The sequence below is a fragment of the Pseudomonas sp. TWR1-1-3 genome (assembly GCF_049896805.1).
In the GTDB taxonomy this organism is placed as follows: domain Bacteria; phylum Pseudomonadota; class Gammaproteobacteria; order Pseudomonadales; family Pseudomonadaceae; genus Aquipseudomonas; species Aquipseudomonas bubulae.
Window position 1 is genome coordinate 1,091,750 of sequence record NZ_JAFCUZ010000001.1, and the last position, 227,803, is coordinate 1,319,552.

211 protein-coding genes, 3 tRNA genes and 1 pseudogene (2 of these 215 cut by a window edge) are annotated in these 227,803 nt (G+C 59.6%); 93 read left to right on the top strand and 122 right to left on the bottom strand.

Going from position 1 to position 227,803, the window contains the following annotated elements:
* Together glcE and glcF are read left to right on the top strand one after the other, a co-directional pair.
* Positions 1-968, top strand: the 3' portion of a protein-coding gene (gene glcE, locus ACP7BE_RS04790) for a glycolate oxidase subunit GlcE (protein ID WP_150628853.1). 94 nt of this gene lie to the left of the window's left edge; the window shows 968 of its 1,062 coding nt (coding positions 95-1,062); the start codon falls outside the window, past its left edge; the stop codon is at positions 966-968.
* 3 nt (positions 969-971) lie between these two features.
* Positions 972-2,189 (top strand): glycolate oxidase subunit GlcF, encoded by a 1,218-nt coding sequence (glcF, locus tag ACP7BE_RS04795; RefSeq protein WP_426104953.1) that lies wholly within the window; start codon positions 972-974, stop codon positions 2,187-2,189.
* Here the strand turns inward: glcF and ACP7BE_RS04800 are convergent.
* Together ACP7BE_RS04800 and ACP7BE_RS04805 are read right to left on the bottom strand one after the other, a co-directional pair.
* Positions 2,186-3,001: an alpha/beta fold hydrolase gene (locus ACP7BE_RS04800; RefSeq protein WP_240055604.1), complete on the bottom strand. Its 816-nt coding sequence runs from the start codon at positions 2,999-3,001 to the stop codon at positions 2,186-2,188. The genes glcF and ACP7BE_RS04800 overlap by 4 nt on opposite strands.
* Positions 3,002-3,109: 108 nt before the next feature.
* Complete coding sequence (locus tag ACP7BE_RS04805; protein ID WP_095018516.1) at positions 3,110-4,003, bottom strand: LysR family transcriptional regulator; 894 nt, start codon at positions 4,001-4,003, stop codon at positions 3,110-3,112.
* A gap of 105 nt (positions 4,004-4,108) precedes the next feature.
* Here ACP7BE_RS04805 and ACP7BE_RS04810 point away from each other — a divergent pair, with 105 nt between their 5' ends.
* The 4 genes from ACP7BE_RS04810 to ACP7BE_RS04825 are packed head-to-tail and all read left to right on the top strand — an operon-like array spanning position 4,109 to position 7,300.
* The gene (locus ACP7BE_RS04810) at positions 4,109-4,789 is read left to right on the top strand and encodes an RraA family protein (RefSeq protein WP_150628855.1); all 681 of its coding nucleotides are present in this window, start codon (positions 4,109-4,111) and stop codon (positions 4,787-4,789) included.
* Positions 4,789-5,451 (top strand): RraA family protein, encoded by a 663-nt coding sequence (locus ACP7BE_RS04815; protein ID WP_150628856.1) that lies wholly within the window; start codon positions 4,789-4,791, stop codon positions 5,449-5,451. Before ACP7BE_RS04810 ends, ACP7BE_RS04815 begins: the two co-directional genes overlap by 1 nt.
* Complete coding sequence (locus tag ACP7BE_RS04820) at positions 5,451-6,089, top strand: RraA family protein (RefSeq protein ID WP_150628857.1); 639 nt, start codon at positions 5,451-5,453, stop codon at positions 6,087-6,089. The genes ACP7BE_RS04815 and ACP7BE_RS04820 overlap by 1 nt, the downstream gene beginning before the upstream one ends.
* A complete protein-coding gene (locus ACP7BE_RS04825; protein WP_146540910.1) occupies positions 6,086-7,300 on the top strand; it encodes a pyridoxal phosphate-dependent aminotransferase in 1,215 nt (404 codons plus the stop codon). The genes ACP7BE_RS04820 and ACP7BE_RS04825 overlap by 4 nt, the downstream gene beginning before the upstream one ends.
* A gap of 144 nt (positions 7,301-7,444) precedes the next feature.
* On the opposite strand, the gene ACP7BE_RS04830 is transcribed toward ACP7BE_RS04825, so the two are convergent.
* From ACP7BE_RS04830 to ACP7BE_RS04875, 10 genes are all read right to left on the bottom strand, one after another.
* Positions 7,445-8,914 (bottom strand): efflux transporter outer membrane subunit, encoded by a 1,470-nt coding sequence (locus tag ACP7BE_RS04830; protein ID WP_150628858.1) that lies wholly within the window; start codon positions 8,912-8,914, stop codon positions 7,445-7,447.
* Between the two features lie 31 nt (positions 8,915-8,945).
* A complete protein-coding gene (locus tag ACP7BE_RS04835; RefSeq protein WP_275672079.1) occupies positions 8,946-10,988 on the bottom strand; it encodes a MacB family efflux pump subunit in 2,043 nt (680 codons plus the stop codon).
* A 58-nt stretch (positions 10,989-11,046) separates the two neighbouring features.
* On the bottom strand, positions 11,047-12,174 hold the full coding sequence (locus tag ACP7BE_RS04840) for an efflux RND transporter periplasmic adaptor subunit (RefSeq protein ID WP_095026208.1): 1,128 nt from the start codon (positions 12,172-12,174) through the stop codon (positions 11,047-11,049).
* Positions 12,175-12,571: 397 nt separating this feature from the next.
* Positions 12,572-13,852, bottom strand: coding sequence for a translesion error-prone DNA polymerase V subunit UmuC (umuC, locus tag ACP7BE_RS04845; RefSeq protein WP_150628859.1), 1,281 nt, complete (start codon positions 13,850-13,852; stop codon positions 12,572-12,574).
* Complete coding sequence (locus ACP7BE_RS04850; RefSeq protein WP_095000117.1) at positions 13,842-14,270, bottom strand: LexA family protein; 429 nt, start codon at positions 14,268-14,270, stop codon at positions 13,842-13,844. Before ACP7BE_RS04850 ends, umuC begins: the two co-directional genes overlap by 11 nt.
* Positions 14,271-14,375: 105 nt before the next feature.
* Complete coding sequence (locus ACP7BE_RS04855) at positions 14,376-14,870, bottom strand: GNAT family N-acetyltransferase (protein ID WP_176464276.1); 495 nt, start codon at positions 14,868-14,870, stop codon at positions 14,376-14,378.
* Between the two features lie 11 nt (positions 14,871-14,881).
* On the bottom strand, positions 14,882-15,319 hold the full coding sequence (locus ACP7BE_RS04860) for a GNAT family N-acetyltransferase (RefSeq protein WP_426104959.1): 438 nt from the start codon (positions 15,317-15,319) through the stop codon (positions 14,882-14,884).
* Positions 15,320-15,323: 4 nt separating this feature from the next.
* Positions 15,324-15,809 (bottom strand): DUF2867 domain-containing protein, encoded by a 486-nt coding sequence (locus ACP7BE_RS04865; RefSeq protein ID WP_095000115.1) that lies wholly within the window; start codon positions 15,807-15,809, stop codon positions 15,324-15,326.
* A gap of 45 nt (positions 15,810-15,854) precedes the next feature.
* On the bottom strand, positions 15,855-16,250 hold the full coding sequence (locus ACP7BE_RS04870) for a GFA family protein (protein WP_095024628.1): 396 nt from the start codon (positions 16,248-16,250) through the stop codon (positions 15,855-15,857).
* A complete protein-coding gene (locus ACP7BE_RS04875; RefSeq protein ID WP_095023346.1) occupies positions 16,250-16,897 on the bottom strand; it encodes a class I SAM-dependent methyltransferase in 648 nt (215 codons plus the stop codon). The genes ACP7BE_RS04870 and ACP7BE_RS04875 overlap by 1 nt, the downstream gene beginning before the upstream one ends.
* A gap of 146 nt (positions 16,898-17,043) precedes the next feature.
* Between ACP7BE_RS04875 and ACP7BE_RS04880 the strand changes: the two genes are divergently transcribed.
* The 3 genes from ACP7BE_RS04880 to ACP7BE_RS04890 are packed head-to-tail and all read left to right on the top strand — an operon-like array spanning position 17,044 to position 20,829.
* Positions 17,044-18,462 carry an FAD-binding oxidoreductase gene (locus ACP7BE_RS04880; RefSeq protein ID WP_095018507.1) on the top strand — a complete coding sequence of 473 codons (1,419 nt, stop codon included), beginning with the start codon at positions 17,044-17,046 and terminating at the stop codon, positions 18,460-18,462.
* A 52-nt stretch (positions 18,463-18,514) separates the two neighbouring features.
* Positions 18,515-19,453, top strand: coding sequence for a LysR family transcriptional regulator (locus tag ACP7BE_RS04885; protein WP_095000111.1), 939 nt, complete (start codon positions 18,515-18,517; stop codon positions 19,451-19,453).
* A 47-nt stretch (positions 19,454-19,500) separates the two neighbouring features.
* On the top strand, positions 19,501-20,829 hold the full coding sequence (locus ACP7BE_RS04890) for an MFS transporter (RefSeq protein ID WP_095023344.1): 1,329 nt from the start codon (positions 19,501-19,503) through the stop codon (positions 20,827-20,829).
* Between the two features lie 9 nt (positions 20,830-20,838).
* On the opposite strand, the gene ACP7BE_RS04895 is transcribed toward ACP7BE_RS04890, so the two are convergent.
* Both ACP7BE_RS04895 and ACP7BE_RS04900 read right to left on the bottom strand, forming a co-directional pair.
* Positions 20,839-21,867, bottom strand: coding sequence for an LLM class oxidoreductase (locus tag ACP7BE_RS04895; RefSeq protein WP_426104963.1), 1,029 nt, complete (start codon positions 21,865-21,867; stop codon positions 20,839-20,841).
* Between the two features lie 14 nt (positions 21,868-21,881).
* Entirely contained in the window at positions 21,882-22,505 is a 624-nt protein-coding gene (locus ACP7BE_RS04900; RefSeq protein WP_095019871.1) for a glutathione S-transferase family protein, read from the bottom strand.
* Positions 22,506-22,644: 139 nt separating this feature from the next.
* On the opposite strand from ACP7BE_RS04900, the gene ACP7BE_RS04905 reads away from it, so the two are divergent.
* Entirely contained in the window at positions 22,645-23,532 is an 888-nt protein-coding gene (locus tag ACP7BE_RS04905; RefSeq protein ID WP_095024626.1) for a LysR substrate-binding domain-containing protein, read from the top strand.
* Here ACP7BE_RS04905 and ACP7BE_RS04910 read toward each other — a convergent pair.
* From ACP7BE_RS04910 to ACP7BE_RS04920, 3 genes are all read right to left on the bottom strand, one after another.
* Positions 23,507-24,001: an AAA family ATPase gene (locus tag ACP7BE_RS04910; RefSeq protein ID WP_095000106.1), complete on the bottom strand. Its 495-nt coding sequence runs from the start codon at positions 23,999-24,001 to the stop codon at positions 23,507-23,509. The genes ACP7BE_RS04905 and ACP7BE_RS04910 overlap by 26 nt on opposite strands.
* A gap of 159 nt (positions 24,002-24,160) precedes the next feature.
* Positions 24,161-25,366, bottom strand: a complete 1,206-nt coding sequence (locus tag ACP7BE_RS04915; RefSeq protein ID WP_426104965.1) for a collagen-like triple helix repeat-containing protein — start codon at positions 25,364-25,366, stop codon at positions 24,161-24,163.
* 280 nt (positions 25,367-25,646) lie between these two features.
* Positions 25,647-26,492 carry an SDR family NAD(P)-dependent oxidoreductase gene (locus ACP7BE_RS04920; protein WP_095000104.1) on the bottom strand — a complete coding sequence of 282 codons (846 nt, stop codon included), beginning with the start codon at positions 26,490-26,492 and terminating at the stop codon, positions 25,647-25,649.
* A 155-nt stretch (positions 26,493-26,647) separates the two neighbouring features.
* Between ACP7BE_RS04920 and ACP7BE_RS04925 the strand changes: the two genes are divergently transcribed.
* Positions 26,648-27,553, top strand: a complete 906-nt coding sequence (locus tag ACP7BE_RS04925) for a LysR family transcriptional regulator (RefSeq protein ID WP_095000103.1) — start codon at positions 26,648-26,650, stop codon at positions 27,551-27,553.
* A gap of 62 nt (positions 27,554-27,615) precedes the next feature.
* Here the strand turns inward: ACP7BE_RS04925 and ACP7BE_RS04930 are convergent, their stop codons facing one another.
* The gene (locus ACP7BE_RS04930) at positions 27,616-28,311 is read right to left on the bottom strand and encodes a tRNA (adenine(22)-N(1))-methyltransferase (protein ID WP_095000614.1); all 696 of its coding nucleotides are present in this window, start codon (positions 28,309-28,311) and stop codon (positions 27,616-27,618) included.
* A 238-nt stretch (positions 28,312-28,549) separates the two neighbouring features.
* Between ACP7BE_RS04930 and ACP7BE_RS04935 the strand changes: the two genes are divergently transcribed.
* The 4 genes from ACP7BE_RS04935 to arsH are packed head-to-tail and all read left to right on the top strand — an operon-like array spanning position 28,550 to position 31,390.
* Positions 28,550-28,897, top strand: coding sequence for a metalloregulator ArsR/SmtB family transcription factor (locus ACP7BE_RS04935; protein WP_095000102.1), 348 nt, complete (start codon positions 28,550-28,552; stop codon positions 28,895-28,897).
* Between the two features lie 8 nt (positions 28,898-28,905).
* Positions 28,906-30,189 (top strand): arsenic transporter, encoded by a 1,284-nt coding sequence (locus tag ACP7BE_RS04940; RefSeq protein WP_095023340.1) that lies wholly within the window; start codon positions 28,906-28,908, stop codon positions 30,187-30,189.
* A gap of 23 nt (positions 30,190-30,212) precedes the next feature.
* A complete protein-coding gene (locus tag ACP7BE_RS04945) occupies positions 30,213-30,683 on the top strand; it encodes an arsenate reductase ArsC (protein WP_426104968.1) in 471 nt (156 codons plus the stop codon).
* A gap of 11 nt (positions 30,684-30,694) precedes the next feature.
* Positions 30,695-31,390, top strand: coding sequence for an arsenical resistance protein ArsH (gene arsH, locus ACP7BE_RS04950; RefSeq protein WP_095000099.1), 696 nt, complete (start codon positions 30,695-30,697; stop codon positions 31,388-31,390).
* 56 nt (positions 31,391-31,446) lie between these two features.
* Here the strand turns inward: arsH and ACP7BE_RS04955 are convergent, their stop codons facing one another.
* The 3 genes from ACP7BE_RS04955 to ACP7BE_RS04965 all read right to left on the bottom strand — a co-directional run bounded on the left by ACP7BE_RS04955 (position 31,447) and on the right by ACP7BE_RS04965 (position 32,915).
* Complete coding sequence (locus ACP7BE_RS04955) at positions 31,447-31,755, bottom strand: AzlD family protein (protein ID WP_095000098.1); 309 nt, start codon at positions 31,753-31,755, stop codon at positions 31,447-31,449.
* Complete coding sequence (locus tag ACP7BE_RS04960) at positions 31,752-32,462, bottom strand: AzlC family ABC transporter permease (RefSeq protein WP_095000613.1); 711 nt, start codon at positions 32,460-32,462, stop codon at positions 31,752-31,754. The genes ACP7BE_RS04955 and ACP7BE_RS04960 overlap by 4 nt, the downstream gene beginning before the upstream one ends.
* Positions 32,463-32,564: 102 nt before the next feature.
* Positions 32,565-32,915, bottom strand: coding sequence for a DUF2834 domain-containing protein (locus ACP7BE_RS04965; protein ID WP_095018497.1), 351 nt, complete (start codon positions 32,913-32,915; stop codon positions 32,565-32,567).
* A gap of 114 nt (positions 32,916-33,029) precedes the next feature.
* Between ACP7BE_RS04965 and ACP7BE_RS04970 the strand changes: the two genes are divergently transcribed.
* Complete coding sequence (locus ACP7BE_RS04970; RefSeq protein WP_240043282.1) at positions 33,030-33,836, top strand: helix-turn-helix domain-containing protein; 807 nt, start codon at positions 33,030-33,032, stop codon at positions 33,834-33,836.
* A gap of 7 nt (positions 33,837-33,843) precedes the next feature.
* Here ACP7BE_RS04970 and ACP7BE_RS04975 read toward each other — a convergent pair whose 3' ends face one another.
* Positions 33,844-34,374 (bottom strand): glyoxalase superfamily protein, encoded by a 531-nt coding sequence (locus ACP7BE_RS04975; RefSeq protein WP_095000095.1) that lies wholly within the window; start codon positions 34,372-34,374, stop codon positions 33,844-33,846.
* Between the two features lie 226 nt (positions 34,375-34,600).
* Here ACP7BE_RS04975 and ACP7BE_RS04980 point away from each other — a divergent pair, with 226 nt between their 5' ends.
* The 5 genes from ACP7BE_RS04980 to ACP7BE_RS05000 all read left to right on the top strand — a co-directional run bounded on the left by ACP7BE_RS04980 (position 34,601) and on the right by ACP7BE_RS05000 (position 40,592).
* On the top strand, positions 34,601-35,041 hold the full coding sequence (locus ACP7BE_RS04980; RefSeq protein ID WP_095000612.1) for an EamA family transporter: 441 nt from the start codon (positions 34,601-34,603) through the stop codon (positions 35,039-35,041).
* A 128-nt stretch (positions 35,042-35,169) separates the two neighbouring features.
* Positions 35,170-36,399 (top strand): alanine racemase, encoded by a 1,230-nt coding sequence (alr, locus tag ACP7BE_RS04985; RefSeq protein ID WP_095023335.1) that lies wholly within the window; start codon positions 35,170-35,172, stop codon positions 36,397-36,399.
* A gap of 189 nt (positions 36,400-36,588) precedes the next feature.
* Positions 36,589-37,101: a sigma-70 family RNA polymerase sigma factor gene (locus ACP7BE_RS04990; RefSeq protein WP_095000093.1), complete on the top strand. Its 513-nt coding sequence runs from the start codon at positions 36,589-36,591 to the stop codon at positions 37,099-37,101.
* Entirely contained in the window at positions 37,098-38,069 is a 972-nt protein-coding gene (locus ACP7BE_RS04995; protein ID WP_426104973.1) for a DUF4880 domain-containing protein, read from the top strand. The genes ACP7BE_RS04990 and ACP7BE_RS04995 overlap by 4 nt, the downstream gene beginning before the upstream one ends.
* 111 nt (positions 38,070-38,180) lie before the next feature.
* Positions 38,181-40,592: a TonB-dependent siderophore receptor gene (locus ACP7BE_RS05000; RefSeq protein WP_426104975.1), complete on the top strand. Its 2,412-nt coding sequence runs from the start codon at positions 38,181-38,183 to the stop codon at positions 40,590-40,592.
* 45 nt (positions 40,593-40,637) lie between these two features.
* Here ACP7BE_RS05000 and nikR read toward each other — a convergent pair whose 3' ends face one another.
* A complete protein-coding gene (gene nikR / locus ACP7BE_RS05005) occupies positions 40,638-41,045 on the bottom strand; it encodes a nickel-responsive transcriptional regulator NikR (RefSeq protein WP_095000090.1) in 408 nt (135 codons plus the stop codon).
* 90 nt (positions 41,046-41,135) lie between these two features.
* Between nikR and nikA the strand changes: the two genes are divergently transcribed.
* From nikA to ACP7BE_RS05030, 5 genes are read left to right on the top strand one after another with little or no spacing between them, the layout of a single operon-like run.
* Positions 41,136-42,710, top strand: a complete 1,575-nt coding sequence (gene nikA / locus ACP7BE_RS05010; protein WP_178127001.1) for a nickel ABC transporter substrate-binding protein — start codon at positions 41,136-41,138, stop codon at positions 42,708-42,710.
* A 3-nt stretch (positions 42,711-42,713) separates the two neighbouring features.
* On the top strand, positions 42,714-43,655 hold the full coding sequence (nikB, locus tag ACP7BE_RS05015; RefSeq protein WP_095000088.1) for a nickel ABC transporter permease subunit NikB: 942 nt from the start codon (positions 42,714-42,716) through the stop codon (positions 43,653-43,655).
* Positions 43,652-44,497 carry a nickel ABC transporter permease subunit NikC gene (gene nikC / locus ACP7BE_RS05020; protein ID WP_426104978.1) on the top strand — a complete coding sequence of 282 codons (846 nt, stop codon included), beginning with the start codon at positions 43,652-43,654 and terminating at the stop codon, positions 44,495-44,497. Before nikB ends, nikC begins: the two co-directional genes overlap by 4 nt.
* A complete protein-coding gene (locus ACP7BE_RS05025) occupies positions 44,494-45,267 on the top strand; it encodes an ATP-binding cassette domain-containing protein (protein ID WP_095000086.1) in 774 nt (257 codons plus the stop codon). The genes nikC and ACP7BE_RS05025 overlap by 4 nt, the downstream gene beginning before the upstream one ends.
* On the top strand, positions 45,264-46,049 hold the full coding sequence (locus ACP7BE_RS05030) for an ATP-binding cassette domain-containing protein (RefSeq protein ID WP_095000085.1): 786 nt from the start codon (positions 45,264-45,266) through the stop codon (positions 46,047-46,049). The genes ACP7BE_RS05025 and ACP7BE_RS05030 overlap by 4 nt, the downstream gene beginning before the upstream one ends.
* Positions 46,050-46,186: 137 nt before the next feature.
* Here ACP7BE_RS05030 and ACP7BE_RS05035 read toward each other — a convergent pair whose 3' ends face one another.
* Positions 46,187-47,281 carry a polyamine ABC transporter substrate-binding protein gene (locus tag ACP7BE_RS05035; RefSeq protein WP_426104980.1) on the bottom strand — a complete coding sequence of 365 codons (1,095 nt, stop codon included), beginning with the start codon at positions 47,279-47,281 and terminating at the stop codon, positions 46,187-46,189.
* A complete protein-coding gene (locus tag ACP7BE_RS05040; RefSeq protein WP_426104982.1) occupies positions 47,278-48,102 on the bottom strand; it encodes a carbon-nitrogen hydrolase family protein in 825 nt (274 codons plus the stop codon). The genes ACP7BE_RS05035 and ACP7BE_RS05040 overlap by 4 nt, the downstream gene beginning before the upstream one ends.
* Before the next feature lie 93 nt (positions 48,103-48,195).
* Here ACP7BE_RS05040 and ACP7BE_RS05045 point away from each other — a divergent pair, with 93 nt between their 5' ends.
* Positions 48,196-48,978: a helix-turn-helix transcriptional regulator gene (locus tag ACP7BE_RS05045; protein WP_095000082.1), complete on the top strand. Its 783-nt coding sequence runs from the start codon at positions 48,196-48,198 to the stop codon at positions 48,976-48,978.
* A gap of 103 nt (positions 48,979-49,081) precedes the next feature.
* A complete protein-coding gene (locus ACP7BE_RS05050) occupies positions 49,082-50,821 on the top strand; it encodes a dipeptidase (protein WP_095018488.1) in 1,740 nt (579 codons plus the stop codon).
* Positions 50,822-50,898: 77 nt separating this feature from the next.
* Here the strand turns inward: ACP7BE_RS05050 and ACP7BE_RS05055 are convergent, their stop codons facing one another.
* The 10 genes from ACP7BE_RS05055 to ACP7BE_RS05100 form a co-directional block, all read right to left on the bottom strand.
* A complete protein-coding gene (locus tag ACP7BE_RS05055; RefSeq protein ID WP_095024615.1) occupies positions 50,899-51,999 on the bottom strand; it encodes a P1 family peptidase in 1,101 nt (366 codons plus the stop codon).
* Positions 52,000-52,087: 88 nt separating this feature from the next.
* A complete protein-coding gene (locus ACP7BE_RS05060; RefSeq protein ID WP_095000079.1) occupies positions 52,088-53,188 on the bottom strand; it encodes a polyamine ABC transporter substrate-binding protein in 1,101 nt (366 codons plus the stop codon).
* Positions 53,189-53,457: 269 nt separating this feature from the next.
* The gene (locus ACP7BE_RS05065; RefSeq protein WP_426104986.1) at positions 53,458-55,044 is read right to left on the bottom strand and encodes a FadD3 family acyl-CoA ligase; all 1,587 of its coding nucleotides are present in this window, start codon (positions 55,042-55,044) and stop codon (positions 53,458-53,460) included.
* Between the two features lie 19 nt (positions 55,045-55,063).
* Positions 55,064-56,095, bottom strand: coding sequence for a ferredoxin--NADP reductase (locus tag ACP7BE_RS05070; RefSeq protein ID WP_095038883.1), 1,032 nt, complete (start codon positions 56,093-56,095; stop codon positions 55,064-55,066).
* A gap of 1 nt (position 56,096) precedes the next feature.
* Positions 56,097-56,858: an SDR family oxidoreductase gene (locus ACP7BE_RS05075; RefSeq protein WP_095032527.1), complete on the bottom strand. Its 762-nt coding sequence runs from the start codon at positions 56,856-56,858 to the stop codon at positions 56,097-56,099.
* Complete coding sequence (locus ACP7BE_RS05080) at positions 56,855-58,576, bottom strand: FAD-binding protein (protein WP_426104988.1); 1,722 nt, start codon at positions 58,574-58,576, stop codon at positions 56,855-56,857. Before ACP7BE_RS05080 ends, ACP7BE_RS05075 begins: the two co-directional genes overlap by 4 nt.
* A complete protein-coding gene (locus ACP7BE_RS05085; protein WP_426104990.1) occupies positions 58,573-60,318 on the bottom strand; it encodes an FAD-binding protein in 1,746 nt (581 codons plus the stop codon). The genes ACP7BE_RS05080 and ACP7BE_RS05085 overlap by 4 nt, the downstream gene beginning before the upstream one ends.
* Positions 60,319-60,374: 56 nt before the next feature.
* Entirely contained in the window at positions 60,375-61,562 is a 1,188-nt protein-coding gene (locus ACP7BE_RS05090) for an acyl-CoA dehydrogenase family protein (RefSeq protein WP_095000073.1), read from the bottom strand.
* Positions 61,563-61,781: 219 nt separating this feature from the next.
* Positions 61,782-63,347, bottom strand: a complete 1,566-nt coding sequence (locus tag ACP7BE_RS05095) for an amidase (RefSeq protein ID WP_095032529.1) — start codon at positions 63,345-63,347, stop codon at positions 61,782-61,784.
* A gap of 92 nt (positions 63,348-63,439) precedes the next feature.
* Entirely contained in the window at positions 63,440-64,876 is a 1,437-nt protein-coding gene (locus ACP7BE_RS05100) for a coniferyl aldehyde dehydrogenase (RefSeq protein ID WP_095019850.1), read from the bottom strand.
* 173 nt (positions 64,877-65,049) lie between these two features.
* Here ACP7BE_RS05100 and ACP7BE_RS05105 point away from each other — a divergent pair, with 173 nt between their 5' ends.
* The 6 genes from ACP7BE_RS05105 to ACP7BE_RS05130 all read left to right on the top strand — a co-directional run bounded on the left by ACP7BE_RS05105 (position 65,050) and on the right by ACP7BE_RS05130 (position 71,131).
* Positions 65,050-66,030 (top strand): flavin reductase family protein, encoded by a 981-nt coding sequence (locus ACP7BE_RS05105; protein ID WP_095000070.1) that lies wholly within the window; start codon positions 65,050-65,052, stop codon positions 66,028-66,030.
* A gap of 29 nt (positions 66,031-66,059) precedes the next feature.
* The gene (locus tag ACP7BE_RS05110; RefSeq protein WP_095000069.1) at positions 66,060-66,833 is read left to right on the top strand and encodes a glucose 1-dehydrogenase; all 774 of its coding nucleotides are present in this window, start codon (positions 66,060-66,062) and stop codon (positions 66,831-66,833) included.
* Between the two features lie 137 nt (positions 66,834-66,970).
* Positions 66,971-67,762: a fumarylacetoacetate hydrolase family protein gene (locus ACP7BE_RS05115; protein WP_095000068.1), complete on the top strand. Its 792-nt coding sequence runs from the start codon at positions 66,971-66,973 to the stop codon at positions 67,760-67,762.
* A 21-nt stretch (positions 67,763-67,783) separates the two neighbouring features.
* Positions 67,784-68,713: an acetaldehyde dehydrogenase (acetylating) gene (locus ACP7BE_RS05120; RefSeq protein ID WP_426104994.1), complete on the top strand. Its 930-nt coding sequence runs from the start codon at positions 67,784-67,786 to the stop codon at positions 68,711-68,713.
* A gap of 10 nt (positions 68,714-68,723) precedes the next feature.
* Positions 68,724-69,746 carry a 4-hydroxy-2-oxovalerate aldolase gene (dmpG, locus tag ACP7BE_RS05125; RefSeq protein WP_095018480.1) on the top strand — a complete coding sequence of 341 codons (1,023 nt, stop codon included), beginning with the start codon at positions 68,724-68,726 and terminating at the stop codon, positions 69,744-69,746.
* A 71-nt stretch (positions 69,747-69,817) separates the two neighbouring features.
* Complete coding sequence (locus ACP7BE_RS05130) at positions 69,818-71,131, top strand: MFS transporter (protein ID WP_095000065.1); 1,314 nt, start codon at positions 69,818-69,820, stop codon at positions 71,129-71,131.
* On the opposite strand, the gene ACP7BE_RS05135 is transcribed toward ACP7BE_RS05130, so the two are convergent.
* Positions 71,104-72,186 (bottom strand): NAD(P)H-dependent flavin oxidoreductase, encoded by a 1,083-nt coding sequence (locus ACP7BE_RS05135; RefSeq protein ID WP_426104997.1) that lies wholly within the window; start codon positions 72,184-72,186, stop codon positions 71,104-71,106. The two genes, ACP7BE_RS05130 and ACP7BE_RS05135, sit on opposite strands and share 28 nt — an antisense overlap.
* A gap of 142 nt (positions 72,187-72,328) precedes the next feature.
* Positions 72,329-73,888 (bottom strand): L,D-transpeptidase family protein, encoded by a 1,560-nt coding sequence (locus tag ACP7BE_RS05140; RefSeq protein ID WP_426104999.1) that lies wholly within the window; start codon positions 73,886-73,888, stop codon positions 72,329-72,331.
* Between the two features lie 144 nt (positions 73,889-74,032).
* On the opposite strand from ACP7BE_RS05140, the gene ACP7BE_RS05145 reads away from it, so the two are divergent.
* Together ACP7BE_RS05145 and ACP7BE_RS05150 are read left to right on the top strand one after the other, a co-directional pair.
* Positions 74,033-74,752, top strand: a complete 720-nt coding sequence (locus ACP7BE_RS05145; protein WP_426105001.1) for a murein L,D-transpeptidase catalytic domain family protein — start codon at positions 74,033-74,035, stop codon at positions 74,750-74,752.
* Between the two features lie 53 nt (positions 74,753-74,805).
* On the top strand, positions 74,806-75,663 hold the full coding sequence (locus ACP7BE_RS05150; protein ID WP_426105003.1) for a GNAT family N-acetyltransferase: 858 nt from the start codon (positions 74,806-74,808) through the stop codon (positions 75,661-75,663).
* 164 nt (positions 75,664-75,827) lie between these two features.
* On the opposite strand, the gene ACP7BE_RS05155 is transcribed toward ACP7BE_RS05150, so the two are convergent.
* The 3 genes from ACP7BE_RS05155 to ACP7BE_RS05165 all read right to left on the bottom strand — a co-directional run bounded on the left by ACP7BE_RS05155 (position 75,828) and on the right by ACP7BE_RS05165 (position 77,253).
* Positions 75,828-75,902: transfer RNA gene (locus tag ACP7BE_RS05155), tRNA-Gln, on the bottom strand.
* 274 nt (positions 75,903-76,176) lie between these two features.
* Positions 76,177-76,653, bottom strand: a complete 477-nt coding sequence (locus tag ACP7BE_RS05160; protein WP_426105005.1) for an anti-virulence regulator CigR family protein — start codon at positions 76,651-76,653, stop codon at positions 76,177-76,179.
* Between the two features lie 87 nt (positions 76,654-76,740).
* On the bottom strand, positions 76,741-77,253 hold the full coding sequence (locus ACP7BE_RS05165; RefSeq protein ID WP_153380085.1) for a GNAT family N-acetyltransferase: 513 nt from the start codon (positions 77,251-77,253) through the stop codon (positions 76,741-76,743).
* A gap of 396 nt (positions 77,254-77,649) precedes the next feature.
* On the opposite strand from ACP7BE_RS05165, the gene ACP7BE_RS05170 reads away from it, so the two are divergent.
* Positions 77,650-78,486, top strand: coding sequence for an endonuclease (locus ACP7BE_RS05170; protein WP_426105008.1), 837 nt, complete (start codon positions 77,650-77,652; stop codon positions 78,484-78,486).
* Positions 78,487-78,612: 126 nt separating this feature from the next.
* Here the strand turns inward: ACP7BE_RS05170 and ACP7BE_RS05175 are convergent, their stop codons facing one another.
* The 4 genes from ACP7BE_RS05175 to ACP7BE_RS05190 form a co-directional block, all read right to left on the bottom strand.
* The gene (locus ACP7BE_RS05175; RefSeq protein ID WP_426105010.1) at positions 78,613-79,161 is read right to left on the bottom strand and encodes an AAA family ATPase; all 549 of its coding nucleotides are present in this window, start codon (positions 79,159-79,161) and stop codon (positions 78,613-78,615) included.
* Between the two features lie 185 nt (positions 79,162-79,346).
* Positions 79,347-79,943, bottom strand: a complete 597-nt coding sequence (locus ACP7BE_RS05180) for a dihydrofolate reductase family protein (protein WP_426105012.1) — start codon at positions 79,941-79,943, stop codon at positions 79,347-79,349.
* A gap of 151 nt (positions 79,944-80,094) precedes the next feature.
* Positions 80,095-80,991: a serine hydrolase domain-containing protein gene (locus ACP7BE_RS05185; protein WP_426105014.1), complete on the bottom strand. Its 897-nt coding sequence runs from the start codon at positions 80,989-80,991 to the stop codon at positions 80,095-80,097.
* Between the two features lie 133 nt (positions 80,992-81,124).
* The gene (locus ACP7BE_RS05190; RefSeq protein ID WP_426105016.1) at positions 81,125-81,475 is read right to left on the bottom strand and encodes a DUF6124 family protein; all 351 of its coding nucleotides are present in this window, start codon (positions 81,473-81,475) and stop codon (positions 81,125-81,127) included.
* Positions 81,476-82,602: 1,127 nt separating this feature from the next.
* Between ACP7BE_RS05190 and ACP7BE_RS05195 the strand changes: the two genes are divergently transcribed.
* Positions 82,603-82,761: a hypothetical protein gene (locus tag ACP7BE_RS05195; RefSeq protein WP_176464966.1), complete on the top strand. Its 159-nt coding sequence runs from the start codon at positions 82,603-82,605 to the stop codon at positions 82,759-82,761.
* Positions 82,762-82,767: 6 nt separating this feature from the next.
* The gene (locus tag ACP7BE_RS05200; protein ID WP_095023311.1) at positions 82,768-83,184 is read left to right on the top strand and encodes a type II toxin-antitoxin system YafO family toxin; all 417 of its coding nucleotides are present in this window, start codon (positions 82,768-82,770) and stop codon (positions 83,182-83,184) included.
* A 3-nt stretch (positions 83,185-83,187) separates the two neighbouring features.
* On the opposite strand, the pseudogene ACP7BE_RS05205 reads toward ACP7BE_RS05200, so the two are convergent.
* Positions 83,188-83,379, bottom strand: a pseudogene (locus ACP7BE_RS05205) (site-specific integrase); the annotation flags it as partial.
* A gap of 102 nt (positions 83,380-83,481) precedes the next feature.
* On the opposite strand from ACP7BE_RS05205, the gene dusA reads away from it, so the two are divergent.
* Entirely contained in the window at positions 83,482-84,492 is a 1,011-nt protein-coding gene (gene dusA, locus ACP7BE_RS05210; RefSeq protein ID WP_095023310.1) for a tRNA dihydrouridine(20/20a) synthase DusA, read from the top strand.
* Between the two features lie 80 nt (positions 84,493-84,572).
* Here dusA and ACP7BE_RS05215 read toward each other — a convergent pair whose 3' ends face one another.
* On the bottom strand, positions 84,573-86,162 hold the full coding sequence (locus ACP7BE_RS05215) for a tannase/feruloyl esterase family alpha/beta hydrolase (protein WP_426105019.1): 1,590 nt from the start codon (positions 86,160-86,162) through the stop codon (positions 84,573-84,575).
* A gap of 177 nt (positions 86,163-86,339) precedes the next feature.
* Positions 86,340-87,002 (bottom strand): TetR/AcrR family transcriptional regulator, encoded by a 663-nt coding sequence (locus ACP7BE_RS05220; protein WP_095000039.1) that lies wholly within the window; start codon positions 87,000-87,002, stop codon positions 86,340-86,342.
* A 213-nt stretch (positions 87,003-87,215) separates the two neighbouring features.
* On the opposite strand from ACP7BE_RS05220, the gene ACP7BE_RS05225 reads away from it, so the two are divergent.
* From ACP7BE_RS05225 to ACP7BE_RS05235, 3 genes are all read left to right on the top strand, one after another.
* A complete protein-coding gene (locus ACP7BE_RS05225) occupies positions 87,216-88,055 on the top strand; it encodes a TauD/TfdA dioxygenase family protein (RefSeq protein ID WP_095021135.1) in 840 nt (279 codons plus the stop codon).
* A 51-nt stretch (positions 88,056-88,106) separates the two neighbouring features.
* Positions 88,107-88,877, top strand: coding sequence for a class II aldolase/adducin family protein (locus tag ACP7BE_RS05230; RefSeq protein WP_095021136.1), 771 nt, complete (start codon positions 88,107-88,109; stop codon positions 88,875-88,877).
* A gap of 130 nt (positions 88,878-89,007) precedes the next feature.
* Positions 89,008-90,111, top strand: a complete 1,104-nt coding sequence (locus ACP7BE_RS05235) for an alkene reductase (RefSeq protein ID WP_095026179.1) — start codon at positions 89,008-89,010, stop codon at positions 90,109-90,111.
* Positions 90,112-90,159: 48 nt separating this feature from the next.
* Here the strand turns inward: ACP7BE_RS05235 and ACP7BE_RS05240 are convergent, their stop codons facing one another.
* The 3 genes from ACP7BE_RS05240 to ACP7BE_RS05250 all read right to left on the bottom strand — a co-directional run bounded on the left by ACP7BE_RS05240 (position 90,160) and on the right by ACP7BE_RS05250 (position 92,774).
* The gene (locus tag ACP7BE_RS05240) at positions 90,160-91,107 is read right to left on the bottom strand and encodes a LysR family transcriptional regulator (protein WP_153326635.1); all 948 of its coding nucleotides are present in this window, start codon (positions 91,105-91,107) and stop codon (positions 90,160-90,162) included.
* A gap of 161 nt (positions 91,108-91,268) precedes the next feature.
* Complete coding sequence (locus tag ACP7BE_RS05245) at positions 91,269-91,712, bottom strand: nuclear transport factor 2 family protein (protein WP_095000034.1); 444 nt, start codon at positions 91,710-91,712, stop codon at positions 91,269-91,271.
* A gap of 168 nt (positions 91,713-91,880) precedes the next feature.
* Positions 91,881-92,774 (bottom strand): LysR family transcriptional regulator, encoded by an 894-nt coding sequence (locus ACP7BE_RS05250; RefSeq protein ID WP_095000033.1) that lies wholly within the window; start codon positions 92,772-92,774, stop codon positions 91,881-91,883.
* Positions 92,775-92,883: 109 nt separating this feature from the next.
* Here ACP7BE_RS05250 and ACP7BE_RS05255 point away from each other — a divergent pair, with 109 nt between their 5' ends.
* The 3 genes from ACP7BE_RS05255 to ACP7BE_RS05265 are packed head-to-tail and all read left to right on the top strand — an operon-like array spanning position 92,884 to position 95,207.
* On the top strand, positions 92,884-93,543 hold the full coding sequence (locus ACP7BE_RS05255) for an ankyrin repeat domain-containing protein (protein ID WP_095000032.1): 660 nt from the start codon (positions 92,884-92,886) through the stop codon (positions 93,541-93,543).
* A gap of 19 nt (positions 93,544-93,562) precedes the next feature.
* Positions 93,563-94,024 (top strand): nucleoside deaminase, encoded by a 462-nt coding sequence (locus tag ACP7BE_RS05260; RefSeq protein ID WP_095000031.1) that lies wholly within the window; start codon positions 93,563-93,565, stop codon positions 94,022-94,024.
* Complete coding sequence (locus tag ACP7BE_RS05265) at positions 94,011-95,207, top strand: CynX/NimT family MFS transporter (RefSeq protein WP_095018460.1); 1,197 nt, start codon at positions 94,011-94,013, stop codon at positions 95,205-95,207. The genes ACP7BE_RS05260 and ACP7BE_RS05265 overlap by 14 nt, the downstream gene beginning before the upstream one ends.
* Here ACP7BE_RS05265 and ACP7BE_RS05270 read toward each other — a convergent pair.
* The 10 genes from ACP7BE_RS05270 to ACP7BE_RS05315 all read right to left on the bottom strand — a co-directional run bounded on the left by ACP7BE_RS05270 (position 95,139) and on the right by ACP7BE_RS05315 (position 112,873).
* Positions 95,139-95,303: a colicin E5-related ribonuclease gene (locus tag ACP7BE_RS05270; protein ID WP_426105025.1), complete on the bottom strand. Its 165-nt coding sequence runs from the start codon at positions 95,301-95,303 to the stop codon at positions 95,139-95,141. The two genes, ACP7BE_RS05265 and ACP7BE_RS05270, sit on opposite strands and share 69 nt — an antisense overlap.
* A gap of 202 nt (positions 95,304-95,505) precedes the next feature.
* Complete coding sequence (locus ACP7BE_RS05275) at positions 95,506-95,943, bottom strand: hypothetical protein (protein ID WP_426105027.1); 438 nt, start codon at positions 95,941-95,943, stop codon at positions 95,506-95,508.
* 594 nt (positions 95,944-96,537) lie between these two features.
* Entirely contained in the window at positions 96,538-96,906 is a 369-nt protein-coding gene (locus tag ACP7BE_RS05280; RefSeq protein WP_426105029.1) for a hypothetical protein, read from the bottom strand.
* Between the two features lie 8 nt (positions 96,907-96,914).
* The gene (locus tag ACP7BE_RS05285) at positions 96,915-107,039 is read right to left on the bottom strand and encodes a hemagglutinin repeat-containing protein (protein ID WP_426105030.1); all 10,125 of its coding nucleotides are present in this window, start codon (positions 107,037-107,039) and stop codon (positions 96,915-96,917) included.
* 333 nt (positions 107,040-107,372) lie between these two features.
* A complete protein-coding gene (locus ACP7BE_RS05290) occupies positions 107,373-108,644 on the bottom strand; it encodes an OmpP1/FadL family transporter (RefSeq protein WP_095018457.1) in 1,272 nt (423 codons plus the stop codon).
* Between the two features lie 538 nt (positions 108,645-109,182).
* Positions 109,183-109,258, bottom strand: a tRNA-Gly gene (locus tag ACP7BE_RS05295).
* A 63-nt stretch (positions 109,259-109,321) separates the two neighbouring features.
* The gene (pgsA, locus tag ACP7BE_RS05300) at positions 109,322-109,879 is read right to left on the bottom strand and encodes a CDP-diacylglycerol--glycerol-3-phosphate 3-phosphatidyltransferase (protein WP_016781234.1); all 558 of its coding nucleotides are present in this window, start codon (positions 109,877-109,879) and stop codon (positions 109,322-109,324) included.
* Between the two features lie 32 nt (positions 109,880-109,911).
* Positions 109,912-111,735 carry an excinuclease ABC subunit UvrC gene (gene uvrC, locus ACP7BE_RS05305; RefSeq protein ID WP_426105033.1) on the bottom strand — a complete coding sequence of 608 codons (1,824 nt, stop codon included), beginning with the start codon at positions 111,733-111,735 and terminating at the stop codon, positions 109,912-109,914.
* 2 nt (positions 111,736-111,737) lie between these two features.
* The gene (gene gacA, locus ACP7BE_RS05310) at positions 111,738-112,376 is read right to left on the bottom strand and encodes a response regulator transcription factor GacA (protein WP_095000027.1); all 639 of its coding nucleotides are present in this window, start codon (positions 112,374-112,376) and stop codon (positions 111,738-111,740) included.
* 116 nt (positions 112,377-112,492) lie between these two features.
* The gene (locus tag ACP7BE_RS05315; RefSeq protein ID WP_095000026.1) at positions 112,493-112,873 is read right to left on the bottom strand and encodes a helix-turn-helix domain-containing protein; all 381 of its coding nucleotides are present in this window, start codon (positions 112,871-112,873) and stop codon (positions 112,493-112,495) included.
* Between the two features lie 81 nt (positions 112,874-112,954).
* Here ACP7BE_RS05315 and ACP7BE_RS05320 point away from each other — a divergent pair, with 81 nt between their 5' ends.
* The 7 genes from ACP7BE_RS05320 (at position 112,955) to ACP7BE_RS05350 (ending at position 119,622) form a co-directional block, all read left to right on the top strand.
* Positions 112,955-113,197, top strand: coding sequence for a DNA-binding protein (locus tag ACP7BE_RS05320; protein WP_095018455.1), 243 nt, complete (start codon positions 112,955-112,957; stop codon positions 113,195-113,197).
* A 654-nt stretch (positions 113,198-113,851) separates the two neighbouring features.
* Complete coding sequence (locus tag ACP7BE_RS05325; RefSeq protein ID WP_150628488.1) at positions 113,852-114,940, top strand: 3-deoxy-7-phosphoheptulonate synthase; 1,089 nt, start codon at positions 113,852-113,854, stop codon at positions 114,938-114,940.
* Positions 114,941-115,049: 109 nt separating this feature from the next.
* Positions 115,050-115,931, top strand: a complete 882-nt coding sequence (locus ACP7BE_RS05330) for an esterase/lipase family protein (protein WP_095000024.1) — start codon at positions 115,050-115,052, stop codon at positions 115,929-115,931.
* Positions 115,932-116,037: 106 nt separating this feature from the next.
* Complete coding sequence (locus ACP7BE_RS05335) at positions 116,038-116,319, top strand: peptidylprolyl isomerase (protein ID WP_016781241.1); 282 nt, start codon at positions 116,038-116,040, stop codon at positions 116,317-116,319.
* 123 nt (positions 116,320-116,442) lie between these two features.
* Entirely contained in the window at positions 116,443-117,213 is a 771-nt protein-coding gene (locus ACP7BE_RS05340) for a 3-hydroxybutyrate dehydrogenase (RefSeq protein ID WP_153326651.1), read from the top strand.
* Positions 117,214-117,360: 147 nt separating this feature from the next.
* The gene (locus ACP7BE_RS05345; protein ID WP_095000023.1) at positions 117,361-118,467 is read left to right on the top strand and encodes an enoyl-CoA hydratase/isomerase family protein; all 1,107 of its coding nucleotides are present in this window, start codon (positions 117,361-117,363) and stop codon (positions 118,465-118,467) included.
* Positions 118,468-118,470: 3 nt separating this feature from the next.
* Positions 118,471-119,622 carry an acyl-CoA dehydrogenase family protein gene (locus tag ACP7BE_RS05350; RefSeq protein WP_095000022.1) on the top strand — a complete coding sequence of 384 codons (1,152 nt, stop codon included), beginning with the start codon at positions 118,471-118,473 and terminating at the stop codon, positions 119,620-119,622.
* Positions 119,623-119,740: 118 nt separating this feature from the next.
* Here ACP7BE_RS05350 and ACP7BE_RS05355 read toward each other — a convergent pair whose 3' ends face one another.
* Genes ACP7BE_RS05355 through ACP7BE_RS05375 form a run of 5 tightly spaced genes read right to left on the bottom strand, consistent with a single transcriptional unit; the run spans position 119,741 to position 125,313 of the window.
* Entirely contained in the window at positions 119,741-120,514 is a 774-nt protein-coding gene (locus tag ACP7BE_RS05355) for an enoyl-CoA hydratase (protein WP_150628487.1), read from the bottom strand.
* A gap of 16 nt (positions 120,515-120,530) precedes the next feature.
* Complete coding sequence (locus tag ACP7BE_RS05360; protein WP_095021148.1) at positions 120,531-121,658, bottom strand: acyl-CoA dehydrogenase; 1,128 nt, start codon at positions 121,656-121,658, stop codon at positions 120,531-120,533.
* Between the two features lie 9 nt (positions 121,659-121,667).
* Positions 121,668-122,861: an acetyl-CoA C-acyltransferase gene (locus ACP7BE_RS05365; RefSeq protein ID WP_426105039.1), complete on the bottom strand. Its 1,194-nt coding sequence runs from the start codon at positions 122,859-122,861 to the stop codon at positions 121,668-121,670.
* Between the two features lie 10 nt (positions 122,862-122,871).
* Entirely contained in the window at positions 122,872-123,639 is a 768-nt protein-coding gene (locus ACP7BE_RS05370) for an SDR family NAD(P)-dependent oxidoreductase (protein ID WP_095026167.1), read from the bottom strand.
* A 15-nt stretch (positions 123,640-123,654) separates the two neighbouring features.
* The gene (locus tag ACP7BE_RS05375) at positions 123,655-125,313 is read right to left on the bottom strand and encodes an AMP-binding protein (RefSeq protein WP_150629024.1); all 1,659 of its coding nucleotides are present in this window, start codon (positions 125,311-125,313) and stop codon (positions 123,655-123,657) included.
* A 201-nt stretch (positions 125,314-125,514) separates the two neighbouring features.
* On the opposite strand from ACP7BE_RS05375, the gene ACP7BE_RS05380 reads away from it, so the two are divergent.
* The 3 genes from ACP7BE_RS05380 to ACP7BE_RS05390 all read left to right on the top strand — a co-directional run bounded on the left by ACP7BE_RS05380 (position 125,515) and on the right by ACP7BE_RS05390 (position 126,759).
* Positions 125,515-125,874, top strand: coding sequence for a VOC family protein (locus ACP7BE_RS05380; protein ID WP_095023300.1), 360 nt, complete (start codon positions 125,515-125,517; stop codon positions 125,872-125,874).
* Positions 125,875-126,139: 265 nt separating this feature from the next.
* Complete coding sequence (locus ACP7BE_RS05385; protein WP_150629023.1) at positions 126,140-126,460, top strand: type II toxin-antitoxin system RelE/ParE family toxin; 321 nt, start codon at positions 126,140-126,142, stop codon at positions 126,458-126,460.
* Positions 126,457-126,759 (top strand): addiction module antidote protein, encoded by a 303-nt coding sequence (locus ACP7BE_RS05390; RefSeq protein ID WP_095000014.1) that lies wholly within the window; start codon positions 126,457-126,459, stop codon positions 126,757-126,759. The genes ACP7BE_RS05385 and ACP7BE_RS05390 overlap by 4 nt, the downstream gene beginning before the upstream one ends.
* A 72-nt stretch (positions 126,760-126,831) precedes the next feature.
* On the opposite strand, the gene ACP7BE_RS05395 is transcribed toward ACP7BE_RS05390, so the two are convergent.
* From ACP7BE_RS05395 to ACP7BE_RS05440, 10 genes are all read right to left on the bottom strand, one after another.
* Complete coding sequence (locus tag ACP7BE_RS05395; RefSeq protein WP_232527576.1) at positions 126,832-128,214, bottom strand: DUF1329 domain-containing protein; 1,383 nt, start codon at positions 128,212-128,214, stop codon at positions 126,832-126,834.
* Between the two features lie 88 nt (positions 128,215-128,302).
* Positions 128,303-129,991: a class I adenylate-forming enzyme family protein gene (locus ACP7BE_RS05400; RefSeq protein ID WP_095000012.1), complete on the bottom strand. Its 1,689-nt coding sequence runs from the start codon at positions 129,989-129,991 to the stop codon at positions 128,303-128,305.
* A 37-nt stretch (positions 129,992-130,028) separates the two neighbouring features.
* Positions 130,029-131,168, bottom strand: coding sequence for an acyl-CoA dehydrogenase family protein (locus ACP7BE_RS05405; RefSeq protein WP_150629022.1), 1,140 nt, complete (start codon positions 131,166-131,168; stop codon positions 130,029-130,031).
* Between the two features lie 11 nt (positions 131,169-131,179).
* Entirely contained in the window at positions 131,180-132,370 is a 1,191-nt protein-coding gene (locus ACP7BE_RS05410) for an acyl-CoA dehydrogenase family protein (protein WP_095038863.1), read from the bottom strand.
* Between the two features lie 142 nt (positions 132,371-132,512).
* A complete protein-coding gene (locus ACP7BE_RS05415; protein WP_095018445.1) occupies positions 132,513-133,682 on the bottom strand; it encodes an acyl-CoA dehydrogenase family protein in 1,170 nt (389 codons plus the stop codon).
* Complete coding sequence (locus tag ACP7BE_RS05420; RefSeq protein ID WP_095000008.1) at positions 133,683-134,861, bottom strand: lipid-transfer protein; 1,179 nt, start codon at positions 134,859-134,861, stop codon at positions 133,683-133,685.
* A 17-nt stretch (positions 134,862-134,878) separates the two neighbouring features.
* Entirely contained in the window at positions 134,879-135,298 is a 420-nt protein-coding gene (locus tag ACP7BE_RS05425) for a MaoC family dehydratase (RefSeq protein ID WP_095018444.1), read from the bottom strand.
* Positions 135,270-136,403: an acyl-CoA dehydrogenase family protein gene (locus ACP7BE_RS05430; RefSeq protein ID WP_095018443.1), complete on the bottom strand. Its 1,134-nt coding sequence runs from the start codon at positions 136,401-136,403 to the stop codon at positions 135,270-135,272. The genes ACP7BE_RS05425 and ACP7BE_RS05430 overlap by 29 nt, the downstream gene beginning before the upstream one ends.
* Positions 136,404-136,413: 10 nt before the next feature.
* Positions 136,414-137,391: a bifunctional MaoC family dehydratase N-terminal/OB-fold nucleic acid binding domain-containing protein gene (locus tag ACP7BE_RS05435; protein WP_150629020.1), complete on the bottom strand. Its 978-nt coding sequence runs from the start codon at positions 137,389-137,391 to the stop codon at positions 136,414-136,416.
* A gap of 53 nt (positions 137,392-137,444) precedes the next feature.
* Positions 137,445-138,218 carry an SDR family oxidoreductase gene (locus ACP7BE_RS05440; RefSeq protein WP_095000004.1) on the bottom strand — a complete coding sequence of 258 codons (774 nt, stop codon included), beginning with the start codon at positions 138,216-138,218 and terminating at the stop codon, positions 137,445-137,447.
* Positions 138,219-138,361: 143 nt separating this feature from the next.
* Here ACP7BE_RS05440 and ACP7BE_RS05445 point away from each other — a divergent pair, with 143 nt between their 5' ends.
* Positions 138,362-139,147 (top strand): enoyl-CoA hydratase, encoded by a 786-nt coding sequence (locus ACP7BE_RS05445; protein ID WP_169917220.1) that lies wholly within the window; start codon positions 138,362-138,364, stop codon positions 139,145-139,147.
* Between the two features lie 58 nt (positions 139,148-139,205).
* Here the strand turns inward: ACP7BE_RS05445 and ACP7BE_RS05450 are convergent, their stop codons facing one another.
* Positions 139,206-140,633, bottom strand: a complete 1,428-nt coding sequence (locus ACP7BE_RS05450) for an FAD/NAD(P)-binding protein (RefSeq protein ID WP_150629019.1) — start codon at positions 140,631-140,633, stop codon at positions 139,206-139,208.
* Between the two features lie 74 nt (positions 140,634-140,707).
* Positions 140,708-142,108, bottom strand: coding sequence for an LLM class flavin-dependent oxidoreductase (locus ACP7BE_RS05455; protein ID WP_150629018.1), 1,401 nt, complete (start codon positions 142,106-142,108; stop codon positions 140,708-140,710).
* A 261-nt stretch (positions 142,109-142,369) separates the two neighbouring features.
* Between ACP7BE_RS05455 and ACP7BE_RS05460 the strand changes: the two genes are divergently transcribed.
* Complete coding sequence (locus ACP7BE_RS05460; RefSeq protein WP_095000000.1) at positions 142,370-143,596, top strand: acyl-CoA dehydrogenase family protein; 1,227 nt, start codon at positions 142,370-142,372, stop codon at positions 143,594-143,596.
* 94 nt (positions 143,597-143,690) lie between these two features.
* On the opposite strand, the gene ACP7BE_RS05465 is transcribed toward ACP7BE_RS05460, so the two are convergent.
* The 12 genes from ACP7BE_RS05465 to ACP7BE_RS05520 all read right to left on the bottom strand — a co-directional run bounded on the left by ACP7BE_RS05465 (position 143,691) and on the right by ACP7BE_RS05520 (position 155,796).
* A complete protein-coding gene (locus tag ACP7BE_RS05465; protein WP_426105048.1) occupies positions 143,691-144,668 on the bottom strand; it encodes an ABC transporter permease in 978 nt (325 codons plus the stop codon).
* A complete protein-coding gene (locus ACP7BE_RS05470) occupies positions 144,665-145,660 on the bottom strand; it encodes an ABC transporter permease (protein ID WP_413052089.1) in 996 nt (331 codons plus the stop codon). The genes ACP7BE_RS05465 and ACP7BE_RS05470 overlap by 4 nt, the downstream gene beginning before the upstream one ends.
* Positions 145,647-147,191: a sugar ABC transporter ATP-binding protein gene (locus ACP7BE_RS05475; RefSeq protein ID WP_095026156.1), complete on the bottom strand. Its 1,545-nt coding sequence runs from the start codon at positions 147,189-147,191 to the stop codon at positions 145,647-145,649. Before ACP7BE_RS05475 ends, ACP7BE_RS05470 begins: the two co-directional genes overlap by 14 nt.
* Entirely contained in the window at positions 147,188-148,135 is a 948-nt protein-coding gene (locus tag ACP7BE_RS05480) for a sugar ABC transporter substrate-binding protein (RefSeq protein WP_426105362.1), read from the bottom strand. Before ACP7BE_RS05480 ends, ACP7BE_RS05475 begins: the two co-directional genes overlap by 4 nt.
* 251 nt (positions 148,136-148,386) lie before the next feature.
* Positions 148,387-149,313 (bottom strand): catechol 1,2-dioxygenase, encoded by a 927-nt coding sequence (gene catA, locus ACP7BE_RS05485; RefSeq protein ID WP_426105050.1) that lies wholly within the window; start codon positions 149,311-149,313, stop codon positions 148,387-148,389.
* A gap of 42 nt (positions 149,314-149,355) precedes the next feature.
* On the bottom strand, positions 149,356-149,646 hold the full coding sequence (gene catC / locus ACP7BE_RS05490) for a muconolactone Delta-isomerase (protein ID WP_095021161.1): 291 nt from the start codon (positions 149,644-149,646) through the stop codon (positions 149,356-149,358).
* A gap of 127 nt (positions 149,647-149,773) precedes the next feature.
* On the bottom strand, positions 149,774-150,892 hold the full coding sequence (locus ACP7BE_RS05495) for a muconate cycloisomerase family protein (protein ID WP_095018431.1): 1,119 nt from the start codon (positions 150,890-150,892) through the stop codon (positions 149,774-149,776).
* Positions 150,893-150,919: 27 nt separating this feature from the next.
* Positions 150,920-151,681: a 1,6-dihydroxycyclohexa-2,4-diene-1-carboxylate dehydrogenase gene (locus ACP7BE_RS05500; protein ID WP_095018430.1), complete on the bottom strand. Its 762-nt coding sequence runs from the start codon at positions 151,679-151,681 to the stop codon at positions 150,920-150,922.
* 20 nt (positions 151,682-151,701) lie between these two features.
* The gene (gene benC, locus ACP7BE_RS05505; RefSeq protein WP_094999991.1) at positions 151,702-152,712 is read right to left on the bottom strand and encodes a benzoate 1,2-dioxygenase electron transfer component BenC; all 1,011 of its coding nucleotides are present in this window, start codon (positions 152,710-152,712) and stop codon (positions 151,702-151,704) included.
* A gap of 69 nt (positions 152,713-152,781) precedes the next feature.
* Positions 152,782-153,270 (bottom strand): benzoate 1,2-dioxygenase small subunit, encoded by a 489-nt coding sequence (gene benB, locus ACP7BE_RS05510; RefSeq protein WP_094999990.1) that lies wholly within the window; start codon positions 153,268-153,270, stop codon positions 152,782-152,784.
* Positions 153,267-154,625, bottom strand: coding sequence for a benzoate 1,2-dioxygenase large subunit (gene benA, locus ACP7BE_RS05515; protein ID WP_094999989.1), 1,359 nt, complete (start codon positions 154,623-154,625; stop codon positions 153,267-153,269). The genes benB and benA overlap by 4 nt, the downstream gene beginning before the upstream one ends.
* A gap of 214 nt (positions 154,626-154,839) precedes the next feature.
* On the bottom strand, positions 154,840-155,796 hold the full coding sequence (locus ACP7BE_RS05520; RefSeq protein WP_094999988.1) for an AraC family transcriptional regulator: 957 nt from the start codon (positions 155,794-155,796) through the stop codon (positions 154,840-154,842).
* Positions 155,797-155,987: 191 nt separating this feature from the next.
* On the opposite strand from ACP7BE_RS05520, the gene ACP7BE_RS05525 reads away from it, so the two are divergent.
* Together ACP7BE_RS05525 and ACP7BE_RS05530 are read left to right on the top strand one after the other, a co-directional pair.
* Positions 155,988-157,322 carry an amidohydrolase gene (locus tag ACP7BE_RS05525; protein WP_426105055.1) on the top strand — a complete coding sequence of 445 codons (1,335 nt, stop codon included), beginning with the start codon at positions 155,988-155,990 and terminating at the stop codon, positions 157,320-157,322.
* 541 nt (positions 157,323-157,863) lie between these two features.
* Positions 157,864-158,193 carry a hypothetical protein gene (locus ACP7BE_RS05530; protein ID WP_094999986.1) on the top strand — a complete coding sequence of 110 codons (330 nt, stop codon included), beginning with the start codon at positions 157,864-157,866 and terminating at the stop codon, positions 158,191-158,193.
* Positions 158,194-158,245: 52 nt separating this feature from the next.
* Here ACP7BE_RS05530 and ACP7BE_RS05535 read toward each other — a convergent pair whose 3' ends face one another.
* From ACP7BE_RS05535 to ACP7BE_RS05570, 8 genes are all read right to left on the bottom strand, one after another.
* The gene (locus ACP7BE_RS05535; RefSeq protein ID WP_094999985.1) at positions 158,246-158,707 is read right to left on the bottom strand and encodes a hypothetical protein; all 462 of its coding nucleotides are present in this window, start codon (positions 158,705-158,707) and stop codon (positions 158,246-158,248) included.
* Positions 158,708-158,904: 197 nt separating this feature from the next.
* Entirely contained in the window at positions 158,905-159,834 is a 930-nt protein-coding gene (locus tag ACP7BE_RS05540; protein WP_426105057.1) for an electron transfer flavoprotein subunit alpha/FixB family protein, read from the bottom strand.
* Positions 159,835-159,836: 2 nt separating this feature from the next.
* Positions 159,837-160,586: an electron transfer flavoprotein subunit beta/FixA family protein gene (locus ACP7BE_RS05545; protein ID WP_086796624.1), complete on the bottom strand. Its 750-nt coding sequence runs from the start codon at positions 160,584-160,586 to the stop codon at positions 159,837-159,839.
* Positions 160,587-160,622: 36 nt separating this feature from the next.
* Positions 160,623-162,050 (bottom strand): purine-cytosine permease family protein, encoded by a 1,428-nt coding sequence (locus ACP7BE_RS05550; protein ID WP_426105060.1) that lies wholly within the window; start codon positions 162,048-162,050, stop codon positions 160,623-160,625.
* A 77-nt stretch (positions 162,051-162,127) separates the two neighbouring features.
* Positions 162,128-163,270: an acyl-CoA dehydrogenase family protein gene (locus ACP7BE_RS05555; RefSeq protein ID WP_095026677.1), complete on the bottom strand. Its 1,143-nt coding sequence runs from the start codon at positions 163,268-163,270 to the stop codon at positions 162,128-162,130.
* On the bottom strand, positions 163,267-164,427 hold the full coding sequence (locus tag ACP7BE_RS05560; protein ID WP_426105062.1) for a CaiB/BaiF CoA transferase family protein: 1,161 nt from the start codon (positions 164,425-164,427) through the stop codon (positions 163,267-163,269). Before ACP7BE_RS05560 ends, ACP7BE_RS05555 begins: the two co-directional genes overlap by 4 nt.
* 292 nt (positions 164,428-164,719) lie before the next feature.
* Positions 164,720-165,472, bottom strand: a complete 753-nt coding sequence (hutC, locus tag ACP7BE_RS05565) for a histidine utilization repressor (RefSeq protein ID WP_426105064.1) — start codon at positions 165,470-165,472, stop codon at positions 164,720-164,722.
* Between the two features lie 80 nt (positions 165,473-165,552).
* A complete protein-coding gene (locus ACP7BE_RS05570) occupies positions 165,553-166,257 on the bottom strand; it encodes a YoaK family protein (RefSeq protein ID WP_095023745.1) in 705 nt (234 codons plus the stop codon).
* Positions 166,258-166,517: 260 nt separating this feature from the next.
* Between ACP7BE_RS05570 and ACP7BE_RS05575 the strand changes: the two genes are divergently transcribed.
* Both ACP7BE_RS05575 and ACP7BE_RS05580 read left to right on the top strand, forming a co-directional pair.
* Positions 166,518-167,192, top strand: coding sequence for a histidine phosphatase family protein (locus tag ACP7BE_RS05575; RefSeq protein WP_095003338.1), 675 nt, complete (start codon positions 166,518-166,520; stop codon positions 167,190-167,192).
* A 177-nt stretch (positions 167,193-167,369) separates the two neighbouring features.
* Complete coding sequence (locus ACP7BE_RS05580) at positions 167,370-167,591, top strand: YgdI/YgdR family lipoprotein (protein WP_426105067.1); 222 nt, start codon at positions 167,370-167,372, stop codon at positions 167,589-167,591.
* A 44-nt stretch (positions 167,592-167,635) separates the two neighbouring features.
* On the opposite strand, the gene ACP7BE_RS05585 is transcribed toward ACP7BE_RS05580, so the two are convergent.
* The 3 genes from ACP7BE_RS05585 to ACP7BE_RS05595 are packed head-to-tail and all read right to left on the bottom strand — an operon-like array spanning position 167,636 to position 170,402.
* The gene (locus ACP7BE_RS05585) at positions 167,636-168,928 is read right to left on the bottom strand and encodes an NAD(P)/FAD-dependent oxidoreductase (RefSeq protein ID WP_296302467.1); all 1,293 of its coding nucleotides are present in this window, start codon (positions 168,926-168,928) and stop codon (positions 167,636-167,638) included.
* On the bottom strand, positions 168,925-169,581 hold the full coding sequence (locus ACP7BE_RS05590; RefSeq protein WP_095003335.1) for an amino acid ABC transporter permease: 657 nt from the start codon (positions 169,579-169,581) through the stop codon (positions 168,925-168,927). The genes ACP7BE_RS05585 and ACP7BE_RS05590 overlap by 4 nt, the downstream gene beginning before the upstream one ends.
* Positions 169,582-169,640: 59 nt before the next feature.
* Entirely contained in the window at positions 169,641-170,402 is a 762-nt protein-coding gene (locus ACP7BE_RS05595; RefSeq protein WP_095018695.1) for an ABC transporter substrate-binding protein, read from the bottom strand.
* Positions 170,403-170,573: 171 nt separating this feature from the next.
* Here ACP7BE_RS05595 and ACP7BE_RS05600 point away from each other — a divergent pair, with 171 nt between their 5' ends.
* Positions 170,574-171,350 carry an IclR family transcriptional regulator gene (locus ACP7BE_RS05600; protein ID WP_095003333.1) on the top strand — a complete coding sequence of 259 codons (777 nt, stop codon included), beginning with the start codon at positions 170,574-170,576 and terminating at the stop codon, positions 171,348-171,350.
* Between the two features lie 133 nt (positions 171,351-171,483).
* On the opposite strand, the gene ACP7BE_RS05605 is transcribed toward ACP7BE_RS05600, so the two are convergent.
* The 8 genes from ACP7BE_RS05605 to punC all read right to left on the bottom strand — a co-directional run bounded on the left by ACP7BE_RS05605 (position 171,484) and on the right by punC (position 181,821).
* Complete coding sequence (locus ACP7BE_RS05605) at positions 171,484-172,497, bottom strand: AraC family transcriptional regulator (RefSeq protein WP_150628117.1); 1,014 nt, start codon at positions 172,495-172,497, stop codon at positions 171,484-171,486.
* Positions 172,498-172,624: 127 nt separating this feature from the next.
* On the bottom strand, positions 172,625-173,662 hold the full coding sequence (locus ACP7BE_RS05610) for a Rieske 2Fe-2S domain-containing protein (protein ID WP_095003331.1): 1,038 nt from the start codon (positions 173,660-173,662) through the stop codon (positions 172,625-172,627).
* A 208-nt stretch (positions 173,663-173,870) separates the two neighbouring features.
* The gene (locus tag ACP7BE_RS05615; RefSeq protein ID WP_095003330.1) at positions 173,871-174,704 is read right to left on the bottom strand and encodes an SDR family NAD(P)-dependent oxidoreductase; all 834 of its coding nucleotides are present in this window, start codon (positions 174,702-174,704) and stop codon (positions 173,871-173,873) included.
* 16 nt (positions 174,705-174,720) lie between these two features.
* Positions 174,721-175,488, bottom strand: coding sequence for an SDR family oxidoreductase (locus tag ACP7BE_RS05620; RefSeq protein ID WP_426105072.1), 768 nt, complete (start codon positions 175,486-175,488; stop codon positions 174,721-174,723).
* A gap of 89 nt (positions 175,489-175,577) precedes the next feature.
* Positions 175,578-176,822 (bottom strand): helix-turn-helix transcriptional regulator, encoded by a 1,245-nt coding sequence (locus ACP7BE_RS05625; RefSeq protein ID WP_370688638.1) that lies wholly within the window; start codon positions 176,820-176,822, stop codon positions 175,578-175,580.
* Between the two features lie 155 nt (positions 176,823-176,977).
* On the bottom strand, positions 176,978-179,404 hold the full coding sequence (locus tag ACP7BE_RS05630; RefSeq protein WP_426105075.1) for an efflux RND transporter permease subunit: 2,427 nt from the start codon (positions 179,402-179,404) through the stop codon (positions 176,978-176,980).
* The gene (locus ACP7BE_RS05635) at positions 179,401-180,378 is read right to left on the bottom strand and encodes a WD40/YVTN/BNR-like repeat-containing protein (protein WP_426105077.1); all 978 of its coding nucleotides are present in this window, start codon (positions 180,376-180,378) and stop codon (positions 179,401-179,403) included. The genes ACP7BE_RS05630 and ACP7BE_RS05635 overlap by 4 nt, the downstream gene beginning before the upstream one ends.
* A gap of 261 nt (positions 180,379-180,639) precedes the next feature.
* Positions 180,640-181,821, bottom strand: coding sequence for a purine nucleoside transporter PunC (gene punC, locus ACP7BE_RS05640; RefSeq protein WP_426105079.1), 1,182 nt, complete (start codon positions 181,819-181,821; stop codon positions 180,640-180,642).
* Positions 181,822-181,940: 119 nt separating this feature from the next.
* Between punC and punR the strand changes: the two genes are divergently transcribed.
* Positions 181,941-182,900, top strand: coding sequence for a DNA-binding transcriptional activator PunR (punR, locus tag ACP7BE_RS05645; RefSeq protein ID WP_150628119.1), 960 nt, complete (start codon positions 181,941-181,943; stop codon positions 182,898-182,900).
* On the opposite strand, the gene ACP7BE_RS05650 is transcribed toward punR, so the two are convergent.
* Together ACP7BE_RS05650 and ACP7BE_RS05655 are read right to left on the bottom strand one after the other, a co-directional pair.
* Positions 182,836-183,447: a LysE family translocator gene (locus ACP7BE_RS05650; RefSeq protein WP_095003324.1), complete on the bottom strand. Its 612-nt coding sequence runs from the start codon at positions 183,445-183,447 to the stop codon at positions 182,836-182,838. The genes punR and ACP7BE_RS05650 overlap by 65 nt on opposite strands.
* 227 nt (positions 183,448-183,674) lie before the next feature.
* Entirely contained in the window at positions 183,675-184,211 is a 537-nt protein-coding gene (locus ACP7BE_RS05655; protein WP_150628120.1) for a DUF4174 domain-containing protein, read from the bottom strand.
* A gap of 226 nt (positions 184,212-184,437) precedes the next feature.
* Between ACP7BE_RS05655 and ACP7BE_RS05660 the strand changes: the two genes are divergently transcribed.
* The 3 genes from ACP7BE_RS05660 to ACP7BE_RS05670 are packed head-to-tail and all read left to right on the top strand — an operon-like array spanning position 184,438 to position 186,340.
* On the top strand, positions 184,438-184,977 hold the full coding sequence (locus ACP7BE_RS05660) for a DUF3455 domain-containing protein (RefSeq protein ID WP_095003322.1): 540 nt from the start codon (positions 184,438-184,440) through the stop codon (positions 184,975-184,977).
* A gap of 50 nt (positions 184,978-185,027) precedes the next feature.
* A complete protein-coding gene (locus ACP7BE_RS05665) occupies positions 185,028-185,621 on the top strand; it encodes a sigma-70 family RNA polymerase sigma factor (RefSeq protein WP_404824632.1) in 594 nt (197 codons plus the stop codon).
* Positions 185,618-186,340 carry an anti-sigma factor gene (locus tag ACP7BE_RS05670; protein ID WP_150628121.1) on the top strand — a complete coding sequence of 241 codons (723 nt, stop codon included), beginning with the start codon at positions 185,618-185,620 and terminating at the stop codon, positions 186,338-186,340. The genes ACP7BE_RS05665 and ACP7BE_RS05670 overlap by 4 nt, the downstream gene beginning before the upstream one ends.
* Here ACP7BE_RS05670 and ACP7BE_RS05675 read toward each other — a convergent pair.
* Both ACP7BE_RS05675 and ACP7BE_RS05680 read right to left on the bottom strand, forming a co-directional pair.
* Positions 186,327-186,923, bottom strand: a complete 597-nt coding sequence (locus tag ACP7BE_RS05675) for a DedA family protein (protein ID WP_095003319.1) — start codon at positions 186,921-186,923, stop codon at positions 186,327-186,329. The genes ACP7BE_RS05670 and ACP7BE_RS05675 overlap by 14 nt on opposite strands.
* A gap of 46 nt (positions 186,924-186,969) precedes the next feature.
* Positions 186,970-188,016, bottom strand: a complete 1,047-nt coding sequence (locus ACP7BE_RS05680) for an EamA family transporter (protein ID WP_095020707.1) — start codon at positions 188,014-188,016, stop codon at positions 186,970-186,972.
* A 290-nt stretch (positions 188,017-188,306) separates the two neighbouring features.
* On the opposite strand from ACP7BE_RS05680, the gene ACP7BE_RS05685 reads away from it, so the two are divergent.
* Positions 188,307-188,393 (top strand) — tRNA-Leu (locus ACP7BE_RS05685).
* 199 nt (positions 188,394-188,592) lie between these two features.
* Here ACP7BE_RS05685 and ACP7BE_RS05690 read toward each other — a convergent pair.
* Together ACP7BE_RS05690 and ACP7BE_RS05695 are read right to left on the bottom strand one after the other, a co-directional pair.
* A complete protein-coding gene (locus tag ACP7BE_RS05690) occupies positions 188,593-189,021 on the bottom strand; it encodes a MarR family winged helix-turn-helix transcriptional regulator (protein WP_426105084.1) in 429 nt (142 codons plus the stop codon).
* Positions 189,018-189,443 carry an SRPBCC family protein gene (locus tag ACP7BE_RS05695; protein ID WP_150628152.1) on the bottom strand — a complete coding sequence of 142 codons (426 nt, stop codon included), beginning with the start codon at positions 189,441-189,443 and terminating at the stop codon, positions 189,018-189,020. The genes ACP7BE_RS05690 and ACP7BE_RS05695 overlap by 4 nt, the downstream gene beginning before the upstream one ends.
* Before the next feature lie 429 nt (positions 189,444-189,872).
* Here ACP7BE_RS05695 and ACP7BE_RS05700 point away from each other — a divergent pair, with 429 nt between their 5' ends.
* The 7 genes from ACP7BE_RS05700 (at position 189,873) to ACP7BE_RS05730 (ending at position 196,995) form a co-directional block, all read left to right on the top strand.
* Entirely contained in the window at positions 189,873-190,736 is an 864-nt protein-coding gene (locus ACP7BE_RS05700) for a MurR/RpiR family transcriptional regulator (protein WP_095018640.1), read from the top strand.
* 38 nt (positions 190,737-190,774) lie between these two features.
* Positions 190,775-191,326, top strand: a complete 552-nt coding sequence (ddpX, locus tag ACP7BE_RS05705; RefSeq protein WP_095002831.1) for a D-alanyl-D-alanine dipeptidase — start codon at positions 190,775-190,777, stop codon at positions 191,324-191,326.
* Between the two features lie 150 nt (positions 191,327-191,476).
* On the top strand, positions 191,477-193,057 hold the full coding sequence (locus tag ACP7BE_RS05710) for an ABC transporter substrate-binding protein (RefSeq protein ID WP_095018639.1): 1,581 nt from the start codon (positions 191,477-191,479) through the stop codon (positions 193,055-193,057).
* Positions 193,058-193,132: 75 nt separating this feature from the next.
* Positions 193,133-194,149 carry an ABC transporter permease gene (locus ACP7BE_RS05715; protein ID WP_095002833.1) on the top strand — a complete coding sequence of 339 codons (1,017 nt, stop codon included), beginning with the start codon at positions 193,133-193,135 and terminating at the stop codon, positions 194,147-194,149.
* Between the two features lies 1 nt (position 194,150).
* On the top strand, positions 194,151-195,032 hold the full coding sequence (gene ddpC / locus ACP7BE_RS05720) for a D,D-dipeptide ABC transporter permease (RefSeq protein ID WP_095026689.1): 882 nt from the start codon (positions 194,151-194,153) through the stop codon (positions 195,030-195,032).
* A 2-nt stretch (positions 195,033-195,034) separates the two neighbouring features.
* The gene (locus ACP7BE_RS05725; RefSeq protein ID WP_426105088.1) at positions 195,035-196,027 is read left to right on the top strand and encodes an ABC transporter ATP-binding protein; all 993 of its coding nucleotides are present in this window, start codon (positions 195,035-195,037) and stop codon (positions 196,025-196,027) included.
* Positions 196,024-196,995: an ABC transporter ATP-binding protein gene (locus ACP7BE_RS05730; RefSeq protein WP_095002836.1), complete on the top strand. Its 972-nt coding sequence runs from the start codon at positions 196,024-196,026 to the stop codon at positions 196,993-196,995. Before ACP7BE_RS05725 ends, ACP7BE_RS05730 begins: the two co-directional genes overlap by 4 nt.
* 83 nt (positions 196,996-197,078) lie before the next feature.
* Here the strand turns inward: ACP7BE_RS05730 and ACP7BE_RS05735 are convergent, their stop codons facing one another.
* Positions 197,079-198,434, bottom strand: coding sequence for an MATE family efflux transporter (locus ACP7BE_RS05735; protein WP_426105091.1), 1,356 nt, complete (start codon positions 198,432-198,434; stop codon positions 197,079-197,081).
* Between the two features lie 210 nt (positions 198,435-198,644).
* Here ACP7BE_RS05735 and ACP7BE_RS05740 point away from each other — a divergent pair, with 210 nt between their 5' ends.
* From ACP7BE_RS05740 to ACP7BE_RS05790, 11 genes are all read left to right on the top strand, one after another.
* The gene (locus tag ACP7BE_RS05740; protein ID WP_016780653.1) at positions 198,645-199,328 is read left to right on the top strand and encodes a response regulator transcription factor; all 684 of its coding nucleotides are present in this window, start codon (positions 198,645-198,647) and stop codon (positions 199,326-199,328) included.
* A complete protein-coding gene (locus ACP7BE_RS05745; RefSeq protein ID WP_095002838.1) occupies positions 199,306-200,694 on the top strand; it encodes a sensor histidine kinase in 1,389 nt (462 codons plus the stop codon). Before ACP7BE_RS05740 ends, ACP7BE_RS05745 begins: the two co-directional genes overlap by 23 nt.
* Positions 200,695-201,245: 551 nt before the next feature.
* Positions 201,246-203,069, top strand: coding sequence for an ABC transporter ATP-binding protein (locus tag ACP7BE_RS05750; protein ID WP_095039033.1), 1,824 nt, complete (start codon positions 201,246-201,248; stop codon positions 203,067-203,069).
* Positions 203,070-203,738: 669 nt separating this feature from the next.
* On the top strand, positions 203,739-204,548 hold the full coding sequence (locus ACP7BE_RS05755; protein WP_095020717.1) for an energy transducer TonB: 810 nt from the start codon (positions 203,739-203,741) through the stop codon (positions 204,546-204,548).
* Positions 204,549-204,601: 53 nt separating this feature from the next.
* Positions 204,602-205,306 carry a MotA/TolQ/ExbB proton channel family protein gene (locus ACP7BE_RS05760; RefSeq protein ID WP_095002841.1) on the top strand — a complete coding sequence of 235 codons (705 nt, stop codon included), beginning with the start codon at positions 204,602-204,604 and terminating at the stop codon, positions 205,304-205,306.
* Positions 205,306-205,707 (top strand): ExbD/TolR family protein, encoded by a 402-nt coding sequence (locus ACP7BE_RS05765; protein ID WP_016780647.1) that lies wholly within the window; start codon positions 205,306-205,308, stop codon positions 205,705-205,707. The genes ACP7BE_RS05760 and ACP7BE_RS05765 overlap by 1 nt, the downstream gene beginning before the upstream one ends.
* A gap of 220 nt (positions 205,708-205,927) precedes the next feature.
* A complete protein-coding gene (locus ACP7BE_RS05770; RefSeq protein ID WP_095018633.1) occupies positions 205,928-208,654 on the top strand; it encodes a TonB-dependent receptor in 2,727 nt (908 codons plus the stop codon).
* A 136-nt stretch (positions 208,655-208,790) separates the two neighbouring features.
* A complete protein-coding gene (locus tag ACP7BE_RS05775) occupies positions 208,791-210,668 on the top strand; it encodes an extracellular solute-binding protein (protein WP_133145037.1) in 1,878 nt (625 codons plus the stop codon).
* 1 nt (position 210,669) lies between these two features.
* Positions 210,670-211,740: a microcin C ABC transporter permease YejB gene (locus ACP7BE_RS05780; RefSeq protein WP_095002844.1), complete on the top strand. Its 1,071-nt coding sequence runs from the start codon at positions 210,670-210,672 to the stop codon at positions 211,738-211,740.
* On the top strand, positions 211,740-212,762 hold the full coding sequence (locus ACP7BE_RS05785; RefSeq protein WP_169916575.1) for an ABC transporter permease: 1,023 nt from the start codon (positions 211,740-211,742) through the stop codon (positions 212,760-212,762). Before ACP7BE_RS05780 ends, ACP7BE_RS05785 begins: the two co-directional genes overlap by 1 nt.
* Before the next feature lie 8 nt (positions 212,763-212,770).
* Positions 212,771-214,369 (top strand): ABC transporter ATP-binding protein, encoded by a 1,599-nt coding sequence (locus ACP7BE_RS05790; protein ID WP_426105097.1) that lies wholly within the window; start codon positions 212,771-212,773, stop codon positions 214,367-214,369.
* 78 nt (positions 214,370-214,447) lie between these two features.
* Here ACP7BE_RS05790 and ACP7BE_RS05795 read toward each other — a convergent pair whose 3' ends face one another.
* Positions 214,448-215,188, bottom strand: a complete 741-nt coding sequence (locus ACP7BE_RS05795) for a hypothetical protein (protein ID WP_141228180.1) — start codon at positions 215,186-215,188, stop codon at positions 214,448-214,450.
* Positions 215,189-215,392: 204 nt separating this feature from the next.
* Between ACP7BE_RS05795 and ACP7BE_RS05800 the strand changes: the two genes are divergently transcribed.
* From ACP7BE_RS05800 to ACP7BE_RS05810, 3 genes are all read left to right on the top strand, one after another.
* Positions 215,393-216,199, top strand: a complete 807-nt coding sequence (locus tag ACP7BE_RS05800) for an ABC transporter substrate-binding protein (RefSeq protein ID WP_095002848.1) — start codon at positions 215,393-215,395, stop codon at positions 216,197-216,199.
* Positions 216,200-216,333: 134 nt separating this feature from the next.
* On the top strand, positions 216,334-217,062 hold the full coding sequence (locus ACP7BE_RS05805) for an amino acid ABC transporter permease (protein ID WP_095020718.1): 729 nt from the start codon (positions 216,334-216,336) through the stop codon (positions 217,060-217,062).
* A 3-nt stretch (positions 217,063-217,065) separates the two neighbouring features.
* Positions 217,066-217,734: an amino acid ABC transporter permease gene (locus ACP7BE_RS05810; protein ID WP_095002850.1), complete on the top strand. Its 669-nt coding sequence runs from the start codon at positions 217,066-217,068 to the stop codon at positions 217,732-217,734.
* Positions 217,735-217,838: 104 nt separating this feature from the next.
* Here ACP7BE_RS05810 and ACP7BE_RS05815 read toward each other — a convergent pair whose 3' ends face one another.
* The 4 genes from ACP7BE_RS05815 to ACP7BE_RS05830 form a co-directional block, all read right to left on the bottom strand.
* Positions 217,839-218,174, bottom strand: coding sequence for a DUF3325 domain-containing protein (locus tag ACP7BE_RS05815; protein ID WP_095002851.1), 336 nt, complete (start codon positions 218,172-218,174; stop codon positions 217,839-217,841).
* 1 nt (position 218,175) lies between these two features.
* Positions 218,176-219,714, bottom strand: a complete 1,539-nt coding sequence (locus ACP7BE_RS05820) for a PepSY-associated TM helix domain-containing protein (protein WP_153380871.1) — start codon at positions 219,712-219,714, stop codon at positions 218,176-218,178.
* A complete protein-coding gene (locus ACP7BE_RS05825) occupies positions 219,711-220,001 on the bottom strand; it encodes an iron transporter (protein ID WP_426105100.1) in 291 nt (96 codons plus the stop codon). The genes ACP7BE_RS05820 and ACP7BE_RS05825 overlap by 4 nt, the downstream gene beginning before the upstream one ends.
* Before the next feature lie 103 nt (positions 220,002-220,104).
* Positions 220,105-222,363, bottom strand: coding sequence for a FepA family TonB-dependent siderophore receptor (locus ACP7BE_RS05830; RefSeq protein ID WP_095020720.1), 2,259 nt, complete (start codon positions 222,361-222,363; stop codon positions 220,105-220,107).
* A gap of 306 nt (positions 222,364-222,669) precedes the next feature.
* Between ACP7BE_RS05830 and ACP7BE_RS05835 the strand changes: the two genes are divergently transcribed.
* The 3 genes from ACP7BE_RS05835 (at position 222,670) to ACP7BE_RS05845 (ending at position 224,950) form a co-directional block, all read left to right on the top strand.
* Positions 222,670-223,011, top strand: coding sequence for an FKBP-type peptidyl-prolyl cis-trans isomerase (locus ACP7BE_RS05835; protein WP_095002855.1), 342 nt, complete (start codon positions 222,670-222,672; stop codon positions 223,009-223,011).
* A 35-nt stretch (positions 223,012-223,046) separates the two neighbouring features.
* Positions 223,047-224,156 (top strand): DUF1615 domain-containing protein, encoded by a 1,110-nt coding sequence (locus tag ACP7BE_RS05840; RefSeq protein WP_150628158.1) that lies wholly within the window; start codon positions 223,047-223,049, stop codon positions 224,154-224,156.
* A 254-nt stretch (positions 224,157-224,410) separates the two neighbouring features.
* Positions 224,411-224,950, top strand: coding sequence for a DUF1523 family protein (locus ACP7BE_RS05845; protein WP_095002857.1), 540 nt, complete (start codon positions 224,411-224,413; stop codon positions 224,948-224,950).
* Positions 224,951-225,040: 90 nt separating this feature from the next.
* On the opposite strand, the gene ACP7BE_RS05850 is transcribed toward ACP7BE_RS05845, so the two are convergent.
* Positions 225,041-226,342, bottom strand: a complete 1,302-nt coding sequence (locus tag ACP7BE_RS05850; RefSeq protein WP_095002858.1) for an MFS transporter — start codon at positions 226,340-226,342, stop codon at positions 225,041-225,043.
* A gap of 273 nt (positions 226,343-226,615) precedes the next feature.
* Positions 226,616-227,479: a sensor domain-containing diguanylate cyclase gene (locus ACP7BE_RS05855; protein ID WP_095018626.1), complete on the bottom strand. Its 864-nt coding sequence runs from the start codon at positions 227,477-227,479 to the stop codon at positions 226,616-226,618.
* Between the two features lie 183 nt (positions 227,480-227,662).
* Here ACP7BE_RS05855 and ACP7BE_RS05860 point away from each other — a divergent pair, with 183 nt between their 5' ends.
* Positions 227,663-227,803 carry the 5' portion of a GFA family protein gene (locus ACP7BE_RS05860; protein WP_095002860.1) on the top strand. Its footprint extends 231 nt past the window's final position, so only the first 141 of its 372 coding nucleotides appear in the window; its start codon is at positions 227,663-227,665; its stop codon lies beyond the right edge, outside the window.

Consider the following 227,803-nt stretch of genomic DNA (forward strand, 5'->3'; position numbering starts at 1 on the left):
CCAACAGCAAAGCCTTCCTTGGCCGCAGTGTGCCCGGTGAAGTGCTCGACACCCGCGGCCATCGGGGCATTGTCAGCTATGACCCCACCGAGCTGGTGATCACCGCACGCTGCGGTACGCCTCTGATGGAGCTGGCGCAGGTGCTGGATAAAGCCGGGCAAATGCTGGCCTGCGAACCGCCCTCTTTCGGTGCCGCCACGGTCGGTGGCATGGTTGCCAGCGGCCTGTCGGGGCCGCGCCGGCCCTGGTCAGGTTCGCTCAGGGACTTTGTCCTCGGCACCCGGGTGATCACCGGGCACGGCAAGCATTTGCGTTTTGGCGGCGAAGTCATGAAAAACGTCGCTGGCTATGACCTGTCCCGATTGATGGCCGGCAGCTACGGCGCACTGGGAGTCATCACCGAAGTGTCACTCAAGGTGCTGCCCAAGCCGCGGCAATCCCTGAGTATCAGCCTGGAACTGGACACGGCGCGAGCCCTGCTGCGCCTCGCCGAATGGGGCCGGCAACCGCTGCCGATCAGCGCTGCCTGCCACGATGGCCAGCGCCTGCACCTGCGCCTGGAGGGTGGCGAAGGCTCGGTGATGGCGGCTCACGAACGCCTGGGCGGCGAGCGCCTGGACGCTTCGTTCTGGACACGGCTCAACGAACACCAATTGAGCTTCTTCGATGAGGGCCAGCCCCTCTGGCGCCTGTCCTTGCCCAACAACACCCCGGAACTTGAGCTGCCCGGTGAGCAGTTGATCGATTGGGGCGGTGCCCAGCGCTGGCTCAAGTCGGATGCTGAGGCGAGCTTTATCCGCACGGTTGTAACCGAGGTCGGCGGCCATGCCACCTGCTACAGCCACGGTCTTGTCGACAGCCCGTTCCAGCCGTTGCCGGAGGCTCTGATGCGCTACCAGCGTAGCCTCAAACAACAACTCGACCCGCAGGGTATTTTCAACCCCGGGCGCCTGTACGCGGAGCTTTGAACCATGCAGACCACGTTGAGCGAACAGGCCCGCCAATTGCCCCGCGCCGGGGAAGCTGAACGCATCCTGCGCAGTTGCGTGCACTGTGGTTTCTGTAACGCCACCTGTCCGACCTATCAGTTGCTCGGAGATGAACTGGACGGCCCGAGGGGGCGTATTTACTTGATCAAACAGGTACTGGAAGGCAATCAGGTGACGCAGAAAACCCGACAGCATCTGGACCGTTGCCTGTCTTGCCGCAATTGCGAAACCACCTGCCCCTCGGGCGTCGACTACCACAACCTGCTGGACATTGGCCGGGCAATGGTTGACGCCCAGGTACCCAGATCGCTCGGGCAACGCTTGCTGCGTCAAAGGCTGCGCAGCGTCATACCCAATGCGGGTCGGTTCAGGTGGCTACTGCGCAGTGGTCAGATCTTGCGCCCCTGGCTGCCCGCAGGCCTGCAAGACAAACTGCCAGGCCAGGTCCCCGCGCCCGGGCTGCGACCGACCACCCGCCATGCCCGGCAAGTCCTGCTGCTCGAAGGCTGCGTGCAACCGAGCTTGTCACCCAACACCAACGCAGCAGCGACCCGAGTGCTGGACCGATTGGGCATCAGCGTGATTCCTGCCCGAGAAGCCGCTTGCTGCGGTGCAGTGGACTACCATCTGGACGCCCAGGCCGCAGGACTTGATCGCGCCCGGCGCAATATCGATGCCTGGTGGCCGGGGATTGAACAAGGGGCCGAAGCAATCGTGCAAACCGCCAGCGGCTGCGGTGCCTTTATCAAGGAGTACGGCCACCTGCTCGGCAACGACCCGGCCTATGCCGAAAAAGCTGCCAAGGTCAGTGCGCTGGCCAGGGATCTGGTTGAAGTGCTGCGCGACGAGCCACTGCACACCCTCGGTGTGCACAGCAATCAACGGCTGGCGTTCCACTGCCCCTGCACCTTGCAGCACGGGCAAAAACTCGGCGGCGCGGTTGAAGGCATTCTCACCCGGTTGGGGTTCAACCTGACCGCGGTGCCCGACAGCCACTTGTGCTGCGGCTCGGCAGGCACTTATTCGCTGACCCAGCCCGAACTGTCCCGGCAACTGCGCGACAACAAACTCAACGCACTGGAAAGCGCGCACCCCGAGGTTATTGTCACGGCCAATATCGGCTGCCAGGCACACCTCGACAGTGCAGGCAGAACCCCGGTGCGGCACTGGATCGAGCTGGTGGAGGCGGCGTTGCCCTAGCCTGAAATTGCCCCATAAAAATCCGCCATGTGCTGCCACATCGCAATCGGGTTGGAATACATCGGGAAGTGGCCGCAAGCCGGGATCTGCCCCAGGCGTACGCCGTGAGCCGCGATATGCGGCAGGTAGGACAGTGACGCGTTCTGGTCGCCAAACATAAACATCTTCGGGCACGGCAAGCCGAGAAACTTGCCCATCAGGTTGGCGTTATCGGACAGCTCGACCATCGACTCGAAAATCCCCCGCACCGCTTGCACACGCACCTTGTGCCTCAGGTTCGCGGCATACAGGGCACTGGCATAGGCCGGGGCATGGCGGGCACGCTCGATAAAGGCCGTAAAAAACAGCTCAGGATCATCACTCGGGCAGTCGATGATCTGACGGCTGAGAAAGCAGTCCTCGGGGGCAATATTGCCTTCGATATCGACAAAACTGAGTACCCGCTGCGGGAACTGATGGGCCAGCATCAGGGCGGTCAACCCGCCCATGGAATGGCCCACCAGATGGAAGCGTTCGATGCCGAAATGCTCGAGCACTTGCAGCGCCGTTTGCTGCAAAAAAGGGATGGAAACCCGGGCAAGATCACTGCACCCGCTGTCACCACACCCCGGCGCATCGTAGGCCAGAAAGGCATGCCCGGCGAACTCCGCACGCAGCGCGATATCGGCATAGTCTTCCTTGCTCGAACCGAAGCCATGCAGAAAGACAATCGGTGCCAGTTCCCCTTCTCGGTGAAGAGCGGCAATAGTCAAGTGCACACCCTCTACCTCCAGCGGCACTTGGGTATGGGCAAAGGTTGCGGGTACGGGCACGGGCATGACTCCTGAAGCGTTAAGGCGGCGGACCAATGTCAGGCACATCGGCCCTGGTGTAAATGCCTAAGGCCAGAAGGTTTACATAGGCCAAACCTATCAAAAACATCATGCCTTGGCGCTTAAACGAGCAATGATCGCCTCTATCAGCGGGTTCGACCGATTGGCATTCCACGCCACGGCAGTGGTCACCACGTTGAGCTTTTCGCTCAGTGCACGGAATACCACATTGGCGGGAGCCAGCTTTTTCAGGGACGCAGGCACCAGCGCAATACCCTGGCCATAGCTGACAAAGGCGATTTGTGAGGCCACGGAACGCACTTCGTGCAACACCCGCGGGGAAAAGCCGCTAGCCCGGCAGGTGGCAATCAGATTGTCGAAATACACCGGGCTGACCTTGCGCGAAAACATCACCAGAGGCTCATTGGACAGGCTGGCCAGGCTGATGCGCGTGCGCGCTGCCAGCGGGTGATCACTGGGCAGGGCCAGCATCAGGCGGTCCTCCAGCAGCGGCAGTGACTGGATTGAGTCCCCCAGATCACCGTCCAGACGGGCAAACGCCAGATCAATATCCCCCGCCTCCAGCGCCGGCACCGCTTCGACGCTGTCAATTTCCCGCACCGAGACGGTCAAGTGCGGGTAATCCTCCTTCAACCGCTCGATCAGGCCCGGCAGTACATCAAACATGGCCGTGGAAATTGCGCCAATGGTCAGCATCCCCGACTGCCCCGCCAGCGCTTCATCCACGGCCAGCTCCAGACGCTCCAACTGCTCGGCGAACTTGCGTACGGCCGGCAGAATTGCCGCCCCCACCGGCGTCAGCTTGGCACCGCGCCGCGAGCGCTCGAACAGTTTGACCTTGAGCGCTTGCTCCAGCACCTGGATCTGCTCGCTCAGCGGCGGCTGGGACATGCCTAGGCGCTTGGCGGCGCGGCCGAAGTTCTGCTCTTCGGCGACGGCCAGAAAGAGCCAGAGGTGACGGATCAGACGGAAATTGATCATGGTTTTTCCATAGGTTTAACGTATCCAAAGCTTACGTGAACAGGAATATACCTATCAAACAGCCTCGCCGACACTGAGCACCTACACCACCACTGAGGCTGCGCGATGACGCTCAAAAGCACGACCGACAGGACTGTACTCCAGCGTCTGGCGGCACTGGACAGTAATACCGTGTCCGATGCGCTGGATTTTCTTGGTCTGGCAGGGGCCACTGTGGGGCTGCGGCCGCTGTGGAACTGCCCGCCGATCGTTGGCCGTGCCAGTACCGTACTGTTGGCCGCAAAGACCGACACGGTGCCCAGCGCCCACCTGATCACCCCGGTGGTCGAACACATCAACACGAATGATCGGGTGCTGGTGATCGCCGGCGGTATCGAGGGCATCTCTTGCTGGGGCGATATCCTTGCCAATGCGGCGCTCGCCAAACAGGTGCGAGGCACCATCATTGACGGTTGCAGCCGCGATATTGATGGCAGTGCGGCAATCGGTTATCCGGTTTACGGCCGTGGCGTCACCATGATCAGTGCGCGCAATCGCGTGATGCAGATAGCGGCCGCCGTGACCATCGAAGTCGCCGGGGTCAATGTCAGCGAAGACGACTATGTGATCGCCGACAACTGCGGCACGGTGTTTGTGCCCCAGGCCCATATCGCTCAGGTCGTCGATCTTGGCGAACGTATCGCCCGGCGTCAGCAAGTCATGCTCGACGCAGTACGCAGCGGTCGCTCCGTAGCCGTAGTCATGCATGACAGCCAGTTTGAAGCCATCCGCACGGAGCACGCCTGATGAACCCTGAAGATCAAGCACTGGTCGCCCTGTTTGAGGGCCTGGACACCCCGGGGGTTTCCGATGCCCTGGACAAGCTCGGCCTGCCCGGCCAATGCCTGGGCGTGATGCCGCTGGGCAACTACAGCACGGTTATTGTCGGGCCGGCATTCACGGTGCAGTACGTCCCGGCCAGTGTGCCTGCCGGGACCGTGGGCGACTTTATCGAGCAAGTTCTGCCCGGTGACGTAGTGGTGATCGACAATGCCGGGCGCACCGACTGCACCGTATGGGGCGACATCATGACCCAGTACGCCGGCAGCCGAAACATCGCTGCCACGGTTATCGACGGTGTTTGCCGTGACGTGAACAAGGCGCTGGGAGACGGTTATCCGATCTTCAGCAAGGGCCGCTTTATGCGCACCGGCAAGGACCGTGTCCAGGTGCAGTCGATCAACCAGCCCGTTTCCATTGGCACCGCCCGCGTCTGTGCCCGTGACATCGTGGTGGCCGACGCCAATGGCGTAGTGATCGTACCCCGCGCCCATGCCGCACAAGTGGCCGCCTGTGCGCGGCAGATTGAAACCGTCGAAGCGCAAATCCGTACCTTGATCACTCAAGGCCAGACCCTTGCAAGCGCCCGCGCTGCACTGGGCTACCACAGCCTGCAGAGGAAAGCCTGATGAGCACACTCGCCCTGCCCCTGAACTACCACGAACGGGCCAGAATCCTCGGCAGTTCGACCCTGTATGAGGCATCACACCTGGCCTGTGCCGTGGATAGCGGCATCCGCCCGATCTGGGATGACGCCTTTATCGCCGCGCCGGCGTACCCGCTGCAATGCGCTCCTGGCGATAACCTGGCCCTGCACCTGGCCCTTGAACAAGTGCCCCGCGGCAGTGTGCTGGTAGTGGGTACCGGTAATTTTATTGCCGGTTACTGGGGCGAAGTCCTTACCGTTGCGGCACAGGCAGCCGGTGTGGTCGGCCTGGTCATCGACGGCGGGGTACGTGATATCGCGGCCTTGAAGGCGCGCCGGTTTCCGGTATTTGCCCGCGGCATCTCGGTCAGAGGCACCGTCAAGGCCAGCGCCACCTCGGTCGGTCAGGCTTTCAATTTCAACGGCGCAGAGGTGGCGCCGGGGGATCTGCTGGTGGCTGACGATGATGGTGTGATCATCATCCCCAAGGCACACGCCGCACGTACCTTCGCCGAAGGCGAATCCCGTGCCGACAAGGAAGCCCATATGATGCAGGCACTGACTGAAGGCCGCTCCACGCTCGAACTGATGAACCTGACTCACTGGAGACACCGCCCATGAGCAGCGATATCCAGCGGCTCAACCGGCACCTGGCAAGCGCCCTGCCCTCGGCCACCTATCGGATCATCGACCGTGTTGCAGAGCGCCGCGCCCAAGGCGCCACGATCATTTCACTGTGCGCTGGCGAACCGGACTTCGATACGCCCGAGCCTGTGCGCGACGCTGCAATCCGCGCCATAGGCCAGGGCCACACCCGCTACACCCAGGTCGCTGGCGCACGTTCACTGCGAGAAGCGGTGGCGGCCAAATTCCGTGGTGAAAACGGCCTGGATGTCGGCTGGCAGGACACCCTGGTCTGCAACGGTGGCAAACAGGTGATCTACAATGCCCTGGCCGCGACCCTCAATGAGGGAGATCAGGTCATCATCCCGGCGCCTTACTGGGTCAGTTATCCCGAGATGGTTCAGTTATGCGGCGCACAAAGCTGCTTCGTGACCTGCCACGCAGCGTCCGGTTTCAAGCTGACCGCAGCGGCACTGGCAGCGGCAATCACCCCGCAAACGCGCTGGCTGATCCTCAACTCGCCCTCCAACCCGACGGGGGCGGTGTACAGCCGCGACGAGCTGGCGGCACTGGCCGATGTGCTGCTGGCCCATCCTCATGTATTGATCCTGGCGGATGATATCTACGAACACCTGATCTTCGATGATCAGCTGTTCCATACCCTGGCCCAGGTTGAACCACGCCTGGCAGCGCGCACCCTGACCATGAACGGCGTGTCCAAGGCCTACGCCATGACCGGCTGGCGTATCGGTTTTGCCACAGGCCCGCGCTGGCTGTTGCAAGCCATGGAAACATTGCAAGGCCAGCAGACTTCGGGAGCCGGCTCAATCTCGCAGCAGGCCGCTCTCGCCGCTCTGGAAGGCCCCAAGGACTTTATCCACAGCAGCCGTATCGCGTTCCAGAAGCGCCGCGACCTGATGGTCGACCAGCTCAACAGCATACCGGGCCTTGAATGCACCAGCCCGGCAGGCGCCTTCTACGCGTTCGCCTGCTGCGCCGGACTGATCGGCCGCACCTCGCCCGCAGGCAGGGTGCTGTCCACCGATGAAGACGTGGCCCTGGCCCTGCTCGACGAAGCCGGTGTAGCCGTGGTGCATGGCAGCGCCTTTGGCCTGGGGCCCTATATCCGTATTGCCTATGCCCTGGATGACGCCGTGTTGCGCCGGGCCTGCGAGGCGATCAGGAGGTTTTGCATGGCTGTGCGTTGACGTGCAGCAGGATTGGCCGGCCCCGGAAAACATTAAATTCCATTAAACGCATGGCTTGAGTTGAAACTCACACATCAACCAGGCCTGCGAGCACTAAAAACACACAGCCGGCAAATAAACCTGAAGCACCTGACCAGGTACCTTTCATGGCAAGGCATCAGCGCATCCATCACCGCAGCCGCCACCGATAGACTGATGAAATTTGACCATGGCAATCAACCGATCAGTGCGACTCTTACCCAGTCGCAGTTCGATACTGCGCTTCGCATCCTGTTGATCCAGCCATTCTTTTATATTCGACTGCCCAAGGCGATAGCGTATTTCAGCAATGCGCTCTGCCCGGGATGAAGATTCATGGGCACGGGCCAGGTAGAGCCCCTCATCGGTGAGCTGTTTATAGGCCGACAGTGCGTTCTCAACATCCTGCAGTGCATCAAGCAACTGCTTTTTGTATAACTCGATACTCTCCTGGTACGTTGCTTCGGCGATTTCAACTTGCAACTTGCCTTTATTGAACTCAAAAAACGGAAGCAGTAAATCTGCCGTAAAAAAACCCACCGGATTGCGCAGAATATTTGACAGTTCGCGTGTCCCTCCTCCAGTGATACCTGCCGTAAGATTCACTGCCGGATAGAGGTTTCTTTGCTGGATCTCAATATTGCTGAAATGAGCGCGCAACCTGAGTTCAGCAGCCCTCATGTCGGGTCGCTGGCTCAGAATGTGGGCAGGTATCTCCGACCGTAGCGCTCTAGACGGTTGAGTCGGAACTGGACGAATCTTGATCGTGTCATCCCACCCCATAGGCGACGCCAATAAAACCAACAAGGCATTGCGGCTTTCTTCACGCTGTTGAAGCCGCCCTGTTTTATCGGCCAGCAGTACACTTAACTGTTGCTCTGCCTGAATCGACTGAAGACGCCCCTCCTGCCCAACGGATTCACCCAGGCGTGCCAGCTCAAGGATTGAACGGGCGCTGGCAATGCTGGTGTCGTTAATTTCAATGCTTTCATTCAAAAACGCTAATCGCCAGTACAGCTCCATTGTTGTACCGATCAGTTGCATCGCGATGTGCTCACGATCCTCCCGGGTCGCCATGGCTTCCCAGGCCGAGATATCGCGAGCCTTTGCAAGACGCCCCCATAAATCCAGCTCGTAGCTCAAGGAGAATGTGCTGGTAAAAGCCTTTTGTTCCGAACTTCCTCTGTTCAGTTCCTTGCTACTGCTCAGTTTGAATCCACTTGATACACCTGGTGTTAAATTCGTCCTGACAATACCCGCTTGTGCCTCTGCCTTTTTGACCCTGTATGCAGCCGCTGCCAGGTTATTATTATTGCGCAGTACACGTTCCACCAGAGCGTCCAGGTCAGGGTCCTGAAATGAGCGCCACCAATGCTGTGTCTGCTTTATATCTTTACCCTCAGGTAATGCATTACGCCATTTTGTAGGCAGCGCCAGTTGTGATTTGACAGCGTTCACATCGGGCAGATGAGTGCTACAACCTGCCAACAGCATCACGCTAAAAAACAGAGCAGGGTAATATCTAGTCATCACAATGATATTCTCAAGAACATTGGAGCGCAGTGTTGACTGGGTCCAGCAAGGCATCGACTTCATGTTGAATGATTACGATGGCAAACCCATTGACTTACGCCCGGGACAAAGCCTCGACAGGATCCAGCCTGGCGGCATTTCGAGCAGGTATATAACCAAATACAAGACCAATAACGGTAGAACTTGCAAACGCTACCATGAACGACCAATAAGAAAATTTAAGCGGAAAATCAGTTTGTAATCCGCCTAAAATTTCCCCGGCAAGCAGGGCCAGCAAAAACCCAAAACCACCGCCAAATATGCACAGCAAACAGGATTCGCTGAGAAACTGCTGCATGATATCTCGTCGCCGGGCACCGAACGCCATACGAACGCCTACTTCATAGGTTCGCTCTGCTACTGAGTAAAGCATCATATTCATCAAGCCAATTCCTCCAACCAGGAGAGAAATCGATGCGACCGATATGCTCAGCACGTTCAAGACTCTGGTAGCACTGGTCACCGACCGGAGTATTGAGTCTGCAGAACTTGTGAAAAAGTCTTTGCTGCCGCGTTTGAGTTCCAAAAGACGATTGATATTACTTTCGGCCAGTTCGTTTGAAATCCCGTCAGCCACGCGCACTACAATGCTCTCAAGAAATGACTGGCCCGAAATACGTGACATCAACGTGGTATAAGGCATATACATCTGCAGAACAGGCGCCTCACCAAATGAAGACGGTGTATTCTTGATAACCGCTATGACGATTGCCGGCATCGGGCCTACCAATATGACTTTTCCAATCGGGTCCTCCCAGCTCGGGAAAAGTCTTTTGCGCATATTTTCATCAATGACTGCAACTTGCGCCTGCCGTTTAACATCATCACTGGAAAAAAAAGTACCTTGCGCAAATACCTCGCCTCTCACCCTGGCAAACGCTTCACCGACACCCAATACCTGAGCTGAAAGGTTGGCGTTTTTTGATGTAATGGTGGCTGTCGCAGAAGAGACCGGGGAGATGCTGTCAACGTAGGGAAGTGATCGCAGATAGTCCACATCAGATTCACTCAGCGCTTTGTTTGAACCCTTGTAGATATCACCCCAGTCCTTCCCGGAGTAAATATCGATGGTGTCAGCACCCATGGCGCTGATCTCTTGAACTATGCGGTCGCGCGCCCCCTCACCCAGGGCAATAACCGATGAAACCGCAGCAATGCCGATGACGATTCCCAGTACCGTCAATCCCGCATGCAAGGGCTTTCTGACCAGCCACGAAAAAGCAATTTTAATTGCCTCCACCCAGCCTGACAGCATGTTTATCGAGGAGCCCTGTGCAGGTTTCAACCCGGGGCCCCCTCGCGGCCCTGCCGTTGACGAGGCAGGGTGATTGCCTGTATCCGAAGAGATGCAGCCATCCTGAATATGAATCAGCCGCTGCGCATATGAAGCGATGTCATTATTGTGCGTAACAATAATGACGGTATGCCCTTTTGCATTCAGTTCACATAAGGCGGCCATCACCTCCTCACCGCTCTTGGTATCCAGCGCACCGGTCGGCTCATCGGCCAATATGATGTCGCCGCCATTCATCAGTGCACGCGCAATGCTGACACGCTGTTGCTGCCCACCTGACAACTGTCCCGGAAAGAAGTGCAAGCGGTCGCTCAACCCAAGACTGCTCAACAGCATTTGTGCGCGTGCACGCAGTGTTTTCTTCTCCCCTTCGACATAAAGGCCTGGAGACAAAACGTTTTCTTCAGCATTCAGGTGGCCCAGCAAATGGTAGCGCTGGAATACGAATCCGAAAGTGCCCCTGCGCAAATCTGCCAACTCATTATTCGTCAGACGGGTCACACTCCGCCCGTGCAGGATGTATTGCCCTTGCGAAGGCGGGACAAGGCACCCCAGAATATTGAGAAGGGTCGACTTTCCCGAGCCCGATGTCCCGACAATTGCAACCATCTCACCTGCACGGATATTCAGGTTGACGTCTCGTAAAGCCTCTGTAGATGAATGACCATTGAAATAGCTCCTGCTGACATTTATCAATTGGATTAATGGCGCGGATAAGCTCAGGTTTTCCTCTGGCAGGTTGCCAGGCTTTACGGCATCCTTCGTGGGCCGAGTTCGAAACTTTATTTTCCTGAGACATTCCATACACTACCCGACAAATAAATATTAACAATGACTCCCACAGCACAACGTCAATCAACGCCTATTCGATAATGACATTGTCGCCTAGCTCAAGCCCCGACTTAACTTGCACATGCGTATTGTTTCGCAGACCGATCGCAATGGACCTTGCAATCACTTCTTTCTGCTCCGTCAATATACGCACTTCATAAAGATTGCCCGCAGACTGCTTTTTTCCGAGAGCGGCCAAAGGAATTGCCATCACCTGACCAACGCTTTCCTGAGTGATTTTAACGTTGGCTGTCATCAAAGGCTTGAGCAGACGATCAGGGTTATCAACTTCAAACGTAGCATTGTAGTAAACAGGAACATTGGACGTTGCATTGGGCTTTGAGAGTTCTTTGCTGTCAGTAACGACGGACTCCGGCAGAAGTTCAACGGCAAGAATGTTCGATTCGAAAGACAGCTCCGGTGCACCGGTCACGGTAAAAACAACCTTTTGCCCCTCCTGCACTCGTACAATATCTGACTCGGATATTCTGGCCTTGACTGTCATCCTGTCCATATTGCCCATAATCAGAATGGTCGGTGATGTCTGGGCGGACACAATTGTCTGGCCCTCTTTAGTCACAATAGCGATGATTTCGCCATCGGCAGGCGCCTTGATTTTCGTATACCCGAGATTAGCCACTGCGCTATCCATCTCGATTTGAGCCAAATGAATCTGGCTTTTTAGAACGAAGACTTCAGCCCGGGCATTTTCCAGCTCCACCTCGGCTTGCTCAAGGTCTCTTTTTGCGCTGGCATCTGCCTGATACAGCGCTTGCTGGCGGGTAAATACCCTCTCTGCGCGCTGGCGCGCTTTTTCCTTGGCCTTTTGCTGTGCCAGTACAAGATCGCGGCTGGCTTTCGCCTTGCTCAAGGCATTTTCCTGAAGCTCCGGATCAATCTCCACTAATACCTGGCCTTTTTTGACCTTGTCACCCAGTCGCACATGGATTGTTTTAACTTGACCATTAACCTGTGCTCCGACATCGACCAAGCCCGTTGCGACTATCGGGCCTGTTGCCAAAACCAGACTTTCCATGTCGATTTTCGTTACTGGCGCAACGATATGGCTCACTTCATCAGATCGATCAAACAATCCATAAAATGCAAAAGAAGATAATGCGACCAGCCCGACAACAAAAACAATCCATTTAAATCGCATAAGTGAGCAACCAATACAATGCAACTGTGTTTATCATCTTTAATCCTGACCTTGCCTGATAGCAGGCACGTACCTGCATCTGCTTTTTTGACTTTTCTTGATAGCCCGCCACTCTTGCAATTAAAACCAGTGCCTGTTCGGCAATGGGTATAACAGGGCAACACCATTAGTACAGCATCAGTACTAACATTCAACTGCCAGGAGCAAGCGCAAGAATAACCCCACTATTAATTCAGGGTTTTCCTACCTTGATTTTTCTTGAGTCTTCAACAAGCAAACCAGCAGCACACGACAGCCCAGTGTTCTGAGCAGGCCATATGTTTGAACTTCACACACCGGATCTCCACTTTGCGCGTACAGTTCATTGCCCACAGTTCTGCACAATCAACGGCCGTATTTATCGGCACGAAACCTGCCAAAGCTGATCCACCCGCGTCGTATAGCTCTGGCTCATCATCTCCCGGCGCATCCCCCAGTCGGGTTTGCCCGGCACGCTGGCGGCCCGTAACGTGCCCCTGCCCCAGCGGCCATTGATGGCATCCAGTACCGCCATCACCCGTGAAGCTTCTGCCGGTTGATTGACGGCAAACAGATCGTCGGAAAACTCCCCCGGCTGGCGCAGGTCGAGCAACAACACTTCGGCCTTGCTGTATCTGAAACCGGGCTGAAACACATGCTCCAGAGCATCCACCGCTGCTCTGGTGAGTAACCGCACATCATCGGTAGGATAGGGCAAGGTCACCACCACGCCCTTGGCGTACTTCGCCTCGTCCGGGTTGAACATGCCGGTACGAATGCTGACCCGGACTTTTTGGCAGTACGACTTTTGTGCCCTGAGCTTTTCCGAGGCACGCATCATATAGGTGGCTACGGCCTCCTTGATCGGTGCCAGCTCGGTCAGGCGCTTGCCAAACATGCGGCTGCAGCAGATCTCCTGCTTGGGCGGATCGGGCTCGTCCAGGGCCAGGCAGGATGTACCGTTCAATTCACGGGCCGTTTTTTCGATCACCACGCTGAATTTTTTGCGCAGCGACCACGGGTCCGCTTTGGCCAGGTCCATCGCTGTGCGAATCCCCATAGCTTCAAGATGCGCGGTCATGCGTCGGCCAACGCCCCAGACCTCCGACACCGCGGTATTGCGCAGTACCCAGTCACGTTCATGGTCGCCACACAGGTTCACCACGCCCCCCGTGTGGGCCTGCAAGCGCTTGGCGGTGTGATTCGCCAGCTTGGCCAGGGTCTTGGTATGCGCGATACCGACCCCCACCGGAATGCCCGTGCATTGCAGGATGCGACTGCGCAACTGACGGCCCATGGCGGTGGCGTCAACGATACCGCTCAGGTCGGCAAAGGACTCGTCGATGCTGTAGACCTCGACAGCCGGCAACATCGCCTCGATCAGGCTCATGACACGCTCGCTCATGTCGCCATACAACGCATAGTTGGACGAAAACGCCACAATCCCCAGTTGCTCGAGCCGATCCTTGATCTGGAAATACGGCTCGCCCATTTTCACGTGAGGCTTGGCGTCATAACTGCGGGCGATCACGCAGCCGTCGTTGTTGCTCAGCACCACAATGGGCACCTTGGCCAGGTCGGGCCTGAACACACGCTCACAGCTGGCGTAAAAACTGTTGCAATCGATCAGGGCAAAAACCGGCGCAGGCTTAGTGGCCATGGCTGCGCACGGTATAGGTAATCACGCCCCAGACTGTCAGTTCATCACCTTCGAGTACATACCGGTCCGGATACTTCGGGTTTTCGGATTGCAGCACAACGCTCTTGCCACGCAGGCACAGGCGTTTGCATATCGGCTCGTTATTGAGCAGCGCCACCACCACATGGCCATGCCCGGGCTCGATAGCACGGTCCACCACCGCCAGATCCCCGGAAAAAATCCCCACACCCTGCATGCTGTCGCCGTCGATGCGCACCAGATACACATGGGGCGCACGGATACCGAGCAGTTCATCGAGGGAAATTTCCTTCTCGATATGATCCGCCGCCGGTGACGGAAACCCGGCGGGGACTTTGAAGGAGCAAAGTGGCAGGCGAACGCCATCTTCAGCAATGGGACCCAGGGAAGTGAAGCTCATGACGCACGCCTTACGATAACTGTATGAACATACAGTAAACTGCGTAGGATCATTCTGGTCAATTTTTCTGACAGATATTTCGACGAGAGGAGTGTGTAGCCGATTTCAGGGGCTGTCTGGAGTCACAACCCAGCACATCGTCTGCAACCTGATAGAGGGATGACTTGCCAAGGGTTCCCATTCATCCCTGAACCTGAACCCTTGCTTCAGGTAGAAGCTGGCAGCTCTTGCGTTGTCCGGGGCTACCTCGAGATAAACGTACTCATGCCCGCCCTGCAGCGCCCGGGCCTTGACTGCGCCAACCAGCCGGGCGGCCACATCGGCGCCGCGCACGCCGGGCTCGACCCACATGCCGATCAAGTTATAGCGCCGGTTTTCGCTCACCCCGGCACCGATCATGCCCACCGCCTTGCTGTCCTCGATGGCCAGCCAGAATTGCGTCCCCGCCCCTGAATCAGCGCGCTCTTGCCACTGCTCGTCGGTGTAACTGGCCGCCGTTTGATAGCTCACGCCAAATGCCGTCGGGGCATCCAGAAGCGCTGCCAGGCGAACCTGCTTCAACAGCATCCAGTCACTGGCTTGCGTCAATCGAATGTGCATACCCTTCCCTGCTACGTCCGTGATTTTTCAAAACGAACATCACCTTCAGGCAAATTCGCCACCGCCTGCCAGCCAAGGTGCCGATAAAAACCGCTGGCACGGCTGTTTTCAGCGGTCTCCAGCCAAATCGTGGGGTGATGCTGAAACAGAAACGCCTCGGCCTTCGCCATCAGTCTGCGACCCAGCCCGAGCCCCTCGAATTCGGCCAGGACAAATGCGGCAAAGACACAGCCATCCTCGGCATCGGCCATGGCAAACCCCACCGTAACACCCTCGACCTCGGCCACCCAGATACAGGGAGCGGCTTCCATCGCCTGGCCTATGACGTCAGGGGTAATGCCCATTTCAGTTAACTGTTGGTGAGAAAGAGGGTTCTCCCTGACGCGGGTACGGATGACAAAAATTGTCGGGATATCTGCCTGATTGGCAAGTCTTATGGCTATGTTCATAAATTCAGGGCTCCATCCCTTGCAGCTTGCGCTTCAGGCGCTTGAGGTAGCTGTTGACAATAAGTTTGTGCGCCGGCCCCACCGGCAGCATATACAGACGGCCAAAGGTGTTATGGGTGACCACAGAGGAGGTGATTGTCAGTACCCGATCAGCCATCGACACACAGGTCATCACATCCAGATGCCGGTCACGCTCGGTCAGCACCAATACCTCGGGGGCGCTGTGCTCTACCAGAAAGAAATCCAGATAGTCACCTGCCTGCACGGCCTCGCGCCGGGTACCGGAGAAACCGCCAATGCGCTTTACGCCAAATAACGAAGAAATCCCGTCTCGGGTTCGAAACGCCAGGCGCATCAGCGGCCCCTGCCCGGCCGTCATCAGGTTCCAGGCTTGCAGCGCCGTGATCTGCACAGGCAGCAGCACCGATCTGCTGTCATGGTAATCAAGCTCGGGCAGCGGACGCAGGGTATGCACAGATGCACGGGTCACTAACGGTTATCTCCCTGATAAAAGTTAAATAATGCCACTGAAGCCCTAGCGCCCCGGCTGCCATTGCGGGTAGACCGCAAGGTCTTCATGTTCAAGCCATGGGACATCATGCTCAGCCCAGATATGGTATTGCGGGCGATCGCCCGGGTCCTCTTCCAGGGTCGCAACACGAACAATCACAGCCGCGGCTGTGTCACGTTCAGCCACAAGGTGACAACCGCACAGCGAGCAAAAGCGCCGCAGCTTGCCGGGGGAAGACTCGTAGTTGCTGAGCTTTTCCTGCCCCCTCGTCCAATGGAAGTGCTCACGCAAAACACCGGCCGTGGTGACAAACGCAGCAGCATGGGTTTTGCGGCACGACTGGCAATGACAATGGCTTACAGGCAGGTCGATACGATCAATTTCATAGCCAACGGCACCGCAGGCGCAACTTCCCTTCATCACAGGCTCCTTTGTTCAGTACGGTATTTATCGTCGCCTTGCGGCTTGCTGGCAATGATATCGAAGCGGTGCCAGGCGATGTCCCCCTGCAAACTGGCACCCGGTTGCTCGAATTCGCGCAACAGATGCAGCTCAAGATTACCGCACAGCAAGCGCGCCTGCGCTTCGGTCTGAAAGGTCATATGGGCAAGTGCCGCCCAGCCGTGCCGTTCGCCAAACAGATGGCCGACAAATACACCACCCGGTTCAAGCGCCGCAGTAACAAGCCGCCAAAGGGTCTCAAAATATTCTGGCCGACAGAACGGCAAGGCGAGACCGGCATGGATCAATCTGGATGCAGGTAACTGCGTCAGCTGTTCAAAATCGCAGGCCAGGGTCGCCAGCCGCCCACCGCTGACACCTTGTGACAATGCAGATGTTCGCGCAATGGCGCCGGCTTCGCGGTCAATGGCCAGTACGTCCCAGCCTGCGGCCAGCAATTGCCGGGTTTCCATTCCGGCCCCACAACCCAGGTCCACGGCCTGACGTGAACCCTCATTCGCGCTGATCAGGTTCAAGGCCCTACTCAGCAAGGGCGATTGCCCGCGCTGTTCACTTGCCTGGTAATAGGCTTCCCAGTCACTCAACTCAAGTTCCTTCTTGATCATTACGTCTGTCACAGGCCATCTCAAAAACAGATGGATCCATCTGAATTCAGCACTACGAGTGTGTACCCAAGGCTGCCTAAGATAAGTCATAACTCCCTGATAATGCCGCCCGTTTTACGCGGTGCACAACAACCGGAGATTGTCTGATGACCCATCCTGCTGCCTGCGAACACCCGCCCCTGGCCGAATCCTTGCGCGAGGAGCTGGGCCAATTGCTCGGCACCCGCTTCTCCACCTCGGCCAGCGTGCGCGAGCACCACGGCAGCGATATTTCCGCACTAGACCCCATGCCGCCGGATGCCGTGGCCTATGCCAACAGCCTTGAGGATATCGTCAGTATCAGCAGCGCCTGTTATCGCCACGATACGCCGATGATCGCCTATGGCAGCGGCACCTCGCTGGAAGGCTGGCTGCAAGCCTCCCACGGTGGCGTCAGCATTGATGTCTCGGGCATGAACCAGGTGCTTGCCATTCGCGTTGACGATATGGACGCCACTGTACAACCGGGGGTGACCCGCAAACAGTTGAATGCAGCGTTGCACGGCACCGGGCTGTTTTTCCCTATCGACCCCGGGGCCGATGCGTCACTGGGCGGCATGGCGGCGACCCGTGCTTCCGGGACCAACGCCGTGCGCTACGGCACCATGCGCGAAAACGTGCTGGCCATGACGGCAGTGTTGGCCGACGGCCGGGTGATCAACACCGGCGGGCGGGCGCGCAAGTCTTCCGCCGGCTATGACTTGACCCATTTACTGGTCGGCTCGGGCGGGACGCTGGCGACCATCGCCGAACTGACCGTCAAGTTGCACCCGATTCCTGAAGCCATTTCAGCTGCCGTGTGCCGCTTTCCCAGCGTGGATCTGGCCGTACGCGCCGTGATCCAGATCATCCAGCTCGGTGTGCCGGTCGCCCGCATTGAACTGCTCGATGCCTTGACCATGCGCGCCCTCAACGCCTACAGCAGCACGCAGTTGCGCGAGGCGCCGTCGCTGCTCTTTGAACTGCATGGCTCTGAAGCCGGCGTGAAAGAACAGATCGAGACCGTGCGCATGGTTGCCGATGAACATCAGGGCATGGACTTCGAGTGGGCCGTGCATCCGGAGGATCGCAGCCGTCTGTGGCAGGCCCGGCATGACGGCTACTTCGCCGCCCTCGCCCTGCGCCCCGGTTGCCGCGCCCTGACCACCGATGCCGTGGTACCGATTTCACGACTGGCCGAGTGCATTGAAGCGACGGCAGCGGACCTTGCGCAAAACGGCTTTCTCGCACCGATTTTCGGTCATGTGGGCGATGGTAACTTCCATGCCGTGATCCTGGTCGACCCGCACAACCCCGACGAAATCGAACGCGCCGAAGGCGTGGCCCATCGCCTGGCCGAGCGGGCCATTGCCCTGCAGGGCAGTTGCACCGGCGAGCACGGCATCGGCTTGACCAAACAGCACTTCATGGCCGTTGAACACGGGCAAAACGCCGTGGACGTCATGCAGTCGATCAAGGCGGCGCTCGACCCGAAACAGCTGATGAACCCCGGCAAGATATTCCCTCGAGGGCGCTCTGCAGGCTGACCCGCGGTACCATCACCGGCCCGCATATCCGAGTCCTGCAGGAAGCACCGCAATGGAAATCCGCCAGATCAAATATTTTGTCGCCGTGATCGATTGCGGCAGCCTGTCCAAAGCCGCCCGCCAGGTGCATGTGGCGCAATCGGCCTTGAGCAAGCAAATGTCGGCGCTGGAGGACGATCTGGGGGTTCAGCTGTTCCATCGCAGCCACAACGGCGTAGTCGCCAGCGAGGCCGGCAAGGTCTTCTACGAATACGCCCAGGGCATGCTCAAGCATCTGAGCGATGCCCGGGCTGCCGTCAGCAGCAGCCCCGACTCGGTCAGCGGCTCGATTATCGTGGCGCTGCCGCAAAGCGTCGCCACCCTCCTTGCCATGCCGCTGATGCGCGCCGTGGCCGCCCGTTACCCGCAGGTGGCATTCCATCTCAACGAAGAGCTGACCGGCAACGTCATGGACCAGTTACTGCACGGGCGCATTGACCTGGCCCTGTTCAGCGCCATCGACCTGCCCCCGCAAGTGTTGTTCAGCGCATTGATCGAAGAAGATTTTTACCTGATCCACCGTGCCGATGCCGCCGACGCCCCCGCTGCCGGTGAGGTTTGCCTGGCGCAGGCGCTGGCCCGGCCGCTGGTATTTCCCAGTCAGGCCCACGGTCACTGCACCCGCACGCTGGTCGAGCACGCGGTAAAACAGCACGGGCTGGCCGTGGGCGAAATCGTCATGGAGGTCAACTCCGTGCATATCCTCAAAAGCGCGGTCGAGGCCGGTATCGGTCACACCATCATGCCGTTGAACCTGGCCGTGCGTGAAATCGATGACGGTCGGCTGGTGGCCCACCGCATTGCCGCTGACGGCTTGACCCGAACCCTGGGTATCTGCAGTTGCGCTTCGATGCCCGCCAGCCATCTTAAAACCCTGATCAGTGAGTTGATCCGCGAAGTCGTGCACGCCATGTGCGCGTGCGGCGAATGGCCGGGAGGCCGTGCGCGCTGATCGGTGATTGCACACCTGCCCCTACAACAACAAAAAAGAGGCTCCAGATGAACACCCTACCGCCACCCCCTGCTGACATGCCGGACCATGCACTGCATTCGGCCTACCGCAAAACCGCCTGGCGAGTCATTCCGTTGCTGATGGTCTGTTATCTGGTCGCCTACCTGGACCGGGTCAATGTGGGCTTTGCCAAACTGCAGATGCTTGATGACCTCAAGTTCAGCGAGGCGGTGTACGGGCTCGGTGCCGGGGTGTTTTTTGTCGGCTACCTGATGTTCGAAATCCCCAGCAATATCGCCCTGCACAGGTTTGGCGCCCGGCGCTGGATCGCGCGGATCATGATGACCTGGGGCCTGCTGTCAGCGGCCATGATGTTTGTCGAAACCCCCATGAGCTTCTACCTGCTGCGCTTTTTGATCGGCATTGCCGAAGCAGGCTTTTTCCCGGGGATTATTTTCTATCTCACCACCTGGTTTCCGAGCCATCGCCGGGGCGTGATGATTTCACTGTTTATCGCCGCCCTGCCGATCTCCAGCATGCTGGGCTCGCTGATTTCCGGCTTGATCATGCAAACCCTCGATGGCGTGGCAGGGTACGCCGGCTGGCAATGGCTGTTCGTGATCGAAGGCTTGCCGGCGGTGGCCCTGGGCGCCGCCGTGTTCTTTCTGCTGCGCGACCGGATTGCCGACGCCCGCTGGCTCAGCGCCGAAGAAAAACGCGGCATGCAGGCGGCGCTGGATCGCGAAACCCGTGCCAAATCCCACCACTCCGTACGCGATGGTCTGCTCAACCCGAAAATCTGGCTGCTGGGGGCGGTGTACTTTTGCCTGGTGCTGGGCCAGTACGTGATCAGTTTCTGGATGCCGACCATTATCCGCAACAGCGGTGTCGCCGAACCCTGGGCCATTGGCGTGTTGAGTGCTATTCCCTATTCCGTGGCCGCGGTGAGCATGGTGCTGGTGGGACGCAGCAGCGACCGTGTTCGCGAGTATCGCTGGCACCTGGCAATCTGCGCCTTTATCGGCGCTGGCGGGGTGGTATTTGGCACCCTGTTCGGCGCCAGCCTGTGGCTGTCAATGATCGGCCTGACCGTCGGCACAGCAGCTATGATCAGCAGCTTGCCGGTGTTCTGGGGCATGCCTACCGCGGTGGTGGGCGGTGCAGCCGCCGCTGCGGGGATCGCGCTGATCAACTCCCTGGGCAATGTCGCCGGATTTTTCAGCACCATTGTGGTCGGCTGGTTGACGCAGTTGACCGGCAACACCCAGGCGGCAATGTACTTTATGGCCGCCGCGCTGGTGCTCGGCGGGCTGCTGGGCCTGAGTGTGTCACGCACGCGCAGTGACCCGGTTGTTGAGATCAAGGCAGTGGCCTGACAGGTGCCTTCACCATGCTGGCCCGACACGGCCCGGCCCCTGATGGGAACGAAAATGCGGCAACACGTGCTCTGCCAGCTCCTGTATGACCTCTGCCGCAGGCCGCGCCGAAAACTGGATACCCAGGGCCGCATGGTTGACCCATGCTGCTTGCCATTCACCCAGCAGGTCAATCAGGCCATTGCGCCCGGTGCGCAACACATAACCGCCCTGTAAAGAGGTGCGGGGATAATCGGGGTCATCAACCAGGTCGAGCCATTCATTGGTCATGTGCGGCCTGAACCCGCCGTCCGGGATCAACTGGCGCCAGGCCCGGATCTTTTCGCCCAGGCGTTGCGGCCCTGCGCGGTCGTGGGTCGATTCGGGAAAGGTCAGCCAGCCATCGGCATGCTCGCCAATCCAGGCCAGTGACTGACGGGATGAACCGGTGACCATCAGGGGGATGGCTCCCGCCACGGGCCGGGGCAGAAACTCGGCTCCGGCCATATGCCCCAGTGCCGAATCGATAACCGGCGCACGGGCCTGCATCAGTTGGCGGAAATACGTCACGCTCTGGGCAAACCGCTCACCCCGCCGGGCGTGCTCCAGACCATAGGCGGGAAACTCAATGGCCCGGTCTCCCGAGGCGATCCCCATGACCAGGCGCCCGTTCGACAACTGATCGATGGTGGCGCTGGCCTTGGCCAGATCAATGGGATGGCGCAAGGAAAAGATTGCACTGCCGGTTGCCAGCGCAATTGTGCGGGTGTGAGCCGCCAGAAACGCCAGGTAGGTAAAGGGATCGAATACTTGCCCCGCATCACCGAAGGCAGGATCGAACAGCGGTACGTCGCGCACCCAGACTGCGGCAAAACCATATCGGTCGATGTCGCGAACCCGCTCGGCCTGCCCGGCCAGTACCGCCATGTCGCCCTTGTAAAAGCGCAATGGCAGAAAAATCCCGAGGGTCAGCTGATTGGCCGCGAACATGCGCCGATAACCGCGGTGGCTGGCAAATGCGGGCGACGACTGGCCTGTGACCTGATCTGTAGTGTTCATATTGATCCCCTGGTTCAAGCGCCGGTGGCGCGAGTAGGCAGAGCGATACCGCGCTGCACGGCGGGTCTGGTGCCAATGCGCTGGTACCAGGCGCTCAGGTGCTTATAGGCGCTGAAATCGAAATCGATGACTTGCGCGATATGGGTCCAGCCAAACTGGGCAATATCGGCAATCGAGTACTCGTCACCGGCCAGATAGGGGTGCTCGGCCAGGCGGTTGTCCAGGGTGGTAAAGGCTTCATCCATCAAGCGCCGATAGCGCGAAATGGCCTGGGGAATTTTGTCTGCGGCAAACAGCTCGAAGTGAACGCGCTGGCCCATCACAGGCCCCACGCTGGCAGCATGAAACATCAGCCACTGGATGGCTTCCCAGCGTTTGGCGGGTTCGACGGGCAAGAGCTGACCACTGATATCAGCCAGATACAGGAGGATGGCTGCCGATTCAAACAATGTGATGCCACTGCTTTCGTCGACCAGCACCGGGATACGCCCGTGCGGGTTGAGGCGCAAAAACGCCGGGCTGCGGTTCTCGCCCTGGTCAATGTTTACGTGCCGCAGGTGGTAGGTTAAACCGAGTTCCTCCAGGGCAATGGTGATCTTGAAACCATTGGGCGAGCTGTCGGTATACAACGTGATCATGGGGTTCATGCAGGGCGTCCGGTTAGATATAGTTTTACTAAACTTGCACAGCATCTCTAAACTCGGAACATCATCGCTTTCGCTGTGTGTCAGCGGAAACGATCATTTCTGCACACCAGATTCAGGAAAACTAAAGCCTATGGCAGCTTCACTGCCCCTTCTCGCCTTGCGTGCTTTCGTCGAAGTTGGCCAGCAAGGCAGCATCAAGGCGGCCGCGCAAACGCTGAATGTCACCTCAGGTGCCGTCAGCCAGCAGATCCGTCTGCTGGAAGACCGGGTCGGCATGCCGCTGTTTACCCGCGAACGCAGCGGCTTGCGGCTTACAGAGGCTGGCGCAGCTGTGCACCCCACCCTGCAGCAAGCCTTCGGGGCAATCGAAAAAGCCATGCAGTCACTGCACGAAAGTACGACTCGCCAGACCCTGACGATCAGTACGGTGGCAACCTTTGCCGCCTCATGGCTGGTGCCGCGCCTGGGACGATTCAACCGCCTGCACCCGGATATCGAGGTGCGGGTGGAGGCCACTTCCACGCTGGTGGACATGCACCGCGGGCGTGTCGATATTGCCTTGCGCCATGGGCTTGGGGTCTATCCCGGCCTGCACGTGACCCGTTTGATGGCGCCTGTGCTGATCCCCGTCGCCAGCCCCGCCCTGCTGGCTGGCAACCCGGGGCCGGCACAGCCGCAGGACTGCCTCGACTTCCCCCTGCTGCATGACGCTGACCGTGCCGACTGGCTGTTGTGGCTCAGCGCCCATGGCGTGGGCAAAGACCCGCGCGCCGAACGCGGGACAGCTTTTGAGGACGATTTTTTATTGATCCGCGCAGCCGAAGCAGGCCAGGGGCTGGCCTTGGTGCCCCAGGAGTACGCAACCGAAGAAATCGCTGCAGGCCGCCTGGTACAAGTCATGGACAAGCCCTGGCCGGCGCGCTTTGCCTACTACGCCGTAACACGGGTGGAGGCAATGCAACGGGATGAGGTCAGGGCATTTATGCACTGGATCATGCAAGAGGCCGGGGGTAAGTAACAATCACCAGCCCCTCGTCTGCATCCGGGGAACGAAAGTAGGTGGTGATCAGATCAAACTCGGCATCCGATGCGGCAAAGTCATGCTCGGCAAGCTGGTTGCGTACATGCAGGCGCGCACGGCAGGTGTCGTCGTCCACAGCGAGATAATGCAGGCAGTGCGGCACACGCGCGGTTTCTGCCAGGCCGAGCAACCATTCACGGCCGGCAATGGTATTGGCAGGAAAATCCAGCACCACATCCACACCGGACTCCAGCAGGTCGATCACCAGAGGCCCCAGCACACCGCGAATCCTCAGGCTGTAGGCTGCGTAATCGGTTACCGAATTGATCGCACCGGGATAAAGCGATGAGAGCCATTTATCTTCGCTCAGCAATATCGCGCTGTGCTCCACCGCAAGCGTTCTGGCCAGGGTTGATTTGCCTGATGCGATCTTGCCGCACATCAGATGCAGTGTCGCAGTGACCATGGGACGCTTCCTTGAGTGCGGACATTGGATGATGCCCAGCGCTGGCAGTGAACGCAATTGCCAATAAAACCAGCCAAGGGTGAACGAAAAACAGCCCGGTCTGCACCTGAACTTCAGGGGTACAGACCGAACCGTACAACAGCGTCCGCGCGCGGCCAGTCAGTTTTTGTTTAGCAGGCCGCCAAGCAGACCACCCAGCCCGCCGGAAGCACTTGCGCCACCCGAGGTGCCGGTGTTTGTCTGGGTACCGGTCGTGCCGCCCAGGCTGCCAAGCAAGCCAGTGCTGCCACCCAGTAAACCACCTGTGCCGCCGGTGGTTGTCTGAGTACCGGTTGAACCTGTGGCCGTGCCCAGCCCGCCCAGCAAACCGCCCAGCCCGCCGGTAGTTGTGCTTGTGCTTGTGCCGGTGCCGGTGGTTGTCGTCGGGTTCAGGTAACCGCCGGATTTATCCAGTGCCCCACCCACACCGCCTAGCACACCGCTCACCACATTGGTGAGCGGGTTCTTGCCGGTATCGACTACCTTGTCACCCAGCCCGCCGACCACGCCGCCAACCTTCGTCAACAACCCGTCCACCGGCTGCCCCAACCCGGTGGTGGTGCCTACCTTGCCTGTGACGTTTTCCACCATTGAGATCACGGGGACCACGACCTTGTCATTCAAACCACCGGTAGCCTTGCCCAATTGCCCGCTGGTCACATGGGTGGTCAGTGTGTTGCCAAGCATGGTGACAGTGGTGCCGACCTTGTCCACCAGCCCGCCCGCGGTGCCGGTGACCTTGCCCACTACACCGCCTACCAGCGGGACCTGACTGATCGGTGTGTTGTCGACCAGAGCGCTGACACCTGTGCCGAGAGACGAAACGCCTTTACCCACATCGCTGACGCCATTGGTAACACCAGCCACGGTAATGCCCAGCGAGTTTTTGTCAGTGCCCAGCGAGCCCAGGCCATTGGTCACGCCATCGGTAATGGAAGTCACGGCATTACCGGTATTGACCACCAACCCGCCTGCTGCGCCGACCACAGGAACGGTGGTCAGGGTGGTGCCCACGCCGCTGACCAGGGTGCCGACACCGCCCAGTCCGGTGCCGACTTCACCGGCGACCTGCCCCGTGACCAGAGGCGGGGTAACTGCCGGGTTAGGCGGATTGGTTGGATTGGTTGGATTGGTTGGATCAGTCGGATCAGTTGGATCTGTCGGTGTAGTGGGATCAGTTGGCGTGGTCGGATTGGTCGGCGGCGTCGGCGTGCTTGCGCTGTCACTGCTGTGATGCCCGCCACCACCACTGTGGCAGCCCGCCAGGCTGGCGCTCATGACCAACAACAGGGCCGTGCTTGTTTTCAACCAGAGTTGGGTGTTCATAATCAGCTCCCTTGAATCTGTCATGCCTGAGTTCGAAAGCTCCCAGCACTCGCATCAGAGGGAGTTTCCATCCTGGGGAACATGACAACGCCACGGGCTCGAACCCACAACTCACTCCTTGGTATTAATACTCTCTATAAGGCTGCCGCGACTCGACTTAAGGACTAATGCTCAGGTTATAAAAAGCGCTGCATATCAACTTGCACAGGGCTTTTTCACGCAATGGCCGCAGCGCCCCCTACTTAAGTGGTAAGCACAATTAACAAGATCGACCCCAGCATCAGCATTCCTTGATCTGCTCCCACAAGCGGGCGACCTGCTCGGCGCTGTCGGCCCTGATTCGGGCCAGATCCAGGGGGTAGTCCACCCCGGGATTCTCGACAAACCGCGTTGCCGTGAACTGACCATTGCTGGCCCGCAGAATATAGCCGCTGTCCTGGCACTGAGCCGAGGCCAGAAAGATCACACCGGGGGTCACCCACTGGGGCTTGAGGTTGTCCGGTTCGCCGTTAACGCCCCACATCCGGGTCTTGGCCACCGGCGCTACTGCGTTCACCAGGATGCCATCGGCGGCACCCTCCCTGCTCAGGGCATTCATGATGCCCAATTGTGCCATCTTGCCGGCGGCGTAGGCGGTCAGGCCCGGCTGGGCATAGGGCTGGTACATGGCCCGGTCCGAAGAGGTCAGCACCACCCGCGCCGCCGATGATTGGCGCAAGTACGGCCAGGCATGTTTGCACAGCCAGATCGGGCTATACACATTGATCCCCAGCGCGCGCTCGACAAACTCAGGCTGCGCTTCTTCAATAGCCTGGTAACCGACCCAGCCCGCGTTGTGGATCACAATATCCAGCCGCCCGAACGCTTCGACGGCCGTTTCGACCAACTGCCGGCAACCCGTCTCGCTGACCAACTCACCGTGATGACCGATCACGCTGTAGCCCTGGGCTGCCAGCGCTTGCGCGGCGTCATGGGCAACGGATGCATCTGCTGCTGCGCCTTGCCTGTCTGCGCCAATATCACTGATCAGCACATGGGCGCCCAGCCGTGCCAGCTCCCTGGCATAACTCAAGCCCAGGCCCCGGCCAGCACCCGTTACAATTGCGGTTTTGCCGTTAAAGTCCATAAGGATGCCCTCTTGATTGATACTTCACCGTAACAATCAAAAGGCGCGTTGTTTAATACCGTTCAACAGGCCCGTTGATACCCGCTGCCTATCAGCCCCTCTGTGAGAGCGGCGGTGTTCGCAGATAACCCCGTTCAAAGGAAGGAACACTGCACATGATCGAAACCCGACTGCTCCGTCAGTTCATCGCGGTGGCTGAGGAACTGCATTTCCACAAGGCCGCCGTGCGCCTGCACATGGCCCAGCCACCCCTGAGCCAGGCGATCAGCCGACTGGAAGACAAGCTGGGGTTAGCCCTGTTCACCCGCAGCAGGCGCGAGGTCAAGCTGACGCCCGCAGGCCAGGCCTTTTTGCAGGCGGCCTGTCGCACACTCAAGGAACTGGAACAGGGGGTGGAGTACGCCCGCCAGGTGGCGCAAGGGGTAGCCGGTGTGCTCACTGTCAGCGCGGTGTCTATCGCGTACTACGAGCCGTTGCTCAACAGCCTCAGGCAGTTTCGCCAAACCTTTCCCCAGGTCCAGCTGGTGATCAAGGAAATGCCTTCCTCCAGCCAGGCCGAGGCGCTGCTGGCTGCCGAGACCGATATCGCCTTTATGCGCAAACTGCCCTTCATCGCAGCCGACATCGAATCGCGCCTGTTGCTCGACGAGGCCATTGTCATGGCCCTGCCCCTGGATCATCCCAAGGCGCAGTCAGGGCCCATCGAGCTGCGCGATTTTGCTGACGAAGACTTTGTCTTTACTCCACAAGCCCTGGGCAGCGGCTATCACGGCCAGTTGATCGGCCTGTGCGAAAACGCCGGGTTCTACCCCAGGGTGGTACAGGAGGCCGCACAGCTGCATACCCTGATCGGCCTGGTAAGTTGCGGTTTTGGCGTGGCCCTGGTGCCGCAATCCCTCGCCGGCTCGACGCTGCGCGACAAGGTAGCGTTCCGTCCGATCCGGCCGCTGACAGGCGCTGCCAACCCGACCATCGGCCTGTACATGAACTGGCATGCCCATAACCCGTCACCGCTGATACAGCACTTTATTGCCATGCTCGATGGCAACACTCAACCCTGAACAGGCTCAGCGAACCCCTTCAAGTAAACTTGCTGGCATGGCTGCGCCGCATGAGTCGAGACTCAAGCCAGCAGTTCGCTGATCCATCTGACCTGTCGGGCAATTTCCTCCACCCGGGCTTCGGGCACGGCCTGGCGCGCCAGGGCAAGATTGCTCAGAACCTTGCGTTTTTCACCCAGCATACGTTGCCACTTACCCAGAAACAGCGGGCTGCGCGCCTGCATCTGGAAGGGGCCAAAGTACAATTGCTCGGCGGTATAGCTCACCGGTCCGATGCGTTCGGCGACGATGATTTCGTAGTAGAAACGGTTTTCCCGCAGCAGTTCTTCGCAAAGGATGTGGTAGTGGTTTTCCATCAGCCATTGCCGTAAAGGCTGCTCGCCGCCGTTGGGTTGCAGGATCAGGCGCTCCCGTCCGCTCAGGTGTGCCTTGCCACTTGCAAGAATATCGCGGATGGTCTCGCCGCCCATGCCGCAGATGCTGATCGCCGTAATCTCGTCCTGCGGCCTGATCGCTGCCAGGCCACTGGCATGGCGCACGCTAATGCGTTGCTCGAAGCCGTTTTCGCGCACGGTACGCCGGGCCGCCTGAAAGGGCGTCAGGGCCACCTCGCCCGCCACGGCGGCGGCAATGGCCCCCCGACGCAGCAACGCCACCGGCAGGTAGCCGTGGTCCGAGCCGATATCGGCCAGCCGCGCACCTGCCGGCATATGGGCTGCCACGCGCTCCAGACGCATGGACAATGTGTGTTCGTTCAACTGCTGTTCCTTTTCACCACGGATGCCCGCCAGTGTGGGGGGCGGCACATGATGCGCGGTGAGCAGGCCCGGGTAAAGCACCGGCACACGCTGCCCCTGTGGGAGCGGGCTTGCTCGCGATACCGCCGGCAAGCCCGGCTCCCAGCTTTACCGGGCACGTCTTGCGGGGGATCAAGGTTGATATTACATATGGATATCCGTATATTCGAATTTCCATATGTATAGACAGAGAGTCACCATGCTCAGTCCCGCCGCACTGTTCAAATGCCTGTCCGATGAAACCCGCGCCAGGGCCACCTTGCTGATCGCCCGTGAGGGCGAGCTCTGTGTATGCGAACTGGTCTGTGCCCTGGATGAAAGCCAACCGAAAGTTTCCCGCCATCTGGCCCAGCTTCGAGGCTGCGGGTTGCTGCTCGACCGCCGCCAGGGGCAGTGGGTGTATTACCGTCTCAACCCGCAACTGCCGGACTGGGTGCGCAGCGTTCTTGAAACCACCCTGCTGGCCAACACCGAGTGGCTTGCGCACGACAGTGCCCGGCTCACTGCCATGGGCGAACGCCCGCTCAACACCACTGCCTGCTGCTGAGACGTCCGATGCTTATCGCCTTCGCAATTTTTTTGGTCACTCTGGTTCTGGTCATCTGGCAGCCCAAGGGCCTGGGGGTGGGCTGGAGTGCCTCACTGGGTGCGGTTGTGGCACTGCTTGCGGGGGCGGTATCACTGCACGATATTGCCCAAGTGTGGGCCATTGTATGGAATGCCACGGCCACTTTTATCGCCGTGATCATCATCAGCCTGTTGCTCGACGAAGCAGGTTTCTTTCAGTGGGCGGCCCTGCATGTGGCCCGCTGGGCCAAGGGTGATGGCCGCCGCCTGTTTGTGTTTACCGTGCTGCTGGGGGCCGGTGTATCGGCACTGTTTGCCAATGACGGCGCGGCACTGATCCTGACCCCCATCGTGATCTCGATACTGCTCGCCTTGCGCTTTTCTGCCGCCTCAACCCTGGCGTTTGTCATGGCCGCAGGCTTTATTGCCGATACTGCCAGCCTGCCGCTGGTGGTGTCGAACCTGGTCAATATTGTCTCGGCCGACTACTTCGGCCTGGGTTTCAGCGCCTATGCCGCGGTCATGGTACCGGTCAACTGCGTTGCAGTCGCCGCCACGCTGCTGGTGTTGTACGGGTTTTTCCGCCGCGATATTCCACGCCACTATTGTCTTGATGAGCTGCCCGAACCACGAAAGGCCATACGCGACCCGTTGACGTTTGCTGTCGGCTGGGGGGTTCTGGTCTTGCTGCTCACAGGCCTGTTTGCACTGGAACCACTGGGCATTCCAGTCAGCGCGATTGCTGCAGTGTGCGCCGCCCTGCTATTCGCTGTGGCTGCGCGCAGCCACGTCATTTCAACGCGACGGGTGTTGCGCGAAGCTCCCTGGCAGGTGGTGACGTTCTCACTGGGCATGTACCTGGTGGTGTACGGGCTGAAAAATGCCGGGCTGACCCACCACCTGACGCTGGTTCTCAATCAGTTGGCCGAGTCCGGCCTTTGGGCCGCCACCCTGGGCACCGGCGTGCTCGCCGCACTGCTGTCTTCGGTGATGAACAATATGCCCGGGGTCTTGCTCGGCGCGCTGTCAATCCAGGCCAGTGATGCCAGCGGGGTGATCCGCGAGGCGATGATCTACGCCAATGTCATCGGCTCCGACCTGGGCCCGAAAATCACCCCCATCGGCAGTCTGGCCACCCTTCTGTGGTTGCATGTGCTGGCACGCAAGGGTATTCGCATCACTTGGGGTTACTACTTCAAGGTGGGGCTGATCCTGACCCTGCCGATTCTGCTTGTCACCCTGTCTGCCCTGGCTTTGCGCCTGAGCCTTTAATACCACCGCAAAGAGCAACTACCATGCGTGTTCTGTTTATGTGTACCGCCAATAGCTGTCGCAGCATTCTGTCCGAAGCCATGTTCAACCATCTGGCGCCGCCAAGGTTCCAGGCCATCAGTGCGGGCAGTTTTCCCCGGGGGCAGGTGTTGCCCCGCAGCCTGCTCACCCTGCAAGAAGCCGGTATCGGCATAGACGGCCTGAGCAGCAAGGGCAATGACGCCTACGAAGACAACCCGCCGGATATTGTCATCACCGTCTGCGACAAGGCCGCCGCTGAGGCGTGCCCGGTGTATTTCGGCCCGGCCATCAAAGCCCACTGGGGGTTGGCAGACCCTTCAGAGGTCAAGGGTGACGAGGCGACCGTAACCGCCGCGTTCCACGCCACCCTGGCGCATATCGAAACGCGCTGCCGGGCCTTTTTCGCCCTGCCCTTTACCCGGCTTGAGCCCGCGGCACTTAAACGCGAACTCGACCGTATCAGCACCCTGTAACCGGAGCCACCATGAGCGACACACTGCCCAATCTCGACACCACATTGATTTCTGCCAAAACCGTGCAACCCGCTAGCCCGCACAAACCACGCATCCTGTTGTTATACGGTTCGACGCGGGAGCGCTCGTTCAGCCGCCTGCTGGTAGAGGAAGCGGCCAGATTGCTCGAACACTTTGGCGCCCAGACTCGGATCTTCAACCCCTCGGGCCTGCCGCTGCCCGATGACGCCCCGAATGATCACCCCAAAGTCCAGGAACTGCTGGAACTGATGCAGTGGTCTGAAGGGCAAGTGTGGTGCTCGCCGGAACGGCATGGCGCGATGTCAGCTGTGTTCAAGGCGCAAATCGACTGGGTGCCTCTGGCATTGGGCGCGGTACGCCCGACTCAGGGCAAAACCCTCGCGGTGATGCAGGTGTGCGGCGGCTCCCAGTCATTTAATGTGGTCAACCAGTTACGCGTGCTGGGTCGCTGGATGCGCATGTTCACCATCCCCAACCAATCCTCGGTGCCCAAGGCCTATCTGGAGTTTGACCAGCATAACCGCATGAAACCGTCTGCGCTGTATGACCGCGTGGTTGATGTCATGGAGGAACTGGTGAAGTTCACCGTATTGCTGCGCGATCGCCCGGACCTGGTTGACCGGTATTCCGAACGCAAGGAGTCGGCGCAAGAACTGAGCCAGCGGGTCAATCAGCGCTCAATTTGAACAGTGGCTGTTGTTGAAGAAGTCGACGCGCGCCTCGACTTCTTCAACCTGGTCATTTACAGATGCCTGAACACCGCAGCCGCGATCACCCCTGCGGCAATTGCCGGCAGCGGCTTCTTGAGCAGCAGCATCACTGCTGCGGTGGTCAGCAAGGCCAGTCGTGCGCCGTTATCGCCGTTGAGGGCCAGGGGCGCGAGCAAGGCGACCAGCACCGAGCCCGACATGGCGCTGATAAATTGCTGCACCCGGTAGTTGATGGGCACGAAGGACATCACGAAAACGCCCCCCAAACGCGTAATCAACGTGACCACAGCCATAATCAGAACAATGATGAAGGTGCCGTAACCGGCGGTATCGATGCTCATTTTTTCTTCTCCATCCACACCGCACCCAACACCCCGCCCGCCAATGCGCCGACCACCACATGGCTGTTTTCAGGCAAGTAGCGGTACGCCAACAGCGACGAGGCGCCCGCCACGCACCAGATAATCAGCATGCGCAGGTTTTTTTGCCCGCCGATTACCATCGCCAGCAGAAAACAGCCCATCACCATGTCCAGGCCCAGGCTGACCGGGTCTTCAATTGCGCTGCCGAAGTACACGCCCAGCCAACTGCCCAGCACCCAGGCCGCCCACAGGGCTATGCCACCGCCCAGGATCAGGCCGATGCCCGATTTGCCGCTGTTGAATGCCTGCATCGACATTGCCCAGTTGGCATCCGAGATCACCATCATCACTCCGTAGCGCTTGGCCGCAGGCAGCTCGCGCAGCCAGGGATACAAGGTCGCACCCATCAGCAGATGGCGGGCATTGATGGCAAACACCGTGACGATCAGGGGCACAACCGGGACCTGCGCCCCCCAGAGATCAAGGGCACCAAACTGCGAGGCCCCGGCAAATACCAAAGCGCTCATCAACAAACTGGCGCTGTTGTCCAGACCGGTCTGCGCGGCAGCCAGACCGAAGGCCACACCGAACACCACCACAAACATGGAAATGGGCAACAGCTGCTTGAAACCATCCCCTACCTCGGCCCAGTTCAGCTCGACCACGCTTTTATCACTGCTCGACAACACACCACCCCTTCTGCGCTACGCCACACTGTTTTTATGCCCGCATTATGCGGGGCTGAATCTAATGCACAACAGTGCGCAGGTGTGAAAGGTGTCGCAATGTCAGGGTTGGCGCGGCGTTTTCAGACAGGCCCGGCTATTTGTGCCCGGGTTGCGTACGAACCCCTCGACCACGATATACAGCAGCGGGCCGATGGCGACGAAGACCGCGGTCAGCAGCAGGTACGGCAGCACACTGGCCAGCGAGCGGCCTTTACCGCGTGCATCGCGGTACATCCACACGCAAGCCAGCGCCGCCATCAGGTACAGGTCGATCACCACTTGAGCCGTGTCCGGGCTGGCCATCAGTTCCAGTCCGAAAGCTGCAAGGGACTGGTGGGCGGTCAACATCGTGAAGATTGTGTAAGCAGAGAACCCGAGCAACGCGGCAAGGGCGAGACAGGATTTTTTCATTAGCATTTCCGAATCGACGAAGTGGACAAGGCTCCAGTTAGTGATACTTTTCCCCCACCGGCAATGACCTCACAGGTCATGGACTCAGCCTTTTGCCCCTGCCAGAGTTTATGGATGAACAACCTGACCTTTCCCCGCATCAACACCCCGACAACCGCTGGCCCGCAGCTGCGTCTGCTGCGCCGTCAGGCCGGTATGAGCCAGCTGGAGCTGGCCTTGATCACGGGTATTTCCCAACGCCATTTGAGCTGCATCGAAACCGGGCGCGCCAAACCCGGCCCCGGCACCTTGCATAACCTGCTGATGGCCCTCGAGGTACCGCTGGAGCAGTGCAACAGCCTGTTTCTGGCCTCGGGTTATGCGCCGCGCTACGAGACAACGCCGCTCTCTTCGCCGGCCATGGAGGCCGTACGTGAGGCCATCAGCCATGTGTTGCACGCCAACAACCCCGCCCCGGCGATTGTGTTGGGCAGCCACTGGCAGGTGCTGGATGCCAACGCCAGCACCGCAGCCCTGTTCAGCCTGGTCGGACTGCCCGCAGACGCGGCCCGGGACTTGAACCTGCTGACCACACTGCTGCAACCCGGCGGCCTGGGTGATTACCTGATCAACCCCGAAGAAATAAGAACCCTGGCCTGGCAACGGGCGACACGCGAGGCCCTGTCCAACCCCGTACTGGCCAGTCTTATGCAAACCCTCAGCGCCCCGGACACCCTCGCGGCCCTGCCCCGGGAACTGCCGCCACTGGTCTTGACCCGCATTGCCTGCGCCCATGGCGAGCTGAACTTCATGTCCACCTTCACCACATTCGGCATGCCGCTCGATATCACCGTAACCTCAATGCGTATCGAGCATCTGATCCCGGCGGATGCACAAACCTGGCAGATCATGACAGCGGCTTATGAGCGCTCACGGGGCTGAAAATCCGTCAGTCCTGGCAAAAACGGATGCGGTTGCCAAACGGGTCATGAACCTCCAGCACCCGCCCCCAGCCCTGCTGGACAATCTGCGGGCGGCCATAACCGTAGCGCTTGGCCATTAGCTCGTCGTGCAGCAACTCGATATTGTCCATGGGTACGAATACCGTGGAGCCGGGGCTGGCATCGCCATGATGCTCGGAAAGATGCAGTTGCAAGCCGCTGCGGCTGATGCCCAGATAGAGCGGCAAACCTGCTTCGAAGCGGTGCTCGAACTCAACGCTGAAACCCAGGAAATCCAGATAGAACTCTCGGGCCTTGGCCTCATCAAACATCCGCAATATCGGAATCGGCCTGTCGAAGCTAATTGCCGGCGCAGCACTCTGCACAGGCAGCCGTGCGCTGGCCGTATTCCAGTCCTTGTAACCCAGTTGCCTGGCAACCAGTTCAAGGGCGATGGCATGGGTGACTTCCAGATTGCGCGCCTGCAGCGAGGTTCGCAGGCTCTTGGCCATCTGTTTGGCTTGCTCGATTGACAGCATCAGTGCTCCCGGGGGCGAAGGCTTTTGGTGCTCGCGTTGCCAAACCTCGACCGTCAAGAGAGAGGGGAAAAGGCAGATAATCATGCTTTCACCTTCCCATGGGGAGCGAGCGGCGGGCAGCATCGGCCAGTGCCGATAGTACACAAGCCCTGCACCGGGTTACAGCCTCAACGCCCCTGCATGACATATGCTTGAAAGCACCTTCAGCGATCACTCAGGCAAATCCATGGGCTCGACTTTCTATTCAAGCTGGACATTCTGGGCATTGCTATCGGCGGTGTTCGCTGCCATGACGGCGATTTTCGGCAAAATTGGCATTACCGGCATCAACTCCGATTTCGCCACCTTGCTGCGTACCGTCGTCGTGCTGGTGAGCCTGGCACTGATCCTCTACGCAACCGGCCAGTATCAGTCGCTGGGCTCGATTTCGGCGCGCAGCTATGTGTTTCTGGTGCTCTCGGGGCTGGCCACCGGGGCCTCGTGGATCTGCTATTACCGAGCCCTGCAACTGGGCCAGGCGTCACTGGTGGCGCCGGTGGACAAACTCAGCGTGGTGATCGTGGCCGTGCTGGGCGTGACGCTGCTGGGTGAAAAGCTCGATATTCGCCAATGGGCGGGGATCAGCCTGATTACCGTGGGTGTGGTGTTGCTGGCGTGGCGGCGATAGGTGCCCTTTGGCACCACGACACTTTCAGACAGATACGCGGCCCGGGGAGTGACTTTTCCTGCAAGCCAATCCTAGTATTGCCGCGCGTCACCCTGCCGCAAAAAAAATAACGTATGGAAACTCAGCAAATGCCCTTCACCCGTACCCTTCTTGCCCTGTCTTTGGGCATGGCTTTAATGCACAACCCGGCCTTCGCCGCCCCGCCGCTGTCGATGGTCGATGGCGTTGCCCAGGTCAATACACAGGACAGCAATGCCTGGGTCGAGATCAACAGAGCCGCGTTCGTCCACAACATTGGCGTGTTGCAAGCGACTGTGGGCGACAAATCGAAAATCTGCGCCGTGCTCAAGGCCGATGCCTACGGCCACGGCATCGGCCTGCTGATGCCTTCAATCATCGCTACCGGTGTGCCTTGCGTTGGCGTGGCGAGCAATGAAGAGGCTCGCGTGGTACGTGAAAGCGGCTTCAAGGGCCAACTGATCCGTGTGCGTACGGCAGCACTCAGCGAGCTGGAAGCGGCGCTGCCGTACAATATGGAAGAGTTGGTAGGCAACCTTGATTTCGCCGTCAAGGCCAGCCTGATTGCCGAAAAACACGGCCGTCCGCTGGTGGTGCACCTGGGCCTGAACTCCAGCGGCATGAGCCGCAACGGCGTGGAAATGACCACCGCCGAGGGCCGCCGCGACGCGGTCGCCATCACCAAGGTGCCGAACCTGGAAGTGCGCGCGATCATGACCCACTTCGCGGTAGAAGACGCCGACGATGTGCGTGCAGGGCTCAAGGCGTTCAACGAGCAGGCACAATGGCTGATCAATGTTGCAGAACTCGACCGCAGCAAAATCACCCTGCATGCGGCCAACTCGTTCGCCACCCTGGAAGTGCCGGAATCGCATCTGGACATGGTTCGCCCGGGCGGTGCGTTGTTCGGCGACACGGTGCCGTCGCACACCGACTACAAGCGCGTGATGCAATTCAAGTCCCATGTCGCCTCGGTCAACAGCTACCCCAAGGGCAACACCGTGGGCTATGACCGCACCTGGACGCTGGGGCGCGACTCGAAACTGGCCAATATCACCGTGGGTTACTCCGACGGTTACCGCCGTGCCTTTACCAACAAGGGTATCGTGCTGATCAACGGCCATCGCGTGCCGGTGGTGGGCAAGGTCTCGATGAATACCCTCATGGTCGACGTTACAGACGCGCCGGATGTCAAAAGCGGCGACGAAGTGGTGTTGTTCGGGCAACAGGGCAAGGCCGAAATCAGCCAGGCGGAAGTTGAAGACATCAACGGTGCATTGCTGGCCGACCTGTATACGGTGTGGGGCAACTCCAACCCGAAGATCCTGGTCGAGAAGTAGGGCCTGCATAGAGCTTGTAGAGACTCTGTTGCAGGTCAAGCCCTAGTGTGGGAGCGAGCCTGCTCGCGAACGACTTCGCGAGCAGGCTCGCTCCCACATCTGACACAGCGCGAAACATTCCCGAGCATACGTTAATGAGAAGCGCTATCATTGCGATCCTTGTCAGTGTCTGCTCCGGGATTGCAATCGATGCTCACGTCCTCCCCTTCCTCACGCCGTGCCGTGGGTGAACTCTATGTTCAGCATCACGGCTGGGTGGTGCAGTTGCTGCGCCGCAAGCTGGGCAATCAGGAGCAGGCTCTGGATCTGGCCCAGGACACGTTTGTACGCATGCTGCGTACCGACACACCCGCGCCGCTGCGCGAACCCCGGGCCTATCTCACCACCATTGCCAGCCGCCTGTGCGGCCAATACTTCCGTCGTCAGGCGCTGGAGCGGGCCTATATGGAGTCCCTGGCGCTCCTGGAGCCGCAGCTTGTGCCCTCCCCGGAATCTCGCCTGCTGGTGTTGGAGGCACTGGACGCCGTCGGCCAGGTGCTCGATGGCCTGGGCGCAAAAGTGCGGGAGATTTTTTTACTGTCGCAACTGGACGGCCTGACCTACCCGCAAATCGCCGAACGCATGGGCCTGACCGTCAATGTGGTGCAAAAAGCCATGCTCAAGGCTTACCGACACTGCTACAGCGCGGTCTACACCGGGTGAGTCTGTTCGAGCCCGCCAACACCCAGCGCCTCGACCAGGATGTGGTCGAGCAAGCCTTGCAGTGGATGGTCACCGTGCAATCGGGCGTCAGCACCGAGGCCGAGCTTCTGGCCTGCCAGCATTGGCGCGCGCAATCCGCGCAACATGAACTGGCCTGGCAGCGCCTCACCGGGCTTAATACCGACATTCGCGACAGCACCCGCATGCTGCCTGCCGCCGGTGCCCGGACGTTGCTGCGCTCGCGCAATGCCCCGGGCAGACGCACGCTGCTCAAGGGCTTTGCCGGCCTGGGCGTGATGCTGGCCACCGGCTATGGGGTGCGGGAACGGGTGCTGCTGCCAGAGCTGTTCAGTGACTATCGCACCGCCACCGGCGAGCGGCGCCAGTTAACTCTGGCAGAGGGTGTCGACCTGACCCTCGACACCCACACCGCCCTCGATACCCGCACCACCGCCGCTGGCACGGAACTGTTCCTGAGCCTGGGCCGCGTGCTGGTCAGCGCTGGCGATATCAGGCTCAGCACCGCCAATGGCCAGGTGCTGCCCGCGCCCCGCTCACGCCTGGTGATCAGCCACAACCTGCCGTGGCAGGCAGGCACCCAGGTCCAGGTGCTGAGCGGCAGTGCATCGATCAAGCTGGCACGGGGCGACAGCTTGAGTCTGGATGCCGGCCAGCAGGTAACGTTCGACAGCCAGACAGACAGCACACCGCGCCCGGTCACGGTCGGTGCCGATGCCTGGGTCAACGGCCTGCTGATCGCCGAACGCATGCCACTGGGCCAGGTGATTGCCCAGCTCAACCTCTACCGCCGTGGCGTGGTGCGCTGCGACCCGCAAGTCGCGGCATTGCGGGTGTCGGGATCGTTCTCCATCGACCGCCCCGATGCCAGCCTCGACCTGCTCACGCGGGTGCTGCCAATCCGCGTGAAGCGAGTGTTTGGCTACTGGGCCAACGTGGTCGCGGCCTGAAAATAATTATTTTCAATACCGCCGGCAGTTTTTCTTATCTGGTGCATCAAGTTCAGGGAAGACGCTGATTAACAGCGCAACGCCGACCCTTTTCACACATGGACAGTCTTTATGCACAGCCGACTTACCCCCCTCGCCGGTGCCTTGCGCACCTTTGTATTCGGTTTATCCATTGCCACGGCCAGCCAAGGCGCATTCGCAGCCTCAGGCAGCGAGCATGCCTACAGCATTGCGCCGGGCAGCCTGGACGCGGTGCTGGGCAGTTTTGGCCAACAGTCCGGGGTAATGATCGCGGTGGATTCGAGCCTGACAACCGGTATGCGCAGCAGTGGCTTGAGCGGCAACTTTGCCGTCGACGAAGGCCTGCAACGGCTGCTCGCCCCGCTGGGCCTGCAGGCGGTCACTGACGGCGACGGTTACCGGGTTATTGCCAGACCAGCGCAAGGCAACGGTGAACTGCAATTGCAGGCCACCCAGGTTACCTCCAACCAGCTTGGGACCATTACCGAAGGCAGCGGCTCGTATACCCCCGGCACCATCGCCACGGCCACACGCATGGTACTGACGCCACGGCAAACGCCGCAGTCGATCACCGTGATTACCCGCCAGCATATGGATGATTTCGGCCTCAACTCCATCGACGAGGTGATGCGCCATACCCCTGGCATCACCGTCTCGACCTTCGACAGCGAGCGCACCAACTACTATGCCCGCGGTTTCTCGGTGGAGAACTTCCAGTACGACGGCATTCCCACCCTGCGCAACTCGGCGTACTCCTCGGGCCAGACCCTGAGTGACATGGCCATCTACGACCGCGTGGAAATCCTCAAGGGCGCCACGGGCCTCTTGACCGGTGCCGGAGCCCCGGGGGCGACGATCAACCTGATCCGCAAAAAGCCGACCCGCGAATTCAAGGCCAGCATCGATGTCGGTGCCGGCAGTTGGGATAACTACCGCACCCAGGTTGACGTCAGCGGCCCGCTGACCGACAGCGGCAACATTCGCGGCCGTGCCGTGGCGGCTTACCAGGACAAGCACTCGTTCATGGACCGCTATGAGCGCAAGACCGGGGTCTATTTCGGCACCCTCGAAGCCGACCTCAGCGATGACACCCTCCTGACCCTGGGCTTTGATTACCAGAACAACGACCCCCACGCCTCGGGCTGGTCGGGCAGTCGCCCGCTGTTCGACCGCAACGGCGAGCGTATCGACGTCAAGCGCTCGTACAACAACGGCGCCAACTGGAGCCGTTGGGAGCAGACCACCCAGAGCGTGTTCGCGACCCTGGAGCACAGCTTCGCCAACGGCTGGGTCGGCAAGGGCCAGTTGACCCATCAGGTCAACAGCTACGATGCGCCGCTGGGTTCGGTCATGAGCGGCCCCTTCCCGGCCACCGGCCTGTCGTCGATCTATGCCAACAAATTCACCGGGAACACCCGCACCGACGCCGCCGATGCCTACTTCAGCGGCCCCTTCAGCCTGGCTGGCCGCGAGCATGAACTGGTGATCGGCGCATCGGCCTCCAGCGCCCACTGGCAAGGCAAGGACTACGGCAACCCGACCTTCCTCAGCGCCAACGTCATTGATTTCTGGAACTTCGACGGCAAGACCACCGAGCCGGACTGGGGCGCACCGACCCAATACAACGACACCACCACACGCCAGACCGCAGGCTACATCAGCGCACGCTTCAACCTGACCGACGACCTTAACCTGCTGTTGGGCACACGGCTGGCCAACTACTGGCTGACCGGGGATTACCACACCACCGAGACCGGCCGCCTCGTGCCTTACGTGGGTGTTACCTACGACCTGAACGACAACTTCACCGCGTATGCCAGCTATACCGACATTTTCATGCCGCAAACCTACAACCGCGATCGCAACAACAAAGTGCTTGAGCCCGATGAAGGCAAAAACTACGAAGTGGGAATCAAGGGCGAGTTTTATGGCGGCAGGTTGAACACCAGCCTGGCCTATTTCGAGGTACATGAAAGCAACCGCGCCGAACCGGACGCCGAGTACAACGCCGATCCGACCAACCCGTCGATCCTCTATGCATCAGTCGGCACCAAGGCCAAGGCCAAGGGCTTCGAAGCCGAGATGTCCGGCGAACTGGCACCGGGCTGGCAGGCCCAGGCCGGCTTTACTCACAAGGTCATTCGCGGCAGCGACGACGAAAAAATCTCGACCTGGGAGCCCGAGGACCAGTTGAGCCTCTACACCACCTATAAATTCAAGGGGCCGCTGGACCGCTTGACCATCGGTGGCGGCGCGCGCTGGCAGAACCGCAGCTGGCAGAACATCTACAACCGCGCCAAGGACCAGTACCAGGACTTCAGCCAGGACGCTTACTGGCTGGTCGATGCAATGGCCAAGTACCAGGTCAGCGAGCACCTGTCCACCACACTCAACGTCAACAACCTGTTCGACAAGCAGTACTACACCAATATCGGCTTCTACAACACGGCGTATTACGGTGACCCGCGCAATGTAATGGTCAATACCCGCTGGGATTTCTAAGGCGCACTCTTTGCGCCCGCTGGACACTCAAGCACTGGCCCAGCGCTACTCGAGATCTCCCAATGGAATAATCTGCGCGCTGCCATGGCGCACTCCGCGCTCGGCCATCACCTGGCGCGTCAGTTGCGCCACCTCGCCGACCGTGCCCTTGAGCACCGAGACTTCCATGCACTTGCCCTGGTCCAGATGCACATGCAGCGTCGACAGGGTCAGGTCATGGTGCTCGTGAAAGGCCGTGTTCAGACGCTTGGACAGCTCCCGGGTGGCGTGGTCATAGACGTAACTCAAGGTTGCCACGCAGGCACTTTGCGGGTCGCCCTGCTCCGGTTCCAGCAGGCCGGCGCGCAACAGATCGCGGATGGCCTCGGAGCGCCCCTGGTAGCCGTGGGTGCCAACGCGCTCATCAATTTCGGCCAATAAAGCATCGTCCAGCGAAATAGTGACCCTCTGCATCTAATCGGCCTCGCAGTTATGAACTTTTGACATAGACTTCATACCCAGCATCTGATCAGGCCACTGGCCATCAACTGAGGGAGACGCAGTGTGAAGCAGTCATGGACTAAAAAACAGCTGACCTTATGGATGATTGGAGCCTGCCTGAGCGCAGGCTTGCCGACTGCATGGGCGGGCGATGCGGCCCCCACACTGACCTACTCGTGGCCAACCAATGCCGGGCCGCTGGACCCTCGCGGCTATTCGCCGAACCAGATGTATGCCCAGGCCATGGTCTATGAACCGCTGGTGCGTTACACCGCCCAAGGCACTCTGGAACCCTGGCTGGCCACGTCATGGACAGTGTCAGCAGATGGCAAGACCTACACCTTCACCCTGCGCGACGGTGTGACCTTCAGTGACGGCAGTTCGTTCAACGCAGCCGCAGCCAAGGCCAACCTCGACGCGGTGCTCGCCAACAGCAAGCGTCATCAGTGGATGGAGCTGGTCTCCACCCTGGAGCGTGTCGAAGCACCGGACGAGCACACCCTGGTGCTGGTGCTTAAACACCCCTACTACCCGACCCTGATGGAACTGGCGCAGGTTCGCCCGTTGCGCTTTGCCGCCCCCGAGGCAAAGCCCGGCGTGCCGGTGGGCACCGGGCCCTGGGTACTGACGCAAACCCGCCGTGGCGAGTTCGACCGCTTCGAGCGCAACCCGCACTACTGGGGGCCCAAACCGGGCTATGGTTCGGTACTGGTGAAAGTCATCTCCGACCCGGACAGCCGCGCCATAGCCCTGCAAACCGGTGAAATCGATCTGATTCAGGGTGCCGACGGCGAAATCTCCCCCGGTACCTTTGTGCGCCTGCGCGATTCGGGTTTCAAGACGGCCATATCCGCACCGCTGGCCACCCGTACCGTGGCAATGAATACCGGCCTGGCTCCGACCAATGAACTGGCCGTGCGCCAGGCGATTAATCAGGCCGTGGACAAGGACACTATCATTGCCAAGGTGCTGCATGGCCAGGAGCCGCGGGCCGATGCGCTGTTCGCCAGCAACATGCCGTATGCCGACCTGGGCCTCAAGGCACTGCCCTACGATCCCGAACAGGCCAAAAAAAACCTGGAAGCGGCAGGCTGGAAAGTCCCTGAAGGCAAACGCATTCGTGAAAAAAACGGCCAGCCGCTAAGTATCGAACTGGTGTTTCTGGGCCCCAGTGCCCTGCAAAAAAACCTCGCCGAAATCATTCAGGGCGAACTGGCCAAGGTCGGCATCGACGTCAAGTTGCGCGCCGAAGAAGACGGTGCCCTGGTGCAGCGCCAGCGCGAGGGCAAGTTCGGCATGATCTTCGCCGATACCTGGGGCGCTCCCTATGACCCGCACTCGTTTGTCAGCTCCATGCGCTACGCCGGACACGCCGACTACATGGCCCAGCTCGGCCTGCCGATGAAGGCGGCCATCGACCGGAAAATCGCCGAAGTACTGGGCGAAACCGACGAGGGCAAGCGCGCTGACGATTACCGCGAGATTCTCACCACACTGCACGATCAGGCCGTGTACCTGCCGATCTCACACCTGACGGCCATCAGTGTCAGCGGAAAAAACGTCGACAATGTTCAATTCGGCAGCACGCTGTTTGATGTGCCGTTCGAAGTGATGCACCCCACCACAGGGAAGCCATAAACCATGCTGCGCTATATTATCCTGCGGCTTGTGCTGCTGATCCCGGTGCTGCTGGGGGTGTCACTGATCGTCTTTGTCCTGCTGCACCTGGGCAATGGCGACCCGGCCCTGGACTACCTGCGCCTGTCGCAGATCCCTCCAACCGACGCCGCGCTGGCCGAGGCACGCCACGCACTGGGCCTGGACCGGCCACTGCCCGAGCAGTACCTCACCTGGCTGTGGAACGCCGTGCACCTGGACTTCGGCACCTCCTATATCACCGGGCGCCCGGTGCTCGATGACATCCTCTATTACCTGCCCGCCACCCTTCAGCTGGGTGGTCTGGCGCTGCTTGCCACGCTGGTAATGAGCATTCCGCTGGGTCTGGCGGCGGCCCGCTGGAAAGGTCGCTGGCCCGACCAGGTGGTGCGTTTCATCACCTTTATCGGTGTTTCCATGCCCAATTTCTGGTTGGCTTTTTTGCTGATTGCATTGTTCTCGCTGTGGCTGGGCTGGCTGCCGCCGATGGGCCGTGGTGGTCCGCAGCATCTGCTGATGCCGGTACTGGCGATTGCCCTGATGTCGATGTCGATCAACGCCCGCCTGCTGCGCGCCAGCCTGCTGGATGTGCGTGAGCATCGACACGTGTTCTATGCCCGGGCCCGTGGCCTGAACGAAAAGCGTGTATGGCGCGACCATATCCTGCGCAATGCCTGGATGCCGCTGGTGACCGCCACCGGCATGCACATTGGCGAGTTGCTCGGAGGTGCCCTGGTGATCGAAACCATCTTCGCCTGGCCCGGTGTTGGCCGCTTCGCGGTCAGCGCCGTGCTCAACCGTGACTTCCCGGTGATGCAATGCTTCACCCTGCTGCTGACCACACTGCTGGTGCTGTGCAATCTGGTGGTGGACATCTGCTACGCCTGGCTAGACCCGCGCACACGTTTCTCGGGGGTGATGGCATGAGCGCAATAGCGGCGGTCTATACCGGCAAAAAATACGGCGCGCGCATCGGCTACGGGCTGGTTGCCCTGCTGTTGCTGATGGCGCTGTTCGGCCCCTGGCTGGCACCCTACGACGCCACTCTGGTGAATCTGGACGAGCGTTTGCTGCCCGCCAGTACCAGCCATTGGCTGGGCACCGACCACCTGGGGCGCGACGTGCTCTCGCGCCTGATCGTCGGTACGCAACTGTCCCTGGGCAGCGTGGTGCTGGTGCTGGGTCTGGTACTGGTGCTGGGCGTGGTGATTGGCGGTATCGCCGGGATAGTCGGCGGCAAGCTCGACATGTTCCTGATGCGCCTGTGCGACATGTTCCTGACCTTCCCGACCCTGGTGCTGGCGTTTTTCCTGATCGCCTTGCTGGGTACCGGCCTGACCAATGTGATCATCGCCATCGCGCTGTCCCACTGGGCCTGGTATGCGCGGATGGTTCGCGGCATGGTGCTGGCCCAGCGTAACCGGGATTATGTGCTGGCTTCACGACTGGCCGGTGCCTCGCGCCTGACCCGGCTGCGCCAGCATGTGATGCCCAACGTCGTGGGGCAACTGCTGGTGCTGGCGTCGATGGACATTGGCCACATGATGCTGCACGTCTCGGGCTTGTCCTTTCTGGGTCTGGGCGTCAGCCCGCCAACCCCCGAGTGGGGCGTGATGATCAACGATGCCAAGGAGTTTATCTGGACCCAGCCGCAGTTGCTGCTGTGGGCGGGCCTGATGATCTTTATCTCGGTGATGGCCTTCAACCTGCTGGGCGACGCCTTGCGCGACCGCCTTGACCCCAGCGTACTGGCGGAGATCAAGGAATGAAACACACATTGGTGATTCGCGACCTGACCCTCAAACACCGGCAACGCACCCTGGTCGACCGGGCCGAACTGACCCTCAGGGCCGGCCAGGTGCATGCGCTGGTCGGTGCCAGCGGTTCAGGAAAATCGCTAACCAGCCTGGGCATCCTCGACTTGTTGCCTCCTGGCGTACACAGCAGCGGCGCCACCCTGTTGCTGGATGGCCAGGTGGTGGATGCTGCGCAATTACGCGGGCGCGAAGTGGCATTGGTGCTGCAGAACCCGCGCAGCGCCTTCAACCCGGTGCGTTCCCTGCGCCAGCATGCCCTTGAAACCCTCCAGACCCGCGACCTGCACGGTGCCGAGGCCGAGCAGCTGATTCAGAGCACCTTGCAGGAAGTGGGCCTGCACGATGCTCAACGGGTGCTCGACTCATTTGCCTTTCAACTGAGCGGCGGCATGCTGCAACGGATGATGATCGCCCTGGCTCTGCTCGCCGACAGCCGTTTTTTGCTGGCTGACGAACCTACCAGCGATCTGGATGTTGTGGCGCAGGCACGTTTTCTCGACCTGCTGGAACGGCTGGTAGCGCAGCGCAACCTTGGCGTGCTGCTGATCACCCATGACATGGGCGTGGTGGCGCGCTGCGCCGATCAGGTCAGCGTCATGGCCCACGGCCGTATTGTCGAACAGGCCGATGTTCACCGGCTGTTCAATTCACCGCAAAGCCAGGAAGCACGCACGCTGCTGGCAGCACACCACTCATTGACAATGGAGAGCTGCGCGCCATGAGTTTTATTCAGGTACGCGACCTTGAGCACGGTTACAGCGCTGGCGGGCTGTTCAGCAAACGGCATCGGGTACAGGTGCTGAGCGGCTTGAATCTGGACCTGCACGAAGGTCAAAGCCTTGGCCTGCTGGGAGGTAGCGGCAGCGGTAAAAGCACCCTGGCGCGCCTGCTGATGGGGCTGGAAAGCGCCGACCAGGGCAGCATTGTGTTCAAGGGTCAGCCTCCGTTTTTACAGCGTGTGCAGATGGTCTTTCAGGATGCCCTCAGCGCTTTCAATCCCCAGCGCAGCATTGGCTGGAGCATTGCCGAGCCTTTGCGCCATCTTTCAGACATGGACGCCTCGGCGTGCAGGGCCCGGGTTGAGCAATTGCTCCAGCAAGTACAGCTTGAGGCCCGTGACATCGACAAGCTTCCGGCACAACTGAGCGGCGGGCAACTGCAGCGCGCCGGTATTGCCCGGGCCATGGCGATCGGCCCGCAGCTGATTATCCTCGACGAAGCCCTGTCCAACCTTGACCGGGTGCTGCAAGTGCAGATTCTGGATTTGCTCGCACAGGTACGGCGCGAGTCGGGCACCGGTTTTTTGCTGATCACCCATGACCTGAGCCTGGTGCAGCGTTTTTGCCAACGGGTGGTAGTACTGGCAGACGGCAAGCTGGTGGAAGACCTGCCGGTCACGGCGCAGATGCGCTTTACTCACCCGGCTGCGCGAACCTTGCAGGAGGCGGTGTTGCCGGCGATGCCCAGGGCCAGGAGCGTTCGTGAGCCGCAGTTGCAGGCCTGAAACGGCTAACACCCACAAACCGTAGCAGTTGCCTCGTTCCTTCGACAGCGGCTACAGGAAACTGCAACTGTGGGAGCGAGCAGGCTCGCTCCCACAATAGGGCTTGACCTGTAACAGAGTATCGACAAAGTTTTGCTTCACGTTCCGCTTTTAACCTTGCTCCACACCCGCGTGCGCACCCGTTCAAGCTTGAGCGGCAACGGCTCCAGCGGGAACAAAGTGGCCATGACTTTCTCGTCAGGGTAGATATCCGGGTTGTCGCGCAACGACGGGTCCATCAGTGGCCTGGCGTCCTGGTTCGCATTCGGATATTTGAGGTAGGCCGAAGTCCGGGCTATCACCTGCGGGCGCAGCATGTAGTCGATAAAGGCCAGCCCCTGCTGCGGGTTGGGCGCGTCGTTGAGCAACACCATGCTCTCAACCCAGATCGGCGCCCCTTCACGGGGGATGCTGTAGCGGATGTTGCGCCCATTGCCGGCCACCTGCGAGGCGGTTTTGGCGTCTTGCACCCCGCCCGCCCAACCCAGCACCACGCAGACGTTGCCATTGGCCAGGTCGGTAATGAATTTCGACGAGTCAAAATAGCGGATATAAGGACGTAACGTCAGCAGCAACGCTTCGGCCTTGGCATAGTCCCGGGGGTCGCTGCTGTTGTATGGCAAGCCGAGGTAGTGCAAGGCGATTGGAATGATTTCACCGGGGGCATCGAGCATGGCTACACCGCACTGGCTCAATTTGCTCAGGTTCTCGGGCTTGAAGATCAGGTCCCAGGAATCCACCGGCGCATCCGGCCCAAGTATCGCCCTGACCTTGTCGACGTCATAACCCACCCCGGTAGTGCCCCACAAATACGGCACGGCATAACGATTGCCGGGGTCATTGCTCTGCATCTTGGCAAGGATGGCCGGGTCCAGGTGTGCGAGGTTGGGCAACTGCCCCCGATCGAGTTCCTTGAGCACCCCGGCCTTGATCAGGTTGGGTAGCAGGTCACCGGTGGCCACAACCACGTCATACCCGCTGCGACCGGCCATCAGCTTGCTTTGCATCACATCGCTGTTGTCGAACACGTCGTACATCGAGCCTGTGCCGGTTTCGGCCTGGAAGTTTTTCATCGTGTCCGGAGCGATAAAGTCGTACCAGTTGTAGATATTCACCTGAGGTTCGGCGGCGTGAACCAGGCTGCAACCCAATAGCGCAGCCAGGGCAAGTCCCGTCGTGTTTTTAGTCTTCATTGGCTGGCTCCGATCAACAGTTCGCGACGCCCGTCCGAGTGCTCAATCTGTTCACCCGACAGCAGCAAGCGACGATCCTTGAGGTAGTCGTAGTCACGCCGGGCAGCCTTGAGCTGATCCAGATCCAGCGCTACAACATGGCGAATCTCATCGCGCCCGGCCTCGAGCAACACCCGCCCGAACGGATCGACCACCATGCTGCCACCCGCGAACACCAGCCCGTCATCCCCGCTACCGACGCGATTGACCATCACCGCAAACGCCTGGTTCTCCTGGGCACGGGCCATGATCGAGGTACGATGCACCGGGCCGTAGGGGTCCATATTGCCGTTGGTGACAATGATCAGTTCAGCCCCCAGTTGCGCCAGTGCTCGGCCGGTTTCCGGCAGCTCAATGTCATAACAGATCAGCAGGCCAACCTGCACACCCTGCCAGAGCACGGTGGTAAAACGGTCGCCGGGGGTAAAGTCGCCGCGTTCACTTGGCCACAAATGGGTCTTGCGGTACTGCAAGGCGATCCCCTCGGGCGTGACCAGTACCGAGGTGTTATAGAAGGTGCCGTGATGATTTTCCGCCAGCCCCACCACCACACTGACTCCACGTTCGCGTACGGCCTGCAATACCGCACCCAGGGTCGGGCCGGTCAATGGCTCCGCCACCTGCGCCAGTTGCTGGCCGCCGACAAAGCCGGTCAGGTGGGTCTCCGGGAATACCAGCAGCGCAGTATCGTCAGCGCAGCTGGCGATGGCGCTCAATGTACGCGACAGGTTATAAGCGGTGTCGCCGTCACGGCCTGCCAGTTGCACCAGTTCAATGTTCATCTCGGATCCTTGCAGGGTGGGATGAGCCGAGTATGGTGCGCGGCACCGCGCCAATAAATGACTTCGATGGGGTAACACCCGGTGGGTAGTGAGATGAATCTGACCTTGCAGGATGTGGCCTGGCATGACGCGATGGGCCGCGTGATCGAAACCCTGGACCGGCCCAATTTCTGGACTGCGCTGGTACGTTTGCTGGGCCGCTATGTACCCGTGGACAACTGGGTGGTGCTGATCTACAGCGCCGGCAAGCCACAGGTTCTGGCCGAGTCCCCCGGTGCAGACGGTGGCATGGATTCGCTGTTCCAGGACTACCTCAAGGGGCTTTACCTGCTGGACCCGTTTTATATCGCCAACCGTGAAGCACCGCAAAGCGGCTTGTTCCGCCTGCAGGACGTGGCCCCCGAATGCTTTGAACAGACCGACTACTACCAGCGTTATTTCCGCCTGAATATCGTTACCGACGAGGTGCATATCAATGTGCAACTCGACAATCAACGCACCCTGAGCCTGTCACTGGGCAGCCAGTGCCGTTTCAGCCTGGAACAGAGTGCATTGCTGGGGTTGGTGCAGCCGTGGGTGGCCGCCTTGATGCGCCAGCGCCTGGTTTTTGAGCGCGACCCCAAGGAGGCACCGGAGCTCACGCCCAACTGGCAAAGCCGCCTTGAAGCGGCTGCCGAGCAGTTGACCTCGCCGTTGACCGCACGCGAAATGGAAGTCGCCCTGTTGCTGCTAAGTGGTTGTTCGAACAAGGAAATCGCCCGAAAACTGGCAATCTCTGCGGAGACCGTCAAGGTCCATCGCAAGCACATGTACGGCAAGTTGGGAATCAAGTCACAGTCCGAACTGTTCTCGCTGTTTTTGCAGGCGCAAGAATAAAAAGCGCTTAACGTGGCAGCGCCTCGCAGTGTAAGTTTGGAAATGTTTTGTTTCACTTACTTCATGTTTCCATCCAACGACCTGTACAGGAACGCCCTGCAAAATGGACTTTTCACTTAAACAACTGGCCGCTGCAACCATGATGATGGCCAGCCTCGCTGCGTTCAGCACTGCAGCCCACGCCACCATCACCCCGCAACAGAGTGCTGTCATCCTCAAGACGTTCAGCGACACCCATGTCACTGACTTCCGTCAGTTTCTGGGGGCGTTGGCCAAGAGTGAGCTGGCGCAAAAAGATAATCTCGGCCCGACCATCAGCGCCTTTCTCGACAACAAGGCACTGGCCCCCGAGCAACAGAACGAGATCTATCGCCTGCTGGGCCTGTATACCCGGCTCAAATACGGCAAGGCGGCTACCGACACCCTGCGTGAACTGGTGGCCATCCCCACCGTCAACCTGGACGACGTGCCCCAGTACGAGAACCCGCAATTTCTCAAGATCGCCGACAAGATCAAGGATCTGGCCAAGGCCTTTAACCTGAACTTTCGCAATATCGACAACCGTGTCTATGAAGTCTCCCTCGAAGGCAGTGGCGATGAAGTGGTCGGTATTCATGCCCACGCCGACGTAGTGCCGGTAACCCCGGAAAACTGGGTACTCAAGGACGGCACCCAACTTGACCCGTTCAAGGTCACACTGATCGGTGACCGTATGTACGGGCGCGGTACGGAGGATGACAAAAACGGCATCGTGGTGGCGATGTACGCCATGAAAGTCATCAAGGAAGAACAACTGCCACTGGCCAGGAACTTCAAGTTGCTGATCGACACCACCGAAGAAACCAGCGGTGATGCCATTCCTTATTACTTCGAACACAACCCGGTGCCCAACTACAACCTGGCGCTGGATGGCGGCTACCCGGTGGTGATTGCCGAAAAAGGCTACGGCACCGTTATGGCCACCTTTGCCCGGCGCAAGGGCGAAGGCCAGGGCGCCGAAATCGTCTCGCTGACCGGCGGCATGGCGACCAACCAGATCCCGTCGACGTCGGTAGCAACCCTGGTGACCGACAAACCCGCCGAACTGGCGGCCAGCCTGAACAAGGCCGGTGCAGAATATGCCAAACGCAATGGCGGTGATTTCGAGGTCAATGCCAAGGTGGTTGGCAAGGATGTCGTGCTGACCGTAACCGGGGTTTCTGCCCACTCCTCAGAGCCCGAGTCGGGGGTCAACCCGGTGGCACGGATGCTCGACTTTATCAGTAGCGTCGACGGCCCTATCGCCCTCAAGCACAACCACATTACCGACGCAGCGCACTATGCTGCCGACAACTGGGGCCTGGACTACAAGGGCGGCAAGCTGGGGGTCGGTTTTGCCGATGACTTTATGGGGCCGCTGACCACCTCACTGACCTTTGTGGGGCTGGACGACAAAGCGCTCAAGCTGGCGGTCAACCTGCGCGTGCCCAAGGGCAAGTCGCCGGAGGCGCTGAAAGCGCAGATTGCCGAGAAGCTGACAGTCTGGAGCAAGAGTCAGCAGGTACCGGTGAGTTTCGAGTACTCGATTGCCGAGCCGATGTACCGCAACCCCGAGGGTGAGTGGGTCAAGGCGCTGTTGGCGGTAGCCAGCGAAAACCTGGGCATGGAGCACACGTACGGTACTTCGGCGGGTGCAACCTCGGTGCATGAACTGCCTAATGGCGTGCAATTCGGCCTGGCCATGCCGGATGTGAAATACACCGGGCATACCGATAACGAGTTCAAGACCGTAGAGCAGTTCATGCTGGACCTGCAGATCGTCACCGAGATGATGGCCCGGGTGGGGCAGTTGCCGAAACTGTAAGGGCAAATCCCCGTAGCAGCTGCCGAGGAACGCAGCCTCGTTCCTATGGCAGCTGCTACGCAAGGTTGAGGCAGCCCTCAGGAGGCTTTCCAGCCCACCTGCTGCAACGCTGCCAGCAACCGCTCGGGCTTGAGCGCCAGCACGGTATTGCCACATCCGCTCAGGTCATCCGCACCGAGCATGGCATTGAGTATCGCCTCCTCTACCGCATCCGCCGCCGCCACAAACAGCGCCGAGATGTAATCGTTGTTGACCATCTGCAATGCCGTGGTCGGCTCACCCGGATGGCCGAAGTTGGCCGCCGGCAAATTGCTGTTGCCCACCGCAAAGGCAATAAAAATATCACCGCTGGAGTCTTCAGTGCCGCCCCCCACTCGCGCCAGCCCGACACTGGCACGCTGCGCCAGACGGGTACACTGGTGCGGCAACAGCGGCGCATCGGTAGCGATGGTTATCACGATCGAACCCATGCCCGGCACGCCCACATTTTTCTCGCTCTTAAACGGGGACGGTACGTCATCCAGCACGGTACCCACCGGGTAACCCCCCACCCGCAAGGCTTCGCGCACACCATAGTTGGCTTGCACCAGCGCACCGACGGTCCAGCCCCCCTGCTCCGGGCTCAACACTCGCGAGGAAGTGCCAATGCCACCCTTGAACTCGTGGCAGATCATCCCTGTGCCACCGCCCACATTGCCCTCCTGCACAGGGCCTGTCCTGGCATCCTGCAGGGCAAGTTGCACATGCTCGGCCGTGACATGCTGGCCCCAGATATCGTTCAGCGTGCCGTCGTAGGTTTCCAGCACCACCGGCATGCACCAGTAGGTGTGCTGCTTGCCCAGCTCACGCTCGGCTGCCACCAGCGCATCGCGCACCACGCCAACACTGTGAGTATTGGTATAGGCAATCGGCGAAGTCAGCAAACCGGCTTCGCGAATCCACTCCAGCCCCGTGGCGTCGCCGTTGCCATTGAGCACATGCACGCCGGCGAAGCAGGGTTGCAGGTGGGTGGCTCCCGCACGCGGCTCAATCACGGTGACACCGGAATGGATGGAAACATCGCCGTTTTCAACGTTGAGGGTGTGATGACCCACTCGCACACCCGGTACGTCGGTGATGGCGTTGTACGCCCCCGGGGTGCCCGAACCGATGGTGATGCCAAGCTCACGGATACGCATGGTGCTTTCTCGTCGTTCGATTAAGTGCAGCCAGTGTAAGAACCTGGCCGGCACTTGACGATAACCCCCATGCACTACCTCCGAGGGGTTACTTGTCCGACTTGATGCTGGTCCACACCCGGGTGCGCACGCGCTCCATTTTTTGCGGCAACGGTTGCACCACATACAGCGACTTGAGCGCCTCGCTGGTCGGGGTCAGGTTGGGGTTACCGGTGATGTCCTTGTTGATCAGTGCCAGCGAGTCCTTGTTGGCATTGGGGTAACCCAGAAAATCACTGATCCCGGCAATGACCTTGGGCTCCAGCAGGTGGTTGAGAAATTCGTGGGCCTCTTCGACATTTTTTGCACTTTTAGGGATGGCGAAGGTGTCAAACCAGATCGGCGCGCCCTCCTTGGGCAAGCGCCAGTCCACCACCACGCCGTTGCCTGACTCTTTGGCGCGGTTGCCAAACTGGTAGAAGCTGCCGGAATAACCAATGGCCACGCAGATGTCACCATTGGCGATATCCGTCATGTACTTGGCCGAGTTGAAGTAGGTCACATAGGGGCGGACCTTGAGCATCAGCGCCTTGGCTTTTTCATAGTCGGCGGGGTTCTGGCTGTTGGGGTCCAGCCCCAGATAGTGCAGGGCCAAGGGCAGGATTTCCGAAGGCGAATCGAGCATCGCCACGCCGCAGGATTTGAGTTTGGCCATGTTTTCGGGTTTGAACACCAGGTCCCAGCTGTCCACCGGCGCATCCTCACCCAGCGCAGCCTTGACCTTGGCCGGGTTGAAACCGATCAGCACCGTACCGTACATGTAGGGCACAGCGTACTGATTGCCAGGGTCATTGGTGTCCAGCAGCTTGAGCAGCGCCGGGTCCTGGTGCTGCCAGTTGGGCAGCTTGCTCTTGTCCAGCTTCTGGAACACCCCGGCCTTGATCTGGGTATCGAGGAACTGGTTGGACGGCACCACCAGGTCATAGCCCGAATTGCCGGTGAGGAGTTTGGCTTCCAGGGCTTCGTTGGTGTCGAAGGAGTCCCAGGTGACCTTGATGCCGGTCTGTCTGGCGAAGTCCTTGGGCACGGACGGCAGGATATAGTCCGCCCAGTTATACACCCGCAGCTCGCGCTGTTCGGCCTGTACGGCACTGGCCAGCAGCGTCAGCCCACAAACAGTGGCGCTCATCAAGCGTTTCAGAGTGTCCATGGCTCAGTTCCCCGGATTCGGCGTGAGATCGATCGTTGTTATGTTCTGTACACGGCAGCGGCCTGCAAAAGGCCAAGGGCAAGGACGAAGTGGTTTGTTGTTATTGAGTGACGGGGTTGATTCTTGCCGAGAGCCCGGCACGATCACAGAGGGAGGCAGGCCAAAAGGGGACAGTTATGGCCATTGTCGATGTCCGGTTCTATGTCCGGAAAAGCCCCCCTCACCCCGGCCCTGGAGGCCAGAGTGAGGGCGAGCGCACAGGTGGCCCGTTACATGAATCCCGCCCGCAACTCATTCTTCGCCACCTTGTTCGATGCATTCACCGGCAGCGCGTCATGGAAGCGCACCACACGCGGTACCTTGTAATTGGCCATATGTTCACGCGCCCACTGGATCAATCCTGCCTCATCCAGTTGCACACCATGACGCAACACCACGCACGCACACCCTACCTCGCCCATACGCGCGTCGGGTATACCGATTACCGCCACCTGGGCAATGCCCGGATGCTCCATCAGGCCAGCTTCTATCTCAGCCGGGTAACAGTTGAAACCACCGACGATAAACATGTCTTTAAGCCGGTCGGTGATGCGCAGATTGCCCGCGGCATCCTGCTGGCCTATATCCCCGGTGTGCAACCAACCTTCACTGTCGATGGTTTCAGCGGTGGCCTGCGGGTCTTCAAAGTAGCCCTGCATCACATGAAAACCGCGCAGGCAGATCTCCCCCGTGCTGCCCGCCGGTAAAGCCCGGTTTTGCGGGTCACGGATGCTCACCTCGGTGCCCGGAATCGGCCGCCCGCTGGTGCTGGCGATGATCGTCGCCGAGTCAGCAGGGTCGCAAATAGTGGCCAAGCCGCCGCATTCGGTCAGGCCATAGGCCGTGGTCACCACCGCAAAGCCCAGTTCGCTGCGCATGCGTTCGATCAGGATCGGCGGCACCGTCGCCGCGCCGGTCACGGCAATGCGCAGGCTCGACAGGTCGGTTTCGGCCAGCTTGGGATGGGCCAGCATCGACAGGTACAGGGTCGGCGGCCCCGGCAACACGGTGATGCGCTCTGCGGCAATGCGCTGGAACACCGCTTCGGCGTCGAACACCGGGTGCGGCAGGATGGTCGCCCCCGCCAGCAGGCAGGTCAGCCACCCCGCCTTGTAGCCAAAGGCATGAAAAAACGGGTTGATCACCAGATAACGGTCACCGGCCTGTAAACCGATCACCGACACGTATTCGCTAAAAGCCCGAATCGTTTGACCATGGGCGCTCATCACGCCCTTGGGCTTGCCGGTGGTGCCGGAGGTAAACAGCAGGTCACTGAGGTCATCGGAGTTCACGCCGGCAGCACGCAACAGCGCGGCAGATTCGCTGGTGGCCGCGCCCAGGGCCACAAAGCCGTCCCAGTCCAGGCCGGCGGAACTGGCCGCCGGGGTTTCGCCCAGCAACACCAGGCACTTGAGGCTGGCCGGTCGATAGGGCGCGAGCAAAGCCAGGTAATCGGTGCCCAGAAAACTCGGCTGCACAAACAGCAGACGGCTGCCGCTGCGCAGCAAAATATCGGCCGCTTCAGGGCCTTTCATTCGGGTGTTGATCGGCACCATGACCGCCCCCGCGCAATGAATGCCCAGCGCGGCAATGATCCAGTCCCGGCCGTTGGGTGCCCAGATCGCCACCCGGTCGCCCTTGCCAATGCCCTGGGCCATCAGACTGCGGGTGACGCCCAGGGCCAGGCGCGGCAGTTCGCTGTAGTCGATGCATTGGCCATGTTCTTCAATGGCCGTGCGCCCGGCATGCTGCACCGAGGCGTTGAACAGCAGTTGCGGGATCGAGCGCGGCAGGCTCTGTTGCAGGCTGGAAGTCATCGGTCACTCGTCTGGCAGGTTATTCGGGAAAGCACACGCGCAGCTGTTCGCTGCTGGGCACCGATTGGCACGCCAGCACCCAGCCGTCATTGAGTTCTTGTGGGTCCAGGGCATCATTGCGCAGCATCTCGACACTGCCGCGCTCAACCGTACACATGCAGGTCGCGCAGGAGCCCACCAGGCAGGAGCTGGGCGGTTTCAGGCCGGCGCGGTGCATGGCATTGAGCAGGGTTTCGCCTTCGGCACAGGGCACTTCGTACTCCTCCCCGTCCAGGCGCACCGACAGCTGGCTGCCGATCACATCGGTGTTGACCGGTGCCGGAGCGGCCACACTGCCCTCTTCCGGCAGCGAGACAAAACGCTCGACGTGGATGTGCCCGTGCTCCATGCCGATGTCGTGCAAGGCGCTGACGGCCGCATCCATAAACGGGCCGGGGCCACAGATATAGGCCTGGGCATGCACAAAAGGCTGTGCCATCTGCGCCAGTTGTGCCACCGCCGGTATGCCCTGGACCGAGTCCAGCCAGTGGATCACTTGCAATCGTTGCGGGTAGGCGCTGGCCAGGGCTTTAAGCTCGGCGGCAAAGATCACCGACGCTTCATCGCGATTGGCGTAAATCAGCAGGATCCGGCCCGTGCCGGCAATCAGCGCCGAACGCAGGATCGACAGCACCGGTGTGACCCCGCTGCCACCGCCAAACAGCACAAAGTCATTGTCAAAATGCCGCGGTACAAATACCCCGGCCGGCGCCAGCACTTCCAGCTGGTCGCCCTCACGCAACTGCTCACACAGCCAGTTGGAGGCACGACCGTCACGTACTTGCTTGATGGTGACGCGCAGGGGCTCGTCCTCCAGCGGGGTGCTGGAGAGCGAATAACAGCGCGGCAACCAGCCGCCTTCAAAGGGCACGCGCAGGGTCAGAAACTGCCCTGACTTATAGGTGAACTGCTCACGCAAGGCCGCAGGGACATCGAACACCAGGGAACGGGAGTCCGCGGTTTCAGTCACAATTTGCGCTACGCGCAGGGAGAAATACGCCGGTTGGCTCATATCAGATACTCATCACAAACTGGCCGCTGTCGATCCGCAGCTCGATACCACTGATGGCGCGGGACTCGTCACTGGCCAAAAACAGCACGCTGGCGGCGACATCTTCGGGCAGGCACATGCGCCCCATGGGGTCGGCATCGATGGTCAGGCTCCACGGGTCGAGCCCGGCGGGCAAGCCCGCGGTGGTCATCGGTGTGAGGATGCCGTCAGGGTGCAGGGAATTGCAGCGAATGCGGTATTTGCGCCGGCGGCACAACACCGCCACGGTACGCGACAGGGCGGCGACGGCGCCTTTGGAGGCGCTGTAGGCAACGTAATCATCGCGTCCGGCCACCGCCGCAATCGAAGACATGTTGATAATGGAGCCGCCCTCGCTTTCTTTCATCAGGCTTATGGCGGCGCGACAACCCAGGAAGACACTGTCGGAGTTGATGCGCTGCACCCGTTGCCAATCACTATAGGCGGTATTTTCAATATCGCCCTTGAGCAGGATCCCGGCGTTGTTGAACAGGATATCCAGCCGCCCGTGGTGCTCGCGAACGGTGTCGATCACCCGCGCCCAATCTGCTTCGCTGCCCGCGTCATGCTCAATAAACAATGCTTGCGCACCGATCTCTTCAGCCAGGGCCAGGCCACCCGCCACATCGATATCGCTGATCACCACACGGGCACCTTCACGGGCGAGCAGCAGCGCCGTTGCCCTGCCCACGCCACTGGCCCCACCGGTAATCAACGCCACCTTGCCTGCAACACGTGCGCTCATAAGGTCACCCTTGCACTGTCTGTGGGAGCGAGCCTGCTCGCGATTGTTGTGCCAGGCTCGTTCCTGCCTGAGGCGGCAAGGCCGGCACGCCGCCCCGAAAACACGCAGTCGGCCAGGGACAAGCCACTGATATACAGGTGCGACGCCACGCCAATAGCGGTGCGCCCGGCGCTGAACAGGCCGGCAATCGGCTGGCCATCGGTATCGAGTACAGCGCCGTTGCTTTCATCAACTTTAAGCCCGCCCAGGGTCAGCGCCCCCAGCGGAAAGATCGGGTTACCGACGCTGATATCGCAAGCGTAAAACGGCCCCTTATCCAACACCTGGCGGCTGCCTTCAGACTTGCCGAAAGCATCCGGCCCATCGCCCCGGGCACCGGCGTTGTAAGCGCGCAGGGCACCACTCAGCTCCCCCGCCTGCATGCCGCAAACGCTGGCCAACCGGTCCGGGTTGTCACCCTTGCGCACCTTGAGCAGCATCAAGGCCAGTGCCGGCAGGCTCTGGAACCACCAATAGCCCCCGAACAGCGCCTGACGGATTGCCTGTTTGCGCAAACGCGCATCCAGCACCAGCCACGCCTGCCCGCCCTGCTCATCGCACAGCGGCTGGCCAAGGGTGGCGCCGTAGACTTCTTCGTTGCAAAAACGCTGGCCATTGCTGTTGACCACAATGCCCTTGGGCCAGCAGTGCGGCGGGTTGATAAAGCGCCAGGCCGACACCCGGCTCAACCGCTCGCTTCGGGCCCCCACCGACTGCCCCAGCAGCAGACCGCTGCCATCGCAACCGGTAGCGCCCACCTTGAAATTGCGCCTGAAGTTGGGCGCATGATCGCGAATCAGCCCGCGATTGAAGATAAAGCCCCCGGTGCTGAGGATAACCGCGCGCCGGGCCCGGATCAGCAACGGCTGGCCATGGTCACGCTCCAACTGGCTGACTTTGAGGCGCAGGCGGTCGCAGTAACCGGGGGCGAAGTTTTGCAGGCGCTCGGCCCGTGCCGCCAGGCGTGCATGCAAGCGCGCTTCGCGGCTGCCCTCGGGCAGGCTGCAGAACTCGGCACCCACTACCCGCCCGCTGGCATCCACCACCAGCCGACGTGCCGCCGATTGCAACAACGGCTGCACCCCGGCCCGCAGACACGCGGCTTTCAGATGTCCATACAGCACCGCGCCACACTGGCCCTTGCCCACCGTACGATGGCCGCGGGGGGCCGGTGGCCGGGTGCCGGCATGGGAAGGCACCAGCTCATTGCCCGAGTAATACAAAAAATGGCCATCGGACGGGTATGAGGTCTTCCCTCCCGGCGGCACGCTATGGGCATAACGCGCGCCGTGGCTTTCAAGCCAGTCAAGATTGCTGACACTGTCATCGCAGAATTTTTGCAGGGTTGCATCGCTGACTACGCCCTGGGTTTCGTGCTTGAGGTAGTCAAACATCGCTTGGGTGCTGTCGGTGAAACCTGCGGCCTGTTGATGCCGGGTGCCGCCACCGGCGTAAACCACACCACCGCTTTTGGCACTGGCGCCACCGCCGGTAAAGCGGTCCGCCACAATCACCCTGGCGCCATTGCTGCTGGCCTCCAGCGCAGCGCAGGCACCGGCCGCCCCCCAACCTATTACCAGCACGTCACAGGTGTCATGCCAGTCCCCTGCACTCAGGCGCTCGGCCTGCAAGGGCGCGAGAATTTTGCTGTTGCTGGACGTATGCTGTGCTCGGCTCATGACAGTGCCCGCACCTTGCTGCTGGCCGTAGCCGGCACGCTGCTGGCGATATGATTGGCGGCGATATAACCAAAGGTCATGGCCGGGCCCAGGGTGCCACCGGCGCCCGGGTAGCTGGTGCCCATCACCGATGCCGAGCAATTGCCGATCGCATACAGGCCGGGGATCGGCTGGCCGCCCTCACGCACCACCTGGGCATGCTGGTTGGTCAGTAACCCGCCCTTGGTGCCGATATCACCGGCATCCAGGCGCATGGCGTAGTACGGCCCCTTGCGCAACGGCGCCAGGCACGGGTTGGGTTTGATATTACTGTCGCCGTAGTAGCGATCGAAGACGTTACCGCCGCGATCGAAGTCCAGGTCGACACCCGTTTGGGCGTAGCCATTGACCTTCTGCACGGTGCTGTCCAGCCCCTGCGCATCCACGCCGATCTGCATGGCCAGGGCTTCAAGGCTGTCGGCCTTCCAGTTCACGGTGTTGAGCCACTCCTTGCGCAGCCGGCTGTCGGGCATCACCTGGGCCGGCATCAACGGGCCCATGGCGTAGTTGAAGCGAAAGTGCCCGTCGAAGATCACCCACGAAGGCACTGATCGGCCATCAGTCTTGCGATTGTCCTGGTACATGGCGTCGACGAATTCCAGGTACGGCGCCGCTTCATTGACGAAGCGCTGACCCAGGCTGTTGACCACAATAGCCCCCGGGAACGCCCGTTCGGCAAATACGCCGCGGGGTTTTTCTTCGCCGGGTACGGCAATGGTCGGTGCCCACCAGGCCCAGTCCATCAGCGCGGTGGCCGCGCCAATGTGCATGCCGGCCTCAAGCGCTGCCCCGGTATTGTTGCCCGGTGGCGTGGCGCTCCAGCTGGCGCGGGTCGGCTGCGGCAGGAACTTCTCACGCAGCGTCTGGTTCTGTTCGAAACCGCCAGAGCCGAAAATCACGGCGCGACGGGCCTTGAGTTCAAGCACCTTGCCGCCGGTGGCGACCTTGATGCCGCACACCCGGTCACCGTCGAGCACCACATCCTGAAAGTCGGTGTTGAGCCACAGCGGCACGTTGCGATCCATCAGCGAACGACGCAACGACGCCACCAGCGAACTGCCCAACGCAGCGCGGCGGTCGTACTTGCTTTTGCGCCGCCATTTGAAGTCGAGCTTGTAGCGCGCCATCAACTTGAAGATCAGCCATTGCCAGCCAAAGCTGCGCGCCATGGCCTTGTGCGCGTCGCGGGCCGTCCAGGCAATGCGCCCCATCAACAGGGTGGAGGGTGAAGGCTTGCGCAGGTTGGGCAGCTCTTCGGCCAGCAGGCTGGTGTCGAACAGCTCCGGGTCCAGGGTGCGACCACCCGGCAAGGCGCCGGGCAGTTGCGGGTAGTAATCGGGGTATTTGTCGGCCACCGCATAACGCACGTGGCTGTTGGCAGTGAGCTTTTTGATCATCGGCGCGGCGTGATCCAGATACGCCTTCAGGCGCACCGGGTCGCCATGCTCGCCAGTGGCCGCCTTGAGGTACTGCATCGACAGCTCGGGGCTGTCCTGCCCGCCGAGCGCGGCAAAGTAGTGGTTGTTGGGGATCCAGATACCGCCACCGGAAATCGCCGAAGTGCCACCGTATTTATCGCTTTTTTCGACAATCAGGACCGACAGGCCCTGATCAGCCGCAAACAGGGCTGAGGTCATGGCGCCGGCGCCGGAGCCGACAACAATTACGTCATAGCTGGACTGAGACTGATCGTGAGCCGTCATTATTGTTATGCCTTGCGCTGAGGTCAGAGGTGTTTTGCCGGATGTAGATCAGCCGATCACACAAACGGATCCGCGTTGGGCAGGCCCAATTGCACCAGGCCGTAACTGCGCCGGTAAGCCGCCTCGTTATTGGCGATATGCCCGCGAGCCTGATGCAGGTCACGGAAGAAGCGCGCCACCGGGTTGGTGTTGTACAAGCCCGATGCGGCCATGCAGCGCAGCAGGTCACTGACCCGGTCGGCGCACACATTGGTCACATGGGAAGACTGGTAGCGATACAGCAAGCGGGTTTCCACATCCGGGTATTCCCCGGCGGCGGCCAGCGCCATCAGGTTGGCGTAGTTGCGCATCAGCACCAGTTTGAGCGAGTCGACGGTGATGATGGCTTCGGCCACGGCAGCCTGAGCGGCCGGGTCTTCGGCGGTTTTGGCGCCATGCTTGCCGATGTGCTTGGCAGCGTTGTCACGGAACTCGTTGATCGCGCCTTGCAGGGCGCCGAGGGCCGAGGTAGAGACGGCACGGGCAAACACCTGGGCAAACGGGATGGCGTACATCGGGTTGGTGTTGACCAGCCGCCCCGGTGTGGCTTCGATGCCGTAATTGTTGGTGCGCTGTACTCGATGGGCCGGAACAAAAGCGTCTTCAACGACGATATCGTGGCTGCCGCTGCCGCGCAGGCCCAACACGTCCCAGTTCTGCTCGATACGGTAGTCGCTGGCCGGGATCAGGAAGGTGCCGTGTTCGGTAGGGCCGGTTTCATCTTGCGGCACGATGCCGCCAAGCAGACACCACTGCGCATGCTGGCTGCCACTGGAGAAGCCCCAGCGCCCGCTGACCTGATAGCCGCCCTTGACCGGCGTGACCTTGGCCACGGGCATATAGGTCGAGGCCACCAGCACCGAGCTGTCCTCGCCCCACACATCACGCTGCGCCTCTACCGGGTAACGCGCCAGTTGCCACGGATGCACACCCACTACGCCATAAACCCAGGCGGTGGACATGCAGCCTTCGGCCAGGGTCATCTGGATTTCAAAAAAGGTGCGCAAGTCGATTTCATGGCCGCCCCACTTTTTCGGTTGCAGGGCACGAAACAGCCCGGCTTCCTGCATTTCGCGAACGGTTTCGTCAGGTAGCTTGCAGTCCTTGTCCGCCTGGGCTGAACGGCTTTTAAGCGCAGGTATCAAATTGCGCGCGCGTTGCAGCAGCTCAAGCTCAATCGGACTTTTCTCTCGTATCTGATCCATCCGTGTGTTCTCCGTCAGTCTCTCGCTGCGCGAATGCGCGGGCGGTGTGTGACGAATAATCCCGCCAGCGGGGTTGTGGATCATCGTCAAAGCGGACTAGTCGGGATATCGGGTGAAGGCTGGCCCTCACCCCAACCCTCTGCCAAAGGCAGAGGGAGCTAGCCGCAGGGCAAACGCCAATCAATCCCCTCTCCCTGAGGGAGAGGTTCAGGGCGCTTTTTAAACCACCGGCAATTTCGCAAAAGGCCGATCCTGCTCGATCTGCGCGCCCAAACGCAGCAACACGTCTTCACCACCCAATGGCGCGGTGAACATCATGCCGATGGGCAGGCCGTTGTCGCTCATGCCCACCGGCAACGACAACGCCGGCTGCCCGCTGACGTTGGCCAGCACGGTAAAGGCCGCGCTGCCCATGGCGTTGTGGGCATAGCTGTCCCACGGCTGGTTGAGGCTCAGCAGGCCCAGGTCCGGGGTAATGTTGGCCGTTACCGGCGACAGGATCACGTCGTACTTCTGGAACTGCTCTTCCATATAACCGCCAATACTTTCGAACGACTGCCGCGCCCGGTACAGACCCTCTCCAGTGACTTTTTGGGCATTGCCCAGTACCACCTGGGTGATGCGTTCATAGTCATCGGCCGTGGCGCTGCGCCCCAGCACTTGCTCGCGATCGTGCACCATGGTCAGCAAGGCATCGCCAACCACCGAGCCGTGGGCTCCGAACAACTGCCGCGGGTCGATGCTCAGGCGCAATTCTTCAACTTCATGGCCCTGGGCGGCCAGGCGTTTGGCAGTGTCGTCCAGCACACGGACCACAGCGGGGTCCAGCGGCGAGCCGGTCAACGAGTCACGCACCACACCGATACGCAGACGGCCCGGTGCAGTGCGCAGCTCTTCAACGTAAGGACGTACCAGCGGTTTTGCCCAATACGGGCTGCCCGCCTCATGCCCCTGCCCCACGTCCATAAACAGCGCCATATCGCGCATATTGCGCGACACCACGTTGCCCACGCTGGCACCGAACCAACCCTCGTACTTGCCCGGGCCGCTTGGTGTGCGGTAACGCGTCGGCTTGAGCCCGACCAGCCCGCAATAAGACGCCGGAATGCGGATCGAGCCGCCGCCGTCGGTGGCATGGGCCACCGGCACAATACCTGCGGCAACCGCCGAAGCAGCTCCGCCGGACGAGCCGCCGGCGCTTTTGGCCAGGTTCCAGGGGTTGCGGGTCTGGCCCCACAGCAGGGATTCGGTGGTGGTGGTCAGGCCGAATTCCGGGCAGGTGGTCTTGCCAAACGGCACGGCCCCGGCTGCCTGATAGCGGTCAATCAGGGTACTGGTGTGGGGCGCTGGTGGCGCGTCCTTGTACAACCTGCTGCCATTGGTGGTGCGGGTACCTTGCAGGTAGGTGTTGAGGTCCTTGATCAGGATCGGCACCCCGGCCAGTGCGCCGGTATTCGCAGTCCCGCTGGCACTGCGGGCCTTGAGCAGTGCCTGGGCGTAGTCGTCATGGCGCATATTGACGGCATTGACCTTGGGGTTGACGGCATCACAGCGGGCCATGGCCGCTGCCAGCAGAGCGTGCGGGCTGAGTTCGCCCTTTTGTACGGCGCGGGCCATGTCGGTGGCATCCATTGCCAGGTACTCGGCGGGCGAAATGGCGGTGCCTTCAGCGGCATTGGCAAAACGCCCCAGCAGCCCGGCACCCACGGCCAGCGCGCCCGCTTTGAGGACGTGGCGACGGGGCCAGCCAGTGGATTGTTCAGGTGTTTCGGCAGGGTTTTGCAAGGTCTATCTCCAGAGCAAATCTTGTTTTTATTTAAAGAGCAACGCCCCTTGTGGGAGCGAGCCTGCTCGCTCCCACAAGGGCATTTCGGGTTTCAATCGGCGGTGACCATCGCCTGCATGGCGGGTAAAAAGTGCTCGCCATAAGGCGGCAACAGGCCCCACTCGCGGCGCGGGTCGTGGGCCGCAGCCTTGTACACGGTGCGCATATGGCTGAACTCCAGGAACCCTTCGCGGCCGTGGTAATGGCCCATGCCCGAGGCGCCAATACCGCCAAAAGGCGCATCGTGCAAAGCCGCATGCATCATCACGTCGTTGATGCTGACCCCACCGGAAATCGTGTTTTGCAGCACATGACGCTGCTCTTCTTCACTTTGCCCGAAGTAGTACAGCGCCAGCGGGCGCTCGCGTGAATGGATATCGGCCAGCGCACGGTCAAGCTGCTCATAGGGCAACAGCACCAGTGCCGGACCGAAAATTTCTTCTTGCAGGATCAGGCTGTCGCGGGGCGGATTGATCACCACCTGCAACGGGCGCCTGCGTGTGAGCGCGTCAACCTCAAGAGCCCGAGGGAAGCGCTCGACACGCGCGCCACGCTGGAGGGCGTCCTGCACATAGCCTTCGATACGCTGCAGATGCCGGTCGTTGACCACCGCAACCACGTCAGGATTGGCGTCGGTGGCGGGCAGCAGCTCACTGTAGGCCGCGCCCAGCAGGCCAAGGAAATCTTCCATCTGTTCGCGGGGCACATACACCACGTCCGGGTTGATGCAGATTTGCCCGCCGTTATTGGCCTTGGCCACGGCAATGCTGAAGGCCGCCTTGGCCAGATCGGCGCTGCGGGAAATAATCACTGGCGACTTGCCGCCCAGCTCCAGGGTCAACGGCACCAGGTGTTGCGCCGCATTGCGCATCACCGAGCGCGCCACCGCAGTGCTGCCGGTAAACACCAGATGGTCGAAGGCTTGCGCAGTAAACACTTGCGCCAGTTCGGCGTCGCCGGTGACCACGGCGATTTCCAGCGGATCGAACAGCTCGGCAAAAGCCCCGGCAAGCACATCGGCGGTACGCGGCACCACTTCAGAGGGCTTGAGAATCGCCCGGTTACCCGCCGCCAGCACGCAGGCCAAGGGGCTGAGCAAGGTGAACAGCGGCGCATTCCAGGTGCCGAGAATGCCGATACTGCCCTTGGGCTGGTGCATCACCCAGGCCTTGGCGCCCAACTGGTCATAGGGCGCAAACACCTGGCGCGGCTCGTCTGCAACCCAGTGCTCGAGATGGTCGCGGGCGTATTTGAGCGAAGCCAGGGAACCCAGCACGTCATTCATCAACGAAAAGCCCTGGGGCCTGCCGCCAAAGTCGGCATCCATGGCCTCGACCAGCGGCTGCTGGAAGCGCACCAGCAACTCGATCACCCGCTGGATGCGCTCCCGACGCAGCTCGGCACTGACGTGGCCTGCGCCGACAAAGGCTTTTTTCTGCGCCGCCAACAGGCTGGTCAGCTGTTCTGGAGCAGTGCTGCTGAACGTCATGGATAAGTCCTCTGATACACCGGTTCGATCAACCGACGCTAGCGAACTGCGCCCCGCAATGCCTCGTCCGATCGGACGATAATCGGCCATATCCGTTAGTCCATTAAGACGATGTAGCCCCCGCAAGCCAGGGGAATACTGCCAGCACGAAAATTCAATCCATGAGGTTCGTCATGGCAGTGCAAAGCAGTTTTGACCCGCAGGCATTCCGTACCGCGCTGGGCACCTTCACCACCGGGGTGACGATCATCACCACCCAGGCCGAAGATGGCTCGCCCATTGGCATTACGGCCAACAGTTTCAACTCGGTATCGCTCAACCCGCCGCTGGTGCTGTGGAGCCTGGCCAAGTCCGCCCGCAGCCTGCCGGTATTCAGTGCCGGTTCGCACTGGAACGTGCATGTGCTGTCGACAGAGCAGGAGCCGCTGTCCGGACGCTTTGCCATGCAGGGCGAGAACAAGTTTGCCGAAATCGAACTCGATAACGGCATCAGCCCCGCGCCGCTGTTGCAGGACTGCACCGCGAGGTTTCAGTGCCGCACGGCTTTTCAGTATGAAGGCGGCGACCATGTGATATTCGTCGGGGAAGTACTCGCCTTCGATCACAGTGACCGTGCACCGCTGGCCTTTCAAAGTGGCCAATATGCCCTGGCAACCCGCAAGCCGCGCAGCGAGCTGCGCCTGGCAACCACCCCGCCACCGCCGGAATGCAGTTACACCGAAGACCTGCTCGGTTACTTGCTGGGCCGCGCCCATTATCAGCTGCTCGACGCCCTGCATCGCCTGCTGAGCAACCAGCAGCTGGACGAACATGCCTTTTTTATCCTGTCAGTGCTGTGTATTCGCGACAACCTGACCCTGGATGAAATCAATCACTTCGTCAGCTATACCGGGCATGTGGTAAGCGTGGCAAGCATGCGCTTTCTTGAAAAGCAGAACCTGGTCGCCCTCGAAGGCAGCCAGCAGGCGCCACGCTATGTGCTGACCGCCACCGGCCGCGAGGCCTCGCTGCAACAGGTGGCGCTGGCCAAGGCGGTGGAAGAGAACGTGTCGGCCCGTCTCGCTCCCGGTGATGCCCAGGCGCTCAAGGTGCTGCTCAAGCGCCTGATTGCCGCCAGTGATCCCGGCTTGCCCGACCTGTGGGCGCCCCGCTAGCTTTGTACCTAAAAAGGAAAAGGACTTTTATGAATATTATTCAGCGCTTCAACCTGACCGGCAGCGTGGCGGTGATCACCGGCGGCGGCCGCGGCATCGGGCGCGGCATCGCCCTGGCCTATGCTGAAGCAGGCGCCGACGTGGTTCTGGCTGCCCGCACCCTGGCCGACGTTGAAGCCGTAGCCGAAGAAGTACGCAGCCTCGGCCGTCGGGCCCTGGCCCTGAGCTGCGACGTCAATGACAGCGAACAGCGCAGCGCTCTGGTCACCCAGGCCCGCGAGCAGATGGGCCGCATCACCCACCTGGTAAACAATGCTGGCGGCGCCGGGCCCAACGACCCGTTGACCCTGAGCGTGGAGCGTTTTGAAGAAATCATGCGCTTCAACGTGTCTTCGGCCTATCACCTTAGCCAGCTGTGCGTGCCGCATATGCGCGAAGCCGGCAGCGGCAACATCATCAATATCACCTCGGGCGCGGCGCGTTATGCGCAAACCCAATTCAGCGCCTACGGCACCGCCAAGGCGGCGCTGAGCCATATGACCCGCCTGCTGGCCCAGGACTTTGCGCCGCAGGTACGGGTCAACGGCATTGCTCCCGGCCCGGTACTGACTGCCGCCCTCAATGGCGTGCTGCCGGTGGCCATGCGCGACGGCATGATCAAGGCCACGCCGCTGCAAAGCCTGGGCGAAGTTGAAGATATCGCGGCTGCAGCGCTGTACCTGGCCAGCCCGGCTTCACGCTGGGTCACCGGCAAGATCCTGGAAGTAGACGGTGGCGCCGAATCGAGCGTCTGGCCGGGTTGAGCCACCTGACACAAAAACTGTGGGAGCGGGCTTGCTCGCGATGGAATCAACGCGGTCTGCCTGAAACATTGCAGCGCCTGAATCGCGGGCAAGCCCGCTCCCACAAGGAGTTTTCTGGCGTTTTAGAGAGCGTATTTATGGACACACAGTTGATTGAAGCCCTGGGCGACGAGTTGTTTCACGCCCTGCTGGAGCGGCGCAGCCTTGAGCCATTGACCGCCCGTTACCCGGATTTGACCCTGGACACGGCCTACCGGATTTCCCTGCGTTTCTTGCAACGCCGCCAGGCGCTGGGCGAGCAGGTGGTCGGCAAAAAAATTGGCGTTACCAGCCGTGCCGTGCAGGACATGCTTGATGTGCACCAGCCCGATTTCGGCTTCTTGACCGACCGCATGCAAGTCGCCGACAACAGCGATGTGAGCTTTGCCGCCCACCACCTGGTGCAGCCACGGGCTGAAGGCGAAATCGCCTTTATCCTCGGCGAAGACCTGCACGGCCCCGGCATCACCGCCGAAGACGTAATGGCAGCCAGCCAATGGGTGGTGCCGTGTTTCGAAATTGTCGACTCGCGCATTGCCGACTGGAAAATCCGCATTCAGGACACCGTGGCCGACAACGCTTCCTGCGGTGTGTTCGCCCTGGGCGAACAGCGCATCAACCCGCGCGAGCTGGATCTGGCCAAGGTCGAGTTGCACTTGCTGAAAAACGGCCAGCCCGCCGGTCATGGTTTTGGCTCGGCGGTACAGGGCCACCCCTGCGAGGCCGTGGCCTGGCTGGCCAATACCCTGGGCAAGTTCGACATCCCGTTTCGCAAGGGCGAAATCATCCTTTCCGGCGCACTGGCGCCGCTGGTTCCGGTACAACCCGGCGATGAGGTCAGCCTGACTCTCAGCGGCCTGGGCTCTGCCAACCTGCGCTTTGTGCCCTAACCCCCCTTCGAGACCTTAGCCATGAGCAAAAAGATCAAATGTGCCCTGATCGGGCCGGGCAATATCGGCACCGATCTGCTTTACAAGCTGCTGCGCAGCGAAGTGCTGGAGCCCGTGTGGATGGTGGGCATCGATGCCACCTCCGAAGGCCTGAGCCGCGCCCGCGAGATGGGCCTGAAGACCACCAGTGACGGGGTCGACGGTCTGTTGCCACACGTGCTGGCAGACAATATCCAGATCGCCTTCGATGCCACCTCGGCTTATGTCCATGCTGAAAACAGCCGCAAGCTCAACGAGCTGGGCGTGCTGATGATCGACCTGACACCGGCTGCCGTTGGCCCGTATTGCGTACCGCCGGTCAACCTCAAGGCCAACCTCAAGCGCGGCGCCATGAACGTCAATATGGTCACCTGCGGCGGCCAGGCCACCATTCCCCTGGTGGCGGCCGTGTCCAGCGTCCAGCCGGTGGCTTACGCCGAAATCGTCGCTACTGCCGCGTCAAAATCGGTGGGCCCGGGCACGCGCAAGAATATCGACGAATTCACCCGCACCACGGCCAGTGCCATCGAGCAGGTGGGCGGGGCGAAAAAGGGCAAGGCGATCATTATCGTCAACCCTGCCGAGCCGCCGCTGATCATGCGCGATACCGTGCATTGCCTGACTGAAACCGAACCGGATCAAGCCGCTATCAGCCTGGCCATCGCCAGCATGATCGAGCAGGTGCAGCAGTATGTGCCCGGCTACAAGCTGGTCAACGGCCCGGTGTTTGACGGCAACCGGGTCTCGATTTTCATGGAGGTCGAAGGCCTGGGCGACTACTTGCCCAAGTACGCCGGCAACCTGGACATCATGACCGCCGCCGCCGCCCGCACCGCCGAGATGTTCGCCGAGGAAATCCTCAAGGGCGAGCTGCAACTCAAGGCATCAGCCCCCCAACCTGCCCTCGCTTAAGGAGCCGATCATGGATCTTCGCGGCAAAAAAATTACCGTGCATGACATGTGCCTGCGCGACGGCATGCACCCCAAGCGTCACCAGATCAGCCTGCAGCAGATGAAAGACATCGCCTGCGGCCTGGACGCAGCCGGCGTGCCGCTGATTGAGGTCACCCATGGCGACGGCCTGGGTGGCAGCTCGGTGAACTACGGCTTCCCGGCGCACACCGATGAGCAGTACCTGTCGGCCGTGATCCCGATGATGAAAAAGGCCAGGGTGTCAGCCCTGCTGCTGCCGGGTATCGGCACCGTGGACCATCTGCAAATGGCCCATGAACTGGGGGTCAATACCATCCGTGTGGCGACCCACTGCACCGAGGCGGACGTGTCCGAGCAACACATCTCCTATGCCCGCAAGCTGGGCATGGACACCGTGGGCTTCTTGATGATGGCCCATATGAACAGTCCCGAGGGGCTGGTCAAACAGGGCAAGTTGATGGAGAGCTTCGGCGCCAACTGCGTCTACCTCACCGATTCGGCCGGCTATATGCTGCCCCACGATATCAAGGCGCGGGTTGCAGCCCTGCGTGCGGCCCTGCACCCGGATACCGAGATCGGCTTTCACGGCCATCACAACCTGTCGATGGGCGTGTCCAACTCCATCGCGGCCATCGAGGCCGGAGCCACCCGCATCGACGCTGCGGCGGCCGGGCTCGGCGCGGGCGCGGGGAATACGCCGATGGAAATCCTGGTGGCCGTTTGCGACCGCATGGGCATAGAAACCGGGGTCAGTGTGTTTGGCATTCAGGACGTGGCCGAGGATCTGGTGGTGCCGATCATGGACTTCCCGATCCGCAGCGACCGCGATGCCCTGACCATGGGCTACGCCGGGGTGTATGGCTCGTTCCTGCTGTTTGCCAAGCGCGCCGAGAAAAAGTACGGCGTGCCAGCACGGGAGATTCTGGTGGAGATGGGTCGCCGCGGCATGGTTGGCGGCCAGGAAGACATGATCGAAGACACCGCCATGACCCTGGCGCGCCAGCGGGCCTGAGGCGTCGCACCTTGACGGAGGCGCTGACCGGGTCAGCGCCTTCGGCGTTTTTACCCAACAGGAAACCCACCATGTCCAACACTCATGTCGGCTGGCGCAGCCATGCTTTGCTGTTATTGCTGGCAGCGGTGTTTGCCGACAACTTTGTCGGGCGCCAGATTCTGGCAGTGATGATTGAGCCGATCAAAGCCGAGTTCGGCGTCAGTGACACAGCGATGGGGCTGATTTCCGGCCTGGCCTTTGCCGCGGTGTTCGCCCTGCTTGCCCTGCCTGCCGGTCGCCTGGCCGACCGTATGGTACGCACCCGCTTATTGGCCATCGCCTGTTTGCTGTGGGCCGTGGCAACCATGTTGTGCGGGCTGGCAGTGAGCTTCTGGATGCTCGCCCTGGCACGCATGGCTGTGGCGGTGAGCGAGTCGCCGACCACCTCGACATCGATGTCGATCATTGCCGACCTCTACCCGCCCCATCGCCGATCGTTTGCCATCAGTTGCTTCACGGCGGCACCGACCTTCTCCGCAGTGATCGGCCTCAGCCTTGGCGCCTGGGTGGTTGAGCACTATGGCTGGCGCACCGCGTTTATCGTGATCGGCATGCCGGCGCTGATGTTCTCCACGCTGCTGGCCTTTGTGGTAAAGGACCCGGCGCGTGGCCGCTGGGACCTGGCCAGCGCCCACGCGGCCCACCCCCTGCAGAGCATGGGCAGCGAGGCACGCAAACTCTGGGCCCTGCCCGCTTACCGTTGCCTGGTGATGGCGGGTGGTTTGACCACCCTGGGCTCGTATGCAATCGGCATGTGGAACACCAGCTTTCTGGTGCGCTCCCACGGTTTGTCACTGCAACATGCCGGGTTGCTGGCGGGTTTTATCTGCGGCGGCTTTGCCGGGATCGGCGCCTTGTTCAGCGGCTGGCTGAGTGACCACCTGACCCGGCGCAACCCGCACTGGCAAGTGGGCATTCCGGTCATAGGGCATGTGACAGCGCTCAGTGCGCTGTTCGCCTACCTGCTGTGGCCAAACACAGTGTGGCTGCAGGTGGGCAGCGTACCGGTGCCCAGTGCGATGCTGCTGTGCGCGCTCTACAGCTTTTTTTCGGTGTGGTGGGTCGCGCCGTCGTTCAATCTGATCACCCAACTGGTCCCGGCCAACCGCCGGGGTACGGCGATGGCCTTGCAGACCATTATTTCGACCCTGCTGGGGATTGGCCTGGGGCCGTTGCTGGCCGGTTTGCTCAGCGATGCCCTGCAGCCGGCTTTCGGTATTGAATCGCTGCGCTATGCATTACTGCTGGTAAGCCTGCCGGTGGCAGGTGCAATCATGTTGCTGATTCGCACCGCCAGCCATGCCGGGCAAAATTGCTATAGGCATGTAGAGCGGGCGGCATAATCGTCGATAAATTTGCGTGTCAGCTCATACGACGTCAGCTCGGCCATGCGCCCGGGGCTCAGGGGGAAAGCCTGGCCCGCCCACAGGTTGATAAAGTCGCCGCTGTCAGCCCCGGATTTGGCCTTGAGCGGCAGCAGCACGCCACCGGCCAACGGAAAAGCCGGCGCCTGGGAGTTGATCGGGCCCAGTTCGCGCATGACCCGATTGACGATGCCCCGTGCTGGCCGCCCGGTAAACAGATTGGTCAGCGCGGTATCACTGGCCTGAGCCTCGCGCAACGCACGGTGATGAGCCCTGGCCAGCTTTGCTTCAGGGCAAAACAGGTAAGCAGTGCCGATTTGCACGGCACTGGCGCCAAGTGCAAACGCCGCCGCGATCCCTCGCGCATCGGCGATGCCGCCTGCAGCAATCACCGGCACCGACACGGCATCGACGATTTGCGGCACCAGAGCGAAGGTGCCGATTTGCGTGGTCAGCTCACGATGCAGGAACATCGCCCGATGACCGCCCGCTTCATAGCCCATGGCGATAATTGCGTCACAGCCGTGGTGTTCCAGCCATTGCGCCTCGTCAACCGTCGTGGCCGAACTGAGCACCCTGGCCCCACAGGCCTTGACCCTGGCCACCAGCTCCGGTGCCGGCAGGGCAAAGTGAAAACTCACCACTTCGGGGCGCAATTCCTCGACCAGGGCGCAGGTGGCTTCATCGAAAGGCGCGCGGCTGGATATCGGAGTGGGCGCGTCATAATCGGCGCCGAGCTCGCTGTAATAGGCCTTGAACAGCGACTTCCACTGCTCGATGGCAGCCTCGTCGTACTCCGGAGGCTGATGGCAGAAAAAGTTCAGGTTGAGCGGCTGGTCGCAGGCAGCCCGAAAGGTTGCCACCTCGCTGCGGATGGCCTCCAGGCTCAACGTGGCACAGGCCAGTGAGGCCAGCCCCCCGGCCTGTGCCACGCCGATCATGATATCGGCGCCAGCGCCCAGCATCGGTGCCTGAATCAGGGGGTGGGCGATACCCAGCAGATCGGTGAAACGCGAATCGGGCCAGCAGCTCATGGGGGCTCTCAGGGTCGACAATCGGGAGCTGGATACTAGTGGCTCGCCTGCAGATGAGGCAAGTTGCCCAAGACTATGTAGCAGCTGACGAGCGGAGCGAGGCTGCGTTCGTCAGCTGCTACGAAAGTCCGCAATAGCCGAATTATTTTTTGCTGGCCAGTGCCGCAATCAATGCCGGGTCATGATTGTAGATATCCGGTGCATAGGTCACCTTGCCGTCCTTGTTTGCCTGGGCGGTCCAGTAGGTCATCAGGATCGGTGTCGGGTTCGACAGCCTGAACTCATGGGTCAGCCCGGTACCCAACAGCTCCTCGCTACGGACTTTTTCGGCAGGTGTCACCAGCAAGTCACGCAGCTGGAACACCGCTTCAACCCGCACGCAACCCGAACTGAAGGCCCGTGGCCCCTTGCTGAACAAGGCCTGGCTAGGGGTGTCGTGGAGGTACACCGAGAACGGATTGGGGAAGCGGATGGCAATACGGCCCAACGGGTTCCTCGGCCCCGCGCCCTGGCGCAGCAGGATGTTGCCCGGTCGATCCCAGTCGATATCCTGAGCCGCCAGCGGCTGGCCGTTGCTGTCCACAATCTGCAGGTCCTGACGGCTGAGGAAAGACGGGTCGCGACGGATCTGCGGCAGTTTGTCTTCACGAAAGATGGTCGGCGGAATGGTCCAGGTCGGGTTGAGCGTAAGGCGATTGACCCGGGACTTGAGCAGCGGGGTCTGGCGCTCGGCACGGCCGACCTGGGTGCGTGTCTGCCACACCGGCACACCGTTGCGGTACACGGTCAGTTGCGCTGCGGGCACATTGACCAGCAGGACATCGGGCTCCAGATCCTGGGCTATCCAGCGAAAGCGCTCCAGATTGATGCGCAGCTGTTCGCGCCGCTCACGGGGGCTGATATTCAGTTCTTTCAAGGTGCCCGCACCGACGACGCCATCAGCCTGCAAGGAGTGATCGAGCTGAAAGCTCTTCACCGCTGCCACCAGCTCATTGCTGTAATGATGATCGACCGTCAACGGCATCGCGTTGAGATAGCCTTCACTGACCAGCCGCCGGGCCAGTTCGGGCACCCGCGCATCCTCAGTGCCAGGGCGCAGCAACGGACCGCTGGGCAGCGGTTGCCATTGTGGCAGGGGTTGCTGGCGCTGGCGGGCATAAACCCGGCGCAGGTTTTGATACAGCTCGTTTTGCGGGCGCGCCTGTTCAAAAGCCCGGGGCAAGTCCGCCAGACCCGGGCCGGCAAAGGCCAGGATGCGGGCCTGGCGGTCTTGTGCAACCTCACTGGCATGCCATACCGGCTCGAACCGCGACTGCTGCAGGCGACCATAGTGCAGGTCCTGCAAGGCTTGCAGATACTGCTGGCTGATCCCGATATCGGCACACAGATCACCAGCGACAGGCAGTTTGTAGGTGTCGGGGTCCAGACCGTCATCCGCCAACTGCGCAAGCTCCCCTTGCAGGGCGCTCAAACGGCCATTGACCGACCAAACCGGCTGGTCATTCTGCCCCTGATAAAACCCCTGCAGCATGCGCAGCATCGGTTCGCTGACCCGTGGCGCCAGCCCCGGGCAGGTTTGCGGCAATTGGCCAAGCGCCTGCTGTACCGGGCTTGCGGTGTCTGGCTGCAGGGTATCTGCTACAGCGACCAGTGGCACAGTCAGCAAGGCAATGCTCAAGTAAAATGCGCGTTTTTTGAACAACTGCTTTACTCCAATTATGGGCCGTCATCTTTAACTTCAGCTCAATCAGCGGTCACGGCAAACCCACAGGCTAGCAGTTAAAACCCAAGCGCCAAGTTATCGGCGCAGCATTACTGGTCTGACTACATCGAGAATACGCAAATCATGCTCAACTTTTTACGCCGTTTTTGCTTTGCAGCCATCGCCTTAAGCGCAACCTGCACTACTGCCTACGCTGCTAATCCGCTCTTGCTCAACAAGCTCAGCCATGCCGCCCCGGAACTCAACCCCCAAGCCCTGAAAAGCGCCCTCAGCGCCATGCAGTGTGCGGTCAATAACGGAGCCAAACAGGCTCGGCATCTGGCGGTAATCGACTTCTCGCAACCTTCAACCTCTCGCCGTCTCTGGATCTTTGACCTGACCCGCAAGACATTGGTTCTGCGTGATCTGGTGGCCCACGGAAAACAATCCGGCGAGAACTTCGCCACCAGCTTCTCCAATACCGAAGGCAGCAACCAGTCCAGTCTCGGCCTGTTCAGCACCCAGGAAAGCTATGTGGGCAGCCATGGTTACTCATTGCGCATGGACGGCCTTGAGCCCGGCATCAATGACCAGGCCCGTGAACGGGCGATCGTGATCCACCCCGCCAATTACGTGAACCCGCTGTGGAGCAAAACCCAGGGCCGCATCGGCCGCAGCCTCGGCTGCCCGGCGGTCCGCCCGCAAGTGGCGCGTCAGGTCGTAGATAAACTCAAAAATGGCCAGTTCATGTTTGCCTGGTACCCCGACCAGCAATGGCTGCAATCCTCGGCCTACCTCAACTGCCAGCCACGTCAGGTGGCGAGCATCATGTCGGCCAGGCATGAGGTCGCACACGGGGGTTGAAAGCGCGGCGGCAATACCTGTAGATAGTGCGCACATGTTCCAGGAGTTTCATCATGCCCGCGCAGCAACAGGCTGCCTTCACTTACCGCGCCATGATCCGGGCCGACTTGCCCGCCGCCCACAGGTTGTCCGCGCAACTGAACTGGCCCCATCGCCTGGAAGACTGGGCGTTGTTGCACCGGTTGTGCAAAGGCTTTGCGGCCTGCGAAGGTGAGCGCTTGATCGGCACGGCGTTCGCCTGCCCACAAGGTGCGTTTGCAACCATTGGCCTGGTGGTGGTCAGCCCCGATTATCAGGGCCAGGGTGTTGGCCGCCGATTGATGGAGCTGGCGCTCGAGGCCTGCAAGCCGGCCACGGCGATCCTCAATGCCTCGGCGGCAGGCGCACCGCTGTATCTGAGCCAGGGCTTTATCGAGTTCGGCACCCTCGAGCAGCGCCAGGGCCCGGCACAATGTATGGCCCTTGAACCGCTGGCCGCAGACGAACACTGCCGCAGCCTCAACGCAGAGGATCAGGCACGGCAACTGGCACTGGCCAACGCTGGCAGCGGGCTGGATCGCAGTGCCATTTTCGCGCATCTGCACGACACTATCGAACACACGGCCGGTATCGAGTGCGGTGGCCAGTTACAGGCGTTTGCCCTGTTGCGCCGCGCCGGAAAGGGCCATTGCATTGGCCCGGTGATTGCCCAAAATCCCCGGCAGGCCAGGCACCTGATCGCCACCCTGCTCTCACGGATCCCTGGCCAGTTTGTGCGTATCGATGTGCCACATAACAGCGGTCTGTGTGAATGGCTGACGCGGGCCGGCCTGGGCCCAGTAGACCGGGTGACCCAAATGGCCCTCGGCACACCCCCGCAATCCACTGAAGGTGTTCACCAGTACGCACTGCTTTCACAGGCAATGGGTTGAGCTGCAGAAACGCGCAGGACTGATCCGCCACAAACCGGATGGGCAAGAAAAAGACAGTGGTATTAATTGGTATGGGATGGGTGACTAGCGAGGTTGCGTCAGGCCGAACGGCGTTGACGCTGTGCTTGGAGAGTCTTGCCCGATGCTGGACAAGATCTGAAAAATGGCAGGGGCGGCTGGATTTGAACCAACGCATGGCAGGATCAAAACCTGCTGCCTTACCGCTTGGCGACGCCCCTGTAGTTGTTGCGATGAATGCCTGGCATTCATTTAACGTCCTTGCAGCTTGCGAATGTTGCCAATCGCCGTGAACCTGAAAGGGTTCGCTGTGAGAACGAGCGCAAATATACCCGCACTCTGAGGATATGGGAAGCACTTTTTAAATAAATTTATTCAAAAACAGCCACTTAGTGATAAACACTGGCACATTGCCCCGGCTGGCCGGGCTTTTCCCGGGTCTAGGCGAGGGATAAGCCCGGAGATTCAGGCACTGATCGACACAACGGCGTCACATCAATCAAAGGCACCATTGAGAATCTCATAAACCAACCCGGTGGCAATGGAGACCAGAATCAACTCCGTGCCCACCTGCTGCCATTCGTACCCCTCGTAATGAGGCAGCCTGCTGGCCAGTCGGCCATCCAGCTTTTTGGCAATACCCGGCGGCAGCGGCTTGCCCCGCGCCAGATTCTTCTGGATGCCGGGCGGCAGCGCCTGGCTTCGGCTCCAGTAATCTCTATGCCCGTGAATGATTTCAAGCGTGGCTGCACGATTGATACTCGGGCCATGCGCCCTGTCGTCACCGCCTGACTTTTTACCTTTATTGCCCTGGCCACCTTGCTTGCCATGATCCTGGTCATAGTGCTGACCGCCTTTGTCATTGCCTTTACCGTTCCCGTTCCCGTTACCTGGATCGGCCGAGGCAGTGACCGGGCCACAAACAAGCGCAACACACGTAATGGCTGTAATCAGTGAACGAGGCGTTAACATGGTCGAGGACTCAGAATAAGGGTGGTCCTCTGACTATAGACGACAGCTTAAGTTCGTCAGGGCATCAAGCTGCCACCCAGTGCTGCTTCAGCTGTGCTCCGGTGCGAACCAGGCCATGGTGATATCCGCGATCAGACTGCCATCGGGTAGGCGTATACGCTTTTCAAGACGACCTTCTTCCACAAAGCCGAACTTCAGATAAAGGTGCCTCGCACGGCGATTGACCTCACGCACCCGCAGTTCGACTTTTACCAGCCCCGGGCGATCCCCGGCCCACTGCAACAAGCGCGTCATCAACACATGGCCGATACCCTGCCCCACATAGTCGGGATGCACAACGATAGTCAGGCTCATAACGTGCTTAAAGGCCTCAAGCCCCATTGGCTCAAGCAAAGCATGCCCGACAATCTGGTCATTCCATTCAACCACCAGGTAAAGGCCATCATCCTTCAGGGCAAGAATTTTTCGCTCAAAGGCTGCAGTGTTAAACTCACTTGGCCGCGAGACAAGCAAACCGGGGGTTTTGGCCGTTTCACGCTCGGCATTGCAGAGCTGCGTCGCATCCGTTAGTTGCGCATGACGAATGACCAGGTTTTCCAAGCGATAGCTCCCTATAAACTGTTCTGAGTAGGTCAACTGCTTGCGCTCGAAAACACGCAATTCCTGATTAACTTACGCACCCTTACAGCGCACACAAATCTGCGCGGTCTGCATTTCCCTCCGCCCTCAGCCCTTCAAGCAATAACTGTTCCCGTTGATCAATCCTCGTAGAGCAAGGCGTTCTTGCGATGTGTTTTGTAGCACTCCCGTGGTACAAAACAGCAGTAATACGTGACACTGAATACCCTGACGCGCAGGCATTGAGCGAGCTTCTGGCACATCACGCCTGGACTATTGGTAAAAGCTGCGAGGTGAGGTATTCAATTGCATTGCCCCGAACTGAAATTGGCCATGCTTGGTACATAGGCCTACTGATCCACCTTGAAGGTGCACCCCATGCCCGTCCCTACTGCTCGCCCCGACCTTGTTTATACATACCCGACCCACCTGCGCGCTCAGGTCGAGGCCGCCCCGCGAGCACCCGGGGTGTATTTCTTTTACGCTGCTGGCGAGTCCATGCCGCTCTATATCGGTAAAAGCATCGATATACGCAGCCGACTGCTTTCCCACCTGCGCGCACCGGAAGAAGCCCGAATGCTGCGCCAGACACAACGGATCGAGTACCAGCAAACCGCAGGAGAAATCGGCGCCCTGCTGTTGGAGTCCCGCCTGATCAAAGAACTGCAACCCTTGAAGAACAAGCGACTTCGTCGTCAACAGCGTCTGTGCTCATTGCGGATTGTCGACGGGGTACTGGAAATCATCGACACCACCACGATCTGCGACGGGCCACAGTTGTACGGGCTTTTCCGTAACCGGCGGATGGCCACCGAAGCCCTGATGCAGATTGCGGACGAGCACCGGCTCTGCCACACCCTGCTGGGCCTGGATAAATCAACGGGACGGGGCTGCTTTCGGGCTCAGATAGGCAAGTGCGCCGGTGCCTGCAAAGGGGCAGAAAGCCCTAAGGCGCATACCCAACGCTTGTTGAGTGCCTTGGAACGCTGGGCCGTGCATCACTGGCCCTATCCAGGCGCAATCGCATTGCACGAGCAGCATGGCGAGATCGAGGAGTACCACGTCGTGGACAGCTGGCGCTATATCGGCACCTATACCTGCGAGTCTGAAGCCAGACTGGCCCCCAGACTGACAGGGCAGGCATTCGATGCCGACTGCTACAAAATTCTGGTGCGGCCCGTCTTGCTCGAGAGCACGGCAATCATCATGCTTTGATTGCGAACGCGCCGATCCAGGATAACTGCCTCGAGCTTTTTGACTACCTTAATGTGCCGCTGAATGACTGGCCCATCTCTTCCACTCGCTTGGCAAGCTGGACGTAAGCCTACAGCCAACACACGTTCACATGACTGACGGTGTGTGCTTCAGTCCGTCGACTGCATCCCGTATTTGCCGCACCCGATCTGTAACAGACATGTCCCCTTCAAGCTTTAAGACCGTACAGGTAAGCGCAGATAGCCATTCCTGATGCCTGGCCAGGCTACGTCCAGGGACGCCCCCCTCATCGTACTGAGCTGCCCAAGCCAGAAACTCCGGCTTTGCTTGACCGAAGCGTTTTACCTCTCGACGTTCTAGCCTCTCCAATCTGAGTTCAACCGGAAGATAAAGGAACACCACAAGATCAAATTCGCTCTCAAGCGGTTGACCCCAGCCCATTACTGATCCGGCAACCACTGCACGGTCATGAGAGCGCATTTCATGTAGCAAGCGCTCTCCTCGTAGCGTTTTGTCTGCCAGATGCAGATAGGGCGGGTTACTGGGCAGCCACAAAAAATCATCTGCTTCCAGGTGAGTTGCGCTCAGATCCTTAGCTAAAGCATCCGCCAAAGTCGTGGTGCCGGTACCTGCCGCGCCTGTGATCAAGATGTAACGTGCCGTCTCTTTTGTCATTTCGTTTCAGCCACTCTAAAACTTTGCCATCTCCGATAACTTAACAGTGCCCCACTGATGTGGCAGCCGAGCAAGAACGTCCTCGAGACATCGAGCCAGTGGTGGCCAGCGCCTGCAAATGTGGGTCGGTTAGCTACGACCTGACTTTGAACGTCGCTATGCACCAAATGACGTGCGGGCAGTCATCAAATCTCTAGAGCCCTGCAATCAGATCCTGTTTTGTCAACTGAGCAAGCCTGGGCGAGCACTTGGTAACGACTCTGTACAAATCCGTTATCAGACGCTGAGGAGTCAATCAGGCTTAAATTTAGCTCGCCACCCAACTGGCTGAACAAAGGAATTCCTTTGCCCAACAACACTGGAATGCGCGTAATAGTGATCTCGTTGATCAATCCCGCAGCGAGGAAAGCCTGGATGGTCTGACCTCCGTCAATATAGAGATGCTTCAGACCTTGAGCCGCGAGCTGCGCCACGATAAGTAGCGGATCGCCGGCCAATACATCGACATGATCTCGCAGCTCTGGTGGTAGCACTACCTCCCCACGTGAGAGCACCACGACTCGCGTGTTCTCATAGGGCCACTCAGGGAAGGACAACACCTTGTCCAGCGTCTTGCGCCCCATAACCAGTGCATCGACTGTCGTCATGAACTCATCATAAGTGAGCCCCCTTAGTACAGGGCACTCGTACTCAGGCCGATGGAGCCACTCAATATTTCCATCTGGCCTGGCAATGAAGCCGTCAACACTTGCTGCGATAAAGACCGAACATTTTGTATCCATGGTCAGAGGAGCTCCTTTTTTGGCGGTGTTTATAGCATGCCCTCAAGCCCGAAGATCACAGGTCGCGTCATGATTGAAAAGATGTAGATGCTCGATGGCCGCTCTTGGTCGAGCGCTGCCTGTGACCAATAGCGTCAATACATCGAAGGACTCAGACGACTTTACCCCCCGACCGCAAAACTTGTATCAGTTGCTCGGCGGCGAGGGTTTCGACGGTGCCTTCACGGGTGCCTGCGCCGAAAACAGCGCAACAGGCCGATGTGTCGCCGTCGCAGATACGGTAAACGGCAATGACGCTGCCAGGCCCGCACCCTGTGTGTCCGCAAAGGGTAAAACCACCGTCGATCGAACCCCGCATTAAACCCAGGCCGTATCCCGGTGTAATCCATGGGCGTCCTGGAATCGAACCACCCAATGCCTTTGCTATCTGCATGTCCTGGAGCAAGCCTGTGGGGAGCAGATGCCCAGCGAAAAGTCGGTCGAGGAAGAGTGCGGCTTGCGAAATGGGGCCGATTAACAAGCCGTGATACACCCAGCCGGGGTCATAATTTGATGTATTTCCAAGGTGGGTATCTTGTAAGTCTGCTGGCGTTTTAGCGAAGCGAACCCTCGAGAGCCCCAAAGGCGTCAGTGCGTATCGACCCACTGCCTCTTCAAGCGACAAGTCAGTCAGCTGTTCAATTAGCTGGCCTATGAGAAGGTAACCCACATTGGAATAGCGCCATCCAGTTCCGGGGGTATATCGAAGCCGAGCGCCATCAAGACGCTGCATCATTTCGTCTGCTGACCATGCAGCCTCATGGTTGGCAACGGCGGCGTGATAATCTGCAAGTTCACCATAATCGGCGAGCCCTGCCTCATGCCTAAGCAGTTGGCGCAACGTGAATGGCTGATCAGGTATCGGGGTGTCCAGTCCGATCCGCCCATCACGTACTAATGACAGGGCGGTTACAGCCAGGATGGTCTTCGTAAAGCTCCACCAGGGCACCACCAGTTCTGATTGATCCGACGTTGGTTGCTGACCATTTGATACCAGTGAACTCAGCATTGACTTCCTTGTATTGTTGGGCAGCTTGTCAGCTACCTAGGGAGGCTCCGATCAACTTGCCGCGATTTTAGAAAAGTACCCAATATACCCAGAGATCAATAACGCGCCTGCCGCCAACCAGGCGCGTGCTGCATCAGTGCATCGCCACACCGTCCAGCGATTTATCGACATACGCCCTGGCCAGCTCCACCAGATGCATGACCGACAACACCCGGTCGCGCGCGAGCCCGCACAAACCATCCCCCGCCTCACTCGCCGAAGCAACCGCACAGCGCAACAAGTCTGACGCTTGGGCCAAAGCCGCTTCTGAATTGACACTGTCCGGGATGGCAAATATAGCCGTGCTTATGGGGCGAGCAGGCTTATGGTCGTGCAGGTAATAATCGAGCGCACGCCTGACGGCCGCACGGTCCAGCGACTGTGAATCGCACTGTTCAGCATCTTGCAGGATCAATGAGGGGGGATCGGGGACAATTTTTTTCATACCGTTAACTCCTGGCTTCTAAGAGGAGCTGTCACTTATCGCGACCAAACGAATGGGTGGCAGCCGTACGCAGGTTAGTCGACCGGAGAAACCAGGAACCCGGCGCGCCCGAAGGCGCCCTGCGCACGGCCACCAAAAACCGGAGGCAAAAAAACGCCTCTCTGAGGTGGCGCTGTGCGCCTGATTTCACTACGGGCGACTAAACCCGATCGCTGATTTTGCAGCGATGGGCCGAGACTATTCCCCGATTTGAGCAGGCGCAAGCGAACGGGATTCTCTCGGATGATTCGCGAGATGGAAAGCGAAACGTCGTACGAAACGGCTGATAACAAGCCTTATTAACCTGACCGTAGCCTACCGCCTGCGGCTAATGACCAGCCACCCAACGCGGCACAATGCTGCCTTGACGAGACCATCGCAGGGGAATTACCTTGCACTCGAGGACTGCAACTGCGCATTCGTCGGGACTGGGTACCCGTTTTATCCCCACCGCATTTTGGCAGCAGAGAAAACTGGTTTCTCTGAAGTAGTGACGATCAGCCTGCTGATCGGATTCTGAACCCAGGGCATCCGTGCCGGGAGCTAAAGAATCGCTGCGACTACTCCTCCACTACACCTAAAAGGCGTCCTCTGGACGCCTTTTTTATTTCAGCGCGAGCTATATTTGCGCACGAATGACCTGCCCAACCAGTGTCCCGCTCGCTTTACGCTTTGGATACCGCGTCACAATGTAGTAACCAAAGCCACTGCGCTCCTCCCGAGGTTCCAATACTAAAGACCCTGCTGGTGTTTTCATGACTGTCAGCCGATGATTGCCACGGATATCTCGAGCCTCGCAATATATCGGCGCGTTGTGCACGATCATGTTCGCAATATGTTGGGTTACTTGATCAATGCAGGTGATGATCGAGCAGGTTAGTGTGGCATGTTCAGTGGAAGTCGGAATGGCTGCTTGTTACCAAGTAATTCGCAATACCAGAGTGTTGCCACTGGCAGGGTGTGAACGGCAAACACGCGGTGGATCGGGAGTGGGCGCGGATACAATTGGTAACGGACTGACGGGTTTGCTGGCAACAGCCTAATCACATAAGCTATCAAGCATGAACACACACCACTTGGAGGCAGTCATGGCCACCACCCATAAAGTCGAAAAGCCGCGTAAAAAGGTCATCAGCCACGAGCTGACTTACCTCGACGTGCGCAAAGCCGCCCGTGACGGGCAAAAGGCATTCGATGCATTCGTTCTTACCGGCAAACTACCTGTAGCCCCCACTACTGACAAGTAGGTTCTGATGCCTGCTGTCAAAGTCTCGACACTTTTCAAAACGCTGGATGATTGGGAAAATTACGCCGCACACTTTTATAACTATAAAGTGTGCGATGACTTGCCCGGCATTTTCGGCCGCGATGAAAGACTCGATCTGGCAAGCATCTGGCATATCCACCTGGCCAACACGCTGGATATCCAGCACCTATGGGCCAGACAGAAAAGCCAGTACTACCGCACCACCCGCCTCAATGACCCAGACAACGATATATGGCTTATCTATGCCCATGATGAGTATCGGGATGAGTACCTGTTGCTGACGATTGTGGGCCCCGACGCTCATAACCGAAAGGAGTGGGGTTCTTATCTGCGCACTATCCATAACCAGATTGTCGAGCCCTGGCTGGTTGGCAAGCTGGTTTATCCGGACATTGATGAGTAGCGGGCGGGTCTGAAGGTCGCTGGAGCCGGGCGGGTCCAGTTCCACCTCCCGCTTGCGAACCCAGGCTTGGGCGGCCTGTTTTCGGGCGAAGGGCTGGCTCTCTTGGTAGACTTGCACCCCTTCACACTTCACACGGATCTGCGCGGTATAACGTACCGTGCCGTCGGCGAGTTTTCTGGATCTGATCGTTGCCATAGTAAAAGTGGTACACGTCAGTTTTGAGGTGGTAAATTTTACCTCCGACCTTAAAAAAACGCCCTTTTACCCCCTAAAAACGCTGCAAAAACGTAGAGCACAATGGTACAGAATATTGCTTCAAAGCCAGTAAACACAGGGGCTGCGCTGTCTCGGCGGTTTTCTGTTGCGCCCATGATGGACTGGACAGATCGCCACTGTCGGTTTTTTCTGCGTCTGCTATCCAAAAACGCCTTGCTGTACACCGAAATGGTCACTACGGGTGCGCTGATCAATGGTGATGCCGAGCGCTTCTTGCGTCATGACGCGTCTGAGCATCCGCTGGCCTTGCAACTGGGAGGGAGTGTTCCGGCTGACTTGGCCGTTTGCGCACGCATGGCTCAGGATGCAGGGTATGACGAGGTGAACCTGAATGTCGGCTGCCCCAGCGATCGGGTGCAGAACAATATGATCGGCGCCTGCCTGATGGCGCATCCGACGCTGGTGGCCGATTGTGTCAAGGCCATGCGCGATGCGGTCGCTATCCCTGTCACGGTCAAGCATCGTATCGGCATCAACGGCCGCGATAGCTATGCACAACTGTGCGATTTCGTCGGTACGGTTCGTGATGCCGGCTGCACCAGTTTCACCGTGCATGCGCGTATTGCCATTCTCGAAGGGCTGTCGCCTAAAGAAAACCGCGATATCCCGCCTCTGCGCTATGACGTTGCCGCGCAGTTGAAAACCGATTTCCCTGAACTGGAGATCATTCTCAACGGCGGGATCAAGACCCTCGAGCAATGCCAGGAACATTTACAGGTGTTTGATGGTGTGATGCTCGGTCGCGAGGCCTATCACAACCCGTATATTCTGGCCGAGGTCGATCAACGTCTGTTTGGCAGTTCTGCCCCTGTCATTTCGCGGGTAGAGGCGCTCACGCTGTTGCGGCCTTATATCGCAGCGCATATAGCCGCGGGTGGTTCAATGCACCATATCACGCGTCATATTTTGGGGCTGGGCCAGGGGTTCCCTGGCGCCAGGCGCTTTCGTCAACTGCTGTCGGTGGATATCCATAAGGCCAAGGACCCGTTGGCATTACTGGATCAGGCCGCAGAACTGCTGGTAGGCCGCTGAAACCAGCGCAATAGCGCCGGCGCAAGGTACACAAAGGCCTGCATGAGACTTCTCATGCAGGCCTTTGTTTTTTTGCACCACTATTGCGTTACTTCGACACAGGCATAACTGTCGGCATTGTCGATATCGCCCTTGCCCGCGTAACGGGCGGCCTGCGGCCAGGCACATAGCGGGCGGGTGCGCACAACCTTGCCGTCTTCAATTTTCGAAGCGACGATGCGCTGCGGTGCTACGCCGTGCTCCACCCAATTGTCGATAATAGCCAACTTGTCAAAGGTGTCGCAGCCCGCACCGCCGTAACAATGGCCCATGCCCGGGATCAGAAACAGCCGGGCCGAAGCCCGGGCCGCCTTGCCCGAATCGCGCAGCAGTGACTGGTAGTAGTCGATCAGCTCCTGGCCGTTATGAAAATCGTTCCAGCCCACATAAAGCAGTAGCTTTGCCCCCCGGTCGAAAAATGCCGTGAGGTTGGAGTCAACGTGCAACAAGGGCCCGAGCCTGTTCACAGCCTCATTCACGGTCTTGTCCCAGTCCATGGTCGTCCAGTCCCAGTCCGGATCCTGGAAAGCCGCGTACTTGAACAGGTCCAGGGCCACCGGGAACGCTTGGCCATCGACAAAATCACCGAGCAGGTTTTCATTGCCCTTGGCCACGCCAGGAAAGATCACTTCCCCGGTACGCGGGTTGATCGGCCCTCGATAGAGCTGCTTCATCAGCTCTACCTGCCCCGCCGTCAGGCAGTCGGCTGTCTCGGTGCCTTTGCACTGCAATTGTTCTGGCTCAAAATCGCAATGCTGCGGGTCGTCGATAAACCCCTGCTTGAGGCCAATGGGCGTGGCGCAGGCCTTGAGCGCCGCCTTGCTGACCATCTCGAGCTTGGCCTTGGTCATGTTCACATCGCGGTGGCGACCGAGCAACCAGCCGGGCCAGAGCTGGGCGGCATTGAACTTGACCAGCGGGTTGGGCGGCGCACCGGCGACGATACCATCGTAGTCATCGGGAAAGCGCCTGGCTTCGATCAGACCTTCAAGGCCGCCCAGCGAACAGCCTATCCAGTACGCCCGGCTGGCGGGTTTACCGTAATAGGCCTTGATCAGTTCCTTGGCATGTACCGTCATCAAGTGATCGGCGCGCCAGGCATAATCGATCAGTTTTTCCGGGTGGCCCAGGGCGAACTGCCCGCCCTTGCCTTCTTCAGTACTGCTGTCGTGTCCGGTATCGGTCGCTGCCGTGGCGTAGCCCTGCTCAAGCCCGGCGAGCATGGCCGGGTACATCATCGCTCCGCCCCAGCCAAAACTGCCGACACCCAGTAACTTGCCGTTCCAGCCATTGAGCGGTAACCAGACTTCGATCTTGATATCTGAATCGCTGCTGGGCCTGAGTGTGGCAGCAACCCTGCAAAAGGCCGGGTTTGGCCCGACTGCGGGGCGCCCTGCCGGGTTCATGCCGGAGAAACTCGCCAATCGGGTCAGCGGGTTTTGCGGCATTGGGTACTGCCCGGGGGCAATGGCCTCGGCCACGGTGATGGTCGCATCGGGCAAGGCCCTGACGGCCAAGGCGCTGCAGGTGTCTTCGGCATGGGCTTGCGCTGCCATAGCCAGGGCCAGCAAGCTGACGGCTGCGTACCGGAGAAACGGGCGTAGTGCTGAACATGGGTGATTAATTTGCATATCCCTGCCTTCGGATCACGCTCAAGAACAGACGCTGCGCGGTGGGTGCACTACCACGACCTTAGTTGCAGGATAAAGAAGGTCAAGGTGCAACTGGCTGTTTCAAGCTGACTGATGATCCGTGTAGCGCCCGCAACTGCTCGGCGTGCGAAGCCGCACAGCGGGCCGACCTCCAGATCACTCCCGCGTGCAAGGCCGCAGGCACCCCATGGCCATGGCCACCAGGCTATCGAGCAGTGCCCTGGATTCAAGCTGGTCTGGCATGTCTTCCAGTACCGAGCGGATAACACTGCGCAGCCCCTGCCCGAGCAGGTAAGCGGCCATGGCCGGGTGTTGGGTGGATATTTCATCCTCATACAACTGCAGCAGCGGCAACCAGGTCGCTTCGATAAATTCCCCGGTGGTGGTGTATGGCCCGCGCCACATGCCCAGATGCAAGGCCGAGTGATAGCGCAAATGAAACACCTTGTTCAGCCTGAACAAGCGTGTTTCGACGCGAATGATGTTGGCCAGAATTTGTTCCAACGCCGACTTCAGGGGCACGCCAATCAACTTTTCCCGCACCTTCAGCAGCTGCTCGGACTCTTCGTCGAGCACACGCTCGTACAGCAAAGCCACGATGGCGTCCTTGCTGGGAAAATACTGGTAGATCGAGCCGACCGCGACACCAGATACCTCGGCGATGCGGGCGACCGTCAGCGCCGCCTCTCCTGCTTCATCCAGAATCTGCAGGCAGGCTTGCTCAACAGCATCGACCAGTGCCCGTGAGCGGGATTGCACCGGCCGCTTGCGCAGCGCAGGCATCAGACCCTTTGTATTGTCATCGGCTGGCTTGCTCATGGGAACCCGAGCGGAGTATTTACTGCTGTTCTTAATTTCAGATATTTTCCTTTTATATCAGTAGGTTAAATACACAATCAGATGCCTGCAGAATGCGAATATCTCAACCCTGATGACGTCAGTATGATCTTTGGAGACGCTCGGACATCGTCCAAACGTGTAGTGATACGCCCTCTATAAGATCGGATATTTCAGCCTGCCGGGAGATTGCCCATGCCTTCACCACTCACACTCCAGCCCCTTGGCCCACACCTGGGCGCCGAAGTGCTTGACCTGGATCCTGCCACTGTTTTTCAGCCGCAAACCCTGGCGGCACTGGAAGCTGCGCTGGTCAAACATGAAGCCCTGGTACTGCACGCCCCATGGCTACAGCCAGAACAACACCTGGCCATTGCACGATATTTCGGCGAGCCCGAAGTTCACACGTTCTATCCCAACCTGGGCGCAGGCTTTGAACAGATCACCGTGATCGACTCCAGGCTGGGTGACCGGGCGGATATGTGGCACCACGACGAGAGCTTCCTGCCCGACCCGCCGATTGTCACCATGACCCACGCCCAGATCCTTCCCCCCTGTGGCGGCGATACATGCTGGATCAGCATGACCACGGCCTATGACAGCCTGTCCGGGCGTATGCAGCACTACCTCGACGGGCTCAGCGCCTGGCACGACATGAACGGGCCCATGACGGCAGCGCTGCGCCAGAGCGTCGTCAGCCATGAGCGCTATGCCGAGGTCGTGCAGATGAACCGCCGCCACCTGCACCCGCTGGTGATCCAGCACCCGGTGTCCGGTCGCAAAGCCCTGTATCTGAGCCCGACCTACACCACCCATATCGAAGGTATGGCCCCCTCTGAAAGCGACGCGATCCTGGACTATCTCCACGCGCACTGCCAGCACGTGCAATTCGGGTTTCGCCATCGCTGGCGTGTCGGTGACATGGTGCTCTGGGACAACCGAAGCGTGTTGCACAACGCCATTCTGGACTACCAACCCCATCAACGGCGCATGCAGCGCACCTCGGTATTCGCCCGCGAACCCTTGCAGGCGTGAGTTCTGAAGGAACATTCACGGATCACAACCGCTGCAGAGGAGCACACCAGAATGATGAACGATGAACTTAATCACGACCTCCTGGCCCGCTACATTCCCAGGCCAGGCCGGTATGCACTGTTGCCCGAACTGACTGCGCACCAACGCGTGGCGCTGCTGTGCCGGGTGCTGTATCGAGAGGGTTATAACGACCATATTGCCGGTCATGTCACCGTCAAGCAGGACGATGGCACCTATTTGGCCAACCCCTGGGAGCTCACCTGGGGCGAAGTAACCGCCTCGGACATCCTGCGCCTCGACCAGACCGGCAAGGTCATCGAAGGCGAATGGAACATCACCCCGGCGATCAACCTGCATATGGATTTACATGCCGCGCGCCATGATGTTGAGGTGGTCATCCATAACCACCCGCGCTGGGCAGGCGTCTGGTCAGCCGCGGGGCGCATCCCGCCGGTTTACGACCAGACCTCCGCCCTGGTTGATAGCGACCCGGTGCTCTACGACGAATATCGCGGTACCGTCGAGGACACCGTCCTCGGCCGCGCCGTAGTGACGGCACTGGGAGCCCAGAAATGGGCCATGCTCGCCAACCACGGTGTGCTAGTGGTCGCCAATGGCATTCGCCAGGCCCATTTGCGCGCGATCACACTGGAGTGGCGCAGCCGCCTGGCCTGGCATGTCGAGGCACTCGGTGGCGGCGCGCCGCTTCCTGCCCATGTCGCCCTCGCCACTGGAGAGCGCACCGATGCCAACGGTTTCCCGTTTCTGTGGGAAGCCATGGCACGGGAAGAAATCCGTCGCGACCCGACTGTTCTGGAGTAATTAACCCCGCAAATTATGGAATTCAACTCCGCAATGTTTGGAATCCAGGACCGATTATCCGGGATCAATATCACCGTATATTGACCCGGACTGGCGCCACGCAGCGCCCCACACCGGAGGTCCCTGCCCTATGAGTATTCTGTTTTCTCCATACACCTTGTCGGGAATGGAACTGAACAATCGTGTCGTGATGGCGCCCATGACCCGTGCCCGCGCCTTGAACGATATTCCTGACGAGTTGACGGTTCTTTACTACCGCCAGCGTGCAAGCGCCGGCCTGATCATCAGCGAAGGTGTGCCGGTTTCCATCCAGGGCCGCGGCTATCTGTTCAACCCCGGCCTTTATAATCAGGAACAAGTGGAAGGCTGGAAGCACGTCACCCGGGCCGTGCATGAGGACGGCGGCAAGATCTTCGCCCAGCTCTGGCATGTCGGCCGGGTATCCCACACCACGCTGCAACCGGACGGCGGTGCGCCGGTGTCATCCAGCAACAAGGTGGCGGCCAACTCAATGACCTATGCCTATGACGAGCACGGTCAACCGGGCCCGATCCAGGCCAGCCAGCCGCGCGCGCTGTCGACCGAAGAAGTCGGGACGATCAAAAATGACTTTGTTCAGGCTGCCCGCCGGGCTGTCGAGGCGGGGTTTGACGGGGTCGAAATTCATGGCGCCAACGGCTACCTGTTCGAGCAGTTTATCAATCCGTGTGTAAACGATCGTACCGACCGTTATGGCGGCTCAATCGAAAACCGCATTCGCCTGCTGCTGGAAACCATTGATGCGGTTGCCGACGCCATTGGGCGTGGCAAGGTTGGCGTGCGTATCTCGCCGTTTGGCCGCCTGTTCGACATGGCGCCGTTTGATGACGAAGCCCAGACCTGGGTCGCGGTGGCTCACGCCATTCATCAACGCGACATTGCCTACGTGCACTTGAGCGATCAATTAACCATTGGCGCCGAGCGCATGCCCGAAGGCTTTGCGCAGACTTTTCGCGAGTCGTATCAAGGCACACTGATTGCCGCTGGCGGCTTTGATCGCGAGTCGGCGCAAGCCGCACTGGAATCAGGCGCCCTGGACCTGGTCGCGTTTGGGCGGCCTTTTATTGCCAACCCGGATCTGGTGGAGCGGATGAAAAATAACTGGCCGATTGCAACCCCGGACCGCGCCACGTTCTACGGCAACAGCGGCGAAAAAGGCTATGTCGATTACCCCTTCCACTCGCCGAACCTGTAACGGTATTCAGCTGCAGCGCTTCACGTCATGGAGCTTGAGGCGCTGCATTCATGAACCCTGGGGGTTGGGCACGCCCTGATCCGGGCGAAAAATCCCGGCATCGCGTCGGGCCAGTGCCAGCAGTTCATCGACGACCATTCTGATCTTGGGCTGTATGTAGCGAGTGCGTGGCCAGATCACGTGAATAGGCATCTCGGCACCGGCATATTGCTCAAGTACGGGCACCAGCAACCCCTGCTGGATAGGCGTCTGCACCAGCCAGGTGGGCAGTTGGGCCAGGCCGCCCCCGGCCAGTGTCATGTCCAGCAACATTTCACCGTCTCCCATCTCATGCTTGACCCGCACGTCGTGCTCGTTGGTCTGCCCCTTTTCATCCACCAGCATCCAGCTTTTGCGAGTGCCGTTGCGCCAGCCGACAATGCAGTCATGCTGCAGGAGATCAGCCGGTGCCTGGGGCGTGCCATGCCTGTGCAGGTATTCGCGGGTCGCGCAAATCAACAGGCTCTGGCTGCCCAGCCTGCGGGCCACTATTTCAGCGTCATCCTTCAATGAACCGATTCGGACCACAAGATCGATACCCTCATTGACGATATCCACCAGCCGCTCACTGAAGCTGATGGAGAGATCGAGCTGCTGGTATCGCACCGCCATATCGATCAAGGTCGGCAAAATATGTCGGCGACCAAAGGCCGCCGGCAGATCGATCCGCAACCGACCGACAGGTTCCTGTTGGCCGGTGGTCAAAAAGCCCTGGGTCTCGGCCAGTTCATCCATTACCCGCAGGCAGCTGGCCAGATAGGCCTCACCCTCGCTGGTGAGGTTCAGGCGCCGGGTGGTGCGATGCAAAAGCTTGACGCCAAGGCGCGCCTCCAGGCGAGTCACGCTCTTGCCAACGGCGGAACTGGTCACGCCAAGCTCCAGGGCTGCCGCTGTAAAGCTCAGTGACTGGGCCGCAGACACAAACTCACGAATACCGTCAAATGGGTTGCCCGTCATTGTGGCGTCCAAGGCTAAAGTTTAAGGATCTGCAGCTGAACAATAGCAAAACCATGCAGTAATAGAGGGGTAAAACCCCGGGGCTTACCTTCTGCACAAACAAAAATGCGCCCTGGATAAAGGCGCATCGCTCATGCTCAATCCTCGGAGCCGGCCCTGGATCAGGCTGCACGCTCAGGCCAGACCACTTCAAGGCGGGTATGGGTGATACGCCACTCGCCATCGATACGCCGGTACGTGTCGGCGTACAGCCCGAGCAACAGCAGCGGGTTCGGATCGGGCTTGGATGCGGTCTCGAAATCAATCAGGTAGCAACGCCCTTGCGCGGTATCGGGCCCGGTCAACTTGATCCAGTGGTTGGCGATCGCATGCAGAAACGGATAACTGCCCTGGTGGTCGCGATCGAAGAGTTTGAAGGCATCATTGAGGCCACTGCGGATGGCATCTATACCCGTCATTTTGCCGACCGTAACCTCCACCACCGCATCTGCCGAGAACACTTCGTCAAGGGCGTCGATAGTGTTGCTGTCCAGGTGATGTGCATAGAGGGTTCTGAGATTGCGAATCTCTTCGCGATCAAGCAACGCTTTGAGTTTGGTATCCATAACCTGTGACCTCTGTAGTGACTGGCTTGCCTGTGAAGGCGCTGGCCTGCTCAGGACAATCAGCTCCTGACCTGTAAAACCTCTACTTTAGTCATGTTCCAGCACAAGATAATCACCCATAAATTCCAAACATTCTGGAATCACAGGATCAAATTCTTTCTCTTTCACTCAACTGGCCGCGTTTTGAAGGGCTCGTTCACCAGCCTGCTCATCGTTAGCAAGCGTCTGGCACAGATCCAGCAACTGGCATTGCAGCAATTTGCCCGCATGGCTCAGACCGTTTTGCCCATACAACGCCAGAAATACCCCCTGGATATCCGGCAGGCCGCTGCCGGCATCAATCACCCTGTGTTCCGGGCTGATCACCCGCAACGGCAACAAGCTGATACCCAGGCCCGCCGCCACGGCGGCGCAGACACTGGCCAGACTTGCGCTGGAGTAGTTGATGCGCCAGCGCCATCCCCCCACTTCAAGGTGATGGAGCATTTCATTGCGGTACAAACCGCCCACCGGAAACGCCACCAGCGGCAAGGGCTCGCGCCCCAGTGCGGGCGTTGAACGGCTGTCGACCCAACACATGGGTTCGGGCCAGCAAGCCAGGCAATCATCGCCCTGCCCCATCTGCTTGACCAATAACAGGTCGAATTCATCCTGGCGATAAAGCCGCATCAGTTCAGGCCCCAACCCACTGGTGACTTCCAGGCGCACTCCCGGGTGCTCCAGGCCGAACCGCGAAAGGATCGGCATCAAGCGCTCGGCAGCAAAGTCTTCAGGCACGCCGAGGCGCAACACCCCCTCACTGGCCTGGTTGAACAGCACATCGCGGGCTTCCTGATCAAGCGCCAGAATGCGCCGCGCATAGGCCAGCAGGCGCTCACCTTCAGGGGTGGCAATCACCCGGCGCTGTTCGCGGTCGAGCAGCTTGCAGCCAAGGCTGTCCTCCAGACGGCGGATCTGCTGGCTGACCGTCGACTGGGTGAGATGCAGACGCTGCGCCGCCCGGGTGAAATTGGCGCAGTCCACCACCGCGACAAAACTGCGTAACAGTATGGGATCAAGCATCCGCCTCACCATTCACATTGCCACTTAAAGGCATGGCTATATTTAATTTCAGAATACCTGATGCGCTGACCATACTGGCTTTTCACGGGATGTAAAAGAGGGCTCAACCATGGGCAGCCTGACACGCAAATGCGGCCTGCTGACGGTCGCGCTGTTGATAATGGGAGCGGTGATGGCAAGCGACAAGACACTCCTCAATGCCGTCAGCGACGGCGAACTGGACAGGGTCCAGCAACTGATCAGTGAAGGCACGGACCTCAACGTACAGGCGCTGGATGGCAGCAGCGCGCTGCTGCTGGCAACCCGATCGAACCAGATCGAAATCGCCCGGGCCTTGATCCAGGCCGGGGCCGACGTCAACCAGAAGAACCTGATGCGTGACAGCCCCTATCTGTTGGCAGGCGCCAGTGGGCGTAACGAAATCCTGCAAATGACCCTGGCCCACGGTGCCGATCTGCAGAGTACCAACCGCTATGGCGGCACCGCCCTGATCCCGGCATGCGAGCGCGGACATGTTGAAACGGTACGCCTGCTGATCGCAGCAGGGGTTGATCTGAACCATGTCAATCGCCTGGGCTGGACCTGCCTGATGGAAGCCATCGTGCTCTCCGACGGCGGCCCGGCGCATCAGCAGATCATCACCCAGCTGATCAATGCCGGTGCCGACCTGAACCTGCCGGACAGCGACGGCCACACCCCCCTGCAACAAGCGCAGCAGCGCGGCCAGGGCGTGACCGCACAATTGCTGCGTGATGCCGGCGCGCACTGAATCACACCCTGGAGTTGTTATGCATAGCGATGAGTTTTACCTGCAACGCGCCGTGGCCCTGGCCGCCAGCAACGTTGCCGGCGGTGGCCGGCCTTTTGCTGCGCTACTGGTCAAAGACGACCAGGTGATCGTTGAGGCCGTCAACACCCTCCATATCAGCCAGGATCCGACTGCACACGCAGAACTCTTGGCCATACGGGCTGCCAGCCAGCAACTGGGCCCGCGCCTGGAGGGTTGCGTGATCTATGCCAGTGGCCAGCCTTGCCCCATGTGCCTGAGTGCCATGCACCTGTGTGGCGTAACCCGAGTGGTGTATGCCGCCAGCAACCCGCAGGGGGAACCCTTCGGGCTGTCTACGGCAGCTATTTATCAGCAACTGGCGCTGCCGTTGAGCGAACAGAAACTGGCGATACAACACATACCCCAACCGGCCATGGTCGAGATCTATAGTGACTGGAAAGCCTGCCATGAGCCTGGATAAACACCCTGCGCGGGTGTTCGCCAATTGGGCATTGCTGGTGGTGCTGGGGCTTAACCTGCGTCCGCTGCTCAGCTCCATCAGCCCGCTGTTGCTTGAGATCCGTCATGACACGGGCATGAGTTTCCAGAGCAGTGCCTGGCTGACCAGCCTGCCAGTGATCTGCATGGGTCTGGTGGCCTTGCTCGGCGTACGCCTGCAGGCAGGCCTGGGTGAGCGCCGTGGCGTGGCCCTGGGCTTGTCGATGATCCTGGGCGCCTGCCTGTGGCGCTTGTCTGCCGATCAGGCAGAAACCCTGATGGCCACGGCCTTGTTGGGCGGTGCCGGGGTTGCGCTGATCCAGGTGCTGGTTCCGGCGCTGATCAAGCGCCAGTTTGCGCAGCGGGTTGCGCTGGCTTTAGGGGTGTACTCCGCCTCCCTTATGGCCGGCGGCGGCCTGGCTGCACTCGTCAGCCCGCTGGTGGCCGGCCATTTTGGCCATTGGCAGGCCGGACTGGGGATTTGGCTTGCGCCTGCTCTGGTCGCACTGGTGCTGTGGGGCTTATTGCCCTTTGCCAGCGGTGCCCGAACGGCGGGCGAGCCAGCCATGCGCCCGTGGCGCAACCGGCGCGCGTGGTTACTGGCGCTGTACTTCGGCCTCGTCAACTGTGGCTATATGAGCATGGTGGCGTGGTTGCCCGCCTACTATTTGCAGATGGGCTGGAGTGCAGCACAAAGCGGCTCGCTTCTGGCGTTCATGACCATTTTTCAGGTACTGGCTGCGCTGGTGATGCCTGCGCTGGCCCACCGCAGCACGGACAGGCGCCCGCTCTTGGCGGTCAGCCTGGGAGCGCAGGCACTGGGCTATAGCGGACTGGTCATGTGGCCGCTGGAATCGCCGTATGTGTGGGTGGCCTTGATTGGTTTTGGCCTGGGTGCCTGTTTCGCCCTGAGCCTGATCCTGACCCTGGACCATTGCCGCAAACCCAGCGAAGCCGCTCAGCTTGCAGGGTTCGTGCAAGGCGCGGGATTTCTTGTCAATGCGGTATCGCCATGGCTGACGGGTTGGCTTCGCGAACTTACGGGGAGTTTTGTTACTGCCTGGTGGGTTCTGGTTGTGGCGGTTGTTGCAATGCTGCTACTGACGCGGATTTTCAGCCCGCAGAGTAATATACGCTGTGGCGGAATCATTCAAGCAGCTGCCTGAAATGCAATCAAAACGAGGATCTGTCGTCACAATAGTTTTTGCTGGATTTACAATTACAGACTGGATAGCATTTTGCGTCCATCCTCGTTTACCCATTTGACCGGCAATTTTTTGACTCGATTGCTATAGATATTCCTTTTGCACCAACTTATTAGCGCAGCCGAGTCGACACCATTATTGAAACCACCACGTCATTCCTAAAAGTTACTGTGACCTTTGATATGTTTCCCCTACTGTCTTGCATGGATATTTTTCGGAAGATAGGTAGGAATATGCAGTTTAGCCGACTTCGTCTCACCTAAACTCTAACAAGCACAAACTCCATAAAAATACCACCACCCCTTATGCCCACAATAATTATCCGACTCGCCTCTATGGATTTCACAGCAAAGCATACTTCATTTAATGACGCGGAAAAGTCAACAATACAATCCATATCTGGAATTCTTTTGCCCCCCTTAATTTTAAAACCCTCAACACCAAGAACTACTATGTTGTTTTTTTTGCAGTAATCGACCAGCCTGATTGCATCATCAACATCAAACAAAGGAGTCCCACACCACACCAATGTAGGAGTGATAGGTAAATCTTCTACGGACACTTCAACTGTAATCAGTCCCATTCCGCCCACCCCCCGCTTACTCATTTGATCGGCAATCTTTGGTTCAATCGTAATTAAAACTCCTTTTGCACCAACACCCGCAGCAGCCCTACCAGTCGCCACTTTGGCATGCATTACGCATAATCTAAACCCTTAGCTTATGCAGTGAAATTTTACTATCTGAAAATTTGAACACACCTTTTGTAACTGACAGACACTCATCAGACTCAGTCACGCTAAGATCGGAGCCTCCAAAATCAAAATAAACTCCAATACAGCCTTCATCTATATCACTTACCCCATACTCATATACAGACAATATTTTCAACCCCAGGCACTTACTGACTCCACTTAGTGACTAAATCGGATACGCAAACTCATCATTTATCTCAGACACCTCAAGCAATTCCAGATCTGAATCCAGCTTTAAAAAACTTTACACTCCCTCGCTAACTGTTAATGAGATCCAGCCAGAATCAGATAACTAAAAAAGCATCAAGAACTCACAAGCCAGATTGCCGCCTATAAAAATGAGCAAAATCTGACATCGCGCAACACCTCATTGATCAGCACCAGCATCATGCCCTCCACACTAAGCATCCTTTGTTATCGCTTTAGCAGCTTTAGTCAAGCCTTCCTTGTTGATTGGTTCACCTGCCGCTGCGATCAGTTCGTTGCTAGTGCGTCCACCGAAATTCTGGAGTGCAATTGCAGATCCTTTTGCACCAACTAATCTTCGACAATTACATTTACCCCACCCCCCTTGATAGCTACTCGCCCCCAGTCACCAGCCAGTTTATAACCACCACCACAACAAACAAAACTGTCTATATTCCCATAATCGAAATCGCCCGAAGCATCTGCATATACCGCAAAACTCCTATCAAGCCATTCGAAATAGTCCACATTTAGAAAGCGCAACAAAATCTTCCTGTAGCAATACATCTCTCCTTCTTGTGGTTTTTTATATTTCGGATGGTTTTCAGTAAGAACTGCTTCCAGCTCAAAGACTAGAGAGCCCTCGGCCTCACGAACAGACAAAACATAGCTATCTTCGAGGTAAATATTTGAAAGTGAAGGAATTCCATAATAATCCATAGCTATCCTCACAAATCAAAATCAATTGACGTGTGATTACCCGGGTTTTTTCTTGTTACCGGATTACCGAAGGCATCAATTCTTTGACCTGTCGCGCTTTTAAACTCAACATGTGGACCAGCACTTCCTGGCGCCCGCGAACTACCTTGTTTAATTGTCACACGAGAAATGCCATTCTCGTCAAGATATTTGAGAGGGCCACCATCAGTCTGAGCAGGCTTCCAACCTTGGCCTTCCGCATATTGCCTCAACTCACTAGCTTTTGGCGTTCGACCGGCTTCAAAAAACTTATTAATGCTTTTTGCACCAACACCGGATGCAGCCTTACCAGCCGCCACTTTGGCAAGAACCGCCTCAACGACGACCTTGGCGCCCTTACCTGCTGGCATCACCAGCATAGCAGCATCAAGCTCGGGCGCTATGGTTGTAATCCCTTTGCCTGCCAAATCTGACAAACGCTGGGTAGCCGATTTTATACCTGACTCAGTACTGGACAACGCACCCATTTCTTTCGAATGCGCGCTGGTTTGCTCCTGGCCGTATTGCCGCCATTGCTCATACACCACGCCTTGACCATGCAAGACTGACGCATTGAACAGGGTTGAGTCATTGAACTGTTTTTCGGTTGCTCTGAACGCGAAGACTTTCTCGCCATTGGCAACAATTTGGCTTCCATCTCCCCACTTCAGAGGGATTTTCTGTGCCGCCAGTTGCCCAATAATCCCTTTGGCAATATTCAGGTCATCGATAAAATTTCGGGACTGCGGATCATTGCCTGTGGACTGCGCAACCAAACCGCTCAAACGGGCTTCATCAGCAGCATCCAGGGCGCCACCCGCAGCAATCATCAACAAATCCAGCCAAAGGGCACTGGATCTTGGCGCTCCCAGGGTTTTGTAAAGCTCTTCGGCCTTTTTCTCCAGAACCGGAATTTCTTGTTGCTTATGCAGCTGCCTATTGAAGGCTTCCACACCAAACCCTGCCCCACCTGCCACCACAGCCTCGCCGGGCCCACTTCCAGCCCCCGCAGAGGCTCCAACGCCTGTCGCAATCAATGCAGCTATAGCATCTTGTTCCTGACGAGACAGCCCACTGTCTTTCAGCGCCTGACCCACCGATGGCATCAACGCCGCTGAGGCTCCAGCTCCCAGAGCACCCGCCTGCGCATTGCCGCTGGACAAACCTATTGCCGCACCCGCCAACGCATGCAGCAAGACACGAGCTGCACCGCCTTCATCCCAGGCTGCCTTTACTGCACTGTCCGTAGATTTATCTCTTTGCGCGGTAGCGAAATCACCGATTTTTTTAAAAATCTCACTGGATGATACGTTCGCAACAACACCCACAGCCGTACTGCCCGTTGCCCCTCCCAGGCCCGCCGCGATCAGGCCCGATGCAATATTGGCCATCAGCCGTTTATCGCCCCCGACCTGCCAACTCCTGGCGTCATCCAGCGCAAGCGCAGCCGCTTGTTGTTGCTCTGGGGTAGTTGCCTTATTGGCCTGTTTGGTTGCCGCATCAGCCTTGGCTTTGGCCACGCTATTAATTACGCTGCTGGACAGCTGCGCCGAGCTTTGAATCAGGTCGATGCGCGCTTGCATGGCCTTTTCATCAGGCCGATCCAGATGCTGATTGGCGTTGACAGTGTCGCGATTCAGCCCCACCAGGTCATTGCCGCCATCGGCGTTGCGCACGGTGATGGTGCCTTCACTGATGGCGCTTTGGGTTTTACTCTTCTCAGAGTCCTTGAGAAACACCGGCAGCGTGCCGCCAGCGACCGAGCGGGCATCCACCACGTCCCCTGCCAAGGCCCCGGAATAGCTCAAACTCCCGGCCTGACTTGTTATGTCGCTTTTATTTTTGATGTCACTGACCAACAGGCGATCAGTGCTGAGATGGTTTTTGTCAGCCGGCGCATCGCTGGCAATCACGGCGCCTAGAAGCGCGGTGGTTTTTCCGACGTTGATGTCGTAACCACCTGTGCCCGCAGACAGGCCCGTCTGATCGGTCACAGCCTGATAATCGCTGTTCATTTTGCTGCCAGCGATATTGGCCGAAGCGGATACCGGAGCGCCCACACAAAACGGGGGCACACAAATGCTCCCGCCCACGCCACCGCTGGTTTGCCTGTTCTTCTGGCGGGCTTCACCCTGACGTGAAGCCATGCTCAGATTGCCACTGATATCAGCCTTGATGACATCCGCCCGCACTTGAGCACCGGCCAACGCAGTGTCCTGGCCGCTTTTGAGCACCAGCAGTCCAGTGTCTAACGTGCTGTTGACCTGGCTGACTTCCCGCCCTTTACCCATGCCCTTGGCCAGTTGTGCGCCAAGGTCGAGGGTGAAACCCGTTTGTTCACCCACATTGAAGCTGACACCCATACTGGTTTTGTCGTTTTTACTTTGGTTGTCCCAGCTTTTCCGGTCTTGGGCGCTTTCCAGGGTGATGTCATGCTCTGCCCGCAACAGGGTGTCTCTAGCCTTGAGGCTGCTGCCAATGACATGAATATCGCCCTGGGTGTCGGGGGCATTGCCTGTTGCCACAATGGCCAGACTGCCGCCACTGTTGAGGGTGGATTGCCTGGCTGTTTCAGCGTTGTACTCACTGCTGCTTTTCTTGTTAGTGGAGCCCAGTTCGGTACCGATTTTTATCAGCGCGCCACCGCTATTGGCTGGCTTACCTTCTGACACATTCGCGGCACTGGCATCCATATTGCCTGCGGCGTTGTAAGCAGACAGCAACGCCTGCGCGCCCTTGACTGCCTTGAGACGGCTGTCGTCAGCCTGCTGCGAAGCCCGCACGTCGTTACGAATGCTGGTGACCGTATCGACCACCATGCCACCCACTACCCGCCCCACACCCATACTCCTGGAGCTGTCTCGAGTGGTCTGGTACGCGGTTTCAGTACCCGCGGCGATGGTGACATTGGAACCGCTCAGGCCCATGTCCTGGGTACTGACCAAGTCACTGGCTATCACCTTCAACTCACGACCCGCAGTCAGGATCACGTCACCGACGCTGGAGCCCAGGGTGCTGCCCTGCAAGGTGCTCTCCTGTGCAGTGCCGTTGTGCTTTTGGCCACTGTTGGAAAGATGCAGGTTGCCGCTAATATCGTCCAACCCAAGGTTGTTCCCGGTCAGCACACCTGTGAGGTCGCGCTTTTTCTCCTTGCGCATCTCAGTTCGCGAAAACGTGTTGATTGCCGCATCAACAGTCAGGTCACGCCCGGCTTGAACAGTAAGGTCATCGGTGCTGACCAGCGCCGAACCCGTGACTTTTACGTCTCGCCTGGCAGCCACATTGACCGTGTCACCCGAGACAATGCTTCCTACAGCTGTCGTGCTGGCTTCACTGACCTGACGCTTGGCCTTGCTCGAGTTCAGGCCACCCCAACTGCTTTTACTTTGACTGTTCTCGTGGCGCACACTGCTGGAATCACTGGCGGCGAGGATCTGAATATCGTTGCCCGCAAGCAGCTTGGCAGCACCTTGCCTGGCATTGACCGCACTGCCCTGCATGAGCAGGTCATCACCCGCCACAAGGGTGCTGTTACCCCCCGAGTTGACCAGACTGCCAACGTTAGTGAGAGTGTCAGTTTCGTTCAGGCGGAAGGATTTTCCGGACGAGCTTTTTTTGCTCTTGCTATAGAAGCTGTAATCCAGCTCCTCTGCGGACTTGAGCTCAAGGCTTGCGCCAGCCACCAGGTATGCTTCACCGCCCGCCTCCACCCGACTGCCAATTACCGCCATATCCTGCCCGGCACTCAGCGTCACATCGCCACCGGCCTTGACCACGCTCGAGACCTGACTGACGCGATCGTCCCGGGTTTTGACTTTTTTGGTGTTGAGCGCGCTGTGCTGCTCGTTTGCAGCCGAGGCCAGGGTCAGGTCGCCCGATGCGGCCATGGCCAGGTCGCGGGTGGCTGCAATCTGGCTGGCGATAGCGCTGATATCCCGCGCGGCAACAATCTGGAAGTCGCGACCCGCTTCAATGACAGAGCCATATTGGGTGACGCTCTCGCCACGCGACAGTGTGCCGGCAACCTGGCTGTTGCGTTGTTCTGTGGCAATAAGGTTGACGTCACGACCTGCCTTAATGGTGGTGTCTGCGCCGCTTTTGATTACGCTACCAACACTGTGGACGTCGCGGCCCGCGTGCAGAGACAGGTTGTTCGCCGCTTCAATGCGAGCGGCGCTGTCCATGAAGTCGGTGCGTTCGCTGCGATAGCCGTTGCTGCTGTTATGACGGATAACGGTGCGCTCATTGAGTAGATCACCCTTGCTGGCCGTTAGGCTGATATCGCGCCCGGCAAGGATGCCGCCCGCCTTGTTGCTCAGGTTATTGCCCGTCAGCAGGTCGAGGCGGTTGCCGGCGTCGATCAGGCCGCTGTTGATCAGGTGGTTACCTGCGTTGGCTGACAGGTTTTCTGTGGCCCGCAAGGTGCCGACGTTTTTGAGGTCTTGACCTGTGATCAGGTTGACGTTGTTTCCGGCAATCAATGCGCCATTAGGGGCCAGGCGTTTGTTCGCCTGGGCCATGTACAACACCGGAACCAGCACTTGCTGGTTGTTGATCGTGGTGCTTTCCAACCAGACGATATCGTGGGTCAGGGCCGCGATCTGTTCGCTTGTCAGGGTGATACCCACCGAGAGGTTGAGCGCCTGCTTGCTGGCGACAGCATTGTCCATCAGGTATTTAAACGTCGCCGCATCGCTGGTTTGGCCGTCGATAAAACGCTGGCCAGTACGGGCGGTGAGGGCTTGCTGAATCAGGCGCTGTTCATAAAAGCCGTCACCCAGGCGCTTCTGGCTTTGGTCCGGCTCGTAACCCAACTTCGCCAGCAGGTAGTCCGAGCCCATAAATTGTTTGAGGTGGGTCAGAGCCGGGTTGGTTTCGATCAGGTATTTGTGCGGGCTGGTTACAACGTTTGTGTCAGGCAAGCCCTGAACACGGTTGATGGTCAGGCCGTCAATCGCTGTTGCAGAACCTGCTGCACCTGAGAGGTCGACCGGTAGGGAGGGAGAGTGAACGGCCGACACAGTGCTGCTGCCCTGCCCGCTCAGGCGAAACAGACCGTTCTGGTCCTCAGGCAAGCTGAAGCCGGGCAGCTCTACCGGGTTCACTTGTTGCTGGGCCACATCCGCTGGCAATTGGGCGTTGATGTGGATCGGTGTGGAGTAGCCACTTCCCGCGCCCGTGTCGGTTGGCGTACGGCCGGCAGCGACATAACCGTAGTACGGCCGGATCACGCTGTTGTTAAGGCTTTGCCCGGCACTGAGGTTGACGTCGCCCCCGGCTTGGATCACCGCGTCATGGGCCTGCCCGTCGATGTTTTGGGTGCGGGTGGTGTGCGATAGCTTGCCACCGCCCAGCAGGCCAATAAAGTAACTCAGGTCAGACTCAACGGTGGCCGAGGGTGTGGGGCTGTTTTTGGCATTGAAATTGGCAGCCGCCGGGATGGCCGCAAAAATCTGTGTGACATAGTTCCAGTACGTGCGGGTGGTGGTGATCTCCTGCCCTTGCACGCCCAGGTTGTTAAGGGTCTCTGCGGTGGCCGTCACGTTGCCTGTGGCGGCAATGGTGCTGCTGTGGTTATTGAGCGTCCCGGCGTGGATCTGGAGGTCCGCGCCACTGCCCAAGAGCGAAGCCGCTGTGCTTCGGGTAACGTTCAGGCGATCGGTTTCATCGATTTGCCACAGGCCGTTTCGCCGCCCTTTACGACGAAAGTCACACCCGGCACCAGGTATCAAGTTGCAATCGAGCTCAGTGATGGTCACCGAGCTTTTTTCCTGGGCCGTGTATTCCAGCACATCCCGCACGTTATTCACGGTCATGGCGCGGATGCTCAGGTTCTGCGCGCTTTCCACCGTGCCGGAGCGGTTATCCAGCAAATCGGCCTGGTTGTGATCTGTATCTTTGGCGATCAGCACATCGCCCAGGCCATAGACCGTCGCATAGGCATTGGTGAAGGTGGTGGTCAGCAGCTGCATGTCACCGCCGCTGAAAATCAGACCATCGCGATTGAGTGCTGTGTCGGCAGTGAGCACAAGGTTCGCGCCAGCCCCCAGTGTGCCGGTGTTGGACACCTCATTGGCAATGAGGTTGAGGTCGGTCGCAGACGTCATCCGCCCGGCGTTGTTCAACTGTCCTGCCACTGTGACCCGGGTGCCGTCACCACCGGCCAGGGTGGCGGTTTCGCTGAAGTGCAGTTGCGCGGCGCGCAGATCCAGGGATCCGAGGCTGCTCAGCCGACCACTGGCCGAATAAGTACCCTCCAGGTTGATACTCAGAGTGCCGTCACTGGCGAGCAAACCGTTGTTGGACCAGTTCCCGCCTGCGCCAACAAAACTGTTGGATGCCAGTAACTGGCCGCCCGCAACTTGATTGAGGCTGTTGACGTTGACTGTCAGGCGCGCGGCCTGAATCACGCTGCTGTTGGTCCAGCTGTCCTGGTTGAGGGTCAGGCCACCTCGACTCACCAGACTGCCGCCAACGTTGTCGAGGATCGACGGATCAATGGCGAAAGTGCCGCTGCCGGAATGCAGTACCTTGCCACCCGCGTTCTGGAAGCTGCCCGCGAGTAACGTCAACTCAGTATTGGCGCTTTCCAGGGTGCCATTGCGGTTGTCCAGCAGCCCGCCAATCTGGAACAAGGTATCGCCGCTGGTACCCAGCGTACGCAACTGCCCCGTCCGGTTATCCACGCTGGCGGCGCTGACACTCAGGGTTCCTGTGCTTTCGATAAGGCCTTTATGGTTATTCAGGGCGTCGCTCAGATCGAGGCTGACGTGCTCTGCTGCCACACGCCCACCTGTTTCGCCGCTGTTGTCGAAGGCGTTGCCGGTTATTGTCAGCAGACGCTTGACGTAGAGATTGCCGTCGCGATTGTCAAAAGCGTCGGTGGTCACGAGGGCATCGCCCACTTGCGCTGAGATTTTCCCGCCGACGTTATCGATACTGCCCGCGATCAGATTCAGACGCTGGCCCTGGATGATCCCTGCCACACCGTTGCGCAGTACACCGACTACGCGAGCATTGAGGGCTTGCTTGAGGCTGCCAAGCTCACCACCACGGTTATCCAGGTTGGCGGCCTTGATCGCCAAATCACCGTTTTGGGCAATCAGTTTGCCACCCTGATTGTCGATATTTTCAGTAATGTCCAGTTCTAAGCCGGTCTTGCCTTGCACCTTGCCCTTGGCGTTGTCCAGCCGGCTAGCGGTAAGTTTGAGGTCGCCGTCCTGGCTGTAGATCAGGCCGTCATTGCTGTTTTGCACCAGGCCACTGACGCTAATGTCCAACTTGCCATCTGCCGCGACTGTGCCGCGATTGCGGTTGTCCAGGCCAGCGGTCATCAGGCTCAGCACGCTTCTGCTGACCAGCTCACCGCCCTGGTTGTCGATCTGCGCCGCCCGCTGGATCAATAGCGGGCCACCGCTGGACAGCTTGCCGCGGGTGTTGGTCAAGGTGCCAGGCAGGTCGAGGGTTGTGGCGGCGGCACCTTTGATACTGCCAGCACTGTTGTCGAGATCACGCGCACTCAGATACAGAGCCGCACCACTGTCAATCACCCCGCCCTCGGCGTTGTTCAGCCAACCACTGACATCAAGGCTTTGGGCGCCAGCACTGGTTATATTGCCCTGAGCGCTGTTGTCCAGGTTGGCCGCTGTGACGGTCAGGTTTTTTTGGCTGACCAGAATACCTGTACCGCTATTGAGAAGGCTGGAGCTGAGATGGGCATCAAGGTTGCCGTAAAGGCTGGACAGTTTGCCGCTGTTGCGATTGTCGAGCGTTGTACCGGTGGCATTCAAACCCTGCCAGCCGGAGATCAGCCCGCCCTGATTGAGCAGGTTGTCGCCATTGATGTCCAAAAGGTTATTGCTGATCAGCTTGCCGCCCGTATTATCAAGGTTGCGGACACTCAGGCGGAGGGTTTGCGTAGTGGAAATCTCACCGCCACGGTTGTTCAGGTCTCGCAGGTGCTTGAGGGCCAAAGGGCCTGCTGTGGTGATCAGGCCACCCATATTGTTGAGATCGCCTGTGGCAGTACCCAAGTCGAGCGTGATGGCCTTGCCCTGCAGCGAACCCTTTTCGTTGTTCAACCCACCACTGCTGATAGCAAGTTGGCCAGCGCTGGAAATGCTGCCCTGGTGGTTGGACAACTCAGTCGCAGAGAGGCTTAACCCGCCTTCACTGCTGATCAGGCCCAAGGTGTTTGCCACGCCGGCACTAAGCTCAAGACGGCTGTGTTTTTCGCTGGTAAGCCTGCCGCCCGTGTTGTCCAGACGAAAACCCGTCAACGACAAACCAGCCTGGCTCGACACTTCGCCTTCACGGTTATCGATATCGGCCACATCAAGCGTCAGCCCTTGAGCGCCGCCGACCAGGCCTTTATGACGGTTGTCCAGGGTATTACTACTCAGTTGGACGGCACCTTGGCCGATCAGTTGACCTTGCTGGTTGTTTAGATCCTGCACTTGAACCTTGAGGTTCTGCTTGCCGGAAATCCGGCCGCTGCTGTTATCGAGGCGGGTTGCAGTTACGCTTGCGTTGCCGTCGGCTATCACTACGCCACTGCGGTTCTGCAATGTGCCATCAACGGCCAGGCGCATCTCACCCTGACTGCTGAGCATGCCAGTGCGGTTGTCCAGGCTGCCGATCCGGGCGTCGATGCTGCTGGCTGAAACCAGACCTTGGCTGTTAAGTAACCGATCAGTTTTGAGGTCGAGACTGGCGCTACTCAGAATCCGCCCTTTGTTCTGGTTATCCAGAGTGTCTGCACGGATGCTGGCGGCCTGTTTGGCGCTCAGCGTGCCCCCCTGATTGCTCAGGATTTGGGCGCTAGCTGTCAGGTGACGACTGGCAATGATGCTGGCGTGTGTGTTCGCAAGCGTTTTTGCGGCGATGTACACATCGCCATGACTGTTGCGGGAATGGTCGGCATTGACCCCTGCCTCGATAATGCCGTGATTGGTCAACTGCGCGCCGCTGGAGAGCTTTATGCTGTCACGTGCGATAAGGTTTTTACGGCTGCTCAGGTTGCCTTGAGCCTGCATATCCAGTGTGCTGCCAGCATAGATCGCCTCTTGGGCATCGAGACTTCCAGCCTTGCCTGTGATCGCACTGCTGGCCGTGACTTGAGCCATACGCAAATGCCCATTGGCATCGAGCTGTATATCCCCGCCACTGGCCGCCAGCGTTCCGTCCAGCTTGACCCCGACACCGGCCTCGGTACCCACCAGCCTGATGGCGCCCGCATACATTCCGCCCAAGGCGCTGGAGTCAATTGCCAACTGCGGCTTGGCGCTGCCGTCATCCGCGCGCGCAGTGGCGTGCAGGGTCCGGGCATTGACGTCGTTGCGACCGGCAATCACCGTCAAGTGACGCGCATTGATCTGGGCGTTGATCTTCGCCGAGCGGGTGATGATGTCGAAGCGATCGATATTACTGGCGTTCAAACCCTGACCGTCAATGGTCACCGTACCGCCATCAACCTGATAACGATCCAGACGACCATTATCAAACAGAGGTTTGCCCGTGCTAAGCGTGACACTGGGAGTATTGATAAAACCGCAGCCATTACAGGTAATACCGTAGGGGTTGGCCACGATCACCTTGGCCGACTGCCCCGCCACTTCGGTATAACCGCGCAACTGGCTGGGACTGCCGCCGTTGACTTCGTTGAGAATGATATGGGCGGCGTTGCCCTGCAGGTTCGGGTTGCCTAGGATGATGCCGCCCAGTTGGGTCGACTGGGTACGGTCAATGCCGTTGTTGAGGATCAGGCCATTGGCACCGACGTTGTAGTCATTGAACTGGTTATGCGACAGACCGCTGCCATTGGGTGCAGCAATATTGACGATCGGAACGCCATTACCCGCCGCTCCCAGGCTGGTGCCTGGCCCGCTGACAACGATGCCTTCGGCCTGCACCAGCAGTGGTTGCCAGAACAGCGCATTGGCCAAAATAAAGGCCAGGCCACGTTTAGGCATGCCCAGGAAAGATTCCCGGGCATGCAGTGCTGCTGAAGACTGGCGGGCCAAGAAGGCTGAATGCCGATCATCCCTGTCGGTTTCTGGGGATAACAAACCCAGCTTGGCCAGGCTGCCCGGTACAACCGGAAATAAAGACCTCATCCCGAGATAACATCCAAACATGCTTACTCCATCCGTGATTCGCCAAACTTGATGAGTGAGGCAAAGTCTTTTCAACGAGACAATTCGCAGGCAAAAGCCTTGGCGCGTCTCCGGGTGGGGTAAGTCTTGGATATGTTTGAATGAAAAGAGTTAGGACGCTTCCGATATCAATAGCGAAACGTCTCTTCAGAGCAGCTGACTGTCACTGCCATAAATTTGATCTGTAGTAGCACGCCCTAGGGTTTGAGCCAGATATGCGCCGCAATAAATGCGAAACATATCTGGCCCTACTCTGCTTCAGATCACTGCAGTGATATTGCGTAAACCCGCAGATCAGAAACGATAGGTGATCGAAGTACCAAAACCGCTCGCGCTGTTTTTGTAGGTAGAGCTGTACGCGCCCTTGGAAGCCGAGCTGTCGTTGACCTTGGTACTGTCTTCCCACAGGTAGGAGTACGCCAGGTCGATCGTCATGTTACTCACCGGCGTCCAGCCAGCGCCGAAGCTGATGGCGGTACGGTCACCGGTGGGGATACGCGGCGAACGGTTGCTGTTGTTGGTCGGCGACTCATCGACTGACAAGCCCGTGCGCAACACCCATTGCGGATTCAACTGATACGCGACGCCAATGGCGTGGGCCCAGGTGTCGTGCCAGTTCTGCTCCTCGGTAATGGTGCTCAACGAGCCGCCAAGACGCGGGCTGACATCACTGTTCTGAGCGGTAATGTCCTTGAGGCGGCTCCAGCGGGTCCAGGTGCTCCCCGCATACAGAGTCCAGTCATCATTGAGCTGGTGAGTGACCGAGAAGTCCACGGACTCCGGCGTGTCCAGGTCCAGCTTGGCATCGTAGCTCTGGCCGCTGAGGCCCAGCAGGCTGAAGGTACCGCCAGTGACCTTGGTAGTGCCCTTGAGGTTGTAACTGACCTTGGAGTGATACGTCAGGCCCACACGGGTGCTGTCAGTGGCCTGTACCAGGATACCGGCGTTGAAACCGATGGCCGTGTCATCGCCGCTGATCTTCACCTTGCCGTCGTTACTGCCCGGGGTAAGGGCATTTGGCACTTGTGAAGTCAGTTCACCGTCAATGCGGTTGATGGTCGGACCAAACCCGATCGACACCTTGTCATTGAAGGCATAGCTGACCGTAGGCTGGAACGTCATGACTTGAATCTTGCTTTTATTGGCGAAGTAGCGGCCGGCGAAACCACTGCCATAGTCCGTAATCAAACCAAACGGCACATAGAAACCGACACCGAAAGCCCAGTGTTCATCAATCGGCTTGACGTAATAACCCATTGGCACCGCAGTCAACGGCACCATATCGCCGTCTTCCTTGCCGCCAAAGGTACTGCGGGTATGGCTGATATCGGTTTTCGCCACGAGCAAGGCAGCACCTGCACTCACCTGCTCCTGTTTCAGGCGCGCCATGCCGGCAGGGTTGCCGTAAACGGTACTGGCATCATCCGCGGAGGACGATCGACCGGCGAAACCGGTGCCCATACCGCTGATACTTTGTTCATTGATTGCAAGACCGCTGGCAAGTAGCTGAGACGACGCAAGTGCAACGGCAAGACCGAGGGTGGTCTTGAAGAATAGTTTTTTCATTATTAGAGGTCCAGTGATCAACGGGGCGCAAACTACCAATATTCCTGATCCGTTGCCAGAGCCTGTTATATAGAAATCAATTGCCTTGTAGGACAATACAACAAGAGCGCGCCGTTATTCAGCGGGCGAATACCCGCTGATGGGCAGAGCTGATCAACTGATTGATTTCGCTAACATATTAAAGCGCTAAAGATCATTAAACATGATGCACTAAACATGAAATCGCAATCTGCTGTCCGGGAGCTGATGGCGCCGGACTTGAGTGAAGTGGGCCGCTGGCGGGGCAAGTGCGCTTTTCTTGAAAGAGCTGTGAACTTTAAATAAACCCATATTCAACGTCTCAATCAAACAGGCCAGGGAATAGCAAACGGTTGGGCATTTAATAGATCAATACGCTGTGTCGGGCGCACATCATTTTCAGCCCGCGGCTTCAGAAGAGCGATTCAGCATCCCCGAATAAAACGCCAGAAACGAAAAAAGGACCCGAAGGTCCTTTGTTCTGCCCTTGCGAATCCGATTGAATTCACTGGGCCATGTTTGGAGCGGGAAACGAGACTCGAACTCGCGACCCCGACCTTGGCAAGGTCGTGCTCTACCAACTGAGCTATTCCCGCTTGGTGATGCGCATTCTATAGAAATCTAATAACGCGTCAAGCCTTTGTTTTAAAAAGTTTTATTTATTTTACCGAGGTGGTCTTCAGATGCGGCCAGGCAGCCCGCAAATACTGGAGCATCGACCACAGGGTCAAGCCGGCAGCTACCAACAGCAACCCGTACCCTACCAATACCCAGAAGCTGAAGTCCGACGGATTGGCCAGCAGTATGACCAGAGCGAGCATTTGCGCTGCGGTTTTCCATTTGCCCATGTTCGAGACCGCTACCTGGGCCCGTGCCCCCAGCTCCGCCATCCACTCGCGCAACGCGGAGATGACGATCTCACGGCCAATAATCACCGCCGCCGGCAAGGTCAGCCACACGTTGTGATGCTCTTGCACCAGCAACACCAAAGCCACAGCCACCATCAACTTGTCGGCCACCGGATCCAGAAAGGCACCAAAAGGCGTGCTCTGCTCCAGCCGGCGGGCCAGGTAGCCGTCAAGCCAGTCGGTCGCCGCCGCAAAGGCGAAGACTGAGCTGGCGGCTGCATAACTCCAGCTGTAAGGCAGGTAAAACAACAAAATGAAGAAAGGAATAAGTAGAACGCGTAGTACGGTGATCAAATTAGGGATATTCATCGGCACAACTGGCTACGAGGTGAGGTGGCATTCTACTCGCTGTGCAGGTTTGCATAAATCAACTCAGCGAGCTTTTTACTGATCCCGGGTGCTTTGGCGATCTCCTCGATGCTTGCACGAGATAGCTCCTGTAAGCCACCAAAATGTTTCAATAAATCTCGGCGGCGGGTCGGCCCTACCCCTGCAATGCCTTCCAGCGTTGAGGTTCGACGGGTTTTTCCGCGTCGCGCCCGGTGCCCGGTAATTGCAAAGCGGTGGGCCTCGTCACGGATTTGCTGGATCAGATGCAAGGCCGGCGAGTCACCCTTGAGGGTGAATTCATGGGCCGCATCATTCAGGTAAAGCGTTTCAAAACCGGCCTTGCGCGTCGTACCTTTGGCCACGCCAAGCAAAATCAGGTCGGGTACTGCCAATTCATTCAGCACATCACGGGCCATCGACATCTGCCCCTTGCCACCGTCGACCAGAAGAATGTCCGGCAGTTTGCCCTCTCCCTCCTTGAGTCGACTGAAGCGCCGCATCAGTGCCTGGTGCATGGCGGCATAGTCGTCGCCTGGCGTGACACCTTCAATGTTAAAGCGCCGGTAGTCGGACTTGATCGGCCCCTCGGGGCCAAACACCACGCAGGACGCCACAGTGGCCTCGCCGCTGGAGTGGCTGATGTCATAGCACTCCAGGCGCTGCGGAATCTCGTCGAGTTTCAATACCTGGGCCAAGGCTTCAAAACGCGCCGCCACATGCAGGCGATTGGTCAGGCGGGCCATCAGCGCTTGCTCGGCATTGGTGACCGCCAACTGCTGCCAGCGTGCCCGGGTGCCGCGCACACGATAGCTGATCGCCAGCTCTCGGCCACGCAGCTCGGCGATTGCATCGATAATCGCCCCGAAGCTCTCATGCTCCACGTTGACGATCAACTCGCTGGGCAGGTCGCGCTCGGGGCTGCTGATGTAGTACTGGCCAAGAAAGGCCGCCATGACTTCGGCGACATCTTCCTCAATACCTACCTGAGGGAAAAAATTCTTGCTGCCCAGCACACGCCCGCCGCGCACGTTGATCAGGTGCACACAGGCGCCGCCCGGGTTGACGAAAGCGGCAATCACGTCCACGTCGCCGTTACCGCCCTCCATGCTTTGCTGGTCCTGAACCCGGCGCAGCAAGGAAATCTGGTCACGCACCTCAGCGGCACGCTCGAAGTCCAGCGTGCTGGCAGCCTGTTCCATGGCTGCGTTCAACTCATCGGTCAGGGCACTGCTACGCCCTTCAAGGAACATGATCGAATGGCGTACGTCCTCGGCATATTCCAGCGGGTCAACAAGGCCGACGCAAGGCGCCTTGCAACGCTTGATCTGGTACTGCAAGCAAGGTCGCGTTCTGTTTTTGAAGTAGCTGTCGTCGCACTGACGCACCAGAAAAGTCTTCTGCAGGATACTCAGACTTTCACGGATGGCGCCGGCGCTGGGGTAAGGCCCGAAATACTTGCCTTTCAGTTTTTTGGCACCGCGGTGAATACTCAGCCGCGGGTATTGACCATCCGACAAAAACACATAGGGGTAGGACTTGTCGTCGCGCAACAGGATGTTGTACGGCGGACGCCACTCTTTGATAAGCGTCTGCTCAAGCAACAGCGCTTCGGTTTCGTTGGCGGTAATAGTGGTTTCAATTTGCGCGATACGCGCAACCAGTGCAGCCGTCTTGGGCGCCAGGCCGGTTTTGCGAAAATAGCTGGCCAGGCGTTTTTTCAGGTGCTTGGCCTTGCCCACATAGAGAAGCCGCGCATCGCTGTCGAACATGCGATACACGCCGGGTCGACCACTGCAGGTCGAAAGAAATGCACTTGCATCAAACACGTCTGTCATCTCTAACCAGCATCAACCATGCCGTGACGAACGGCCAGCAAGGCCAGCTCAACATCGCTCTTGACCGAGAGCTTCTCGTAAATACGGTAGCGATAGGTGTTTACCGTCTTGGGCGACAAACAAAGCTTGTCAGAAATAACCTGAACCTTCTGACAGCCAACAATCATCAGGGTGATCTGGATTTCGCGCTCGGACAAGGCATCGAAGGGAGAGTCGCTGGCAGGCTGAAAAGATTTGAGCGCCAGTTGCTGTGCCACTTGCGGACTGATATAGCGCTGGCCTGCGAACACCTGGCGAATTGCCTGAACCATTTCAGCCAGACCGGCACCTTTGGTCATGTAACCCGCCGCGCCTGCTTGCAGCAAGCGCGTAGGAAAAGGGTCTTCTTCACACACGGTCACAGCGACAACCTTGATATCCGGGTGGCTGCGCATCATCTTGCGAGTAGCCTCAAGACCACCAATGCCAGGCATTTTGACATCCATCAGGACCACATCCGGCTTCAATTCACGAGCCTTGAGCAACGACTCTTCGCCGGACTCGGCCTGACCGACCACCTGCAGACCTTCGATATCGGCCAGCATTCGTGTGATCCCTGTACGCACAAGATCGTGGTCATCGACCACTAGAACCCGAATCAAGTCGACACCTCGCAAATTGGTCTTGGTTGATTGCCGACACCTTAGCAAAAACTAAAGCACCAACCTATCGACTTGCGTCAACTATCCCTGCCAAAGCATTAAATCCTTTTAAACATTCATTCCTTGACGGGATCTACCTCCTTAGGATCACGGCGTTCCTTTGCCGCTTGAGGTGCCGATAATTCTGCCAGGGTAGTGGTGAGGCGGCGAATGGCGTCCTGATCCTCCTTGTGCAGCACCCTGTAACTGATCAGCACCTTCTCTTCAAGATGACTCAAATTATCGAGCAGGGTCGGGGTTGGACTGCCGGTCAACACGTAAAGCACGTCAACACCCCGGGCAGCAACGCGCGACAAGTAATCTGCCTTGGGTGCGCGGTCACCATTTTCATATTTGCCCTGGGCATTAGCCTCGACACCACCGATTTCGCCAAAAGTTTTTTGCGACAAACCTAGCCGCTCTCGCTCCTGCCGCAAGCGCAAACCAATTCCACTCATTTGGATGTAGGATCCCATTTTAAACACCCACAAGGATGGTATAATCGATAAATATTAAACAACTTTGAACGGTTTTGAACTATGACCGGAATTCGTACCGCTGCACAAGCCAAGGCATGGCTGGAACACCAGGGAAAGTCCGTTCAAGAGTTCGCTCGGGAACATGGCATAGACCCAGCTACCACTTATCAAGTGCTCGCCGGGCGCAAAAAGGGGAAACGTGGTGAAGCCCACAAGGTAGCGGTTCTTCTGGGCATGAAGGACGGGATCATTCCGTCCCAGGGCACGCATCTGACAGAAGCTAAGGATGATGAGTTAGCTTGAGTATGCGCCTAATCGGGCGACAGGCCCGATTTAGTGTTTATACTGGCTCAGAGGCCCGATTACAGGGCTCTGCGCCCTGCCCTGGCATTGCACACGTACAGGCCAATAGTGATCGTGGGAGTTCCAGATAGTATTTTCTTATTGAATCTGCCCGTTCGCCTCGCGTAAGCTGCAAACCATCAATCGGAGACCACCCATGTTGCATCACGCCACCACCGCCATCTGCATGACCACACGCCAATCGCGTCTGGCTGCTGCTGTGTGCGCGAACAACATGCACTCCACAGCACGATTTTATTTTGGGTATTGGTTTAGCCACTGGCGCGCCTGATACCCACACGGCGCCCACTACTTAGGGGTCGCCTGACAGAGAATTCTCACCCCCGGTCGGCTTCCCGACCGGGGGTTTTGTTTTTTTGGCCCCTGACATTTTCTTGAATTGAGGATTTACCCCATGAACTACGCCACTTATTACCGTTTCGACCTTTGCACTGCATGGCGATTTATCAGCCGCCGTTCGGGACAGCCTGCCGCCTCCGAACGGACCCACATTGGTGGCACGCACGTACTTACAGCCAGTCTGGCCAATTGTCGAACACCCCACTAGGGCTGAGCGCGCGGGACAACCCGCCGCCTGCCCAGGAAGCCCGAACCATGAACGCATCCGTATCCGCCCTGCCAACCGTACACGCCGTATCTGCCCCGGTGACGACCCGTCGCCTGCCCACGGCAGCACAACTCAAACAGCAACTGCCCCTCAGCGATGCCCTGAGCGTCCAGATCAGCAGCCAGCGCCAGGCCATTCGCGCCATCCTTGACGGTGAAGATTCCCGTTTACTGGTGGTGGTCGGCCCTTGCTCCATCCACGATCCCGTCGCCGCCCTGGAATACGCCAGCAACCTGGCTGCCCTCGCCCATGATGTGCGCGACGACATGCTGCTGGTAATGCGTGCTTACATTGAAAAACCGCGCACCACCGTGGGCTGGAAAGGCCTGGCCTACGACCCGCACCTGGACGGCAGCGATGACATGGCCCACGGCCTGACCCTTTCGCGCGAATTGATGCTGGAGATGCTGCGCATGGGCCTGCCGGTCGCCACCGAGCTGTTGCAACCCATCGCCGCCGGCTACTTCGACGACTTGCTGGGCTGGGTAGCTATTGGCGCCCGCACCACGGAATCGCAAATCCACCGCGAAATGGCCAGCGGGCTTGATTTGCCGGTGGGCTTCAAGAACGGCACCGACGGCGGCGTGGCCATTGCCTGCGACGCCATGCGCTCCGCCGCCCACAGCCATCGTCACTTCGGCGTCGACAGCCAGGGCCACCCGGCAATCGTCGAGACCCGTGGCAACCCCGACACCCATCTGGTGTTGCGCGGCGGCCACAGCGGTCCCAACTACGACCGCGCCAGCGTCGCCAAGGCGCGTGCAGGGCTTGAGAAGTCCGCCATCCCGGCCCGCATGATGGTCGATTGCAGCCACGCCAACAGTGGCAAAGACCCACTGCGCCAGCCGCAAGTCTTCAATGATGTGCTTGAACAACGTCTTGCCGGCGATCACTCGCTGATCGGCATGATGCTCGAAAGCCATCTGTTCGAAGGCTGCCAGTCCCTGGGTGCAAACATGCGCTACGGGGTCTCGGTGACCGATGGCTGCCTGGGCTGGGACGCGACCGAGCAACTGCTGCGTAACGCCGCACATCAGTTGCAAACACAGCGCCACACTGCCAAGGCCATCGCCTGACAGACGCGTTCGGCAAACCACAGCGCAACCAGGGACAATGCCTACGGTTGCGCGAAGCCGGTATCGACTAAGGTGTTTTTATGGTTAAAAAACACCTGGAAAATAGCCCATGGACGACTCAGCCAATACCAAGTATCCGATATTACTGGTACACGGCCTCTTCGGTTTCGGCCGCATAGGCCCATTCAACTACTTCAAAGGCATCAAGCAAGCGCTCGGCGGATCGGGCGCCCGGGTTTTCGTACCGATCATCTCGGCCGCCAACAACAACGAGACCCGGGGCGAGCAGCTGCTTGAATACATACGCGGGGTTTGCTCGCGCACCGGGGCAACACGGGTCAACCTGATCGGCCACAGCCAGGGTGCCCTGACAGCCCGCTATGCGGCAGCCGTGGCCCCCCTTCTGATCGCCTCCGTCACCTCCGTCAGCGGACCGAATCATGGCTCCGAAGCAGCAGACCGCTTGCGCCAGGCCTTCGTGCCCGGATCGCTCCCCGAAACCGTCGCCGCCGCCCTGACCACCTCGTTTTCCAGTTTCCTGTCCGCGATCACCGGCCACCGGCAATTACCGCAACACGCCCTTGAAGCCCTCAACGCGCTGACCACCGAAGGCGTTGCCGCCTTCAACCTGAAATACCCCCAGGGCCTGCCCGCCACATGGGGCGGCATGGGCCCCGAGCAGGTCAATGACGTTCTTTATTACTCATGGAGCGGCATCATCAAGGGCTCACGGTTGTCGGAGTCGCTAAATCTGCTCGACCCTCTACACAATGCCTGCCGCATCTTTGGCAGTTTCTTTACCCGCGAGAGCAAACAGAACGACGGGCTGGTCGGACGTTTCAGCTCGCATCTGGGCCATGTGATCGGCTCGGACTATGCAATGGACCACCTGGACACCATCAATCATCTGGCCAGAATGAACCGCACACGCATTGACCCTGTCGCCCATTACCTCGATCACGCCAGACGGCTAAAGGCAGCGGGAGCATAAGCCCACCGGCAAACCCGCAACGAAATATAGCTAAGCGCACTTTTTGCCGAGAAAAACCCTACTGAATCCGGTAGGCTCGGCACTTTCTTGAATGGAGTACACCCTCATGGCCAAAGCCACTGCCCGTCATATCCTGGTTGCCACCGAAGACAAGTGCAACGAACTGAAAGCCCAAATCGAAGGCGGCGCTGATTTCGCCGAAGTTGCCAAGGCCAATTCTTCTTGCCCGTCCAGCCGTCAGGGCGGCGATCTGGGCTCTTTCGGCCCGGGCCAAATGGTTAAAGAATTCGACACTGTCGTGTTCAGCGCGCCAATCAACGTGGTGCAAGGCCCGGTTAAAACCCAGTTTGGCTACCACCTGCTGGAAGTCACCAGCCGCCAGGACTGATCCTCTGCGCGCTGCGTGAAGACGGCCCGCCTTTTGGCGGGCCGTTTCGTTTGGGCAACGGCAAATCCCCGTGCTACGTTTCCTCATTCACGAATCCGTCGTGACTCATCCGAGGAATTGATCATGAGCCTTACAGGTAAAACTGCATTGGTTACCGGCTCCACCAGCGGCATCGGCCTGGGTATCGCATTGAGCCTGGCCAAGGCCGGAGCCAACCTGATCCTCAACGGTTTTGGCGATCCGGCCAAAGTGATTGCCGAAGTCGAACAGTTCGGCGTCAGGGTAGGTCACCACCCCGCAGATGTCAGCGACCCGGCGCAGATCGCCGACATGATCGATTATGCCGAGCGCGAATTCGGCGGCGTCGACATCCTGGTCAACAATGCAGGCATTCAGCATGTAGCCAGCGTCGAAGAGTTCCCGGTAGAGCGCTGGGATTCGATCATCGCCATCAACCTGTCCAGCGTGTTCCACAGCACCCGCCTCACCCTGCCCGGCATGCGCAAGCGCGGCTGGGGGCGCATCGTCAATATTGCCTCGGTTCATGGCCTGGTGGGCTCGGTCGGCAAGGCCGCCTATGTCGCCGCCAAGCACGGGGTAATCGGCTTGAGCAAAGTGGTGGGCCTGGAAACCGCCACCAGCAATATCACCTGCAACGCCATTTGCCCGGGCTGGGTGCTGACGCCGCTGGTGCAAAAACAGATTGATCAGCGCATCAGCCAGGGCATTGACCCCTATCAGGCGCAGCACGACCTGTTGGCCGAAAAACAACCTTCGCTGGAATTCGTCACCCCGCCGCAACTGGGCGAGCTGGTGCTGTTTTTATGCAGTGAGGCTGGCAGTCAGGTACGGGGCGCGGCATGGAATGTCGATGGTGGCTGGCTGGCGCAATAAGATCGCGCATTGCTGCACGCCCAATATGCAAAAATGCACAGCAACCCTGCACTTATCAGGGTTGTAATGGGCAAATTTGCACTGTTAGCATCGGTTATCGTTCACCCGTGAACCCCCTTAAAAATAATATAAAGCAGGGAGTTAGTGATGACTGCTCAGGTTTCCTCCTCACCGACACCGGATATCGCGCAGCTGCAAAGCACCGTTCTGGCCGAGGTCCGCAACCATATTGGCCACCTGACCCTGAACCGCCCAGGCGGACTCAATGCCATCAATCTTGAAATGGTCCGCAGCCTCCAGCAGCAACTCGATGCCTGGGTCGAAGACCCGCAAGTCAAGGCCGTGGTACTGCGTGGCGCGGGCGAAAAAGCCTTCTGCGCGGGCGGAGATATACGCTCGCTGTACGACAGCTATCAAAACAACGACACCCTGCATACCCTGTTCTTTGAAGAGGAATATGCCCTCGACCTGACCCTGCACCGCTACCCCAAACCCGTTGTGGCCTTGATGGACGGCTTCGTTCTCGGCGGCGGCATGGGCCTGGTGCAAGGCGCGGATCTGCGCCTGGTCACCGAGCGCAGCAAATTGGCGATGCCGGAAGTGGGCATCGGTTATTTTCCTGACGTTGGCGGTAGCTACTTCCTGACCCGAACGCCAGGTCAGTTGGGCACTTACCTGGGCGTCAGCGGGGTCCAAATCCGCGCTGCCGATGCCTTGTACTGCGGGCTTGCTGACGGCTATCTGGAAAGCACCGCACTGCCTGAACTGGACAAGGGTCTCGACAGCCTCAACTGGCAAAAATCCCCTATCGATGACCTGACCGCGCTGGTAGCCCGATTCGCGGTAACCGTATTGCCCGACCCACCGCTTGCCAGGTTGCGCCCGCTGATTGACAGCGTTTTCGCCCAGGTCGACATGCCACGGATTATCGCTCATCTGCGCGCTGTCATAGCCCCGGAAACTCGCGACTGGGCCAATGAAACCGCCGACCTGTTGCAAACCCGCTCGCCGCTGGCGATGGCCGTGACCCTTGAAATGCTGCGCCGTGGCCGAGCGCTGCCCCTTGAGCAGTGCTTCGCCCTGGAACTGCACCTGGATCGCCAGTGGTTTGATCGCGGCGACCTGATGGAAGGCGTGCGTGCATTGATTATCGACAAGGACAAGAAACCGCAGTGGAACCCGCCCAGCCTGGATGCACTGGATCCAGCCCATGTCGCCAGTTTCTTCACCGCATTCAACGCCAAGGGAGCCTGAGCCATGCAAGACATCGAACTGAGCGAAGAACAAGTGATGATCCGCGACATGGCTCGCGACTTTGCCCGGCGTGAAATCGCTCCCCATGCCCAGGCCTGGGAAAAAGCCGGCTGGATCGACGACGCGCTGGTGGCCAAGCTTGGCGAACTGGGGTTGCTGGGCATGGTGGTGCCGGAGGAATGGGGTGGCACTTATGTCGATTACGTCGCCTACGCCCTGGCCGTGGAGGAAATCTCAGCGGGCGATGCCGCTACCGGCGCCCTGATGAGCATCCACAATTCGGTGGGCTGCGGGCCGATACTGAAATACGGCAGCGAGGCACAAAAACAGACCTGGCTGGCGGAGCTGGCCAGCGGGCAGACCATCGCCTGCTTCTGTCTGACCGAACCCCAGGCCGGCTCCGAAGCCCATAACCTGCGCACCCGCGCCGAGTTGCGTGACGGTCAATGGGTGATTACCGGTGCCAAGCAGTTTGTCAGCAATGGCAAGCGCGCCAAACTGGCCATTGTCTTTGCGGTAACCGACCCTGATCTGGGCAAAAAAGGCATTTCGGCGTTTTTGGTACCCACCGCCACCCCCGGTTTTATTGTCGACCGCACCGAACACAAAATGGGCATCCGCGCCTCGGACACCTGCGCGGTAACCCTCAACAGCTGCAGCGTGCCTGAAGCCAATATGCTCGGCGAGCGCGGCAAGGGGCTGGCCATTGCCCTGGCCAACCTGGAAGGCGGGCGAATCGGCATTGGCGCCCAGGCATTGGGCATCGCCCGTGCGGCCTTCGAGGCAGCACTGGGTTACGCCCGTGACCGGGTGCAATTTGACAAGGCGATCATTGAGCACCAGAGCGTGGCCAATATGCTCGCCGACATGCAGACCCGCATCAATGCGGCACGCCTGCTGATCCTGCATGCGGCGCGCCTGCGCAGCGCGGGCAAGCCCTGTCTGTCAGAAGCTTCGCAAGCCAAACTGTTTGCTTCGGAAATGGCCGAGTATGTGTGTTCCAAAGCCATCCAGATCCACGGTGGCTATGGCTACCTTGAAGACTATCCGGTGGAGCGCTACTACCGCGATGCGCGGATTACCCAGATTTATGAAGGGTCGAGCGAGATTCAGCGCATGGTGATTGCGCGGGAGCTGAAGAATTATCTGCTTTAGAAACTGATTCACAACCTGTGGGAGCGGGCTTGCTCGCGATGCAGTCGGCTCGGTGCAGCTGACACACCGCGTTGAGGCTATCGCGAGCAAGCCCGCTCCCACATAGAGGCATGTGCAGTTATTGGTTCTTGAACTGCGCCTCGCGTTTTTCAACAAACGCCGCCATGCCTTCTTTCTGATCCTGTGTGGCGAACAAGGCGTGGAATACCCGACGCTCGAAACGCACACCTTCAGCCAGGTTCACCTCAAAGGCACGGTTGACGCATTCCTTGGTCTGCATCAGCACCGGCAGGGACTTTTTGGCAATGGTGGCCGCTACCTTCAGCGCTTCGTCGAGCAATTCATCCACCGGCACCACACGGGCCACCAACCCCGAACGTTCCGCCTCTTCTGCGCCTATCAGGCGCCCGCTCAGGCACATTTCCATGGCCTTGGCCTTGCCCACCGCACGGGTCAGGCGCTGTGTGCCGCCCATGCCCGGCAACACCCCCAGGTTGATTTCAGGCTGGCCGAATTTGGCGTTGTCCCCGGCCAGAATAAAGTCACACATCATTGCCAGCTCACAACCGCCACCCAGGGCAAAACCCGCAACTGCAGCAATAATCGGCTTGCGCCTGGCCGCCACACGGTCGCTGTCGGAAAACAGGTCATCAAGATAAATTTGCGGGTAGCTCAGGTCGGCCATCTCCTTGATGTCCGCACCGGCAGCAAAGGATTTCTTCGAACCGGTGATAACGATACAGCCAATCCCGCTATCAGCTTCCAGCCTGTCCAGCGCGTGGTTTACTTCGCGGATCAATTGCGCATTCAGAGCATTCAGCGCCTGGGGCCGGTTCAGGGTAATCAGGCCCACTTGCCCATGGATGTCCAACAGAATGGTTTCGTAGCTCATCGCTAATGTCCTCGATTCAAAGATTGCGCGAAATGACCATGCGCTGAATATCACTGGTGCCTTCATAGATCTGGCACACCCGCACATCGCGGTAGATCCGTTCCAGCGGGAAGTCGCTCAAATAGCCATAACCGCCCAGGGTTTGCAACGCCTTGGAGCACACGCGCTCGGCCATTTCCGATGCAAACAGCTTGGCTTGCGAGGCCTCGACCAGCGCCGATTGCCCACTGTCACGCAGTGCCGCAGCGTAATGGACCATCTGCCGAGCGACGGCGATTTCCGTCGACATATCGGCCAGGCGAAACGCCACCGCCTGATGCTCCACCAGGGGCTGGCCAAAGGTCACGCGTTCGCGGGCATAGTCGCGGGCCGCTTCAAAGGCTGCACGGGCCATGCCTACGGCTTGTGCAGCAATACCGATGCGCCCGCCTTCCAGGTTGCCCAGGGCAATCTTGTAGCCTTGCCCCTCTTCGCCCAGGCGGTTGGCCACCGGTATCTTCAGGTCAGTAAACAGAATCTGGCAGGTGTCCGATGCATGCTGCCCCAGTTTGTCTTCAACCCGGGCCACGCTGTAACCCGGAGTATCCGTGGGTACGATAAACGCGGTAATGCCACGCTTGCCCGCCGCCGGGTCCGTCACCGCAAACACGATCACCACTCCGGCGTTTTGCCCTGAGGTAATGAACTGCTTGCAGCCATTGAGAATGTAATGATCGCCTTCGCGGCGGGCTCGGGTTTTCAGGTCACTGGCATCGGAGCCGGCCTGCGGCTCGGTGAGGGCAAACGCGCCGAGCATTTCACCGCTGGCCAGGGGGATCAGAAATTGCTGTTTTTGCGCCTCGCTGCCGTATTTGAGAATCGGCACGCAACCCACCGAGTTATGCACGCTCATGATCGTGGAGCACGAGCCGTCACCGGCGGCGACTTCTTCAAGGGCCATGGCATAGGCCTGATAACCCGTGTCACAACCGCCCCACTCCTCGGGCACCAGCATGCCGAAAAACCCTAATTGAGCCATCTCGGCAATTGCCTCACGAGGGAAGCGATGCTGCTTGTCCCACTCGGCGGCAAAGGGTTTGAGGCGTTCCTGGGCAAACTCTCGGGCTGCTTCGCGTATTTGTAATTGTTCGGGTGTAGGCAGCATACAAAATCCTTAATACAGACATTCCACGGCAATGGCCGTGGCTTCACCGCCGCCGATGCAGATGGCGGCAACACCGCGTGTAGCCTTTTGCTGGCGCAATGCCGAGAGCAAAGTCACCAGTATTCGCGCACCCGAAGCCCCAATCGGATGCCCCAGGGCACAGGCGCCGCCGTAGATATTGACCTTGCTGTGGGGGATATCCAGCTCAGTCATGGTTACCAGGCTGACCACGGCGAAGGCTTCGTTGATTTCAAACAGATCGACCTGGTTCAGATCCCAGCCAGTGCTGCTCATCAGGCGCTTGATTGCCCCCACCGGTGCAGTCGGAAACAACCCCGGCTCATCGGCAAAGGCGGCGTGGCCGTGGATAACCGCCAACGGCTTGAGGCCACGTCTTTGCGCTTCGCTGCGACGCATCAGTACCAGCGCCGCCGCACCGTCGGAAATCGAGCTGGAGTTGGCCGCCGTCACCGTACCGCCCTCGCGGAACGCCGGTTTCAGGGTTGGAATTTTTGCCAGATTGGCCTTGGGCGGCTGCTCGTCATCACTGATCAGGCGCTGCTCTTTACCCACGGTCACCTGCACCGGGACGATCTCGCTGCTAAAACTGCCGTCCTTGATGGCCTGCTGCGCACGGGTCAGGGAGGCCACGGCAAAGGCATCCTGAGCTTCACGGGTAAAACCGTGATTCTGGGCGCAGTCTTCGGCAAAAGTCCCCATCAGACGGCCACGGTCATAGGCGTCTTCCAGGCCGTCAAGGAACATGTGATCCAGCACCCGGCCATGGCCCATGCGGTAACCGCTGCGGGCGCGATCAAGCAGGTACGGCGCATTGGACATGCTCTCCATGCCCCCTGCCACCACCACATCGACACTGCCGGCCAGCAGCCTGTCGTGCCCAAGAATGGCCGCTTCCATGCCCGAGCCGCACATCTTGTTCAGTGTGGTGCAACGGGTACCATAGTCCAGCCCGGCCCCCAGGGCGGCCTGACGGGCAGGTGCCTGGCCGATGCCTGCCGACAGCACACAGCCAAACAACACTTCTTGCACACCATCGGCAGCAACACCCGCGCGTTCAACCGCTGCACGAATCGCCGCAGCGCCCAGTTGCGGCGCGGTCAGGCCCTTGAAGTCCCCCTGAAAGCCGCCCATGGGCGTACGCGCAGCACTTACGATTACAACCGGATCATTGCTGATTGTCATATCTCACCTCTTATTTCGCGGCCATGCGCAAGGCACCGTCGAGTCGGATCACCTCACCATTGAGCATGCTGTTTTCAATAATGTGACGCACCAGCGAGGCGTACTCGTCAGGCTTGCCCAAGCGTGGTGGAAATGGCACACCGGCGGCCAGCGATGCACGCACTTCAGGCGTCATGCCAGCCATCATCGGGGTTTCAAAAATACCCGGGGCGATGGTCATTACCCGAATGCCGAAGCGTGCCAGTTCACGGGCTGCAGGCAAGGTCAGGCTGGCAATCGCGCCCTTGGATGCGGCATAAGCTGCCTGACCGATCTGACCGTCGAATGCCGCGACCGAAGCCGTGTTGATGATCACCCCGCGCTCGCCCTCGGCATCGGCAGTGGTTTCGGCAATCGCCGCTGCAGCCAGACGCAACATGTTGAAGCTGCCAATCAGGTTGACGTTGATCACCTGGCTGAATGTGTCCAGCCCATGGGGGCCGTTTTTACCGAGGATCTTTTCACCGCGCACAATGCCGGCACAGTTGACCAGCCCGTTGACCGCGCCAAAGGCGGCCACTGTAGCGGCCACGGCCGCCTGGGCGGCATCTGCCTGGCTGATGTCCGCCACAGCGCTGCGCGCCTGCTCGCCCAACGCCAGGGCCTGGGCGGCCACTGCTTCGGCGTTCAGGTCCACCAGCATCACTTTGGCACCTGCCTTGACCAGCATGTGCGCCGTGGCGGCACCCAGCCCCGATGCACCACCGGTGACGATAAAAACCTTGTTTTCGATTTGCATGATGATTCCTGAAAGTTAGACGCTGGCGCTTGCGGCCAGCTCAGCCTTGGCGATTTCCTGATTGCGCAAAATAAAGCGCTGCAACTTGCCGCTGGGTGTCTTCGGCAATTCGCTGACAAATTCGATTTCACGGGGGTAAGCGTGGGCAGCCAGCCGTTGACGCACGTGCAGGCGCAGGGTTTCAGCCAGTTGTGCATCCCCCAGATACTGAGGGTTCAACACCACAAAGGCTTTGACCAGCTCGGTGCGTTCACGGTCCGGCTTGCCCACCACGGCGGCCTCTACCACCGCCGGGTGTTCGATCAGGGCGCTTTCCACATCAAAAGGCCCGACGCGGTAACCGGACGTGGTAATCACGTCGTCGCTGCGCCCGACAAAACTGATGCTGCCGTCCGGGTTCAGCTCCACGGTATCGCCACTCAGGTAATAGTTGCCGACAAAAGCCTTGGTCTTGAAGCCTTCGTAGCCACCAAACCAGCACATCGGCGACTGGCTGCGATCAACCGCCAGAATCCCTGGCTGGCCAACGGGCAGCTCCTGATGATTGTCATCGAGCACCACGATGCGGTGGCCCGGCGAGGCAAAACCGGCGGCGCCCATATGCACCGGATGATCGAGCCCGTGATGGTTGCACAGCACCATGCCGACTTCGGTCTGGCCATAGTGGTCGTGGATGGTGACGTTGAGTTCATCGGCAAACCAGCGGATGACTTCGGGGTTGAGCGGCTCCCCGGCACTGCTGACCACGCGCAACTGGCCCTTGATCTTGCTGGCGAAGGCGTCACCGGCCGCAATCAACAGGCGATAGGCGGTGGGCGAACCGGTCAGGTTGGTAATACCGTATTTCCTGATGACCCGGCAGGTACTTTCGACCGTGAACGGGCCGTCGTACAGGGTGATCGGGTGGCCCATCGACAGTGGCCCGGTGATGCCGAAATAAATGCCATAGGCCCAGCCCGGATCTGCCAGGTTCCAGAACGAATCCTCGGGGCGCAGCCCCACTGCATCACGGGTGTAGCTCTGGAATGCAACGATGGCCTTGAGCGGTACCAGCAGCGGCTTGGCCGGGCCGGTAGTGCCCGAGGTAAACATCAGCAGAAACGGATCTTCACCGCTCAGCATCACCGGCTCGCAGTTAGCCGGGTAGTTGTCCAGCTCTGCCCAGAAACTGAAGTCGCCACGTACCAGACCCTGCCCCTTGGCTCCTGCCACGGTGACAATGGCCGGACAGTCATTGACCTCGTCCAACTTGACGCGGTTGACCGCATCGGTGACCACCAGCACGGCCCCCGAGCTGTTAAGCCGGTGTTCAATGGCCTTTGGCCCGAATGCAGTGAACAGGGGCTGGTAGATGGCACCAATGCGCCAGGCGGCGAATGCGACGATCAACAACTCGACATTGCGTGGCAGCAAACCTGCCACCTTGTCGCCCTGCTTGACGCCCTGGGCGAGGAGAAAATTGGCAAAGCGCGCGGCCTGCTCCTGCAACTGAGTGAAGGTATAAGTCGCGCTGCTGGCATCGCGCCCCTCCCAGAACAACGCAATGCGGCCCGGCAAGGCATGACGGTCGCAGCACTCGACACAGGCATTGATCGCTGCCAGATGGCCATCCAGCGCACCGGCTACCGTGCGTTGGTAGTCAAAATCAGTCATCGAACTCAGATAGTCGCGCATCAGCAGAATCCCTCGGTCTTTATTTTTAGGATGGGAACCGTGAAAAATCCTGCTGATAATCGCCCTGCGAAGGCTCTGCAACAATGGTCAAAACACTCAAGCTGGGTGACTGCTTTGGCCAATGGCTACGACCTTCATGTGCTCATGAGAACCGCATGGCATTCAGCCAGTCACTTATCTATATTTGAGCCTCATAAGGAGATGCCCGTGACCACTGACAACCGCCACAATAGAATCGACAACATCGAATTCAACGTCCATGACATCGCGCGCAGCAAAGTCTTTTATGGCGCCGTGTTCGGCTGGACCTTCACCGACTTTGGCCCCACCTACAGCGAATTCAGCGATGGGCGCCTGAGCGGCGGCTTCACCACTGGCGAACCTGTACGCCCCGGTGGCCCGCTGATCATTCTGTACGCCGACGACCTGGCCCAGGCTCAGCAAGCCATCAGCGCTGCCGGAGGCCGCATCAGCCGACCTGAATTCAAGTTTCCCGGCGGCAGCCGCTTCCACTTCACCGACCTGGATGGCTACGAACTGGCCGTGTGGTCGCAGGCATAATTACGCACTCCCCTTCTACACAACCCTCCCTCAGCCCCGGCAATGACGTGTTGCATTACCGGGGTCTGCCGCTGCACCGCAATTGCGCCTATGTAATAAAACCTGCACAACCTTGCGATCCATCCTAATTGCCCTCGCTACACCGCAGCCCTAGCTTTGCCACGGCCACCTTCAATCACATTGAATGTGGGTCTGCACTGACGAACAGCCGTGCTTGGCGGTTAAAAATAATTGACCAAAGGGTAGCTTAAAAGCTACATTTCAAATGCTAGAGATAAGACACTACCTCAGCGAAACAGGTAACGACCCTTACCAGCAGTGGCTGGACCACTTAAAGGATCGCACGGCCAAGGCACGCATCACCGTGCGGGTCAACCGGCTTTCAGCGGGCGCTTTTGGTGATTGCAAAGCCCTGTGCCAGGGCGTATGGGAATTGCGTATAGATCACGGACCAGGCTATCGGCTGTATTACGCTCGGGACGGCAAAAAACTGGTGTTGCTGCTGGGTGGCGACAAGCGCCAGCAACAGGCCGATATCGAAAAAGCCGTGCGCTGCTGGAACGAGTATCAGAAGAGGAAGCCATGAACAAAACCAAGAATCACGACGAATCCGTTATCGAGATGATCCGCCAGGATCCCGAATTTGCCATTGAATACCTGCGTATCGCCATTGATGAGCTCGATGAAGAAGGTGGCCAGGCCAGCTTTCTGACCGCGTTGCGCCATGTTGTCGAAGCACGGGGCGGCATGGCACAAATAGCCGAAAAGGCCGGGCTTTCCCGCGAAAGCCTGTACCGCGCCCTTTCGCCCAAGGGCAACCCGACACTGCGCACCATGCGTCAGGTCGTCCATGCCACCGGAATGACGTTTGCCTCACTGACCTGAGCCCATGAAAAAGCCCCGCAGGCGTTACACCGACGGGGCTTTTACCTGCAGCGTGGCGCTAAACCCTGCGGTTTACCTCCCCATCGCCCGCGCCGCATCAGCGGTGTACTGGTCAGGGGTGAACTTGCCTTCGTTGAGGATCGGGCCTTTCTTGGCTTCGTTGGTCATGCCGTAGCCGGTGTACTGCCCCGAGTTCAAGTCCATGAAGAACTGTGAACCGGCCTGCCAGCCACTCATGTCCGGGTGGTAGTAGTAGTTGATCATGGCGTGTTTCCACAACTGGCCACGCGCGTCGTAGTTGTCCGCCAGCACCGAGTTCCAGGTGTCTTCGTCGAGGAACAGTACACGCTTGCCGTATACGTGGCGGTAGCCTTCCTTGAGGTCGGCTTCAACCACCCACACCCGGCGCAGCTCATAACGCATCAAGTCCGGATTGGGGTGATTGGGCGTCAGCATGTCAGCGTATTTCACCGTACCTGCGTTGGGCTTGTAGGCGTTGGCCGGGATGTAGATTTCGCGCTTGCCCAGCAGCTTCCAGTTGTAGCGCTCCGGCGAGCCGTTATACAAACGGTCTTCGTCCACAGTCATGGTGCCATTGGTACCGATCATCGGCTGGTCGTAGCCGTAGCCTGGCAACAGTCGCACACGACGGGTCGAAGGGCTGTAGCTCCAGGCCTGGCGCGGGTCGGTGGCGAAGTTGTAGGGTTCGTGGGAGATGCTCAGCGTGCCGTTGTCACGGGTCGGCTTGAGGGTCATGTTGTTGCTCATGGCCTGGAGCTTGTTTTCAGTCCTGGGTTCTACCGTAGGCGAGTTGGCCATGGCCAGGTTACGGGCATAGGCACGGCCCCAGCCAATGCTGCCGTTGGGCAGCACGGAGGCCAGGTCACTGGTTTTTTCTTCGGTCCAGGCACGGGCCGGCAGTTGGTGGTTCCACAGCGCTTCCATGCCGTTTTTAGGAATCGGGAACGGCACTTGTCCCAGCCCTTCAAAGCCCATGCCATCATTGACCAGCTTGGCGTTCAAGGCGTTGTTCATGACCCGCTGGCACACGTAATCCGGGTAGCGGTAGTCACGGTGACCGGTGTAGATGTTCATCTTGTAGGTGGTCGGATAACGCTTGAGCAGCGCCTTCTGGCCTTCGGTCAGTTTGTCTTCGTACTGGGCCATGTTCTGCGCGGTAATCACCAGAATCGGCTTCTCCGCAGCGTAGGGGTCAACCGGCTGGTCGCCGGAAAACTTCACATGGTTCCAACCCGGCACTTCGCCCAGGTACTTGCCGGTATACGCAGGGATGGTGCCCGCGGCGTTACCCGCCTGCTCTGCCCCTACACAGGTCAGCTCCTTGCCCAGTTTGGCCGCTTCTGCGGGCGATACCTGAGCAGATGCCGTGCCGATGGCGACCACGTTGACGGCCATGGCGGCTGCGAGCATTACGCCTGTTCTTGTTATTTTCATGTATTGCCTCCTACGCGAATAAGGCTTGCTGGGGGTGTGCATCCATTCTTCGCCAATCAGCGGCGAGCACATCGTCCACAGAGACTACTCAGGCCGTTACCAGCAGTTCCTTGAGCACACTTTTTAGCGTCTTGCCCGAGGCATTGCGGGCAAAGGGTGTGTGCTGCACATGGATCTGCGCCGGCACCTTGTAGCTGGCCAGGCGCTGGGCGATAAAACTGCGCACGGCTTCGCTGCCTGGGGTTGCATCCGGCTCGCCCCGCACCACCAGAAACACCACTTCACCCAGCACATCATCAGGTACGGCAAATGCTGCCGCTTCAATCACCCCGGGCATTTCACAGGCACATGACTCAACTTCGGCAGCAGCTATTTTCTCGCCGCCGCGATTGATCAGATCCTTGGCGCGATCCGTGATGTAGAGGAAGCCTTCGTCATCCAGCAAGCCGATATCGCCGGTGTCGAGCCAGCCATCGCACAGGGTCCGCGCACTGGCTTCGGGCAGATTCCAGTATTCGCTCATCAGGGTTGGCGAGCGCATCCAGATCAGCCCGCTGACCCCGGCCGGCACGGGGCGATCCGGGCTGTCACCGATACGCACATCGACAATCGGCAAGGGCCACCCGGCCGATGCCGGTTTGTAGACGAACTGGTCGCCACCATGGGCCGCACAGATGCCATTACTTTCGGTCAGGCCATAGCCGCTGCCACCGATTGCTTCGGGCTTGCGCCGGGTCAGGTTGTCCAGCAGGCTGCTGGAGGGTGCCGCACCGCCCAGGCCCAGCCCGAACAGGCTCGCAGTGTCGGGGCTGCCAAAACGTGGCGAAGCCAGCAGTTGCTGCATCATCACCGGCGCACCGTTGAACTGGGTGCATTGCTCGTCACGGATCAGGTCGAGGGCTTTTTCCACGTCCCACTTGTACATCAGCAGCAAGCGCCGCCCACTGCGCAAGGCCAGCAGAAACTGGGCATGCAGGCCACTGACATGGAACAGCGGCACCGCCATCAGGGTGGCGGGAGCATAGCCGCTATTGATTACCACACTGATGCGTTCCGGCGAACTGACCGCACAGAATGCCCCCTGGAACTCCAGGGCGACCAGCGCCTGGCAGACTGCGCCATGGGTCGACAACACGCCCTTGGCCAGGCTGGTGGTGCCCGAGGTGTAGAGGATCATCGCCGGATCACTGGCACTGACCGACTGTACCGGCACGCTCAGCGCCGGGGCTGCCAGCAGGTCCTCCAGCCGATGGCAATGCTCCTCCAGCGGCACGCCTGCGCGCAGCCCCGCCACCACGGTCGCCAGCCCCTGCTGGCGCAGGTCATTGGCGAGCAACTGCAAGCGTGGCTCGTCGCACAGCAACAGGGATGCGCCGCTGTCTTGCAGACCGTGGAACAGTTCGTCACGCAGGCCCCAGCTGTTGAGCGGTACACACACCGCACCGCAACGCTGGATGGCGGCAAACGCCACCAGCCAGGCGGGCTGATTGCGCATGGCAATGGCCACGCGATCACCCTTGCGCAAGCCAAAGGTCTCGACCAGTTGCCCCGCCAGGCGATCCACCTGATCGAAAAACTGGCTGAATGTCAGGCGCTGCTGCTCCCACACCAGAAATTCACGGTCACCGTGGATGCGCCCGCTATCAATCGCGGCCCAGACGCTGGCGGCGGTATGACGAAAAAATTTCGGCCCGCCATCGGCGGGTGTCTGTACTTCAAAAGGCGAGCCGGCACCAATCAGTTGCTGCCAGGCGCTCTGCCATTGTTCAAGTTTCATCTTGTTATTCTCCTGACTCGAACTGCCCGCTACAGGCTCAAGCGTGCGCCAGCTCCAGGGCTCCATAGCGCTCGCAGTGATAATCGGCATCGCCAAGGGTTGCCTGGGCCACCCGGATACGCTTGAGAAACAGGCCCACATCCAGCTCGTCGGTGACACCGATGCCGCCGTGCATCTGCACCGCCTCGTTGGCCACCTTGATCGCCGTCTGCCCGGCCTTCCACTTGGCCAGGCTGGCCAGGCGCTGACGCTCGGCCTCGCTCAGGCTGCTGTCGTCCAGCGCCGCCAGACCGGCCATCACGGCGCTGCGTGCCAGCGCCAGATCCACATACAACTGCGCCGCGCGATGTTGCAGGGACTGGAAGGTGCCTATCGCCACATCAAACTGCACACGGGTCTTGAGGTAGTCGAGGGTCAGTTCAAACAGCTTTTCAGACATGCCCAGCATCTCGGCAGCCAGACACACGCGGCCGCGATCCAGGGCGATATTCAAGGCCGGCATGGCAGACCCGGCGGCACCCAGCAAGGCATCAGCCCCGACCTGTACCTGATCCAGCTGCAAGCGCGCATGGTTGCGCGAGTCAATCAGCGGCAACGGGCTGACGGTCAGGCCCGGGGCATCTGCCGGCAGCAGGAACAGACTGATGCCTGCCGTGCCGGTGCGTGCCGCCACCAGATAAGCGTCGGCCCCCACCCCGTCGATAATGAAATATTTATCTCCGCTCAGGCTGTAGCCGTCGCCATTGGCCACAGCTTGCAACGCCACTTTCGCCGGGTTGTGCCGTGGCTGCTCGTCCAGCGCCAGCGCCACCCGCTGCCCCCCGCTGATGGTCGCCGACAGCCAGCGGTCCTGCTGCTGTGCATTGCCTTGCAGGTGCAGCAGCGATCCGCTGAGCACCACACTCGAAAGCAACGGCGTGGCACTGAGATTACAACCGATGGCTTCAAAAATCGGCCCCAGGCCCATGCAGCCAAAATCCAGCCCGCCGAGGTTTTCCGGGAAAGGAATTGCACTCCAGCCCAACGCCACCGCGTCTTGCCACAGTAGCGGGTCAAAGCCGTCCACCTGCGCTTCATCCCGCAAGGCGCGCTGACGGGACACCGGGCTGCGCGCGGCGAGAAATTCGCCGGCGCTGTCGGCCAGCAGTCGTTGATCTTCGTTGTAAAGCAGGTTCATGGTGAGTTTCCTTACTTCACGTCAGGCAGGCCCAGGACCCGCTTGGCAATAACGTTGAGCTGCACTTCCGACGAGCCGCCAGAGATGGTCAGGGCGAAGCTGTTCAACCAGCCGCGGGTGATTGCCTGTTGCTGGGGGCTGAAAGCATCCGGGTCCCAGCCCAGTCCCTGATAGCCCATGACATCGAGCAGCACTTCGAACTTGTCGCGCTCCTGTTCGGTGTGCACCAGCTTCATGATCGACATCAGCCCGCTGACGTCCTGCCCGACGCGGGCGGCTTCGCCCATGCGCTGCACGGTCAGGTTGTAGCTGTGCTCGTTCATGGCCGTGGCCACCGCTCGTGCAACCAGTGCCGACTCGCTCTGGCCGGTGGCCTCGGGCAAGTACTGTTTGACCAGGGGCAACAAATGAAAATGGGTCGGCAAGCTGAACTCGCCAAACTTGGACATGGCCTTGCGTTCGTGTTGCAACAGACGCTTGGCCAGGTTCCAGCCGCCGTGCAGCGGGCCGATCAACTGGCTTTTCGGAACTTTGACGCCATCGAAAAATACCTGACAGAACGCCGACTTGCCGCTGATCAAATCAATCGGCGCAACGCTGACTCCGGGGCTCTTCATGTCCAGTACGATCAGGCTGATGCCCGTGTGCTTGCTGGCCTTGGCATCGGTGCGCACCAGAGCGTACATCCAGTCCGACTTGTCGCCGTAGGAGGTCCAGATTTTGCTGCCATCGACCACAAAGTGATCGCCGGCATCCCGGGCCGATGTTTTCAGGCTGGCCAGATCAGAACCGGCATTGGGCTCGGAGAAGCCCTGGCACCAGCGCACCTCACCGCGGGTCATGGGTGTAAGCAGCTGTTTTTTCTGCTCTTCGGTACCGAACTCCAGCAGCACCGGGCCCAGCATCCAGATGCCCAGGTTGATTTGCGGCGGGCGGCATTTGAGGCGGCGCAGCTCGCTTTCGAGCACGGCGTTGTACTCCGCACTCAGCCCGGCGCCACCGTATTCAACGGGCCACTCGGGGCAGAACCAGCCTTTGTCGCGCATGCGCTCGAACCACAATTGCGCATCTTCACTGGGGAACTCCATCTTGCGGGCCCCCCACACCATTTCGCCTTCAGGGATGGCCTTGCGTTGCGATGGCGGGCAATTGGCCTCAAGCCAGCTGCGGGTCTGTTCTCTGAACTGGTCAATCGCGTTCATGTTGTTTCACCTTTCGGTTCTTGTAGCCGCTGACGAGGTACGAGGCTGCGACGGGATGAGCAGCAGCCCCGGTGATCTGCAGGGCCTGCGCCCCTTGTCGCAGCCTCGTACCTCGCCAGCGGCTACAGGTTTTCGGCATTGTTTAACGCTGGGTACGCGGCATGCCCAAACCGAACTGGGCGATCAGCTCGCGCTGGATTTCATTGGTGCCACCGCCAAAGGTCAGGGTCACTGAAGCACGCACTTCGTACTCCAGTTCGCCGTGCAGCAGCGCCGCCGGTGAACCGCTGCGTATCAAGCCCGCGGCACCGACCATGTTGCTCAGGACTCGCAATATCTCGATCCCCGACTCCGAGCCGTAGACCTTGGTGGTCGACGCCAGCGCCACGTCCATGCGGTCGCGCTCGAGGTCGGCGGCAATGCGCAGGTTGATCAGGCGCATGGCTTCCAGCCGCGCGTAGCACTGCGCCAGTCCCGCACGCACCCAGGCCTTGTCGGTGGCACGCACGCCACGTTCATCGGCTGCATTGGCCCACTTCAAGACCCGGCCAAACAGCCCCACGACCTTGTCCGACCAGGCGCCCAGGCCCAGACGCTCGTGGTTAAGTTGTGCCGTGATGAGTTTCCAGCCGCCATTCAACTCGCCCACCAGCATGTCGGTGGGCACCCGCACGTTGTCGTAGTAGGTGGCCGCCGTCGGGATGCTGGTGGTCGGGATCACCGTGCTGGCAAAGCCCGGCGCGCGGGTGTCGAGAATCAGGATCGACACGCCTTTGTGCCGCGGCCGCTCGGCATCGGTGCGCGCCGCCAGCCAGATGTAGTCAGCCGACTCAGCACCCGAGGTCCAGAGCTTGTTGCCGTTGACCACGAACGCATCGCCTTCGAGGCGCGCCGTGGTTTTCAGCGCAGCCAGATCGCTGCCTGCATCCGGCTCGGAGTAGCCGATGGCGAAGATGATTTCCCCTGCCGCGATACCCGGCAAAAACCGCGCCTTTTGCTGCTCGGTGCCGTGGGCCATCAACGCCGGCCCCACGGTGCTGATGGTTACGAACGGCAACGGCGCACCGGCGATATTGGCCTCTTCAAAGAAAATAAACTGCTCGGTAGGGCCATAGCCCTGGCCGCCGTGTTCCTTGGGCCAACCCACCGCCAGCCAGCCGTCACGGCCCATCTGGCGGATGGTGTCGCGGTACAGCTGGCCGCCCTCTTTGCCGCGCAATTGCTCACGCAACTGCGGGGTCATCAGGTTCTGGAAGTAGTCCCGCACCTTCAAACGCAGGGCATGTTGTTCTGGCGTCAGGTCGACGAACATTCAGGCTGCTCCCAGAATCAGGCCGCTGGTTGGCACACCGGTGCCGGCCGTCACCAGTACGTTCTCGACATTGTCGACCTGGTTGACCGAGCTGCCGCGCACCTGCCGCACCGCTTCGGCCACGCCGTTCATGCCGTGGATATAAGCCTCGCCCAGTTGCCCGCCATGGGTATTGATCGGGAATTTGCCGCCACGGGCATGGTGCCCGGCGCGAATAAACTCCTTGGCCTCACCGCGTTCGCACAGGCCGAATTCTTCCAGTTGCGGCAGTACAAACGGGGTGAAGTGGTCATAAATGATCGCCGTTTGCAGCGCCTCGGGGCCAAGTCCCGACTGGCGATACAGCTCTTTGGCGACAACGCCCATTTCCGGCAGTCCGGTGATGTCGTCGCGGTAGAACGAGGTCATGATCTGCTGGCCCGAGGTAATGCCCTGGGAACCGGCCTTGATCATCACCGGCTTCTGGCGCAAGTCCCTGGCGCGCTCGGCCGAGGTGATCACCATCGCCACGGCACCGTCGGATTCCTGGCAGCAATCGAGCAGGTGCAGCGGCTCGCAGATCCAGCGCGAAGCCTGGTGTTCTTCCAGGGTGATCGGCTTGCCGTAGAAAAACGCCTGGGGGTTGGTGGCGGCAAAATCCCGTACGGCTACCGCTACGCGGCCAAAGTCTTCGGAGGTGGCCCCGTAGGTATGCATGTAGCGCTGGGCAAACATCCCGACCCAGGATGCCGGCGTGTGCAGACCGTGGGGCATATACCAGCCGTAGTTGACGTTCTCGAACGTCGGGGTCGAGGCAAAGCCGTAGCTGCCGCTGCCGAAGCGATACCACGAGCGCTCGTTCATGGCACGGTACACCACCACCACTTTGGCCACACCGGTGGCCACGGCCATGGCTGCGTGCATGATCGGCCCGCAGGCAGCACCGCCGCCGTGGGGCACCTGGGAGAAGAACTTGACGTCCTTGCACCCCAGCAACCGGGCGATTTCATATTCCGGCACTTTATCCACCGAGTACGAGCTGAAGCCCTCGACCTCGGAAGGGTCAATACCGGCGTCTTTCAACGCAGCCAGAGTGGCCTCCAGCGCCAGACGCAGTTCGGTGCGCCCGGAGTTTTTCGAAAATTCGGTCGCGCCCAGGCCAACAATGGCCGCGCTGCCGGAAAGTGACGATTGCGTCATGAGTACTGTCTCCGCGATCAGGGCAGAACCAGCGCGACCGTACCGGTCACGTGGTTACCCATGGAATTTTTGCCGCTGAGGGTGATTTCCACCGTGCGGGTAGTGGCATCCTGACGGGTGACCGCGCCATTGAAGGTCATGCTGTCGCCGGGATAATTCGGCGCGCCAAGCTTGATCTTCAGCGAGGCAAAACGCGCCTCGGGGCCGGCCCAGTCTTCGATATAGCGTTGCACCAGGCCGTTGGTGGTGAGGATATTCATGAAGATATGTGGCGAGCCCAACTCGCGCGCCGCCTCAACATCATGGTGACCGGGGAAGTAGTCGCGGGTGGCGATGGCACCACCGGCGATCAGGCCCACGGTGATCGGGATCGCCAGTTCCGGCAGGGTTTCGCCGGGGCGCACGTCGTCAAAGCGCTTGGTGTTCTGCAAGGTCATATTTCCATCCCAGCTTGTCGTTATGGCTCAGCCAGTCGCCGAGGCGTTCAAGGCATGCTGCCGATCCACCCAGGGCACAACCCAGGGCGCGGCTCCAGTAGAGGAAGCGGTGTATCGGGTAGGTCAGGTCGACACCTATGCCGCCATGTACGTGCTGGGCGTTGTGCCCAATCAGATGCCCCGCTTCACAGGCCTGCCAGGCTGTGGCCAGTGCTTCGCTGGGCGCCGGCAAACCGGCGTCCAGGCGGTAGCACAACTGCCACAGGGTGCTGCGCAGCGCTTCGAGGGCGATATGGGCGTTGGCCATGCTCATTTGCACCGCCTGAAAACTGCCAATGCTACGTTCGAACTGGCGCCGCTCGGTGACGTATTCCACGGTGCGGCGGATCTGCTCGGCACTGACGCCCAGCTGCAGTGCCGCCAGTGCGGCGATGCTGCGCGGCTCCAGCCAGTCCAGCGCGGCTGGCGGGAGCAGGCACTCGGCGCGGATCAGCAGCCCGTCGATATGTACATCGGCAATGGCCTCACCATGGGTCATGCGCCCGGGCACGTGAGTGATCGCCTTGTCGCCCAGCTCGACCAGCGCCAACCGCGGCTGCCCGTCAACACTGACCAGCAGCAACGCCGCCTGCGATTGCTCGGCCAGCGCCAGAGCGCCCACCCGGCCTTTGACACGCCAGCCACCGTCAGTCTCTACCCCGTGCAATTGAATGCCATGGGCGTTGAACAGGCCGCTCAAATCCAGGGTCAGCAACGCCCTGCCCGCGGCGGCCTCCTCAGCCCACGCCTGCAATGACGGATCGGCAAACTGCGCGACAGTGGCAGCCGCCAGTTGATGGCGCCACAGCGGCACCTGCCCCAACGCACGGCCCTGAGCCTGTAACACCAGCATCAATTCGGTCATGCCCAGGCCGCTGCCACCCTGTGCTTCAGGGATGGCCAGGGCTTGCAGGCCGGTTTCCACGCACAGTTCCCACAGCGGCTGCATATAGGCCTGCTCACTGGTATCGAACTGGCGCAGGCGGTCATCGGTGCAATAGTCGGCAAACACGCTGCCGGCCATTTCGGCGATGGCGCCCTGGTCTTCGCTAATGTCGAAATCCATGCTGGCTCCCTTACTCGACCACAGGTCGGAATAGCGGCAAGGTCAACTCGCCATCGAAGGTCTGGAACTCAAGCTGCAAGGGCTGGCCAATACGCAGATCCTCGCGCTTGGCGCCTGCAAGCCCCGCCACCAGACGCACGCCCTCCTCCAGCTCGATCAGGCCGATCGGGTTGGGATGGTCGAACGGGGCAACTTCGGGGTAATGCATGATCACAAACGAATACAGGCTGGCGCGGCCGCTGGCCTGCACACTGTCCCAATCAAACGAGTGGCATTCGATGCACACCGGCGCCGGCGGATGACGCAAGGTCTGGCACTGGGTGCAGCGCTGGATCAGCAGCTTGCCGGCGTCACAGCCTTCCCAGAAAAACCGCGTGTCATCGCTCATGCCCGGCTTCGGCCGTTTGACCACCGCAGCCGCTTCGGCCTTGGCCGGAGCGGCCTCGATCGCATGGTTGTTGGCCGGGCGAAACTTGAATACGCGAAACAGCAACTGGCCAACGGCCTCGTCGCCACTTTTGTGTTCAACGAAGTAGTCCATCACCAGGGTGACAAAGAAGCCGGTGCCCAGACCGGTGGTTTTTTCGTCGCCCACCGAGTCAAGCCGCGTGGTGTAGTAGAGCTTTTCACCCGGACGCAGGTTGCGCTCGAAGGTCAGTTCGGAGTTGACCGCGACCACCGACGGATAACCGTAGGACTCAATCAGCTTGAGCACTTCATAGGGGTTTTCGGTGGTCGAGCCGGGCGCATAGTTGTTTATGTGAAAACCTTCCATGCACCACACCTGCAACATCGCAGGCGGCGCCACCAGCCCATCCTGGGCGCTGTTGGCGGCAAAGGCCGGGTCGGTGTAAAGCGGGTTGTCGACGCCCATGATCTCGCACCACTGGCGGATCATCGGGGCGTTGACTTCGTCCCAGGCGTAGACGCGACCATATTCACGCCCCACCAGGGCGCGCACGTCGGTTAGCAATTGAGAATCAGCCAAGTTCGTCTCCTGCGTGTCAAGTGCAGCAACCGGGTGGTCGCCGCTGAAGGTCGTCAGTGCGCAGCGCTCAAAAAAGCCGGGCGTTCGCCGCCGCCGTGCAACAACAGGTTGCAGCCGCTGGCATAGCCGGCCAGGGGTGATGCGATAAACAGGCAGGCGTTGCCGATGTCTTCGGGCAGCGCCATGCGCCCGGCCGGGATCCCGGCGCTGACCGCCGCGATGCCTTGTTCGTCGCCAAAATGCAGGTGAGCCTGCTCGGTGCGTACCAGCCCCGGACTGACCGCCACTACCCGCACCTTGGGAGCCCACTCCACGGCCAACGACTGCACCAGGGCCAGCACCCCGGCCTTCGCCGCGCCATACGCGGCGGTGCCCGGCGATGCGCGCAAGGCACTGATACTGCCGATAAACACGATGCAACCACCCTCGTCCTGTTGCTGCATCAGGGCATTGGCCTGCTGGGCAACGTTCAGCGGGGCGATCAGGTTGAGACGGATAATGCTTTCGTGAAAACGCGGCGAGACGCTGGCCGCATCGGCCGGCGGGCTGCCGCCGGCATTGTTGATGAGCACATCGAGGCGGCCGAAATCGGCGCGAATGCCTTCGAACAGTGCCTGGAGCGAGTCCGGGTCGCGCACATCGCAGGCCATGAACACCGCCTGTGCCGACCCCGCCCGCGGCAACACCTCGGGGGTTGTCCTGCCACATACGATCACCCGTGCCCCGGCTTGCAGAAAGCTGCGGGCGATTCCGGCGCCGATGCCTTTGGTGCCGCCGGTGACCAGCACCACCTTGGCGCTGTAATCCAGCCCTGAGAGTTGACCCATGACATGCTCCTTTTCTACTGATGGAGCCACTCTAGGGGCAATCCGGGGGCTGCTCGTCGTCTGAACGGACGATGAATCACGACCGGGTGAACGCAACAATCCAGCGCATGCTGTGGTGACAGCCCCCGTCAATGAGGAACCCCATGACAGATCCATCTGCCGCGCCGGTACTACTTGAATTCCCGAGCCCGGGCGTGGCCCTGCTGCGTCTGAACCGCCCCCAGGCCACCAACGCCCTGAGCCTTGAGCTGCAAGCGCTGCTGTCGCGTCACTTCACCGAGCTGGCCGAGAACCCGAACGTGCGCTGCATCCTGTTGACCGGTGGCGACAAAGTGTTTGCCGCCGGTGGCGATATCAACAGCATGGCCGGGGTCGGCCCGATCGATATTTACCAGCGTCATACCGAACGGCTGTGGGCACCCATCCAGCATTGCCCCAAGCCGGTGATTGCGGCGGTGTGCGGCTATGCCTATGGCGGTGGCTGCGAACTGGCGATGCTGGCGGACATCATTGTGGCGGGGCGCAGCGCCAAATTTTGCCAGCCGGAAATTCGCATCGGCATCATGCCGGGTATCGGCGGCACTCAACGGCTGGTGCGGGCGGTCGGCAAGGCCAAGGCGATGCGCATGGCCCTCACCGGGCAGCCGATTACCGCTGAAGAGGCCTGGATTTCGGGACTGGTGAGCAACGTTGTGGACGATGCCGAGGTCCAGGCCTATGCCCTGGAGATGGCGCAACTGATCGCCGCCATGCCGCCGCTGGCAGCAGAACAGATCAAAGAAGTGATTTTGGCCGGGGTTGACGGGCCACTGGAAACGGGCCTGGCGCTGGAGCGCAAAGCCAATGCACTGCTGTTTGCCTCCAGGGATCAAAAAGAAGGCATGCAGGCGTTTATTGAAAAACGGGCGGCTCGCTTTGAGGGCAATTAATTCATTTCAAACAAAAGCCCCCCCAACCCCCTGACTGCGGCAGAGGGTCGGGGGGGTATTACAGCGACGCCAATCGCTCAGCCAATGCCTTGGCCTGCAAGGCAACATCGGTTACCGCGGTACTTTCCCACCACATGCCGCGCAATGGCGGGCCCATCGCAAACAACCGCTGTGCGGGCTCGGCCTGCGCATTCAAAACCGCCCCGCCCGCATCGGCGGCAATGCCCAGCCCCAGATTGCCGGGCCGTATCAACCCGCGCTGCAACAGCTGGCGTGGCAAGGGTTTATCCACCCGGCGCCAGTCGTACTCGATGCCGGTGGAGTTGATCAGGCCATCACCTTCAATCCATACCGCTTCGGATTGCCCGCGATAACGCAGCCGGATCCGTGGCCCTGAGCTATCAACCCCTTGCAGCGACGCCGCATGGATGGTCAGCCGCCCTTCCTCGAGCAGACGCTGCAACAAGGCATCACCCTGAGGCGGCGAACGGTGATGATGGCTCTCCCACCAGGGCCGCACATGGCGTACAAACTGACGGCGCTGGGTATCATCGGCCTGACTCCAGAGCCTGGCGATATGCACGCGCACGGTGTCCAGCGGTGCCTGCCAGTCGATCCCGAGGGACTGGGCCAGGGCACATTGGCGGCGCAGTTCACGCAGCAGCTGCAAAGGACTGCGAAGGTCCGGGGCCAGGCTGAGAAAATCTTCCCATACCGGCGGCTGGCGTCGCACATGGGGCAACAGGCCATGCCGGGAAAAAACCTCGATCGGCCCTCGGTGTCCCGCCTGGTTCAGGGACTCAAGGGCATCCACCATGGTCAGCCCCGAGCCGATAATCAGTACCCGGGCATCCACCGGCAGCGCACGCAAAGCCTGGACATCCCAAGGGTCCAGCGCTGCCGCGTTGAGGCCACTGGACTGGCGCTGCGCCGTGCGGGCCGCCGGGAACATGCCGGTGGCCAGGACCGCAACACCGGCCTGCCACTGGCTACCGTCCTTGAGTGTGGCGATAACACCCTGCTCCGGGGTTTGCAGATCGATCACTTCATCACGCACATGGCTCAGGCTTGAGCCCTGCGCTGCGCCGATGGCCTGTGCTTCGGCCAGACGCTGGCGGGCATACACACCAAACAGCCCTCGCGGCGGGAACAGCTCGGCAACCGGCACCTGCTGCACCCCGGACTCGGGCCAGCCACCCCCGGCGATATGAGCCTGCAGCCAGCGGGTCAGGTCGTCGGCATCATCCGGTTCGACGCTCATGCGCGCGGCATTGCCGTTAAGGGTATGGCCCAGCTCGGTGGCGCTGTAGGCCTCGCCCCGGCCCAGTTCGGCCCGGGGTTCCAGCACCACGATATGCCGGGCACCCGGCAAGCGCAGCAGTTGCATGGCCAGCAAGGTACCGCTCAGGCCACCGCCAACAATCAGAATATCGGCCGTGCGGATGGCAGGGGTTGCCTGTCCGCTTGGCACATCACTTGAGGTCATTCACTCGTTCCTGGATTTATTGAGCGCTGAACGCAGAGTCAGTCACTGACCCTGCCTGTGTCCAGCCCCTGGTTTCAAGCAGGCTCTGTTGCGCGGCTGCGGTTGAGTTCGCCCAGGTTGCGGTAGCCCGCCCCCGGATGCCCGTGTGCCAGACGCGGACCTTCGCCAAACAGCTTCTCGCGCAGAGTCCCCGGCGCGTAGTCCTTCTTGTACACGCCGCGCTTTTGCAGTTCCGGCACCAACAGCTCGACGGCGTCGATAAAGGTCTCGTGGGTGATGGCGTAAGCCAGGTTGAAACCGTCCACATCGGTCTCGGCCACCCATTCTTCGAGCAGGTCAGCCACGGTTTCCGGGCTGCCGACAAACAGCGGGCCAAAGCCGCCGATGCCCACCCAGTCGGCCAGGGCATTGGGGGTCCAGACAGTGTTGGGATCCGCTGTGGAAAAGGTCTCGACCGCCGACTGAATGGCATTGGTGTGCACATGTTTGAGCGGCTCGTCAGACTTGAACTGACTGAAATCAATGCCGGTCCAGCCGCTGATCAGGGCCATTGCGCCTTCGTAGCTGACGTAGCTTTTGTATTCTTCGAACTTGGCCTTGGCCAGGGCATCGGTCTCGCCGAGGATCACTGTCTGCAGATTGAAAATCAGGATTTTGGCAGGGTCTCGCCCGGCTTCGGCCGCACGGCGGCGGATATCGGCGACGGTTTTTTTCAACAGCACCTTGGACGGCGCCGCGACAAACACGCACTCGGCCTGTTCAGCGGCAAACTGCTTGCCCCGGCCGGACGCCCCTGCCTGATAGAGCACCGGAGTGCGCTGCGGCGAGGGTTCACAGAGGTGAATGCCCGGCACCTGGAAATGTTTGCCGTAGTGGTGGATTTCATGAATTTTGCCCGGGTCGCTGAACACCCGTCGCTCGCGGTCGCGCAGGATGGCGCCCTCTTCCCAGCTGCCTTCCCAGAGTTTGTAGCAAACTTCCAGATATTCCTGGGCATAGTCATAGCGCGCATCGTGCTCGGTCAGCGCTTGCTGCCCGATGTTCCTGGCGCCGCTTTCCAGATACGAAGTGACAATATTCCACCCTGCACGGCCTTTGGTCAGATGGTCAAGGGTCGACAGCCGACGAGCGAACGGATACGGATGCTCAAACGACAATGAGGCGGTCAGGCCAAACCCCAGGTGCTCGGTCACCAGCGCCATCGGCGGGATCAGTTGCAGCGGGTCATTGACCGGCACCTGCACGCCCTGGCGGATCGCCGCATCGCCATTGCCGCGATACACGTCATAGATTCCCAGCACATCGGCGATAAACAGTCCGTCGAACTTGCCACGCTCAAGGATCCTGGCCAGGTCTGTCCAGTATTCAAGGTCCTTGTACTGCCACGAGCGATCACGGGGGTGGGCCCACAAGCCCGGGGATTGATGACCGACACAGTTCATATCGAAGGCATTGAGACGGATTTCACGGGACATCCAATTACTCCACGGCAAGGCTTTTGAAAGCGCTATTGCACAGGCCGTGCCGGACATGCCCCTGCCTTGCGAGTACGAGCCTGCTTGCCCGCGCAAGGATTCTTGGTGCTCATTGCTGTGCGATTTGCGTACAACCTGATTGTTAACTGTTGCTCAGCAGTCAGTTGCCAAGGCCTGACTCCCGGTTTTGCGGGCTCGTCGCCTGCGGCACAAACCCTGCAACCCCCCACGACAGGAACCTTCCATTTCAGGAGAACTGCCATGACCGCATCACCTCTGTCCGTGGGCACCGACTACGAGACCCTGGCCAATCGTTTTCGCCCGCTGTTTCGCAAAATCGCCGCCGGCACGCTTGAACGCGAACAGGCCCGCGAGTTGCCCCATGAACCTATCCGCTGGCTCAAGCAGGCAGGTTTTGGCGCAGTGCGGGTGCCGGTTGAATACGGCGGCTCCGGAGCGTCCATCGGCCAATTGTTCCAGTTACTGATCGAGCTGGCCGAGGCCGACTCCAATATCCCGCAAGCCCTGCGCGGCCATTTTGCCTTTGTCGAAGACCGTCTCAACGCTTCGCCAAGCCCGGAACGCGGGGCATGGTTCGCACGTTTTGTGGCGGGCGAGCTGGTGGGCAATGGCTGGACTGAAGTGGGCGCGGTAAAACTGGGGGAAATCCTCACCAGGATCACCCCCCACGGCGACAAGTACCTCCTCAACGGCGCCAAGTACTACAGTACCGGCAGCCTCTTTGCCGACTGGATAGATGTCTATGCCCAGCGTTCGGACAACGGCGCCGATGTGATTGCCCTGGTGCATGCCCATCACCCCGGCGTCACCCAGAGCGATGACTGGGACGGCTTTGGCCAGCGCACCACGGGCAGCGGCACCTCGGTGTATGTCGACGTGCCGCTGAGCGCCGAACACGTAATCCCCTTCGAAACACGTTTCAAATACCAGACCGCTTTTTACCAACTGGTGCTGCTGGCCGTACTCGCGGGTATTGGTCGTGCGGTGGAGCGCGATATTGCGCAAGAAGTGCGTGAACGCAAGCGGGTGTTCAGCCACGGCAATGCCGAGACCGCCAGTGGCGATGCGCAAATCCTGCAAGTGGTCGGGCAGATATCGGCTCAGGTCTACGCAGCCGAGGCGCTGACCCTACGCTCGGCCGAACCGCTGCAGAGGGCCTATGTCGCACGCCTGGCCGAGGATATTGAGGCCGAGCGCCTGGCCAATATCGACGCCGAAATCGAGACTTCCAAAGCCCAGGTAGTGGTGTCGGAATTGATTCTGCGGGCCACCAGCGATCTGTTCAATGCGCTGGGAGCCTCCGGGGTCAGCGTCAGCAAGGCGCTGGATCGCCACTGGCGCAATGCTCGCACTGCGGCCTCCCACAACCCGTGGATCTACAAGGCGCGGATTGTCGGGGACTGGGCGGTTAACGGTACTGCGCCGCTGTATGTTTGGCAGATCGGCAATAGCCTCAAAGCAGGCTAGACAGCGGTGTGGCCGCGGGCCTCGCGATGCAGACAGCGCGGGGCATTCGCACCAGCACAGGGCTGCCACCGCAGGCAAACCAGCCCCTTCAGGCTTACTGCTGCGCCTGCAATCGCCGACTGCCAAAACTGAACGCCAGCACCAGCAAAATCAGCGCCCCGGTCGCCACCTGCTGCCAATAGAAATTCCAGCCGATCAACAGCAACCCATTGGCAATCACATTGATAAACAACACCCCCAGCAACGTGCCGGGGATGTTGGCGCGTCCGTTGCGACTCAAGGTAGTGCCCATAAACACTGCACCGATGGCATTGATCAAAAACGCATTGCCCGACATCGGTACATAAGCATTGACCGTGGAACTGAGCACAACCCCGGCCACGGCACAGGCCAGCGCGCTGGCAATAAACACCTTGAGGCTGATCTGGCGGATCGACAGGCCCGAATATCGCGCCAGTTGCACCTGAGTGCCAACCGCGAGAATTTCTCGCCCCAACCGCCCTCGGGCCAGAATCACCCCGTATACCGTCGCCACACCCAGCACCAGCCACAAAGGCAAGGGCACACCCAACCATGACATCGCGCTAATCCCCGGCAACAGGTTCTGCGCGATATAGATCGGCTGCCCACCCTCGGACAGCAACTGCTGAACACTGGTGCCGATAAACAAGGTGCCCAGTGTCGCCAGAAATGGCGTGATGCCAAGACCCGCGATCAGCCCCGCATTAAAACCACCCACCAGCGCCCCGGCCAGCAGGGCGCCGGGGATGGCAACGGGCAGGCCATGACCGCCATTTAACAGCACGACAAAGGCCAGGCTGGCGAAATCCACCGCGGTGCCCACCGACAGGTCGATCCCCCCTGCCGCCACAGCCCAGGTCATGCCAATGGCGACAATCGCCAACAGCACGAAGTTGTTCAGCAGCAGGCTGCTCAAATTGCCCAGGGTCAAAAATCCCGGCGCAGCCACAGCGAAAAACACCACGATCACAACGATCAAGAGCGGCAGAATACCGCGCAGCAGGCGGGATATAAGCACCGCGGATACCGGCGTTGCAGCGAGCGTAGTCATTGTCCACCCTCCTCTTTGCGCAAGGCACTGGACATGGCCACCACCAATAGAATCAGCACCCCCTGCACACCGTTGACCCAGAAGCTGGCGATGTTCAGCAGTTGGAAACCGTTAATCAAGAAACCCAGCAGCAACGTTGCCAACAAGGTGCCGGGGATATTCGCCACCAGCCGCCGGGAGAACACCACACCGAGAAAAGCAATGGCCACTACCGACAGCAGCATGTCCCCGGAACCGGTGGTGCTGCCGCTGAAAAATGCCGCCGAACAAAATGCTGCAACCGCTGCACACAGCCCGGCAATCAGGTAGCTGGAAAACACATAGCGGCCTACGCCCAGCCCGGCCGCCCGCGCCGCCTGGGGGTATTCGCCCACCGCATACAGGCGCAAGCCATAAGGGCTGTGCTGAATCAACAAGCCCAGCAGCAAGGCAACCCCCAGCAACACCCAGGCCAGTACGGGTACCCGCAGCCATTCACCAGTGGCCAGGATGTCGAGCAAGGCCGAGTCGGTGGGCAGCACGCTGTTTTGGGTCAGCACCAGCTCCAGCCCGGCAATCAGGTTCATGCTCGCCAATGTTGCGAGCAACGGCGGCAGACGCAGCACCACTACGGTAAAACCGTTCAGGGCACCCACCGCCAGCCCGCAGAGCAAGGTCAGGCCAATCGCTTGCGCGGGGTTCAGCCCCGCATTGTTCAGGCTGCTGTAGACCGCTGCACAGAGGCCCAGATTGGCCGCCAGCGACAGGTCAAGGCCACCCGAAACCACATTGGAACCACCACCAATCACTACACAGGTAAGGCCGAAGGCGAGAATGCCGAGGATCGCCGACTGGGCAAACACGTTGGCGATATTGCCCGGGCTGAGGAAGTTTGGCGCACTCACGGCGAACACCGCCAGGATCAGCAAAAGCGCCAGCAGTGAGCCGCGCCGCAGTAGCAGCAAGCCAAGCCGTCGGGCCAGCGGTTGGACGAGGATTTCAGACGAAGGCATGTGCAGGCTCCCGCTCGCATTCAAGGGCCACAGTGGCTAATTCCCGCGCCCCCGTGGCACAGGCCAGCAAACGATCGCTGTCGACCTCGCGGGCATCGAATTCACCGGCCAGCGCACCACGGTGCATCACCAGAATCCGGTCACTAATGCCAATCAGCTCCGGTAAATCAGAAGACAGCACCAGCACCGCCGCACCTTGCTTGGCCAAGCGGCCGATCAGGCGATAGATCTCGACCTTGGCGCCGATATCGATACCGACACTGGGTTCGTCGAGCAGATACACCGCACAGCCCTTCCCTAGCCATTTACCCAGCGCGACTTTTTGCTGATTGCCGCCACTCAACTGCGAGACCCTGGCGTCATGTCCGGCGGTCTTGATCCCCAGCTCGGCAATCAGCCGATCGCTCTCCCGAACCTGTGCCGCAGAACTCAACAGCCCCCAGCGACTAAAGCGCGACAAGCCGGCCAGGGTCAGGTTTTCCATGACCGAAAGCAGTGGTGCAACCCCGTGGCTGCGGCGTTCTTCGGGCACCAGCGCGATACCTTTGCGCACCGCATCGCGGGGCGACTTGAGGCGCGTAAGGCGTCCCTGCAAATGCACGCTGCCCTGCTCGGGCTGCACCAGACCAAACAAAGTCTTGAGCAGTTCCTTGGCACCAGAACCCACCAGCCCGGTCAGCCCCAACACTTCACCTTTGCGCAGGCTCAAGTGAATATCGCGATACGCCAGACCAGCACTGAGCCCCTTCAGTTCGAGCACCACCTCACCCGGCGTTACCACGGCCTTGGGGTACATCTCGCCGACCTCGCGATTGACCATCAACCGGGCAATCTGTGCCGTCGAAGTACTGCGCGGATCCACCACGGCCACGGCACGACCATTGCGCAACACGGTGACCCGGTCGCACAGGCTTTGGATTTCTTGCAGATAATGGGAGATGTACACAATCGTCAGACCCTGATCGCGCAGACGGCGGATAATGGCCAGCAACTGGTCAACCTCGCGCTTGACCAGTGACACGCTGGGCTCGTCGAACACCAGGACTTTCGGCTTGGCCAGCAAGGCCCGGGTAATTTGCAGAATCTGTCGCCGGGCGCTGTCCAGCTCGCTGACCAGCGCCCCGGCGGGGAACTCCAGGTCGAAATACTCACGCAACAACCGTGCGGCCTCGCGGTCCTGGGCACGCCGGCGGATAAAAGGCCCGCACCTGAGTTCGCGGCCGAAGAACAGCGCTTCACCTACGGTAAAACTGGCGGGCAACAAGCGCTCCTGGTGAATGAAATGCACGCCCAGCGCCTCAATCTGCCGCGGGCTCAACGCCGCAAAAGACTGCCCGTCCACTGCCAGGGTGCCACTGTCGGCCCGATGGATACCTGCCAGCACTTTGATCAGGGTTGATTTACCGGCACCGTTTTCACCGACCAGCCCGTGAATGGAGCCTTGCTCGACGCGCAGATCAACGCCATCCAGCGCCCGGGTGGCCCCGAAAGACTTGGTGATGCCCTGCAAATGCAGGGCGGGAGACGTCACTGATCGCCTCGCAGCTTTTGCACCTGCTCAAGGTTCGCAGCAGTGGTCAGCAGGGTCGGCACCTGGGTTTCCCTGGGCAGGTCATGTTGCCCGGCCAGATAGCGCGCCACGTTTTGCACAGCGGTTTTGCCGATCAAAGCCGGTTGCTGGGCTATCACCGCACCGACCGGCGAGTCGCTGCGTTTGAGCAACTCCAGCACTTCGGGCGTGCCATCGACGCCATAGGTCTTGATCTCCGTACGCCCGGCATCCACCAACGCCTTGCTCGCGCCCAATTGCGGAATATCCCAGGCAGACCAGATCGCGGTCACGCTGCCTTTGGGGTATTTGTTGAGCAGTGCACTGACCTGACTGTAGGCGTCCTGCACGGTATTGGGGATCACATCACGCAGTTCGGGATCAATGATTTTCAGCTCGGGATGATCCTTGAGCGCCAGTTTGAGCTGGTCATAGCGGATCGCACACACCGGCACCCCGTAAAAGCCGTTGAACACCAGAATATTGCCCTTGCCGTCGCTGTCGGCCACCAACTGGTCGGCCAGATGCTTGCCGGTGGCGACGTTGTCCGATGTGGTGTTATTGAGGCTGTATTGCGACGGCGCATCAATCGTAAACAGAGGAATGCCGGCCTTGCTGATACGCTTGAGCCAGGGATCGATTACGCTCAGAGTACCCAGGGTCTGGATCACCGCATCGGGTTTCTGGGTGACCACGGTTTGCAGTTGGGTCACCAGGTTTTTATCGTTGCGCCCGGCATCCAGGGTGATCGGTGTGCCGCCCAGGCGCCTGACTTCGGCAACCTGGGCGTCGAAGGCTTTGACATCAAAGTAGTGACTGGTGCCGGTCATGCTGATGGCAATGCGTTTGCCGGCCAGGGAAGGCACATCGTTGTCGTCGGCATGGGCCAGTGTGCCCAGCCCGACGCTGACCACCGCCAGCGCCATGGCCTGCCAGAAGCGTGTAGGGAAAAAGTGCGGTTTGCGCGAGGTGGCTGCAGGCATGACAGTGTTCCTGAAGGGTATTTCCAGGAGCTTTGCACAGACCATGCCGCAGCCCTTTGAGCCTGTGGCGCCGGCGGGCAGCGCTGTGGCACGGTTCCCAGAGCTGCCTGTTTGCCAACAGTCTGTCGGACCACTGTTGCCGGGCAAACACTTGCAGACCGGCACGGGTTCTCAGGCCGCGCTGCAGCCTGCTGTCAAACCTGCTGCAAGGCCCGCGGACGATGGCTGCGCTGTTCGGCAGCAGGCGCGACGGCCTGTTGCAACTGGAAGTCAAACCTCAACTCGGCATATCGCCCGGCAACACCACGGGCACCGTCGTCGCGAAACTGCACTTCACCCACCAGGCCGTCGCGGGTGGCATAGGCAAAGTCGTCCCACAGGTACTTGTCCCCGGACAGGTTGATCTGGGTGGTCAGGTGACGGTGACCGGGAGCCGAGATAAAGAAGTGCACGTGGGCCGGACGCTGGCCGTGACGGCCCAGTTGGTCAAGGCATTCCTGGGTCGGTCCCTGCGGGTCGCAGCCATAGCCCGAGGGCACGATGCTGCGGGCACGGTAGCGGCCCTGGGCATCGGTGATGATACGTCGGCGCAGATTGTACTCGGACTGGCCCTGGTCAAAGAACGAGTAGGTACCCTTGGTGTTGGCGTGCCACAGATCAACCGTGGCACCGGCCAGCGGTTGGCCCGAAAGATCGAACACCTGCCCTTCGAGGAACATCACGGTGGCAACACCCTCCTCGCTGCCGTCGTCCATCCGTGCCAACCCTTCGTACACCGGGGCACCGGCCACATACAGCGGGCCTTCGATGGTACGCGGGGTGCCGCCGGTCTGACCGGCCTGCTCGTCCTTGGCGTCCTGCAACAGGTCGATAAAATGCTCGATGCCCAGCCCGGCCACCAGCAGCCCGGCTTCCGAGCGGCCGCCCAGGCGGTTGAGATAGTCCACGGACTTCCAGAATTCATCTTCAGTGATGTCCAGGTCTTCGATGATTCTGGCGCTGTCCTGCAAGATGCGCAGGATGATGCTTTTCAGGCGCGGGCTGCCGTTATCGCTGGAAAAACCTGCGGCTTCCTTGAAGAAGCGCTGGATGACTTCGGTGTGGGAAATTTTCACGGTCATGGGGCTCACCTCATCTTGTTCTTGTGCAAGGGATAGAAAGCGTTAGCGGTCGTCGCTGTGGATCGAGGACGGGTGGCGGCACAGCCCTTCAATCTCGATATCCATGTAGGGAAAGAGCGGCAATTGCAGCAGGGTGTCGTGCAAGGCCTCGACACTGGCCACGTCGAACACGCTGTAGTTGGCGTAGTGCCCGGCGATGCGCCACAGATGGCGCCAGGTGCCTTCCTGCTGCAGCCGTTGAGCCAGTTGCTTTTCGTCGGCTTTGAGTTTTGCGGCCTTGGTCGGGTCCATGTCCAAGGGCAGATTTACGGTCATTTTTACGTGGAAAAGCATGGGGCTCTCCTTGAAGAAATAGGGGAAGTGGCTGTGGGAGCGGGCTTGCTCGCGATAGCATCAGCGCGGATGCACCGAGTCGTCTGCATCGCGAGCAAGCCCGCTGCCACAGGGGTTTTTCAGAGTGTCAGCGGCTAAAACGGGCCAGGCGCTCTTCGTCCAGCGTCAGGCCCAGGCCTGGAGTGCGCGGGATATGCAGCTCAAAATCACGGTACTGCGGCGCCTCGGTGACGATGTCTTCGGTCAGCAGCAGTGGCCCGAACAGCTCGGTGCCCCAGGTCAGTTGCTTGAGGGTGAGGAAAACATGGGCCGAGGCCAGGGTGCCCACCGAGCCTTCAAGCATGGTGCCGCCATACAGGGCGATACCGGCGGCCTCGGCGATATGAGCAGTGCGCAGCACTGCACGGGGCCCGCCGTTTTTCGCGATCTTGAGGGCAAAGACACTGGCCGCACCGTCCGCCGCCAGACTGAAGGCGTCCTCGACACTTTCGATGGATTCGTCGGCCATGATCGGCGCCGGGCTGCGCAGATTCAGACGCACCTGCCCTGAACGATTAGCCCGGGAAATCGGCTGTTCGATCAGGTCGATACCGTGGTCACCGAGCACCTGGCAACCACGAATGGCCTGGGACTCGTCCCAATACTGGTTGACGTCAACCCGCACACTGGCGCGCTCACCCAGGGCCTTTTTGATCGCCAGCACATGTTTGAGGTCCTGCTCCAGCGGGTTGGCACCGATCTTCAATTTGAAGATGCGGTGGCGTCGCAGGTCGAGCATCTGCTCGGCTTCGGCAATGTCACGGGCAGTGTCACCGCTGGCCAGGGTCCAGGCCACTTCCAGACTGTCGCGCACGCGCCCGCCCAGCAACTCGCTGACCGCCAGCCCCAGGCGCTTGCCCTGGGCGTCGAGCAACGCGCTTTCGATACCCGATTTGGCAAAGGTATTGCCCTTGGCAATCTTGTCCAGGCTGTGCATGGCGGCGTTGATATTGGCCGCGGGCTTGCCCACCAGCATCGGTGCCAGATGCGCATCGATATTGGCCTTGATGCTTTCCGGGCTTTCGTAACCGTAGGCCAGGCCGCCGATGGTAGTGGCTTCACCGACACCTTCGATACCGTCGCTGCAACGCAGTCGCACAATCACCAGGGTCTGTTTGCGCATGGTGTGCATGGCCAGCGTATGCGGGCGGATGGTGGGCAGGTCGACGATCAGGGTCGTCAGGCTTTCAATCAGAATTTGGCTCATGGCAGTTGTCCTTTTTTATCAGAGAAGTCAGCCGAGGTCGCCGCCACCCACCGGCAGGGTTACGCCGGTGATATAGGAGGCTTCGTCGCTGGCCAGAAACAGGATCGCGCCGACCTGCTCATCGAGGCTGGCGTAACGTTTCATCAGGCTGCTGTCGAGGGTCTGGTCAACGATTTGCCGGTACCAGACCTGCTCCTCGGGGCTTTGCTCGTTCTCATTGCGCGCAATCCGCCGCGGTGGTGCCTCAGTGCCCCCGGGGGCAGTGGCGTTGACGCGAATCCCGCGCTGGGCATTCTCGAACGCCAGGCAGGCAGTCAATGCATTCACGCCGCCCTTGGCCGCGCCGTAAGGAACGCGGTTGACGCTGCGGGTGGCGATTGAAGAAACATTCACAATCGCCCCGCTGCCCTGTTCGAGCATGTAGGGCAGCGCCGCATGGCAGCACCACAGAGTGGGGAACAGCGAGCGACGAACTTCGGCCTCGATTTCCTCGGCCCGGTAATGCTCGAACGGTTTGGCCCAGATGGTGCCGCCCACGTTGTTGACCAGCACATCGAGGCGGCCAAAGGTATTCACCGCTGCAGCCATCACCCGCACACAATCGGTGTATTGCTCCAGATCGGCAGTCAGGGCCAGCACGCCTTCGCCCTGCAACTCAAAGACCAGCTCGGAACGGTCCACCGCAATCACTTGCGCGCCCTCGCCCAGCAGACGCTCGCACACGCGACGGCCAATGCCCTGGGCGGCGCCGGTAACCAGCGCGACCTTGTTGTGGAATCGGTTGTTCATGGCTAGCTCCAATCAAAGTGTCAGGCCGCAGCGGCAAACTTCTCGTAGTAGAAATTGGCCGGGGTAATGCCCTGCTCGCGGATATACAGGTTGACCGCTTCCACCATCGGCGGCGGGCCGCACAGGTACACATCGACGTCGCCCTGGTTGAGGTGGCCCGGCTCGATATGCTGGGTCACATAGCCCTTGAGCGGGTGCTGGCTCTGCGGGTTGGCCACGCAGGCGCTGAAGCTGAAATTGGCGATGCGCTCGCTCAGGGCATGCAGGCGATCCAGCTCCACCAGATCGAAGTCGTTGCTCACGCCGTAGATCAGATGAACCGGGTAGGCACTGCCCTGCTCGGCGATTTTTTCCAGCATGGCGGTGAACGGCGCCAGCCCGGTACCACCTGCCAGCAACAACAAGGGCCGCTGGATCTGACGCAGGTAAAAGCTGCCCAAAGGGCCCGCCAGGGTCATGCTGTCGCCAGCCTTGGCGATGCCTGTCAAAAAGCTGCTCATCAGCCCGCCCGGGACATTGCGGATCAGGAAGCTGACCTCGCCATCCTTTTGCAGGGTGCTGAAGGAATAGGCCCGGCTCTGCCCGCTGCCGGGTACCTGCAGGTTGACATACTGGCCCGGCAAAAACGCCAGGCTGCCCAGGGACTCGCCCTTTATCGACAGAGCGATGGTGCTCTCGGACAACTGCTGCACATTGCTGATAACGGCATCAAAACTGGCCTGTTGGGTCTTGCACAAGGTCGAAGAAGCAGGCACCCGCAATACGCAGTCGCTGGCGGCGCGCATCTGGCAGGTCAGCACATAGCCCTGACCGGCCTCCTCTGCGCTGAGGGCGTCTTCGATATAGTCCTCGCCCAGCTCGTAGCGGCCAGCTTCGGCAAAGCACTTGCAGGTACCGCAGGCACCGTCGCGGCAGTCCAGCGGGATATTGATGCCCTGGCGGTAAGCGGCGTCAGCGACGGTTTCCTGGCCATTGGTCTCGATAAAACGGGTAACTCCGTCTTCGAAGTTGAGGGCAATTTGAAAACTCATAATGTACCTCGCAGGCAATGCCCGGCCCGGGCACCCACAGGCACTCTCAGGCACGCATCACAGCCTTGATCAGATGTGGTAGATGTCGATGACCTGACGCACGTAGTCATTCTTGAGCACGACTTTCTTGGCCTTGATCAGCGGCTGTGGGCCGCGCATGTCGAGGGTGTAAAAGCTGGTGCCGAAGTAGCTGTCGGTGGTCTTGTAGCGAAAGCTGAGGGTGTGCCAGTTAAAACGCACTTGGCACAGGCCGTCGGCCTGGTCGACGATCTCGATATTGCTCAGGTTGTGCGAAGTGCGGGTGTCGGGCACGGTCGCGCTGGAGCGCTCGGTCTTGATGCGGAACACGCGATCTTCCAGGCCACCGCGGCTGCCGTACCAGATCAGCGAGATTTCGCTTTGCGGGTCTTCGGTAAGGCGGTCGTTGTCATCCCAGCACGGCATCCAGAAACTGGCATCGGCGGCGTACAGCTCAAGCCACTGATCCCACTGGCCGTCGTCCAGGTAACGCGCTTCGCGGTACAGAAAATCCCGCACAATGGGGTAAAGGCTATTCATTGCACAGCCTCCACGGGGATCAGCGCGGGCTCGCCACCAGCCGCCTTGAGCATGGTTTGCTGCCAGTATTTATGTTGCAGCACAAACAGGCCTTCGTCTTCGGTACGCACCCCGGACAACAGCGGCTTGAGGTCGATTTCTGCGGCAGCGGCATCGGCGCCTTCGACCCAGTGTTCGGCCCCGCGGGACATGTCATTCCAGCCGCGACCTGCACCGTAACCGGTCTGGCAGGAGCGGAACTCTTCCAGATCGTCCGGAGTGGCCATGCCGCTGACGTTGAAGAAATCTTCGTACTGACGGATGCGCTTGGTGCGCGCCTCACTGCTTTCGCCTTTGGGCGCGATGCAGTAGATGGTGATCTCGGTCTGATTCACGGAGATGGGCCGGGCAATGCGGATTTGCGAGCTGAACTGGTCCATCAGGTACACATTGGGGTACAGGCACAGGTTACGCGAGTTCTCGATCATCCAGTCGGCACGGGCCTGGCCGAAATCACGAGCCAGTTCGTCGCGGCGCTCGTAGGCCGGACGATCTTCGGGGTTGGCCCAGCGGGTCCACAGCAGCAGATGGCCATGGTCGAAGGAGTAGAAACCGCCGCCGCCCTTGGCCCAGCTGCCGGCGCTCATGGTTTTGATCTCTTCACCCGCTTCACGCAGGGTGCGCTGGTTTTGCGTGGCCGCGTAGTTCCAGTGCACGGAGCTGACGTGATAACCATCGGCGCCGTTTTCGGCGGTCAGTTTCCAGTTGCCTTCGTAGATATAGGAACTGGCACCGCGCAGCACCTCCAGGCCATCGGCGGACTGGTCGACGATCATGTCGATGATCTTGGCGGATTCACCCAGATGCTCGGCCAGGGATTTCACATCGGGGTTGAGGCTGCCAAACAGAAAGCCACGATAGGACTCGAAGCGGGCCACTTTGGTCAAATCATGGGAGCCTTCGCAGTTGAAGCCTTCGGGGTAACCGGCGGCACCCGGATCCTTGACCTTGAGCAGCTTGCCGCTGTTGTTGAAGGTCCAGCCGTGAAACGGACAGGTATAGCTGGCGCGATTGCCGGTTTTGTGCCGGCACAGCATGGCGCCGCGATGGCTGCAGGCGTTGAGAAAGGCGTTGAGTTCACCGGCCTTGTTACGCGCGATAAAAATCGGCTGGCGGCCCATGGTGGTGGTCAGGAAGTCGTTGACGTTGGGGATCTGGCTCTCGTGGGCGAGGTAGATCCAGTTGCCCTCGAAGATATGGGTCATTTCGAGTTCAAAGAGGTCGGGGTCGGTGAACATCTCACGCTTGCAGCGGTAGATACCCTTGTCTTTGTCGTCTTCCAGCATGGCATTCAAGTAATCGATACCCAGGGACATGGCCAGGGCCTCCGTTGTTATTATCCAGGCCGGGTCAGGTTAGGGAGTCGATGTCCGGGGCACTATCCGTTTACTGCGGATCGTTATCCGGTTAGTGCAGGCAAGACGGGTATTTCAGTGGGAGCGGGCTTGCTCGCGATCCAGGCAGCGCGGTGTTCCGCTGACACCGCAGCGATCCCATCGCGAGCAAGCCCGCTCCCACAAAAGCCGTTGCTCAGTGCCGGCGCTTGAAGGTGCTTGAAGGCAGCTCGCCGTACTGCAAACGGTAGCTTTCGGAAAAACGCCCCAAGTGCATAAAACCGTAATCGAGCGCCAGCTCTGTGAGGCTGCGTACCGTGCAGCTCGGGTCGTTCAGGCAGGCATGAATCCGCGCAAGTTTGCGCTGGCGAATGTACTGCAAGGGCGTCACGCCCAACTGGCGCTCAAACAGGCTGTACAACGAGCGCTGGCTGATACAGGCCTGTGCTGCCAGGTCTTCACCGTTGAGTTCCTGTTTGAGATTGCGTTCGATGTAATCGAGTATGCGCTCAAGCCCGGCACTGGCTGATGCCAGGTTTTCACGGCTGATATTGGTCTGCATCAGGGTCAACAGCTTGCTGCCGACAATCTGCGTGTAGTGCTCCTGCACCCGCAGCAGCGGATCGCTGGCCTCGGACTCCTGGCACACCATGCCCAGCAAGCCGATAAATCCCTCCAGCTCATCGAGCCGGTAGTGATTGCGCATAAAGCGCACACCGCCTGACGGCCGCCGCCAACGCAGATCGTCGCACACCGATTCGAGCAATTTGGCCGGTATTTTGAGGATGAACTTTTCGCAATCCTGAGAGTAAGTCAAATCGACCGGATCATCCGGATTGATCACCAGCAACTCCCCCGGCACCAGGTGCTGCTCGCGGTTCGGGCCGCGCCACAGGCAATTGCCGCTGAGCAGCACCTGCAAGTGAAAGATGGTCTCCAGTGCGGGTGAGGTCACGCGCACACTGCCGCCATAACTGATGCGGCACAGATCAAGCTCGGCGAATTTACGGTGATTGAGGCTGGCCAGCGGCCGGGTGGTTCTGGAAAGGCCGATGCAGTGCTGGCCAACATGCTGGTTTACATAGTCGGACACGGCATGTGGGTCGGCGTGTCGGAACACGCTACTGCGTTCACTCAGCAGGCGGCTATCCATCGGCAAGGTACTCGGTGTTGTCATTATTATGGGTGTTGTCTGCGCCAGAGTAAGCACGACGGCAATGGCAGGGCAATTGGACACTCGGCTAATGGGCGGTAATCGAACGCTTTTAGCCCGGCGGTTGCGCCGCCTGTGCGAAAAACTGGCTTACCCTGAGCGCCCTAAAAACAACAAACAAGAGACCTTCAATGCTGCCCCGCCTTCGCCATGCCCCTTTGTACCTCGCACTGTTGAGCACGCTGACCAGCACCGGCCATGCGGCTGACCTGAGCTGGGTCGACCCCGCCGTCGCGACGGTCAATGAGCAGGTAATCTCCCTGCGCCACACCCTCCACCAGAACCCGGAGATGGGCAATCAGGAATTCAAGACCGCCGCCCTGGTCGCCGAGCAACTCAAAAGCCTGGGCTTGCAGGTGCGCACCCAAGTGGGCAAGACCGGTGTAGTGGCCGTGCTCAAGGGTGGCCTGCCTGGCCCGGTGATGGCCCTGCGCGCCGATATGGACGCCCTGCCGGTCAAGGAAATGACCGGCCTGCCCTGGGCCAGCACGGCCACGGGAGTGCGCCTGGGCAAGACCGTACCGGTGATGCACGCCTGCGGCCATGACACCCACACCGCCATGCTGCTGGGTGCAGCCAGAGTGCTGGCCGAGCATCGCGAGCAGGTCGCCGGCACCGTGGTATTCCTGTTCCAGCCCGCTGAAGAAGGCGCGGCAGACCTGGACGAATTCGAAACCGAAACCCTGGTGGGTGCCCAGGCGATGATCCGCGACGGCGCCCTGGACTCCCCCAAGGTCGAAGCCATATTCGGCGTGCATGTGATGGCGGGTTACCCCTCCGGTCATCTGTATTACAAGGCCGGTACCGTGCTCAATAGCAGCGACGGTTTTCGCATCATCGTCAAAGGCCAGCAAACCCATGGCTCGGCACCCTGGAGCGGCGTCGACCCGGTAGTAGCCAGCGCAGGCATTATCAACGGCCTGCAAACCCTGGTCAGCCGCCGGGCTGATCTGACCCAGGGGATGGGCGTGATCAGTGTTGGCACCGTCAATGCCGGTTCTGCAGCCAATATCATTCCTGAAAGCGTGGAAATGACCGGCACCATCCGCAGCAACAGCGCGGCAGTGCGCGACACCCTGCTGAAAAAGATGCCACCCCTGGTGCAAGGCATTGCCAGTGCCTACGAGACTGAAGCCAGCCTGCTGCTGGTCAATCATGCGCCGGTCACCAGTAACGACCCGCAGCTTACCGCCGCCATGGTCCCGGCACTGGAACTGGCTGCGCCAGGCAAGGTGCAGTTGCTGCCGGCGTCCCTGTCGCCCAGCGAAGACTTCTCCTACTACGCCGAAAAAGTCCCGGGCTTGTTCGTATTTTTGGGCGCTACGCCTGAAGGGCAGGACATGAGCAAGGTCGCGAACAACCACAGCCCCTACTTCACCGCCGACGATGCCACCCTGGCCACGGGCGTAAAGGCTCATGTGCAATTTGTGATGAATTACCCGGGGCGGGTGCGCAACAGCAACTGAGCGGGGCTCGCCTACCTTGGCAACTGCTGAAATAACGGGGGTATCGGCTACGGTTGGGGCATTTGTCGGGGATGACCGGCATGCTGAAAATCGACCCGCCAGTCACATATGTAGTGCCTAAAAATAATCACTACATAAGTATTGACGGCTCGATTTTCCCCCAGCATTATGCAGACGTCTTCCCCACCGGAAGCGCTGGAAAGGGTTGTTGCAAGCATGCTCGACGAGCTGTCGGGCTGTTCCGGGATAGGTACTGCCCACAAGGCAGAATTGATGAAGCTGACCTGGCTTGATCGTCCGCGTCAAAGACGACAGGGGCTAGCGAAACGTCCTCAAGAAGCTTGTGGCTGATGCGTCATGTCACTCAGGCATCCTGGTTCACGCTGCTCTCCTTCGCTTTACGCTCTGTATGTAGTGCCGGGTTTTACTACTACATATGACGAACTCAAGACAGATCTGCTTTGGATGGACACTACGTAGCGCTGCATGTGCAGTTGCGCGAATCAATTAGACAGATCAACGAGTAGTCAAGGAGTTAGCCATGAACCTGAATAACCAACCGACTGTTAACGAGCTGGCTCGACTCTTCGCCGCCCAGAAAGACACGCTGAACGACCATATCCTGTGGATCAGCGAAGCCGGTGATGTACGTATCGATCCTGTGACGTCGTGCAAGGAAGAAACCAGATTCGAGGAGGAACGTCCACAAATGCGCGCCCACCTCAAAATGTACCGCCGTGGCCAAGGCTACGTGGGCAAGAAGGCTGCGGCCGATAGCGACTATATGGCGCGCGTGCTGCAAACCCTGACCCTGACCTGGCAAAAGGCTCAAACCGAGCCTGCCCTGGTAAAAGTTAACAGCTACAGCTGATAACCCGGGCCGTACAAAAAAGCCCCGGATAATCTCCGGGGCTTTTTCAATTTCAAACTTGCGGGGTTTTAATGCATGTTTCCGTACCATGGCCACCGCCATTGTAGTCGGGCGCATAGTATGACTTGTGCAGCGTGGTAGTGTATTGCCCCTTGCTGTCCTGGTCACGGGTAATGGTCGCAAGCCCGATGCCTCGATCCGTGGCGGCCTCCTGGCTGTCATTGGCAAAATACATTGCCAATTGCTGACCCTGGGCGGCGGCGTAGCCTGAATAAGTGGCCTTGTCGCCTCCAAGATCCACTTCAAGCGTGAAGGTATAAGCGCCGAAGTTCTGGCTGAAGTTGCTGGATTTATCATTCACTTTGACACTCAGGTCGCCCTTGAAGGCCCCGTCATGACTGTCAAACCCTGTGCATTTATAGTTGCCGGTTATATACAGCGGATCATTGACTGCCGTATCGGCCAGTGCAGAACCGGTAAACGCCAAACTAAGCGCAACCACAAGAGTATTCATTACATTCCTGGAGAAGTTACCCGACATAGTCTTACCCTCGATACAACGTAATTAAGGATGGGATATTACCGTCGGGAATCTACACTCGAACTTGTACTTGCATCTATGCAACTACAAAACGGATTGTGGCAAAAGTTGTGCTGCAAGCAGATGGCTTTATTCCTGCGGGAGCGGATGAACCCGCCCCCCTACAGAAGTTAGATCGCCTGTTCCAGCTCAGGCACAGCTTCGAACAAGTCCGCTACCAGGCCGTAATCGGCCACCTGGAAGATCGGTGCTTCTTCGTCCTTGTTGATCGCAACGATCACCTTGGAATCTTTCATCCCGGCCAGATGCTGGATCGCGCCGGAAATACCGACCGCAATGTACAGCTGTGGCGCAACGATTTTGCCGGTCTGGCCAACCTGCATGTCGTTGGGTACAAAGCCTGCGTCCACAGCGGCGCGGGATGCGCCAACAGCAGCGCCCAGCTTGTCGGCCAGCGCATACAGGTACTTGAAATTGTCACCGTTCTGCATGCCACGACCGCCCGAGACGACGATTTTGGCAGCGGTCAGTTCCGGGCGGTCCGATTTGGCCAGCGCTTCGCCAACAAACGACGAAGTGCCTGCATCGTGAACCGCTGCAACCGCTTCAACCGCTGCCGAACCACCTTGCGCAGCAACCGGGTCGAAACCGGTGGCGCGTACGGTGATCACTTTGACCGGCGCAGTGGACTGTACGGTGGCAATGGCGTTACCGGCGTAAATCGGACGAGTGAAGGTGTCGGCGCTAACCACCGAAATGATCTCGGAGATCTGATCAACGTCCAGTTGCGCAGCAACGCGCGGCAGGATGTTTTTGCCGTTGGAGGTGGCAGCGGCCAGGATATGGCTGTAGCCAGCACCCAGCTCTGCAACCAATGGCGCAACGTTTTCCGGCAACTGATGGGCGTAAGCCGCGTTATCAGCAACCAGAACTTTGGCCACACCAGCGATCTGCGCAGCTGCTTCGGCTACAGCGCCAATGCCCTGGCCTGCAACCAGAACGTGGATGTCGCCACCGATTTTGGCGGCAGCGGCTACGGTGTTCAGCGTGGCCGGAGCCAGTGCCTTGCCGTCGTGTTCTGCGATTACCAAGATAGTCATGATTAGATTACCTTCGCTTCGTTTTTCAGTTTCTCGACCAGTTCAGCCACCGACTTGACCTTGATACCCGCGCTGCGTGCAGCCGGGGCTTCCACTTTCAGGGTCGAGTGGGTCGAAGCAGTCGAAACACCCAACGCGTCTGGCGTCAGTACTTCAAGCGGCTTTTTCTTGGCTTTCATGATGTTTGGCAGGGACGCATAACGCGGCTCGTTCAAACGCAGGTCGGTGGTGATGATCGCCGGCAAGCTCAGCGAAACGGTTTGCGCGCCACCGTCTACTTCACGGGTCACGGCAACCTTGTCGCCTGCCACTTCAACCTTGGACGCGAACGTACCCTGACCGAAACCGGTCAGCGCAGCCAGCATCTGGCCAGTCTGGTTGTTGTCGCTGTCGATGGCCTGTTTGCCCAGGATCACCAGCTGTGGCTGTTCCTTGTCGACAACGGCCTTGAGCAGCTTGGCCACGGCCAGCGAGGTCAGATCTTCGGCGGACTCGACCAGAATGGCGCGATCAGCACCCAGCGCCAGCGCGGTACGCAGCTGTTCCTGAGCGGTGGTCGGGCCGATGGAGACGACGACGATTTCAGTCGCAACGCCTTTCTCTTTCAGGCGTACGGCTTCTTCCACGGCGATTTCGCAGAAGGGGTTCATCGACATCTTGACGTTGGCGAGGTCAACGCCGGAGTTGTCCGCTTTGACGCGCACTTTAACGTTGTAATCGACCACTCGTTTGATACAGGCCAGCACCTTCATTGTTGCTCCCTCTATGGCTACTTGATTGGAAACCTCTTAAACCGTCGCGGGCTCAACAGGCAAAATCAGTTGATCCGGCACCGACTGCCCCGAGTTGCGTGCCACGAAGTAGTACACCAGCGCTGGCAGCGTCAGGCCGATGATCCAGGAAATATCAGTCCCCCCCAGGTGTTCCACCAGAGGCCCGGTGTAAAAGCTGGTGGCGATAAACGGCAACTGCACCACCACCCCGAAGGCGTAGACCAGAATACCGCGCAGGTTCCAGCGCCCGTATCGGCCATTCGGGTTAGACAGCGCCGGTACGTCATAGCGCTCTTTACTGATGAGGTAAAAGTCCACCAGGTTGATCGCGCTCCACGGCGTAAAAAAAGCCAGTAAAAACAGAATAAACGCCGAAAAATCCTTGAGGAACGAATGCTGCCCAAGCAAGGCCAGAGCAGTGGCAAAACCTACCATCAGCAGGATGTAAAACAGGCGTAAGACCTTGGAGATTTCATGGTTGCCGCGAAAGCCGCTGACGATGGTGGCCAGGGACATGAAACTGCCGTAGGCATTGAGCGTAGTGATGGTCACCTTGCCGAACACCACGCAAAAATACAGCAGCGCCGCCATCGCCCCGCTCGCCCCCATGCCGACGATGTAGGCCACCTCATGCCCGGCAAACTGGCTACCGGCCAGGGCAGCCACAAACACACCGAAAACCATCGATATTTGCGAGCCGACGACAGAGCCCAGCCCCACTGCCAGAAAAGTTTTCAGCGACGAGGTGCTGGACGGCAGGTAACGCGAGTAGTCCGCCACATAAGGCCCGAACGCGATCTGCCAGGAGGCTGACAACGATATCGCCAACAGAAAACTGCTCAGGGTAAAGTGTTTATTGCTCAGCAACAGGCCAATGTCATTCTGAGCAATCAGGGTGTAGAACAGGTAGAAAAACGCCAGCACGCCGACCACGCTCGCCACACGGCCGATCATGTGAATGGTGCGATAGCCCAGAATGGTCAGCAGCACGATCAGGGCAGCAAAAATCAGGATGCCCCACGAGTCACTCACCCCCACCAGTTGCCCCACCGCCTGCCCGGCCAGCACCGAGCCGCTGGCCGAGAAACCGACATACATCAGGCACACCAGCACAATCGGGATCACGGCGCCATAGACGCCGAATTGCACCCGGCTGGAGATCATCTGCGGCAGGCCCAGCTTGGGCCCCTGCGCCGCATGCAACGCCATGATGGTGCCGCCCAGCACTTGCCCGATCAGCAGGCCGATCAGCGACCAGAACACATCCCCTCCCAGCACCACGGCCAGGGCTCCGGTGACAATCGCAGTGACTTGCAGGTTGGCCCCGAACCACAAGGTGAACTGGCTGAACAGACGCCCATGGCGCTCTGACTCAGGGATGTAATCGATAGAGCGCTGTTCGACCAGCGAGGCCCGCGGTGAATCTTGGTTGAGCGTGGACATAAGCAGTTCCTTCAGGCTGGCACCCGGGGTGCGCCGTGTTGTTTTGGGAAAGACTTTTCCAATCCTTGGCCGGCGGATTATCTGGCTGCGTCGAGCAGGGCACGGGAGATAATGATTTTTTGCACCTCGGAGGTGCCTTCAAAAATCCGCAAGATCCGCGCATCACGAACATAGCGTTCCAGCGGCAAATCCCGGCTGTAGCCATAGCCACCGTGCAGTTGCAGCGCAGCATCGGTGATAAACCCGGCGCATTCGGCAGCGACCAGTTTGGCGGTGGCCGAGTCGAGGCTGAAACGCTCGCCGCTGTCACGCCGGGCAGCAGCTTTCATGGTCAGCATGCGCGCGCTTTCGAGCTGCGCATACATATCAGCCAGGCGCCATTGCGTGCCCTGATAAGCGGCCAGCGGTTTGGGCCCGATCTGCCGTTCACGCACCCAGCTCAGGCTGGCTTGCAGGGCGGCATTGGCAATCCCCAGCGACATGGCTGCCACTTCCACCCGCCCACGGTCCAGCACCGCCATGGCCGTGTTGAACCCCTGGCCTTCTACGCCGAGCAGTGCCGATTCGGGCAGCCAGCAGTCCAGCGCCAGTTCATAGATGGTACTGCCACGCAGGCCCATGGTTTTTTCCGGACTGGAGAAGCTGATGCCCGCCGTGCCCCGGGGCACCATAAAGGCACTGATGCCCTTGTGGCCTGCATCTGCGTCGGTCTTGACGTAGAGCACAATAAAATCGGCTTCCCTGGCATTGGTGATGTAGTGCTTGTTGCCGCGCACCCGCCAACCACCTTCTTCACGTACGGCGCGGCTGCGCATATCCGCCGGGTTGGAGCCCGCCGCAGGCTCGGTCAGGGCAAAGGCACCGAGCAATTCGCCGCTGGCTGCCCGTGGCAGCCACTCATGTTTCTGTTCCTCGGTGCCGCCCAGCAGGATCGAGTCCGTGGCCAGAAAATGCGCAGTCATGGCCGAAGCGGTAGAGGCACAGGCACCCGCTACTGCTTCCACCACGCGGCTCATCGCCAGGCTGCCAATGCCCAGGCCGCCATATTGCTCTGGCAGGTTGACGCCCATGCAACCCAGATCGCTCAACGCCCGGATGCTGGCCAGGCAAAAAGTTTCGGTTTCATCGTAGTGCTGGGCCAGCGGCTGAATTACCTCACGCGCCACTTGCTCGGCACTTTCAACTACGGCCATTTCCTCTGCGCTCATTTCAAAGTTCATGCTTTCTCTCCTGCTTTGTTCAAGCCAAATGCGGCGTTGTCTGCGCCCAATCGGGGGGCAATGGTGATGGCGTGGGGTTTACGGCCATTGAAGAACACCGGTTGCGGCACCAGCGGCAATACGCTGCCCTCGGGCTGGAACTGCAACTGGCGTACACGGGCATGTTCACTGCCCGCAGCCTGGGCCAGATCCCACACCGGTGAAGACGGCACTCCGGCATCGAGCAGGCCGTCGCATAACTGTTCAACCTTGTGCTGTGTGGTCCAGGCCTCGATAACAGCGCGTAACGCCGGCTCATTCAGGGTGCGCTGGGTATCGTTGACAAAGCGCGCATCGGTGGCCAGCTCCGGCTGGCCCATGCATTGGCACAGGCGCTCGAACAAGCGATTGCTGGCCACTGCAATCACCACCTGACCGTCTGCCGCGCGATAGCTATCAAACGGCGTCGATACCGGATGCCGGTTACCCACCAGCCCCGGCGCCACACCGTTTGCATACAGGTTGGACAGACCGGTCATCTGCAGGCTGAACAACACGTCGAACATGGCCACATCGATGTACTGGGCCCCCGGGGCATGCCGCTCGCGGGCAAACAGCGCCGAGCTGATTGCCCAGGCTGCATACACCCCGGCACACAGATCGCCGATGGCCTCGCCGCTGCGGGTCGGCCCGGTAGCAGCGAAACCGGTAACGCTCATCAGCCCGGACATGGCCTGCGCGACGATGTCATAAGCCGGGCGACTGGACAGCGGGCCTTGTTGGCCAAAGCCGGAAATACTGGCGTAGATCAGCCGCGGGTTGTGCTGCTTGAGGCTGTCGAAATCGATGCCCAGGCGTTGAGTGACACCGGGGCGGAAGTTCTCGACCACGACATCGGCATCGGCCACCAGTTCGTAGAAACGCTGGCGGTCGGCCGGGTTTTTAAAATCGATTTCAACGCTGCGTTTGCCGCGATTGATCAGCCCGAAGTAGACACTTTCGCCGTTCAGAAACGGACCCAGATGGCGGGCATCATCACCCTCCTCGGGCACTTCGAACTTGATGACGTCGGCCCCCAGATCAGCCAGCATCGCGGTGCAATGCGGCCCGGCCAGCACGCGGCTGACATCCAGCACACGCACACCTTGCAGTTGTCGGGTAAACGGACTGTCGTTCATTTTCACATCCTCAAATGCTCAAGCGGCACAAAGGTGCACACTTATACCAACCTGTATGTACAAGTGAATGCAAGTGAAGGGCCAACACCTGAACGAGATCAACCAGGTACGTACAAAATCAAGATAAATAGCTATTTAAATCAAATAGTTAAAAAATAATAACTATTTAATACGGAATATGAGCGCACAGAAAAAATTCAGAAAACTGCCGCAACTTTGGGCATAAACAGGCGGGAAGGTAACAAAAATGCACCAAAAGTAACGCGAGTAACACGGGGCCACCCGCGAGCACTCAGTTACCGCACTGCCCTTGCAGGCGATAGCGCGAACCCGGATAGACCAGCCGGGCACACCCCACCAACCCCTGTGCAGCCCAGGTCCGGCGGCGAATCAGCAGGCATGGCTCGTTGCGCTTTACGTTCAACAGGCGGCATTGCGCGGAAGTAGCATGAATCGCCTCCACCTCATGTTCGCCGCCGGTCAGTGGCGCCAGGTTCATCAGGTAGGCATAGGCTGTGGTGCGGGTGAAGTCCTGTTGCAGGTACTCAGGGGCGATCTCGGCATTGATATAGCGCTCCTCGATCTGCACCGGCACCTCGTTTTCGTAGTGCACCATCAGAGAGTGGAATAAGCGTTTGACCCCGTCCAGGGCAAAGGGCAACACCGGCGTGATCTTGGCCGGGACCTCTTCGAGCACAATCACTTCGCAGCGGTGCACATGGCCACGATCAGCGATTTCCTGGGCGATATTGCGAATCTCGAACAACGCCGCATTGCCCTTGGGCACGGCGACGAAGGTGCCCACCCCTTGCATGCGCACCAGCAGCCCTTCGATGGTCAGCTCACGCAATGCGCGATTGATGGTCATGCGACTCACCCCCAGCTGGGCAAGCAGTTCACTCTCAGACGGCAACTTGGCATTGGGCAGCCAGGCCCCTGAACGGATTTTTTGCGTTATGGCCTGTTTGACCCGGGCATATAGCGGTGCCGGGCTTTCGATGGAAAATGGCGCAAGGGATGAATTGTCATCGACTGACTTGGACACAACGACTCCTGTTCGTAGGGCTGGGCATGCAGCCGGGCTGCGCCAGTTTACGCGCAGCCCGGGTCAAGCAAAACGAGGGATTAACGCGGCATGTAATCCCGTTGCCAACGACGAGGTATGCGCAACGACAACACGCCCAAAACAGCCGCAAAACCGGCGCTGAACAGCAGGGCCTGGAGGCCGAACTGCGCCTCCAGCAAGGCACCCAGCACTGCACCCAGCAACATCCCGGTCCAGGGCACCAGTTGCACGCGCCAGCCACTGCGCCGCTCACCCAGCAACCAGCGGCCCAGCCCGCGACCAAAACGCGACAATGCCCCGGTCACGTAGGTCAGGCCCACCGGCAGGCCATTGACCTGCTCCACCGCAGCATTGAGCATGCCCATTGCCACGATGGCTGCCAGCAACGCCGGCACCTGGCTGGCAAACGGCAGCAAAGCTGCCGCACACAACAACCCCGCAATCACCAGCATCAAGGGTAAGGCGCGCCGTCCGCCCCAGCGCCCCAGCAATACCCCCAGGGCGTTACCGACAATAAACGCCAGTACCGCAAGCAGCAGGCGCAACGCCATATGCAGGTCACCGTCACCGACGGCCACCGCCAGGCGCGTGGTGTTGCCACTCATAAATGAGACAAAATCACCGGTGGCCAAAAAGCCGATGGCGTCCGTCATGCCCGCCAGCACCGACAGGCTCGCCACCATGGCCAGCCCTACCCGGCCGCGCCAGGCACGTACTCGAAGATGCACGGGATTGCTCGGTTTTCGCAGTGGCGCTGGAAGCATGGCGCAAGCCTCTGTAGGAATACCAGACTAAAGAGTGAACGATTTTGTCATACAAAAAAGCCACCATAGCATTCACCCTGCAGGACAATTACCGATCTAGCGCAGGTAAAATCGAACCAATTGTGAAAAAGGCATCTAATAAACGCTTCTGCCAAGGATAAGAGGCTCAGGTTTGCAGTAATGACAAGGATCAACACAGGGGCTGCCATGCCCACTGTGCCAGGCCAGTCAGCCTTAACAGATGTATGCAGAAGAATCCCATGACCCAGTCTGTTTGGATTAAACCTCGACTCAAGCCCTATGCATTGGCGGCTATCCCGCTGTTACTGATTGCCGGCGCTGTTGCGCTGGCGGTACATGCGGATGACGTCTTTGCCCAGCCGGTAGACGGTGTGCAAACCCTGGTGTTTTTGCGCCATGCGGAAAAACCCGCCGATGGCCTCGGCCAGCTCACCTGCCAGGGACTGAACCGCGCGATTGACCTGGCCACCCTGTTGCCACAGCGCTATGGCAAGGCTGACTACGTGTTTGCAGCCAACCCTTCGCGCCAGGTTGAAGAAGGCGCCAATGATGATGCCTACAGCTACGTACGGCCGTTGATGACCATCAACCCGAGCGCCATCAAACTGGGCTTGCCGATCAATCTGGAGTATTCGGCCAACGATACCCGCCAACTGGCCAAAGAGCTGACCGACGACCAGTATCACAGCTCAACGATCTACACCGCCTGGTCCCATGGCTACTTGCCGGAACTGATCAACAGTGTCGCCAGTCAGGCGCTGGGCAAGAAGACCTCGTTGACCGAAGACTGGTCCGGTGGCGACTTTGACTCGTTGTATGTGTTGACCCTGACCTGGAAAGACGGCAAGGCCAGCCTGCTCAGTCGCGTCGACAAACAGGACCTCAACAATGGCTCCAGGGCGTGCCCGACCTGATCTGATCCACCCGCACCGGGATCACGGCGCGGTTGAATTTTTCAGCACAAATGCCGATCATCCGGCGCACTCTCGGCAAAAAACGCTGTCAGATGCCACACTGACTTTCCAGCGCTGGCTGCTCGAACAACCCCGGCGCGACCCATCTCCAACTTGCGAACAGCTCAAGGTACATGCATGAAGATCAAGGTTACCGGATTACCCCTGCTTTTAGTGGCCTTGCTGGGACTGGCAGGCTGCGCGACCCCGAGCGTTGTGACCCTGCAAAACGGCACGCAATACCTGACCAAGGACCTGCCCACTACCACCAACAAGGACGGTTTCTATGAGTTCGTCGATATAGCAGGCAAGCACATAAAGGTCAGGGCCGAGGATGTATCAACGATCAAGGCGGATTGAAGATCAGCGGCAAGCGCCAAGGCTGTTGACGCTTGCCCCTGCTTTTACCCGTTCAGGGCATCCAGCAACCGGTAGTAACTGATACCCGCCGCCACATACAGGCGCTGCAAGCTGTGGAAGGGAATTCTGCGCATCGGCGTGACAGGGAACGGGAAGTCATTGCTGGCCCCCGAAACTCGCGCCGCCAGATGCTTGCCCAAGGTTGTCGCCATCGCAATGCCGCGGCCGTTGTAGCCCATCAGGATCGACAGGCCTGGCTGCGGCTCATGCAACTGTGGCAACACACTATGATTGAGCGCCACACGCCCGCTCCAGCGGTATTCGATCGCCACGCCTGCCAACTGCGGAAACACGCTGATCAATGAGCGCTCAAGGTGTGCCCAGTCTTCGGCACGCCGCGGTTCGGCAAACGGCCCACGCCCACCCAGCAGTACACGCCCCTGGGCATCCTGCTTGAAGTACAGCAGCAGGCGCCGCGCATCGGAGCACACTTCCCCGCCCGGCAAAATGGTTTTGCGCAGCTCCGGCGACAGTGGTCGGGTAGCAATCAGGAAACTGTTGGCCGCCAGCACGGTTTGCCGCAGCCCTGGCCACAAGCCATCGGTATAGCCATTGGTAGCCAGCACCACACGCTCGGCCGTCACACTATGACCTTGTGCGGTGGTCAGTTGCCACTGCGTGCCGATGCGGCGCAAGTCCGTCACCCGGCTATCGCTGTGAATCATCACGCCACGCCCCAGTGCCGACCTGGCCAGGCCGCGAGCATAGTTAAGCGGGTGCAAGCTGCCAGCCCGCGGGTCAACCCAGCCACCCACGTAATTGTGCGTACCGATACGCTGGCATACGCTGTCACTGTCCAGCAACTCGGCGGCTACACCGCGCTGTTGCCACTGGCGGGCACGACCCTCCAGAGTCTTCATCGTCGCGCTGGAAAAGGCCGGCTGAATCCAGCCCTTGCGCGTGGCATCACACGCAATGCCGTATTCGCGAATCAGCGAAAACACTTCATCTGCGGCACCGCCGCAGGTTTCGATAATTTTCTCGCCACGCTCAGCGCCAAAACGCTCAAGCAACTGATCGGGGTCGTATTTGAGGCCGGGGATGACCTGCCCGCCGTTGCGCCCCGAAGCGCCCCAACCCGGCTCACCCGCATCCAGCACACAGACACTGACACCCGACTCTGCCAGGCGCAGTGCAGTCACCAGCCCGGTGTACCCGGCACCGACAATCGCCACGTCCACCCGCTTGTTTTCCGCCAGTGCCTGGGTCAGAGCCGCGGGGCGCGCCGTAGCGGACCAGAGGGAAGGTGGCAAGATCAATTTCGAGGGTGCTTTCATGTACGCCTCCGCAGCGCAAAGCGGCCTTCCAGACGACGCAAGCCATAGGACAGCGGCAAGCTCATCGACAGATAGAGCAACGCAACCAGGGTGTAGACCGTCATGTTTTCAAAGGTCGAAGACGCAATCAGTTGCCCTTGGCGGGTCATTTCCGCCACGGTGATGGTCGACACCAGCGAGGAGTCCTTGAGCATCATCACCAGCGTGTTGCCATAGGGCGGCAAGGCAATGCGAAATGCCTGGGGCAGCACAATCCGGCGCATGATCAGCAGACCGCGCATGCCAAACGACTCGGCGGCCTCGATCTGGCCCAGGTCGATGGCCTGGATCCCCGCCCTAAAGTTCTCGGCCTGATAGGCCGAATAGGCAATGCCCAAACCGATCACGCCAGCCTGCATGGCACTGAGCTGGATACCGAAGTCGGGCAACACAAAATAGATATAAAACAGCTGCACGATGATCGGCAGCCCGCGAATCACATTGACCACGCCGATGGCGAACAATGCGATGGCGCGAATCTTGGAAACCATCATCAGCGCAAACAGCAGGCCAATCACTGAACTGAGCAGGAACGAACCTGCAGTGACCTGCACAGTGACCACTGCGCCTTTGAGCAGAATTGGAAGAAAGTCCAACGCGTCCTGGAGAAACATAAACTACCTGCGCACCGCTACAAGAAGTGACCCGCCGCAACACGGGGGCCACAGGATCATCAGTTCAGTTGCCACTTCTCGATGATGCGTTGCAGCGAGCCGTCGGCCTTGATGGCGGCAATGCCCTTGTTGACCTGCGCCAGCTTCTCGGCATCGCCCTGGCGCATCACCAGGCATACGTCGCCCATCACCACCGGCACATAGGTGCTCGACAGTTTTACGTCCGGGTTTTTACCCTGGGCCAACTGGTAGGCGATGATCGGGCGATCACCGAATGCCGCCTTGATACGGCCCAGCTTGAGGTCCCGCATCAGGTCAGGAATGGAGTCGTAGCTGCGCACTTCCTTGAAGCCGCCGTGCTTGTTCAGCGCATCGAGAAAGACCGTACCAACCTGGGCGCCGACCACTTCACCGGCCAGGTCATCCATGGTTTTGTATTCTTTCGGGTCGTCAGATTTGACGATCAGGCCTTCGCCGTAGCTGAAAATCGGATCGGAATACTGCACAACCTTTTCACGCTCTGGGGTTTTGAGCATGGCGGCGGAAATCAGGTCGATCTTGTTGGTGGTCAACGAAGGGATCAGAGCCGCAAAGGTGGTTTGCTGGATCTCGGTGTCGAACCCGCCAGCCTTGCCCACCGCCTCGGCCGCATCGACCATCATGCCCTGGATTTTCCCGCTCTTGATATCGAGGAAGGTGAACGGGATGCCCGTTGCTGTCGCCCCGACTTTATAGACAGGCTCTGCAACAGCGCTGGCTGATCCAATCAACCCGGCAGCCATTGCGCATACCAGCGTCAGCACTTGAAAAGGTTTGTGCATAGCGAATCTCCCTGTGGTCGCTTTTATTGTTGCGATACGGCACTCAACAACCCCTGCAGCCTCTGGTGCAAAATGCCGCCATCGACTATAACCAATTTACTTAAATCGTAAAGAGATTTATAAGTATCGCATATCGATACTTATAGACCTGAAACAAGCCAAGGATGCGCCATGAGCGATAACAACAACCCTCTTTTCAACCAGTCACTGGAAAAGGGCCTGGCCGTACTTCGCGGTTTCGGCGCGGCGCGGCGCACCATGACCCTGGCAGATATAGCGTTGGTGGCAGGCATCAGCAAAAGCTCGGCCCAACGCATGGTGCATACCCTTGAAGAACTCGGGTATGTACGCAAACACCCGCAAAGCCGGCGCTTCCAGTTAACGCCCAAAGTTATGGAGATCGGCTACAACTATCTGGCCGCCGATATATTGGTAGATGTGGCAAACCCCTACTTGGCCGAGCTTAACCAGATCACCGGCGAGACGGTCAACCTGACCGAGCCCGACGGACTGGACATGGTTTACGTGTCACGTTTCGTCGCGCCGAAATTTATCCCGATCCATATGCCTATCGGCAGCCGTATCCCCATGTACTGCACAGGTGGCGGGCGTGCTTACCTAAGTGGCCTGGCAGATGATGAAATCCGTGGTGTGCTGCAAGACAGCCAGCTGATCGAACTGACACGCCATACAATTACCGATGCCGACGCCATATTTGAACGGGTGCAGATCAGCCGCAAACAGGGCTATGCCACCAACAAGGAAGAGATGTTTCTGGGTGACATGACCATTGCCGCGCCGATTTTCAACAGTAACGGCCTGCCGGTCGCGGCGGTGCATGTGGTGGTGCCCAGCAGCCGCTGGAGCATGGAAGAAGCCGAAGAAAAACTGGCCTCTACAGTGATTCAGTGCGCCCGCGGGATCAGCAACTCGATCAGGACGCTGTAGCCCGTATATACGACGACTGTGGGAGCGAGCCTGCTCGCGAAGGTCGTTCGCGAGCAGACTCGCTCCCACAAAAAGGCTTGATCGGCAACAGAGTCTCTTCAAGGGACAGAAGAGTCAGAGGCGCCAATGGTTTTCAAACCGCGCCCAAAATCAACCCGCGGTAATGCCCGGGGTTGGTCCCCGACCATTTGCGAAAGGCCTTGTAGAATGAGCTGGTATCGGCAAAGCCCAGGCGCTGGGCAATGTCGGCATAGCTGTGCTCAGGCTCGGCCAGCCAGCCGATTGCCAGCTCCTTGCGCACACTGTCCTTGAGCCCCTGAAAGGTTTGCCCTTCGTCCGCCAGGCGACGGCGCAAGGTCGATGCCGACATGCACAGACCCTGCGCCATGCCCTGGGTCTCGGGCCACTGCACGGCCGGCAACTGGCGCAGATTCTGTTTTATCTGACTGGCCAGGCTTTGCGGGTCGCGGTACTTGACCAGAATATTGGCCGGTGCTTCGGCCAAAAACCGTTTCAACTCCTGATCGCTGCGCTTGATCGGTGCATCCAGGCAATCAGCGGCAAAAATCATCCGCGTGCGTGGCCGCTCAAAACGCAGGTTCTCGGAGAACATCACTTCGTAGTCTTCGCAGTAATCGGGCGCAGCACAACGCAGCTCAATGGCCAGAATCGGAATCCTGCGCCCGGCCAGCCAGCAGGCCACACCGTGCACGATCATCCAGTAGGCAAAGTAGGTAAAACCACGGCTGGCCTGTTGCTCAGGCTCGTGCAGGACAATCTCGGCCACGCTTTGCTGACGCACCAGGCGTGCAGGCAAACGCTCCAGCATCAACGACAGAAACCCCAGTACCACCTCCAGCCCCCGGGCCAGGGTTGGCTGCGCCATGGCCGAGCGGCACATGAACTCCAGGCTGCCGGCCCGCAACTTGCGCGGGTCCATGCCAAAAAATTCGTCGTCCAGGCGCCGCGCCAGCAACCGCCACATCCGCGCATAGACCATGGCCGGTACACGGGCATCCGGCTGGTCAAGCAACTCGCGCGCGATGCCGACCTTGTGCAGCACTTCATCCGTGGCACCGCCCGGCGCGCAGCTTTGCAGCAGTGCCTCACGCACCAGATGAATGGAGATGGTGTCCTTGTTCAGCATTGGCCCTGTTCCATGCCCGATGACGTATCGATGACGGCCATCTTAAGCAGCACGGATCAAAAAGCCAGCAGTAACTTGCCGCTGGACGGGCAGCGCCAGCGGCGCGGCCCGTGGCTCAGGCAATCAATCAGCGGTTATCCACCGTGGTGATTTCTCGACGCTCGGCCATGCTCGCCGGCACACCCTCTTCGTCGGTGAAAAACTGTTGGTACCACTCGCGTAGCTGATAGACCGGACCATCGCCCTCGGCCAGCACCGGGTTGTTGATGCGCACCTTGTGCGTCCAGATATCAACGTCCTGATAGAACGAGTCGCGGTTACGCTGCACATAATCCACGGCCAGCGCTTCGTTCTGTTCATGGGTCCAGCCCGGCACTTTTTTCACCATGCAGCCAAAACGCAGTTCAAAGCTGTTGGGGCCGATCGGCACGTGGCAATTGAGCAGGATGGACTTTATTTCCAGCCCTTCAAACACCGCGCTCATGCGTGTCAGGTGCGTCGCGGGGCCGTAATAGGCCGACTCGGCCACCAGGTCACCGCCCAGCCGCTCGGAGTCGCCATGGAAGATCTGCTGAGCGATATGCCCCTCGAACACATTGTGGAAGTACTTGGTCGGCGTGCCATGTACCGGACCGAAATGCTGGGCGTCCACCAGGTTGTCGACCAGCTCGCGCGGGTTGGTGTCGATGATCAGCTTGTCCATATGCCAGCTGTGCAGCCACTCATCGCTGTCCAGCTCCGGTAGATGGGGGATCACCACATCTTCGGCGGGCGGCTTGCCTTCAGGGTTGTTCCACACAAACAGCAGATTGTTGACCTCGCAGGTCTGCCAGGCACGGGTTTTGGCCTTGGGCGGAATGCGCTTGCAGTAAGGGATCTCGACACACTTGCCGCTGGCTTCGTACTGCCAGTGGTGAAAGGGGCAGACCACACGGTCGTTCTCGATAGTGCCCTGGGACAGGTCGGCGCCCATATGCGGGCAATGGGCGTCGAGCACACTGATCTCGCCCTTTGACGTGGCAAATGCCAGCAGTCGCGAGCCGAACACATTCAGGGTATGCAGCTTGCCATCACGGTACTCGTCTGCCTCGCCCAGGCAATGCCAGCCGCGACCATAGCGGGGCGACAAAGCATTCTCGACGTGGATGTGTGCGAGTTTAGTCATTTTTATTATTCCTCAGGTTAAGGGCCAGGGCGCTTTACCCGATGATCTTCACCGAGGTTCGGGGTGGGCTCATCGTTCAGATGGACTAGAGGGGCTGCCCTCACCCCAACCCTCTCCCGCAGGGAGAGGGAGCTGGTTTGCGGTGATCTTTGGGCCGCGTGCGGTCAGTCCCCTCTCCCCATGGGAGAGGGTCAGGGTGAGGGAGCGCTTAGCGCCAATCCTCGACAATCCCGTGTTCACGGGCAAACGGCTGGCAGTGAATGGTCTTGCGCTGGTGATCAACCGCCCCTTCATGGGTGGCCAGCCACAGCATCACCGCTGCTGGTACCTCTGGCGGCGCAGAGCCTGCACGCAGGGCAATGACGCCTTTGTCACCAATGGTGGCGCGCAATGCGTCAGTGGTCACCACACCCGGGTTGAGGGTGTAGGCACGAATCCCCTGCTCCCCCAGTTCCACCGACAATATGCCCGACAGCCTCGACACTGCCGCCTTGCCCGCACCATAGGCGTAACCCCAGCCGCCCTTGCCCGCTGCCACCGGCGGATCGGTTTCTCCAGCACCGGAGGTGACGTTGATCACCACACCGCCGCCCTGCTCGAGCATCTGGCTGACCACCGCCCGGGTCAGCAAGAACGGTGTCATCACATAGCCCTGAAAGACTCGCTCCAGGGTCTCGGGCTGCAACTGCATAAAAGGTACATTCAGGTCGCTGCCCTGGTAGATGGCATTGTTGACCAGTACATCCACCCGGCCATATTCGGTAAACACAGCCTGGCTGGCGGCCAGTACCGACTCACTGTCGAGCAGGTCCATGGGCACCACCAGCGCCTTGCGTCCCAGCTCACGGATTGCCGCTGCGGTGGCATTCAAACTGCCGGGCAGCGGCGTGCCATCCGGGTTGCGCAAGCCGTGGGCATGGCTTTGACCTTCGTCCAGGCTGCGCGCACTGATGGCCAGATCAAAACCTGCACGGGCAAAGGCCAGCGCGGTTGCACGACCAATGCCGCGACTGGCGCCGGTAATAAATGCCACTTTGTTCATAAAAGCCCCTTAGCGGTCAGAAGCGCTGTGTACGCACCATTGCGTCCATGCCGCCGTCGACAAACACTACGCTGCCGGTCATGAAACTGGCCTGCGCCGATTGCACAAAAGCCACAACCCGGGCCAGTTCTTCAGGAGTGCCCGAGCGCCCCAGTGGTGCGACAAACTCACGTACGGCCTTGCCAAACCGCGCATCGTCCTTGGCCGCCTGATGCAGCGGGGTTTCCACCGCGCCCGGTGCAACCACGTTCAAACGGATACCTTGCGGGGCCCATTGCACCGCCTTGCGCCGCGCGGCACAGGTCACCGCATACTTGGAACCGGCATAGGCCAGGTGCGTCTGACCCAGGGCATTGGCCAGTTCCAACGCCTTCGCCTCGTCACCGGCGAGCATCGCGGCAACCATTGGTTCCTGCTCGGCACCCGAATGGGTGGCCGCCACTGAACCAATCACCAGTGCAGCCGGGTTCTCCCCCTTGGCCAGCGCATCGGCCAGACCATCAAGCAGCTCACTGACACCAAAATAGTTCACGGCCAGCACCAGGCCGCTGGAAGCAGCGGTCACCCCGATCCCGGCGCAGCACACCAGCCCGTCGAGGACCCCGCCGCATTGCTCAAGCACCTGCGCCACTGCCGCCTGGCGCCCGGCACGGGTCGAAAGGTCAGCGACCACTTCGGCATTGCCACGGTCAATTCCGATTATCCGGTGGCCCGCAGCTCGTAATTGCGCGCACACGGCGGCGCCGATCCCGGAAGCGGAACCGCTGACAGCAGTAACTGGCATAAGACTTTCCTTGATGATGCAGGCGCAGGCGGCCTGGCTGACGAAAAACCGGCGGTGGCGCAAACACCCTCGCCGGCGGGCATAAATCCTTAAGCGCTTTTACGAACCGGACGCGCCAGTTGTGGCGCCGGCACCACCACGGACTCAGCCGCTCGCAAGGCGCACTTGGGCTTTCCCAACGCGACCACGCTGTTCAGCAAAATCCTCACCAGCTCGGTCTGGCGGCGCACACCGGTCTTGGAGAAGATCGAACGCAAATGCGCCCGCGCGGTGTTGCGCCGGATATTCAGATTTTCCGCCGCTTCCTCCAGGGACAAGCCGTTGGCCAGTTCCATCGCCAGCGCCGTCTCGGCCTTGGTCAGGTTGAACAGTTGTTTGGTCACCACTTCACTGGCCAGCGATTTGCCTACCGAGTCGCGGATATAGATCACTGCCGCCGGCTTGCTCTTGCCTTCGGCCCACTCCAGCGACGGAATGGCCTCGACCACCAGCCCCAGGCTGACCTGACCCGAAGGCCGGGTCACGGACATCGCATCGGCTGTCGCCCCGCCCTCACGCACTTCCTGGCTGAAAGCGTGCTTGACCAGGCGTTGCAGCTCGCGGTTGTCGCTGGGGTAAGTGGCTTCCAGCCTGCCCCCCACCAACTTGAGTCCATCAGCGTTCTTGAGGATTTCTTCGGCCACCGGGTTGAGGCGCAGAACCTTGCCGGTTTCGTCGAGCACGATGGTCGCCACCGACAGGCGGCTGATGGCCTGGGCGTACAACTCGCTCATGGACTCGCTGCGATCGAGCAGGTTGTGCAGATGCAGGGCGCGGCGCAAATGCGGCAGAAAACTGCTGCACAGGGCACGCTCGGCACTGGAGAAAGCCGGGGAAGACTTTGGCCGGGTGATGCGAAACCGCAGCTTGCCGCCATCGGGTGTGGAAATGTCGGCGCCCATCACGTGATAGACATTCTGCGGACCGCAGTAGGCCTTGAAATAGGCCGACTGCACCCACTCGCTCTCGCTCATCAGGTCTTCGACGGTAAATACCTGGTCCAGCGCCTGCCCGACAAAGGGGGTATTGGTTTGCGGATAGGTTTGATAGGTCAGCTCGCCCTCGCCTTCGATATCTCCGGCAACGATCATCAAGCCCAGATCGGGCTGATCGGGCACTCGCAGGATCAGGGTTGCGTAGTTGGCCCGGAACATGCCACGCACGGTACACAAGGTACGACCCATTATTTTGGGGTCCAGGGCACCGTCATAAAAGCTGCCGACCATCTGATCGTAATCGGCCAGTTCAAGCCCCAGACCGGCCAGGGTCTGGTGATTCAAGGTCACTGTATCCACGGACTTATCCTCGCTTCGGGCCAGGTTCATGACCGGCCCTTTTTATTGTTCTTATGACTAGCGGCTAACCTTTGCACCACATCCGTAAAGCTGTGCAAAAGCGACTCAGTGTGTCTGTATGCCTGCCGTCATACAAGCCCGGCAAGCTGTCTGCTTCAGCGGTTTGAAGAGTCCTTCGCAGCAACGCTCGGCTTGAGCGGATAATGCCCGGCGGTCGCTTGCGCCGGGCGGGTTTTGACCTTGACCAACGGTCGTGCCAAATTGAACCAGGCCGCCAGCGCCGGTAGCAAAAAGATTGCGCCGAGCACGTTGACGAGAAACATGAAGGACAGCAGTACACCCATATCAGCCTGGAACTTCAGGGGAGCAAAGGCCCAGGTACACACGCCGATGGACATGGTCAGCGCCGTAAACACTGCCGCCGTACCCCGTTGGCACATGGCCTGGTAGAACGCCGTGCGCAGATCCTTGCCGTCAGCCATTTCATGGGCAATCCGCTCGTACAGATAGATCCCGTAATCGACTCCCACCCCCACGCCCAGTGCCATCACTGGCAAGGTCGCGACTTTCAGGCCGATGCCCAGGGTCGCCATCAGGGCGTTGCACAGGATCGCGACGATGGCCAGCGGCACCAGAATGCACAGCACCGCGCGCAATGAACCAAAGGTCAGCCAGCAGAACAGCGCCACCGAACCGAACAGCGCCGCGAGCATCACCACCTCGGCCTGCTTGACCGCTTCGTTGGACGCCGCCATCACCCCCACGTTGCCACCGGCCAGCAGAAACTCCACGTTTGGCCCTTGCAAGCCGCCGATGATGCGCTGGGTTTCGTCCACTACATGGCTCACGGTCGACCCTTCGTGATCGGTGAGGAACACCAGGATCTGCATGCGCTGGCAGCCTTCGGTCACCAGGCCGTCGTCCGGCATGTAAGCGCGAGAGCCCTGGCTCAGGCCGCGCTCGGAACCTGGGATCGCCGACCAGCGCGGGTTGCCTTCGTTATTGCCGGCAATCACGGCTTTACCCATGCCCGCCACGCTCTGCACTGACTGCACACCCGCCACGCTTCGGATCTGGAAGTCGAAAGATTCAATGGCGCGCATCACTTGCGGCGCCAGGCAACCTTCTTCGATGCCCTTGACCTGCACGAACACCGACATCACATCCAGGCCAATCGAATAACTGTTGATGATCTTCTGGTTGTCCTGGTTGTAGCGCGAATCGGCGCGCAGCTCCGGCGCACCCACGCCGATATCGCCCACTGCCAGATCCCGGGCCTTCCAGGCACCGACACCGAGCAGCAGCAGGCTGACCACAAACACCGCCAGCGCCGGTTTTGGCTCGGCCAGCGCCGACAGCCGCCACCACAGCGCGTGCTTGCCCTGCACCTTGAGCCCTTGGGCCATCGCCCCCGGCTCAAGCTTGAGATACGACAGGATGATCGGCAGCATCAGCTTGTTGGTGATGATCATCAGCATCACCCCGATGCATGCGGTCACGCCCAGTTCATGCACGATGGGAATGTCGATCAGCATGATGACGCCGAAACCCAGGGCGTTCATCAGCAACGCCAGCGAACCCGGGATGAAGATCTTGCAAAAAGCGCCGTGCGCAGCCTGCACCGCAGAGCTGCCCGCCAGTACATCCTGTTTCCAGGCATTGGTCATTTGCACCGCATGGGAGACGCCGATCGAGAAGATCAGAAACGGCACCAGAATCGACATCGGATCGATCCCCAGCCCCAGCAACGGCAGCAACCCCAACAGCCAGACCACCGGCAGCAGCGCCACGGCCAGCGCAACCACCGTAAGGCGCCATGAGCGTGAATAGACCCACAGCATCAACGCGGTGATGACAAAGGCAATCACAAAAAAGCCGATGACCGTCGTCAGGCCTTCAACCACGTCCCCCACCAGCTTGGCGAAGCCGACGATGTTGATCTCGATATCATCATTGCTGTACTTGGCACGGATATCTTCCAGCCGCTGGGCCACCTCGGCATAGGACACCGATTTGCCGGTTTGCGGGTCCATGTCCTGCAGGTCGGCGCGCACCATCGACGAGGTCAGATCATTGGCCACCAGACGCCCGACCTGTCCGGAGCGGGCGACGTTGTTGCGGGCCTGGGACAAGTCTTCGGCCGTGCCGGTAAAGCGCGGTGGCATCACCACATCGCCGAAAAAACCGTCCTCGGTGATTTCGATATAGCGCACATTGGCGGTGAACAGCGACGTCACACTGGCACGGCTCACACCATTGATAAAAAACACGTCATCCGTGACTTTGCGCAGGGTTTCCAGGTACTGGCGGTTATAGATATCGCCTTCGCCTTTCCACTTCACACTGACCAGAAAACGGTTGGCCCCCGTGAAGTACTGGCTGAAGTTGAGAAAGTTGACCATAAAGGCATTGCGCACCGGGATCTGCTTGTTAAAGCCCGGGTCCAGTTGCGTGTGTGTGGCGCTGTAACCCAGGGCCAGGGTTAATAATACAAACAGCGCCAACAGGCTCTTGCGCCAGACGATCAGCAAATCGGCAATACGCTCGACCGTGCGATTTACAACACTGTTTTCACTGTTCACCGGGCACCTCCAAGGGCAGCAAAACCGCCATCAGTCCCCTGGAACACACCGCGCTCGCCGCCTACCAGCAGCCGTGAGCCCACCATTACCGCCGAAGTCAAAGTTCCCAGCCCCGGCAAGCGCGTAGCGCTGACCAGTTCACCCTTGCCGTCCAGGCGTACCACCGAGCTGCCAGCACCGACAATCAGCAGGCCACCGTCGTTGGGCAATAGGACATGGCCGTAGAGCGGCAATTGATTGCCGACTTTTACCGGTTCCCAGGTCTGGCCGAAGTTCTGGCTGACAAACACATGGCCGCGCATGCCATAGGTCACCCAACGATCGGGGCTCAGGCGTACCACACCAAACAGCGAGCCGTTATAGAACGGCTCGAGCTTGTGCCAGCTGTGCCCGGCATCGTCGCTGCGCAGCACCAGCCCTTGCTCGCCGACCACCATGCGGCGACCGTCTGTTCCGCCATCCATGCCATTGAGGTGAGCGCTATCCACCTCCAGCGGCTGGGCTTGCCAGGTGCGACCGTCATCCCCGGACTGGTAAAATTTGCCGAAACTGCCGAACGCCAGGACACGATTGCCGCCGGCACTCCAGATGCCCAGCAAAGGCTCGGCGATTTCGCCGTCGAAGCGCACTTCTGACCAGTTGGCGCCTTCATCTTCTGAGCGCACAATCCAGCCATCATGGCCGACCGCCAGCAGGCTTTTATCCGGCAGCGCCACCAGTGCGGTAAGGGTCAGATCACGCTGCGGCTTGACCGTCGCTGGCTGCCACGAGCCCCCCTGATCGTCGCTGAGCAAAATATTGCCGCGCTCGCCGACGGCCACCACCCGCTTATCCAGATACAACATACCGTTGATTTGCAGACGATCGGGCCGCAACTGGGCCGAAGCGACATCGGAGGCATGACGTGGAGAGAAGGTAAACGCGATGGTGACAGCGACGATCAGGCAAACCAGATAGCCAATTATTGAGCGCATGGTCGATGCCTCGCTGCACGATTCAGTTGCTGGGCAGAGTTCATGCAGCCAGTCCTCTTTTTATTATCGTGGATGCTCTGGCTGCCTCCTCGGCGAGGCGTCCAGAACCTTCCTTCGATAATCGGACTGGTGAGTCACAGGCACATCGTCCAAATGGCCTAGCTGGAATGGGGGGTGCAAGCGTATAGCCGGGTTTGACTGACGCGCCGGATAGATATCCGGCGCTTTCGTTGAGCTGAAATCACCGGGGCGACCTGCCCCTCAAGACGCCACTAATGCCTGCGCCTTCACCTTGCGTCGCTGAATAAAATACCCCAGCACCGCCAGCGGCGCCGTAGCCAGCATTACTTCAACCGTGATGTGCAGCGGCTGGCTGATAAAGGTCGACACCAGCAGGCTGCCCAAAAAGCACAACCCAAGCTGCAACGTATTTTGCAAACCTGCCGCCTTGCCGGAGTTCTCCGAAAATGGCATCAGTGCGCTCGCGACAACAATCGGATAACTCGCACCGTTAACCAGCGCCATCAAACAAAACGGGATCAGCAAGGTGGTCAGCGTCGGCACGGTCTGGGTCGCAACCCCATACAGCCCGACCATGCTTGCGCAGTAAGCCACCAGCAACCAGGGTAACAACGCCCGCCCACTGATCCGCTGCAACGCGCTGCGACAGCTGTAACCACCCACCATAAATGCCACAGTAGGCAGCGCGTAGCTCAAACCGATATCGCTTGGGCTATAACCCATATCGCCCAAAATAAAGGGTGAGGCCGTCAACCAGGCGAAAAAGCTGGCCGAACATGCGGCGAAGATCATGACGTTGCCACTGAATTTAGCCGTGCACAGCAGTTGCCAATAGCTCACCCCGGTTTTAACTGCCTTTGGCGCCACACGGGGTTTTTCCTTGAGCAGCAACGTGGGTACGATCAGTAACACCGCCAGGCCCAGCAATACCGCAAAAATCGCTTGCCAGCCCAGGTGACTCAGCACCACGGCCCCCAGCAAAGGAGCCAGTGCCGGTGACAGTCCCATCAGCGGCATGATCCCGGCAAACACGCGGTTGGCCTGGTCAGGCGGGTATCGGTCGATGACCAGCGCCTGCCAGGTTACTGCCGCCGCGCAAATGCCGATGGCCTGAATAAACCGCAGGCTCAACAGCAGCACACTGTCCTGCACCCAGAACATGCCCGCGCACCCCAGGGCAAACAGCGACAACCCCGCCAACAACACCGGTTTGCGCCCCAGGCGGTCCGATAACGGCCCCCAGAGCAACTGGCCGATCGCGAACCCGGCCAGAAAGATGCTCAGGCTCGCGCCCACCGCACCGGCTGAAAGCCCCAGTTCACTGCGCAACGTGCCAAATGCCGGTAAGTACATATCCATTGCCAGGTAGCCCAGCATGCTCAGCCCGGCGAGATAACAGGTAAAACCAAAAGTGTTTTTCATGTGCACCCAAAAACTTGCCATCAAACAATTTGTTGACTGCCGCGCATTATCCAGCTGAGGATTTGCTTGTGAAGCGATAATAATTGCCAACTGGCATCGAATTTTTTGAAGGCAAAACCATGTGGTCTGAATACTCCCTGGATGTAATTGATGCAGTCGCCCGCCACGGCAGTTTCAGTGGCGCAGCCCAGGAACTGCACCGCGTTCCCTCCGCCGTCAGCTACACCGTGCGCCAACTGGAGCAATGGCTGGCGGTACCGCTGTTTGTACGTCGTCACCGGGATGTGGAACTCACGCCTGCCGGGCGGATGTTTGTCAAAGAAGCCCGCGACGTCATGAAAAAAATGCTCGGCACCCGCCGCCTTTGCCAGCAGGTTGCCAATGGCTGGAGCGGCCAGTTGCGGGTGGCCGTGGATTCAATCATCAAAAAACCGCGCTGCCAGCAGATGGTCATCGACTTCTACCGGCATTTCCCCGACGTGGAACTGATTGTTCAATACGAGGTGTACAACGGTGTGTGGGATGCCTTGGTAGACGGCCGTACCGATCTGGTTATCGGAGCCACCCGTGCAGTGCCCGTGGCGGGGAGCTTTGCCTTTCGCGACATGGGTTTTCTGCACTGGCTGTGCGTCGCCAGCCCGCGGCATCCGCTGGCGTCCATTGGCGGATTGCTGGGTGATGAGCACCTGCGCCCCTACCCTGCACTGTGCATGGATGACACTTCACGCAGCCTGCCCAAACGCGACACCTGGACCCTGGATAACCAGCGCCGCATGATGGTGCCCGACTGGGCTTCGGGGCTGGCCTGTTTGAGCGACGGTCTGTGTGTCGGCATGGTGCCCGCCCATCTGGCCCAGCCACTGATCGACCAGGGCCAACTGCTTGCACTGAACCTGCAGCGGCCCTTTCCGGCCAGCCCTTCGTGCATTGCCTGGGCACAGAATAACCATTCCCCGGCCATGAGCTGGCTATTGGAGTACCTGGGTGACACCGCCACCCTGAGCCAGGAATGGCTCAATGAACCTCAAACAGAATCGGATACAGCGACACCACCAGCAGAATCGCCATCGTCAGGTTGAATGCCAGCAGCCACTTGGGCCGGGTCAGCACATTGCGCAACGCACTGCCACAACCGGCCCACACGCAGACACTGGGCAAGTTGATGATGGCGAAGACCAGCGCGATGACAAACACGTTGGCGATATAACCCTGAGACGGCGTGTAGGTGGTGATTGCACCAATGGCCATCACCCAGGCCTTGGGATTGACCCATTGAAACGCCGCCGCGCCCCAGAAGCCCAGTGGCCTGCCCTGGGCCGCACCCGACTCGGACACCGGCCCCGAAGTGGCGACTTTCCACGCCAGATACAGCAAGTACGCCGCCCCCAGATAACGCAAAACGGTGTAGGCCATGGGCACGGCCTTGAATACACCCCCCAACCCCAATCCAACCGCAAGCACCAGGAACATAAAGCCGAAGCTGATGCCCAGAGCATGGGGGATGGTGCGCCTGAAGCCGAAGTTGACCCCCGATGCCAGCAGCATGGTGTTATTGGGGCCGGGGGTGATGGACGAAACAAAGGCAAAGAGTGCGAAGGCAGAAATCAGTTCGAGGGAAAACGGCATCTTGTTATCCGGCAGTCTGGTGAGCGGTGTGTTCACACTATCGGATTACCGAGCCGGAATTGCGCTACAGATGGCCATTATTTTGACCACACACATTTGTCCGATCAAATGATTTGACTGCGCAATTTTCACATCACTTTCACATCGCTGCGCCTAGATTGGATCCACTCCTTTAGTGAATCCCATTTAGGCCCGCTTCCCCCAGCGGGCCTTTTTTTGGCTGGTGTTCAGTCATCCAGGGTCTGAGCCGCTTTTGCCGGTTTGGCGGGCTTTGTCGATTTGCCAGCGGCTGCGCCCTTGGCCGGCGTCTCCACCGCAACCGGTGCCTGGGTTTCCTTTTCAGCAGCGGGCAAGGCATCGATGGTTTTAAACAGCTCGGCCAGGTCAACATCCCCCACTGTCTCGACTTTCTTTTCCCCATCCTTGCCGATCAGGATCACTTTGGCCTTGTCGATAATCATCCCCGGCTTGAGCCCGCGAATCAGCGACATGGTGCTCTGGGGTTCAAGGTCCTTGCCATCGCGTTTGCCTGTAATGCCCACAATCGTATAGAGCACCATATTGCGCTGGTCAAAAGCCTGCTTGCTGGCCGGATCTTCAAGGGCTTTTTTGAGGTTGACCAGGGTTGGGTCGGCATCTGCACGGGCGACCACTACCAGCGGGCGAAACTTGCCGCGGTCCTGTTCAAGCGGGCTTGGAACTTCAACGGCCTGCACCGTGCCTGCAACCAGCACAGAAGCAAGGATCAATAAACGGATAAACATCCAGATCTCCTTTTATTATCGGACCGGCTTCGCGAACGTGCTGCCAATGCCTTGAAACCCTTGGCGTTGAGCCTGTATTCCCAAGCTTAGGCCAAGGGATCCGTCACGCAACCGGGTTCCCGGACTTTGCCTTTCAAGTTTATTTTTTGCAACTGCATCCAAATCCTCCTGCTGCGGGTAGTACCCGTAACAGCAGCGTGCTGTTATCCCATCAGGAGATCGGAACATGAACGCAAAACCTTTGATCAGCCATGCCAGCCTGACACTTGCCGCCATGCTGCTGGTGGCAGCCCAGGGCGCCTGGGCACAGTCGAATTTGCCCGAGAACATTAGAGTTCCCGACGGCCACAAGATGGCAATGACAACAGTTGGTGTAGGCGAAATCACATATGAGTGCAAAGAAAAAGCCAGCACTCCAGGCGAAATGGAGTGGTTTTTTGTAGGCCCAAAAGCTCAGCTCAATGACACAACTGGTAAACAAGTTGGTAGCTACTTTGGCCCGCCCGCGACCTGGCAAGCCCTGGACGGTTCCAAAGTCACCGGCACCCAGCTCGCAGTGGCCCCTGCCGGGGCTGGCAACCTGCCCTATCAACTGGTCAAGGCCAATCCTGCCGAGGGCAAAGGTGCCATGAACGGTGTGAGTTACATCCAGCGTGTGGCACTCAAGGGCGGTGCGGCACCTGCCAGCGCCTGCACAGCCGCCAACAAGGGCCAGCGACAAGTAGTGCCATACCAGGCCGATTACATTTTCTGGGCCAGCCGCTAATGCGTTACATCGTCTACGCTGCTTCGATGGAGACCGGGCAATGACCGGAGATGTCCCATCTGCAACGGCGGAACACAGTGACACTACCTGAGCCACTATTTGACTATGAAGCCTGCCTGCTGGCCTGCGCCCGCGGCGAGCAGCAGGCGCTGGTGGCCCTGTATGCCCAGGAAAGCGCGCGCTTGCTGGGGGTAGCCAAACGCATTGCCCGCGACAGCGCACTGGCTGAGGACATCGTGCATGACGCTTTTATCAAAATCTGGATGCGCGCCGCCAGCTTCGATCCCGGGCGCGGTTCTGCACGAGGCTGGATTTTCAGCCTGACCCGGCATCTGGCCCTGAACTGCAGGCGCGACACTCGCCTGGAAATTCAAGTCAGCGAAAGCAGCGAACTGGCCTTGCAACCTCTGGCCACTCTCGACGGTCGCCACCAGATGCAGGACCCACTGCAATGGCCGGATGGCTGCGAGCGCATATACGGCTGCCTTGAGCAACTCGACCCGGCCCGACGCTCCTGCATTGTGCATGCTTATGTTGACGGCTATACCCATGCAGAAATTGCAAACAAACTGGACACCCCTCTGGGCACCGTAAAAGCCTGGATCAAACGCAGCCTGAGCGCCTTGCGCGAGTGCATGGGATGACTTTTACACCTGACAATAGCGAACCGGCCGATCTCGATGCCTTGGCGGGCGAATACGTGCTGGGCACGCTCAATGGGCAACAACGGCGTGCGCTTGAGCAACGCCTGCCCCATGAGCCTGATCTGCAGGCCGCAGTCGATCGCTGGGAAGCGCGACTGTTGCCCCTCAACGACCTTGCCCCGGCGCAACAGCCTTCAGAGCGGCTGTGGCCGAGAATCGAGCGCAGCCTGAACGCCCTGAATGTCCCAGCCTCGCCAACACAGGCCCGTACTGGTTGGTGGAACCGTCTGCCATTGTGGCGCGGCCTGACGGCCGCAGGCCTGGCCGCAACGCTGACACTGGGCGTGGCATTGTGGTCCGTGACCCCAGCCATCTCACCGCCCGCCTATGTGGTGGTTCTGGTGGCACCACAAAGTCAGGCACCCGGTTGGGTCATCCAGGCCAACGATCGTGAACACATCCAGCTGATCCCCCTTGGCGTCGCGCAAGTGCCCGGCGACAAGGCCCTGGAGTTCTGGACCAAGGCCGACGACTGGGCCGGGCCGGTGTCCCTGGGGCTGGTCAAGCCGGGACAAGTGCTGTCACTGCCACTGGATCGCCTGCCGCCGCTGTCGCCCAATCAACTTTTCGAGCTGACCCTGGAAGGCCCCAACGGTTCGACAACAGGCAAGCCGACAGGGCCGATCCAGTTTATCGGCCGGGCTGTCAAAGTGATTTGACCGCTTTGGTTTTCGCCCTGGTTTTCGCCCTGTAGTGACGGGCAACGGCCACCACCACCATCAATGCGACCACGCCCAGGGCGATCGGCAAGCGATAGGGCTTAAGGTCGCCCAGTACGCCTTCGAGAAACTCCCCGGCCCAATAGCCGCCACTGGCAAACAGCGTTGCCCACACGGCCGCGCCCACGGCATTGATGCAGAGAAACTTCAATGGCGAGACCTTGCTGGCACCGATCACCATGGGCCCGATCAGGCGCATGCCATACAAAAACCGCACCGAAAAAATGGACACCGTCGGATACTGGCCAATCAACTGCGTCACGCGATCAATAGCGGCCTGCTGTTTGTGCAGGCGGGGCAACAGGCGAGCACCGAAATAACGCCCGAGCCAGAACAACAACTGATCACCCAGCATCCCCGCCAGGCTGGCATAACCAATCACCGGCAACAGCTTGAGGACATGCTGGTGTGCCGCCATCCCCCCGAGGATCAGAATGGTTTCACCTTCGAGCAAACAGCCGATAAAAATGGCCAGGTAACCATACGTTGCCAGCAGGTAATTGAAGTCAATATGTTCAAACATGCGCGATCCATAGCTCCATTGAAATCAGGGTTTAAAACGCAATGGCTCAGTGCCGGTGGCGATGATGGATATCCGGGAAATGCGGATGGTTATGGCTGATGACCGAATGCTGATGTGCATGACTGTGAGCCTTGCCCGCAGGAATATCTGCGGCATGCTCATGCTGGTGATGTTCATCGTGGGTATGGCGATGGGAGTGCTCCAGCGGCTGATGTAAATGCTCATGCTCATGGCGCTCGGTCAGATGCAGCCAGACCCCGACAATCATGCAGCCAGCAGCCAGCCAGAACAGCAGCGATACCGACTCGCCCAGCAGCACAATGGAAATTGCCGCCCCCAGAAAAGGTGCCGTTGAAAAGTACGCCCCGGTGCGCGCCGCCCCCAGGCCGCGTAATGCCAGGACAAACAGCACCAAACTGACACCGTAGCCCAGGAAACCGATAAGCAGGGTCGGGCTCAGTACCCCAAACGACGGAACCTTCGCCCCCAAAGCCAATGCAATCGCACAGTTCACCAACCCCGCGAAAAGGCCCTTGGCGCCCGCGATATACAGCGCATCAGAAGCAGATACCTTGCGCGTCAGATTGTTATCGACCGCCCAACAGAAACAGGCAAACCCCACCGCCAATGGCCCAAGCCAGGAAAGCGACACCGCCGCAGATGCCCCGGATGGCCAGGACAACACAACGCCGCCGGCAATGATTGCCAGCATCCCCAGCACGATTCGCCGGTCTGCGTTTTCCTTGAACACCACCCAGGCCAGCAGTGCCGTGAGCACTGGTTCAAGATTCAACATCAACGAAGCCGTCGCCCCGCTGGTGAGGGTCAAAGCGAACATCAACGCCACGGGGCCCAGGATCCCGCCAAATACAATTGCGCCGAGCAGCCAGGGCCATTCACCGGCACCCAGACCCGAGGGCTTCCAGCCCCGATCGCGTACACAGCGCACCAACAGCAAACCCAGGCCACTGCCCAGGTACAACAGCCCGGCCAGCATCACCGGCGAGACCTCGGTACCCAGCAGCTTGGCCAATGGCGTACTGGCCCCGAACAGCGCTGCCGCTGCCAATGCGTAAATCACACTCGTATTCATCACGCCCACTCATGTCCCAGCTGTGCAAGCAGCCTAGCCTACTCGGGAATACGCGCCGCAGCAGCGCTGCAAATACCCTCAACACAGCAGGGGCACCCCCGGCGTGGTGCATATATCTATGATTTTTCGACGGTTTTACCCAGGCACGGAGAAAAAAAATGTACCACAATGGACACTATCGACCTTGCCTCATGAGCGCAGGCTCTATATATTCGTCCACCTGTTGCGCAGGCTCTGAGTACTTTCTTTGTTAAAGCACCTTCCTTCGTGACCCGCTTTATAGCGCTACCGCCCGAATGGCGAAATTGGTAGACGCATGGGACTTAAAATCCCCCGTTCGTAAGGACGTGCCGGTTCGATTCCGGCTTCGGGCACCAAACAAATCAAGGGCTTGCATGAGATTCTTCGTGCGGGCCCTTTGTTTTTTGCACCGCAAAAATTCAGACCGCTCCGCAATTCTGTTTTTTACCCCTTCTCTGTCTTCCTGCCAAAACGGGCGTCATTCTCCTGCGCAAACACAAAGCCCAGCACTAGGCCGGGCTCGGGGGTTATCACACCTGATTTCCAGACAGGTAATCAGGTGTTGCGCGTTAGAAAGAACTCTTTGTCGAAGCCTTCAACAATCGGCATAGCAGCACGCAATCGTCGGTGGCCCTCTTCGCTAAGTGACACCAGATTTGCGCGATGATCTTGCGGGTTCACTTGCTTTTCAATAAGCCCGTCCTTACCCAGGCGGGATATGATTTGCGAAATATGCATGCGATCCATACCGGTAAAACTGGCGATTCCATGCTGAGTCACCTGCTCGCCCTCTCTAGTCAGCCAACCACTTACAGCCAGGATAGCGAACTGTGGCTGGGTAAGCCCCAAGGGCTTCAAGCGGACATTAAGTTGACGCTGCCAGTCCAAAAAGTCGCGCCAGAGTCTGAATCCTGGGCTGTCGCTTGGCCCCACGAAGGCAGAACCACTCCAGTTCTCCTCGACGCCGTCCTTGCTCACACTCATAGGGAGCTTGCCCGGGCTTCACTGGACTTCTTAAGCCCCTGCATCGTATTGGGTAACGCTGCCTGGATGGATCTACCTATCAGGTATCGAAACAGAAAGCTCAATGGCCCGGAGAATTCAACCCAGTGAGTTGCGACAGTGCCCCCCTCTTTTTCCATGAGCAGGTGCCCGAATTCCATGCGACATAACGGCAAACGGCTTTGCGCCGAAAACGACTTTTCTTCGGTCATCTCAACAATCTGAATGCCAGCCTTGGGCCCTACCCTGGGTTTAAGCCAACCTTTGGCTCCCAACTTGAGACCGCCAGGCAAGCTGGCACTACTCACTTCTGGGTCCCAGTCAGCCCACCGTCCCGCATCCCTATACAAGCGGAACACTTGCGCGGGGGTCGATCTGATTTCAATAGACTCTTTGATTTCCATGGCCTTTGCCTTGCGTCTGTAGGGTCAAAATAATTGTAAATGCATTTACAATATAAAACCACACACCAGGAACGGCTGATAAAAATCGCTACAAACACGATCCTCTTAGGACTCAGCTCCAGAGTTGGACTCCCTGCTCATCACCGGCAATACAATAAGCACACCGCCGAGATACGACTCAGGCTCAGTGGCCAGCTGGGGCATACAACGGTCGTGATGATCGAGATTTACATCCGGTCAAAGGGGCATCGCGCTCTGACTGCCAGGCGAGCCCCGAGGGTGCTCGTTGCAACCGTTAAAAACACGCCATTACTGAAAAAACGCAACCCGCAGAAAAGACATTGTGTTGTTTCGAAAACAAATGTTATGTTGCTAACAGAAGGCGAGAAAATGACACGCCGATAACAATCACATGCTTGGCGTGCTCCTATGTCCCCGGAAAAGAACAGTTTTCTTCAGTTGCTGGAACATGAGTTCTCCAACCTGACCCCCACCGGCAAGCGCATCGCCAGTTATTTGCTGGGCAATCCGCAGCAGTTGCCGTTCGAGTCTGCCGACAGCATTGCCCAGCAGGCCAGCACCAGCGGCATTTCCGTAGGCCGGTTCTTGCGCTCGCTGGGTTATCAGAACCTCGATGAGGTCAAGCAGAGCCTGCGCGGTGACGCACCCGGCTCCTGGCTGATCACCGACCGCATCGGCGCCTTTCGCGCCGAAAACACCAACGACGATGCCCTAGAACGCTCCATGCACCGCGAAGTCGAGGCCATCCAGCAGGTTTACGGCCTGGCCCGCAGCGACGCTTTTGCCCGTATCGTGCAGCGCATTCATCAAGCCGATGCGGTGTTTATCCTCGGCATCCAGTCCACCCGCGGGATTCTCACCGCGTTTCACAGCCACCTCGAATACATCCGCCCCAAGGTCTATTACGTTGACGGCCTTTCCGGCATCTATGCCGAAACCCTGAACTCCGGCTTTGCCAACCCCTACGCGATCATTGCCGATTTTCGCGCCTATTCCAGCGTCACCCAGACCTTCTGTGACGCCGCCATCGACAACGATTTACCGCTGGCCCTGATCACCGATCTGCAGTGCCCATGGGCCCGGGACTACCCGACCCTGGATCTGTTGCAGATCAAGACCGATGTTGGCCAGTTCTGGGATTCACCGGCCCCCCTGGCGTGCCTGCTTAACCTGTTGGTGTCGGCCGTCGCGGAAAAATACGGCGAGCATCTGGATGCACGCCTGGCCAAAAACCGTCAGTTGCAAAAAGCTTTCGGCCAGTTCGAAGGCTGAGCCCCTCGCCCAAAACAAAACAGCACTGGAGTGTTTGTGTGAACCAAAGCGTTGCAAGCCCGAGCCCGCTCGTTGATATCGATGCCGAGCAGTACCAGGTGCAGATCGAGATGATCTATGCCACCGCCGACAACCTGGCCGGCAAAGTGATCTACCCCAACGCCCGCTGCCAGCTGCATCGCGATGCCGCCCAGTGCTTGCGCAAGGCCGTCGAGCTGGCCAGCCTGGCGGGTTTTACCCTGCGTATCTATGACGCCTACCGACCGCCCTATGCACAGTTTTTGTTATGGGAAGCCCTGCCCAATGGCGACTACGTGCGCGACCCGCACCTGGGCTCCCATCACAGCCGCGGCGTCGCCGTGGACCTGACCCTGGTGGACAGCGACGGCCAGCCGCTGGACATGGGCACCGCCTTTGACGCGATGCAAGACCAGTCCCATCAGTTCTACCCCGACCTGCCGGTCAACGTGCAGCGCAATCGCCTGCTGCTGCTGGGCATCATGCTGATCGCCGGGTTCCACGCAATTGCCACTGAGTGGTGGCATTACGAGTTGCCCAACGCCGACGACTACCCCCTGATCAACGAATGATACGGCCCACGAAACCACAGAGTTTCGAGGCCAGCGCCACTGTTTGAAGACAACAAGAAAACGCTGCACACCTGCTTGACCTGCTACTGCCCGGTTATAGATTCCAAAAATAAACCTACTTCCAGACATCAAATGTTGAAGGAAACCGGCATGACCCTCACTGATACCGTGACCCGCACCACCGCTTCACGTACCCGCTCACTGCTGCCTGGCCTGCTCTGCGCCGCCCTGAGCCTAGGGGCCTGGCAAGCCGCAACCGCGGCCACCGCCCAGGACACGCTGATTATCGGCAAGCCTGCCGACCCGCAGACCCTGGATCCGGCCGTGACCTTCGACAACAACGACTGGACCATCACCTACCCGTCGTACCAGCGACTGGTGGGCTACAAGACCGACGGCGAAAAAAGCAGCACCGAAGTCCAGGGTGACCTGGCCGAGAGCTGGACTGTGTCGCCGGACAACCTGGTCTGGGAGTTCAAGCTCAAAACCGGCAACAAGTTCGATGACGGCACTGAAGTCGACGCCAACGCCGTCAAGTTTTCCTTCGATCGCCTGATGACCCTCAAGCAAGGGCCGTCGGGTGCATTCCCGGAAGACATGGTGGTCGCAGTGGTTGATCCGCAAACCGTCCGCTTTACCCTCAAAACCCCGTTCGCACCGTTCCTGTTTACCCTGGCCCACAATGGCGCGTCCATCGTCAACCCGCTGGTGGCCAACAAGGGCGCTGAAGCCAACGCCTGGCTCTCCAGCCATACCGCAGGCTCGGGCCCATACCGTCTGGCCAGCTGGCAGAAAGGCCAGTCCCTGACCATGGAACCCAACCCCCACTACGCCGGGGCCAAGCCGGCGTTGAAAACCGTGGTACTGAAAATCATCGCCGAGCCTTCGGTACGCCGCCTGCAACTGGAGCGCGGTGACCTGGACATCATCGAAGACATGCCTGAAGACCAGCTCGGCTCACTGGCCAGCAAGCCAGGCGTGGTGGTCAAGGAATACCCGTCGCTGCGGGTCACCTACCTGTACCTGAACAACAAGCAGGGCCCGTTGACCAACGTCGATGCGCGCCGGGCCATCACCGAGGCCGTGGACTACAACGGTATCGTCAAGGGTATTCTCAAGGGCAAGGCCGAATTGCTCAACGGGCCGATCCCGGACGGCATGTGGGCCTACGACAGCTCGCTGCCCGCCATGAAACAGGACATGCAGGCGGCCGCCGACAGCCTGGCCAAAGTGCCGAAGAAAATCACCAACCTGAGCTACATGTACTCGGACAAGGACGCCAACTGGGAACCGATCGGCCTGACCCTGCAAGCCGCGCTGATGCCCCTGGGCATCAACCTCAAGCTGGAAAAGACCGCCAACGCCACCCTGCGCGAACGTGTCGGCCAGGCCGACTATGACATCGCCGTCGGCACCTGGAGCCCGGACTTCGCCGACCCCTACATGTTCATGAACTTCTGGTTCGACTCAAAAATGCAGGGTCTGCAGGGCAACCGCTCGTTCTACAGCAACCCCCAGGTCGACACCCTTATCCGTGAAGCGGCAACCACCAGCGACACGGGCAAGCGCACCGAGCTGTACCAGCAGGCGCAAAAACAAGTGCTCGCCGACAGCGCTTACGTTTACCTCTTTCAAAAGAGCTACACCCTGCCAATGCGTGATTCAGTCAAAGGCTATGTGTTCAATCCCATGCTTGAGCAAGTGTTCAACCTGGGCAGCATGAGCAAGTAAAGCTGCTGCTGCGTGCGCGCCGGCAATGGCGCGCACGGTTGTGGATTTCTGTCGTTAGAGTGACTGAGGTGCCCTATGGCCTTCCTGACGTTGTTGCGCAAGCGCCTGCTTGGCCTGTTACTGGTCGTGTTCGGTGTCTCGCTGATTACCTTTACCATTTCCCACCTGATTCCCGGCGACCCTGCCCGGCTGATCGCCGGTGACCGGGCCAGCGATGCGCTGGTGGCCGGCATCCGTCATCAACTGGGCCTGGATTTGCCGCTGTACCAGCAATACGGCCGTTACGTGCTCGACCTGGTGCAGGGCGACCTGGGCACCTCGATCCGCACCAATCGTCCGGTGCTGGAAGACTTGCAGGCGTTCTTCCCGGCCACCCTGGAACTGGCACTGGTGGCGCTGTTTCTGGCCATCCTGGTCGGCGTGCCGCTGGGTGTGCTGTCGGCGGTCTATCACAATCGTGCCATTGACCAGATCGCCCGCACACTGGCCGTGACCGGCATCTCGACCCCGGCGTTCTGGCTGGGCCTGGGCGCCATCGTGCTGTTTTACGGCCACCTCGGCTGGCTGCCTGGCGGCGGGCGTTTGTCCGAAGGTCTGACACCACCGTCGACAATTACCGGCTTCTACCTGATTGACGCATTACTGGCGGGTAACTTCAGCCTGTTTGTCGATGCACTCAAGCACCTGATCCTGCCCGCAGCCACCCTGGGCTTTGTGACCCTTGGGGTTATCTCGAGGCAAATTCGTTCTGCCATGCTCGACCAGCTGGGCGAGGACTATATCCGCACCGCCCGCGCCTATGGCTTGTCGAAATGGACCGTGATCCTGCGCCACGCCTTGCCCAACGCACTGATCCCTTCGGTCACGGTGCTCGGGCTGACCCTCGGCGACCTGCTCTACGGTGCAGTCCTGACCGAAACCGTATTCGCCTGGCCGGGCATGGGTGCCTATGTGGTCAAGTCGATCCAGTCCCTGGATTTCCCGGCGGTGATGGGCTTCGCCATCCTGGTGTCGTTTATCTATGTACTGCTGAACATGGCCATCGATCTGCTGTACCGCGTGATCGACCCGCGCATCGGCGAGGTGAATTGAAATGTCCGTGCCTTTGACCGCAATACCGCGCCCGCAATGGCGTGAAAAGCTCACTTACCTGACCTGGCAGATCCGCCGCAGCCCGCTGACCATGGCAGGTCTGCTGATCACCCTGATGGTGGTGATGTGCATGATTTTCGCCCCCTGGCTGGCCAGCCATGACCCCAATGCCCTGAACCTTGCCGAGCGCTTGGCGCCGCCTTCCGCCGAGCACTGGTTCGGCACTGATGAAGTGGGCCGCGACCTGTTCAGCCGGGTACTGTACGGCAGCCAGCAATCGGTGGGTGTCGGTCTGTTCGTGGCCTTTGCCTCATGTTTTATCGGCGGCCTGCTGGGCTGTTTTTCCGGTGTAATAGGCGGACGCTTCGATGCCCTTACCATGCGCCTGATGGACATCATGCTGTCGGTGCCGTCGCTGGTGTTGATCATGGCCCTGGCCGCCGCACTGGGCGCCAGCCTGTTCAACGCCATGCTGGCCATCACCCTGGTGCGGATTCCGTCCTATGTGCGCCTGGCCCGCGGCCAGGCCCTTGGCATTCGCCAGATGGGCTACGTGAAAGCCGCCGAAACCTTCGGTGCCCAACGCTGGCACATGGTCCACTGGCATGTGGCGCGCAACGCCATGCCACCCTTGCTGGTGCAACTGAGCCTGGACATCGGCAGCGCCATTCTCATGGCTTCGGCCCTGGGCTTTATCGGCCTGGGCGCGCAACAGCCCACGGCGGAATGGGGCGCGATGGTCGCCACGGGGCGCAATTACATCCTCGACAACTGGTGGTACTCGACCTTTCCGGGGCTGGCGATCCTGATCACCGCCACCGGTTTCAACTTGCTGGGCGATGGCGTGCGCGATCTGCTCGACCCGCGGCAACAGGGGAAATGACCATGACTCACTCGCAACCGGTACTGGCCATCGACAACCTGAGCCTTGAGTTCCCGGCCTACAAGAGCAGCGTCAAGGCGTTGAACGGCGTGTCGCTGCACGTCAACCCCGGCGAGATTGTCGGTGTGGTCGGCGAGTCCGGCTCGGGCAAATCGGTGACCGCCATGCTGAGCATGCGCCTGCTGCCCGAACGCAGCTATCGCATCACCTCCGGCAGCCTGAGCATGCTCAACCGTGACATGCTCAGCGCCCCTGAAAAGGACCTGCTGAAAATTCGTGGCCGCGATGCGGCGATGATCTTCCAGGAGCCCATGACCGCCCTGAACCCGACCCGCCGCATCGGCCGACAAATGCTCGATGTCATCATCCACCACCAGAAAATCAGTGCTGCCGCGGCCCATGCCAAGGCTGTCGCCCTGCTGCGCGACATGCATATCGCCAGCCCCGAGCAGGTGCTGGAAAGCTACCCCTTCGAGCTGTCGGGGGGCATGCGCCAGCGGGTGATGATTGCCCTGGCTTTCTCTTGTGAGCCACAACTGCTGATCGCCGACGAACCCACCACTGCGCTGGATGTGACCGTGCAACGCCAGGTGCTGCTGTTGCTGCGCGAAAAGGCCCGACAAAAAGGCACCGCCATTCTCCTGATTACCCATGACATGGCGCTGGTGTCACAGTTCTGCGACCGGGTCTACGTGATGTACACCGGCGCGGTGGTGGAACAGGGGCTCACCGCCGATGTCATGAGCCACCCGCAACACCCTTACACCCGTGGCCTGCTCAGCGGCCTGCCGGAGATGGTCGAGCCGGGGCAACCGCTGCTGACCATCCCCGGGCAAGTACCCAACCTGGCACGCCTGCCCACCGGCTGCACGTTCGCCGAACGCTGCGTGCATGCCATGCCGGTGTGCGGTGAACGCCCGGTGCTGAGCGCCATCAACCGTGACGAACAACGCAAAACCGCGTGCTGGTTGCCGCAACAGGAGCTTTCGCAATGAACAGCGCACTGATCTACCCCGTCAAGCAGAGCGGCCCCGAGATTCTGAAACTTGCCGATGTGCGCGTGCGCTTCCCTGTCAGCAACGACTGGCTGGGACGTCCCCGGGGCTATGCCCACGCACTCAATGGCATCGACCTGCAGGTACGGGCCGGTGAAACCCTGGGCATCGTCGGCGAGTCGGGTTGCGGTAAAAGCACCCTGGCACAATTGCTCATGGGCCTGCTCAAACCCAGCAGCGGCGAACTGAGCTGGGCCAACGGCAGCAAGGGCGAAGGCAGCAGCAACGTGCAGATCGTGTTCCAGGACCCGCAATCGTCGCTCAACCCGCGCCTGCCGATCTGGCGCATCATCACCGAACCGCTGTACGCCCGCGGCATGCGCTCGCGCGAACAAATGCGCAGCATTGCCGCCAAAGTGGCGGCTCAAGTGGGCATTCGTCCGGAATATCTGGACCGTTTCGCCCACCAGTTTTCCGGCGGGCAACGTCAGCGCATCGCAATTGCCCGGGCACTGTCATCAGACCCGGACATTATCGTTCTCGATGAGCCAACATCTGCACTGGATATCTCGGTGCAGGCGCAAATCCTCAACCTGCTGGCCGAACTGCAGCAGGCACGCAACCTCACCTACATACTGATTTCCCATAACGTATCGGTGGTACGCCATATGGCCGACCGCGTGGCGGTGATGTATCTGGGGCAAATCGTCGAACTGGGCAACGCCGCCCAGGTGCTCGATCAACCGCGCCATCCCTATACGCGCCTGTTGTTTGAAGCGGTACCGCGCCTGGGTGTGCCCTTGCTGGCCGAGCAGGTAGCGGCGCCCACCGAACTGCCGGGCAACCGCAAACTGCCCGAAGGCTGTTTCTTTCTCGAGCGTTGCAGCGCCAGTCGTGAAGGCTGCAAGCAACCACAGGTGATGCGCGGCGGCGAGCACCAGCGGGTGCGGTGCCACGTTATGGGCTGAAAGCGCTTTGCGGGCAGGCTCGCCGAACCGGCACGGATGCCGGTAGCGCCGGATATAGACCCGGTATCCGGCTTGGCCACAACTCAAACCAGCCGTTGTATCTGCTTATGCCGCCACACGAGTCGGTAATAAGCCGTCTGTAGCACCAGCATGGCCACATAGGTCACCGGGAACGCCATCCATACGCCTTGCAGGCCAAAGTGCGCATCCAGCATATAAGCCGCTGGCAGCTCGATGCACAGCACGCAAAAAATCGTGATCGCCATCGGCACCAGCACCACGCCACTGGCCCGCATGATCCCGCCGATCACTGCCTGGAAGCCAAACACCAGCACGCTCCACAGCATGATATGCAGCAAGTGCTCAGCCCGTACCCGCGCCTCGACATCGGTGATGAACAGGCCCAGCAACCAGTGCGACAGCACATAACCGAGCACCACCAGGGCACCGGTAAGGCACAGATTGATCAGCAGACCGGTGCGCAGGATCGGCCCGATACGCTCGATGCGTCCGGCACCAATGGCCTGGGCCCCGAGGATCGAGGCGGTAATGGCAATCGACAGCGCCGGAAACTGCACATAATTGACGATCTGGGTCACTGCGCCATAGGCCGCCGTAGCCTGGGAACCGTGACTGTTGACCAGCGCCAGAATCACCAGTTCGGACAGCGACAGCACCACCATCTGCACCCCGGTTGGCAAGCCGATGCGCAGCACCTTGCCCAGGATCTCGCGGTTCAGGCGCAGCGCGGCCCAGAGTTCACGGTCAGGCGCCATCACATGTTTTTTATGACGCAAGCGCAGGACCAAAAACAGCATGGCCAGTACGTTACCCACCAGCCCTGCATAGGCCGCACTTTGAATGCCCAGGGTTGGCAAACCGGCCCAGCCCAGGATCAGCGCAGGGGTCAGCAGCAACCCCACCACCGTGGAGACCATCAGCGCCAGCAACGGCGAAACCGTATCGCTGACCCCACGCAAAATCTGGGTAAAGAGGATAAAGACCAGCAACAACGGCATGATCAGCATCATCACCCGGGCATAGCCGACGGCCTCTTCCAGCACGTCAACCGGGGTGCCCAACGCCAGCAGGGCCGGGCGCGCCAGCAGGCTGCCCAGCACCGCGGCAACCAGGCCGATCACCGCGCCAAGGGTCAGGGTTGCCCCGGTGATCTGCTTGACCAGTACGGTTTCCCGCGCGCCCCAGGCCTGTCCGATCAGCACCGAGGCACCGGCGCCCAGACCGATGACCAGGGCGATAAAGAAAAACACGATGGGAAACATCCCCGACACCGCAGCCAAGGCCTGGGTGCCCAGCAATTGGCCAACGTAAATCCCGTTGAGGGTGCCGGAAAAGCTCTGCAGGAAATTGGACAGGACCATCGGCGCCAGGAAGATCAGGTAGATCTGCCATAGCGGCCGTTGTGAAGGGGTTTGCATGGAAAGTGAGTCCCGGAAAATAACGACGTGGGGTTATACCGCATATGTAACTTAATATTGAAGCCAATCCGCCCTCCTCCAAAGCCCCGGGCAATGGCCTTAGATCTGACTTTTCTAACAGCTGGCTGAACATGAAGAAATATTAAGAAACGTTTCAGCTTTTTCGAGGCAAAATGTGCTCACCGATAAAAAAGACCATCAGGTGGCGGTATGACCCGTATTTTGACCATTGAAGACGATGCCGTAACGGCGAAAGAAATCGTGGCGGAACTGACCAGCCACGGCCTGGAGGTCGATTGGGTCGCCAATGGCCGGGAAGGTCTGGTGCGCGCAGTCAGTGGCGACTACGACCTGATCACCCTCGACCGCATGCTTCCCGAACTGGACGGCCTGGCGATTGTCACCACCTTGCGAACCATTGGCGTGAGCACACCGATCCTGATGATCAGCGCCCTCTCCGATGTCGATGAGCGCGTGCGCGGCCTGCGGGCCGGGGGCGATGACTACCTGACCAAACCCTTTGCCAGCGATGAGATGGCGGCCCGCGTGGAAGTACTGCTGCGGCGCAAAAGCCCGGCCGACAAATACGAAACCTCGCTGCGCGTCTCCGACCTGGAGCTCAACCTGATTACCCGCGAAGCCAGCCGCAGCGAACAACAGCTGAGCCTGCTGCCCACCGAGTACAAGTTGCTGGAATTCCTGATGCGCAACACCGGGCAGATCCTCTCGCGCATGATGATTTTCGAGGAAGTCTGGGGCTATCACTTCGACCCGGGCACCAACCTGATCGATGTGCACATCGGTCGTCTGCGCAAAAAAATCGATCCGCCGGGCCAGGTGCCTCTGATTCGCACTGTTCGAGGCTCGGGTTATGTCATTGCCGAACCCCTCTAAGGGCTGGCGTTCTTCCAGCAGCCGGCTGCTGGCGCTGTACAGTTTTCTGTTTGTGGCCTGGAGCTGCATCCTGATGGGAGTGCTGTATTACGAAGTCTCGGACTACCTGGGCAACCTGGCCAGACACTCCCTGATGCAGCGCCAACACCTGTTTGCACGCTTTGAGGGTGAGCAACTCGACGAAGCGCTGGCCACCAGCATGACGTTCGATTTGCGTACAGTGGATGCCTATGGCCTGTTCGATGCGCAACACAGGCCGTTGAGCGGCCCGATCCAGACCATCCCTGCCGGGTTGCCTCTGGACGGGCAGATCCATGCCTTGAGCACCTGCATTGACTCCGACGACCCCAATCTACCGCAAGACAGCTGCGATGCCGTAGCCACGCACACCAATGACGGGCGCTGGCTGGTGCTGGTGCGCGATAACGGCTCATTGTTTGCCGTAACGCGGATTATTCTGCATGCGCTGTTCTGGGGTGTGTCGCTGACCATCATCCCCGGTATTGCCGGCTGGCATTTGTTGCGCCGCCGCCCGCTGCAGCGCATCCGGTCGATTCAGGCCAGTGCCGAAGCAATTGTCGCCGGCGACCTGACCTACCGTCTGCCGCTGTCCAACCGCCGTGACGAACTGGACATGCTGGCCGCCATCGTCAACGCCATGCTCGATCGCATCGAACTGCTGATGCACGAGGTCAAGGGTGTGTGCGACAACATTGCCCACGATTTGCGCACCCCGCTCACCCGCTTGCGCGCCCAGCTGTACCGGATGCGCCAGCAAGCCGTCGAGGGCTCGGCCGAGGCGTTGCAGCTGGACGAAGTGATCGGCGAAACCGACACCCTGATGGCACGCTTTCGCGGTTTGTTGCGCATCTCGGAACTGGAAGATCATCAGCGTCGTTCCGGTTTCCTGCAACTCGACCCGTTGCCTCTGTTGCAGGAGCTGTACGATTTTTACCTGCCGCTGGCTGAAGAGGGTCAGGTGACGTTGACGCTCGAAACGCCAGCGGCCTTGCCTGGCCTCACGGGCGATCGGGCTTTGTTGTTCGAAGCCCTGTCCAACCTGCTGAGCAATTCGATCAAGTTCACCCCGCCCGGCGGCGAGGTGATCCTGCGGGCGACCGACGACAATGGCAGCCCGCTCATCGAAGTGCTCGATACCGGCCCCGGCATCCCCGAGGCCGAACGGGTGGCGGTGTTCCAGCGCTTTTACCGGGTTGATGACAAGCACAGCGGCTTTGGCCTTGGCCTGTCCATCGTCGCCGCCATCGTCAACCTGCACGGCTTCAGCCTGGAGGTGAACAACCGCGAGAGCGGCGGCGCCCGGCTGACCCTGCATTGTCGCCAGAGCCTGATCAATCCCGGCTGACCGCGTTGCCTTTAATCGCGAGCAAGCCCGCTCCCACATGGACGATGCACATCCTGTGGGAGCGGGCTTGCCCGCGATTGGGGGGCACCACGGTGCTCCCGCAAAAAAACAATCCTCTGGCTCGATAGACACAACTTGGCACACTTTTTTCTTGTTATTTGCCGTTCGCAGTTCTTTCTCTGGAATCACAGCTTCCAGGGGGTGTAACCGCACCAGTTGCGAACAAGGGCGGTATAGCCGTCCATATTCAGTGCAAAGACCGACCAAAAGTCGCGTCAATGACCCGCTGTCATAAGGAATAACAACGATGTCTGATGTGTGCACGCCAACCCTCTCCCTGCATTCCCCCTATTTTTGTGCCTTGCGCCTGCGCGGCCAGAACGCCTGTCCAGGCACTGACACTTAGTCTGCCCAGCCTCTGAAGCCCCGCCTTGTGCGTACGGGCGACGGATAGCCACCTCCTGTTTTTCTGCGTACCCCCTGCTTGGCCGCCCTTTAAGCAAGTGCGGCAGAAGCGGCTCTTTTGGCATTGTTTACAAGACAGGTATGTCATGTCCGAATTTGACGCTATAACCGTTCCTCCCAATCGGCCGTGGGCCCTGGTATGGCATTACATCCGCCTGTATCCGCGCTGGTATTGGGGTATTACGCTACTGCAAGTCGGCGCGGCGATGGCTGCCACGTTGATGCCCTACGCCATTGGCCGCATCACCGGCGCGGTCAGTGAAGGCGCCTGGCAACAAGGCGACCTGTTGCAGGCCAGCCTGCCCGCCCTGGGCCTGCTGTTCGCCCTGGCAGTGGTGCAATTGCTCTGTGCCAGGGGTGCCACGCTGTGCATGATCATGGTCAGGCCCCTGCAGAAAATTCGTATCGTGCGCGACATGTTTGCCTATCTGCAGCGTCACTCGGCCCGTTATTTCGGTGAACACTTTGCCGGTAGCCTGGCCCACCGGATCAATGAAGGCACCATCGGCCTGCTGGAAATCACCTGGCTGCTGATCGTGGAAATGCTGCCGATTGTCGCGGTGCTGGTCACCAGCCTGGTCATGCTGACCCTGGCTTCGCCCTGGTTGGGCCTGGGCCTGCTGGTCTGGGTAGCGGCGTACACCTGGCTGGCGTATCGGTTGTCGCTCAAGGCACAAAAACTCGCCGCCAGGCATGCCAGCGCGCGCAGCCTGACCACCGGCAAGATTGTCGATGCGGTGGGCAACCTCAACAGCATCCGTCTGTTCGCCCGCCAGGATTACGAACTCAACTACCTGAACCGCTACCAGATCGAGGAAAAACAGGCCGGACAACGTTCCTTCTTCTATCAGGAAAAGGTCCGCATGCTGCAGGACAGCCTGGCCATTGTGTTGCGCGTGGGACTGGTAGCCCTGGCGCTGTACTTGTGGCATCTGGGCAAGATCGATGTGGGCCAGTTTGTGATGGTGGCCACCCTGGGCCTGATGATCGTGGCGCAATGCAGCTTTTTGAGCATGCAGTTCATGCATTTTTTCGAGTGCATCGGCAATATCGAGAGCAGTATCGATACCCTGCTGCAACCCCATGAAATGCCCGATCAGCACAGCGCCCAACCCGTCAATATCGAGAAAGGCGCCATCCGCTTTCGCGATGTCAACTTCGGCTATAGCCCCGACAGGCCGATCTTCAAGCACTTCAACCTGGATATTCGGGCCGGGCAACGGGTGGGTATTGTCGGTTTGTCCGGCTCGGGCAAATCAACGTTGCTAAGTTTGCTGTTGCGTTCGTACGATCCCCAGGGTGGCAAAATTGAAGTGGACGGCATCGATATACAGGCCATGACCCAGCAGTCGCTGCACACCCATATCGGCTTGATCCCCCAGGAGCCCGGACTGTTTCATCGATCCTTGCGCGAGAATATTGGCTATGGCGATGTGCATGCCGGTGACGCGCAAATTATCCTGGCCGCCAAGCGCGCCCATGCCCATGAGTTCATTCTGCAAATGCCCGAAGGGTATGACGCCCTGGTCGGTGAGCGCGGGGTCAAGTTGTCCGGTGGTCAGCGCCAGCGTATCGCTATTGCCCGGGCACTGTTAAAGAACGCGCCCATCCTGATACTGGACGAAGCCACCGCCAGTCTTGATTCAGAAACCGAAAGTCTGATTCAGAACAGCCTCGACGACATCATGTCGGACAAAACCGTACTGGTAGTAGCTCATCGCCTTTCAACTATCGCCCATCTCGATCGCATTGTTGTATTGGACAAAGGGCAGATTGCCGAAGATGGCACTCACCACCAACTACTGGAACGTAAAGGCCTGTACTACCGACTTTGGCAACATCAGTCCGATGGATTATTGAGTGAACAAGATGAACTGAAAGATGACTTGCCAGTCACGGAAAAAGCGTAACAGCCCCTCCCCCCATATTATTCAGTTGCTTTTCCGCAACACTAACTGCCTGGTACGTTTTACGTTATTACTTGATGATAGTTGCCTATAAGCACCTGCCCACCGACATTCGGCTGGCCGGTGCTTTTTTATTTGCCATCGGTAACATCGAGGGGGTGCGCTCCCTGATGGCACACGCTTCCCAGCCTGCCAGCCATAGGACCCGACAACTGCACTGTTAGTTGGCAGTCACTGTTCACGTTGGTGCACTCTTTTATTACATCCGCCTGCGATTGCCTGATTGTCAGACAATAGCGCCGTATCATTCATTCAACTAAGCCCCTTACTTTGTGCGACGCCTTAGTTCATGCCCCGTCATTATCCCTTGCACTATTACTCTGGATGAAACCTGTCACACCCTTATTAAATAAACCGCCATCACCCTACATTTCCTGCGCTGTTGGCATAGCTGTTGCTTTACCTAACTTAACGGAACTTTACAAACCTCCAGACACCGTACCTCTTGATTCAACACAAGGAATACACATGACATTCTTGCCCTCCCGCTTTTGACACACCGTAATAAGTGTTTTCCTGCACTTATTACACAACCGTTAAACAAACAGTTCTCGTCCCTGCGTGCAAGGGCGAACGGAGCCTTATTGCCCTTCATTTAGTCGAGGGACTTTTATGAGTGACGAGGTAAAGAATAAAACGCGGTCTGCCCCGCTGCTCGACGCCGAACGAGTACAGCAGTGGACCCATATTCCCCATGTAGCCAACACCTCGACACCCGCAGGCCTGGTTACATCGCGGGCGTTGTTGCTGGTGGGCCTGGTTGCCCTGCTGCACGCAGGCGCCTGGTGGGTCATGCAGCAGGCCAAGGCCGAGCCCGTGGTCACGCCGCCCGAAATTCCGGAAATGACCGTCGAACTGACCAGCCCGGCACCACCGGCGCCACCCGTGGAAGAGCCGCCACCGCCACCGCCGCCGCCAGAACCCGAAGCTCCACCCGAGGACGAAGATGCGGTGAAGGAGCCGCCAAAACCGGTGGAAAAACCCAAGCCCATAGAAAAACCCAAACCGGTGGTCAAGCCCAAGCCGGTGCAAAAACCGCAGCCGGTCAAGCCCGCCCCACCGGCGCCAGCTGCTCCGGCGGCACCGACTGCGCCAGCAGCACCCGCGGCGCCTGCCGCAGCACCGGGTCCGGTCAAGGAAACCGCGGCGGTATCGGGGCTCGCCAGCCTTGGCAACCCGCCGCCCGAGTACCCATCCCTGGCCTTGCGACGCAGTTGGGAAGGCACTGTGGTGCTGCGAATCAAGGTACTGCCCAACGGGCGCGCCGGGACGGTGGAGGTCACCAAATCCAGCGGTAAACAGGCACTCGATGACGCGGCTGTAGAAGCCGTACGCAACTGGAAGTTTGTCCCGGCCAAACGAGGGGATACCCCCATCGAAGGATTTGCCACCCAGACCATCTCTTTCAAATTGCCGGAATAACCCAGCCGGGTGCCGACACTAACTTTTATTTAGCCGCCGTGTGAGGTGTAACCATGAACGAGTCTATGTCTTCCATGATTGTCCCCGGGGTGCTCTGGGCACTGGTGCTGTTTTCGGTGGTGAGCTGGGCCTTGCTGCTCATCAAGTCATCGCAATACCTGCGCCAGAAAGCGCAAAACTCGCAATTCAGCAAAGCCTTCTGGGCAGCCCCTGACCTGCTGACGGCGGCCGAACATGCCAGCCAGTACCCCGGCGCCCTGGCCCGCATCGCCAACAGTGGTTTTGAAGCCATGATTGTTGATGACAGCCCGCGCACCACCCAGCAACTGGCCCACACCATCAACCGCTCCGATCGTCTGGAGCGCAACCTGCGCCAGCAGATTCAAAAAGAGCGCCGCGCCCTGGAAAGCGGTCAGGCGATTCTTGCCAGTATCGGCAGCACCGCGCCCTTTATCGGTCTGTTCGGCACCGTGTGGGGAATCATGGAAGCGCTGCAAACCATCGGCGCAACCGGCTCCGCCAGCCTGGAGACCGTGGCCGGGCCCATCGGTCATGCCCTGATCGCAACCGGCGTGGGGATCGCGGTCGCGGTACCGGCAGTGCTGATTTACAACTTCTTCCTGCGTCGCCTCAAGCTGGCCTCGGCCAACATGGACGACTTTGCCCATGACTTCGACGCCCTCGCCCAGCGCAGCGCCTTTGCCATCGACCGTCAGGCCATTTCCAACAAGCGCACCCCAGTGCGGGAGGCAAGCTGATGTCTTTCTCAACCCAGGACAGTGACGAAGTACTCAGCGAAATGAACGTCACCCCGCTGGTGGACGTGATGCTGGTACTGCTGGTGGTGTTTATCGTGACCACGCCGATGATGACCAACGCGATCAAGATCAACCTGCCCAAGACCGACGCCGTGGCCTCGGCGCAAAAAAAGGACCCGGTGGTGGTCAGCGTTGACCAGGACGGCAAGTTCTACCTGGCCAAGAACGAAGTGGCCCCCGAACTGCTGGAAAAAAGCCTGCAGGACGTGAAGGCCCAGGACCCGGAAGTGCGCGTGCAGTTGCAGGCGGACGAAGGTGTCAACTACGGCCAGGTGGCCAAGGCCATGGCCTCCATTGAACGCTCGGGCATTACCAAGATATCGGTGATGACCGCCAGATGAAGCCCTCACCCCAACCCTCTCCCATAGGGAGAAGGCCAGGGTGAGGGGCTTTTGATCCTGATGTAACCACGCACCACCCACGCCGCGCAGGGGCTTTTGGCCCCTGCAGGGGAGCGGCTTGCTTGAAAAAAGTGTTTTGCCCGGGTCGACACAACCCAACTGGAGTCATGAGGGCTCACAAGGCCATTCCAATAAACGTCTGAATAAGCCGGAAATAACCATGCAGATGAAGAGTTCAGGTTTTACCCTCAAGCCGCTCGTTGCAAGCTTGCAGCGACACCGTTTTGTGCCGTTGTATCTGGTCGCTCTGGGGATGAGCGCGGGCCAGTTGCAGGCAGCCGAAGTGAGCACCACGGATGATTCGTCCGCTGCCGTCAGTGCGGCCACGGTCAGCACCGACAGCGCCGCAGCGCCGGCCACCACGCAACTGGACCGGGTCGAAGTGACCGGTTCGGCGATTCGCCGGGTGGATGCCGAAACCGCCGTGCCGATCACCATCCTGCGCGCCGAGCAGTTGCGCAACGAAGGCGTGACCACCACGGCCGAAATCATGCAGCGCGTGACGGGCAACCAGTCACTTCGCAACTCGGCCAGCTCCGTGGGTTCCGGTACCGGGGGGTCGACCTTTGCCGACATGCGCGGTATCGGTGCCAACAAGACCCTGGTGCTGCTCAACGGCCGCCGTTTGGGCAATAACGCCATTGACGGTTCCGCGGTAGACCTGAACACCATCCCGTTTGCCGCCATTGACCGCGTCGAGGTATTGCGCGACGGCGCATCGGCCTTGTACGGCACTGACGCGATTGGCGGCGTGATCAACTTCATCACCAAAAAATCCATGACCGACGGCACCCTGTCACTGGGCGGCGAAGGTGCAGATGCCAGTGGTGGTGGCGACAGCCACGATATCAGCGGTAGCTGGGGCTACGGCGATCTGGAAAAAGACCGTTTCAACGTCATGGCCGTTGCCGGCTATAACAAGCAAAACGCCTTGCATGCCAAGGACCGCACGTTCGCCAGTAACTACGAACCGGGCCGCGGCCTGGATCAGACTTCCGGCACGTCCAACCCCGCCAACTGGAGCCAGGGCAATATCAATACCAATCCGCTGGCGGCCAATGGTTGCAACGGGGCAAACCTGGTCCTGCGCCAGGGGCTATGCCGCTATGACACGCGCAACTATATCGACCTGCTGCCTGAAACCGAGAAGACCTCCTTTTTCGGCAAGGCGACCGGCAAGATCACCGATGACGACAACGTCAACCTGGAGTATTTCTGGGCCCGTAACAACAATGCCGTGGGTGTTGCCCCCGCACCACTGATTGGCGCCAGCATGGACCCGAGTTCGCCTTACTACCCGGGCAACGGCATAACCCCGGGCACCAGCGATCCGTCCTTCGACCCCTCGCAACCGATCGGCCTGAACTGGCGTGAAACCGCTGCCGGTGGCCGCCAGAGCAAAGACCAGAATACCAGCCAGCGCCTGGTATTGAGCTTCGATGGTGTGGCCAAGGGCTGGGATTACAATGTCGGTGCCTCGTACAACCAGAATCAGGTGAACTCCAGTGTGACTGGCGGTTACGCCAGCGACGCGGCCATGCTCAACGGCATTGCTGATGGCATCATCAACCCGTTTGGCCCGCAAACACCTGCCGGGCAGGCCTATATCGACGATCACCAATACCATGGCCAGTACATGTCCTCGGTGGGCCGGGTCACCGGTATCGACGGGCGCATGAGCCGTGAGATCGGCGACTGGTTCGGCGCAGGCCCGTCGGGCCTGGCGATCGGCGGTGAATATCGTCAGGAGAAGTTCCACCAGACCTTCGATGGTTTTGTCGCGGATATTTCCAGCCTCGGGGCCGACCCCGACGCCAGTGTCTCGGGTGACCGTAACGTCAAGGCGGTGTACACCGAGCTGAACGTGCCCGTACTCGACAGCCTCGAACTGTCAGCCGCCGTGCGTCACGACAAGTACAGCGACTTTGGCAGCACCACCAACCCGAAATACTCGTTCCGCTACCAGCCGGTCAAGGAGCTGGTGGTTCGCGGTGCCTACAGTGAGGGCTTCCGCGCACCGTCGCTGTACGAGCTGTACAACCCGCAGTACACCACTTACACCCAGGGCTACTACAACGATCCGCGCCTGTGCACCGGTGGCGTAGTGCAACCGGGGGGCAACGCCGGGCGCGATTGCGGCCAGCAGTTCCATAACCGCACCGGCGGCAACACTGAACTGTCCCCTGAAAAAGCCCGCAACGTGACCGTCGGTTTTGTCTACCAACCGGTGCGCAATCTGTCGATGGGCCTGGATTTCTGGTGGATCCACATCGCCAACCAGATTGCCGAGTTCCCGGAATCCACCGTCTTTGACGATCCGAACGCCTATGCCGACCGCTATGTGCGCAATGCCGACGGTTCGCTCAACTATGTACAGACCGGCCTCGCCAACCTGGGTGCTGTCAAGACCAGCGGTGTTGACGTGTCGCTGGACTACAAGTTCCCCAACACTCCCTACGGCCAGTTCGGCCTTGGCCTGCAAGGCACCTATGTGTCGCGCTATGACTACCAGACCACCATTGGCGGCAGCTACACCGACAAAGTGGGCGCGTTCAAGGATGACGGCATGGTCGCGCGCTGGAAACACGTGCTGAGCGGCACCTGGAACCTGGGCGCCTACCGGGCCTCGCTGGTCAACCGCTTCACCAGCGGCTATGACGACGCCGATCCGGACACCCACTCCCGTGTAGCGTCTTACACCTTGTGGGATATCTCCGGTGGCTACACTTTCAATAAGACCGTGGACCTGGATGCGGGGATCAAGAACATGTTCGACCGTAACCCGCCGTTCTCCAACCAGGCCTACAACTTCCAGAATGGCTTCGATCCGCGTTATGCCGATCCGATGGGCCGTACGTTCTTCGCCCGTGCCACCTATCACTTCTGAGCAACCACCGCTGCCGGCTCACTCCGGCTGGTAGCGGGTTAACTGCGAAATCGCGACCCCGCCGCATTTTAACGCGCAATGCGGCGGGGATTTTTCCAGGCAGTCGATGGTTCAACACGCGGTACAAGGAAGCCCAATGATGTCTGCATTTTTCCTGCCCCTGCTCCGTTCGCTGCTGGTGCCCGTGCTGTCCTGCGTGTGCCTGAGCGTCAACGCCGCGCCCGGCCATGCCCTGACGGTGTATGGCGAAGCGCCCAAATACCCGGCCGACTTCCAGCACTTCGATTTTGTAAACCCGAACGCGCCCAAGGGCGGTTCGCTCAGTCGAACATCGATGGAAATCGGTCAGTTTACCTACCTGTCGCCCTATATCGACCAGGGCACCGGTGTCGCCCAGGTCGATCAATGGGTGAATGCCCCCCTGGCCTTCCGCTCGCTGGACGAGCCCTATACGGTTTACGGGCTTGTCGCGCAGAAGATCGAGCGCGACCCCGACGGCCTGTGGGTGCGTTTCTACCTGAACCCCAAGGCCCGTTTCGCTGACGACACGCCGATCACCGCCCAAGACGTGGCCTTTACCTACGACACGCTGATGACCAAAGGCAGCCTGAGCTATCGCATGCTCTACGGCGAGGTCAAGGACAGGGTCATCGAAGGCCCGCTGCAGATTCGTTTCGACTTCAAGAACAACCAGAACCGCACCCTGGCGCTGGATCTGGCCAGTCTGCATATCCTCCCGGAACACTGGTGGAAGACCCGCGACTTTACCGCCGGTGGCGGCTACGAGCCACCGCTGGGCAGCGGTCCGTATTCGGTCTCCGGGGTTGACCCGGGGCGCAGTGTCACCTTTGCGCGCAACAAAAACTGGTGGGCCAAAGACTTGCCCGTCAGCAAGGGCCTGTACAACTTCGATAGCTTGAAAGTGATGTTTTACAGTGACATCGACGTGGCCCGCGAGATGCTCAAGGCCGGGGCATTCGATTACAACCGCGAGTTCTCCGCCACCGGTTTCAGCATCGGCTACGCCAGCCCGGTGCTCAGCGACGGCCGCTTGCAAAAAGGCGTGTTCGCCAAGGAAAAACCCAGTGCCGCTCAGGGGTTTACCTTCAACCTGCAAAACCCGTTTTTCCAGGATCGCCGGGTACGCGAGGCGCTGAGCCTGCTGTGGGATTTTGAATGGACCAACAAGCAGATGATGCGCAACTTCTATGTCCGCGCGCAGAGCTACTTCCCGAAAAGCGAAATGTCCGCCACGGCACTGCCCGACGCCCGTGAACTGGAGATTCTCGAACCCTTGCGCGGGCAGATCCCCGATGAAGTGTTCACCCAGGTGTACCAGGCGCCGAAAACCGATGGCAGCGGTTATATCCGCGACAAACAGCTGCAAGCCCTGGCGCTGCTCAAGGAAGCCGGCTGGACACCCAAAGACAACCTGCTGGTCAACGCCAAGGGCGAACCGCTGCGCTTCACCTTTCTCGACAGCCCTAGCGGCTTCGATCGCATGGTTTTGCCCTGGAAACGTACGCTGGCGCAGATCGGTATCACCATGGACATTCGCAAGGTCGACTCGGCGCAGTACATCAACCGCACCAATGCCCGTGACTACGACATGATGGTCGGCCAGTTCCCCCGCAGCGGCCAGCCGATCGTCTCGCCCGGCCGTGAGTTGTACGACATGTTTGGCTCACGCAGCGCCACCCAGGCGGGTGCTTCCAACAACATGGTGCTGCGCAACCCGGCCGTCGACAAGCTGATTGACGGGGTAGTCCAGGCCAACAGCCGCGAAGAGATGGTGCATTACACCCGCGCCCTCGACCGCGTATTGCTGTGGAACTACTACATGATCCCTCACTACTACTCGGTCGGCACCCCGACGGTGTACCTGAACCGCTTCGGCCAGCCCGCCAGGGAGGCCAAATTCGACGAAGGCCTGGACACCTGGTGGGAAGTCAGCAAAACCCCATTAACCAATGCTGCGTATGGCCAGGCCAACGCACAGCCGGAGGGTCATTGAGATGCTGCATTACATCAGCCGTCGCCTGTTACTCATCATCCCCACCCTGCTGTGCATTCTGGTGGTCAATTTTATGATCGTGCAGGCTGCCCCCGGTGGTCCGGTGGATCAGGCCATTGCCCGCCTGCAGGGCTTCGGTGGCGCTGCGGTCGGCGGCGGCGGTGGCGAAATGGCCGCGGCCGCCGGCGGGGCCAGCCGTAGCAGTCGCGGCCTTGACCCGGCATTGATCGAAGAAATCACCAAGCATTACGGCTTCGACAAACCCATGCACGAGCGTCTCTGGCTGATGCTCAAGAACTACGCGCAACTGGACTTCGGCAGCAGTTTCTTTCGCGGGGCCAAGGTCACTGACCTGATCGTGGAGAAACTGCCGGTATCCATCTCGCTGGGCCTGTGGGCGACGCTGATCACCTACCTGATTTCCATTCCGCTGGGCATCCGCAAGGCCATACACAATGGCAGCGCCTTCGATGTATGGACCAGCACGGCGATCATCATCGGCTACGCCATGCCCGCCTTTCTGTTCGCCATTCTGTTGATCGTGGTGTTTGCCGGCGGCAGTTATGTCAGCTGGTTCCCGGTGCAGGGCATCGTCTCGGACAACTTCGACAGCCTGAGTTTCTTCGGCAAGATCGGCGATTATCTGTGGCATATGGTACTGCCCGTGTCGGCGCTGGTGATCGGCGGTTTTGCCACCCTGACCATCCTCACCAAAAACAGCTTTCTCAACGAAATCAGCCGACAGTATGTGGTTACCGCGCGGGCCAAAGGCCTGACCGAGCGCCGCGTGCTTTACGGCCATGTGATGCGCAACGCCATGCTGCTGGTGGTAGCCGGGATTCCCCAGGCGTTGATCGAGGTGTTCTTTGCTGGCTCCCTGCTGATTGAAACTATCTTCAACCTCGACGGCATCGGCCGCATGAGCTACGAAGCGGCGGTATCACGGGACTACCCGGTGGTGTTTGGCACCCTGTTTCTGTTCACCCTGTTCGGCCTGCTGATCAAGCTGATCGGCGACCTGTGCTACACCCTGCTCGATCCCCGTATTGATTTCTCGGCGAGGACTGCCTGATGTTCAACCTCTCTCCTCTTGGCCGTCGCCGCCTCAAACATTTCAAGGCCAACCGCCGTGGCTGGTGGTCACTGTGGATTTTTATCGGGCTGTTCGTGGTATGTCTGGGCGGTGAACTGATTGCCAACGACAAGCCCCTGGCGATTCACTACAAGGACAGCTGGTACTTTCCGATTGTCAGCAGTCACCTCGAAACCGATTTCGGCGGCGAGTTGCCCTTTGAACCCGACTACCGCAGTGACTACGTACGCAAGCTGATTGCCGATCAGGGCGGCTGGATGCTCTTCGCGCCGATTCCGTTCAGCTACGACACCGTCAACTACGACCTCCAGGAGCCCTCACCCAGCCCACCGAGCGCCACCAACTGGCTGGGCACTGACGATCAGGCCCGGGATGTACTGGCCCGCGTGATCTTCGGCGCACGGATTTCCATCCTCTTTGCCTTGATCCTGACCGCCATCAGCACCCTGGTGGGCATTACCGCCGGTGCCCTGCAAGGCTTCTACGGAGGCCTGGTCGACCTGCTTGGCCAGCGCGTACAGGAAATCTGGGCCGGGTTACCGGTGCTGTACCTGCTGATCATTTTGTCCGGCTTTGTCGCTCCGAGTTTCTGGTGGTTGCTGGGCATCATGGCGCTGTTCAGCTGGCTGGCCCTGGTGGATGTGGTGCGCGCCGAGTTCTTGCGCGGGCGCAGCCTGGAGTACGTCAAGGCTGCGCGGGCCCTGGGCCTGACTGACGGCGCACTGATGCGCCGGCATATCCTGCCCAACGCCATGACCTCCACCCTGACCTACCTGCCGTTTATCCTGACCGGTGCCATTGCCACCCTCACCGCCCTGGACTTTCTCGGCTTTGGCATGCCCCCGGGCAGCGCATCGCTGGGCGAATTGATCGGCCAGGCCAAACACAATCTGCAGGCGCCGTGGCTGGGCCTGACCGCGTTCTGTGCGCTGGCGCTGATCCTGTCGCTACTGGTGTTTATCGGCGAAGCCTGCCGCGACGCCTTCGATCCCCGGACCTGAGAATTGACATGACCAACACACTGATAGAAATCCGCGACTTGCGCGTGAGCTTTGCCGGGGCAGAAGTGGTTCACGGCATCAACCTCGATATCCGCCGTGGCGAGTGTATGGCGCTGGTGGGCGAGTCGGGCTCGGGCAAATCGGTGACCGCGCATTCGATCCTGCGCCTGCTGCCGGGCAAGGCTGTCGAGACCCAAGGCAGTATCCGCTACGACGGCGTCGATCTGGTGCATGCCAGCGAAGCCCAGTTGCGCAGCTTGCGCGGCAACCGCATTGCGATGATTTTCCAGGAGCCGATGACCTCGCTCAATCCGCTGCACACCGTGCAAAAACAGATCAGTGAAATCCTTATCACCCACAAGGGCCTGAAAACCCGCGCTGCGCGGCAACGCACCCTGGAGCTGCTGGAACTGGTGGGCATCCGCGAACCGGCCAAGCGCCTCAATGCCTATCCGCACCAACTGTCTGGCGGGCAGCGCCAGCGGGTGATGATCGCCATGGCCCTGGCCAATGAGCCGGAACTGCTGATCGCCGATGAGCCGACCACGGCGCTGGATGTGACGGTGCAGCAAAAAATCCTCGAACTGCTGATCGACCTGCAACAGCGCCTGGGCATGTCGTTGCTGCTGATCAGCCACGACCTCAATCTGGTGCGCAAGATTGCCCAGCGCGTGTGCGTGATGCGCGGTGGCGAGATTGTCGAGCAGGCCAGTTGCGAGGCCCTGTTCAACGAGCCGAAGCACCCCTACAGCCGCATGCTGATCGAGGCCGAGCCCAGTGGCCGACCGGTACCGGGAGAGCACCGTCACAACCTGCTGCAAGTGGACAACCTGAAAGTCTGGTTCCCCCTGCCCAAACCGCTGTTCAGTCGCGAGCGACACTTTATCAAGGCGGTGGATGGGGTCAGTTTTGAACTGAAAAAAGGCCGCACCCTGGGCATCGTCGGCGAGTCCGGCTCGGGCAAATCGACCCTTGGCCAGGCTATTTTGCGGCTGGTGGACTCAGAGGGCGAAATCCGCTTCGGTAATAAACAACTGAACATCCTCAGCCAGAACCTGTTGCGCCCGTTGCGCCGGCAAATGCAGGTGGTGTTCCAGGACCCGTTTGGCAGCCTGAGCCCGCGCATGTCGGTGCAGCAGATCATCAGCGAAGGCTTGCTGGCCCATGACATTGGCACTGAGCAAGAGCGCGAGGCGGCGGTGATCCGGGTCTTGCAGGAAGTGGGCCTGGATCCGCAAAGCCGTCATCGCTACCCCCATGAGTTCTCGGGCGGGCAGCGCCAGCGCATCTCCATTGCCAGGGCGCTGGTCATGGAGCCGGAGCTGATACTGCTCGACGAACCCACCTCGGCCTTGGACCGCACGGTGCAAAAACAGGTGGTCGACCTGCTGCGCGACCTGCAGGCCCGGCATGGCCTGACCTACCTGTTTATCAGCCACGACCTTGCGGTGGTGTATGCCCTGGCCCACGACATGATCGTGATCAAGGACGGCAAGGTGGTGGAACAAGGGGATGCGCAGTCCATCTTCGACAACCCGCAACACCCCTATACCCGGGAATTGCTGCAGGCCAGCAGCTTGAAGACACAGGAGCATGAGTTTGCATAAACGCCCGCCCCCGTAGCAGCCTCGCTCCGCTCATCAGCTGCTTGTATGTTGGTGCTAGGGCCTTCCTGTGGGAGACGGTTAACTCCAGAGGCTACGTACCCAGCCCACTGCACGTTTACACAACGCTCTGGTTTTGTAGCAAAGACAATTGGTGTCCGGAGCATAAACGGGGTTGCTGCTGACCAACCCCAGCGCCTGCAAGTCAACCTGAAACGGCGCAGCGACAGCCCCCCAGCGTTTAGCTTGCTGTATCAGAGCAAAAATCATGGACACCGCCAAACAAGCGATAAACAACCAGAAACCGACCTTGTACCAGGTGATATATTGATTTAAATGCAGCTCAATCGCCGTGTTCATGTCGCTGTGAACCAGCAAATATATCCCTGCGCCAAGGGCGAACGGGAAAATGTCCCCCAGGTATCGCAAAAAGATTTTTGCGTACTGCCTACAATTTCGCTCCATTCCCACGACAGGAATGATCTGTATATCCGTGATATGCAGTACATCACCGTGGGCCGTTTCATCGGCTGGGGTCCAGATCACGTCGCCTACCGCCCGCGTCCAGTACTGCCCCATAAATCGCTTGAAAAACAATAGGGTGAACAATGGGTGCGGCTTGAATTTCTCAAGTGCTTTTCCGGTGAAAACCAGTGCCGATTTTGGTGCGATTGCGCTGGTAGTGGCGTAGCGGCTGTGCTTGAACAGGTCGAGTGTATAAACCCGACCCTGGGTGTTGACCTTGAAATGTCGCTGGGCAAAGACGGTTACCGGCACCTTCGAATAATGAATCAAGGCTTTGGTCTTACAAAACAGCATCACAGGTAGTTCCGTCCAGAAAAACCGTGCAGCCTAGAGCAGTTTTTGGCCAATGGCCACTATCTAGCGAGTAAGGCTCAAGGCCATTGCACTGCAAAGCCCTTATATCTCCAAATCGAATATATAAATCATTTTATATTCTTTTTTAAAAGCTAATTTTCCTGCAAGACTCTCGTCATAACTCTTCCAACTCATGATGAGAACGAAATGAAAAAATTCACTGCCCTCACCGCCCTGACCCTGGCTGTCCTGTCTGGCCTGGCCCACGCCGATCGTCTGGATGACATCAAAAAATCCGGTGTGCTGCGCGTGGCGTCCTTTGACAGCAACCCGCCATTTGGTTTTGTCGATGCCAACAGCAAGCAGATCGAAGGCCTCGACGTCGACTACGCCAAGGCCATCGCCGACAAGCTGGGCGTGAAGTTGCAGTTGCAGCCAACCAACCCGGCCAACCGCGTACCGCTGCTGGTGGCCAACAAGGTGGACCTGGTACTGGCCAACTTCACCATCACCCCCGAGCGCGCCGAGCAGGTGAATTTCAGCATTCCGTACTTTGCTTCGGGCCAGCAATTTATCGTCAAGAAAGGCACCCTCACATCCCCCGAGGAGCTGAACAAATGGCGCGTAGGGGTGGACAAGGGCACGGTCAATGAAGGCGTGCTGCGCGAGAAATTCCCCGGTGCCAAAGTGGTGGCCTACGATGACACCCCGTTCGCCTTCACTGCCCTGCGCAACGGTAACGTCCAGGCCATCACCCAGGACGGCCCGAAGCTGATCGGCCTGCTGGCCAATGTGCCGGACAAGGACAAATACGAAGTGCCGCCGTTCACCATTTCCAATGACCTGATCGGTGTCGGTATTCCTAAAGGCGAAGCGCGCCTGACCGAGGTGGTTAACCAGACCCTCACCGACCTCGAAGCCCAGGGCAAGGCCCAGGGCATTTATGACGCCTGGTTCGGCCCGACCACCAAGACCCCGCTGACCCGCCTGTACAAGATTGGCGACAAGAGCTAAGCCACTGCCTCTGTGGGAGCGAGCCTGCTCGCGAAGACTTTTCGCGAGCAGGCTCGCTCTCACAGTTCCTGTCTCCTTCAGCCCGTCACGGTCAACCGGACGGGTTTGCTCGTTTCTGGATGGACGCTGTTTCTATGTTCGGTGAACTGCTTGCCCCGCAATACCTGCACTGGTTGCTCGATGGTTTTGTCCTCACCCTGATCCTTTCCCTGCTGACCTGCCTGGTGGCTACCGGGCTGGGGTTTTTGCTGTGCCTGGCACGCATCTCGCCTTTGCGTGTGTGGTCGTGGCCGGCACGGGCCTACCTGGCCCTGTTTCGCAATACGCCGCTGCTGGTGCAGCTGTTTTTCTGGTACTTCGGGGTCACCGCCATGCTGCCCGAAGGGCTGGTGATGTGGCTCAACCAGCCGCGCAGCCTGTCACTGGGGCTGTTTGAAGTTGACTGGCCGTCGTTTGAGTTTCTCGCCGGGTTCTGGGGGCTGATGCTCTACACCGCCGCTTTTATTTGCGAGGAGTTTCGCGCCGGTGTCAGTTCGGTGCGGGTGGAACAACGGGCGGCAGGTCTGGCGCTGGGCTTGAGGCCGGCACAGGTGTGGCGCTATATCGTGTTCCCGCAGGCGCTGCGCACGGCGTTGGGACCGTTGCTGGGCCAGTACATGAACGCCCTGAAAAACTCGTCTCTGACCATGGCCATTGGCTTGGCCGAGCTGTCCTACGCCTCGCGTCAGGTCGAGACCGAAACCTTCAAGACCTTTCAGGCCTTCGGTTTTGCCACTCTGCTGTATGTGGCCAGCATTGCCTTGCTCGAAGTACTTGGCCAATTGATTGCACGCAGCAAGTGGTATCGCCAGGGAGGGGTGTAAGTCATGGATTTTTCGGTTATCAGCGACAACTTTTCGTATTTCATGCTCGGCGCCTGGCCCAACGGACCTTTGGGCGGTGCAGCACTGACGCTGCTGCTCAGCCTGTTGTCGGGGATCATCTCGGCACTGCTGGGGCTGGTGCTGGGCATTGCCCTGGTGATGATTCGCGGCAAGGTGCGCTGGCTGTTGTTGGGTGTGCTGGGTTTTTTGCGGGCAATTCCGGTGGTGATGCTGATTTTCTGGAGTTATTTCCTGCTGCCCATCCTGTTCAAGGTCGATGTACCCGCGCTGGCCACCGTGGTGTGTGCGCTGTCGTTGATCGGCGGTGCGTACCTGGCCCACTCGGTGTATGCCGGGATCAGCAGCCTGCCGGCCGGGCAATGGGCGGCGGGCAAGGCTCTCGGCCTGGGTAGCTGGCAAGTGTTGCGTCTGATCATTCTGCCGCAGGCCCTGCCGATGATGCTGCCCTCCTTCCTCAACCAATGGATTTCACTGATCAAGGACACCTCGCTGGCGTACGTGATCGGGGTCGGCGAGCTGTCGTTTGTTGCCACCCAGATCAGCAACCGGGTGATGGTGCACCCGACGGAAATCTTCCTGTTTGTGGCGCTGGTGTACTTTGTGTTGTGCAGTGGCCTGGACTGGATGGCCAATCGGTGGGTCAAGCGCTAACCACCTTCTCACCTGTGGGAGCGGGCTTGCTCGCGATGGCATCACTGCGGTTTGCCTGGCAGACCGCGTTGTCCAAATCGCGGGCAGGCCCGCTCCCACAACGATCAGTGCAAGGTTGCGATCACCGCCCAAACCGGCACAAAGCCCATTGGCAGCCACACGGCCAGTCGCGGCCGATACGGCAACAGCATCAGCAGGCTAAAACCGCTCAACGAGATCATGCCAAACCAGCCAACCGGCCCCATCGCCCAGCCCCAGGCCAACCCGCAAAACCAGAAACTCAGCCCCAGGCTTAGCCAACCGGCAACCCGCAGCACACGCCGCAAGCGGGCCGCAGGCGGCTTTCCCCACACCTGTTTGTAATGACGCTCCAACCCCTGGCACAAGGTAAGCATGCCGATGTAAGCGAACGCCAGTGCAGCAAAATAATCAGCCAGCATCTCAATTTACCTCGGCCATGACGGCGGTTTTTTTACGTGGCACCCGCTCAACCGCCGGTTGCGAGACTTTCCAGCAGGCCCACAGCAACAAAGCGCCCAGGGCCATAGCAGTCAGCTCGACGCCCATGCAGCTGTGCAGTGCCCAAGGCCGGTTGACGGTGAAGACACTCAACAACGGCAAGGCCAGGCACAACCCTCCCGCCAACCCGAGTTGCTCGCGCCAGGCCTGCATGCGCGGGCGCAGCAAGGCATGGGCAAAGCTCAACGCCCACATGCCAAAGAACACATTCAATTCAGCATCCGCCCGTTCGGTCATCCCCGACGGCAACAGCCGGTTGCCCCACAACAGGCTGATACAAGCCAGGCTCAAGCCCGCCATAACGGTGACATTGATCGCCTCGACTAAACGGTAGAGCACCTGGGCAACCCGACCTTCGCTGGCGTACTTGCGCCGCCGCTTGACCGTGAACAGCACCAGCCCGCTGGCGATCATGGCGCTGCTGATCAGGCCGCAAATAAAGTACAGCCAGCGCATCGGGTAACCGCCGAACTGGGCAAAGTGCAGCCCGGAAATCACCCGATGGGTCAGCACCGTGGGGCGCATCTCTGTGGGGCCGGCCAATTGCTCGCCGGTGACGCCGTCAAAGCGCATGCCCTGGCCCTTGGTCAGGGCAATGCGATTGCCCAGGATCGGACGAATCTGGATTTCGGCATTGCTCATGCCGGGGTTGCTGATGCTGATCCCGCCCAACGGCCCCATGACAGCCCGGGCCTGGCTCAGCAACGGCCCCAGGGCCACCAGCGGTGCAGGCTCTGCGGTTGCCGGGCGCTGTACGGCAACGCTGGCCGGCGCCTTGTCCTGTGCCTTGAAAAAGGCCTCGCGGTCACCATCGAACAATGCATCCATGGCCGCAGGCATATAGATCACCAGAAAAATCGCCAGCCCGGTGTAGGTGATCATCAAGTGAAAAGGCAGCAACAGCACGGCACTGGCGTTGTGCGCGTCAAGCCACGAGCGCTGGCCTTTGGCGGGACGAAAGGTGAAGAATTCCTTGAAGAACTTCTTGTGGATCACGATGCCGCTGACCAAGGCCGCGAGCATGCCCATGGCCAGCGCACCCACCAGGTAAATGCCGATCATGCGCGGCATGTGCAGGGTGAAGTGGAACAGAAAGAAAAACCGCCCTCCTACCGTTTCGCGAACCGGCATCACCTCGCCGGTATCCGGGTCCAGGGTCACCGACACGCCATCACGGCGCCCGCCGGTAGAAGCCTGCAATTGCGGCGAGCGCTCATAGGGCAGGCTGATACCCCACTGTTTTGCGTCAGCCTTGTGCGTCTGCAAGTAGCTCAGTGCGCGTTGCGCTGCCTGCTCATCGGTCAGGTGGTGGGCCGGCAGCTCGGGGGTCATCCAGTTGTCGATCTCCTGATCGAACACGGCCAGGCTGCCGGTCAAAAAGATCACGAACAACAACCAGCCGACGATCAGGCCACCCCAGGTGTGCAGCCAGGCCATGGATTGGGTCAGGGTCTGTTTCATCCCAGTCGCTCCAGCAGTTGCGGCCAAAAACCGATGGCGGCCAGGGGCACGGCGAGCACCGCGCCCATCCAGGCCGACCACTGGTGGCGGGCAGCAAATGCCCACAAAATGGCGAAGGTGTAGATCACAAACGACAGCAGGCTGGCGACGGTCATCGCGTCTACATTGTCCAGCGGCAGCAGCCGCGCCAATGCCGCAGTAAAGGCATAGGTAAAGACATAACCACCGACCAGTGCTGCCAGTGTGCGAGACACGATCGGCGCCCAGGCCGACGTTGCAAGTTTCATGTGTTCAATCCTCTATCGAGCTCCGGTTTTTGCCTGCGCCAGATGCGACAACGGCGCGACACCCGTTTTCACGGATGTCGCGCCTGCATGGGCCGCGGTGTTATCAGAACGAACTGGTCACAGACGCAAAGTACGCACGGCCTGCCTCGTTGTAGGTTTGCGCGCCCGCCTCGTCCGAGTTGCCCTTGCGGTACAGTTGCTTGTCGAACAGGTTGTTGATGCCCACCCGCACACTGAAGTTTTTGTTGAACTCATAGCCGCTGCTCAAGCCCACCAGACCATAAGGATCGACGGGCTGCTGCACCGACTTGTCCAGTGCTTCATTGGCGCGGTTGTTGCGCTTGGGCGCTTCCTGCTTGCCGTAGTAAGTCCCGCTGACCTGGAACGACAGTTTTTCGGTGGCGTACCAGTCGAGCATGGTGTTGACGGTGTACTTGGGAATGATGCTCAGCGGGTCGCCGGTTTCCTTGTCCTTGCTTTCGATCATGTAGGTCAGGTTGGTGTTCCAGTCCAGATCCTCACGCAAGCTGACAAACAGGTTGCCTTCCACCCCCTGGACGATGGCCTTGCCGCTGTTTTCCCATTGCAGCACGCGACGGCCGTTGGGCAGGCGGAATGCCGATTCGTTGCTGGCATTGATCTTGTTCTGGTAGTCGTTGCGGAAATAGGTGGCGCTGGTGCGCCAGGTGCCCTTGTCGAACGCCAGACCGATCTCTTTGTTGACGCTGATTTCCGGTTTGAGATCCGGGTTACCCACCAGGTAGCAGCCACCGATATTCACTTCAACCGAGCTGCAGCCACCACCGCGGCTGTACAGCAGGTAGTTGGGGTTGGACTGGTACAGGTTCGGGGTCTTGTAGGCCCGGGCAATACCGCCCTTGATGCTCAACTCATCGGTGAGCTGATGCGAGGCGTTGAGGCTCGGGCTCCAGTTGCCGCCAAATTCGCTGTGGTGATCGAAGCGCACGCCGGGGGTAACGATGGTTTTGGCGCCGACTTCGATATTGTCTTCGACGTAGAACGCATAGCTGTTGGCCGTGGTTTTGGTTTGTGTACGGTCCGTACCCGGCAGGCCGGGTGTGCCGTCAGCCCCCGGATCCCAGCTTTGCGGACGCAACGAGCCCGGGTCATTGAGCGATTCGTAGAGATATTCACCACCCAGAGTCAGTACCTGGGCGGTGCCCATGTTCAGCGGCAGATTGACCTCACCTGTAGCACGGGTATTGCGCAGACGCGATTCAAAACTGCCGGCGCTGGCAGAAGGTGCACCTTCACCATAACCGGCCAGGCCTTCGTTGAGACGCGCGTTGCGGGTCAGGTCGTGGGTCAGCGAGGCCGAAGTCGAGCCCCAGTCAAACGAACCATTGTGGGTAGCCGAAAAGGTGCTCCGCTGCAGCACGCTGGTCTCTTTGCCGGTCAGGCTGTTGACGAAGTCACCCCCGCTGTTGAGCATGGTGTCGCCGGCAAAAATATTGCCCTGGCGGCTGTAACTGGCTTCCAGGTCCAGGCTCTGCTCAGGGGTGAATTGCCAGCTGAGCAGGCCGTTGATGTCTTTGTTGCGCACGCCTTCGCGGCCCGCCACGACGCTGTCGGGGGAGGCCTGGGCAGCGGTATTGATGCCCGGATCGTCAGCATCGGTCTTGTTCAGGCCGCCATACACACGAAACACCAGATCATCCGTGATCGGCCCGCTGAGGTTGAAGTTGGTGCGTTTGCTGACACCTTCGGCGTCGTCTTCCGGCGCCAGGTAATAGGCGGTCAACGAGCCTTTTAGCTTGTCCGATGGACGCTTGGTGATGATATTGACCACCCCGCCCATTGCCCCTGAACCGTAGCGCGCCGCTGCCGGGCCGCGCAGGATCTCGATGCGCTCGACTTCTTCGGCCGGTACCCAGTTGGTTTCGCCACGGGTATCACGGTCGCCGCTCCAGCCATAGCGCTGGGCATTGCGCGAAGAAGACGGCTTGCCGTCGATGAGGATCAGGGTGTTTTCCGGGCCCATGCCACGCAGGTCGATCTGCCGGTTATTGCCGCGGGCGCCGCTGGAACTGTTACCGGTGAGGTTGACCCCGGGTTCGCGACGAATGATGTCGGACAGGTCATTGGCCGGCGGGCGCTTCTTGATGTCTTCGGCGGTGATGATCGACACGCCGGGTGCCTGCTTCAGCTCCTGGGCAGCAGTGCCCAATACACGGGTTTCTTCGAGTTGCAACGCCTGGCGGGTGCCATCCACTGGCAAATCGGTGGCCTCTACCGGTACTTCGTCACGCTCACGCTCAAGTGCGTCGGCAAGCAGGGTGGGCGAAGCCAGAGCGGCCATGAGAGCCAGTGAAAGATGACTGCGGTTGAATCGAGACGACATGTCCAGTTGATCCCTTAACAATGGAGTGTGCTCAGCAGGCCAAAGGCTGGTAATTGCTGACGCACGACCTCGAAAGGACCTACGTGTTTAGCTTTCCCCGGCACTGCCAGGGCTGCGATGATAGGGACTCTCATTTGAGAGTAAAGCGCAAATGACATCAATACTCATTTGGAAGTTCCGCAATCCCTTTGTTTTAGAGCCTTTTCCTACATAAAATAATTAATACAAAATGTAACAATGCCTTTGGATCAAGAAATCCCCCTGCCCTGTACAATCCTTCATCCTACTTTTTTGAGCCTTATCGCCATGACTGACGAACTGCACATCACTGACCTGTTACCCGGCGACGGTAAAGCGGTGGTCAAAGGTGCCCTGATTACCACGCACTACACCGGCTGGCTCGAAGACGGCACGGTATTCGACTCTTCGCATCAGCGCGGCAAGCCGTTCCAGTGCGTGATCGGCACCGGGCGAGTGATCAAGGGCTGGGACATCGGCCTGATGGGCATGCAGGTCGGCGGCAAGCGCGCACTGCAGGTACCCGCGCACCTGGCCTATGGTGAAAGAAGCATGGGCGCGCATATCACACCGAACTCCAACCTGCGGTTTGAGATCGAACTGCTGGAAGTGCTTACACGCGACGATTGAGCGCGACTGCAGGTTGCGCACTAATAGGGAGTTAAATGCTGGTGAATCGATTTTTCAGGTGTTGTTTACCGATTATTCCGCTAATGGTACTGGCAGGTTGCAGCAGTCAGAGCACACAAACACTGCCAAGCCGGACTCCCGACCAGACCCGCGCCCGCATTGTGCAACTGCTACCGGCCAAAGTTGCAGACCGCACCGGCTGGGCAACTGATATCCAGGTCGCATTCACTGCCCAAGGCCTGGCGGCCACCGATGAAAACCTCTGTTCCGTGCTGGCTGTGACCGAACAGGAATCGACCTTTCAGGCCGACCCGCCGGTACCGGGCCTGGGCAAGATCGCCCGCAGTGAAATCAACCGCCGCGCCGGCAAGCTGCATATCCCCGAATTTGTAGTGCGCAGTGCCTTGAGCATCACTTCGCCCGACGGTAAAACCTACAACCAACGCCTGGATGCGGCCCGCACCGAGGGCCAGTTGAGCGCCATTTTTGATGATTTCATCGGCATGGTGCCACTGGGCAAAAGCTTGTTTGGCGGCTTGAACCCGGTGCATACCGGCGGGCCAATGCAGGTCAGCATCGCTTTTGCCGAAAAGCGTGCACGGGACTATCCCTACCCGGTGGCCCACTCGATCCGCCAGGAAGTCTTCACCCGCCGCGGTGGCATGTATTTCGGCATCGCCCATCTGCTCGGTTACCCGGTGGACTACAACCAGTCGCTGTACCGTTTTGCCGACTTCAACGCGGGCTGGTACGCCAGCCGCAATGCCGCTTTTCAGAATGCCGTCAGCCGTGCATCTGGCATACCGCTGGCACTGGATGGCGACCTGACTATTCCGGGCTCTTACGCGGTTGGCTCCACCGAGCGGGCTGTACGCGCCCTGGGCAAGCAACTGGGCCTGAGCCATAACGCTATCCGCCGTCAGCTTGAAAAAGGCGACAGCCTGGACTTCAACGAAACCGACCTGTACCAGGACGTGTTCGCCCTCGCCGACCGCCAGCAAGGCAAGCCGCTGCCCCGTGCGGTATTACCGGGCATCACCCTGCAAAGCCCGAAAATCACCCGCAACCTGACCACCGCCTGGTTTGCCCAGCGGGTTGATGAACGCCGTCAGCGTTGCATCAGCCGAGCAGCGGCCAGCCGTTGATTTTCTGTGGGAGCGAGCCTGCTCGCGAGGGTATCGACACGATCTACCTCACAGAACTTGTCGTCAGTATCGCGAGCAGGCTCGCTGCCACAAAGAGAGGTGCGCAGGCCTGCGAGCAAACGCACAGCTAAAATGCTACAAATTATGTAGCCAGCGCATGCAGGCCTTGTAGTCCCTTGGGCAGGCTGCGATAAGCTGCGCCGCAAGTTCAATCAACAGTCATCAGGAATAATTGATATGTGCGTGGTTTTTGCATGAAATGGCTCAAAGGCATCATTCTGGGGGTCATCCTGCTGGCAGTGGGCGCCGTGGGGCTGGGGCTGTTTTACTTTCTGCCCCAGCACGATGTGGTGATGGTCACGGGGGTTGAGGTCAAGCGCATGGATCACAACGGTGTGATCAGCGCAGAAAACCCGGCTGACGGCCCGACCCGGGATGTGTACTTCATCAACACTGAAGACCCGGTGACCAAGGAGGTCATGGTTTATCGCAACGAAGACACCGGCTGGTCCTTCCCCTGGTATTTCAAGTTCGACTCTGCCGATATCCAGGCCAAGGCCCAGGGTTACTCCCGCGATGCCAACCAGCTGGCGCTGATCCGCTACTACGGCTGGCGTATCAAGATCTTCTCGGTGTTCCCCAACATCACCGCGATCGAAGCCACCAACAGCCGGGATGAGCCTTTCCCCTGGTTCAACACGGTGTTCTTCAGCGTGCTGGCACTGCTCTTGATCGTGATTGCCGTCTTTATCAAGCGTCGCGTCAAACGTCGCCCGCAAATGCCGGTCAATTGATCGCTGCGCCCCTGCGGGGGCGCATTCCAGGGGCCGTGAATCGGTCACCCGCGACACCCTTCCCTGCGGCCACACCGGCAGTCCTTGACCTCAAGGTTTGCCGGTAGCAACAGCCAACTCGTCTGACACCTCGCCATCGGCCTCGCGCTCATGCTCCAGCACCGCCTGGGCCAGGTCTTCGGTGACGCGCATCTCGACCCCGACGGCCGACATTTGTGCCGCCGCGGTAAAGGGAGCTGCGGTCACTGGCTCCGAGCCCTTGGCACGACGCCAGGCAAACAGCAGCACCAGGCCCAGGTTCAGCGCGGCCAGGGCCCAGAATAGCCCGGCTTCACCGACCCGGGTCATCAGCGGCGAAATCACCAGCGGGCTGATGGCACAGCCCAGGGAGTTGATCAGCAGCAAGCCCTGGATCATGCTCACGATCGCCCCCGACGACGCCCGGTCCGCCGCATGGCTGACCGCCACCGGGTAAATCGCGAAGATACCGCCCCCCAGCAGAAAAAACGCCACTACCAGCAGCGGCGAACCGGCTGGCAGCATCAGGATGATCAATGACAGCACTGCGCAGGCAGCGCCCAGCACGATCAATACCAGATGCCGGTCCTGGTGGTCCGACCAGCGCCCGACCGGGTACTGCAACAGCATGGCGCCAAGAATCACCCAGGCCATCATATGCCCGACCTCGGTCACGTCCAGGCCGATACGTTGCAGGTACAAGGGCAGCAACGCATACACCGCGGCAATGGCAATACCCGAACCAAAACAGCCAATCACCCCGGTGGGCGTGGCACGCAGCAACTGCAAGGGCATCAGCGGTTCTGCGCGCTCAACAATCGGGGTTGCCCGCGGCAACATGACAATGGGCAACAACGATAGCGAGGCCAATATGGCGGCGATCATAAAGGGCACCGTGTCACCGGTCAGGGCAATGGCGCCCAGGTTGACCTGCCCCAGCAACCCCGCACCGTAGAGGGCAATCATGTACAAAGCCAGCAGGCGCCCGCGAATCTTGGGGTCGGCGGCCATCAACAACCAGCTTTCCACCACCAGGAATACGCCGACGCTGGCCCAACCGTTGACCAGGCGCAGGACAAACCATGTCCAGGGCTCGGATGACATGCCCTGGAACAGGATCGAGGTGGCAATCAATGCCGCGAAGCAGCTGTAGGCGCGGATATGGCCGATGCGCACGATCAGCCGGTCATTGAAGATCGAGCCCAGGGTCAGCCCGATAAAATAAGCGGAAGACACGATACCGACCATGGTCGCCGACTGGCCCATGGTGTCCAGGCGCAGTGTGGTCAACGAGGCAAGCATGCCGTTGCCGATACTGATGATAAACAGCCCAAGTAACGGCGCCAGCGCCATCGCCAGCAATTGGACAGACATGATTGACTCAAGACCTCATTGATCAATGGATAACCCGCTCGGGCAAAAGCACAGCGGCACCTGCCGGCAAAGGCCGGGGCGAGACAGAAAAACCGGGGTGTGTGATTGTGCATCCTCGACGCCACGGACGTGGCCGGCGAGTGACAGGCAGGGCTCAAGACAAGCATCGACCAGGCAGAATCAGGGCGCGCATAGTAGCCGCAGACAGGTACAAGTTGAAGAGCGCGGCCCGGGATTTGTCAGGCCATTTTGACGCAGGTACCCTCCCCCTTGTTACCCGGCTCTGGAACCGTGCCTTTTTATCCGGTACATGTCGCCATCGGCATGGCTGAGCAACGTATCGGCATCCTCTCCGTCCACGGGGTAAAAGGCCATGCCAATACTGCAAGACGGCATTTTGATCCCGCCGAATTCAGCCCCGAGCGGCTCGGCCATCGCCGCAGTAATCTGTTCGATTTTCCAAGCCACGTCGTCCGCGGACTGGATGTCGGTCAACAGCACGGTGAACTCATCACCGCCCATGCGCGCCACCGTGTCCGATTCGCGCACACAACGGTGCAGGCGTTGCGCAGCCATGCACAACACGCGATCGCCCATGGCATGCCCATAGACATCATTGATGTCCTTGAAGTCATTCATATCCACAAACAGCAGGGCCAGGGTGCCTTGGCGCCGATGTGCTGCACGCAGGGCAGATTCCAGGCGGTCATTGAACAGCGAGCGGTTAGTCAGTTTGGTCAGCGGGTCGTGATGGGCCAGAAAACGCAATTCGTCCTCGGCCGCCCTCAAGGCTGTCACGTCCCGCGCAACCCCGATCCGCGCACCGACATCCTCAGACCAGAAGGCAGCCCAGAGGATATGCACGACAGCGCCATCCTTGCGCACATAACGGTTGCGAAAATCGACATGGGCCTGGCCATTCATCACCCGAACAATGGAGGCCCGTGAAATCGCCAGGTCTTCAGGGTGTATATAGTCCGTGATCAGGGTCCCCGTAAGCTCGTCGGCACGGTAGCCGAGCAGGGTCTGGCAGGCATCACTGACAAAGGCAATCCGGTTGTCCCTGTCGACCACAAACACCGTGTCCAGCATCAGGTGGATCAGTTTGGGATAGAGCGCCTGCAGGTCAACGGCCATAGCTCAGGGTGTCCGATTTGAAAATCGCCTTGATCATAGCCTGATAGCAAAGCAATGGCCAAATTACCATTTTATGTGGCATTTTTGGCGTCAAAATCCGGACGTCCGCCTCTCTCACAGTGACACCCAACGGATTGCATCGAGGTGCTAAAGTCAGCATTTGCTCAAACCCAGGGACGACCCATGACAGGGCGATATCAAGGAAGCTGCCTGTGTGCAGCGGTCCGTTATGAACTGCTCACAACGCCAAAAGCAGTGAGTCATTGCCATTGCGGACAGTGCCGCAAAGGCCATGGCGCAGCATTCGCCTCCTATGCCAGCATT

Excerpts from the sequence above, each read along its gene's own strand:
- glcF (WP_426104953.1), top strand. The coding sequence starts at position 972 with ATGCAGACCACGTTGAGCGAACAGGCCCGCCAATTGCCCCGCGCCGGG.
- ACP7BE_RS04805 (WP_095018516.1), bottom strand. The coding sequence starts at position 4,003 with ATGATCAATTTCCGTCTGATCCGTCACCTCTGGCTCTTTCTGGCCGTC.
- ACP7BE_RS04810 (WP_150628855.1), top strand. The coding sequence starts at position 4,109 with ATGACGCTCAAAAGCACGACCGACAGGACTGTACTCCAGCGTCTGGCG.
- ACP7BE_RS04815 (WP_150628856.1), top strand. The coding sequence starts at position 4,789 with ATGAACCCTGAAGATCAAGCACTGGTCGCCCTGTTTGAGGGCCTGGAC.
- ACP7BE_RS04820 (WP_150628857.1), top strand. The coding sequence starts at position 5,451 with ATGAGCACACTCGCCCTGCCCCTGAACTACCACGAACGGGCCAGAATC.
- ACP7BE_RS04825 (WP_146540910.1), top strand. The coding sequence starts at position 6,086 with ATGAGCAGCGATATCCAGCGGCTCAACCGGCACCTGGCAAGCGCCCTG.
- ACP7BE_RS04830 (WP_150628858.1), bottom strand. The coding sequence starts at position 8,914 with ATGAAGTCGATGCCTTGCTGGACCCAGTCAACACTGCGCTCCAATGTT.
- ACP7BE_RS04835 (WP_275672079.1), bottom strand. The coding sequence starts at position 10,988 with ATGGAATGTCTCAGGAAAATAAAGTTTCGAACTCGGCCCACGAAGGAT.
- ACP7BE_RS04840 (WP_095026208.1), bottom strand. The coding sequence starts at position 12,174 with ATGCGATTTAAATGGATTGTTTTTGTTGTCGGGCTGGTCGCATTATCT.
- umuC (WP_150628859.1), bottom strand. The coding sequence starts at position 13,852 with ATGGCCACTAAGCCTGCGCCGGTTTTTGCCCTGATCGATTGCAACAGT.
- ACP7BE_RS04850 (WP_095000117.1), bottom strand. The coding sequence starts at position 14,270 with ATGAGCTTCACTTCCCTGGGTCCCATTGCTGAAGATGGCGTTCGCCTG.
- ACP7BE_RS04855 (WP_176464276.1), bottom strand. The coding sequence starts at position 14,870 with ATGCACATTCGATTGACGCAAGCCAGTGACTGGATGCTGTTGAAGCAG.
- ACP7BE_RS04860 (WP_426104959.1), bottom strand. The coding sequence starts at position 15,319 with ATGAACATAGCCATAAGACTTGCCAATCAGGCAGATATCCCGACAATT.
- ACP7BE_RS04870 (WP_095024628.1), bottom strand. The coding sequence starts at position 16,250 with ATGAAGGGAAGTTGCGCCTGCGGTGCCGTTGGCTATGAAATTGATCGT.
- ACP7BE_RS04875 (WP_095023346.1), bottom strand. The coding sequence starts at position 16,897 with ATGATCAAGAAGGAACTTGAGTTGAGTGACTGGGAAGCCTATTACCAG.
- ACP7BE_RS04880 (WP_095018507.1), top strand. The coding sequence starts at position 17,044 with ATGACCCATCCTGCTGCCTGCGAACACCCGCCCCTGGCCGAATCCTTG.
- ACP7BE_RS04885 (WP_095000111.1), top strand. The coding sequence starts at position 18,515 with ATGGAAATCCGCCAGATCAAATATTTTGTCGCCGTGATCGATTGCGGC.
- ACP7BE_RS04890 (WP_095023344.1), top strand. The coding sequence starts at position 19,501 with ATGAACACCCTACCGCCACCCCCTGCTGACATGCCGGACCATGCACTG.
- ACP7BE_RS04895 (WP_426104963.1), bottom strand. The coding sequence starts at position 21,867 with ATGAACACTACAGATCAGGTCACAGGCCAGTCGTCGCCCGCATTTGCC.
- ACP7BE_RS04900 (WP_095019871.1), bottom strand. The coding sequence starts at position 22,505 with ATGATCACGTTGTATACCGACAGCTCGCCCAATGGTTTCAAGATCACC.
- ACP7BE_RS04905 (WP_095024626.1), top strand. The coding sequence starts at position 22,645 with ATGGCAGCTTCACTGCCCCTTCTCGCCTTGCGTGCTTTCGTCGAAGTT.
- ACP7BE_RS04910 (WP_095000106.1), bottom strand. The coding sequence starts at position 24,001 with ATGGTCACTGCGACACTGCATCTGATGTGCGGCAAGATCGCATCAGGC.
- ACP7BE_RS04915 (WP_426104965.1), bottom strand. The coding sequence starts at position 25,366 with ATGAACACCCAACTCTGGTTGAAAACAAGCACGGCCCTGTTGTTGGTC.
- ACP7BE_RS04920 (WP_095000104.1), bottom strand. The coding sequence starts at position 26,492 with ATGGACTTTAACGGCAAAACCGCAATTGTAACGGGTGCTGGCCGGGGC.
- ACP7BE_RS04925 (WP_095000103.1), top strand. The coding sequence starts at position 26,648 with ATGATCGAAACCCGACTGCTCCGTCAGTTCATCGCGGTGGCTGAGGAA.
- ACP7BE_RS04935 (WP_095000102.1), top strand. The coding sequence starts at position 28,550 with ATGCTCAGTCCCGCCGCACTGTTCAAATGCCTGTCCGATGAAACCCGC.
- ACP7BE_RS04940 (WP_095023340.1), top strand. The coding sequence starts at position 28,906 with ATGCTTATCGCCTTCGCAATTTTTTTGGTCACTCTGGTTCTGGTCATC.
- ACP7BE_RS04945 (WP_426104968.1), top strand. The coding sequence starts at position 30,213 with ATGCGTGTTCTGTTTATGTGTACCGCCAATAGCTGTCGCAGCATTCTG.
- arsH (WP_095000099.1), top strand. The coding sequence starts at position 30,695 with ATGAGCGACACACTGCCCAATCTCGACACCACATTGATTTCTGCCAAA.
- ACP7BE_RS04955 (WP_095000098.1), bottom strand. The coding sequence starts at position 31,755 with ATGAGCATCGATACCGCCGGTTACGGCACCTTCATCATTGTTCTGATT.
- ACP7BE_RS04965 (WP_095018497.1), bottom strand. The coding sequence starts at position 32,915 with ATGAAAAAATCCTGTCTCGCCCTTGCCGCGTTGCTCGGGTTCTCTGCT.
- ACP7BE_RS04970 (WP_240043282.1), top strand. The coding sequence starts at position 33,030 with ATGAACAACCTGACCTTTCCCCGCATCAACACCCCGACAACCGCTGGC.
- ACP7BE_RS04975 (WP_095000095.1), bottom strand. The coding sequence starts at position 34,374 with ATGCTGTCAATCGAGCAAGCCAAACAGATGGCCAAGAGCCTGCGAACC.
- ACP7BE_RS04980 (WP_095000612.1), top strand. The coding sequence starts at position 34,601 with ATGGGCTCGACTTTCTATTCAAGCTGGACATTCTGGGCATTGCTATCG.
- alr (WP_095023335.1), top strand. The coding sequence starts at position 35,170 with ATGCCCTTCACCCGTACCCTTCTTGCCCTGTCTTTGGGCATGGCTTTA.
- ACP7BE_RS04990 (WP_095000093.1), top strand. The coding sequence starts at position 36,589 with ATGCTCACGTCCTCCCCTTCCTCACGCCGTGCCGTGGGTGAACTCTAT.
- ACP7BE_RS05000 (WP_426104975.1), top strand. The coding sequence starts at position 38,181 with ATGCACAGCCGACTTACCCCCCTCGCCGGTGCCTTGCGCACCTTTGTA.
- nikR (WP_095000090.1), bottom strand. The coding sequence starts at position 41,045 with ATGCAGAGGGTCACTATTTCGCTGGACGATGCTTTATTGGCCGAAATT.
- nikB (WP_095000088.1), top strand. The coding sequence starts at position 42,714 with ATGCTGCGCTATATTATCCTGCGGCTTGTGCTGCTGATCCCGGTGCTG.
- nikC (WP_426104978.1), top strand. The coding sequence starts at position 43,652 with ATGAGCGCAATAGCGGCGGTCTATACCGGCAAAAAATACGGCGCGCGC.
- ACP7BE_RS05025 (WP_095000086.1), top strand. The coding sequence starts at position 44,494 with ATGAAACACACATTGGTGATTCGCGACCTGACCCTCAAACACCGGCAA.
- ACP7BE_RS05030 (WP_095000085.1), top strand. The coding sequence starts at position 45,264 with ATGAGTTTTATTCAGGTACGCGACCTTGAGCACGGTTACAGCGCTGGC.
- ACP7BE_RS05035 (WP_426104980.1), bottom strand. The coding sequence starts at position 47,281 with ATGAAGACTAAAAACACGACGGGACTTGCCCTGGCTGCGCTATTGGGT.
- ACP7BE_RS05040 (WP_426104982.1), bottom strand. The coding sequence starts at position 48,102 with ATGAACATTGAACTGGTGCAACTGGCAGGCCGTGACGGCGACACCGCT.
- ACP7BE_RS05045 (WP_095000082.1), top strand. The coding sequence starts at position 48,196 with ATGAATCTGACCTTGCAGGATGTGGCCTGGCATGACGCGATGGGCCGC.
- ACP7BE_RS05050 (WP_095018488.1), top strand. The coding sequence starts at position 49,082 with ATGGACTTTTCACTTAAACAACTGGCCGCTGCAACCATGATGATGGCC.
- ACP7BE_RS05055 (WP_095024615.1), bottom strand. The coding sequence starts at position 51,999 with ATGCGTATCCGTGAGCTTGGCATCACCATCGGTTCGGGCACCCCGGGG.
- ACP7BE_RS05060 (WP_095000079.1), bottom strand. The coding sequence starts at position 53,188 with ATGGACACTCTGAAACGCTTGATGAGCGCCACTGTTTGTGGGCTGACG.
- ACP7BE_RS05065 (WP_426104986.1), bottom strand. The coding sequence starts at position 55,044 with ATGACTTCCAGCCTGCAACAGAGCCTGCCGCGCTCGATCCCGCAACTG.
- ACP7BE_RS05070 (WP_095038883.1), bottom strand. The coding sequence starts at position 56,095 with ATGAGCCAACCGGCGTATTTCTCCCTGCGCGTAGCGCAAATTGTGACT.
- ACP7BE_RS05075 (WP_095032527.1), bottom strand. The coding sequence starts at position 56,858 with ATGAGCGCACGTGTTGCAGGCAAGGTGGCGTTGATTACCGGTGGGGCC.
- ACP7BE_RS05080 (WP_426104988.1), bottom strand. The coding sequence starts at position 58,576 with ATGAGCCGAGCACAGCATACGTCCAGCAACAGCAAAATTCTCGCGCCC.
- ACP7BE_RS05085 (WP_426104990.1), bottom strand. The coding sequence starts at position 60,318 with ATGACGGCTCACGATCAGTCTCAGTCCAGCTATGACGTAATTGTTGTC.
- ACP7BE_RS05090 (WP_095000073.1), bottom strand. The coding sequence starts at position 61,562 with ATGGATCAGATACGAGAGAAAAGTCCGATTGAGCTTGAGCTGCTGCAA.
- ACP7BE_RS05100 (WP_095019850.1), bottom strand. The coding sequence starts at position 64,876 with ATGACGTTCAGCAGCACTGCTCCAGAACAGCTGACCAGCCTGTTGGCG.
- ACP7BE_RS05105 (WP_095000070.1), top strand. The coding sequence starts at position 65,050 with ATGGCAGTGCAAAGCAGTTTTGACCCGCAGGCATTCCGTACCGCGCTG.
- ACP7BE_RS05110 (WP_095000069.1), top strand. The coding sequence starts at position 66,060 with ATGAATATTATTCAGCGCTTCAACCTGACCGGCAGCGTGGCGGTGATC.
- ACP7BE_RS05115 (WP_095000068.1), top strand. The coding sequence starts at position 66,971 with ATGGACACACAGTTGATTGAAGCCCTGGGCGACGAGTTGTTTCACGCC.
- ACP7BE_RS05120 (WP_426104994.1), top strand. The coding sequence starts at position 67,784 with ATGAGCAAAAAGATCAAATGTGCCCTGATCGGGCCGGGCAATATCGGC.
- dmpG (WP_095018480.1), top strand. The coding sequence starts at position 68,724 with ATGGATCTTCGCGGCAAAAAAATTACCGTGCATGACATGTGCCTGCGC.
- ACP7BE_RS05130 (WP_095000065.1), top strand. The coding sequence starts at position 69,818 with ATGTCCAACACTCATGTCGGCTGGCGCAGCCATGCTTTGCTGTTATTG.
- ACP7BE_RS05135 (WP_426104997.1), bottom strand. The coding sequence starts at position 72,186 with ATGAGCTGCTGGCCCGATTCGCGTTTCACCGATCTGCTGGGTATCGCC.
- ACP7BE_RS05145 (WP_426105001.1), top strand. The coding sequence starts at position 74,033 with ATGCTCAACTTTTTACGCCGTTTTTGCTTTGCAGCCATCGCCTTAAGC.
- ACP7BE_RS05150 (WP_426105003.1), top strand. The coding sequence starts at position 74,806 with ATGCCCGCGCAGCAACAGGCTGCCTTCACTTACCGCGCCATGATCCGG.
- ACP7BE_RS05160 (WP_426105005.1), bottom strand. The coding sequence starts at position 76,653 with ATGTTAACGCCTCGTTCACTGATTACAGCCATTACGTGTGTTGCGCTT.
- ACP7BE_RS05170 (WP_426105008.1), top strand. The coding sequence starts at position 77,650 with ATGCCCGTCCCTACTGCTCGCCCCGACCTTGTTTATACATACCCGACC.
- ACP7BE_RS05175 (WP_426105010.1), bottom strand. The coding sequence starts at position 79,161 with ATGACAAAAGAGACGGCACGTTACATCTTGATCACAGGCGCGGCAGGT.
- ACP7BE_RS05180 (WP_426105012.1), bottom strand. The coding sequence starts at position 79,943 with ATGGATACAAAATGTTCGGTCTTTATCGCAGCAAGTGTTGACGGCTTC.
- ACP7BE_RS05185 (WP_426105014.1), bottom strand. The coding sequence starts at position 80,991 with ATGCTGAGTTCACTGGTATCAAATGGTCAGCAACCAACGTCGGATCAA.
- ACP7BE_RS05190 (WP_426105016.1), bottom strand. The coding sequence starts at position 81,475 with ATGAAAAAAATTGTCCCCGATCCCCCCTCATTGATCCTGCAAGATGCT.
- ACP7BE_RS05195 (WP_176464966.1), top strand. The coding sequence starts at position 82,603 with ATGGCCACCACCCATAAAGTCGAAAAGCCGCGTAAAAAGGTCATCAGC.
- ACP7BE_RS05200 (WP_095023311.1), top strand. The coding sequence starts at position 82,768 with ATGCCTGCTGTCAAAGTCTCGACACTTTTCAAAACGCTGGATGATTGG.
- dusA (WP_095023310.1), top strand. The coding sequence starts at position 83,482 with ATGGTACAGAATATTGCTTCAAAGCCAGTAAACACAGGGGCTGCGCTG.
- ACP7BE_RS05215 (WP_426105019.1), bottom strand. The coding sequence starts at position 86,162 with ATGCAAATTAATCACCCATGTTCAGCACTACGCCCGTTTCTCCGGTAC.
- ACP7BE_RS05220 (WP_095000039.1), bottom strand. The coding sequence starts at position 87,002 with ATGAGCAAGCCAGCCGATGACAATACAAAGGGTCTGATGCCTGCGCTG.
- ACP7BE_RS05225 (WP_095021135.1), top strand. The coding sequence starts at position 87,216 with ATGCCTTCACCACTCACACTCCAGCCCCTTGGCCCACACCTGGGCGCC.
- ACP7BE_RS05230 (WP_095021136.1), top strand. The coding sequence starts at position 88,107 with ATGATGAACGATGAACTTAATCACGACCTCCTGGCCCGCTACATTCCC.
- ACP7BE_RS05235 (WP_095026179.1), top strand. The coding sequence starts at position 89,008 with ATGAGTATTCTGTTTTCTCCATACACCTTGTCGGGAATGGAACTGAAC.
- ACP7BE_RS05240 (WP_153326635.1), bottom strand. The coding sequence starts at position 91,107 with ATGACGGGCAACCCATTTGACGGTATTCGTGAGTTTGTGTCTGCGGCC.
- ACP7BE_RS05245 (WP_095000034.1), bottom strand. The coding sequence starts at position 91,712 with ATGGATACCAAACTCAAAGCGTTGCTTGATCGCGAAGAGATTCGCAAT.
- ACP7BE_RS05250 (WP_095000033.1), bottom strand. The coding sequence starts at position 92,774 with ATGCTTGATCCCATACTGTTACGCAGTTTTGTCGCGGTGGTGGACTGC.
- ACP7BE_RS05255 (WP_095000032.1), top strand. The coding sequence starts at position 92,884 with ATGGGCAGCCTGACACGCAAATGCGGCCTGCTGACGGTCGCGCTGTTG.
- ACP7BE_RS05260 (WP_095000031.1), top strand. The coding sequence starts at position 93,563 with ATGCATAGCGATGAGTTTTACCTGCAACGCGCCGTGGCCCTGGCCGCC.
- ACP7BE_RS05265 (WP_095018460.1), top strand. The coding sequence starts at position 94,011 with ATGAGCCTGGATAAACACCCTGCGCGGGTGTTCGCCAATTGGGCATTG.
- ACP7BE_RS05270 (WP_426105025.1), bottom strand. The coding sequence starts at position 95,303 with ATGGGTAAACGAGGATGGACGCAAAATGCTATCCAGTCTGTAATTGTA.
- ACP7BE_RS05275 (WP_426105027.1), bottom strand. The coding sequence starts at position 95,943 with ATGCATGCCAAAGTGGCGACTGGTAGGGCTGCTGCGGGTGTTGGTGCA.
- ACP7BE_RS05280 (WP_426105029.1), bottom strand. The coding sequence starts at position 96,906 with ATGGATTATTATGGAATTCCTTCACTTTCAAATATTTACCTCGAAGAT.
- ACP7BE_RS05285 (WP_426105030.1), bottom strand. The coding sequence starts at position 107,039 with ATGAGGTCTTTATTTCCGGTTGTACCGGGCAGCCTGGCCAAGCTGGGT.
- ACP7BE_RS05290 (WP_095018457.1), bottom strand. The coding sequence starts at position 108,644 with ATGAAAAAACTATTCTTCAAGACCACCCTCGGTCTTGCCGTTGCACTT.
- pgsA (WP_016781234.1), bottom strand. The coding sequence starts at position 109,879 with ATGAATATCCCTAATTTGATCACCGTACTACGCGTTCTACTTATTCCT.
- uvrC (WP_426105033.1), bottom strand. The coding sequence starts at position 111,735 with ATGACAGACGTGTTTGATGCAAGTGCATTTCTTTCGACCTGCAGTGGT.
- ACP7BE_RS05315 (WP_095000026.1), bottom strand. The coding sequence starts at position 112,873 with ATGAGTGGAATTGGTTTGCGCTTGCGGCAGGAGCGAGAGCGGCTAGGT.
- ACP7BE_RS05320 (WP_095018455.1), top strand. The coding sequence starts at position 112,955 with ATGACCGGAATTCGTACCGCTGCACAAGCCAAGGCATGGCTGGAACAC.
- ACP7BE_RS05325 (WP_150628488.1), top strand. The coding sequence starts at position 113,852 with ATGAACGCATCCGTATCCGCCCTGCCAACCGTACACGCCGTATCTGCC.
- ACP7BE_RS05330 (WP_095000024.1), top strand. The coding sequence starts at position 115,050 with ATGGACGACTCAGCCAATACCAAGTATCCGATATTACTGGTACACGGC.
- ACP7BE_RS05335 (WP_016781241.1), top strand. The coding sequence starts at position 116,038 with ATGGCCAAAGCCACTGCCCGTCATATCCTGGTTGCCACCGAAGACAAG.
- ACP7BE_RS05340 (WP_153326651.1), top strand. The coding sequence starts at position 116,443 with ATGAGCCTTACAGGTAAAACTGCATTGGTTACCGGCTCCACCAGCGGC.
- ACP7BE_RS05345 (WP_095000023.1), top strand. The coding sequence starts at position 117,361 with ATGACTGCTCAGGTTTCCTCCTCACCGACACCGGATATCGCGCAGCTG.
- ACP7BE_RS05350 (WP_095000022.1), top strand. The coding sequence starts at position 118,471 with ATGCAAGACATCGAACTGAGCGAAGAACAAGTGATGATCCGCGACATG.
- ACP7BE_RS05355 (WP_150628487.1), bottom strand. The coding sequence starts at position 120,514 with ATGAGCTACGAAACCATTCTGTTGGACATCCATGGGCAAGTGGGCCTG.
- ACP7BE_RS05360 (WP_095021148.1), bottom strand. The coding sequence starts at position 121,658 with ATGCTGCCTACACCCGAACAATTACAAATACGCGAAGCAGCCCGAGAG.
- ACP7BE_RS05365 (WP_426105039.1), bottom strand. The coding sequence starts at position 122,861 with ATGACAATCAGCAATGATCCGGTTGTAATCGTAAGTGCTGCGCGTACG.
- ACP7BE_RS05370 (WP_095026167.1), bottom strand. The coding sequence starts at position 123,639 with ATGCAAATCGAAAACAAGGTTTTTATCGTCACCGGTGGTGCATCGGGG.
- ACP7BE_RS05375 (WP_150629024.1), bottom strand. The coding sequence starts at position 125,313 with ATGCGCGACTATCTGAGTTCGATGACTGATTTTGACTACCAACGCACG.
- ACP7BE_RS05380 (WP_095023300.1), top strand. The coding sequence starts at position 125,515 with ATGCCCGTGACCACTGACAACCGCCACAATAGAATCGACAACATCGAA.
- ACP7BE_RS05385 (WP_150629023.1), top strand. The coding sequence starts at position 126,140 with ATGCTAGAGATAAGACACTACCTCAGCGAAACAGGTAACGACCCTTAC.
- ACP7BE_RS05390 (WP_095000014.1), top strand. The coding sequence starts at position 126,457 with ATGAACAAAACCAAGAATCACGACGAATCCGTTATCGAGATGATCCGC.
- ACP7BE_RS05395 (WP_232527576.1), bottom strand. The coding sequence starts at position 128,214 with ATGAAAATAACAAGAACAGGCGTAATGCTCGCAGCCGCCATGGCCGTC.
- ACP7BE_RS05400 (WP_095000012.1), bottom strand. The coding sequence starts at position 129,991 with ATGAAACTTGAACAATGGCAGAGCGCCTGGCAGCAACTGATTGGTGCC.
- ACP7BE_RS05405 (WP_150629022.1), bottom strand. The coding sequence starts at position 131,168 with ATGAACCTGCTTTACAACGAAGATCAACGACTGCTGGCCGACAGCGCC.
- ACP7BE_RS05410 (WP_095038863.1), bottom strand. The coding sequence starts at position 132,370 with ATGAACGCGATTGACCAGTTCAGAGAACAGACCCGCAGCTGGCTTGAG.
- ACP7BE_RS05415 (WP_095018445.1), bottom strand. The coding sequence starts at position 133,682 with ATGTTCGTCGACCTGACGCCAGAACAACATGCCCTGCGTTTGAAGGTG.
- ACP7BE_RS05420 (WP_095000008.1), bottom strand. The coding sequence starts at position 134,861 with ATGACGCAATCGTCACTTTCCGGCAGCGCGGCCATTGTTGGCCTGGGC.
- ACP7BE_RS05425 (WP_095018444.1), bottom strand. The coding sequence starts at position 135,298 with ATGACCTTGCAGAACACCAAGCGCTTTGACGACGTGCGCCCCGGCGAA.
- ACP7BE_RS05430 (WP_095018443.1), bottom strand. The coding sequence starts at position 136,403 with ATGGATTTCGACATTAGCGAAGACCAGGGCGCCATCGCCGAAATGGCC.
- ACP7BE_RS05440 (WP_095000004.1), bottom strand. The coding sequence starts at position 138,218 with ATGGGTCAACTCTCAGGGCTGGATTACAGCGCCAAGGTGGTGCTGGTC.
- ACP7BE_RS05445 (WP_169917220.1), top strand. The coding sequence starts at position 138,362 with ATGACAGATCCATCTGCCGCGCCGGTACTACTTGAATTCCCGAGCCCG.
- ACP7BE_RS05450 (WP_150629019.1), bottom strand. The coding sequence starts at position 140,633 with ATGACCTCAAGTGATGTGCCAAGCGGACAGGCAACCCCTGCCATCCGC.
- ACP7BE_RS05455 (WP_150629018.1), bottom strand. The coding sequence starts at position 142,108 with ATGTCCCGTGAAATCCGTCTCAATGCCTTCGATATGAACTGTGTCGGT.
- ACP7BE_RS05460 (WP_095000000.1), top strand. The coding sequence starts at position 142,370 with ATGACCGCATCACCTCTGTCCGTGGGCACCGACTACGAGACCCTGGCC.
- ACP7BE_RS05465 (WP_426105048.1), bottom strand. The coding sequence starts at position 144,668 with ATGACTACGCTCGCTGCAACGCCGGTATCCGCGGTGCTTATATCCCGC.
- ACP7BE_RS05470 (WP_413052089.1), bottom strand. The coding sequence starts at position 145,660 with ATGCCTTCGTCTGAAATCCTCGTCCAACCGCTGGCCCGACGGCTTGGC.
- ACP7BE_RS05480 (WP_426105362.1), bottom strand. The coding sequence starts at position 148,135 with ATGGCGCTGGCGGTGGTCAGCGTCGGGCTGGGCACACTGGCCCATGCC.
- catA (WP_426105050.1), bottom strand. The coding sequence starts at position 149,313 with ATGACCGTGAAAATTTCCCACACCGAAGTCATCCAGCGCTTCTTCAAG.
- catC (WP_095021161.1), bottom strand. The coding sequence starts at position 149,646 with ATGCTTTTCCACGTAAAAATGACCGTAAATCTGCCCTTGGACATGGAC.
- ACP7BE_RS05495 (WP_095018431.1), bottom strand. The coding sequence starts at position 150,892 with ATGAGCCAAATTCTGATTGAAAGCCTGACGACCCTGATCGTCGACCTG.
- ACP7BE_RS05500 (WP_095018430.1), bottom strand. The coding sequence starts at position 151,681 with ATGAACAACCGATTCCACAACAAGGTCGCGCTGGTTACCGGCGCCGCC.
- benC (WP_094999991.1), bottom strand. The coding sequence starts at position 152,712 with ATGAGTTTTCAAATTGCCCTCAACTTCGAAGACGGAGTTACCCGTTTT.
- benB (WP_094999990.1), bottom strand. The coding sequence starts at position 153,270 with ATGAATAGCCTTTACCCCATTGTGCGGGATTTTCTGTACCGCGAAGCG.
- benA (WP_094999989.1), bottom strand. The coding sequence starts at position 154,625 with ATGTCCCTGGGTATCGATTACTTGAATGCCATGCTGGAAGACGACAAA.
- ACP7BE_RS05520 (WP_094999988.1), bottom strand. The coding sequence starts at position 155,796 with ATGGATAGCCGCCTGCTGAGTGAACGCAGTAGCGTGTTCCGACACGCC.
- ACP7BE_RS05525 (WP_426105055.1), top strand. The coding sequence starts at position 155,988 with ATGCTGCCCCGCCTTCGCCATGCCCCTTTGTACCTCGCACTGTTGAGC.
- ACP7BE_RS05530 (WP_094999986.1), top strand. The coding sequence starts at position 157,864 with ATGAACCTGAATAACCAACCGACTGTTAACGAGCTGGCTCGACTCTTC.
- ACP7BE_RS05535 (WP_094999985.1), bottom strand. The coding sequence starts at position 158,707 with ATGAATACTCTTGTGGTTGCGCTTAGTTTGGCGTTTACCGGTTCTGCA.
- ACP7BE_RS05540 (WP_426105057.1), bottom strand. The coding sequence starts at position 159,834 with ATGACTATCTTGGTAATCGCAGAACACGACGGCAAGGCACTGGCTCCG.
- ACP7BE_RS05545 (WP_086796624.1), bottom strand. The coding sequence starts at position 160,586 with ATGAAGGTGCTGGCCTGTATCAAACGAGTGGTCGATTACAACGTTAAA.
- ACP7BE_RS05550 (WP_426105060.1), bottom strand. The coding sequence starts at position 162,050 with ATGTCCACGCTCAACCAAGATTCACCGCGGGCCTCGCTGGTCGAACAG.
- ACP7BE_RS05555 (WP_095026677.1), bottom strand. The coding sequence starts at position 163,270 with ATGAACTTTGAAATGAGCGCAGAGGAAATGGCCGTAGTTGAAAGTGCC.
- ACP7BE_RS05560 (WP_426105062.1), bottom strand. The coding sequence starts at position 164,427 with ATGAACGACAGTCCGTTTACCCGACAACTGCAAGGTGTGCGTGTGCTG.
- ACP7BE_RS05570 (WP_095023745.1), bottom strand. The coding sequence starts at position 166,257 with ATGCTTCCAGCGCCACTGCGAAAACCGAGCAATCCCGTGCATCTTCGA.
- ACP7BE_RS05575 (WP_095003338.1), top strand. The coding sequence starts at position 166,518 with ATGACCCAGTCTGTTTGGATTAAACCTCGACTCAAGCCCTATGCATTG.
- ACP7BE_RS05580 (WP_426105067.1), top strand. The coding sequence starts at position 167,370 with ATGAAGATCAAGGTTACCGGATTACCCCTGCTTTTAGTGGCCTTGCTG.
- ACP7BE_RS05585 (WP_296302467.1), bottom strand. The coding sequence starts at position 168,928 with ATGAAAGCACCCTCGAAATTGATCTTGCCACCTTCCCTCTGGTCCGCT.
- ACP7BE_RS05590 (WP_095003335.1), bottom strand. The coding sequence starts at position 169,581 with ATGTTTCTCCAGGACGCGTTGGACTTTCTTCCAATTCTGCTCAAAGGC.
- ACP7BE_RS05595 (WP_095018695.1), bottom strand. The coding sequence starts at position 170,402 with ATGCACAAACCTTTTCAAGTGCTGACGCTGGTATGCGCAATGGCTGCC.
- ACP7BE_RS05600 (WP_095003333.1), top strand. The coding sequence starts at position 170,574 with ATGAGCGATAACAACAACCCTCTTTTCAACCAGTCACTGGAAAAGGGC.
- ACP7BE_RS05605 (WP_150628117.1), bottom strand. The coding sequence starts at position 172,497 with ATGCTGAACAAGGACACCATCTCCATTCATCTGGTGCGTGAGGCACTG.
- ACP7BE_RS05610 (WP_095003331.1), bottom strand. The coding sequence starts at position 173,662 with ATGACTAAACTCGCACACATCCACGTCGAGAATGCTTTGTCGCCCCGC.
- ACP7BE_RS05615 (WP_095003330.1), bottom strand. The coding sequence starts at position 174,704 with ATGAACAAAGTGGCATTTATTACCGGCGCCAGTCGCGGCATTGGTCGT.
- ACP7BE_RS05620 (WP_426105072.1), bottom strand. The coding sequence starts at position 175,488 with ATGCCAGTTACTGCTGTCAGCGGTTCCGCTTCCGGGATCGGCGCCGCC.
- ACP7BE_RS05635 (WP_426105077.1), bottom strand. The coding sequence starts at position 180,378 with ATGCGCTCAATAATTGGCTATCTGGTTTGCCTGATCGTCGCTGTCACC.
- punC (WP_426105079.1), bottom strand. The coding sequence starts at position 181,821 with ATGAAAAACACTTTTGGTTTTACCTGTTATCTCGCCGGGCTGAGCATG.
- punR (WP_150628119.1), top strand. The coding sequence starts at position 181,941 with ATGTGGTCTGAATACTCCCTGGATGTAATTGATGCAGTCGCCCGCCAC.
- ACP7BE_RS05650 (WP_095003324.1), bottom strand. The coding sequence starts at position 183,447 with ATGCCGTTTTCCCTCGAACTGATTTCTGCCTTCGCACTCTTTGCCTTT.
- ACP7BE_RS05655 (WP_150628120.1), bottom strand. The coding sequence starts at position 184,211 with ATGTTTATCCGTTTATTGATCCTTGCTTCTGTGCTGGTTGCAGGCACG.
- ACP7BE_RS05660 (WP_095003322.1), top strand. The coding sequence starts at position 184,438 with ATGAACGCAAAACCTTTGATCAGCCATGCCAGCCTGACACTTGCCGCC.
- ACP7BE_RS05665 (WP_404824632.1), top strand. The coding sequence starts at position 185,028 with ATGTCCCATCTGCAACGGCGGAACACAGTGACACTACCTGAGCCACTA.
- ACP7BE_RS05670 (WP_150628121.1), top strand. The coding sequence starts at position 185,618 with ATGACTTTTACACCTGACAATAGCGAACCGGCCGATCTCGATGCCTTG.
- ACP7BE_RS05675 (WP_095003319.1), bottom strand. The coding sequence starts at position 186,923 with ATGTTTGAACATATTGACTTCAATTACCTGCTGGCAACGTATGGTTAC.
- ACP7BE_RS05680 (WP_095020707.1), bottom strand. The coding sequence starts at position 188,016 with ATGAATACGAGTGTGATTTACGCATTGGCAGCGGCAGCGCTGTTCGGG.
- ACP7BE_RS05690 (WP_426105084.1), bottom strand. The coding sequence starts at position 189,021 with ATGAGTGTGAGCAAGGACGGCGTCGAGGAGAACTGGAGTGGTTCTGCC.
- ACP7BE_RS05695 (WP_150628152.1), bottom strand. The coding sequence starts at position 189,443 with ATGGAAATCAAAGAGTCTATTGAAATCAGATCGACCCCCGCGCAAGTG.
- ACP7BE_RS05700 (WP_095018640.1), top strand. The coding sequence starts at position 189,873 with ATGTCCCCGGAAAAGAACAGTTTTCTTCAGTTGCTGGAACATGAGTTC.
- ACP7BE_RS05710 (WP_095018639.1), top strand. The coding sequence starts at position 191,477 with ATGACCCTCACTGATACCGTGACCCGCACCACCGCTTCACGTACCCGC.
- ACP7BE_RS05715 (WP_095002833.1), top strand. The coding sequence starts at position 193,133 with ATGGCCTTCCTGACGTTGTTGCGCAAGCGCCTGCTTGGCCTGTTACTG.
- ddpC (WP_095026689.1), top strand. The coding sequence starts at position 194,151 with ATGTCCGTGCCTTTGACCGCAATACCGCGCCCGCAATGGCGTGAAAAG.
- ACP7BE_RS05725 (WP_426105088.1), top strand. The coding sequence starts at position 195,035 with ATGACTCACTCGCAACCGGTACTGGCCATCGACAACCTGAGCCTTGAG.
- ACP7BE_RS05730 (WP_095002836.1), top strand. The coding sequence starts at position 196,024 with ATGAACAGCGCACTGATCTACCCCGTCAAGCAGAGCGGCCCCGAGATT.
- ACP7BE_RS05735 (WP_426105091.1), bottom strand. The coding sequence starts at position 198,434 with ATGCAAACCCCTTCACAACGGCCGCTATGGCAGATCTACCTGATCTTC.
- ACP7BE_RS05740 (WP_016780653.1), top strand. The coding sequence starts at position 198,645 with ATGACCCGTATTTTGACCATTGAAGACGATGCCGTAACGGCGAAAGAA.
- ACP7BE_RS05745 (WP_095002838.1), top strand. The coding sequence starts at position 199,306 with ATGTCATTGCCGAACCCCTCTAAGGGCTGGCGTTCTTCCAGCAGCCGG.
- ACP7BE_RS05750 (WP_095039033.1), top strand. The coding sequence starts at position 201,246 with ATGTCCGAATTTGACGCTATAACCGTTCCTCCCAATCGGCCGTGGGCC.
- ACP7BE_RS05755 (WP_095020717.1), top strand. The coding sequence starts at position 203,739 with ATGAGTGACGAGGTAAAGAATAAAACGCGGTCTGCCCCGCTGCTCGAC.
- ACP7BE_RS05760 (WP_095002841.1), top strand. The coding sequence starts at position 204,602 with ATGAACGAGTCTATGTCTTCCATGATTGTCCCCGGGGTGCTCTGGGCA.
- ACP7BE_RS05765 (WP_016780647.1), top strand. The coding sequence starts at position 205,306 with ATGTCTTTCTCAACCCAGGACAGTGACGAAGTACTCAGCGAAATGAAC.
- ACP7BE_RS05770 (WP_095018633.1), top strand. The coding sequence starts at position 205,928 with ATGCAGATGAAGAGTTCAGGTTTTACCCTCAAGCCGCTCGTTGCAAGC.
- ACP7BE_RS05775 (WP_133145037.1), top strand. The coding sequence starts at position 208,791 with ATGATGTCTGCATTTTTCCTGCCCCTGCTCCGTTCGCTGCTGGTGCCC.
- ACP7BE_RS05780 (WP_095002844.1), top strand. The coding sequence starts at position 210,670 with ATGCTGCATTACATCAGCCGTCGCCTGTTACTCATCATCCCCACCCTG.
- ACP7BE_RS05785 (WP_169916575.1), top strand. The coding sequence starts at position 211,740 with ATGTTCAACCTCTCTCCTCTTGGCCGTCGCCGCCTCAAACATTTCAAG.
- ACP7BE_RS05790 (WP_426105097.1), top strand. The coding sequence starts at position 212,771 with ATGACCAACACACTGATAGAAATCCGCGACTTGCGCGTGAGCTTTGCC.
- ACP7BE_RS05800 (WP_095002848.1), top strand. The coding sequence starts at position 215,393 with ATGAAAAAATTCACTGCCCTCACCGCCCTGACCCTGGCTGTCCTGTCT.
- ACP7BE_RS05805 (WP_095020718.1), top strand. The coding sequence starts at position 216,334 with ATGTTCGGTGAACTGCTTGCCCCGCAATACCTGCACTGGTTGCTCGAT.
- ACP7BE_RS05810 (WP_095002850.1), top strand. The coding sequence starts at position 217,066 with ATGGATTTTTCGGTTATCAGCGACAACTTTTCGTATTTCATGCTCGGC.
- ACP7BE_RS05815 (WP_095002851.1), bottom strand. The coding sequence starts at position 218,174 with ATGCTGGCTGATTATTTTGCTGCACTGGCGTTCGCTTACATCGGCATG.
- ACP7BE_RS05820 (WP_153380871.1), bottom strand. The coding sequence starts at position 219,714 with ATGAAACAGACCCTGACCCAATCCATGGCCTGGCTGCACACCTGGGGT.
- ACP7BE_RS05825 (WP_426105100.1), bottom strand. The coding sequence starts at position 220,001 with ATGAAACTTGCAACGTCGGCCTGGGCGCCGATCGTGTCTCGCACACTG.
- ACP7BE_RS05830 (WP_095020720.1), bottom strand. The coding sequence starts at position 222,363 with ATGTCGTCTCGATTCAACCGCAGTCATCTTTCACTGGCTCTCATGGCC.
- ACP7BE_RS05835 (WP_095002855.1), top strand. The coding sequence starts at position 222,670 with ATGACTGACGAACTGCACATCACTGACCTGTTACCCGGCGACGGTAAA.
- ACP7BE_RS05840 (WP_150628158.1), top strand. The coding sequence starts at position 223,047 with ATGCTGGTGAATCGATTTTTCAGGTGTTGTTTACCGATTATTCCGCTA.
- ACP7BE_RS05845 (WP_095002857.1), top strand. The coding sequence starts at position 224,411 with ATGAAATGGCTCAAAGGCATCATTCTGGGGGTCATCCTGCTGGCAGTG.
- ACP7BE_RS05850 (WP_095002858.1), bottom strand. The coding sequence starts at position 226,342 with ATGTCTGTCCAATTGCTGGCGATGGCGCTGGCGCCGTTACTTGGGCTG.
- ACP7BE_RS05855 (WP_095018626.1), bottom strand. The coding sequence starts at position 227,479 with ATGGCCGTTGACCTGCAGGCGCTCTATCCCAAACTGATCCACCTGATG.